Consider the following 230,686-nt stretch of genomic DNA (forward strand, 5'->3'; position numbering starts at 1 on the left):
CACCTGCAGAAGAGTAACCGCCTGTTTCATTCCGTGCCTCGTCACGAAATCCCGGAAGACATCAAAGCACTTTTTAATAAAGTCATCAGAGGAAGTCGTGTAAACGGTCAGTCTGACGATATTACGGCATTCGTAGCCGGCTTCACTTATTACTGTTTCGAGATTTTGTATAGCTAACCCAAGCTGGGTGCGCATATCAGCATTGCTTGATTTGCCGTCGGGATGTACCGCTGCCTGCCCTGCAACATACAAAGTGCCTTCTGTTTCCTTCACTTCAACGGCCTGTACGTAACTTAGTTGTTCCTGCCAGGTCCAGGGATTGATAACTGTTTTTTTCATGATTCTACTTTTTTTGTATGGCGAAGATAAAAAGGGTATACGCGGCAAACTGTGACCTGGATCACAGTTTGCAACGACCCCGGGTTTAACTTTTTCGCCACAACCGGCTAAGCGTCTCACGAGACAGACCCAGGTAAGAAGCGAGCACTGCATTTGGCACGCGTTGCAACAAGGCAGGCTGCCTTCGCAGTACCAGGTCGTATCTTTCCCGCGGGGTGCTAAGTAGAAACGACAAAATGCGCTCCTGGGAAGCCATATGCCCCCGATTCGCTTTATGAAGAAAGAAATAGGTCATTTTCTGAAGCTGGGCACAAATGATGTTATAACTATCAAGTGAAAGGCAGTATACCTCAGTGTCCTCGATGCAGTATAAGCTGAGCGATGCCGGCTGTCCTGAGAACCAGGCCGGGTAGTCACTTTCCCACCACTCTTCCATTGCAAAAGAAATGATATGTTCACGATTTGCCTGATCATGATAGACCAGCTTAAGCAAACCTGATATTACCAGGTATACATGCCGTACTGGTTTACCATTTTCAAACAGTGATCCCCCTTTCTTAATAAATTTTGTACTGAAATGCCCACGCACAAAACTGTATTCCTCGTCAGTCAGGTTTACCACCTTATCAATATGCCTGCGAAGCATCTCTTCCATATGCGCTAAGATAAGAATAAGTCAAAAATGGATTAAGCGCTTGCGTTGATAAGAAGTAGAAAACAAAAACATCCACCGAAGTAATTGATGTAACATCGTGATTAAATTCATGAATTTAGAAGTCAGTGAAATACTAATCGGTGAAATAGTCAGTGAAATAATCGGTGAATTGAAATCAATAGATTTTTGCAATGCAGACAGGGTAAGCAATTGCCGCTAAACTCTGAATCCTGACGATGTACTTTTGTTCCTGACTGTATCAAATCGATACAACGGTGTACCAAAACCGAACAAGCCTCTACAAATGATTACCTAAGACATTGATGGATAATGATTTGTACTGTGGTATCAACTTTGGACAAAAAAGTCTGGAGGGATCTTTCCCTTAGATATTTTGGGCTACTTTTTCAGCAACGATCAATACTTAGTAACTATCAATAATTCTAAACCATGATAAAGAACAACCTAAAGATCGCTCTACGGATACTCTGGAAAAACAAACTTTTTTCTTTAGTCAATATACTAAGCTTGTCACTGAGTATGGCGGTTGGTGTTATTCTTTTCGCAGGCCTGAAAGCAACCTTCGATACGGACCATTTTCATCCGGGATTAAATCAAATAGTGCGGATACTCACGCAGGAAACAAAGGACGCGGTACAAACCCAATGGGCAACAGCTCCCTTACCATTGGCTCCGCGGATTGAAAGCGTCTCCCTGGTTGAAAAAACGGTAAGAGTACGACTGGCAGGAAAATATAATTTGCAGACCGACAAAGGAGATGTACCTATCGACATAAAATTTTCAGAGCCTTCGTTTTTTGATGTTTTTGGCTTTAAATTGTTGTCAGGCAGTGCACAAAGCCTTACCAATAATCCGACCGCCCTCTTTTTAACTGAAGAAACTGCAAAAAAAATATTTGGCAAAGCTGATGCCCTGGGGCAAACCGTTCAATTTGAAAATTTAGGTACTTATACCGTTGGGGGAATTATACAGGACCCGCCTTTAAATACACATCTGCCCATTGAGGCAATGCTTTCTATGAATGCTGCTGAATTGCTTGAAAAAAAAGGAGCCATTAACAATATTTCACAAAATTGGAATGACTATAAGAGTTCAGCAATTTATGCACGTTTAAAATCAGAAGAAAGTATAAAGCAGCTCAATACGACTCTCCAAAACTTTAACCGCAAATTGGATAAGAGCAGCCTTCAATTTTTAGCACAATCCGTAGAAGATATTACCCCTAACAACAGTAACATTAAAAATGATCGCAATGCGGGTATCACCTGGGCGGACATAAAAACGCAGGTACTTTTAATTTTATCCTTAACCCTGTTATCGGCTTTCAATTATATCAGTTTGTCATTGGCGCGTGCCTTCTCCCGGGCAAAAGAAGTAGGTGTTCGCAAAACGATAGGCGCAACCAGAGGACAAGTTATTGGTCAATTTTTACTCGAAGCGATCCTTATCTCCATACTTGCTTTGTTGTTAACAGTTCCATGTGTTGCTATTTTAACACAATATGTACCGGATATGGACGATGTAAATTTTTCGTGGGATCCAACTTTAATCTTATCTCTTTTATTATACGCAGTTATCACAGGCTTAGTCGCGGGGGCACTTCCGTCACGCCTATTGTCAGCGTTTCAGCCAATACAGATTCTGCGTAAAATGAAAAATATAAAGCTGTTCCAGGGTGTTGCTATTTACAAAGTTTTAATCGTCGTGCAATTTTCAGTAACCATCATGCTTATGATTCTGGTTGTCATTATAGCCCAGTATGATAGAAAAAACAATGCAATCATTAGCTCAACTGTGTCACCCAACATTCTGACACTGGATTTAAAAGGCGAAAAATATCAAAACCTGCAAAACGAAATAAACCAGTTAAGTCAGGTCGAAACGACGTTGGCCACTAACTGGTATTATGAACCAATTAAAATGGGTAAAGATTCTGTGACATTTAACGATAAAATTCTGGAAATAAATTACGTAAGTATAGACCCGAAAACACTGGCAACTGAAGGAATAAGCTTAAAATCCGGGCAAAATTTTCCAGAGAATATGCCTCAAAGTACTGAGCAATTTGTATTGGTGAATGAAGCGGCCGCAGAATTATTGAAATCTGAATCGGAAAGTATTGTGGGACAAAATCTATTACTGGATTCCGTCTATGTACAAGTCATCGGCATAATGCCTAATGAAATTATTGGCCAACAATTTCCTTTAATGTACCGGTATTTGCCAAATGAAATAACCACCCTGACCATAAAAATACAGCCAAATACTGGATTGGAAGCGACCAAAGCCATTCAGTCCATATGGACAAACAGTTTTCCACAAAAAACAGCTAATATTCAAAATTTAAAAGAACACCGTTATTCAGACAAAATCAGTGGGGAATTAGAAATCGTTGGAGGTTCTGCCCTGATTGTCATAATAATCGCTGCGTTAGGCATGTTAGGGATAGCCAGTTACTCCGTAGAAATACGCACAAAAGAACTGGGTGTACGAAAAGTATTAGGAGCAAACAAAATAAAACTGGTATTGATAGTTACTAAAAATTTCGGCTTTCTTATCCTGGCTGCGGGACTTATTGGTGTTCCGGCGGGCTTGTTTTGCGGTCAATTACTAAGAACTGAAATGGGCAATCAACTTGATTTAGGTTTTGTAAATCTAGCCATAGGCTTTGGTTTGGTTGCCATATTCGGTCTACTGACTGTCCTGTCCCAAACCATACGAGCGGGTCAGATTGAACCTGTAAAAGTTTTAAAGGCAGAGTAAGTTTAGATAACTTTTGGATAGGATCTTCCTTATTATACAGTACATATTGGAATCATTGAGCGAATTTCTCCCTGGTTAACTATGAAAAGCTTTTAACTCATATGTAACCGGAGTGTTCACATCACATCCTTTAGTAAGGATTTTATTGTCTGTAATAAATCTGAAGTCAAGAGAGATCCGCTTCCCTTCCTCCTTCAGCTCCTGGGCAAGCTGTTGAACTTTTACGACATTCGTGTAAGTAATAGAATTTGAGACCCGCGAAATCAGGTGGTCTTCTGCATTTCATATTGAACACACTAACACATGCGACACCTAGACAAATACTTGTTAGCTTATTATTCAAATGGAAGTTTTGTACAAGCTTTTACCTAAAAGAATACCTACCTCGGTGGTGAGATCAAAAAAATAGCGGTAAAAAATAACTGGCAAGCGGCCCACTCTGAAGCTTATGCGCCTTCCAGGGCAATGATTAAACGCAAAAACAGATTCCCAGGCCGGGAATTTGTTCAGTTTGACGTCATTTTTCCAAAAAAATGCATTTTTTGAGAACTTTGTTTTAGTTTTAAACGTATCTCTATGGTAAGACCCGGGAAAACAAGAACCTCAGTAGAAAACATAGCTTCAGCCAGGAGAATATGCATGCAAATAACAACAAAACACTAGTCTTATCCAGTTTTGATATACAGGAAATTTTGCGGCATTTTGGAATTGACTGGATAATGATGACCTTAGTTGAACGTTTAACAATTGCCATTAAAGAATATAATCCGCAAAAGTTATCCATTCCCGTTAGAAGCGGATTCCAATATGAAAAGCCCGAGCCAGGTTTGATTGAGTGGATGCCTCTCTATAACCAGCATGATCAAGAGGGGGAAGTTTTAATAAAGGTAGTCGGATACCATCCGTCTAATCCAAACAAATTCCATTTACCAACAATCGTTTCGACAATTTCTGAATACGATACTAATTCCGGGCATCTTCGTGCCCTGATCGATGGAGTTTTGGCGACTGCAATTCGCACAGGAGCGGCATCGGCGGTAGCCACCAAATTGATGGCGAAACCGACAAGCTCAGTTTTGGGTTTGATAGGATGCGGAACCCAGGCAGTTACCCAACTTCATGCACTTTCTCTCTACTTCAAAATCGAGCGCGTTTTGATTTACGATATTGATCCGACCGCTGCTTCCTCGTTTGAAAAACGTTGTTCGGCATTGAATTCAGATATTAGTTTTGTGATCACAACTATTGAAGAGATTGTAAAAAATGCTGACATTCTATGCACTGCAACATCACTGGATATCGGGGCCGGTCCTTTATTTTCCAATATCGAAACAAAACCGCATATACATATCAATGCAGTCGGTTCCGATTTCCCTGGCAAGGTTGAAATTCCGTTTGAGTTACTCCAAAAAAGTTTTGTCTGTCCTGACTTTATCGGGCAGGCTATCGTTGAAGGTGAATGTCAGCAACTTGAGCTAAAAGATATTGGAGCTGGATTGGTTGAAGTTGTCCAAAATTCAGATAAATATACATATCTGCAAAATGAAAGAAGCGTGTTTGATTCAACGGGTTGGGCCCTGGAAGATAAGGTTGTAATGGATCTGTTTTTGGATTGCGCTTCGGAGTTAGGTTTGGGACAAGAATTGGAAATCGAAAACAGACCGGCTGATACCAAAAATCCGTATGATTTTTTAACAGCTGAAAGCTTAAGAATGGATGACAAAGATTCCCAATTTAAAAAGGCAGTAAGCTTATTGTCCGCAAAAGGTTAAAAAAGTAATCATGGATTTTTCCTGGTCGGAAGAAGATTTAAACTTCAGAAATGAGGTCATACAGTTTGCGAAAAGCGAACTGAATGATGATATCGTTAAGCGGGATAAAGAAGGCATCTTCTCCCGTGATCTTTGGCAAAAGTGTGCAGATTTCGGCATACTGGGTTTGGCGACTCCGGCAAAGTTTGGTGGCAAGCTTGATGAAGTAGATCTTTTGCGCAGTGTACTCGCCATGCAAGGATTGGGTTATGCGTGCAAAGACTCGGGGTTGGTGCTGGGCTTAAATGCACAGATGTGGACAGTACAAATGTCTATTGGTTTATTTGGAACCGACACGCAAAAACAAAAGTTTCTTCCCAGGTTGACCAGTGGTGAATGGTTGGGAGCTCACGCATTAACTGAAGTGGAGTCGGGTTCGGACGTATTTAATATGAAAATGACTGCTGAAAAGAAGGACGGCGGTTATATTCTGAATGGAGAGAAATGCCTGGTAACATTAGCTCCGGTTGCAGATGTGGCAATCGTTTTTGCCAATGTGAATCCTAAGTTAGGCAAGTGGGGCGTCACCACCTTTCTGGTTGAAAGAAGCCTGGAAGGTTATGAAGCCAGCCCGGTGCGGCAAAAAATGGGATTGCGAACCGTCCCGATTGGTGAAATTAAACTGACAAATTGTTTTGTTTCCGAGGAAAACCGGCTCGGAAAAGAAGGGGCAGGTTTCAGTATCAGCAATCATTCCCTTGAGTATGACCGGTGCTGCATTCTCGCCGGTGGCCTGGGAGCGATGGAGCGACAACTTGAAGAATCTGTTGAATTTGCAAAAGAACATAAGAGATTCGGGCAGGTAATCGGGAACTTTCAATCAGTTTCAAACCGGATCGCCGAAATGAAACTTCGGATTGAAACGTCGAAGCTGCTCCTGTATAAATTGGCCTGGTTAAAAAAACAAAACAAACCAGCTATGCTTGAAGCAGCCATGTTGAAATTACATCTGAGCGAGAGTTTCCTGACTTCGAGTCTGGATGCTATCCGAAACAGAGGAGGGAATGCATATCTGGTCGATTACGGGATAGAACGAGATCTGAGAGATGCGGTCGGAGGCGTTTTGTATGCCGGGACTTCGGATATACAGAGAAATATTATTGCAAAAATGGTAGGACTATAGTGATGATTTATTTGTTACCTGAACTCATAAAAAACTCGGCAAATCATTTTCCCGATAACATTGCATTTCGATATGAAAATGACTCCCTGACTTATTCAACATTACTAAAGCGTTCGAATCAACTGGCTTTCATGCTGAGCGAACTTGGAATAAAACGCGGCGACCGGGTAGGTATTTTCCTGGATCTCTCTTTGGAATCACCAATAGCTGTTTATGGCATTATGTCTGCCGGGGCGGTTTTCGTCCCATTAGACACAAATGCTCCGCCCGCCCGCATTGCTTATGTAATAAGTGATTGCGGGATCACCCACATCATCAGCGGAAAAAAACAGAGCCGTTCTTTGAAAAAAGTTTTCCAGGAAAATGTTTCCCTCGAGGTTGTGATTGGAATGGACGAAAAGCTTCCCGTAAAAACAGTCTCCTGGGACGAAGTTGCACGCATTGGTCCATCTCAAACTGTTTCGGTCAGAATGTTGGAAGATGATCTGGCCTATATAATGTACACCTCGGGAACCACCGGAGCGCCCAAAGGCATTATGCATTCACATCGTAGCGGGTTAGCATATGCGAAACTTTCGATGGGTTTGTACGATGTGCGACCAACTGATATTTTAGCGAATCACTCCCCTTTGCATTCTGATATTTCAACGCTGGGATATTTTACCATGCCGCTCGCCGGCGGAACAACAGTATTAATTCCCGAAAGTCATAAATTAATTCCGGCAAGTCTGTCGCAGTTGATAGAAAAAGAGAAAATCACTATGTGGTATTCTGTCCCCCTGGCGCTTACACATTTGCTGCAAAGAGGTGCCCTGGAGGACAGAAAACTGGACGCCCTTCGCTGGGTTCTTTTCGGTGGTGAACCTTTTCCCGCAAAACATCTGCGAAGTTTAATGTTGTTATGGAACAACGCGGTGTTTTCTAATGTTTATGGCCCCACTGAAGTAAACCAATGTACTTATCTCAATCTAACGGAATTGCCGGAAACAGATGCTGCCATTCCGCTGGGATATGTGTGGAATAATACCGAGGTTTTAATAGTCGATAACAATGATTCGGAAGTTCCCGAAGGGAATACCGGCGAACTTCTTGTGCGCACGGCGACCATGATGAAGGGTTATTGGGGTAAACCCGAATTAACTCAGAAAGGTTTTTACAGGAGAGAAAAGTTCCCCAATGCAGAGGAAATATTTTATCGGACCGGCGACCTGGTTTGGCGAAAAAATGACGGGCAACTGATGTTTGCAGGAAGAAAAGACAGGCAGATTAAAATTCGCGGCTATCGTATTGAACTTGATGAAATTGAATCTGTTTTAATGTCGCACCCGTATGTAATAGAAACGGCAGTTTACAATATAAAAAACGAAGAAGAGCAGTTTATTGAAGCAATAGTTGTTCTCAGCGAGGCGGGTCGTGAAACCGACGAAAACATAAAGGAATTTTTAGCCGCCAGAATACCGGCCTACGCCCTTCCGCGAACAGTCCATTTCAGCGATAAAATTGCGAGAACTCCGGCGGGGAAGATCGATTACAAAGTGCTAAAAAACTAACAAACTGCCAAACGTTATAAACTATATATGGATTCAAACGAGGTGATAATTATAAAGTATATTAAGGAAAATTTGCTTTCCGGAAAGGGCGAAATCGAACTATTGCCTGAAGATGATTTGTTGGGTAGCGGCTTATTGGATTCCATGGCGGTGATGCGACTGGTCGGTTTTGTTGAAGAAACATTCAATATCAAAATTCCACCAGAAGATATCGTCATAGAGAATTTCATGGACGTTAAAGCGATCACGAACTATGTAGAAAGTTAGTATGTTGACAATGAATCAAGCCTTCAATAATTTATCCAATTTGACGCAAAGTCAACTTTTGATTTGGACAGGACAATTATTAAGTCCGAATGTCCCGCTTTATAATTCTCCGTTCACCTTCGGGCTATCCGGCGAAATAAACGTGTCCCATTTTCAAACGGCATTTCAGATCTTAATTGATAAAAGTGATTCCATGCGGACAGTGTTTGAGTCAATAGACGACGTTCCGCATGCAAGGCTCCTTGATTCAGTTTCTTACAAAGTTGAATTGCTTGATTTCTCAAAAGAGAAAAGTTCAGACGAACATTTTCAAACCTGGCTCAATGCAAGAATGAAGAAGATCTTTGAACTATCAAAGCCGCTTTTTGATTCTGTATTAATAAAGATGCCGGAGAACAAATTTATCTGGTATTTTAATCAACATCATATAATATCTGACGCGTCAGGGGTAGCTCTTCAATACAAAGCATTTAGTAAAATTTACAGGCGTGTTGCAGAAGGGGCGTCAACAACTGATATTAAAGTACCCCTGTTTCAAAACTACGTTGAATATGAAAAGGCTAACAGGCTTAATGTAAAAAACAATTCGGTAAAGACTTATTGGGAGGAGCAATTAAAGTCTGTCGCTACCAACTTAAGGTTATACGGCAAAATTGTTAAAGAACAAACAACCCTTTCTAAAAGGGTTTCTTTTCCTTTGGGAAAACAACGAACGGAAAAGCTGCTCGCAATTGCCAAAGAAAAAGATTTTCGGCTGCTGAATTCACAGCTTACGCTTTTCAACATCTTTGCCTCTATCCTATCGGTCTATCTATCCCGGATCAGCAGTGAGCAGAATAAAATAACCTTTGGCACTCCGGTTCATAATCGGTCTACACCGGATTTTAAAGAGACGCCTGGATTGTTTATCGAGTTTTTCCCTTTCACCATTGAAGTAAAAAATGAAGATACCTTTCTTTCCTTATTCAAGCGGGTCAGCAACAAGACCTATGAATTTTTACGCAACGCTCAACCAGGACTCAGCACACCCCAATTGAACCGGGCCTTTCACGTTGTTCTAAATTATATAACTACCGATTTCCCGGATTTTAATGAAATCCCTTGCAAAGCTGAATGGCACCATCCGGATCATACGGATTCCAGCCATCATCTCCGGTTTCATGTTTACAATGATGATGCTGACTGTATAAAGCTCTATTTTGATTTGAACCTGGCAGTCTTTAGCGAAAAAATGTTTGACACAGTTACGAATCATTTTCTAAAACTTCTTGACAGCTTCATTGAAAGTCCATATCAATCGATCGGTTATGCCTCTTTGTTAAGTGACGCCGAATTTCAACAAATCGTCATCGATTTTAACAGCCAAAAAGAAGTCGGGAACACATCTGTTCTTGATCTTTTTCAAACGCAGGTCCAACGGAATCCGAAAAAAACAGCTGTTTCCGATAAAACACAGCATTTGAGTTATGCCGATCTGGATGAAAGATCTAATCAACTTGCAAACTATTTTATTGAAAAAGAAATTACCGTTGGAAAACGTGTTGCCATTTATCTTCATCGTTCTGCCGATCTGATTGTCGGCATACTCGCGACTCTCAAAGCGGGCTGTGCGTATGTTCCGATCGCCGCGAATAACCCGCGCAGTCGTGTAACTGATAGAATCAGGGAGTCGCAGGCCGTAATCGTTTTAACTAATAGTCGTCATGCTGACAACCTGGAGGATGTACAGGTTCCACTTTTACGAATTGATGCCGATTGGCAACATATCAACGAACAGAAAACAACGAATCCGGACAGAACAATTTTGCCGGAATCACTCGCTTATATAATGTTTACTTCCGGATCGACCGGTCAGCCAAAAGGCGTTCAGATTTCGCAAAGGGCACTCGCCAATTATATAAATTGGGCAGGCGCAGCATACGGCATAACGGCTCAGGTGACGTTCCCATTGTTTACGACCATAGATTTTGATCTGACCGTTACATCCATTTTTGTCCCGCTTACATGCGGCGCTTCGATCGTAGTTTATGAAGAAAGTGAAAAGGGACCGGATTTAGCGATTTTTGATGTTGTCGATGACAACCAGGCTGATGTCATCAAATTAACACCATCGCATCTTAGCCTTTTAAAAGAGAGGGACTTAAAGAATTCCCGTCTTAGAACGATGATCGTTGGCGGTGAAGATTTCAAACGCGAGTTAGCTGAAAGCATAACTGAAGCCTTTGATCACGAAGTAAAAATCTATAACGAATATGGCCCGACCGAGGCGACTGTGGGTTGTGTTGTGCATCGTTATGATTCTGCAAACGATTTATCGAAATCTGTCCCGGTCGGTAAACCAATCGCAAATATGCAGGCTTATATTCTGGACGAAAATCTAAACCCTGTTCCGCAAGGTGCAGTAGGAAAGCTTTATATTTCGGGCGATGGTTTGTCGGTTGGATATTGGAATGATAAGGAACTTACCACGCAAAAATTTCAAAACAATCCTTTTCAGCCCCAGACAAAAATTTATGATACAGGGGATTTAGCCCGTTTGAATTCAAAAGGTGAAATTGAATATTTAGGGCGAAAAGATCAACAGGTTAAAATAGGCGGAATTCGTATTGAATTAGGCGAAATCGAATCAGCATTGTCAAAAAAAGCCGGTATAAAGGATTGTGTGGTTGAACTGATTGACGACAAAAGATCCGTGCCTGTTGACTCGGATACAAACTGTACCCGATGCGGATTGCCTTCAAATTATCCGCAGGCAGAGTTTGATGAAAACGGCGTCTGCAATTACTGTCTTTCGTTCGAAGATTACCGCCAAAATGCCCAAAAATATTTCAAAACCCCGGTGGATCTTCAAAAACTACTGGATAAAGCGAAGGCCGAAAGAAAAGGCGAATATGATTGCCTGGTGCTCTTAAGCGGCGGCAAAGACAGTACCTACGCCCTTGCTCAATTAGTGGGAATGGGTGTCAGCGTTCTCGCTTTTACTTTAGACAACGGCTATATCTCAGAGTCGGCGAAAGCCAATATCAGGCGGGTTGTGAACGTTTTGGGTGTCGATCATGTTTTTGGAGAGACCCCTGCAATGAATGAGATTTTTGTTGATAGTCTCAAAAGGTATAGCAATGTCTGCAACGGATGTTTTAAGACGATTTACACCCTGAGCACGCAGGTTGCTTTTGACAAAAAAATTCCTTTTATTGTTACCGGGCTATCGAGAGGGCAGTTTTTTGAAACCCGCCTCACCGAAGAACTGTTTTGGAAAGATGATGTAGATACAATTGATAAAACCATCCTTGAAGCCCGCAAATCGTATCACCGGGTAAATGATGCCGTAAAAAATTTATTGGACACGTCAATATTCAATGACGACACCGTATTTGAAAAAGTTCAGTTCCTGGATTTTTACAGATTCTTTGATGTTGACTTTGGGGAAATGATGAATTACCTCGATAAACATCTTCCATGGATCCGTCCATCCGATACCGGGCGTTCGACGAATTGTCTGATCAACCAGGTAGGAATTTATGTTCACAAAAAAGAGCGGGGTTACAGCAATTATGCGTTCCCTTACAGTTGGGACGTGCGCATGGGCCACAAAACCCGGGAAGTCTCCTTAGATGAAATAAATGAGGAAATTGATGAAAATGAAGTAACACGGATATTGGGAGAAATCGGGTACACTTCAACGCAAGTCAGTACTGATAAAAATCTCGTCGCCTATTATATTGCCGATGCTGAGATTTCCACAGCCGAATTAAGAAATCGTCTGAAAAATGACCTGCCGGATTACATGATACCAACTTACTTTAAAAGGATGGAATCATTCCCGCTGACAGACAATGGGAAAGTCGACCGAAAAACTTTGCGGAACCTGGCAGTCATTTCCAAAGAAGAGAATACCAATTACGTTGCACCTGAAACGGAATTTGAAACAATACTTTCAGAGATCTGGGCTGAGGTTTTGCAAATAGAAAAGATAGGCGTGCACGATAATTTTCTTGAGCTGGGCGGCAATTCACTGGCTGCCATCAGGATCGCGTCAAGGGTAAACAATGCTTTCGACCTGGAATTACCGGTTAACATGGTTTTCGAAAATTCAACCATTTCACAATTAGCTCAACATATTGAAAAGTCGATCTCAGAATTACTTGGAGAATTCACCCGACTACGCTGAAGCTTCGTCGGGCGAGGCCCGATACGTTGCGGCGTCCGCCGAAGCGCAGCGTAGGTGGAAAGCTTCGTCGGGCGAGGCCCGATACGATACGGCGTCGTCGGGCGTGGCCCCATAGGCTACGGCGTCGCCGAAGCGCAGCGTAGGTGAATCCGACAGATAAAAAATTAATTAAAAACGAATGAAGAAATTTAAATTTAAGGTACTTCTTTGTCTTCTGCTGATAACGGCTTTTCACTCAAGGGCCCTCGCCCACTTTCCGGATCAGAGCTACATTTATTTTCAAATTCAAAAAGAATCTGTTCGTGGACACTTTGAAATATCCACCAAAGATTTAAACAAGGTTTTCGGCCTGGATTTGAAAGTCGGATTTACAAAAGAAGATGTTGCTCCTCATATTGCAAAGATCCAGGAATATGTGTTGCAAAACGCTTCATTTAATTCACCGGAAGATGGTGATTATCGGATACGATTTACTAATCCGGATATTTTGAGAGCGGAAAGTTTTGGCGACTTTGTTTTGTTGAAATTTGAACTCGAAGGCGTAAAAAAAGTTCCCGAAAAAATTAATATCTACTACGAAGCTTTTATCAAAGATATTCCAGGGCACACCGCCCTGGTCGTCATTGAAGAAAATAAAAATACGGGATTAGCGAATAACGAATCAATGTACTCGCTTGAGTTTTCGCCAGGTAAAACCAGGCAGGAACTATCGACAACAGAAGATTTTATGATGCAATCATTGTGGGCAATGATCAAATCAGGAATCTGGCATATCTGGATCGGCTTTGATCACATTTTATTTTTGTTGGCGTTGCTCTTACCGTCGGTTCTGACGTTCCGTTCGACTAACAGGACTCTCGCGGCTGGGCCCGGCAACAAAGTTTGGATGCCGGTTGACAGACTCAAACCTGCCCTCATAAATGTGGTAAAGATTGTCACATTCTTTACTATAGCCCATTCTATCACTTTATGCCTGGCCGCATTTCAGATTGTTAGCCTGCCTTCGCGACTGATCGAATCAATTATTGCAATCTCTATTGCGCTCGCCGCTATTCATAACATTTACCCGCTCTTCTCGGGAAAAGAATGGCTTATTGCTTTTGTCTTCGGACTTTTTCACGGTTTTGGCTTCGCCAGCGTTCTCGCTGAAAAAGGACTCGTTGGTAATTACCTGGGGCTTTCGATATTTGGTTTTAACCTCGGCGTTGAAATCGGTCAATTGGCGATAATCCTTGTGGTGTTTCCGATTTTGTATTTGTTACGCAACACTTTGTTGTATCCGAAAATACGTGTGTTCGGCTCCATAATCCTTATACTCTTTTCGCTATATTGGTTTATTGAACGCGCCTTTGATGTTGACTTCACGGTCTTGAGATCTATCAAACAAATTTTAGGACTTTAATTTTATGCAGGCAGGTTCAGAAAAAAGTAATCAAAGCTCGTTACTGAGTAAATGGCTTAACCGGGAAAAAAAGCCTGAGGCCCCAAAAGGCATTCAGCCACGTCCGGAAGGGACCCGGGTGCCGCTTTCGTTGGGTCAACAACGCCTGCTATTTTTGCAGCAGCTTTACCCCGAAAACCCTTTTTACCATTATGCCGACGCTTATAGGTTTAAAGGAAAACTGGATGTTGAACGATTAGTAAAAAGTTTTGAAATCGCGGCTCAGCGACACGATGTTCTGCGAACAAAAGTTGTATTTGAAGATGGACGGGCATTTCAACAAGTAAATGGTAATCCACTTTTTGAAGTCTCTGAACACGACTTGAGAGACTTGCCCGAAACTGAGCTCGAAAAGGTCTACCGGGACGTAGCCATCAGAGAAGCGCGTAAATCTTTAGAGTCGCCCGATGGATACCTTACAAGAATTTCGATTTTGCGGCTGAAAGAAGATGAGTTTTTGGTGGTTCTGACTTTGCATCATATCATCATGGACAAGTGGTCGATGCAACTTTTACAGAAAGAAGTTGCTGAATACTACCGGAAACTGGCCAATGGTCCGGATGTGAATTTTTCACCCCTGGAGATTCAGTACGCGGATTATGCATACTCACAAAGTCTGAGAAAGCCAAACGCTGAAAACCTGGCCTATTGGAAAAACAAGTTGCAGGACAGCTTAACTTTTCTGGAGTTGCCGACAGATTTTCCAAGACCTTACCGCCCGACTTTCCGGGGAGCCTACTCCACTCAAAAACTTCCGATCGAACTTTCAAACAAACTCAAAAACTTTTGCCGGGAAAAAAACAAAACGCTTTACACGGTGATCCTCACCGCATTTAAGATATTACTGAAACGCTATTCAGGCGAAAACGATATTCTTGTCGGCTCACCTTTTACCAACAGGGATGAGATCGCCCTCGAAAATCTTATCGGCTTTTTCGACGACACACTGGTCCTGCGTTCTGATTTGTCAAATGATCCCACGTTTATTGATTTGTTGGAAAATGTCTGGTCAACAACACAAGCCGCATTTGCTCATAAAAATATGCCGTTCGAAGTACTTGTGAAATCTTTAAAACCCGAACGTTATCTAAATCAGAATCCGCTTTTCCAGGTCATGTTTATTTATCACGATGTTCCAGGGATGCCTGATTTCGGAGAAGATTTAGCCATCGGGCACGAGCCTTTTGATTTCGGCGTGACAAAATTCGATCTGACTCTTTTCATTGCGGAAAAGGCGGGTGAAATCACAGCGGTTTTTGAGTATTCAAAAGATCTGTTCGTTGAAGAAACTATCGAACGAATGCATGGTCATTTGAGAACGCTGCTCGAAGGAATAGTTGAAAAACCAAACCGACCGATTTCTGAATTAAATATGATCACTGATCATGAATTGACATTATTTTCCATATGGAACGATACGAACACTGACATAACAAATCTGAAGTCCGTTATTGACTTGTTTAATGAACAAGTCGCAGCAGGACCTCAACAACCTGCGTTATCATTTCAAACACAGACAATAACTTACGGAGAACTAAACCGGCGGGCAAACTGCGTTGCCAATTATCTCCTGAAGTCGAATCCTGATAAAAGCCGGCCGATCGGTTTATTGGTTGAACCTTCGATCGATATGATCATTGGAATCCTGGGTGTTTTAAAAGCGGGTCGGGCCTATTTACCACTTGATGCCCAATACCCTAAAAAACGTCTTGATTTTGTTCTCAACAACTCGTCCGCCAGCGTTGTGCTAACTCAGAAACATCTGACTTCATTAGTCGAAGACCATTTGGTTAACCTGCAGACAATTGATGAAATCATCGCTTCTGAGAGCTCAGACGAGCCGGTCCTGCCAATCGCAATTGAAGGGGAAGACTTAGCCTATGTCCTCTACACTTCGGGCAGTACCGGGCAACCGAAAGGCGTCTGCGTGACTCACAGAAATCTCGCTTATTCGACGATGGCTCGTTTTGATCATTATCCAAATCAGCCCCGGAGCTTCCTGTTAATGTCATCGTTTTCGTTTGATAGTTCTGTTGCAGGAATTTTTTGGACGCTAACGGCGGGCGGAAAACTGGTGTTGGTCGAACGCCGGACGGAGCAGGATTTAATTAGTCTTGCCGAAACTTTCGTCTCCGAAGAGATAACACACACGCTCCTTTTACCAACGCTTTACCAGGCTCTGATCAAAAATCTTCCGAAGCAGGTATTTGATAGATTCAGGACGATCATTGTTGCCGGGGAAGCTTGTCCAAAAGTTTTGTGTCATGAACATTTTAAGTTGTTGCCCCATGTTGAGCTTTACAATGAATATGGTCCAACTGAAGCCACGGTTTGGGCAACGGTCTATCAGACTACTCCCACAGAATCGGAACTAAATGTGCCGATAGGAAAACCGATTGCCAACTGCCAGATTTATATTGTAGACGAAAATCAGAATCGCGTTCCGGTCGGTGTTTCGGGAGAGTTATTCATCGGTGGCAAAGGCGTAGCGAATGGGTATTTCAACAATCCGGACTTAACAGACAAATACTTCGTTCCAAACATCTTTAATCCTGAATCTTCTGACAAGATATATGGAACCGGTGATTTGTGCCGATACAGAGCAGATGGCACGATTGTGTTCCTGGGACGAAAAGATAGCCAGGTAAAGATCCGGGGTTACCGGGTCGAACTCGGAGAAATACAGGAAGCCATTAAACAAAACGATAAAGTCAGGGAGGTTGTCATAAAACTCGAAACCATACAAAAAATGGCGGGGGCACCGGATGCAACGCTGGCAGAAGTATTATTAGCAAAGCTGGAGAAAATGAGTTCAGAAGAGGCGGAGGAAATGCTGAAAAATGTTGAGAAAATGTCAGACCGGGAGATAGAATATATACTGGGTTAAACGGAACATTTTTAGGTGTACTTATGACGAAGAAAATTAGAAGAACAGAAGATTTTGAAATTGTTCTCGAGATAAAACGAGAGGATTTTATTCGTCCGCCCAGGGATGCACAGCGAAATGCTTTATTAAATAACGCTTTGAATGAATTCAGCGATAATCTTCACGCGTTGGATAAATCAGCGGCGCGCTTCGTCCCTGGAAAACCCGGGATTTCTTTGGATGATCGGACACAAAAAGTTCTTTCCGATGAAGAAATTATGGAAGAATGGCAAATCCCCCTGATGCAGGCAATGGCGGAAGTGGTCACCGAACACCATGGTGACATTTTAGAAATCGGCTTTGGTTATGGAGTTTCGGCGACAATTATACAGGAGCAAGGTGTGCGTTCGCATACCATAATCGAATGTAATGACTCCGTGGTTGAAACGTTTTTTAAATGGAAGGATCTGTTTAAAGAAAATAGAATAAACCTGGTCCATGGTTTATGGCAGGATACCATCGATGACCTGGGGCACTTTGACGGGATTTTTTTTCATACCTATCCCCTCAACGAGGAAGAGTATATGAAATACGTTCATGGAAAAGCGACTTTTGCCGAACATTTTTTTGAAACGGCGGCTAAACATTTGCGCCCCGGTGGTGTTTTTACTTATTTTTCAAATGAAATTGATTCGTTGGGTCGGGGTCACCAACGCGCTCTTTTTAAGCATTTTTCGTCTTTTTCGCTAAAGATGATTGAACTGGAACTTCCTGATGACATAAATGATACGTGGTGGGCAAATTCCATGGTAATTGTAAAAGCCGTCAAGTAATTATGAGTGATTTACAACAAAGAATTAACCGGCTTTCCAGGCAGCAAATGCTTTTGCTGGCCAGGCAAATTGGGGCTGATAATACAACGAAGACGAGCGGACAAAACAATGTAACGCAAAGTATAGCTGCCTATCTGGTTGCGGACGGACCTATCGAAGCAAACGAACTGCGCCAGGGCCTGAAAGACAAGCTGCCCGAATATATGATACCGGCTAAATTCGTTCAGCTAGATGAACTGCCCCGATTACCAAATGGGAAGATTGACCTGAATGCACTGAGTTTGCCGGTAGATGAAGAATCTTCATCTACGAAAAAAGGTGTATCTGCCGCAAAGACAGAAGTTGAAATACAACTGGTGGAAATATGGGAAGAAGTCCTGGGCTTTCGTCCCATCGGGGTTCAGGATAATTTTTTTGAGATCGGGGGAGATTCGATCCTTAGCATCCAAATCGTCGCAAAAGCAAGGCAGAAAGGGATATTTCTCGCACCAAATCAAATGTTCGAAAATCAGACAATTTCTGAATTGGCTTTATTTGCTAAAACGGAAAACAAAAATATAAGGGAAGAAAAAATTGTTGGAAATGTTCCTTTATTGCCAATACAACATTGGTTTTTCGAAGAACATAAAAACGCTCCGCACCATTGGAACCAGGCGATGATGTTTGATGTTCCCGAAAATTTTAGTACTGATATAGCTAAGAATAGCATCGAATACCTGGTTGAACATCACGATGCTTTGCGGCTGCGTTTTGCAAAAACCGAAGGAAGCTGGAATGCATATATCACCGGACATGCAGAAGTCAATCCATTTACTTCGATCGATCTTACCGGTGTTGCAACCGATGAAATGGAAACTGCGATCGAAGCAAAATCAATAGAATTACAAACTAAGCTGGATATTTCTAAATCCGGGCTTTTTCAGTCATTGTTTTTCAAAGGCGGGCAGGGAAACCAGCATAGACTGCTCCTGATCGCGCATCATTTAGTAGTTGATAATATTTCCTGGCAAATTCTGGTATCGGATCTGGAAGCGATCTATCGGCAACTGATCCGGGGCGAAAAAATTGTTTTATCTCCAAAGACAACTTCTTATCATAGATGGGGGAATAAATTGGTTGAGCTTTCGAAATCCGGCGAATTTGACGATGAACTTGAATTTTGGAAAGAGCAAAATTCTTCGGAAACAATTCCGACTGATATTGATTCTCATTTGCCGATACATGAAAACAGTATCAGAACCCTGTGGCTCGAAATTGATCCGGCTGCCACGGAAAATTTGCTCAGAAAATCAAACGAGGCTTATCATACAAAGACTGAAGAGCTGTTAATCGCGGCTTTGATGTTGGGTTTCGAAAAATGGTCCAATATCAAAAGTCTTTGTTTGGGATTGGAAAAACACGGTCGGGTATACAATCAAATTGACCTCACGAATAGTGTCGGTTGGTTCACCACCTATTTTCCTGTTTCACTGAAAATTGAAAATGGGACAGACCTAAAATCAAGCATAATTTCAGTCAAGGAAAAATTGCGCAGCATTCCTAATGAAGGGATAGGATTTGGGGTACTGCGTTATCTGAAAAAGACGGACGAATTAAACCAAAAGCCGCCCGTTATTTTCAACTTTTTGGGGACTCAAAAATCCTATGATTCCGATGTCTTAGGCAAAGGCAACTTCATCGCACAAGGGGTTCGCTCGCCGGAGAGCGAACGACATCACTTATTGGAAATCAACGCATACATCGCGGACGGGCGTTTGGGTTTCCATTTTAGTTTTAGCGAACAGTTTCATAAACCCGACACCATTCAACATTTGATCGGCCTTTTTGAAAACGCACTTCGGCAATTGATTGAACATTGCTCGGGCCAGGAAACGAGTCAATATTCTCCTTCGGATTTCCCGGAAGCGGACCTGAGCCAGGATGATTTCGATACTTTGTTAAATCAGTTTAATTAAATGGAGGTAAAAAAAGCAAAAGTTGAAGCCATATACCCGCTGAATTTTCTTCAGCAGGCCTTGCTTTTTCACAGTTTACAGGAAGGCGATGACCAGGGATTGTTACGCGTAAAATGTGTGCTGAAAGGGAAAATAGATGTTGAAGCTTTTCAGGATGCCTGGCGGCAGACTATTCAAAGACACGAAGTTTTGCGGACCTCTGTGCATTGGGAAAACCTGGAAAAACCTGCGCAGGTGGTCCACAAGGAAGTTTTGCTTCCGTTTGTCGTTCATGACTTGTCGGGACATTCAGCGCCTGCTCAAGAAGCAAAAATTGACGAACTAACAGGTTCCGACGGAGCAGAAGCATTAGACTTAACCAAAGCACCTGTTTTGCGAATTTTTCTGATCAGGTTGTCTGTGGATAAACACATCTTGCTTTGGGATTGTCATCATATCCTGGTAGATGGTTGGTCGGCCTCCATTATCCTGCAAGACCTCCTGGCATTTTATGATGCATATTGTTCAGGTGAACAGGCAGCCGGCTTACCCGCGGTTCCTTCTTATAGATCCTATTTACATTGGGTGAAAAACCAGGATCAGTCAAAATCAAAAACTTTTTGGACCGAAGTCCTGAAAGGCTTTGGAAGACCGACCCTGGTTGGACTTCGGAAACAGTCTCAAAAAAGTTTGGTTAATAATTTTCAAACCAAATCTCTTAAACTCTCGCAAGAGGATAGCCAAAAACTAAGGGAGTTCTCTCAAAAAAATCAAATAACCTTAAACACGCTGATTCAAGGGATCTGGGCTATCCTGTTAAGTGGGTACGTAGAACATGACGACATTGCATTCGGCACAATCGTTTCCGGACGTTCTATAGATTTGCCAAACGCTGCACTGATGGCGGGAATGTTTATGAACGTTCTGCCTTTGCGCATCACGTTGGATGATCATGACAAATTTCAGGATTGGTTAAAGTCCCTGCAATCGCAACAGGCGCAAATAAGAGGTTTTGAATATACCAACCTGAACGAGATTTTGGATTCAGGCAGTTCAGCAAGTGGCACATTGCTGTTCGACAGCGTGGTTGTTTTTGAAAATATGCCTTTGGAAAATATTCGGGGCGGTGGCGTCTCTATCGAAAGTTTCGAAAGCGGCCTTACCAGCAACTATCCACTCACGTTAGCCGTGAGTCCGCTCAATGAGATCAAAGCTTATCTTAAGTATGATTCTTCCGTTATTTCCGAACAACAAATCAGTTGGTTCCTCAGCAATCTATCAAGGTTGTTTGCAGCCATCATCCAAAACAAATCGGGTTCTTTAAGGGAGATAAAAAATTTCTTATCACCGGTAGGGTCAGACATAACGCCCGGACATCCTGAACACACTTATAAAACTGCTGCCCGCAGATATCTTGCTCCAAGAAATGAGGCGGAGCTCATGTTAGTAAGTGTTTGGGAAAACATGTTGAACATCCACCCTATTGGTGTCAACGAAGACTTTTTTGATCTGGGCGGAACTTCGATAACGGCAATCAGGCTTTTTACAGAAATTGAAAAGCGGTTCCAGAAAAAATTACAGCCTATCAGTCTGCTTAACCACAGAACGGTCGAAGCGCTCTCAAAATTTATAGCCGAAGAAAGTGGAGAAGCTAAATTTTCATCGCTCGTCCCTTTGCGTGCAAGCGGATCTAAACCGCCAATTTTTTGTTTGCACGCAGGTGGGGGTCACGTATTTTTCTACAAAGACCTGGCTAAGCATTTAGGGGCCGACCAACCAGTATACGCCTTACAACGGCTTGGCGTAGACGATGTGACGCAGGCGGCCCAGGATATTGAATCGACAGCATCTCATTACCTGGCAGAGATTCGCAAGGTCCAACCGAATGGTCCATACTCACTCCTCGCCTATTGTTTCAGTATCTCTATTTGCTGGGAAATGGTCAGACAGCTACAACAGGCCGGGGATTCGGTTTCAGTTATCGCGATGATAGATTCTTCGCCTCCGTTGAAGGTTCCCAAGCGAACAAACATTGATCGGCTTCATGGAATCCTGAACAGGGCGAGAGCAATGGATTTTAGTTTTATCAGGACAATCTGGATGACCCGGGTTAAAGAACCAATAAAAACAAAATGGGATTCTTTGATGAGCGACAGGGAAACGATCCAGGTTCAGAAAAAGATGGAAGCCCTCAATTCAATCAGTGCAGCTTATGTCTGGAAACCGCTTCCCGTCAAGATTACTTTGATCCGGAGTGCGCCCTTTCTTTCGAATGATCGCAAAAATGAAAAGTTCAGTAAATGGAATGATCTCGCTCTGAATGGTGTCGACACTTATGTGGTAGATGGACATCATCGCAATTTATTCGATGAGCCTGAAGTGCGACAGCTCGCGGATCAGTTACAGCAATGTCTTGATAAAGCGAATAAGTAATGTGGTTAGATACGCCGCACAATTTGATTTTAAGCGAAGATGAAGTTCATGTTTGGCGCGCGGACCTGGAAATTGATGAACGCACCAAAACCTCATTGCTGACACTTCTATCCCCCGATGAAAAAAACCGGGCACAAAAATTCCGTTTTGCCAAAGACAGCCGGAATTTTATCGCTGCGCGCGGGATTCTGCGCTTATTGATCGGCAAATATTTAGCAATAAACCCGGCGGAATTTTCCTTTCAGTACAGTAAGTTCGGCAAACCCGGTATCGCAAACAACAATACCTTGCATTTTAATATTTCCCATTCACAAAACATAGCACTCTTCGCATTCTCAAAACGATTTAATATTGGCGTTGATGTCGAATTTGTGAACCCGGATATTGAAGTCCGGGACATTGCCAGGAATTTTTTTTCGACGAATGAAATCAGGAAGCTACTTGCATTACCTGGTAATCAGCAGGCTCTCGGTTTTTTTAATTGTTGGACACGGAAGGAAGCTTTTATAAAGGCAGTCGGTGAGGGACTTTCGTTTCCCCTGGATAAATTTGAAGTGTCATTGGAACCGGACAAACCTGCAGCATTGCTGGCGACCGATTGGGATCCGGAAGAAGTTTCGAAATGGTCCGTTTATTCACTGTTTCCGGGTGCAAACTTCGTTGGATGTTTAGTAATTGAGGGTTTTGTTGAACATGTAAAACTTTGGAACTGGCGTACGGATTAGCAGAATACCAATCGCTTTTTCACATAGCGTTAATCTGCTTCTTTTCGGTTCCTTCTAAGTATCAATGCAGACACCAGCGACACAAGCAGGCCGGTAGGAAAGATCTCGAGCATTGTGATGGCGGCAAAGCCATACCAGGTGCTGTACATTTCCTTTCCATCGGCTATTTGTTGCCGGATCGCCGCAATTTCACTTGCGCTTGCGCCGTTCTTTATGGCCGACTCCACTTGTGCCGCGCACATCGTATCCATAAAATCCGGCACGACAAAATTGTAGATAATTGCCCAGGTAACAACGTAAAATGCCGAACCAATGAGGGAGATCCAAAGGCCTATTTTGAAAGCCCGGGCAAAGGAAATAGCTCCGTTATTGTAATTTTCCCGGTACTGCCGCACAGCAAAAAAGATCAGGCTAAAAGTAAGAAGTTGCACCGTGTAATTGATAAACATCGATGTAGTCATCGAATCGGCATCGACGTGTTTCATAAATGGCGCTGATGCAAAGAGGAACACCGACAGGATACCTCCTGCAATGAGACCGAAAACGGTAATTGTTTTTTTCATTGTTTTATTTTGTACAAAAATGCAGGTAATCGGTGTGACGGGGCTCATACTTATGGGTGATTTAGCTGAAAATCCCCCATAAGTATGATTAGATTATGCCCAGCGAGCGGGCCTTTTGTACGGCCTGGGTGCGACGTTTCACATCAAGTTTAAAGTAAAGATTGGAAAGATGCGTTTTCACAGTATTAAGCGATATGAATAGCTGCCCGGCAATTTCCTCATTGCTCAGCCCCCGGGCCAGGCACTGCAGTACCTCCAGCTCCCGCTCACTGACATTCAATTCCTGTAACATCCCTGGATCTGGCGGTGATGTTACTTGGGTAGGCACCAACACTTCTTTTACTACGATCTCTTGTTTTACTATCGTTTTGGGTCGCGAGAGCCGAAGTCCCATCCAGATACCCAGCCCCACAAATACCATCGCGATAATAAGTCCGTAGATCTCATACACATGGTCAACCAGCAAAAACCGGTATTTGGCCCAGGTCATCAGGCCTGCCAGCAAGGCTAACACCAAGCCGTACATTGTAATCCACAGAAAACGTTTCCTGACCATTGGTAGCAAAATAAGAAATTGCCGGCAGAATTATTTTAAGACATAGCCCAGCGCCCGGCGATTGCCGGAACCTCAGTCAGCAATATCTGCTGAACATGGGAAATTGCATGGGTAGTTGACACGGTTATATAAATCCTTCAGCAACCACTTCCTCACATTTATCCTAAGCAGTATAACTGCTTACTGTGCCAGATGAACTCGTGCTTTTTTCATCAACTGTTACCTTTTTCGCTGTCACCATATCGTTTGTAACATCGGGTCGCACCTTTTTCCAGTGCCTTTTTGAAGAAAGATAGACTTTCTTAAACCAAAAATAATTTCGGTTGTTGACTTTTCGATTCCGCGCAATGCCTTTTTGAAATCCGGGGAATGTTAATTTACGCATTTGAAGACCGGGTTTCAGACCGGCGATTTTGTTTACTACAAGATTTAGACTTCTTGTCAGGATGAAATCAATAGCAAACTATGAAATCACACATTTATAGAGCGGTTTGTGATTGAGACTCTTTTATCAGATGGAGTCAAAGTTGCCGGACATACATCTGCCCCAACAAGAAATGGCAACTTCTGAGTCTGAGTATATGCCATCAGGTTCGGAATTTTTCCTCCGATAATCGTTAGAATCCGGATGATAAACGCCATCTCAACGAAAGCAAAGGGATTAAGAATATCCTGTACTTAAATTATGTAAGACCATGGAAAACGATCAACTCTATAAATTCAGACAACCACTTGTTACTGCGGCAGGCATTATCCTGGGTTTTGTTTTAAATTTTGCAAGTGAAGTGGTAAGGCTGGACAGGAAAAACACTCTTTTAGCATTGCTTATTATCTTACCCATTCTTATTGGGATATCGCTACTGGTCGTAGCCTTATACCGTATTTTGGATAATGAGTATGATCGGGATCATGCCAACAAATTTTATAGAAAAACCTTGAATTATTTTATTTACGGTGTAATTTTTTCGTTTGCCGGTGGGCTTTTAAAAATGATTCAAGTGCTGTTTTTTCTATGACCAGAAAACCTCGTCGATAATCGTATTACTGTTGCTTTAAACTGTCATGTGTTATTTGATGTTACTAAGCCATTTGTTCATACTGGCCCAATGCATATAGACTAAAAATTTAAATCAAATGACTATGCATATACTGATAACTTCCGCCATTGTAATCTGGGGATGTTTGAGTACTCCAGTTGTTGCGCAACAAACAAAAGATTCACAAATAATATTGCAAAACGTCAGGATCTTCAATGGCCGCTCGCAAACAATTACACAGCCCCATAATGTTTTGATTTCGGGGAAGACGATAAAAAAAATAAGTACCGCCCCTATTCCGGTAGATGCTGGTGTTTTAAGAATTGAAGGTGGAGGCCGGACACTTATGCCAGGGTTGATTGACGTCCACGTGCACATGGCATTTGGCTCATTAACTAAGCAGGATATGATGTCTCCTGATTTTTCTGAAAAGACATTGATGGATAAAGTGGCCGTTTCATCAGAAAAAATGTTAATGCGGGGCTTTACCAGCGTAAGAGATGTTGGTGGCCCTATATTTCCGTTAAAGGCTGCTATTGACGCCGGAACAATAAAGGGGCCGAGAATCTGGCCATCAGGTGCAACCATCAGCCAGACCGCCGGACACGGAGATTTTAGGACACCAGCCGAACGATCCCGGAGGTTTTTTGGGGAAGCTTCAAAGGCGGAAAAGTACAATGCAACTATTATTGCCGATGGAAGGGACGAAGTGTTAACAGCGGTACGTGAAAATCTTCGGTTTGGTGCGAGCCAGATAAAAGTGATGGCAGGTGGGGGAACGTCCTCCAGTTATGATCCAGTGGATGTTACGCAGTATACCCTGGATGAAATGAAGGCGGCTGTGGAAGCGGCAGAAGATTGGGGAACCTATGTAACCGTACATGCCTACACACCCAGGGCAGTGAAACGGGCAATTGACGCCGGCGTAAAATGCATAGAACACGGTCAGCTGTTAGATGAAAAAACATTACAGTTGATGTCACAAAAGAACATTTGGTTGAGCCTCCAGAATTTGGAAGAGGATTCGCCTGCGATGGACCCACTAAGACGGGAAAAGCGAAAACCGGTTATTGAGGCCCAGGAAAAAATCTGGCCAATGGCGAAACGTTTAAAAGTGAAGTTAGCCTGGGGTACCGACTTTCTATTTGATCCAGCTTTGAATGATCAACAGAATAATTATATCCTGCGTTTGCAGAAGTGGTTTACGAATGCTGAAATTTTGAAGATCGTAACTTATAATAATGGACAGCTTTTGCAGTTATCGGGTTTACGAAGTCCGTATCCTGGAAAGTTGGGGATAGTTGAGGAGGGTGCGTTGGCAGACTTAATTTTAGTGGACGGCAACCCGCTTAAAGATCTTTCGCTCATTGCAGACCCGGATAAAAATTTTATGCTTATCATAAAAGACGGCCAGGTATATAAAAATGTATTGAAAGATCCATAGGGGAAGCTTTGGAAATGTTATCAACATTGCTTTCACCGGAATTGCCGGGGCGGGAATAGTGATTGCAGAAGCGCAGGCCTCACAGCTAAAGGTATGTTCTTAGAGGATATAGGCAATAACACCCTACTTACAATATCTCATTTGAAATTAAGCCTGAAAGTTCATTTTACAGTCTAACTTTGTCTATTCGTGAGATTTTTCTCACGGAAAAATCCGCCCTCAATGCGAATACAACTAATTCCGCCAAATGAAGACTTGCGATTACACGACCTGTATTCCTACGATATATTGGATTCCGAGGAAGAAGAGGACTTCAATAACCTCCTGGAAGTAGCAACGCATATTTGCCAGTGCCCCATCGCTGCCATTACTTTCATTGATGAAGATCGACAATGGATCAAGTCGGGCAAGAACATTAATTTTAAGACAACTAAACGGGAAGACGGGATTTGCGCCCATACCATTCTTGGCAAAAATGTAATGATTGTCAATGATACAAGCCTCGATGAGCGGTTCGTTAAAAACCCGTTTGTTGACTGCGAAAATGGAATCCGTTTTTATGCCGGTGCACCCATTGTTTCAGGGAATGGTTACAATCTTGGAACAGTATGTGTGATTGATAATCAGCCCAGGGAATTAGATCCTGAACAAATAAAAATACTTTCTATACTGTCCGGCCATGTGTCAAAGCTGCTTGATCTTCGGTTAAAAAACAAGGTTTTAAAGCAACGGTCCGAAGAATACATTCAAATGGAAAAGCTGCTCCTGCAAAAAACCATGAAGGATCACGAGGTGGAGCGTAGTTTCATCAGCACGGAGCTACACGAAAACATTGCCCAAAGCCTGGCTGCCACAAGATTTTACCTTGATCTGGCAGAAGGTTCTGATGAATCAAAAGATGAATGGATCAGGAAAAGCAAAGCAAATCTGCATGACTTGATAGATCAGGTAAGCAACCTTTCCAAGGCAATTTTGCCAACAACGATGAAGACCTTTGAGTTAAAAGATATTTTGCAAACTCTGCTCGACCAATTCTCTGATCAAACCCAAATAAAAACCACCTTGTATTATGAGGGGCATGATGACTTTAATCCAGAAACCTCTATTACCATATACCGTATTGTTGAGGAGCAGCTAAAAAACGTAAAACAACACTCAAAGGCTACGCAGGTAACGGTGATCATGAATGTGTTTCAGAATGCGAGTATTTGTATCAGGGATAATGGTGTGGGAATTGATTTGAAATCATTTCAAAAAGGAACCGGTTTTAACCAGATATTGTCTCGTATAGACGGTCTGAACGGAACAATGGACATTGGGGGATATATAGGCAGAGGTTCCGAACTGACCGCCGTAATCCCTTTGAATGGGAGAGAATAAAAAGGTGTTGTGCGTGTTGGCTTATTTACGGAATGCTGAAGCTAAATTGCCCAATGCCTGCAAATCCACGAAAAGTACCATAAATCCCCCGAACTGTTCAACGGGCAAGCCATACATTCAAAGTACCTTTGCTTCGGCAAAACAGGTATTAGTATCGCAAAACCTTCACCATCCGCACCGCCATTCCTTTTAGCATCTCGTGTTGTTTACCAAAGCAAGTGGTTCACACACCAGTCACTTCGATAAATATCCTGTTCAGCCTTACCAGATTTATTTCATAGCTCCAGGGCAAGTACACAGTCTGCATTTGCTGAGATAACAGTTAGTGAGGTTGCTAATGACCTCAACTCTCAGGACAATTCTTACTTCAACCGTTTCTTTAGGAAGAATGTGGGAATGACACCTGTGTCTGGTAATCATAATGGTTTGATCCTACGGTTGGTCGAGAGGGTAATCGGGCTCTATTCGATTTCGCAGACAAAAAAGAGGGAGAGCGTGTAAGGGGACTATAAAGCAAATGACTAATCCCGCAAAGGACAACCTTGATATTCACGTCAATATTTGATCCAAGTATTTCTAAGTTATTTCCTATGAACTCCCACCAATCCCGTATTCTATCAAAAAGATAATCATGACCATACGTTCTCTTTCAAGGGAGTGTTGGCGTCCTGCCCGTTATCGTTCAGACAGGAATACTCTCCTACATTTAACTTGGCTGTCGCAACAGGTAAGTGTTGTTATTAGCACCAGGTAAATGTTCCTATCTATATCTCTGAATTATTACTTAAAACAGGAACTCTTTTTTTTTCAACTCACTTTTCAAAATTAACATGCAGGATGTCATTTTCGAATCATAATATTCCTGAAGCCTTTTTGAGTCAAATACAAAAAGCCGACCATTCCGGGGCAAGTGTTTTTGTAATCGACCATTTGCTGATGAAATTTATTTATTGCAACGATATGGCCGTAGAATCATTGGGCTATAAACGGGAAGATTTGTTACAGATGGGGTTGCAGGATATCGATGCGGCATATACCCTTGAGATGATGGCTGCTGCGTTTGAAAGCATGCGAAACAGCAAGGAGAAGCAAGCCACTATACCAACCATCCTCAGGAGAAAAGATGGGACCACCTTCAACGTCGAAGTTTATATGAAGGCCTTTCAGGAAGATGGAAGACTGTATATCATTACTTCGGCCACCAACGCAAGCGTCATTGAAAAGGCGAAGGAAGAACTTCAGTTTCACTCCGTGCTTTTCAGCCACATCACCGATGCGGTGGTTTCTTTGGATAAAGATTTCTGCATCACCAGTTGGAACAGATATGCAGCTTCTATTTTTGGTTGGGAGGAACACGAAGTGCTCGGCGTTCAATATAGGCTGTTGTTGCACCCTTTTTATCCCGGCGTTTCAGAAGAGGCGGAACGGGAGCGCTATCTCCAGGAGGGAGAATGGAGAGGGAAAGTCATTTTTTCCCGGAAGAACGGCAAACGTTTTCCCTGCAACGTGTCCTATGGATTGTTGAAGGATGGAGAGGGAAACATGAACGGTACGGTTGCAGTTATCAGAGACATGACAGAGCAGGAAAAGAAGGAAAAGCAGCTTTTGTACCTGGCGGACCTGGTGAACAAAACGAACGATGCAATCATCTCGATTGACTTCAGTTCCCGGATCATCAGCTGGAACAAAGGAGCGGAAATTATCTATGGGTATACAGCCGGGGAAGCAATCGGGAACGATCTCGGTGGTCTCCTGGGGTGGGAAAATGCAGCGGAACGTCTTATTGAAATCAGGGACAGACCTGGCAAGGAGTCTTATTGGCAGGGTGAAGAAAAACATCTTCATAAAAACGGAACCGGGGTTTATGCGCTGGTGTCGATTTCAGTGATCCAGGATGAGCCGAATGACCTGACAGGTTATGTTATTGTCGGAAAAGATATTTCGTCACGCAAACAGTTGGAAAATAAACTTCAGCGCCTGAACGAGGAACTGGAGCAAAGAGTGCAACGAAAAGCAAGTGAACTCACACATGTTTTTGAAAGAGTGACAGATGCCTTCATAGCCTATGATAAATACTGGAACTATACTTATCTCAATAAAAAAGCCGCCGAGATCCTTGGCCGCTTACCTGAAGAATTGATAGGAAAAAATATATGGACGGAATTTCCCGAAAAACTGCAGGAGCCTGTATACCGGCAGTTTTTCGACGTTATGGAAATGCAACAGCCCAGGAGCATAGAAGTCTGGAATCCCATATATCATGCCTGGTTCTTAGCCTTATTGTATCCTTCACCCGACGGGCTCTCTGTGTACTTACAAGATATCACCGGGAAAAAGCGAGCCGAGCAATCATTGGAAGAAGCCAGGAAGCGATATGAGCGTATCATGGAAACCGTGCAGGAAGGGATTTGGCACGTGGACGAAAATGCCCTGACAACATATGTGAACCCTTACCTTGCCTCTCTGCTTGGCCATACCCGGGAGGACATGATCGGGAAAAGTGCATTGGATTTTATCGGTCCAGAGTATAGAGATAAAGCATTACAGAATATCGAGGAAAGAAAAAGAGGTATTTCAAGGCAGCATGAACTGAGCTTTACCCGGGGGGACCAGGTGATACACACGCTCATACAATCCACACCCATTTATGATAACCATCATTATGTAGGTTCCATTTCAACGCTGCTTGATATTACGCAAAAAAAAAAGGCGGAAGAGGAGCTTCGGCTTTCGGAGCAGAAATACCGGATTATTTTCGAGAAAAATCCCCTGCCCATGTTTATACTGGAATATCCGAAACGGAATTTTGTGGCGGTGAACAATGCTTTCATTGAAAAGTTTGGTTACAGCAAAGCGGAGTTGGAAAAAATGAACATGAGACAATTGAGAAGGCCCGGGGAAGTGCATAAGTCCGATGAAATTGCAAGAATATTGGCAGCAGAGAAACAACTCAAGGCGTCCATGTACCTGCGAAAGAAAGATGGCGGTGATCTGCTGTTTGAGGTACAGGCTTCTGAAATTGTTTACGAAGGCAAGGCGGTTTACCTTGCGTCCACCCGTGATATAACAGAACTGGCGAAAGCGGAAGAAGCCATATTGCAAACAAATAAACAACTCAGGGAACTGACAACCCATCTTCAGAATATCAGGGAAGAAGAAAGAAAACACATCTCACGCGAGATTCACGATGAACTGGGACAACACCTGACTGCGTTGAAACTGGATCTTTCATGGATTGCAAAGAAAATTACGACCCAGGAGGAGGCCATCGTAACCAAGATCAAATCATCTCTTGATCTTATCAACGGCACGATTCAGACAGTCAGGAGACTCGCAACACAATTGCGGCCCGCCATGCTGGATGAGCTGGGGTTGGCCGAAGCCATCAGATGGCAAAACACCGAATTTTACAAACGAACCGGCATTGACGTAGACTTCGAAACAAACCTGGAGGAACAGTTTCTTCCCCCGGATATTTCTATTGGCTTTTTCCGGATATTGCAGGAAGCGTTGACCAATATCGCCCGTCATGCGGAAGCATCTCATGTTACATGCAAACTCCACCTGGCAGATAGTTTTCTTCTCCTACAGGTACAGGACGATGGAAAGGGCTTTCATCCCAACAATCATGGCGAAAATAAGTCGTTAGGTTTGCTGGGAATTAAGGAGAGGATTGAAATGCTTAATGGTGAATATCATCTTTCCGGTGAGCCTATGAAAGGAACAAGACTGACGGTAAGCGTCCCTTTGAACATTAAATAACGATTGCTTTCTATGCGAATTTTAATTGCAGATGATCATTCAATTGTCAGACGAGGGCTGAAAGATATTTTACATGACGAATTTCCCTTCGCAGAGATCACCGAAGTGAGTGATGCATCCGCCTTGATGCTAAAGATTCTCAGGGAAAGCTGGGACATTGTCATCAGCGACCTTTCCATGCCGGGAAGAAATGCCCTGGATATTTTGCCCGAGATCAGGCAACAGGCACCTAGCCTGCCCGTTCTGATACTGAGCATCTACCCAGAAGAGCAATATGCTATCCGGGTTTTAAAAGCTGGTGCCGCAGGCTACCTGAACAAAGACATGGCTCCTGAAGAATTGATCAATGCCGTTCGCCGCGTCGTAAGCGGTCGGAAATATATCACGGCTTTGGTGGCCGAAAAACTGGCGGATTTTGGTGATCAATCAAAGCCTTCACATGAGCAGCTATCGGACCGGGAATTTGAAGTCATGAAATTGCTTGCTGCCGGAAAACCTGTTTCAGAGGTCGGGTGCATGCTTCATTTGAGTGCCACAACCATCAGTACCTACCGTGCAAGAATCCTGAAGAAAATGCACATGAAAACAAATGCGGACCTCATTCAATACGCTATCACACACCAGTTGATCTGATCAACATAAGAATATTCAGTTCTTTTTTATTTTTTGCTCACTATAACCCATCGACGCACTACAATAGTATTAAAACATTGTTTCCTGCACAGCACCAGTGCTACTTAAAAACATTTAGCGCTTCTAATCGTTTCCCTAATGCCTTGTAGTGTAACGATGACAGCAACAACCGACGCATCTACGACAAACATTTAGGTGTTTGCACTATATATCTTCTAAGTTTAATGCATTTCCTTTGCAACACGAAAAACAAAGTAGCAAGCTTTTTCGTTTGATTGCACCCGTTAGCCAGGCCTTCCCTGAAAGACAGTTTTCAGACCGCATAAACGAACTGGGGTTCATGGTTGCTGATCAGTGACATTCCGCATTCAGAAAAATGAAATAAAATTTGACGGCTACAGAAAGTAAATACCATTAATGACACAGGTACACGATCAAACTAATTATTGCGGTGGAGGAAACAAAATAGTTGAAGCAACCGAAGATCTTTCGACCTTGTTGCTTGAATTTAAAGATTACGCTATCCTCCGGCTCGATACCCTGGGGCATATCCAGAGCTGGAACCTCGGAGCCGAATATATTTACGGCTATACCTATCCTGAGATCATTGGTGAACATATCGACGTATTTTATCGCGCAACGCATTCCGGGAAGGGAGCGACCGCCAGTCTTAGTTTAAAGACCGCGGGGGCAGAAGGAAGGTGTGAAGAAGAGCTAATGCAATATAACAAGGAAGGAAATCCTTTTTATGCCAATACCATCATAACGGCATTGTATAATCCTGACCGAAGCTTAAAGGGTTTTGCCAAAGTAACCCGCGACGTTACACCGCAAAAAATGCTGGAAGCAGAGAACAGACTTCTGCGCGAGCAACTCGAAGAAAAAGTAAGGCAGCGCACCCGTGAACTGGAGATTGTAAACAAAGAACTGGAGGCGTTTTCCTACTCCGTTTCGCATGATCTGAGAACGCCACTGCGTGCCGTAAGCGGGTATTCCATGATGCTGAAAGAAGACTATGAATCGAAGCTGGATGCAGAAGGCAACCGGATTATTGACAATATTGTTTCGAATACAAAAATGATGGGGCAGTTGATTGATGACCTGCTGACGTTTTCCAAAATGGCGAGGCTGGAAACTATCTATGTATCCATAGACATGAACCGATTGGTGCAACGCTGCCTGGAGGACCTGGCAAATGAACAATGCGGCCATGAAATTACCATCGCTGCACTTCCTGCTTGTAGCGGGGATGTCACTATGCTCAGGCAGGTTTGGTTTAACCTGCTTGGGAATGCAATAAAATATTCATCAAAAAAAGAAAAACCACAGATAGAAATAGGCGCGATAGATGATCCACGTTTTCATGTCTATTATGTAAGAGACAACGGGGCCGGATTTGATATGAAATACGCCAACAAATTGTTTGGCGTATTTCAGCGTCTTCACCGGCAGGATGAATTTGAAGGAACAGGACTTGGGCTTGCCCTGGTTAAACGGATCATCAGCAAACATGGCGGCGAGATTTGGGCAGACGCTTCTCCGAACCAGGGTGCCACGTTTTATTTTAATGTCCCAAAAATCAATCAATGAATAATCATTTAAACGAAGTAGAGATACTGCTGGTGGAAGATAATCTAAGCGATGCGGAACTGATTACCCGGGCACTGCGCAAAGTGAACCTGGCCAATCATCTGATCCACGTCAAAGATGGAGAAGAGGCCCTGCAATTCATTTTTGCGACAGGCCCTTTTACAGGACGTGAAAAGAAAAAAATGCCTAAGGTGATCCTGCTCGATATCAAAATGCCAAAAGTGGACGGCATCGAGGTGCTGCGGCAAATCAAAGCAAACAACGAAACGAAACGCATACCGGTTGTGATCATGACGTCTTCAAAAGAAGAGCAGGATATCATTCGTAGTTATGAGTTGGGTGTTAACAGCTTTGTTGTGAAGCCGGTAGAATTTAACGATTTCGCGAAGGCAGTAAGTGAACTGGGCCTGTATTGGGTACTTATAAACCAGCCACCCGTCGAATAGAAAACCATCATCCTAAGAAAATGAATTCAAAGTATAAGATTCTTCATCTTGAAGATGTTCAAAGCGATGCCGAGTTGGTCGCAAGGGAATTGAAAAAGATCATAGATTTCGACCACCTGATCATTGACTCGGAGAAAGCTTATTTGGATGCGCTGGAACAATTCTGTCCCGATGTGATCCTTTGTGATCACTCCCTTCCTGCTTTCAATTCCCTGGAAGCATTAAAGATTGTAAAGCAAAAAAAGCTGCACATTCCTTTTATCCTCATTACGGCCACAATGTCGGAAGAGGTAGCGGCGGGTGTGGTAAGAGAAGGAGCCGATGATTATATATTAAAAGACCGGCTGAAGCGCTTACCGAATGCCGTTTTAAATGCCATCGATAAGTACCGGCACGAGCGGGAACGAAAGGCATTCATTGATGAAGTGCGTCAAAAAGAAACGCTGGCCACAAAACGTTCACTGGAAATATCCACTAAACTTTTGCTCGCCACGCAAGTGGCACGTATCGGTATATGGGAATATAATTTTAAAAAGCGCAAATTCGTTGCGGACGACTTACTCTTTTCTCATTACGATATCACAGCTTCTGATTTTGATGGCAGTTACGAAGAATGGATGCAATTTATTCATCCGGATGATAAAGAAAGAGTTCACCGGGAACTTCAAAACGCCCTGGCAACAACTGAAAATCTTGATACGGTATTCCGGATTGTCCGGCACGACGGGTCGGTCCGCTATATTAAAGCAGTGGCGCTTGTTGAAAAAAATGCCCGGGGAATCCCCGTCCGCTTAATTGGCACGAGCCAGGACGTCACTGCCAGCAAGAAAGCCGAAACGGTGATTCTGGAAAATGAAGCAAAATATCGTTCCATATTTGAGAACAGCCTTGACGCGATCTTATTGACGGAAGCGGACGGTTATATCCTTGCGGCAAATCCTGCTGCTTGTGCTATTTTCAGGATGACCGAGAAACAAATCTGCGAAAAAGGCCGGTTTGGAATTGTCGACCTATCGGATCCAAGGTTGCGTATCTTACTCGCGGAGCGGCAACGTACAGGCAGGGCGAAGGGTGAGATCACGTTTGTCCGGGGTGATGGCAGTAAGTTTCCGGGTGAAGCTTCTTCGCTTGTCTTTCCAGATGCCCAGGGCGCCCTCAGAACTTCGATGGTGATTCGTGATATCTCCGAGAGAAAGAAAGCGGAAGAAAAACAACGCCTTACTTCCGAATCCCTACAACAGGCATTGGCTGAGCTTAAAACAATCATGGATTCTTCTGTTGATGTCATATGCTCCACCGATGCAGAAGGAAGGTTTATCAATGTAAGCGCCGCTGCTGAAAAGGTCTGGGGATATAAACCAGAAGAACTGATCGGAAAGAAATACATCGAGCTGACAATAAAAGAAGATAGAGAAGCCACCCTCGCTGTGGCTGAGAAAATTCTGAACGGTATGCCCGTGACGATGTTTGAAAACAGGTTCCTTCATAAAAACGGAAGCGTCGTTCCCCTACTTTGGTCTGCAAGGTGGGATGACAAAGAGCAACTGATGTTCAGTCTTGCCAAAGATGCGACAGAGAAAAAAGCAATGGAAAAGGCTCTGGAAAACGAAAGGCTCCGGTATTTCGAGGTTTTCCACCAGGCGCCGTCCGCCATCGCTATTTTAAAAGGGGCTGACCACAGGTTTGAGATGGTGAATCCCTTTTACCAGCAGTTGACGGGCAAGAAAGATATTCTTGGAAAAACAGCCAGGGACGTTGTTCCAGAACTGGAAAGCCAGGGATTTTTTGATTTGCTGGACCGGGCTTTTCAAACCGGAGATTGCTTTAGGGGCCAAGAAATGCTGGTAAAACATGACAGGAACAGTACCGGCCGGCTGGAAGATTGCTACATCAATTTTATTTACCAACCCTACCGGAACGATAAAGGAAAGGTGGAGGGTATTTTCTTTTTTGCGAATGACGTCACTGAACTGGTGGTGTCGCGCAAAAAAATAGAAGCCAGCGAAAAACAGTTCCGGCAGATCGTTGAAACCGCACAGGAAGGAATCTGGATGCTGGATGAAAAAAATCTGACACGTTTTGTCAATGCAAAAATGTGCCGGATAATGGAATATACGGAAGAAGAAATGATGGGGAAACCGCCCCATTTTTTTGTCAAACAAAAAGGTAAGAAACCCGGCCAGGGTATGTTCAGTACAGGAATCGATATAACAATTGATATGTATGAAGACCAGTTTGTAACAAAGTCAGGGACTGTTGTCTGGGCGCACTTATCTACCAACCCTATTCTTGATGACAACGGCAATTACAAAGGTGCCCTTGCTATGGTAACAGACGTCACCGAACGAAAACGGCTGGAAGAAAAGATTATGCGGCAAAAGGTACAGCAGCAAAAAGAAATCACGAAGGCTGCCTTGCAGGTGCAGGAAAAAGAACGAAACTTTTTGGGAAGTGAATTGCATGACAACATCAACCAGATCTTATCAGCGGTAAAACTACAATTAAAGCATTACCTGGACAATCCTGATACCGCCAAAGAGATCATAACAAGCAGCCATGACTATCTCGCAATGGCAATTGAAGAGATCCGCAAGCTCTCCCAAAGATTGGTGACACATCGTTTCGACGAAGACTCATTCACAGAAGCGATCCGTTTCCTGATCGAAAGCCTTTCTATGGAAAAAATAGTAGCGTTCGATGCAGCAGAACTTGAGGAGGGAGCTGTACACGAAAGCATCAAGCTGACTCTTTTCCGAATTGTTCAGGAGCAATTGAACAATATTAGCAAGTATGCAGAAGCTACGAATGTATCAATAACCATCAGGAACGATACCCGGAAGGTAAGCCTTCAGATCCGGGATAACGGCATTGGTTTCAATACCAAAGCAAAGCGAGCCGGTGTGGGGCTCACGAACATTTATAATCGCGTAGAGTCCTATAATGGTATTGTCGACATCACGTCGGCACCCGGGCAGGGATGTGAATTGGACTTATGGATTCCCCTTGATCAACCGTACTCCTTTTTAAACGATTAAACTAATGTTCAAATGCCAATTACCCTATTGATTACAGACGATAGCACTCTATTATTGGAAACATGGAAATACATTCTGGATCTTGATACCCGGTTCCAGGTCATTTCCACTTGTACAAGCGGTGAATTAGCCATAGAGCAGGTACAAAAGCTTCGCCCGGATATTGTGATCATGGACAACAATATGCCTGGCATCACTGGGATCGAAGCAACGGCAATCATTCGGAAATGTGTTCCGGAAACAAAAGTGCTAGGTTTCTCTTTGCATAGCGAGCCCATATATGCCCGAAAATTTAAAGACGCGGGTGCGGCTGATTATATTGAAAAAACAGCATCCATCAATAAAATGGCTGATACCTTGCTTCGCATTTATTACAACCAGCCCCCTTGCTGCATGCACATAAACTCAGAAATGCAAATGGTCCGGATTGAGAATACACATTCATAAAGATCAAAAATTACTGCATGAAACCAATTACCATATTAATTGCTGATGATCATACCCTGATAAGAGAAACCTGGAGTTTGGTTTTGAACGCCGATCCCCGCTTTAACGTAATTGCTGAATGCGGAAGTGGTGAGGAAGCAGTTGAAATGGCCAGGCAGCTTCGCCCGGATATTGTGATCATGGATATCAACTTGCCCGGGATCAATGGAATAGAAGCAACTGCTTCAATCAGGAAATATGCGCCCGCGACGAAGATAGTAGCAATATCACACCATACTCAACCGGTTTATGCGCAAAAAATGATGCAGAGCGGTGCCAGCGGATATGTTACAAAAAGCTCCGGCAGACAGGAAATGGTGAAAGCTATTGAAGAAGTTTCCAATGGAAGAAAATATATCTGCAACAACATTAAGGAAATCATCGCTGAGCAAATGATTTACAGTGATGGCCGGCCGAAAGGAATAAATTCGTTAACAGCCCGGGAAATTCAAATTATCTCAATGATCAAGAAAGGCGATTCATCGAAGGAAATAGCGGCCAATTTATATCTGGCAACAAAAACAGTGGAAGTACATCGCTATAATATTTTAAGAAAACTAAAGCTCAAAAACTCAGCTGAGTTGGTTGAATATGTGAATAGCAGGAGTTTGATTTAACATTTGCCCATGTTCCAATTGAACATGCTTTACCTGGTTCATTCACCATTATAAGTTTAGAAATAGCCTTACGACTTACTAGATGAAGTTTTTAGATGTATTACAAATGAACGCTTATTCAGTGAAATTACTACCCGTTTTTGTTAACGGACACAAAAAGCACTTCTACATTTACCATCGAATTCGTACACAACATTTCAAAACAAAAACAATCCAAAATGAAAAACAAATTTGTGGCATTGGCTACCCTGGCCATCGTTTTCTCAACCGCCGCGAAAGCTCAGAACACATCTGCCACTAACACAGAGGCAACAGCAAATGCAACAATCGTGACTCCTATCTCCATTTCAAAAGTAGCCGATTTAAACTTTGGTTCAATTGTAAAGAGCGGTGCAGGTGGAACAGTTATGATAAGCCCTGCTGGTACCGTTTCAACAAGCGGTGTAAGCATGTTTGCAGGTGCCGGCGCTGTAGCAACAGCTGCTGCCGAATTTACCATCTCAGGCGAAAGTGGTTACCTTTATACTATTTCATTGCCGGCTGACGATGCGGTGGTATTGAGCGACGGCGCGTCAAACTCCATGACCGTAAAAAGCTTTACCAACAATGCTTCAGGTACGTTTGGCGCGACTCCCGAAACATACCAGGTCGGCGCCACATTAACAGTGGGTGCAAACCAGGCAGCAGGAACCTATATTTCCGATCCTTTCTCCGTTACCGTTACATACAACTAAAAGAACCGTTAAAGTAAAAAGCTGCCAGGCAGCTTTTTACTTTTTTCATTTATTTCAACGTATGATCTCTATCGCCAATCCAGGTTCCATGAAAACCCACCTTACCCATCCAAAGCATTGGATTTCTTCCCAGGTCTTTTTAATATCTATTTTTTTCTGCGTTTTTTCATTGGCTCTTGCAACAGACACGTTCGCACAAGGCAATCTTTTCATTGCGCCAAAAAGGGTTGTGTTTGAACGCCGTGACCGGGTCAAGGAATTAAACCTTTCCAACATCAGCCAGGATACGGCACGTTATGAAATTTCGCTTATTCATTACCGTATGAAAGACAACGGTTCAATGGAAGAAATAAAAACTCCCGATTCCGGTGTTGCTTTTGCCGATCCATTCGTTCGCTTCTTTCCCCGGTCAGTAATACTCGCACCAGGAGAATCACAGGTAGTCCGCATCCAGCTAACCCAAACCGATAAACTGGAAAACGGTGAATACCGTTCGCATCTCTATCTCAGGGCTATACCCAACGACAAGGATTCGAATGAGCCCCAAAAGAAAAAAACAGATTCAACAACTTTTTCCATCCAATTGAAAGCGCTGGTGGGTGTGGCCGTCCCGGTATTAATCCAGGTGGGAGAATCCACCACCCACATTGCTCTCTCACAATGCGTCATTGAAAGGACGAACCGGCCTGCAATAAAGATGACCTTGAACCGGACCGGGAACATGTCTTTTTATGGTGATCTCACGATTGATTATGTTTCACCGGAAGGAAACGTTACAAGAGTGAGTAGCGTAAAAGGAGTTGCCGTTTATGCACCCAATGCATTTCGGTCTTTGACCCTGCCGCTGAATGCTTCTCCCGGGATTGACTACAGCAGGGGAAAACTGCACATTGTATACCTGGCGCCGGAAAAACAAAATCCCAACACCATTGCCCAGACAGAAGTGTACCTGAACTAAGATTTCGTTTTACACAATATGCCAGGCAGTGGACCAGAAAAAAGGTAGGAAAATCGGCCGAATCATAGGGCCGCAATGTCGGAGAATATGGCTCGTGGCCAGGATGGTTTCATTGATTTTTCTCTCAACCCCATTCATAAGCAAAGCCGGTGAACAACCCGATGAAATTACTATCTACTTAAGCTTTAAAAAGCTGGGAACTTATATGCCTGCTTTGTTAGCAGGAGAAAAACTCTACCTGCCGGTCCGTGAAGTCTTTCAGTTTCTCAAAATCAAAACAACGTCTTCTGCAAGCTTCGATACACTGCATGTTTTTTTTCCGGATGTTAAAACCGAATATCAAATCGATTACCTGCAAAAGCAAATCCATTGCAAAGGTAAATCCCTGCGGTTAAACGATGACGAACTAATTGGTACGCCCACTGGTCTGTTCCTGCGCACCGATCTTTTTCAAAGCGTGTTTGAACTGGAATGCCGTTTTGATTTTCGAAACCTTGCCATCATACTGAGCACAAAGCTGGAACTCCCCATCATGCGACAACTTCAGCAAGACTTATTGCATAATAACCTGCTAAAGCTAAAAAAAGAGATTCAGCCCGATAGCATAATTAAACGGAAATTCACCTTTGTTCGGTTAGGCATGTCCGATTGGTCGGTGTTCAACAGCAGCAGCCCCGGGGCGCAGGCAAATACACGGATGTCACTCAGGATGGGTGGAATGATTGCATCAGGCGAGGCAACGGCAACACTGAGTTATGATGACAAATTACCGCTCTCCGCCCAGCAACAATTTTATCAGTGGCGATGGGTCAACAATCGGATAAACGCCTTACGCCAGGTAACAATTGGCAACATCGCTCCGCAGGCTGCCAGTTCCTTGTTTGCACCGGTAACAGGGATTCAGCTAACCAATGCGCCCACCTTGCGTAAACAGACCTTCGGCACCTATACCATCAGCGATCGCACCGAACCAGGAACAACAATCGAACTATATATCAACAATCTGCTGATTGATTACAGCAAAGCCGACGCCTCCGGATTGTATGCTTTTAACGTGCCACTTTTTTACGGCAATAACAACATCAGGTTGAAATTTTACAGTCCTTCGGGAGAAGAGCGGTCAATTGAAAAAGAGCTCCCTATCCCCTTTCAGCTTCTTCCCAAAAATATATTTGAATACACCCTCAGTACCGGTATCGTCAACGACAAACTTAACAGCCGTTATGCCAAAGCTGTATTCCAGTATGGATTAGGACAACGGACAACGATCACCGGTGGAATGGAACATTTGTCCTCTATTTCAAAAAAGAATTATATTCCTTTTTTGGTTACAACTGTCCGGGTGACCCCTAACACCATTTTAAGTACAGAATATTTGCATAGTGTACGTTCGAAAACAGCTCTTAGTTTTCACCTGCCATCGAACTTTCAACTGGAAGCGGGTTTTACAAAATATGTCAAAGGACAAAAGGCCATTCTGACCAGTTACCTGGAAGAAAGAAAGTTGGGGCTATCCATGCCCTGGAGAAATAACAATTTCCTGCTGTTCTCCAGGCTTACCGTTCGCCAGGTTGTATCCCTGCTTAACAACAACGACTCCATATTGAAAGAGCATTACAGCGATATTCCTAAGCAAAAGACCACAACGACAGAGCTGACGCTGACGGCGGTTTTCGCACGGCTGAATGCCGGCCTGGCCACCTACGGTACAATCAGGGAATCAGCACAGCCTTATGTATACAGCAATCTGTCGCTCGCGTATCGGCTAAAAAAAGGTTTTCTTTTGCAGTCTTTCGCGCAGTTTGATTACACCCGGCGGAAATGGATATCAGTAAAGGAACAAGCAGCAAAACAACTATCCGGCAAAGGTGCTGTAACGCTCTCATGGGAGAGGAATTTCTCATCAAAGAGCATGATCCTGACATTTGGCATACACTACGATTTTCGGGCAGCAAAAACCACTACTTCCATTGTTCATAACGGAGATGCCACTACTCTTGTAACAACCGCCAGTGGTAGTTTGTTATACGCTTCACCCGATCAGTCACTTTCACTGAGCAACCGGAGCCAGGTTGGAAGAGGCGGAATCATATTGTACCCGTTTTTGGATCTTAACTGCAATGGTGTAAAAGACAAGGATGAACCCGGCATCAGCGGCTTAAAATTTCGGTGCAACGGCGGCCGTATACTTCCTGATGAACGTCATTCTTCTGCCCGGATTGTTGACATGGAACCCTACCGTAACTATTTGATTGAACTGGATGACAACAGTTTTGGCAACATTGCCTGGCAAATAAAGAACAAACGATTAAGCGTCGAAATTGAACCCAATAGTATAAAGCAGGTTGAAGTACCGGTAGCAGTTTTGGGTGAAGTTTCCGGTATGATTTACCTGGATAAAGTCGGGAAACAAAAAGGATTATCGAATGTTCTGGTGGAATTTTACGATAGCAATGCAAAGTTTGTAGCACATACAGTTAGCGGATCAGATGGCTATTTCAGTTTTCTGGGTCTTGTTCCGGGTAAATACAAGGCCACTATTCATCAGTCAGTGGTGCGAAAATTACAATTGCCTGGTGCCCCTTCAATTGCTTTTACAATAGAAAAGAGCATGGAAGGCAGTGTAATAAGCGGATTGAAATTTCTGCTTCAGGATGCTTCTGATAAAATGCAACCCAAATGTTTCACAGAACAGCAACTGAGAGAATAAGTTTGGACATTTAGAACCCCAGGACAGGTCACCAAGAACTTCAATTCCGGAATTCCTCCATTCAGGTTCAATGCCCTGAGTGCCGGAGTCGATGTGCATAAAGGAGTATTTGTATTAAATATAACTTATTAGATCCGCAAGGCTGGTTTTGATTTCCGAGGCTGCCGCTGTTCATAACAGCACCCGGGTATGACCGGGTGCTGTTGTTTGAATGATCAACAAAAACTGTGGTATTCAATCAGGCATATACGTGCAAATCAATTTCAATTTCATTCACCACTTTTGTTACACCAGGCGCAAGCCACGCCTGTCTTTCCGCCTCTTTCTTTTCTGCAAAGGAACGGACTTTTCCACTAAGCCTCACTGTACTGCCATCAACACTAACAGTGACGGTGTCCGAATCCAGACTTGCATTTCTTAGAAAGGCTGACTTGATCTTTTGCTTGATCTCGCCAGGAGCTGCCTTTGGTGTAACCCGTATACTGTTAGTGACGCCTGCCACACCTTCAAGCTTTTCGACCGCTCTAAGGGCAGCATTCTTTTGGTATTCCCATTCAACATCTCCCTCCAGTGTTACCCAGCCATTTTCAACCTTGATTTTTATTTTGTCTTTCGGAACAAGTACCGACCATTTAAATGCGTTTTGAATCGCCTCTGCAATGTCGATATCCGTTATTAGGTTTGGCTATCGGAATAGATGTCAATAATCCGGACTATGCCAACCGCATTCAGCAAACCGCACTAAAAAAAGGCTTATTATTCACTACTCAACAAAAGACACTCACTCTTTTTCCGCCACTTACAATGAAGCGGTCAATAGCAGAGGAAGGACTGAAAATTCTGGAAAGTTGTTTATAAGAAAACGAAGAAATTAACTACCAGTATGAGACAACGGAAAGTAGAACCTGATTTTCAAAGGAGTTTTCCCCAGTATAAAACTAAGTCGTTCTGTTGTTAGCAATATTTTGCACGCTTTAGGATATGGCAAAAATCACTAATACTGTACAGCCGGCACCGGGTGAAGATTCGATTATTGCCTGACCATTATAAAGCTCTGCCCGATTCATGATATTAGCCAGTCCAATACCTTTTCGTTTCGCTTTTACATCAAATCCCTGCCCATTATCTTCAATCAACAAGGTCAGATTATAGCAATTTTGTGTCAGTTGAACCCGAATAACAGAAGCGGAAGCATATTTAAGAATATTATTCAGTTGTTCCTGGATAATCCGGTATATAGTGACTTTAAGTCCGTCGCTCAGTATATCTTCATCAACACCTGTTATTTCCAGGTTCACTTGCTCCCCTTTTACAAAGTGAATCTTCCTGATCATTTCTTCAATTGACTCCCTCAAACTGGTCTCTTTTAAAGAAGGAGGTGTTAGGGAATGCGACAAGCGCCTGATCTCTTCTATGCAGTAATTTACCGATTCTCTGCTTTGTGATATAATATCCGCCTTAGTTACATCTTCAGTTCGCAGCAAACTCAATAGTAACTGTACCGTCGCCAGCACCTGGTTTATATTATCGTGCAGTTCCTTGCCAATCTGTTCACGTTGCTTTTCCTGTCCATCAAGCGTGGCCTTCATAATGTTCCTTTGGGTCATAAGCCTAAGATCTTCAATCTCACGTTCGAGGTGCGCTCTATGGGTATAATCATTTAAAGAAATGAGAAAAGAGGGCACACCATCATAGTCCATTTTAACAGCGCTTACCTCAATAATCAGGAGCTGACCGTTTTTCTTCACATGCGTCACTATATACTTCGGGGGCTTCTCCTGTTGCAATGCTTCCGTAACTCTGCGGTCTAAAGCGGCTCTATCTGGTGGCAAACGTAACTGACGTATTTCCAGATTCAAAAATTCACTTTCATTATAACCGTACAATTCCAATGCTGCTTCATTAACCTTGGTGATATGCAGATCCTTTTGCGTACAGATTAATTGTGGAAGTGCTGATTTCTGAAATATGAGGCGATGATTAGCCTCACTTTTACGTAATTCATTTAGCAGAACAATATTATCCTGGTTCCCCGGAATCTTGTTGTCTTCAATTTTATTCTGACCTCTTTTCATGATTTCAGACACAAAAATAAGAATGTGCGAATTTTTATGTTAACCGGAAATACGCATTTTATATCACAATACAGACATTTTCTTTACTTTAGGCTGTGGTTAACAAGCAACTTCCTGTGTATGATATCGATAAATTCAGGTATCTGGGTGAGGAAACCAGTTTTTATGCAAATACCTTCAAGGCTCATCTAACACAACATCAGCATATTATCCTGGCACCGCATAGACATGATTTCTATATAGGTATGATCTTTACCAAGGGAAAAGGCACACATCAGGTTGAGTTCAATAATTACGAAATCAAACCAGGACATGTTTTTATGCTATCTCCCGGAGAAGTGCATAATTGGAATCTTTCAAAGGATATAGACGGTTATATTTTTTTTCATACTAAAGAATTTTTTGATTTAAAATACACCTTTGAAAAAACAGATAACTACCCTTTCTATTGTAGCCTGCGTAATAATCCGTTGATACCTATAAAGAATAAATCACGCAGGAAAATAACTGAGATATTTTCAGAAATATTTAAGGAGTATCAACAGGCAGAGTTGCTCAAGTTTCAAAAGATTTCTTCGCTATTAAATATCTTATACATCGAATTGTCGAGGATATACTTACCAGATAAGATTCTACAAAGTAAAAATCTCAATTATTTAGATAAGTTGAGGAAGCTCGATCTGCTTATAGACAAACATTTTAAAGAATACAAGTACCCAAAGAACTATGCATTATTGATGCACATGAGTGAAAAGCATTTAAATAGAATTTGTAAAATATGTTTAGATAAAACAACTTCTCAACTTATCATAGAAAGAATGCTTCTCGAAGCAAAAAGAAAACTTGCTTTCGCTAAATCTTCTATTTCGCAAATTGCAGAAGAATTGGGGTATAAAAGCACTTCCTACTTTGTCCAACTATTCAAAAAGAAAACGGGTAAAACGCCGGGCGAGTTTATGCATACATTTCGGGAAACGACACATCCATAGTAGAAGAAATTGCCGGCTGGGTTATCTCAAGAGATAACATTCGGTCCGGTTCAGTGCGCTGGCTCGACTGTTGCATTTTTCGCTGTCTCAATATCTTTTGCGACATCGGGTCGAACCTTTCTCCAGTGGAATGTCAGATGGCGGTTTTCTTCGGAACGCACACCATTTTGTTCGCTATAATGAACCAGTGGCATATCGTTGTAGATTGGGCTCGTTATATTAATGATTTCATCCCAGTATTTCAAAGCATTACCCAGGTGACTTATCGCTTTTTGTTTGCTTGCTTCCCCGCCGTTTGTGCGGAAAATTTGCAGCGCTATCGCGCCTTTCAATTTTTCCGCGAAATGCAGACCCATGTTTGCCCAGGTCTTCACATCCGCAACTTCAAACATCAGGGCATTGTTCCCGGCAGTATTAATATTTTCTATCAGCCGGAGGGCTTCCCTGCAATCCCTTTCAAGCATATCAATCAGAACAGGGGGAGTGATTTTTTTTGTAGCGAACGTAATGCCCTCCCCCGTTGCTTTTACATAGTCTGCAACACTTACATAATCAGGATCAGTTACCGGCTGATGGATAAGCCGGTCCACCGAAATGTACTCCACCTTTTTTACTTTATTGTCAAGGGCCAGAAATCCTTCAGTATACAGGGTCAGGTCCATTGTGAAGTCAAACAAAGAACCAAGACGTAACGGAGTTTTACCCGCCAGGGAAAATGCGTTTAATAACTGCCCGCCATCTTTACCATATCGGCGGATAAATTCTGCGCGGAAAACATCGTCGGGGGTGGCAGGATTATAGAGCAATCTTCCCCATAATTTGTAAAACAACCATTGTCTTTCAAAGGCGTACTTCCAGGTCCTGGTAATGCCTGGCTTTGTAAAATAATCTTTGGCCGGGATATACGTTTCAGAGCCAATCATGTATCCACCGACATAAGGCTGACTATTCGTTTGAATATGAGTCCGGATAAAATCAGGTACGCCCCAGCGAAGGCAAAAGAAATCTTCGTTGCGGGCCGTCCAGGTGATTTTATAGTTGGTGGGCTCAGGCTTGAAATAGGTGTCGTATAATTTTCCCCCGTGCACTTTTACCAACGTTGGCGTGGAGTGAGCATGCGACCAATTGTATTTTAAGTCTGCAAAAACAGGCGGTTGAAGAAAGGTAAACTGTCCTTGTTCTTCAATGACCTTCCTGGTTAATTTTTCCGTTTCAACGCTGGTTACACCCAAAGAGCTGCTCGTGCTTGAAAATGGAATCCGGTGAATGAGTTTTAGTTTACGATTTGCCAATCGCATTCCTTCAATGATGGTTTGTGACATCCACTCTTCGCGTTCTTCTGGTGTCATACCGCCCATACCTTCGCCAAGTGTCAGTCCCATCCCGGTTATCTCCGGGTACTCCTGCAACATTTGCGTAACACATTCACGGGTATAACGCTTCACCAGCTCCGAGGTATCCCCTTTTACAAAAAAGTCGTGCTGGAGATTATCCATGTTTACATTATGGGCTTTGGAAAATTCGGGGCTAACGAAGATGTTGAAAGGAATAATGTATGTGTCAATTGCCCGCTCTTTTGCCATTTGAAATATACCTGCAAAAAGATTCTTCCATTCCTTCAACTCAGCATCGGTGAACGGCGATGCTTCCGGAAAGTTTTTCGGCCTGATCATAAATGTGTAAGGGTGCAAGTTCCATAAGGAAAGTGAATTAAGCCGGTTCTCCACCATCATGTCAAGAAAGGCTTTCCAATAATTCAGGTCCTTACAGGTTTCGTAATGTAAATCCAGGGCATCACTATGACGATAAGTATCCCAGGGCAAATCAAACTTAATGGCACGAAACGAATAATTGGGTTTTTCACTTCGTGATTTTATATTTTCCAGCCTGCTGCCATTTCGCAATTCCTCTGCAAGCGATAAGCTGCCATAAATCATCCCTCTTTGGTCACCTCCTGTTACAGTGAGGCTTTGCTGATCTGCAAGTATTGCATAAGCCTCTTCGGCAAATTGACTCGCATTTGTAGATAAGGTAATGACGAGATCTGCTTTTGAAGTGTTCAGCCTATATCCTTTTGAGAGAATCGCTTTCTCCAACATTTTAGCGGCATACATCGACTGTGGCGACGCTTTATCGTAAACAATGTTCACCGCCTGTGAAAATCCTGGCGAAATACATGTTAGGATAAGACCAATAAGTAAGCAATGTGTTTTGTCCATGATGGTGCGCCTCCCCCAATGCCTGATTTACCAGGTCTGTTACTTTTTGATATTCTCTTAAAAAAATATTTTAACAATTGCTCTGGCAAAAAATGGTGTGCCGGGTGTAAAATGTATTTCTGAAACCGGTGCTGGCTCATTTTGCAACCTGCTTTCGGTATCAAATTGTGTTTCTTTCCATTTTACATCAAACAGGTTTTGTATCGCTATGCCCGCCTCCCATCGTTTCTTTGTATAGTTGATTGTTGCGTCCGTTACAAAGTATCCTTTTGCAACAACGCTATTATCTTCATTCGCTGGTCTGTCATCCATGAAGCGATATCGTAAGCTACCGTTGAAGCCATATTGTTTTCTATATGTTAATCCACCTACACTTGAAAACCTTGGCGCTAAGGGTAAATAGCTTTCTGCTTTATCAACCCCTATTGCTCTTGGGTTTGCGAGACTAACATCCACGTCAGCATACAGATTTTTAGTCAATTCATACCTGACTGACAGATCATAGCCGTATCTTCTTGTTTGTCCACCCGGTTCTACTACTCCTTCATCACCCACATAAATAAACTCCTGGTCGAGCCATAGATACCATAAAGCAGTCTGAAGCACTAATTTTTTACCTACTTTAATAATGGCACCTAAGTCTGTACCCAAAGCCGGGGGTACAACTTTCCGACCATCTTGTTGTACTGAAACTCTTGTGTCATTACTGTGAAAACCTCTTCCATTATAGAGGTACAGTTGCACTTTGTCACTTGCACTAAAGTTGAAATTCAGCTTCGGACTAAGGATTGTTGAAGACGATGAAAGTTCCTTTTCTGCCAGTCTATCATTGTAGGTATTTGTAAAATAATCTGCCCTTAACGCACCTGTGATATCCAGCTTTCTTGAAACTGAAAATCGTTGAGCCCAATAAGCACCAGCATTCATTTCATTAACATCCCCAAGCATAATGTCAGCTGTATTTATAGTTCTGTTTTTTGTCCGTGTCAGTTCAACATCATTTACATCATCGTATCTTAACTGGATCCCTGCCTTTGTTTCTGTTCTGACGTTGCCCAGGAAGAACTCCTTTTGATACAAGCCGTTGTAGCCAATGATATTCCTGTCTTCCTTTTGCCGTATCTGGTCACCATTCACAGGGTCTACTTTAAAGAAGGTGAAATTCGAATATAGTTCAAATTTGTACTTGCTATAGAACAATTGATTGCGAATTGTGGCGCCATCATCAAGGCTGGTTAGTAACTCCACATTCGCATTATACCTTGATGTTTTGCCTCCTTCTGTATCATCGATTGCGCCATAAAACCCCACCTGCCCGCTTGCTACGGCTCTATCCGGTATCTGTCCGGAAGCGTTCCATTTGCTGGTAAATGCCGTAAGTGTGGTGGTCAGAGCGCTGTGGTGACCGACGCTACCGTGATATTTCAAAGTGCCATTGAAGCGGGAAAAATCCTGTGGACTGTCAAAATATCCTTGCGTAAAAGAACCTTCACCGGCAAAATATAAACTCTGGTCTCTTCTTTCACCTTTTTGCTTTATGAGATTAATGCCCGTTACAGCACGAAAGGTATTGAATTGTCCGCCTTCCACTTGCACGAAGTTGTTTTCCAGGTAATCCTTTGTTTTGAAATCCACAAAACCGGCTGTAGTGAAGTTTCCTTTATCAGCAAAGTATGGACCTTTATTAAAATTGACCTTTTGTATTAACTCAGGTATTACCCAATGCAAGTCGGCATATCCCTGGCCGTGGGCATGTGAGACCATATTTACGGGGAGGCCGTCAACCGATATGCTTACATCAGTCCCGTGGTCTATATCAAAACCTCTTAAAAAGATTTGTTCTGCCTTTCCACCACCGGCATGCTGTCCGATGAATAAACCAGGAACCATTCTTAATACCTCCTGCGAGTTGTTAATGGGCCGCAAATGGATATCAAAGTCGCTTATGGTTTTAAAAACACCATTTCGTGCTGATGCTCTCACCTCTACTTCGGCTAAGCTGGAGACCTTTGGGTCCAGGTAAATAATGGAGTGGTTTTCATAAAGGGATAGACCTGATACGTCAACAGCTTTTGGTTCAAATCCAATACCTGTAATATTTAGCCTGGTAACTGATGCAGGCAATGATTTAAAGCTTACAAAACCATTTTCGTCTGATGAGGTAGTGAAAACAAGATCCTCGCTTTGCAGGGTGGCATCCTGGATAGGTATTTTTGAAGATGCATTGACTATGTAAATCCCTTTATGAATGCTCTGAGCAAATAATTGTTCGTTTAATAATATGACCGAACAGAAAAACAAAAAGTAGCTGAATCTCCTTGTAAAAAAATACATGAGTGTAAAATGTTTGGGGTATACAAAATCACATAGCCATATTTGCAGTGCGACAGCACCACATTAGCCAGGTGATTTAATATTAAATGAATAGAGGCGGGTTACCAGATAATTAAAGCGTAAGCAGCACGTCATAATGGCGACGACATAGCTCTGGCCAGGTGTATGCATAAAGCATACAAGACATGTCTGTACCTTTAAATAATCAATTCAACGGAGTTAACAATACTTCGGTGGAGGATAGTATTTATCTAATGAAATGGTAGAGAAATTACAAATGGTCACTGCAAACTGTTGCTTGTGCATACTAAGTTCCGAAATGCCGTAAAGCATTTGTGCAACTATGTGAACAGAGACAGGCTCGGAAGTTTTAGTTGTTGCAGGTTGTTTATCAGGATTTTCTTCATGTTCTGATTCAGCAATTTCTACTTCGACATGATGGTCACCGTGATCGTGATGGACCGTAGCAAGGTGCTTGGCTTTCCAAAAAATATGTGCAAGGTCATCCTGTAATAATGGCAATATAGGTTTACACATGGCAAGTGTGTAAAGAAGCAGAAAAAAATATGCAGCTATAGTTTTCACCTTATAGTACTAAATTAAGCGAATTTGCGACATGGTTCATGGGTAAATACGGAAAGTATTTGAAAATGGATTTTGATGCTTACGCGTAGCTGATGAAGCCCAGTGATACCCAATCCGCTATAATTGTTGCCAATGGTAAGAAGGACCCTGGGAGCTCCCATCTTGGGAAATCTTATTGTCCTCTGTGCCGGATTCCGCCATTGAAAATAAATTTGCGCATGGCAAAGATCATGCGCGTTGGTTACGTTGGAGGCGAATGTTCTTCCGCCCTTGCCAGTGCTTCCACACCGTGATAAAACGTTAAGCACCATGGCATAAAATTTAAAACGGTGCCAGCTGCTGTGGTAATGTCAAATGTTGAACACCAGCCTCTGACTGCTTGCTGGAATGTTTGTATCGATGACAACGAAATATCCTATTGCAACAACGCCTGCTTTATCTCAGCGATGATCTGCCTGCCCAGGGCGATGTAATTAGTACTCTCACTCAATCAGAAAAAAGCTGACTCTATATTGTTTAACTTTTTGTTACTCTACTGGCCTGATAGCTAAACAAAAGGCCCGGAACAACGTAATTGTGAAATTAGGTGCTGATGAGATCTCATCTACCATAAGCCTGCCCTACCCTTGCAATAAACAATTCAGGGTTCGTATGCACCCCAGGTACAAATGCACACTTGAATATCCATCGAAACGATCTCCGTTATATACCTGGTATCGGTTCCGACGGGCTATAAAATTAATGCCGGGTTACAACTTTTTTTTGACCTGCCAGGAATTCATTGTCCTTTCTACAGAACATATGTGCAAGTGGGAGACCTCATGTATTACGGCCTGTTATTGCCTATCTATCCGGTATAACCGGCCGCCATCGGTGATAGCATATAACGCACCATCTGTACCCTGGGTAATATCACGGAAGCGCTGCCTTTCACTCACCAGCAATCGTTCTTCACCTATAACCCTATTGTTTTCGATTGCCAGACGCACAATGTGCATACCACTAAGTGCACCTATAAACAAGTTGTTCCGCCACTCGGGTATGCGATCACTATTATAAAATGTCATTCCACTTGGTGAAACAACAGGATCCCAATAATATACTGGTTGCATAAGTCCTGCCTGTTGCTGAATACCACTGCCAACCGGTTGACCACTATATTCAAGGCCATAAGTGATAACCGGCCAACCATAATTAGCCCCCGCTTCCAGCCGGTTGATTTCATCACCTCCACGTGGCCCGTGTTCACTTTGCCATACATCGCCGGTGACCGGATGAATGGCAAGCCCCTGCGGATTTCTATGCCCGATTGAAAATAGTTCGGGTAAAGCGCCGGCTCCGGCAAACACAGGATTGCCGGGCGCTGGCTGACCATCTCTTGTGATACGTATAATTTTTCCAAGTCCGGAACTTACAGATTGCGCCTGGACCCGGATGACGTTGTCGGAACGTTCCCCGGAACTGACAATAAGATTTCCTGTCCGATCGAACAAAACTCTACCGCCATAGTGATTCGCACCAGCATAGGCAGGGGCCGCCCTATAAATTACCCTTACCGTTTCCAGGCTACCCTCGTTATCTGAGAGCCTCCCTTTTGCGATGGCAGTCACATTCCCTCCGGCTGAGGGCTCGGAGTAGGACCAGTATACCATACGGTTGGAGGTAAATTGCGGGTCAAGGCAGATACCCAATAACCCACCCTGCCCCGCAGCATTCACGGATGGCACGCCGGAGATTGGTTCACTGACAACTCCGGAACTGGTAACGATCCGTATACGTCCCTGCTTTTCTGTAACCAGCAGGCGGCCGTCTGGCAGACTGGTAAGCCCCCACGGCGCGGCGAGCGAAGAGGTGATTACTGCCGAACGGAAGCTGGCCGTGGTAGTTATTCCATTGATACGGGTCTGGCCGCTAAACGAAGGCCTGTATGTAGCATTTGGCGGCAATGTTTCAACGGGTGGGGCAGAAGGTCCCGGCGTTTGCGGAGGTGGTTCGGTTACTGCTTCATCGTCGCGGGAGCAAGCCGTTGCCAAAATCAGAACACTGCAGATAAGTTTTATGATACGTTTCATGTACGAATAATTTGATTTACGAATAATTTGATTGATGAAAAATCTCGTTGGCTGTTCAGCGCCATCGTGTAAACAAAGATTATACTATCAAGATTCATACTATACCAATGAATAGCGGCTAATGGACCCGACGGCATAAAATTCTGAATTCTCTACTAACGGTTTCAACCATTAAAAGGCAAATCAGGGAAAACAGCTAGATCATGTTGATAACAAGCGCAGCCAGGATACCAGGATCACGTGTGCTCAGCGGAGCGCCACTGGAAACCAGTGGCGGCATAAAATGGCGGGTACAGAACCCATCAACGAAAACATAAAAGCCCATGCTCCATAACTTACCATGTTTTAGATTCCTGGGAAAAGCCTGCTTCCATCTTACTGCTGGAAAATTGCACGCACCAATGGAGCCGGAATATGACGATTGTCAAGTACTGGGGTGACTTACTTCATTGGCACTCTCTCACACATTGACCAGCTTTATATTGTAATAGTTCATGTCTTTTTAGCAAACAATGACCGATGATGAAAGCCCTTGTTTACCATGGCCCCGGCAAAAAATCATGGGAGGAAAAACCGACACCCTCCATTACGCATGCCGCAGATGCTATCGTCAGAATATTAAAAACTACAATTTGTGGTACCGACCTCCATATCATGAAGGGGGACGTGCCAACGGTAACCGATGGTCGAACGCTTGGACATGAAGGCGTAGGGATTATCGAAGAAACAGGATCTGGCGTTACCCAATTTAAAAAGGGTGACCACGTATTGATCTCATGCATAACATCGTGCGGAAAATGCGGGTATTGCAAACGAGGGATGTACTCGCATTGTGAAAATGGTGGTTGGATACTTGGTAACACCATCGATGGCACTCAGGCCGAATTTGTAAGGATACCGTACGCAGAGACAAGCTTGTACCGGATTCCCCCAGGCGCCGACGAAGAAGCATTGGTTATGTTAAGCGATATACTGCCAACCGGCTTTGAATGTGGAGTACTCAACGGGCAAGTAAAACCCGGATCAACCGTAGCCATTGTGGGTGCCGGCCCGATTGGACTGGCGGCTTTACTCACCGCTCAGTTTTATTCACCCGCAAGCATCATAATGGTCGATGTTGACGACAACCGACTGAATGTTGCACGGTCATTTGGGGCCACTGAAATTATTAATAGTAACCGTCAAAATGTCGTTCAAACCGTGATGGAATTGACAGAAAATACCGGCGTTGACACAGCAATGGAAGCCGTGGGTATTCCCTCAACATTTGAAATCTGCGAACGTATTGTTGCGCCTGGTGGATATATAGCCAATATAGGCGTGCATGGTAAAAGTGTCGAATTATTTTTGGACACGCTGTGGTCGAGAAACATAACGATAACAACCCGGTTAGTTGATACCGCTAGCACACCCATGTTATTAAAGACCGTATTGAGTCATAAGATAAATCCGAATAGCCTTATTACCCATCATTTCAAACTGTCAGATATAATGCAGGCGTACGAGACCTTCGCAAATGCTTCTTCAGAGAAAGCCCTGAAAATAATTATGACTAACGCTGAGTGATCCATTCATCAGCAGGCAGTAAAAGTTGATAGCCCTTTTGATGGTTGCCAACTTCAAATTTCGACATGGATTGTGGCATCTGCATTGACCAGGGTTACTGACGCGCCACTTTCTATATCCCGCGGCAATCAGCGAATATCATTACGGCCACCGGGAGGTATGGGTGGATGTAAAAACATCATAGAGGAACTCTATTGGTCGTTGTGAGGTTGATATTGCGAACGCACAACGCGAGGCGTATTTGTGATTGATTTATCTATGCGCTATAAACACAGGAATCTTGTGGTCGGCAATTACATCGGCAATAAAACTCGATTTCAACATCCTTGAAAGTCCCGACCGGCCGAAGGATCCACAAACCAGGATAGCCGCTTTTTTTTCACTCATCCATACTGCGAAGTATTTTTTCAGATCCAGCTCCAGGTTCAACAAGTTGAGATCAGTAAAATGGCCGGCAACGAGTTCCTGCATTTTTTCATGTTCAGGAAACGCCCCTGAGTAATCACGCGTTGCATAAGTCAGGGAAGTTGGATTCCTGGTAAATTCCGGAAACAGGTATGTAAATTGTTTGATTGCGAATACTGACGACGCCGTCCCATCGTAAGCCAGGATATTACTATTCGGATAAGCGTATTCTTCGGGTACTACTATTACAGGGCACTCCGCTTCATGTAACGCGTCTTGCAGATAAAGATTTACCTCCGCCTTACTCATATTCGAATAGAAGGTTTCGCTACCAACAATCAAAAGATCGGTATACCTGGTTTCGTTCTTTAACTCAGGTAAGGCAAAATCGCTGACATTGGTATGAACCTTATAATCAATTTTTGCACGTTTACAACTGCTTTCAAAACGCGCAACATTTCGCTCGATTAGCACAGACTCATCGGCTTCAACCAGAGGCACAAACACAGGTGTAGCGGCATTCGCATAAGTCCACAAATTTGCATAGTCCAATTGGTGCAGGAACACGCCAGTAAGTAACAGCGGCTGTGTACTATTCATTTTCAAAGCGAATGCAAAAGCGCCTTCTGAAAAATTACCTCCGTCAAAAGCGATGAGCACCTTTTTCATATAGTAAATTTAGAATCGAAAATTATGTCAACACCCGGCTATACGCAATGACAAACATTATATAAGCAACTGACCATCGTCATTCAAAGAAGATAAAACCTGGTCCCACGGGTTTGTGAAACAAAAAGCATCGTTGAAAATGATGCAGGTCATAGCTGGGGATCCCGGTAAAAGGTATTTTACATACGGGAACTATACCAAACCACGAAATTGGAAACATAGTGGACCATGACAATACCATTTTAGCCTACGTGCTTCATCCTCTTTGTCAGGGACCGATCTATCGATGCCTGGTGGCAATTGTTACCCAGTCACTTTGTTAGATAAAATGAACTCTGAGCTTATTTTGCATGATCAATCATAAAGCTCAAATCTAAAACTTGATTAGTGCAGCCCGATCCCACATATCTAACAGCATTATTTGAGTATGCCACCGAAGGCATTATTCTGACCAACGGGGGTGGCAATATTGTCCTGATCAATCCGGCCGCGCAGAGAATGTTTGGATATCCCGCCCAGGATGTGATAGGTAAGCCGATTGAAACACTCTTACGCAGGAAGGTAAGGAATGATCATGCCCACATGCCTAAACCTTTTTACAAGGATTACCCGGACAGAATCATGGGTCCGGGACAGGATTTACATGGTAGGCGGAACGATGGCACGGAGCTTCCGTTAGAAGTAAGCATTGGGTTTTATGAAAAAGACAAAGAACGCTTTGTTATTGTGTTTGTTGTTGACGTAACCACTTGGAAGAACATTGAAATTAATCTTCAGGCTCAACAAAGCGAACTACAAAACATGGCAATGGCTATGCAAAGACTTAACGAAGAACTTCAGATGAGAGTAGAGGAACGAACTAAAATTTTAAAAGAGGCGCTTGAAAAACTGGAAGAATCTAGAAAAGAGTTGGATGACGCATTTAAGAAAGAAGAACAGCTTAATGAGTTAAAAAAAAGTTTCGTGTCACTTGCTTCTCATGAGTTTCGCACACCATTGAGTACCATACTGTCCTCTGCAGCCCTTGTGGGCCATTATACCGATCCTGCCGATCAGGATAAGCGTGAAAAACATATCAAAAGAATAAAAGATTCGGTCAAACATCTGAACCAGATACTGGAAGATTTTCTCTCTCTGGGCAAACTTGAGGACGGGAAAATTAAACCGCAACCCGAAATTGTTGACGTCGATGAGTTGCTCTCCCAATTATTGAATGAATTAACCGGCGCAGAAAAACCAGGTCAAAAATTGTTGTTGGAAAATGCTTCGTCGGGCAAGTTTTGCACAGATAAAACAATGCTGAGAAATATCCTGATTAATCTGATAGGAAATGCGATAAAGTTTTCCGATGCAAATGCACAAATAAATATCAGTGCAAAAATGCTAAGCCATAGACTGGCTATTTCAGTAAGCGATCAGGGTATCGGCATTTCCCCAACAGATCAGCCACTTTTGTTTACGAACTTCTTTCGAGGAAAGAATGCAACAAACATCCAAGGATTGGGTCTTGGCCTTCATATCGTTAAGAAATATATCGAATTGCTCGGAGGCGATATCCGGGTGAAAAGTGAATTGAACAGGGGGACCACCTTTGAGTGCACATTTCCCGATCTTAATTTTTCAAAACAGATCCGGCAATAATCATTGACAGGGATGCTTAAACGTGTGTTTTTTAGGATGTTAGCAATGGAGATCAATAAGCGACTTCAAATCTGAAAACCTCATCTAATTTAAAGAACGGAAGATCAGGATTATCGAAACCAAAACGCCTGACAAACTCGTTGATGAAGTTTTTATGCCCATATGCAAGCCGGCGTATCTGGCTTTAATGTTTGTACATCACTGGTAAAAGTTAGTCTGAAATATGACAAAAGTCAGTTAATGCGGTTCCGATTTAGCCTATCTTTTTATACAAATACCCACCACATAATTTCTATGCATAAGTTATCCCGCTTTGCATCTGTAGTTTTAATCGTGTCGTTATCCTGCGATAACCGCGCCGTGGTCATTTATCCGAAGGAGGAAAGCATCACTGAGTCCATCTATGCTTCCGGTATTATCAAAAGTAAAGACCAGTATGACGTATTCCCGGCCGTAAACGGCCTGGTAGCTGAAAAACTGGTACATGAGGGCGAGATTGTAAGGAAAAATCAGCCCATTCTCAGGTTATCCGATTTTACGGCACGGTTAAATACTGAACAGGCCCGGGCTACCGTAGATTATCTTTCCTTACCCTCAAATAAATTTAAACTGTCCCAGCTGGAAACCCAGATCTATCAGGCGAGGTTAAAATCGGAAAACGATCTCCTGCTATTAGAGCGCCAAAGGAAACTATGGAGTCAGCAAATCGGAACACGTAATGAGCTTGAGCAACGGGAATTAGCCTGCAAGAACTCAATGTATGCCCTGGAAAAGGCGCAACTGGCTTACAATGACCTTCAAAAGGAAATTCGATTCCAGGCAAGTCAGTCGCAGAGAAATTTCGAAATATCAAGATCCATCTCAGCCGACTATGTTGTTAAAAGCTCTATTGATGGTAAAGTGTATTCGATAATGAAAGAAAAAGGAGAAATGGTTAATACCCAGGTTCCGATTGCAATGATAGGCAGTGCAAATCAATTTATCATCGAACTGAGAATTGATGAATATGACGTCGCGAAAATTCAAACTGGTCAAAAAGCTGTTATTGGAATGGATAGCTATAAGCAGCAGGTGTACAAAGCTGTAATCAGGAAGATAAAACCTGTTATGAATGAACGTTCAAAAACCTTCACTGTCGAGGCTGAGTTCCTGGAGCTACCGCCGGTCCTTTATCCAAATCTTACGTGCGAAGCAAACATCCTGATTCGTGAACAAGGTAGGGCCCTGACAATTCCAAGATCCTGCCTTCGCGAAGGCGACTTTGTGCTGTTAAGTAATAAAAAATTTGTAAAAATAAAGACTGGCTTAAAAAATTTCGAGAAAGTGGAAGTTCTGGAGGGATTGAGCATTAATGACGCCATACTTAAAACTGACCAATGAATCTCAAACTGCTGGTTTCCGTGGCGAAATCTTTGTCACTGGCCCACTGGAAACAGACACTGATAGCTGCGATCGGGGTGACGTTCAGTATAAGTGCTTTTATTGCGTTATTGGGCTTCATGACGGGTTTAAATGATCTGTTGGATGGTCTCGTGCTTAACCGGACGCCGCATATCAGATTGTTCAATGAAATACACCCCAGTGAGACGCAACCGATCCAGTTGGCGTCAGAGTATAAGAATGCATATCATTTCATATCTTCCGTTAAGCCGGGGAATAACCGGGAAAATATTCACAATGGCATAGCAATTATGCGGTATCTGACAAATGATCAACGCGTCGCCGGAGTTACCGCTGTCGTTAAATCTCCTGTTTTTTTTAATGCAAGTACCATCGACATTACTGGAGTACTTAATTGCATTGAGGCCGAGCCTTCGTCACGGCTGTTCCGGTTCAACGAATACATAATTACCGGCAAAGCAGACGACATTGAAAAAGTGCCGAATAGCATTATCCTTGGAATTTCGCTCGCTGAAAAACTGCTCGCCTCACCGGGGGATGTCATCCAGGTTACCACTCCTGAAGGTGAAATGCTTTCATTAAAAGTTGTTGGATACTTTCAATCTGGAATTAACGAAATAGATAAAGTGCAGAGTTATGTTTCGATAAACACGGGGCGTAAGCTCCTCGGCAAATCTGGCAGTTACATTACCGAGATCCAAATCAAACTAAAAGACATGAGTTCAGCGCCAATGTTGTCCAGGGAATATGCGATGCTGTTTGGTTGCCAGTCAGAAGATATCCAGACAGCCAACCAGGAATTTGAAACAGGAAGCTTTATAAGAACTGTCATTGCATATGCGGTTGGGGTCACACTGTTGATTGTTGCAGGATTTGGAATCTACAACATTCTCAATATGATGATTTATGATAAGATGGATGCAATTGCTATCCTGAAGGCGACAGGTTTCGCAAGTTTGGATGTTCAGATGATCTTCTTGTTAATCGCTTTAAGTATCGGAGTCACCGGTGGGCTCGCAGGTCTAATGTTAGGCTTTGGTTTTTCATACCTCATCGACCAGATTCCTTTTACTACAAATTCATTGCCGACAGTTAAAACATACCCGGTAAATTATACGACGGCTCTTTATGTTACGGGTACATTATTTTCAATAGTCACCACACTGATAGCGGGCTGGCTTCCATCGCGTAAAGCGAGTAAGCTGGATCCGGTTATCATTATAAGGGGAAAATAATATGAATGATACCATTCTCGAAGCAAGAAGCATAAATAAAAGATTTCGCGGTCCTGCCGGTTTACATGTTTTGAAGAACATCAGTTTTACGCTCCCCCGTGGCGAATTCGTTTCGATCACCGGGAGATCGGGTTGTGGCAAGTCTACCCTGCTTTATATATTGTCAACAATGGACACCGACTATGAGGGTGAATTATTTATTGATAACGAACCTATGCGGAATAAAACAGAACCCGAACTGGCACAAATACGAAATCAAAAGATAGGATTCGTTTTCCAGTTCCACTACCTGCTTAATGAATTTAGCGTATTGAAAAACGTTATGCTTCCGGCATTAAAATTAAACCGGTTTAGCAAACAGGAAATTGAATTTCAGGCTATGGAAAAGTTGAGAACACTTGGCATAGCACATATTGCACTCAAAAAAGCAAATTTGATCTCCGGGGGCGAGAAACAGCGAGTGGCTATCGCCCGCGCACTTATCAATGATCCATGTATCATAATGGGAGACGAACCTACGGGTAATCTCGATAAAAAAAACGGGGAAATAGTTTTTGAAATTTTTAAGTCCCTGGCGATTACTAAAGGTTTAACGTTACTGATAGTTACACATGATCAGGACTTTGCGAAGAGAACCAATAAAACCATCATGATAGATGATGCTATGATTGCGTTTTGACGGGTCACAGCCGTTCAATACCACTTCCGAAAGCCATTAAAAGGCGGTACTGTCGATTGGGTATAGTACCAATTTGTGATTCATGACCAGTATCACAAAAACCGTTAATCAATATCATAGATTTCTATTCCCAAACAAAGTTTCTTCGTAGAAATCAACCAACATTCTTCACCATTAAAATTTATTAAAAATGAAAACTGATATTCAAATTCAGAAAGATGTCCAGGACGAATTGAACTGGGAACCCTTTATTAATGCTTCGGAAATAGGTGTTGCTGTAAAAAATGGAATAGTGACATTATCGGGCCAGGTTGACAGTTATGCAAAAAAGTTAGCCGCTGAAAATGCTGCGAAAAGGGTTTCAGGCGTAAAAGCAGTTGCAGAAGATATACAGATTGGTGTTTCTCCTGCAAATCGCCGGAATGACACAGAATTAGCACAGGCAATCTTAAATGCTCTGCAATGGCATTCGGCCATCCAGGAGGAAAAAATCAAAATCAAGGTGGAAGACGGCAACGTAAGATTGGAAGGAGAAGTGGAATGGGAATATCAGCGTGTCAGTGCTGAATCAACTATCCAGAATCTTGCAGGAATCAAATCCATCCTTAACCTGATCAAGGTAAAGCCTAAAACCACCCCAACAGAAGTCAAACAAAAAATTATTGCCGCATTTCAACGCAGCGCGGTCGTGGATGCAGCAAACATTAAGGTCGACGTATCGGGCGCAAGGGTTACGCTTCGTGGAAAGGTCCGTTCATTTGCAGAAAAACATGACGCAGAGCGTGCTGCATGGGCAGCACCTGGAGTAAATACTATTGAAAGTAAACTTGAAGTTGAAACTCCGGAACTGGCAGTGGAATACCGGTAATAACCCAGTTTAAATTCTGACTAAAACGCCTTTGCCCACAAGTCAAAGGCGTTTCTATCTTAAACGCACGATCTTAACAGTCTCCCGAACAATACCAGTGTCTGCAACCCCAAGAAACATTCTGAACAAGCTACAGTTACTAAGGTCAAGAAGAACGCTTTAAGCGGATTACACACCGCCTGGACGTTTTTAAGGCCTTGGCTTTTGCATTTCAGCAAACAACGATTAACGCTGAGGGAGTTACAAAGTTAAGCGGCGACCGCACGGCATGAATCAAACACCCCCGGGCAACACCTGCGATTGGTTTATAAAAGTTTAGAACTTCCTGAGTATCGGAAAGCCAAAAACTTAATTTGCGCAAAAACTAATCCAAATTTTTGGCGGGCACGCCACCGAAATGACTTCAAAAAGAATGATTTTCAGGTAAAATTAGTAGCTTAGTATCAGCAATCTACATCTCCCGCGCTCCATATTACGGTCTCCGGCCGGTCGATAATCCAGACAATTTACATATCACACTCAAATGACTCCAGATGACAAATGAGACTATATTGCGTACTCAGCCAACCCTGCAGCTTTTAATAGAAAGCATACACGATCAGGCAATATTCATGCTAGACACTAGTGGGGTTATCATCACGTGGAACAAAGGAGCAGAAGAAATAAAAGGTTACGCATCGAAAGATATAATAGGCAAGCATTTTAGTGTATTTTATACTGAACAGCAAGTGCTGAATGGCGAACCGGAGAAAAATCTTGAGTTGGCTCGTAACTATGGCAGACTGGTCATTGAAAATTGGAGGCGACGTAGAGACGGGAGCATCTTTTGGGCTGAAATTATTTTGACAGCACTCATAGATGATAACGCAGAACTTATTGGCTATGGCAAAATAACGCGCGATATCACTAAGAGGAAAACAGTTGAAGAAGAAATCCGTCAGTTAAATACAAAGTTCAAGGCCCAGTTAAAACAAAGTTATTCTGAAATCTCCGATTATAAACATGCGCTCGACGAAGCATGTATTGTGGCCATCACTGATCAGAAGGGCATTATTAAGCACGTTAACAAAAACTTCTGCAAGATTTCAGGATATACTGAGTCAGAACTGCTCGGACAAGACCACAGAATTATCAACTCGACTTTTCATACAAAAGATTTTATAAAAAATTTATGGCAGACTATTGCCCGTGGTGAGATATGGCGGGGCGAACTTAAAAACAAAGCCAAGAACGGCACATTTTATTGGGTAGATACAACCATTATACCTTTCCTTAATGAGAAAGGGAAGCCCTACCAATATTTAGCTATACGAAGTGATATTACTAAACGCAAATTGTTCGAGGAAGAAATACTTAAAGTAAACAATGACCTTGAACAAAAGATTGAGGAACGAACCCAGGCGCTTCGACAGGCTTTACAAAGAGAGATTGATCTGAACGAGATGAAGTCACGCTTTGTATCGCTGGCTTCCCATGAATTCCGAACCCCTCTAAGTGCGATATTGTCGAGCACGTCTCTCGTAGAGCGCTATTCTGCACCGGAAAATCAGGATAAGCGCCAAAAGCATATAGATCGGATAAAGTCGTCGGTAAAAAATATGACAATCATTCTTAACGATTTTCTATCGGTTGATAAACTGGAACAAGGCAAGATTGAAATAAAACCGGCTTGTTTTAACCTGAATTTACTTATAGAAGATATTCTCGAAGAAGTAGATTTATCATTGAAAAAAAATAATCAAACGATCATTTATACTTGTCCGGCGATCCAGGATATAACACAAGACAAAAATATCTTATTAAATATCCTGTTGAATCTTATATCGAATGCTATCAAATATTCTCAGGAAGGAAATATGATATATCTGCATGCAGAGCAGAATGACAGGAAAATAATCATCTCCGTAAAGGATACTGGAATAGGAATACCGGAAACAGCACAAAAAGAGCTCTTTCAAAAATTTTTCAGAGCACAAAATGTGGGATATACCCAGGGCACGGGCCTTGGTCTCAATATCGTTAAAAGATATATCGAACTCATTAGTGGAAGGATATATTTTACCAGCCAGGAAAACGTAGGCTCTACTTTCACTATAGAATTTCCGGCTGCGATCTGAATAATAGTTGCTGGCAACAAAACTCAGGTGCAAAAGATGGGTAACTTCAGGACGAACTGAAAGTCATTACCGGTGGGCAATAAACACAGGAATATCAAAAGTTCTGATAAGTCGCGATGCTGTGCTCTTATGATAAAATCTTGAAAGCATACTTCCCCCGTAAGATCCGAGCACGAGGAACACATTCTTCTTACCAAGTAAATAGTCTAACAATGCATCCCGGGAATCTCCCTGTACTGGGTGAAAAGCAACGCTGGAATAATGAGGTTGCAACAACTCTCCTATCCTTGCTTTTTCGTCAATAGTTAAATTGCCATCTTTGTGGGCCTGAATAACTATCATACGTTTGTCTGATAATTCCTGTAATAAGTACGTAAACTGTTTAATTGCAAATACAGAAGAAGCAGTGCCGTCATAGGCAAAAATCACTTCATCTATACCTTCAAAGGAAGATGGTGCCATGATCACAGGACATTCGGATTTCACAAGTAATGATTCGATAAAATGGCTGGGGAAGCCATGATCAGATTCATCAAATTTAAGCCCGGGATCTGCAATCAGTAAATCAGCAAACCGGGTTTCACCGATAAGTTCCTCCAGGGGCAATCCGCTGTCGCGATGCCATCCCCAACGCACATGTCTCCGATCGCATGTTTCCCCGAACATTCGCATATATTCAGTAAACTGCTTTTTTCTCCTTTGAGTTTCAGGAAAATCGCCAGAAACAATCGTTTCAAGATAAGGTACTTCGAGAATCGTTTTCATTGTCGGTTTTAAAATTCCGGCTATATTATCAAGAAAGACTCCAGTTAGCCTGGATCTCGTGATACTGGCCAACCAACATCCGAATTCCGGGACTGTATAAGATTCATTGACATCAATCGCTAACAAAATATTTTCCATAACCTGATTTTAATATTTGTAAATTATTGCTGCATTTATATTGTCAGAATACCGCCCGGGTATTAACTGGGGCGTCAGAATTATTCAAATCCTTGAATCTGATGATCAGATCAGTCAATATATTTCGAGTGATGCTGTCTAAATGAGTCCGGCAAGTGATTTGATCCTCGCAAATTCTTTTGAATCCGCCTTATGAATAAGAAGATATTCTATCAGATAATTAAGATTAATCACTCCTGTTGAATGACCATTACTAAGAACCGGAAACACACGCTCTGGGTTGACAGCAAGTTCTTCAAGACCTGTTTCGATTAAATCATCTCCACTAAAAACGGTAAGATTTTCCTTCATAAGGTCTCTTACCAATAAACCATATTTTTTTTCAGCAATTGCTTTAACAATCTCCAATCTATTCACGGTTCCAACCGCCCTAATTTATGGCGATCTGCCTGGACATATCGTTTTGTTTGGCCTCTTCTTTTTTTGGGAGTTGTAATTTCAGAACACCTTCTTCATAAGTTGCTTCTATTTTGTCCTGTTTCACATCATTAGGTAAAGTAAAGCTTCTGCTGAATGACGAATAGTTATATTCCTTTCGTGTAAATTTTTCATCTTTTTCTTCTTTGCTCTCCTCTTTTTCGCTGCTGATTGTTAGCATATTGCCTTCCAGATCAATATGGAAATCGCTTTTTTTCAAACCGGGGGCTGCCAGCGAAACCTTGTAACCATCTTTATCTTCTGTGATGTTTACCGGAGGCATCGAAATGGGTTTGAACCATTGCAAGCCGTTGTTAAACCACTCGTTCCAGGGCTTGAAAAAGTCATCAAATACTGATGGCAAATCGGTTGACTTGGTAATTGCTTTTGTTGACATAAAAACCTCCTTTTTTTTGATTTATGTGTAGTTAAAGCTACCATAGGATAACCCGGACAAAAAGGACTTATATCAACACATCTACTGACCTTACTCAGTCGCGAGCTTTTTACCATCTTCTGAAATTTCTTCCAGTCATTTATGATTCTTTGACTATGACATCTTCAAAGTGCCTTGGTACATGAGTTACTTCATAAGATTATAAAGGACGATTACGAATCCCTTGCGCCCGGATCCGGCGATTACCGGATCTGGCGATTATAATATGATTCACGCGCATTAACAATGAGCAATATCACAGTCACTTATATTTTAAGTCATCTGGTCTGGCTTATTCCAGGCGTAATTTTACAATTTATGATCAGACCCGTTTCGAATCAGTCTTCGATATAAGAGGTCATCGTTCAATTAAAAACATACTGAAATGGAAACATTGAAATTTTGCCAAAGTTGCACGCTGCCGATCGACGACGCTGAATTACGCGGAACTGAAAGTGACGGTTCAAAAAGTGAGTTATATTGTAAATATTGTTATCAGAACGGGAGTTTCACAGATCCCGACATGACTTTGCAGAAAATGAAGGACATCGCAACAACTGAGATGATGAAACACAATTTACCCCATGAAATTATACAAAAGTCTGTCGATATGTTACCCTTTTTAACAAGATGGGTGGCACAGGCTAATCCAAAAGCCTGAAGTATCCATCCGAAAAGTTGATATGGCTAATCCACAGGAGCATCAATTTTCTCCTGTGCTAATTCATGGTCTTCCTTTGTCGCCACCGGCTCTTCGTTATCTCCCGAATCTTTTGGACTATACTGAAGGCTCACACACATAGGAAAATGATCCGATCCACAACTGCCAAGTCTTTCTATTGAGCTTAATGTAAAATCTTTGGAGCAGAAAATGTGGTCCAGGGGAAAACGGAGGAAGAAATATTTAGCGTTGAAAGTATTGAAGAAACCCCTGCCACGCCTGGGATCCAATAGCTTGCTTACCTTATTAAAAAGCTCCGTGGTATAGCTCCATGCAACATCATTCAGATCACCCATCACAACTACCGGCAAATCACAATCCTTTGCGGTTTCGCCAACGAGCAATATCTCCTTGTCCCGTTCTGTTGATCTCGGATTTTCCTGTGGCACCGGGGGCCGGGGATGAAGGCAGTAAAGTTTCACCTTTTGACCAGACTTAAGGATAACGTTTGTTTCAATGGACGGAATATCGTCTTCCACCAGGTATTTAACGGAGCCTTCGCTCAATTCCAACCTGGAGTAGAAAAGCATCCCATAAGTATTTTCGAGGGGAACCTTGAACTGGTGAGGATAGTTCCCGCTGATTGAATCCATCTGCTCCTGCCACCATCGATTAGTTTCAACCATTAGTACAATGTCCGGATCATGGGTTGCAATCAACTGATGATAATCCTGCGCTTTCCTGTTCTCCTGGAAAACGTTAGCAATAAGTAATTTCAGATTATTTTCTCCAGGCGGATCACTTGCGTCCGCCACCTGTCGCTTTCCAAATCGTGTAAAGGGCAAAATCAGCGAAAACAGATAGATCATATTGATAACAAGCGCTCCGAGGATAATAAGATCGCGTGTGCTTAAAGGGAACAAAAGAATGGCTATGATCAGCCCAATATTTAAGGCGAGCTTTTGCAAACGGGGATAATCAAACACTCTGAAGATCCAGAAGTCATTATGCACAAGCGGAAGAAGCGTGCTCAAAATGATAAAAATGCTCGAGTAAAACAGGATGTTATCTATCAAGTTAGTTCTATAATTTAATGGTCAAAGCTCTGGAATCGTCTTGCTTCCAAAATGAATTTATGCCTTTAGTCAGGAATCCCCGGTGCAACAAATTTAATAGTTGCTATCCTTTCCTTCAAAGGCAATAAACAACGCAACTTATGAAAAATATAACTGTGAAAAGTAACCGATAATGGTTTCACCGAATTCCACCTCCGGGTTTTGTATCCCAAAAAAGGGCTACAGGTTCTTCAATGTGATTTTCCTACCACGTAGTTACCATGCTTCGCTTTGCGCTGGCAGTGAGTGAAACAAATCCTAATTTGTTAAGCTTAGCTTCCTGATTTTATACGGGCTTTTGTTTGCGAGGACCGGACGACCAGCATCGCTATGCCCATTAAAATGACGGCCAGAACTGTCAAATAGATATACCCGTCCGAACCAGAATATCCTGGTGCGGGAACACCTTGACTATCCTCCGTATACGAAGGAATGATCCAGCTAAACAAGTAAGCCTGACCTAAGGTCAACAAACAAATGGCGAAAAGCATGATGAAACTATGTTTCACGGTGAAGCGGAAAAGATCAGATTCCCTTCCCACCAGATGGCCCGCTGCAGCTGCAATAGCAATCGACTGTGGGGAGATCATCTTGCCAACGACTCCACCTGAAACATTAGCACCTACTGTTAAAACAGGATCGACCCCAATTGAAACGGCAGTCGCATACTGAAGTTTACCAAATAAGGCATTGGCTGAAGTGTCTGAACCCGTTATAAAAACACCTAACCAACCGAGGATTGGTGAAAAGAACGGGAACCAGGATCCCGTATTTGCCAAAACTTTTGCCATGGTATTTGAAATTCCGGCATTATTCAGGATAAACGAAAAACCTAACACAGAGGCAACGGTGAGAATAGGAAATCCTAACTGCTTCAACGTTGAGACAAAGATTTTCGCCCCATCTGTAAATGCAACACCTATAAGTGGCAGAGAGATAAGTGAAGACAACAATATGGCTGTCCCCGCAGCACTTAAATAATTAAACTTAAATACCTGCGGAAGCAATTTTCCATCACTTAACAAAATTACATTGTGAAGTCCCGGTATGTCGAATTGAATCTGCCCGATTGCGTTCAGGGTGCTCTTAACGGGAGGAAGCCCCCACGCAATAACCATAACGGTTAAAATAATAAAGGGCGAGAAAGCTTTTATGATCTGACCCGAAGAATGCCTTGCCTCTGTACTTTCTTCTTGTTTTGGTTCATCCCTGAATTTCCAGACATTTCCTGGTTTCCAGTATTTCAATAAAATGACCAGGGCAAGTATAGAACCTATACCGGCAAGGACATCCGGAAGCATTGGGCTCAGATAGTTGGACGCGAACCATTGCAGCACAGAAAACGAGATTCCGGACACGAGAATAGCCGGTAAAACGTCAATAGATTTTTTAAAGCCGCAGATCAGGACCACGAGATAAAAAGGAATCAGGAGAGAAAGGAATGGAAGTGTACGGCCCACCATTTGCGATATAGCCATTTCAGGGATTCCTGAAACCTGCGCCGCTACAGTTATCGGAATACCAATAGAACCAAACGCCACTGGTACTGTATTGGCAATAAGACATAAACCAGCAGCATACAGGGGATTGAAACCCAGGCCAACAAGCATTGCTGCTGTGATAGCAACGGGTGCTCCAAAACCGGCCATGCCTTCTAAAAATGATCCGAAAGAAAAAGCAATTAACAATGCCTGTAATCTCCTGTCGGACGTTATTGATGCCATGAAATGTTTAATAATCTCCAGCTGTCCGCTTTTTACCGTGATATTAAAAAGATAAACGGCAGTAATCACTATCCAGCAAATGGGGAAAAGACCATATAAAACACCATGTGCCGAAGATAATAAAGCAAGCTCCACCGGCATCCGGTATATAAAGACAGCAATCAACAAGGCACTCAGTAATGCAAGCAAGCTAGCCTTGTAGCCTTTCATTTTTTTGATGATCAATGCCCAGAAAATAAAAAGGATAGGGAGAATTGCCACCAATGCTGATACTGCGATGTTGTCAAAGGGGTCAATTACCTGAGTCCAATGCATCATAAGTCAACTTATGGAATTTTGACCGAAGATAATTGCACTCACCTCATTTTTTTTCCAATACAGATTTGTGATTTTCGTCGGCAACCTGACCGGAAACATCCTGGCAGGCCGACGGCTATATAAAGCCGGAGTGCGATTCGCCGCATGGGCCATTCTGCACTTTTTGTGTTGAGTTAATTTATTATTTTTCTTTCTGCCTCCGGTGACTTTCTACTACAACGTCATAGTTAGAGGTCGGTCATCACTTTCGGCAATAAAAAAAGGCATCCCGTAGAAACAGAACGCCGTTAACGATTGCTAGCCATAAAGGGCGAAATTAATAACCCAAAATGAAGCAGGTGTCAAGATTGCGCTTTTGTGTGAAAACTTAACATTGCACATATTATCTTATTGTTAAGTTTGTAAACAACAAATATTAGAAACCATGCCCGGGATGAAGAAGAAAACAAAAAAACAGCTACTACGTCAACACATTGCGACAACCATCGCAAAAAACCTTTTGGACCTCAGGGATACACTGGGTGAAAAAAAGTTCAATCGCAAAGTGAAGAAAGCTGCTAAGGTTTTGACCGCAGGAATGCCCAAAAAGAAAAAGGAAGATAAATATAAGGACGTTCCTCAACTTCCGTTAGTTGCGGCAAACTAGATTTATTTGCCGCAACAGATAGATTTCCTCCCCGGCTGATTACCAACCAGGATTCTGGGTTAAATTTTTATTCTTATCCAATTCGCCCTGGGGTATAGGCCATAACTTATGCTTTTCGGTGTTGTTCCTTGTCTGACCGCGGGTGGAAATTCTTTTGGCCAGGCTGGCGGAGTAGTTGGGAACATCATTAACCGTGAATGTTGGAGTTGCAGGTACGTCAGCTGGATTTCTTGCAGCTCCGACAACTGGTCCGTTCATCGCCTCCAAAACAAGATCCCAGCGACGCAGGTCGTATAATCGCAACCCTTCCCCCGCAAATTCCACGGCACGTTCTCTTCTGACGATCTGTCTGAGCTCGGCCTGGTTACCACTTACAGGAGGCTGACCGGCTCTTGCCCTCACGAGGTTGATTGCATTGGTAACAGTATTATCTATCTGGTTAAGCTCAATCTTTGCTTCAGCATATGTCAGCAGTATTTCCGCGTACCGCATCAGTATGTACCCCGTTTTCGTTTCCCACGAATATTGAGTCGAATCAACATATTTTCTCCAGCTGTACCCTACTCCACCAGACGATCCTGTAGCACCCGCAAACCACGGGCTGGTCAGATAACCGATCCAGTCTATATTATTTGCCAGTGTATCAAACTTATTGGTGTTCCAGTTCCATTTGAAACGCTGGTTAGTATGAATATTGTAGATAGTTCTTTCCTTCGGTTGTACATAAGGGAGAGAGGGTGCCTTTGCGGTGTTGTGTACCATGGTATCCCCAGGCAGATATACTGTCCAGCGTAGCCGGTTGTCCCGGTTAACAGATGGCTTCGCAGGATCATAAATGGTTGACTGGTCAATTCGTTTTCCGTCCCTGGTTTCGAATTTATCAACCAACTGCTGCGATGGAAAATGACTGCTCTGTGATGTACCTACCTGTCTTGGAATGGTGATTACTGCCAGCCAGTTCTGCGGATCAAGCACGTCCGTTGGAAACGTTTGATTGAACATAATTTCGCGACCCGCATTGGCCTGCTGACCACTGAGTACAAATAAGTCGGTATAACGCGGGTTAAGCGCATATTGATTACCATCTATGATGGCCTTTGTTGCTGTTGCTGCAGTATTATAGTCTTTGATCAGTAAAGCTATCTTAGCTTTAACACCAAGAGCAACACCTTTGTTTACCTTGCCCATTGCCTGTACAGCCTGCGTTCCCGCAGCATCGAACAATGTTACTGCCTCATCCAGATCCTTGTACAGGTCGGCTGCTATCGTGGCAACCGGTGTTCTTGTCAGCGTAAAGATATCGACCGCTTCCAAAGGCTCCCGGTAATAAGGCACGTCCCCAAATTGCGACATCAGGTGGAAATATGCCCATGCCCTAAGCACCAGCACTTCTGCCCTGATCCTGCCATATGTCTTTGGATCAACGTTGTCTTCTCCGCGAACCATACCCTGCAATTGCTGATTGGCTCTTGCAACCAGCTTATACTCCTGGTCCCAGGCTACTACCGTTATTCCGTTCGAAACCAGGAATGGCCCTGCATTACCCAGTGCAATCTGGTCTTCTGCGTTACCTGTTCTCCTGATGGCAAGGTCCGTTGTAGATTCGATGCTATACATCAACGGAACGTTATTCGCCACTGCCCAAAACGCACTGGCATAAACACCGGTTAATCCCAGGTCCATTTCTGCCTCATTGGTCAGAAAGGTGGATGCAGCTGATGCATCAAGAGGTTTCCGATCCAGGAACTTCTTACAGCCGTATAACAGGGTGACAGCGGCAAGCAGCGATATAGAAAGTATCTTTTTCATTGTTATTCGGTTATGGGTGCTAGTTAAAAGTTGATATTCAATCCTGCAGTAAACGTTTTCATTAACGGATAGAATTCCGCATTCTGCGTGTTGATCTCCGGATCAAATCCATCGAAGCTGTCTGTAACAGTGAAGATGTTCGACGCACTTACAAAAATTCTTGCGGAAGTGATCTTCGCTTTAGCCAACAACTTTTCCGGAATACGATATCCAAGGTTCACGTTCTTTATACGGAAATAGGAAGCACTGCGGATCCATAGTGTGGAAGCCACGTAATTGTTTCCGCCCGATCCGGCAGGCAAAAGACGCGGGAAGGTGGCATTAGGATTGGTGGGGGACCAGTAATCCTTATGTATTTCCAACAACGAAGCTGCAAAATCAGTACTGGAAAAAGGTACTGCTCCCGTTCCGGTAAGATAATTATCTCTTCTGCCGACACCCTGTCCGAAGACGTTCAGATCAAAATTTTTGTATGTCAGGTTGATGTTGATACTGTATTCATATCGCGGGAACGCGTTGCCGATAAACGTACGGTCGAAGGCATCGATGATGCCATCAGGTTTACCCGCAGGACCGCTGATATCCGCATATCTCACATCACCAGGTTTGGGTCCTACCCCTGCGTTTGTTGAATTGAAAGGTGTTCCAAACTGCACAGGGGAACTTTTTATTTGATTCGTATCCTGGAAATAACCAAGTGCCTGGTATCCGAAATAAGAATTAAATGCCTGTCCTTCCTGTGTACGGAGAAATCCTCCATCAAGGAACTGGTTACCGGCAAGGCTCGTAACCGTGTTCACAACATCGGAAAGCATGCCTGTTACATCAATACCGAAATCTTTGAATTTCTTCCTGTAATTCAGGGAAAATTCCCAGCCTTTGTTTTCCATCTTACCTGCATTGATCAGTGGATTAGTGGCGCCACCGGCATAGGTAGGAAGCGGTTGACGTAAAATCATATCGGTAAGGCTTCTTACATAATAATCCGCAGTAAAAGTGAAATTCTTTGCGATACCGAGGTCTACACCGATATTCCATTGATTCGATTTTTCCCACTCGATCTGCTTGTTTGGAAATTCAAGGATCGCGTATCCAAGGGTGGTTATGTTATTGAAGTATGCATTCGTACCGTTGTTTGGATTATTGTAAGGCGACTGTCCATAAAAGGCATCAAAGGGATAAAATGAATTGAAATTCTGGTTTCCTAGAGTACCTAAAGAGCCTCTTAGTTTACCAAAATTTATAATACCCCGGGCCCCTTCAAAAAAGTCTTCCTGTGAAAATATCCATCCCGCAGAAGCAGATGGAAAGAAACCCCATTGTTTATCCAGCTCTTGTGAAAAGCGGGAAGAGCCATCATATCGTCCGTTCAGTTCGAGAAAATACTTTTCATCGTAGTTGTAATTTAACCTTCCAAAGAAGCCGGCTAAAGCAAGTTCACTTGCGCTTGCATTATTATCCCTTGCACCTGAACCAAGATTAAGATATGGCTGATCAGGGTTGATGAAACCCGTTCTTGATGCGCTGAACATTGAATTGGTGAATAGTTCAGATTGTCCCCCGGCCAGCGCCTTTAAATAATGCTTGCCGACCTTCGCGCTATATGTTGCCTGGGCAAGATAGGTCTTGTAAATATTTTTGGCGGATGATTCACCAAGTGAAGTGCTGCCCGGCCAAACACCGATTTTATCATAACCCTGGGTGGCAACATTTGGTTGATAAATATCTACGTTGCGAACAAAGGTCTTTGCTGTTGGCGTTCTTGATTCCCTTGCCCAATATGCTTCTATCTCAAGATTTTTTATTGGACGATAGCTGAAGCCGGCCCTGGTGAGAAAGGTATTATCTTCTCTTTCAGATGTTCCGGCAGCCTCAGCCATAGCAAGCGGATTGCGGTTATTGGTTTGTCCCGCAGTTCCATACATACCCTCACCATATTTTCCACCACCAACTGCCGGCAATCCTATAGCCTGGCGAATGATAAATTCGGGTGAACCCGTTGATGGATTTATGGTAGTACTGTTGTTATAACTTAACACACCACTTACAGTAAGTTTATCAGAGATCTTAAAATCAGGGTTGAACCTGACATCATACTTCTCATAACTGTTGTTTTGTATCAGCCCTTGTTGCTTCAGATAACTCACAGAAGTGAACACATTAACCCTTTCACCACCTGAGATCAGCTGTACGTTGTGGTTTTGAAGGAGTCCATTGTTCGTGAGCAAAAGATCCAGCCAGTCCGTATCGATCACATCAAGGTTGTTGGGAGCTGTTGTTTTGTACTTGTCGATAAGAGACTGTGCATACAACACCGCGTTTGGATTCCCGGTGCGGTTCCTTTCGGCGACGTTGCTGAGTTCCATATGCTCAATCGCTGAAGTGCGTTCCGGGATAGCTGTTGCAACCTGCTTTGAAACAAATGCATTGTAGCTCACTTTGAGTCCGGGTGAAGTTGCTCTTTTTGTACGTACGAGTATTACACCGTTTGAAGCACGTGAACCATATATCGCGGTAGAAGCTGCATCTTTTAAAACGTTGATACTTTCGATGGCATTAGGATCGATATTGTCAAGCGTTGAAACAACACCGTCTACAAGTACCAGTGGGTCCGAGCCAGCTGTGATACTGCTGATTCCACGGATGCGTATAGTAGCGCCATCTGCTCCGGGCCGCCCACTCTGCTGCTGAACCGTTACGCCCGGCGCAAGTCCCTGCAACAGATTGCTGGTACTTGCCACCTGCCGTTTGGTGAGTGCATCATTTTTGATGGTCACCACAGCGCCCGTTATCGCGGCCCTTCGCTGTGTGCCATATCCGACAACTACCACATCAGCCAGTTCAGCGTTAACCGATGTAAGTGGGATGACCATACTTGTTAGTGAAGCAGTGAACTCGCGTGTAACAAAACCCACACTTGAAATGACAAGTGTTTCGCCTGCTGTTGCGCGGATGCTGAATTCACCCGCGGTGTTTGTAGCCACGCCGTTTGACCCGCCTTTCGAAATCACCGATGCGCCGGGAACCGGGTCTCCTGCCGCATTGGTTACTTTACCGGTTAGCTGTTGTTGGGCAAAAGCTGAATAGCAGGTGGTACACAGCATGAGTAAAAAAATGAGCTTTCTCATAAAAGACAGTTGTTAATTTGGAAGTGATTTTCTACGCTTTATTATGGTTTTTCTTAATTGCAACTCTTAAATAATGGTCGATCGTATTTCCCTGCGGCCTGGTGTCGGACGGCAATACGATTTCACCTGGCCCTAACCTGGAGAAGAATTGGTTTTCTCCAAAGTTGTCCACACCTGGTACAAGGCTCTTGGCATATGAAAGCAACCTTTCCATTTACCACCTTTTGCAGATAGTAATACTTCTCCCCTTCGGTTTAGATAGCCAAACCATTCTCCATGTTCATTATCCCTGAAGTGGTTCCAGGTATACTGATGCACTTTCTCAAACCATTCGCGACACCGCTCATTACCAGTCAGGTCATATCCTTTCGCCAGGGCAACCAGGGTTTCCATATGTACCCACCAAAGCTTCTGATCCCATTCCAGCTGTTGCGGTGGATGCCCCTGTATGTCGCGGAAATAAAATATGCCTTCATGAACAGGATCCCATCCATATTCAAGTGTGTGCAGCATGATATCGCAGGCACGATCGATCAATTGTTTGTCGCCAATCCTCTTCCCCAGATCCATGATAAACCACATCGCTTCAATGGCATGTCCGGGATTAACCAGCCGGCCTTCAAACGAATCGCAGAAGCTGCCGTCCTCGTAAACATTCTCCAGTATCAGTCCGAAATCCGGCTGATAAAAAACATCCATAACCTCGCTGACAATGCCCGGGATGAATTCGTTAACTTTTTCCGAACCCAACAAATGTTCGAGCTCTATGGAGAGGTTGCAAAGGATCATGGGCAGACTAAAACTCTTCAACGACCTGGTACCCGGATAAGATTTATCGTAAACACCTTTCCAGTTTTTCTGCCTGTCGAGAATATTCTGGAAAGTTTGTAGCGCGATATCTTTATAGCGTTCCTCGGGAACAGCCTTGTGTAACGAAGCAAAAGCCATGGTGGCAAAACAGTCACTAAAAATATTATATGGCTGAACCAGGGGTTTTCCTTCTGCAGTGAGCGAGAAATACCAGTTGCCTTTTTCATCCCTGCCGTGTTTTTCCATGAACTCCGCTCCGTGCAGCGCCATTTCCAGCCAAGCCGGATTTTTTTCTACATGATTGTACATATAGCTGAAACACCAGACTTCCCTCCCCTGCAGCCACATAAACTTGTCGGTGTCGTAGACCGAGCCATCCCGCTCCAGGCAGGTGAAATAACCGCCATTTATATCATCCCGGCTGTATCTCATCCAAAAGGGAAGAATATTATTTAATAACTCCTGCCTGTAACTTTCCGCATAGGAATGCAAGCCAGTATTGGGTTTCAGCGTTTTGCCAGGTATCCGGGAAGGTGTGATCATATTAAATAACTGTAAGAAGTATTTAGCAATCTTACAATTTTTTAACAAATAATAAAAACTTTGTTAAAAAATTTAATTAGTTTTCTGCCATAATTCGCGTATTTAGCAGCCTGATCTAATCACAACACTATGCGGCAATCTTTCCTGGAGGTTTTCTCCGACGGTGATTCTTCCGGTGTAGCCTTTAAGAATAAGAATCTGAAGAGAGCTATCATCGCATACCTGGACAGCGTTACAAATGCTACAGTGGCGGATCTGAGCAAGGAACTGAATATCAGCACCCCAAAAACGATCACCTTGCTGAACGAGCTGATCAATGATGAGCTCATCAAAGACTATGGCAAAGTTGATTCGACCGGCGGGAGAAGAGCCAGTATGTACGGCCTGGCTTCTGAGGCCGGCTTTTTTATCGGTGTAGATGTAAAAAAATACACGATTAATATCGGCCTTCTGGATTTCAAAAAGAACCTTGTGTCTATCAAAGAAGATGTGCCTTATAAACTTGAAAACACGCAGCAGGCTTTTGAACTGTTGATAGTGCTCATAGAAGATTTTATCAGTCATCTTTCAATTGCCCGCGAAAAGATCTGGGGAATAGGTATCAACCTTTCGGGCCGAGTCAACACTGAAGGGGGCTATAGCTACAGCTATTTTCACTTCCACGAAGAACCACTCGCGGCGACACTTAAGCAGCGGTTAGGCATACACGTTGTACTGGAAAACGATTCGCGTGCCATGGCTTATGGTGAGTTTTGTTTTGGTGAGGTGAGTGACGAAAAAAATGTCCTGTTCATAAATCTGGATTATGGGGTTGGTATGGGCATTATGATCGAAGGAAAAATTTACTACGGAAAATCAGGCTTTAGCGGGGAGTTCGGGCATATCCCTTTTTTCAACAATGAGATCTTATGTCATTGCGGAAAAAAAGGATGTCTTGAAACAGAGGCCTCCGGCAGCGCCCTCGTAAGATTGTTTAAGGAAAAGATCCGGGAGGGATCTTCCTCACAGCTTGCAAAAATGTATGGAACACCGGAGGACATAAAACTGGTTGATATCATTCATGCGGCTAATAATGATGACATGCTTTCGATCGAACTGATCGCCCAATTGGGTGAACGGCTCGGGAAAGGGCTCGCGGTATTGATAAATATCTTCAACCCCGAACTCGTGATTATAGGGGGAACGCTGGCCCAGACAGGGGATCTTATCAGGTTGCCAATTAAAAGCGCGCTCAATAAGTACTCTTTGGGGCTTGTGAACAACGATACCAAACTGAGGATGTCGAAGCTGGGAGAAAAAGCCGGTGTGATGGGAGGCTGTCTTACCGCCAGGAATAACATGTTCCTTAGCCGGACTATTTAGCAATAACTGTTTCAGGGCCGGGTCGTTCCGGCTATTTAATAAATCAATGATAAGATGGCAATCGTTTCGACTGTTAGTGCACCGGAGGCTGAATTAAGTGAAAATCCCGTTAAGAGCTATATGCCTGCGCTTTTCTCGCTGGCAGTGCTGTACTTTATGATGGGTTTCATCACATGCCTCAATGACACACTTGTACCGTTTTTTAAAACCGGGTTTACGTTAAGTTATTCGCAATCTTCGCTAGTACAGTTTTATTTCTTTCTTACCTATGGAGTCATGTCTATCCCCGCTGGCAAGGTGGTTGAAAAAATCGGATTTAAAAATGGAATGGTGATGGGATTTTCTATCGCAGCATTTGGTGCGTTGTTGTTCTACCCTGCTTCGGTATGGCACCAGTATTTTTTGTTCCTGGCTGCATTGTTTATTCTGGCGATCGGCATCGTATTGCTGCAGGTTGCAGCCAATCCATACATCACGATACTGGGCCCGGCAAAGACCGCATCTTCGCGCCTGACGTTAATCCAGGGAGTCGGGTCGATCGGAACCACGGTCGCACCTATATTCGGCGCCTACTTTATTTTATCGCCACTCCGCGACACGGGGGCAGGAAGTGAAGCGGTACGATATCCCTATATCGGGATCGCAGTGCTGTTGATCATCATAGCACTGGCAGTTTCAAAGATGTCTTTACCCGTTATAAAGCTGGCACCGGCATCCCCTGCGGCGAAGGCAAAATCGAAGAGCGTCTTTTCATTCAGAAATCTGAATTACGGAGCTATTGGCATCTTCATGTATGTTGGTGCAGAGGTTTCCATCGGCACCTTTCTGACCAATTATATTTCAGACAATATTGGAATAACTGAGAAAAGCGCTAACCAGTATGTGTCGTTTTACTGGGGATCCATGCTGGTAGGAAGATTGGCAGGCTCATATATTCTTCAACGGGTAAAAGCCCCGAAGGTGTTGAGCTTTTGCGCGGTTATGGCAATCTCGATGATACTGATTTCTGTGTTCAGCGAAGGCTATATAGCGGTGTGGACAATGATCCTTGTTGGCTTGTTTAATTCGGTAATGTTTGCTACTATATTTTCCTTGTCTGTAACTGGGTTGGGAGAACACACCACCAAAGCATCCGGCATCCTTTCAACCGCTATTGCAGGGGGCGCAATAATTTCTTATTCACAGGGCCTGATAAAAGACAGCTTTCCATGGGAAGTAGCTTTTATGGTTCCTCTTATCTGTTACGTATACATCCTGTTTTATGGTTTGAATGGATATAAAAGTCTCAAGCCAACAAAGTCATTCAACTAATGAATAGAAAGAAATTTTTCGAGATAATTGGAATTGGCACCGGCGCAACACTGACAAGTTTCCGTGGAGACGACCACAATAGTGAGCACACCTGGGCAAATCATTCACAAACAACTCCCGGCCTGGCCGAAGCCGGAGCGTATAAAAATGAAATTGCAGTTGATCTGGTCATAGCGGGCGGCGGCGTTGGAGGATGTGCCGCAGCACTGTCAGCGCTGAAGAACAATTTGTCTGTGGTGATGACAGAAGAATCCGATTGGATCGGTGGTCAGCTCACCCAACAGGGCGTACCTCCGGATGAACATCCGTGGATCGAGACACATGGAGCCACGGCGCTCTATCGTAAGTTCCGTACCAGGGTGAGAGGCTATTATAAGCAACACTATCTTCTTACTGATGCTGCTGCGCAAAGAGAATTCTTCAATCCCGGTAATGCTGTAGTGTCTGAACTTAGCCATGAACCGCGCGTAGCACTGGCAGTGTTATATGAACTGCTGGCTCCATACATCAGCAATGGAAAGCTAACATTGTTGCTTAATCATAAAATCAGTTCAGCTGAGGTAACGGGCAATAAAGTTAAAGCACTAAAAGCCGTTGATACCGAAAGCAAAAAAGAAGTGTTCCTTGTTGCGCCGTATTTTGTTGATGCTACGGAATTAGGTGACTTGCTGCCCTTAACCGGAACAGAATTCGTGACCGGTACGGAATCAAAATCGGTGACAGGTGAATTGCATGCTCCTGATACTGCGGACCCGGAAAACGTACAGGCATTCACGGTATGTTTTGCAATGGACTACATACCGGGCGCTGAACACATCATCGAAAAACCAACAGATTATAAATATTGGAGCAGTTTCATTCCTCCTATGAAACCTGCATGGCCAGGCAAACAATTGCAGCTGATGTATCCAAAGCCTGCTACCCTTGTTCCTACGCCATTGGGTTTTCATCCCGAAGGATTGAAAACGGGCAATTCTTTAAATCTCTGGAACTATCGTCGTATAATCAGCAAAGACAATTTTCAGCCCGGCACATATGCCGGAGATATCTGTTCTGTTAACTGGCCACAAAATGATTATTTGTCCGGCAACCTCATTGGTGCAAGTGAAAAGGATTTCAAATATCATGTAGACCGGGCAAAGCAATTAAGCCTGTCCCTTCTCTACTGGTTACAAACTGAAGCGCCACGTCCCGACGGCGCTCTTGGCTGGAAGGGATTACGGCTTCGTAAGGATATCATGGGAACAAGAGATGGTCTGGCCAAATACCCATACATCCGCGAGGCCCGCAGAATACAGGCACTGTTCACAGTAAAAGAAGAACATGTAGGCAAGGCGAACCGCGAGCTTGTACACGGAAAAAAAGCAGCTGAAAGAAGTGAGGAATTTTATGATAGTGTTGGCGTGGGTAGTTATCATATCGATCTGCATCCCAGCACAAGAGGTAACAACTACATCGACTTTTCTTCCCTGCCGTTTGAGATACCGCTTGGGGCCCTGATCCCGAAACGTATGGACAATCTTCTTCCCGCTAATAAAAATATTGGCACAACCCATATCACCAACGGATGTTATCGCCTGCATCCCGTAGAATGGAACATTGGTGAAACTGTCGGGTTGCTGACAGCTCATGCTATTAAGAATAAAGTCACTCCCCGCGCCATAAGAGAGAATCAAAACAATCTGGAAGATTTTCAAAAATTCATTCAACAACAAGGTGTGGAAATCAGATGGCCGAAATAAGCGGATAACACAGCACCCAGTCACAAACAACAATCGATACAACTCAACAATAATGTACAAGCTCAGGAGATCCAGGTTAACGATACGTCTATCTTGTTTTGTAACCCTATTAATGCTTTCCCTGTCCGTGATCGGACAATCTAAGCCGGGCGGGAAAGTCAGAATTTTATTTGTGCCATTGGATGACAGACCCCCATGTTACCAGTTTACCGAGAAGATGGCATTGATCGGAGACGTGGAACTTGTTACTGCGCCAAAAGAGCTTGTTGGCAGGTTTACTGTACCAGGTGAGTCGGACAAGATCATCGACTGGATGAACAGGCAGGATATGAAAAATTTTGATGCTGCTATCATTGCATTGGATATGCTTGCTTATGGTGGTCTTGTGGCATCTCGCGTCTATAACGTTAATGCTGATGTGGCTCTTAAACGTATGGAACACCTTGGCAAGTTGCGCAGCAGGTTTCCAAAGTTGAAGATCTATGCGCAGAGCGTGATTATGCGACTCGCGCCAACTGCAGACGGAAAAAATGAGTCATACCGGGCTGATCTTGCAAAATGGGCAGAGGTATCCGTACAATCTGATTCTTTATCCAAACGACAAACAAAAGAATCAGAAGCAAAGATTCCAACCGATGGCCTCGCACAGTATAAAGCAGCAAGAAATCGTAATTTAAAAGTGAATCTTCAGGCCATAAAGTTTGTAAAAAGCGGTGTGATCGACTACCTCATCTTATCGCAGGACGATGCCAAGCCAGTCGGCATCCATGTTGCCGATCGACTGAAACTACAGGCTGAGACCAAACGTTATGGACTGGGCAATAAAGTCGCTGTTCAGCCAGGGGCGGACGAAGTGTCGATGTTATTATTAGGCAGGGCGCTCAACAAACACTATAACCTTACACCAACAATAAAGGCTGTCTACTCATCGGATATAGCAGCGAAAACGGTAATGCCATTTGAAGACAAGCCACTGCAGGAAACGGTAAGCTATCATATTGAGGCGACCGGATCCCGGGAGATTAAAAACGAAAACGAAGCAGATCTTTTGTTTTATGTTTTTGCTTCCAGGAGAGATGCAGGCAGAGCACAGACCTTTGCGAAAGAAATTGCTGATAAGGTGCGCGCCGGAAAAAAACTTATTGTAGCTGACATAGATCCTGTAGGCGATGTGCAGGGTGGAGATTCAACATTTACAAGAGCACTGCTTGAGATGAGGGTATTCCCGGAGCTCAACAGCTATTCGTCGTGGAACACCGCAGCGAATACAATCGGCACTACGTTGCCACAAGGCGTTGTGTTTTATGTTGCGGAAAAGAAATTATTTGTCAACGAGGCAGCAGCGGCACGGATCTGGACAGCACAAAACTGGTTTACTTTTCACCGTGTGTTAGATGACTATTATTTTCATGGTTTGAATCGGTTGCTTGTAAACAAACACTTCGACCAGAACAAACTTAGTTCTAAGATTTTGAGTGATGCAGAAAATAAAACCGTTGAGAACTATGGAACTTCATTGATGCTTCAGTCGTTCAATAACCTTTCTGACATGTACGCAAACAAAATAAAGAACAGCCGCCAAAAAAAGGTATCATGCCAGGCCCCTTCTGATATGAAGTTCACGCTGCCCTGGAACAGGACCTTCGAGGCTGAAATAGATTTTAAACTCAATTGTATTTTAGGGCAATAGTCTTCATTTAATTGTTACCAGGGATACTCACTGCAAAAAAACATAATTATTCCGGTTCGATGATATTGTCATCGAGTCTTAAGTCGATCATCAGGTAATTGGGGTCGATACCGCCGCGGTCAGGCTTACGCGGAACTGTAACTTTGATTGTCTGCTCGCCCGACAGCACGCGATGCTTCTGCAGGTAAAGTGGCTTCGATAAATCCCTGCCTTCCTCATATAAGCCGACCTCAAGCCAATCATTCATCGGTACTTCTTTTTCGTTACCGACACGGTCGATTACCAACTTTTGAGCCTCCACTTTCATCGTTACTTCCCAGCTGCCCGCCCTGGTCAGGGTCACAGCCAGTTGCTTCGTTTTCAGTCGCCAGTAAGTGTTCTCTTTAAAAAGGTCATTCAAAAGATAAGTCAATGAGTCAGGGGTAACTTTTTGTAACTCATCATAAAGATCAATCGTGGTGGGGAACGGTAACGATCCTGAATCGCGTTTGCCCAGCAGAGTCCTTAGTGCAGCATTTACGTTTTCAGTCCCAATGTATTTACTCAAAGCATACATGGCCAGCCCACCCTTCCGGTAATACAAAAAGTCTTCATCTGCCTGCAATAACGAAGCTGTTGCCAACGAGCGAGGCATTTCATAGGAGGCATGCAGATAGTTTACGTATTTGCGCAAATGCGCATCTCCATAGTTTTTTTCCAGGACCTTCATGCCGGAATATACCGCCAGGCCCTCGATCAGTACACCAGCTCCTTCAACGTATGCAGGTGATAAGCGGGCAACTCCCCACCATTGGTGCGCCATTTCATGAGCCAGTATATAGTAAGGAAGGTCAAAGCCGTTCGGACCCTCATCCGGGTTCAGGACAGCATACTGCTCTCCGTAATAAATGATGCCCGCATCTGCGGTTGCACCACCACCCGGACCGGCGCGCTCTGCTACCGTTATTTGCGAATACGGGTAACGGCCAAACTGTTCCGTGTAATAAGCCAGCGAAGCCTTAACGCTATTGAGGATACGACTTATGTTTTGTTGATGATCGGGATGAAAATAAATGCTGATCGCAACATCATTCCATTTGCTTTGAGCAACTGCATAGTTCGCTGATAAGATGGAATACTCACCGCCGATTGGACCATCCGTTTTATAATGAAAATAACGCCGGTCACCTGTTATCCAGGTTTGGTAGAGATTACCGGGAGCGATGGCAACTTCGTCTTTTACAGTGCTAACGATCACTTCAAGGGTTGTCTGATCGGGACTGAGCGACTTCAAACGCGCCTTAGGATCATACAGAGAAGGTATCGCAGGGCGCGACGCAAGCTTATTCTTTTTTCTAAGTGTTGCATCTTTTAGTTCCCTGTATGGTTGATAGCCGATGGCCGGCAACAGGTCGTAATTAGTAAAGTAGGTGCCATTTTTTACCACGAGTAGCTCTGAGCCGCTGTTACGAAAACCCTCCGGTTTGTAACTTATGCCAAATTGCATTTGTAATGAATCTCCTGGTCGCAGGGGTTCCTTCAATGCGTAGATAAAATGACTGAGGTGCTTGTCCATCCGCACTGCCGTTGCTGGTCGACTGAATATTATTCTGCCCCCGGTTATTCCCGACACATTTCCGATATGAATGGAGTCTATTGTTACCGTATGCTTATTCACCAGTGTATATGCTGCCTGGATTTTTACTTGCTGATGGTCGGGGAAAATGTCTACCTGCAGTTTTGTTTGAACCAGCTGCGGTTGAAGAGAGTTGCTATACGCTCCGTAGCCACGTTCGTATTCTGCTTTTAATCTGACGATATCCGAACTGTCCTGGTACTCATTCCGCACATTTGTATTATAGTAGATGAAACTTCCCGTAACAACAAGAAACGCTGTACCAATAATTGCTACCCTTTTTGTAGGACCTGCCATACCCCGTTTTGCTGACTGAAGCCGATCTTGCAGGCTTTGAGCCCTTCCCCTCGGCCAAAGCAACCTCGCAGCAACCCCAAGCAGCAAGGCCCAGGCTATCCAGTATAATTTGAACCACAACCATGGGCCTGGTGTTGACCCAAAGCCACGCATGTCCGTATATGACCATCCGGGGTCCGATCCAAAAATGAGCATATGGTGCTCCACCTTAAATGTGGATGCAAAGGCAATGAAGATGAAGATCAATAACAACACCAGGTAGCTGATATACTTTTGATTGACCACTACATGAACCACGAGTGCCAGCAACGCAAAAAGGAGGTAGTCTATCAGCTGCAGTCCGAAAAGTGCCTCCAGGTAGAGTAAGAGGTCCACATCATAATACTTCACGCTTAACTGCATTCCAATTCCTGCTGCCATCAATATCGCAATCCACGCCACGATGATGAATCCTATTCCCATAAACTTCCCCGCAACGAGTGCCCATTCAGGTACCGGTGCAGCGTCAGCAATCTCTCTTAGTCCACTCTCCCTTTCGCGCCACATAAGCTCGCCGGCGAAGTACATGATGAGTAGCGGTATAACGACCCACGGGCTTCCGGGGTTACCTACATCAGGGGTGAGGTATGTTAATACCTGCTGCGTAGTCGGGAACAGCGGAATGCCAAACTGGGTCATGAGGCTTTGACCGAACACAACGGACACTATAGCAATAATACTGACCAGGGTAAATCCCGCTCGGTGCCTGGCTATCTGCCTGAACGATGTCCGCGCAATGTAAAGTGCCTGTTTGAGAGAAGTCGCAAAACCAAAATTTCGTCGAACTTCCGGAACTGAGATTGCGGATGCTCTTATGCTGTTTGCTTCAGCCGGAGGATTGCTATTTATTATTGGCCTTCGCCTAAACCGGCCCCACCAACGCTTCGTTTCAGCAAAATTGAAGCGTATGTAGGTGAACAGCAGTGAACCGACAGCAACACAAAGCCACAAGACACGGTTCCAAAGAAACATTCCTTCAAGCTTAACCAACCTTGTATTTTTATCCATTGGCGTCCAGGTCGCCATTTCATTGCCTACAATGCCCGCAACCCCGACAGGATCCAGCAACTTCACCAGTTCCCAGTTACCGAAGAGCTTCGCCATGCCCATTGCGATGATCTGGGCAACAATAGCCAATAGCAGGCTTGCCATATAACTTGTCATCACCTGGCGGCTGAGCGCGGCCATGCTGAATTGGATGGCAGTTGCAATAAATGCATTAGGTAATGCGATAAGGAAGTAAACATTGAGATATGCGGACGGCCTAAACGGCCCAAACTCATCCTCGTTCATACCTGGCAGGTAGAAGGAAAGCAGTATGCCCAGCGGCAAAGAAAGCACCAGTAGAGCATTGATCGCAATAGCTGCCAGGAAACGTCCACCCAGGTACTCAACCTTCGAAACGGGCATGGTGTATGTCAGCGGATGCATACGCGTTCTTATATCCCTCGCTGCCGCATCGCCGGCTATAGCGGCCCCCATCATCAACCAGATAAAACCGCCTATAACAGTCATAGCTGTGATGTGGAAAGTATTGTTAACATATACTCCATCCCCCGGTGTGATGAGGAAGTCCATCACGATGGTGAATGTGAGAAGTACCGCCAGGTATAGCCAGGTTGAGAGCTGTTGTACCAGGTAGCTGAATTCGAAGCGAAAAGTAGTTATGAGCTTCATATTGCCTCCCCCGGTTTATGGCTTCCGATATGAGCCCCCATCGTGCTGAAATATACATCCTCAAGGTCAGGAGACGCCGCTTCAAAGCTGTTACCGGGATCTTCTTCACTGTACACATGTACCACCGTTCTCCCGCTCAGTAATTTGGTAGATATTACCTTATGCTCCTGCTCAAGCTTTGGCAAGACACCTTTTTCAACAATACGCCGCCAGATCTTTCCCTGCAATTGCTCAACTGCTTTCAGCGGCTCAGCTTCATACAGTATCCTGCCTTTGTTGATGATGGCCATGCGGGTACAAAGCTCACTCACATCCTCGACAATATGAGTGGACAGGATCACTACACTAATTTCACCCAGTTCGCTCAACAAATTGAGAAAACGTACCCGTTCTGCGGGATCAAGACCAGCAGTAGGCTCGTCCACGATCATCAGCTTCGGATTGCCCAATAATGCCACGGCCACCCCAAAACGCTGTTTCATTCCTCCCGAAAAACCGCCAAGTTTTTGCTTCCGCTTCTCCCAGAGATTGGTTTGTTTCAATAGGGACCTCACTACTTCTTTCCGGGACGCGCGGTTGGTAATGCCTTTCAGCACAGCGAAGTAATCTAACAGATCTTCCGCCGATGATTTCGGATAAACACCAAACTCCTGGGGAAGATAGCCAAGGGTCTGCCGCACCTCTTCCTTACGGTTCAGTACATCAATGTCACCAAGAAAGATCTGCCCGTCATCCGGTTCCTGCAAGGTAGCGAGCGTTCGCATCAGCGTCGATTTGCCAGCACCATTCGGCCCCAGTAACCCATACATCCCGGAGGGAATGTTTAGTGATATATTATCCAATGCCTGGACCCCATTAGCATAAGTTTTAGAGACATTGCGAATCGACAGGCCAGAAATCTGTTTTTCCATGTTATCTTATTTATCCCGGTTCAGGTTTTAAAATCAGGAATGAAGTGCTCTATTTAGTTCCCTTCCTGCATTTCATTGCAAAACAATACTTAACCAAATGCAAAGCGAAAAGCGATATGTTAGTGCGGTGAAGTAATCGACCAGATGGTGTTTTGCATCCGTGAGGACGCCCGCAGGCTACATCCGAACTTTCGTAGACCGGAAGAGGGTCTTTGGTCGAGCGGGCTGTGAGTATATGGCAGGAAAAAATACCTTTGACCCATGAATCGCATTAAAAGACTGTTCAGGCTGATCCATATCACTCTCTGGATACTGTTTAGCCTGTTGGCAGCCCTTCAACTGAGCCAGGATACTTCTCACTGGCCTACCCTCACTTTTGGATTGCTCCTGTCAGTGTTGTATGTTTTTTACAGCCATTTTTTTCTCCTGACACGATTCTCCGGTAAGAAAAAAAGAGGTGCTTACTTTCTTAGGCTCGCAGGTATAATCCTGACCGGACCTGTTCCCTACCTGCTTTTTCACTACCGCAAACTGGATACGCTTGACCTTTTCTCTGAGTATTATATGATCAGCATTTTCTCCTTTGTGCTCCCTTTTATTTTCCTGGGTTGGCTGGCCCGTGTCACCGAGAACCTGGTGATCAATACATTTAAAAAAGAGCAACTTGAAAAACAGGCGGTAGAAGCAGAATTGTATTATCTGAAATCGCAGATCAACCCGCACTTTCTTTTCAACACCCTTAATAATATTCACACGCTGGTTTACAAACAGGTACCGGCTGCGCCCGACGCAGTTATGCAGCTGGCCTCGCTGATGCGCTATATGATCTATGAGTCAAACGCGCCGACGGTACCGCTCACAAGAGAGATGGAGTATCTGAAGGATTATGTTAGTCTGCAGCAACTCCGTTATAAGCAGAGCCCGGTGGTGGATCTCAGGATCGAAGGGACAATAGACAACTGTTACATCGCCCCGCTGCTGTTCATCCATCTTATAGAAAATGCGTACAAACACAGCCCTGCGCGGCTCAGCCCCGGGGAGCTGAAGGTGAGGGTGAAGGTTACGGAAGATACGCTTATCTTCAGCGTACAGAACCCCGTGGGTAATAACCCGGCAAATAGCCTTGATGACCAGGGCGGTATTGGCTTGCCAAATGTGAAGAAAAGGCTGGCCCTGCTCTACCCTGGTCAGCACATACTCGAAATTGATCATCAGGGCGAAACATTTGCTGTCGTTCTTAAAATTCAAGGTTTTCAATCACAGCTGCATGAAAGAAAAGCTCACCTGCTACATAATTGACGATGAGCCGTTGGCACAGGAAATACTGGAAGACTATATAGGCAAGGTGTCATTCATGGAGCTGAAAGGCACTTTCATGAGCCCCCTGGAAGCAGCAGCGTCCCTGAAGGAAGAAAAACCTGATCTTCTTTTCCTGGATATCAATATGCCAGACCTGGATGGATTGAGTTTTATTCCCATGCTGAATCCCAGGCCCATGATCGTACTTACCACGGCATATGATCAGTATGCCCTGAAGGCATTTGAACTGGAGGTGAAAGATTACCTGTTGAAGCCTTTTTCATTTGAACGATTCTATAAAAGTGTCCTGCGCCTTTACCAGGAACAAAGCCTCAGAGTAATTCCAGAAAAACAAGACGTAAAACCGGAACCGAAAAGTGGTCAGGAATACATTTTTCTGAAAGTGGGACACCGGATTCAGAAAGTAGCTACCGGTGATATTTTATTTGTAGAGGGCATGAAAGATTATCTCCGGATTCATACCGCTGAAGAAAAAATTATGACGTTGTTGAATTTCGCCAAACTGGAAGAGTTACTGCCTTCCCGGGATTTTGCCCGGGTGCACCGCTCCTTTCTCGTGGCGATTGATAAGATTGACCATATAGAAAAAAACAGGATCTTTGTTGCAGACCAGGTTATCCCAATCAGTGATACCTATGCGAACTCCTTTTATAGCAAGCTCAAATACTTTCAGTGATCATGTTACTGAAATATTAGCCACCGGTACTTAAACCTATTCGCTGGTAATTAATGGAAGCATTGTTGAAACACGTAAAATGATCCTCAGGAAATAAAGTCGCAGGTTTAAGTTTTGGTTCATGCCTTTCCCGAACAATGACTACTGTCAAAAACATATCTGACAGTAGTCATTTTTTTGCAGCAACGGATCATCTTGCTTTGTTAATTGTTGAAAAAAACGGCTGGGCGATGGTGTTTTACCTGCGTATGCAGCATTTGATGAGAACTGCTGGAAAGAAGCGTACCGCGATGAATCTAATTATGCATAAACTACTTTTATGACAAACCTAAACCACACTGATAAGCAAGCTGAACCTGGAACGCAAAAAAAAGAGGAGAGGCCAAAATTGCCGGTTGATGAAACAGGCGAGCCAATCTTTATCCAGGATGATCCTGACATCATACCCCCTCCCGAGGATGAATTAGAGACAACCCCCCCTTACGAGCCGCCGCCTCCTGCAGAAGGACCCTAACCAAATGTTCTGGTGTCAAAAAAACACATCACCGGGTAAGTGCTGCTATAATAATTTATCCAATGTGATGGGCAATGATCTGACACGTATTCCTGTAGCATTGAACACTGCATTTGCTATTGCCGGAGCCACTCCTACAAGGGCTATTTCACCCAGGCCTTTTGTGCCCATCGGATTGGTGTATGGATCTTTCTTGTTAACAAACAAAACATCAACAGGTGGAATGTCTGCATTAACCGGTACATGATAGTCGGCCAGGTTATTATTAATGGCCCGTCCCGAGCGATGATCAAATACCAGGTCCTCCATCAATGCCATACCAATACCACCTACCGCACCACCCATCATTTGGCTGGCCGCCGTCTTGGGACTAACAATGGCTCCCGCGTCAGCGCATGACACTACATGGTCTATCCTGATTCTGCCGGTTGGCATATGCACGCTGAGTTTTACAAAATGTACAGAAAAAGAATACATAGAGTAAGGCTGTTGTTGTCCCTTTGATTCTTTAGTCAGTTCGACATTCAATACATTATTTTGTTTGAAGAGATCACTATATGATAGCCTGATAGCGTTATTTGTCTTAAGGGAGATCCCGGTTTCTGAGAACTGCAGGTCCTCTGGTTTTACTTCATGAACAGTTGTTGTATGAAATGGCGAACCTTCTTTACTGGCAAGAACCGCAATTTGTTTCTTTAATTCAATACATGTTTCCTGCACCGCCGCTCCAACGGTAGCAGTAACTGTTGAACCACCCTGCATCGGTCCCGGTGGCAAGTTGGTACTGCCCATTTCGACTTTAATTTTACCGGGAGGCAGTCCCAGTTCATTAGAGGCAACCGTCGTCATCATCGTTGCTGTACCAGGCCCCATATCATTTACCGAACATTGTAACAACAGCCTCCCGTCAGGGTTTAATCTTGCTTTTATGGTAGCCGACCCCCGGAAAGCACCGAAAGCGCCTGTGCCCATACCATAGCCGGTCAACCAGTCGCCATCCTGCAAGGATTTCGGTTGGAATTTTCTGTTTGCCCATCCAATTTTTTCCGCTCCCATCTGGTAGCACTCTTTTACATGTTTACTAGACCAGGGCAGGTTGCGCTCAGGATCGTTGTCTGAGTGGTTCCGGATTCGGAATTCTATCGGGTCAAGGTTCAAAACAAAAGCCAACTCGTCCATTGCAGATTCTAACGCAAATGAGCCGGTAGCCTCTCCGGGTCCACGCATCCAGATAGGGGTGCAGGTGTTTAAAGGAACAAGCCGGTAACGCGTAGTAACATTTGGGCAGGCATACAGGAAGCGTGATATGTTTACGGTGGCCTCAGTGAATTCTTCGTAGGAAGATGTTTCGGCGGTTGCTTCATGAGTAAGACCAACAAGTTTACCGTCCTGCGTTGCGCCCAAGCCGATTTTTTGCACCGTCTCGGGGCGATGACCAACGTTGGTAAACATTTGTTCGCGATGCAACACCAGTTTCAGTGGCCGTTTAACATGCTGCGCACCCATTATGCAGGCAATTTCATAAGGCCAGGTACGCAGGGCCATACCAAAAGCCCCACCAAGATGTTCGGCATTCACGGTGATGTTGTCCTGGGGCATCTTAAATGCATCAGCAATGGATCGCTGCGTGGCCTCAACACCTTGCGTTTTTGTGTACACGGTCACTTTGTCTGCCTCCTGCCAGTGCGCGATGATACTTCCTGGTTCCATCGGGTTGTGTACTTCTATGGGATGATAATACTCCTGCTCTACTTTTACGGGTGCATTTTTATAGGCATCTGCTTCTCCTCTTTTGTAATCTTCGAACCGTGGTCCCGTCGGAATTTTTGCTTTGGCAAGATTCGCCTTCAGATCGGTCTGATGCGTTCCCTTTTCATAAGTTGCCTTAACCAGCTTAGCCGCGTACAACACACGCTCGTAGGTATCTGCTATCACTAACGCAACAGGCTGATCATAGTAGAAAATTTCATTGTTGTAAAAAATGCGCAATGGTTGTCCTGCGGTAGGTGGCTTGGCAGGATCTTTCCCTGTTTCATATCCTGGCAGCTTAGGTGCATTGAGGTGCGTGATCACGGCCAGCACTCCGGGAGCGCGTTCTGCCGCCCTGGTATCTATTGATGTTACTTTGCCTTTTGCAACAGTGCTTCCCACCAAAAAACCAAAGGCCATGTTTTGCACTTTATATTCAGCTGCATATGTTGCCGTACCCGTTACCTTCGCTTTGCCATCCACACGATCGATGGGAATGTTGTTTTTTCCTTCAAAAAAGTTCTTACCCATAAAAGTCGTTTATGATTTTCCTGTGGCTTTTTTTAATGCTTCCATAATGGTGTTCGGTGCAAGCTTTAATTTAAAATCGTTATCACCATATCCTTTGGCTCCCTTCATGGCGATAGTGACCGCGTCGCTGAAAGCTGCTTCAGAAGCATTTTTTCCTTTTAAGAAAGCTTCCGCTTCTGCCAGTCGCCATGGCTTGTGTGCTACACCACCCATAGCTAACCGAACATCAGTCATTTTCTCACCCTGCATATCAACGGCAGCCGCTACTGAAACGAGTGCAAACGCATAAGACCAGCGGTCACGCACCTTTGAATAATGCACATTTTTCTTAAAGTTATTGTCGGGGATCTCAATGGCTGTGATAAGTTCACCTCGCTCAAGTGTGTTATCTTTTTGGGGAGTCTCACCGGGTAGCCTATGAAAGTTTTGAAATGGAATGCGACGATCTCCTTTAGGACCAGTTATCAGCACCGTAGCGTCCAGTGCTGCCAGCGCAATGGCCATGTCGCTGGGATGAACAGCAATGCAACTGGAGGATGCCCCGAAGATTGCATGCATGCGGTTAAATCCTTTGAGGGCACCGCATCCCGTACCGGGCTCACGCTTGTTGCAGGGCATATCCGTATTATAAAAATAAGGACAGCGGGTACGTTGCATGAGGTTACCACCAATGGTAGCCATATTGCGTAACTGCTGGGAAGCTCCGGCTTTCAGAGCCAGTGCGAGCAATGGTTGTTCTTTTTGGATCAACTCACTGTCAGCAACATCACTATTTAAAGCCATAGCACCTATATGTAGTTTACCTTTTTCTTTCCTGATTTCCTTTAAGGGAAGATTGGTGATATCAATCAACTTTTGGGGATTCATCACTCCTTTTTTCATCAGGTCAATCAGATTGGTTCCACCGGCTATCCATTGAGCAGTACTATCTTTAATCAATGCATCTACTGCTGCCCTGGATGTATTTACTTTTACGTAGCTAAAGTTGATCATAATTTTTGCCCTCCTTTTTTTACATCAGCAATTGCCTTTACTATATTAGGATAGGCACCACACCGGCATATGTTCCCGCTCATATACTCACGAATATCCGCATCGGAATCAGCATGTCCCTCTTTTATGCAGGCAATACCCGACATGATCTGGCCCGGCGTACAATAACCACACTGAAAGCCATCGTGCTTTATAAAAGCTTCCTGCATCGGATGCAGTTTGTCGCCATCTGCTATACCTTCAATTGTAGTAATTTTCTTTCCTTCCTGCATCACTGCAAGCGACATACAGGAAAGCACCCGTCTTCCATCCACATGCACGGTACATGCCCCACATTGGCCATGATCACAGCCTTTCTTGGTGCCAGGTAAAGCGAGTTGTTCGCGAAGCAAATCCAGCAAAGTAACACGTGGTTCGATCGATATCTTATGACTGGTCCCGTTCACTTCGATACTCAGCGGCACCTGTTCAAAATACGCGGCAGCCTTTTCATCTATATGCGCCCCTGCGGCTTTTAGTAATTGCGGAGGTGCTAAAGCCAGGGCGGTTAAAACGGAGGACTGTTTTAAAAAGTTCCTTCGCCCCTCATTTTGGGCAGAGCCGTCAGACCGATTGTCGTGAAGATTTTTGTGAGACATTTTTTGAGGTTTTATTGCGGGTAAGTTGTAACTGGATTGATGTAAGTACGGGTATCCAAAATTATTCCAACAGCCAATTGCCTAATCCAGCTTTTTAAAAATGCTTTGCATGGTTTCAAAATCAACATCCGTCATATCAACCAGCTTTAAGGCTTTAACCATCTTTAATGTCGACGTTTTGTAATGCTGAAAGTGTGGCGTTTTTAAATGCGACTGGTAGGCGTCCTTGTCTTCGTATATTTCCACTATCCTTACCTGCACAGGATTCTCTTTCTGATACATAGCAAAAAGGGCTATTACGCCAGGTTCAATTCGAACTGATGCTGCCGATTCTTCTTTCAAAATAGCTTTGTATTCTTCCAGGTATTGAGGCACGATTTCGATCTCCGAAATGCGAACCATCATTTCCGGTGAGACAACTGACAGTGCAGGCTTATCTATCAATTTATTGAATATGTTAGCCTGCGTTTTGCTGATATGTATTGCAATCAATTCTGCTGCCCCGGCCAGCTGCCCTTCCGCGAGACCTATAACCCGGCCGAATTGTATATGCGACTTAAGCTGTGACTCTACGCCACTCATGGACGCTAATGCAGATATGGTAACTAATTCCCTTTGCTGGTAAGTCAGCACTTCACTATCAAAAATATCTGCGAACAGATGTTCTTTCAGAAAAGCATCTATTCTCGGAGCAAACACTCCAAACCCCGGTGCGGGCTTAGCTTGTGGTGTTCCGGTAAGCTTTTCCAGAACCTTTCTTCCCCTTTCGTACTTATTCTCACTTTCTATGGTAATTAAAATTTCTTTGCCTTGTTTATCAATAATACCCTTCGATTTTCTTTCCTCTACAACCGTCATAAATGTATTTATCGCATTCAGGCTTCGTGGGAAGCCACAATACGCATACAATTGCACCAGCATCTCTTTTATCTCGTTAATTGTCAGCCCGGCATCAAGCCCCTTATTCAACTGAATGTTGAGGTTTGGCAAATCCCCTATTGCAGTAAAAGCGGAAATGGCCACGATCTGCTGCTGCGCAGAGGTCAAGGTGTCGCTGGTGCTTTTTGTTTGTGCTATCAGTTTTTCTCCGACTATCATCATTAACATGAAAAAAAATCCCCATCGAGGAAATCTGATTTTTCTTATTGCCATATTGTTGATTATTGATTTGCTTCATTGAATTCTTCGTCGGTTACCGGCCTTAGCCAGGTCACATTTTCCTGGCCTTTGTAATTGCTTATGGCAATATGAACCATTCCTGGTATATCGCAAATTTCGTTGGTTTGAGGACATCAAACTGAGACAGGATACGGATTAATTTACCAGTTTTACTGATTTTCGATCCATTGGGACTTACAGAAAAGAAGGTTTAGTAAGTTTGTCACAATACCCGAGACATGGCAGCTATAGACAGGATAGATACGGTACAGCAATATAACAATTACGCTGGTGTTGACACACTTCATCCTTTGGTAAGTGTTATTAATTTTAATGAAGTTCCTACCATTCAGCATTTCAGGCGCTATATCGGTCTTTACGCCGTATTTCTGAAAAATATCAAATGCGGCGATATCACTTATGGCTGTCAGCCTTATGACTATGAAGACGGAACCCTGGTATTCATTTCACCCGGACAAATTTATGGAATTGATAGCCATGGAGTAGCTACAAAGCCATCGGGATATGGTTTGGTGTTTCATCCTGATCTGATCGTGGGAACTCATCTGGCTAAGATCATCAAAGATTATACATTCTTTAGTTATGAGGTGAATGAAGCTTTACACCTGTCTAAAAAGGAGCGAAAAACGATAATTGAAAGTTTAGAAAAAATTTCAGCTGAAATCGATCAGAATATGGATAAGCATAGTAAGACGCTTATCGTCTCCAATATCGAATTATTCCTGAATTATTGTATGCGCTTCTATGATCGTCAGTTCCTCACCCGAACCAACGTTAATAAGGACATTCTTGTGCGGTTCGAAAACTTACTAAATGATTATTTCAAATCCGGCAAGTCGCAAACTCACGGATTACCCGGTGTGGCTTATTGTGCGGAACAATTACATCTTTCCGCCAATTATTTTGGAGACCTGATCAAAAAGGAAACAGGGACAACCGCCCTCGATTATATTCATTTAAAATTGATTGATGCAGCAAAGCAAAAAATCTTTGATCCTGGCAAATCCATAAACCAGGTTGCCATTGAATTGGGTTTTAAGTATCAACAGCATTTCACCCGTCTGTTCAAACAAAGGACTGGGATGACACCAAATGAATTCCGGAATTTGAATTAAAACTAGTGTAAGGTATCCCCGACCGCCTGATGCGCGCGAAAATAAAAAGCATTCCGGAAAGGCCAAAAGCTTCATCGTTTGATGGGGCTTTTTTTAGTTCTTAGAAATGATCGCGGATTATTTTGTTAACGCCATCCAAGGCCTGGAGCTACATGGTTCATTATTGATGAAAGAACGTGCACGTTGTATTCAACACCCAAAGTGTTAGGGATCGTCAAAAGAACAGTATCCGCTTCCTTTATCGCTTCATCCCGCTCAAGTTCTTTGATCAGCTGGTCAGGCTCTGCAGCGTAACTTCTTCCAAAAATTGCCTGCCTGTTCATTTCTATTGATCCGATCTTGTCTGTACTGTTGGCATCCCTACCGAAATAAAGCCTGTCCTTGTCATTGACCAATGCAAATATTGAACGGCTCACTGAAACTCTTGGTTCACGTTTGTGTCCTGCTTTTTTCCATGCATCTTTGAACAACCTGATTTGTTCGGCCTGTTGGATATGAAATGGCTTGCCCCCTTCATCAAATTTCAGGGTTGAACTCTGAAGGTGCATTCCGTTTTCTGCAGCCCATATGGCAGTTGCGTTAGAGGCCGCGCCCCACCATATGCGGTCAGCCAATCCTTCCGAATATGGTTCTAACCGTAAAAGCCCTGGAGGATTAGGAAACATCGGGTATGGATTGGGCGTTGCAAACCCAACCCCTCTCAGTTTTTCGAGGAATTGAAGCGCTTTTGCACGACCCATATCAGCTTCAGTCTGATCGCTCTCCGGCCCGTAACCAAAATATCTCCAGCCATCTATAACCTGTTCAGGCGATCCCCTGCTGATACCAAGTTGCAGCCTGCCACGCGAGATAATGTCTGCAGCCCCGGCATCTTCCACCATGTATAATGGATTTTCATAGCGCATGTCAATCACCCCGGTGCCTATTTCTATTTTTTTTGTTTTAATGCCGATAGCAGACAACAATGGAAATGGGGATGCCAGTTGCCGCGCAAAGTGATGTACCCTGAAATATGCTCCGTCCATACCAATTTCCTCTGCTGCCACGGCCAGGTCGATAGACTGAAGCAAGGTATCGCTGGCTGTCCGGGTAGAATATGCCGGATTATTTGCCCAATGACCAAATGATAAAAAACCTATCTTTTTCATGTAATCCTTGTAAAATTTACGTTTGTCGATTTCCGTATAGTATAACGATAACGGGGAACAATTGTTCATTGGTTAACTTTCCACGTTACTTCCCGCTACCTTCATACTGGTTAATGAATGAAGTAATAAAAAGAATGTTTTTTTTTCAATAAGCGCCGTATCCTTGAATGAAAGAAGTTCTATGTACGAAAAGTCCGGAAAAGCGACATATGCCATAAGTGTGCCCTCATAAATTCTTTTTTCAAATTTTTCAGGCATCTTAAACCCAAGGATATTGATATAGTAATTACGGGTACTGTCTAAGTTCTTAACCATAACTGTTGCACTGTAGATTCCAAATCCGTCTCCAGGAAGCCGGCTATTGAATAACTCCTTTTCCGGAGTGGACCTCCAGGATGAGACACATCCAATCAACTTATTTCTTTTTCGCAGGAGAAGAAAACGAAGGGGCCTTCACAGCTGGCCATGGTTCTTTTTCAAGTAATTTCATGGCCTCCTGAACGGCTCGTTCAAGTTGTGGATCATTCCCTTTCGCTACTGCTGCTGCGGTCACCTTTTGTTCAATATCTGGTGCGATGCCTGTGTTCTCAGCTACCCATTTGTTTTGCGCCGGATCGAATATCGCGTTGTCCGGTGCTGTCATTGCCCCGCCATCAACAAAGGAGTAATGAACGGTGGACTTCACGAGTCCGCCCCAGGTACGGGTTCCGATGAGTGGTCCAACTTTCTGTTGTCTGAATATCCACGGGAAGAAATCGCCCCCGGAACCTGCAAGTTCGTTTACCAATAAAACTTTCGGACCCAGGATCCCTGCAGGTAACCGGGTCGGTTGACCGTTGGGCACTTCATTTGTAATAGCTGCCCTGAGGCGACGTACCATCAGGTCTACCATGTAGTCATCCAGCAGCCCACCACCATTAAATCGCTCGTCTATCACTGCGCCTTGTTTGTCCTGTTGTGCAAAATAATACCGGTTGAAGTTATTGAAGCCCGAACCACCAGTATTTGGTACCCAGACATAACCAAGCTTACCATTGGAAAGTTTGTCAACCTTCCTCCGGTTATCTTCCACCCAGGCAAGTTGTCGAAGCGCGTTTTCATTTTCGGTTGGTTGAACAATTATGGTCCAGGCACCTTCCATCGAAGACTTATTATTAATCAGCAGCGTAGTTTGAAGCCTTGCGGTACCATTCAATACTTCGTATGGATCACTGTTGGTGGTAAGGGGTTTGCCGTTTATTGCGAGGATATAGTTGCCTTCTTCCACCTTTAGGTTTGGCTGCGCCAGTGGGGCTATAAGTCCCGGGTTCCAGCTTTCGGTTGTAAAAATCCGTTTGATCTTCCAGTGTTGTCCATCAGCAACCAGGTCGGCACCTAAAACACCTACGCGCGACGTATCGACTGCCGGATAATCACCTCCGAAAACAAAACTATGGCCAACTGAAGTTTCACCTCCTATCTGATCAAGTACGTAAGTGAGATCCGCACGATGTTTTATATAAGGAATCAAAGGCGAATATTGGCTCCATACGTCCTGCCAGTCCCTGCCGTGCATGCTTTTATCATAGAAGTAATCACGCTGGTAACGCCAGGCTTCGGTAACAATTTGTTTCCATTCATCGACCCTGTTGAGTTCCATTCTGATGTTAATAGGCACCAACCCTTCTGTAGGTCCGGCTGGTTTTGTTGTTGACACAACTCTCCATGTTGGCCCTGACCTGAACAATAGCTTTTCTCCATTTGCTGATACTGCAAACTGAGCTCCTGCTTTAACTATTTCATCCATTTTTTTTGACGCAACAGTGTAAAGATTTATTGTATTGCCGCTTACTATAAGGACACTACCTTTCGGGCCGGGGAGCGTTCCATTATAACTCGCTACTGGTATCGGCATAGCAATTATCCGCCTGTCGATATGCTCCCAATCTATCTTTACGCCTTTAAAGGTTGTCGTATCTTTTGTTTTGGGCCTGCTCGTTGTATCCGGCTCTTCATCAGTTTTAAGCGGGAAAGGGTTGGGATCATCTTTGCGAAGCACGGTAATATAAACGCCAAATGTAGCCCTCGCCTGCTGTGAACTGGTGTTGGCCCATCCGGATCCCAAAGCTACATTGGTACTTGCGAGGAAGTATAAGTAACGTCCATTGAGATCCCATGCGGGTGCTATCGCATCGGCCATAGGATCGCTTAGTGGGGTACTTTTTTTAGAATCCAGCGACCAGAGCATAATGCTTCTGAAATTGTTTGAAGCGGACCTGGTATAAGCCAGCCACTTGCTATCCGGCGACCACGAGAGGCTCATATTGCCCCTGTCTAAATTTGCACCACCAACATCTATGGTGCTGATATTGCCGGTTGATAGTTCCACTAATTTTACGCGGACTGCGTTGTCCGTAAAAGCGATGTATTTGCCATCAGGAGACCATGAGGGTGACCATGCTAGTTTGCTTTCACCGATAGATATCTTGCGGGGTTCTTTTATACCTTCCTGGTCGGTGATGTAGAGCGCATATGAATCTCCGCCCTTATCCGAAAACCAGGCGATCTGTCTTCCATCCGGTGACCAAAGCGGCCTGCGGTCAGCAGCATCTGAACTTCGGGTGAGATTTCTGGGATCACCGTTTTCTACAGGTACAGTAAATACCTCACCCCTTGCTTCCAATAAAATCCGTTTGCCGGTTGGAGATAACGATGCATTCGAAACCGAGGAGGTAACATTTTGAAATTTCGTTTCCGCCCAGGGAAAGTCGCCTGTAACGGTTATGGTCAGTTGCTGACTTTTGCCGGAAGCAGGATCAAGTAAATGTATGTATCCATTGTGTTCATACACCAGCTCTTTCCCGTTACCATCCAACCATTTAATATCACCGCTTTTCACGCTGGTAACCTGGCGCAAAGCCGAAGTGGCAGGATTGAACGCCCAGATATTCATGATGAAATCACGGTCGCTTAAAAAATAGATTTCATTATTCATCCATAACGGATGTATGTCCATGCTTCCTTCCGATGGAATGTCCTGTTCTTTCAATGTCTTAAGATCCAACACATGCAACGGTGTATTTTGTCCGCCGCGATAGTGTCTCCATTCTACATCCCAGCGGCTAACCCGGTCAATGGTCAGCCTGGTTCCGTCCGGGGAATAGTTGCCATCGAAAGCAAACGGTGCCGGAAGCAACGTAGAAGGACCGCCTTTGACGGACACTGTCCATAAGCGGTCAAAATCTGTCGGGGCGGTTTCTCTCCCGGAAGCATATAACACCTCCTTCCCGTCAGCACTCCATCCGCGTGGATTTGATTCCGCGGGATACCAGGTCAGGCGCGTTGGAGTTCCTCCCTTTGAAGAAACAATATACACCTGTGGTATGCCTGAACGGTTTGAACTAAATGCGAGCCATTGCCCATCGGGCGAAAAATGAGGGTTAGCCTCTGTGGCAGGTGTGCTGGTTATACGACGCAGGTCGGTACCATTTTTCTGGCAAATCCAGATATCGCCCCCATAGACGAAGGCAACCTCGGTGGCACTGATAGCCGGCTGACGTAACAGCCTTGTGCCTTGCGCGTCTGCTTTGATAAAGCCTAAGAAAAAAAACAAAGAGGATAAGGTGATTAAGAGTTTTGAAGGAGCTGGCATAGAAGGTAGGTTTGTGCTGATCGGATTAGATGATTATATAAGCTAATGTAACGATTTATGTTTAGCCCGGATTCCTGTTGAACGAAAATCAGGCTTACTCCGGAGTTATTGAGACACCAATTTCTTAACTCAGGTAACAGGTAATCAGATAATAATTTTGAACGTTATGGCAGCCGTGCAGCTTCGACTTATGGATGGAAGTTATCATGCAACAACGCCAGCACTGGAACTGGTTGAATATTTGCGATAGAGATGAGTGCATTCAAAGGAGAGTTCAATAAATATGATGATGCATATTTTACGTGATGATCCGTAAGCAAGACCTGTATCAAATGAAGTTCAACAAACAGCGTCTATTTATCGATTCACCGGATTTGCCCGGGGTTTTATGGTAGGGTAATCACACTGTACCCTTATCGTCCCAATGATCCTTAATTACTTTTCCTTCTTTATCTTTCACTATCCTTCTTGCATAACGGTGGCCTTTGATGGACCCATTACTTGTTTTGGTTCCCAGAAAAAGTATTATCGGATTTCCTTCCCCGTCTGTTTTAAATCCGATATCATAACCTTTAAATCGCATCTCAATGAATGTTGAGGGATCATACTTTTTTTCAAGCAATTTGATTATCGGGCTTCCTAGTGGCATCATGGGGATTTTTGGTTAACAGTTATTGTCAACAGAAAAATCATGCCCTTAGCTCAACCTCAAAATTTACCTGTTTATTAAAGGGAGCGGCACCAGAATAGAATTTTGCCAGGCTAAATACTTCTCCTTAAGGTTTGAAAGCTTGCCTGGATTGGTTTGCGATAGATTGACTTTTTCTCCCGGGTCTTCAGCAATGTTAAAAAGATACTCTTTACCCGCGTCGTTCAGGTATTTCCAATTCCCTTCGAGTATTGCATGTTGATTTGTTCGTTGGGTAAGGCGCCAGTAAAAAGTGCGCGCGGTCTCAAGCTTGCTATTTTCAAAAACAGGGATGAGGTTTATGCCATCCGGGGGTAGCCGGGAGTCGCCTTTAGCACCGGCGATTGCTAGAATAGTTGCTGTCCAGTCCATCGTGATCACCGGCTGCCTCGCAGAAGTTCCAGGTTTAATTTTGCCCGGCCACTTTACAAAGGCGGGAACCCTCACCCCACCCTCCCAGGCACTCATCTTGCCTTTTGAATATGGTCCCATATCCGAAAATTTTTCGCCACCGTTGTCACTGGTAAAAATAATCACCGTGTTTTTTTCAAGACCTTTTGATTTCAGCGTTGCCATAATATTGCCAATCTGGTCATCAAGGCTTTTCATCATGGCAGCGTAAATAGCAGGTGATCCATTCGACATCATGCCTCGCGGTAATTGAAAAAGTGAATCATTCAGCGCCTTGTCAGTTGGTCCTTGCCATGGCCAGTGTGGAGCTGTAAACTGAAGACTGAGAAAGAAAGGTTTCGCATGAGGTGTATCGAGAAAGGCGATAGCTTTTGCGGCAAGGAGATCTGTCATATAACCAGTTGGCTCTATCAGGTTTTCATTTTCGTACATGTCAATCCTGCCCGCATCTCCTTTATGGGAAAAATAATCTGCCGCCCCGGTCTTTATACCATAAAAATAATCGAAGCCGTTCTTTGCCGGGGTAAACCTGGTGCCTCTGCCAAGGTGCCATTTCCCGATCAATGCCGTTTCATAGCCTGCTTTTTTCATGGCAGCGGCAATGGAAAAATCTGATTCAGACAACCCGATCTCTTCGTCACGCGGAGATGGGATCCACGGTTCAAGCAGGCCGATCTCCGTCCGGGCGGGATAACGGCCAGTCATAAACGCAGCCCTGGTCGGCGTACACACCGCGGCGGCGGCATATGCGTTTTTGAAGATCATGCCTTCAGAGGCAAGCTTATCAAAATTGGGAGTCTGATAATCCTTCCTGCCGAAACAACTCAGATCTGCATAGCCCATATCATCCGCCATAATGTAGATGATATTCGGTTGTTGACAGAATACATTCCCTGCTATAACAACGCATAGCAGCACCAGCAACAATCGCTGTACAAACAATCGCAAATAGAGATCCATAAAGAACAAAACAGGTACGCGCCAGAAGAGCATATTGCAAATATTTGAAGTGACTCAAGAGGCAATCGCTCAATATGAATTCTTTAGGACGGGATCGGTAAGATTTCAGTTAGAGAACGTGGCCCAGGCAAAACAAACCAGGAACAAAAAGATGATTATATGAATGAAATCGAATTCGAACTCAACTTCAGTTTCCGAACCTTTACCAAGAAATGCCAAAATCAGGCTTTTCAACTTTTTCATAAGGGTACTTTGAATGTGAAGAGATGAAGAGCAGGACAGCCTGGATTTTATATCAACAAGATAGCGGTTTGTTTCAATATTGCAAACCATCCTGGCATATGGGCTACAGTGCAAATAAACGATTTATGCAAGTCCAAGTTGCTGCATCATGGCCATCTGGTCCCAGATCTCCCACCGCTTTGCGACCTTGCCATCTACAACATAATCGATGATATGGCCCTCGATCTCTACCTTTTTTCCGGTCGCTGGCATGTCTCCAAACGGTCCGGTATTTGACCCGGTGGCCGTCCAGCGTGTGCTGAACTTATGGCCCGAACTGAATTGATCTTCGATAGTAAAATGCAGATCCGGGAAAGCGACAAATAATCCCGCCACCATTTCAGTGAACTGCTCCACCGTGAGGTCACGTCGGGTATTACCGTTGATATGTACTATACAATCATGATGGAATACTTCATTAGCAACAGAAACATCTCCATTGTTCAGGCCTTCAACCCATTTTTGTTCGTATTCAGAAACAATTACCGGTAAGTTTGGATGAGCAATCATAATAGCCTCCATATTTTGTTGTGAAGAAAAAGACCCGAACCCGAAACTCAGGTTCGTGTTGAAACCCAATGCGAGTTCACACAAGGAGAAGATATTTGACCGTGTTCTAAGGGCTGGAGAAGGAAATGAAAGAAAATTGTGGTAATCTAATTTACATAATTAACCGCGAATAAGGAACTTTACCGCACCAACGGAATGACCTTCCTGCGCGCCAATTGAATCGACCCTCCTGCCCGGAACCTCATAAAGCCTTCAAATTTTGATAATTGGCAAAATTTTGATTAATTTCGTTGTATAACTATGTGTGTATGAAGGCATCAATGGGTTCCCGGGTAAGAGAAGCGTTGTCAACTACAAAAACCGCTAAGGTTTTGACGGCAGCAATAATTGCTAATAATCGCTACAATAATGATGTAATAAGGGTCAACGGCGCACTCCCTAACGGAGAAACGCTGGTCCTTAAGCGCATAAGTCTCAAAGATAGATGAGTCTTGCTGTAGGCTTTCTCATTATTTTCCTCCTCGCTGTTCCAGGTATAGTTTTTCGTGTTACCTATCTCTCCAGTCCTTATTCGAAAAGGAATATCAATACCACTACCCTGGAAGAGATCTACAGTTCCCTGATCCCTGCTTTTATTTTTCATTCTATATCCGTACTGGTGCTTGCCGGATTAGGTTATATAATCAATTTCCAGTTCATCTTCAACCTCCTGGTAGCCAATACCTCAGCAAAAGACATAAACAAGCTGAATGATTATCTTTTTTCGTTCCTGGTGTACATGTTCATCAACACAGTAGTAAACTTCCTTGCTGCACTGTTTTTGCGGAAGTTGGTACTGCGCTATAATGTTTACAGAAAATTTCCCGTCCTCGCCATTTATAATAAATGGTATGATATACTCAAACCGAAAAGTAAAGCCGCTGAACCTATTTCTGTATGGCTGGATGTATTGCTGGAAACCAGGAATGACACTTTGATTTACAGAGGTTTTCTGACGGATTTCTGGCTGGATAAAGATGGAGGTATTAAGGAGCTTCATATGGAAGATGTGAGACGAAGAGTTTTATCAAAAGATGAGAAAGCGGAAGGCCTGGATTTTTATCAGACACCAGATGCTGAAATAAATCCACCTGATAATAAAACACAGCCAGCCATTTCAGAGACAATAATTTTTGAGTCAGGAATAACGGAAGAAATAGATGAAAGATATTATCACATACCCGGAGAAATATTTATCATCAAATACGCAGATGTTAAAAACATGAACATTACTTATTATTCCGAATTATAAACCCTTGCTTATGCAGCGCTTAACATAAGCTGGCATTTGAAGCTCTAGATTATGGGATTTGAAAAGGTGGCTTGAAGGATTTACCAGGTCCGCACCAGAGAATCAAAATTTTTTCATTGTTTGTACAGGATATACATCCCTATCAGCTGCTGCCGGGAATCCAAAATTTGGATGAGATATACCGTCCAATGATGTCACCGTCAACCCAAATGTTAGGCAAAAATGCGGGTTGGTGAAACCAGCTTGCTAGTATCAACCCCGTTATGTCTTACCGGGTTCTACTTAGTGACCATTTTAAAACAGGCTTCTGTTTGTTTTATGCTGGAAGAACGGATATTTTCGTATACCAATTCTATGAAAGCAATTTTAGTCGCCCTCGTCTGTATAGTATGCTATCTCACTTCATGTACAAAGTCCCCGATCAGTACTGCGCCGCGAAAAGTCGGCGTAAATGATCACCCCGCGTCATTCATCCATTACACGATTGAACGCGGTAGTCATTATAGCAATAGAAATCCGGTGATTGCCGTTGATTACCGGCGGCAGCAGTTTATAGCCGTGTTTGACAGCTCAGCCGTATACCGGACGATTAATCCTGCCAATCAGTACGACGTGAACAAATTGTATGGGTTTTCGGATAATAATGAACACCATCACCGTAACAGCGCACGTTTTGGATGGAGATGGAGCGACAGTGCGCTAAGGATATTCGCGTACGTATATAACGAAGGGGCAATGATGACCCGGGAAATTGGAACCATCACCATTGGGACTGCACATCAATTTGAAATAGAAATTTCTCAGGGTTCATATATCTTCACATTGAATGAAAAAAAGTTGGTTATGTCCAGGACCAGCCGCACCCATACTGGCATCGGCTACAAGCTATATCCTTATTTTGGTGGAGATGAAGCTGCTCCGCACGACGTCCGTATCCTGATTCGGGAAATCAATTAGCCTACTAAAACCGCTTTCACCACCGTAATCATGGGTAACGATAACGACACTTTTAACATGGACCTTAGTTTAGAAGCCATGCAAAGATTTCATGCATGAACTCCGGGCACTGGTAGTTGTTTACGCCTTCCCAACTGGTCATGTCGAGGGAGACCATACCATCACCCATGGCGATGATCTTACCACCACTATCCAGGTTCTTGTAGACTCCCAGATCAACCGCGTAAAGCCTTACCGGTAGAAGGGCCCAAGGTCGAATTTGGTAAACTGCCGGTCTCTCAACAAGTTACGCCAGGCAATATTCATGCAATTCAAAAGCCTATCTTTAAATTGAATGATAACTTTCACGGACATTTGAAGTGCCAATCAGTTCACCACCTGATGCCGTTTGTTTTGAATATTTACATCGGCTTCAATATTGTCCGCTTCCGGACAGCGGGGTGTACCCTACCGGCCATAACCCTGACTTAGCCTGAAGCATTCTGCCGGCCCCTCCGGAAAATTGCCCGTTGTTGACGTGCATTAAGTGCTGCCAGTTACCGTGTTATTGATGTTGTCAATTACATTGCCCACTGGCCCCGAACCAGCTGCGTTTCAATACCATAATGTTCTAAATTGTTTCCCCAACTCTTTACAATGAAGGAGCTATGAATTGGTTTGACTTCGTGCGGCTATGTTGATATATATTCTTCTTAATATATCCGGATGATTGGTAGCCGGAATGGATTTTATTGAACCACCTTATAAAATTCCATGACTGATTGCATGCTGTCTTTCAGCGACCCCGATGCTTCATCAAAAAAATTATCTTTCATTCTTTTAGAAGCTTTGTTGTCTGATGATTTTTTGATGAGCACGCGAATAGGTTCCAGGCCGTCGAAAAAAGGCGCAACCTGTTTTTCAAGTGCCGGCGATTCTGCTTCTATCGTTTGAAGTACAGTTTCGTATTCATCCATGATATTATGAATCTCTTTCACATTGTCCGGACTATGCCTTCTTGGTATCCGCTCAAATAATTCTTTCAGGGCTGTGGTTGTAGTGTTCATCCGGGAGAAATCGTTTATTATGATTCTGATATTGGTTCTTCTTTCATACTTACTATTTGGAACTGAGGATTAATCTCTTTAAACTTGCGAAAAGTCCGCTGGTGCAAGAAAGGTTCTTGTAATGGTAGATACGGTGTCCTTATACTCGGGCAGGTCTTTGATCTTTATCCATTCCGGATCAGTAGTGAACACCTTCCAGTTTTTATCGTGCTCAGCCATATCATCAAAGGCAATCATGTATGTCAGATTCGGTATCTTCTCTCCAATCAGCGTTTCGCCGAAAAAAACGGGATCAAGTCCTACCCTTTTAAAAATTTCTATCTCACCACCTTCGTTGAACATGTGTATCTTTTTGATTCCCGCCAGTTCACTGTGGCTCTCATAGCGCCTTAACTCCAGTAACCGTGGTTTCTTTGCCGGCACTATCATTTGTGGCAAATTTGTAAAAGACTTTAAGAGTGAGCTTTGAATCCGGGAATAAGCAGGTGTTTTAGCCTCTGCCTTAAGATATGCTTCAGCACCGGACTGGTAGGCTTTATCTTTTATCAATGCGTCCCTCATACCGGTGAAAGCTTCAATGGAACTAAACGGGATCAGCACAAATAGTTTTGGTTGTCCCTTAGCTTCCATTTCCCTGAACACGCCGATGTTTTTACTACCCAGCCTGTTCAATGCAGGGATAGCAGCTTTTTCATAATATTCCTCTACAAGTTTTTGCTGTGCATCATTGGCGAAGGTGTATTCTCTTAATTCATAGAATTCCTGTCTTTTCTTCTTATGTTGTTCGCTATCACCCGTGGCCAAAGCAAATGCAGGCGATATACCAGCTGCAAAAGCGGTTAACATGGAAGCATTTAAAAAACGGCGTCTTTGCATATCGTTGTTTGTATTTTCTAAATTAATAAATTATATACAGTTGAAAATTGCGCTTGTGATAATACTGCGAATGAACGTTTTTTAATCAACGAACAAATCTTTCAAAAAATTCCCATGTCCTTAACATCTGACCGATTCTTTGCCTGTTGTCTCCGCTCCTTGTAAGTTCGTGGGTCGCATTCGGATGGCGGACATATTCTACGGGCCGGCCGAGGACCTTTAAACTTCTATACAACATTTCACTTTGAACAAACCCGGTGCGTCGATCATTATCCCCATGAAATATCAGGTACGGAGTAGTGATCTCATTAACATAACTGATCGGCGATTCCCGTTGGAGCACTTTCTGAACTTCCGGCTGCCAGGGATAACCACCAAAATAATTTGGTACCAGGCGCCATGCATTACCCTCACCAAAAAATGTTGCCAGGTCGTACACCCCCCTTTGTGAGCTGGCAGCTTTGAAGCGTTTATCATGAGAGATTATCCAGGCTACCAGGTAACCGGCATAAGATCCACCACTAACGACCATCTTTGAAGTATCGATCCAGTTTTCTGCAACAGCTTTGTCCAAAGATGTAAGCACATCGCTTGTTGGTCCGGCACCCCAGTCATTCACATTTGCCCTCAGGAAATCCAATCCATATCCACCGGAACCCCGGGGATTGCAATAAACCACTCCGTATCCCTGGCTGCAAAAAAACTGGAACTCATGCCACATACTTGCTTCTCCTGGTCCCCACATGGCAGATGGCCCACCATGTATATTTAAGAGCACGGGATATTTCTTTCCTTCCTGGTAAGCGGCAGGCTTCATCATCCAGTATTCAATGGTGAGGCCCTTATCGTTTGTGAACGTTTTCTTTTCGGGGAGAGAAAGTTTTTTCAACTTCACCCAGTTATTAAAACTGCTCAAAGGCTTAACCACTTTCATCTCTTTATCTGAAAGATATACTTCACCGGGATTGGTAACTTCTGTTTTTGCAAAAACTATTTTCTCACTGGAAATATCATAGCTGTAAATGCCGGCATTGTAGTCACCGAATTGCTGCACTTTCTTCGTCTTGAGATCTACTCTGTAAACAGGTACGCCTCCATTTGATAGCGCACTGAAATAAAGAAATTTCTCATCCGGACTCCAGTTAAAATTACTTTTACTACGATCGAAGGGAATGGTCACGATATCTTTTACTGAGCCATTTACGGGCATGATGGCAAGAGATGGCACAGACACAAAAGACGTATTGCCATACTGAAATGCGAGCCACTTGCCGGACGGAGATATGCGTGGACTATTGTACGATTTACCTTCTTCTCCCAATATTTTTCGGAGGTTGCTTCCGTCAGCATCAGCAATAAATATTTCGCTTTCAAGGGAGCGGTCCGGGTGTTGCAGGGAATCCAGATCGCCGGAGAAAATAATGTGCTTACCGTCCGGTGTGAAGTCAGCATTTGTAAATCTTGCGAATCCTTTGGTCAGCGGCCTTGGGACAGCAGTCGTATCTGCATCGACCACGAAGATGTGGGTGAAGTTCAGATCCGGCGACACATTGGTTTCGCTTTGAAAATTTAGTTTATTAAAGACGACTGCCTTCCGGTCCTTTTCATTTTCGCTTAACCAGGCCCTTACCTGTTCATAATTGCCATCCGGATCCGCTTTAATACCTGGGTTCAGAGGCCCGATGTTTTTGCTGAAGCCAGGTCTTTCAAATGACCATGCGGGCAAACCACCTTTCACATTGAGCACTGAATCCTTCAACATATCCCTCGATGAGATAGAGCCTGAAAACAAAATCTTTTTGCCATCCGGTGACCACACAGGGTTTGAAGCGCCATAAGCATGCCTGGTCAGCTGACGGGGTTCGCCTCCGTCCATTGATAACAGGAAGAGTTGCGATTTCCCTTCCGAGACGCGTGCAAATACCAGTTGCCTGCCATCAGGGCTCCAGGCCGGCTGGGACGCACCTTCACTGGCAGTTGTGAGCTGGCGGGGCGCTGACCTTCCGTCTGTAGCAACAACATAGATCTGCGTAACGTACTTATAATCCCCTTTGCCGGCAGGATCGGTTATAATTGAGTTTAATGTAAAAGCCGCCCGGGTGCCGTCTTTCGACAATGTAATATTATCAGGTCTTTTTATTTTAAGCATGTCGGTGACACGCATCGGTTCGGTGCCGTTTTGAGCTTGCACTGAATAAAGGATCAGAAAAAATAAAAACGAAGAACATATTTTTCTCATGCGATAGCTTTGGGATTTCAATGTACTGAATAAATGTATTGCAGCCGTTTCGAATCCAAATCAATCGCAGATTTTCCAGTTAAAATAACAGTCTTTAATACTTAACTTAAGGATATGTTCGTGATTGTTTGGGAAGGCACTACTTTACAAATGTTATAAATCAATATCATGTTTGATAAGGATACCTATATACAAAGAAGGCAACAACTCCGGGCAAAGATGGGTTCGGGCATCGTTTTGCTCACAGGTAATCAGCAAAGCAGTATGAGCTATAGAGACAACTGGTATCTCTTCAGGCAGGATAGCTCCTTCCTCTACTTCTGTGGTATTGATCTGGCAGATCTTATACTGGTAATTGACATTGACAATAACCGGGAGATACTTTTTGGCGATGATGCTACTATCGATGATGTTGTATGGCAGGGACCACTTCCATCTCTCCGGGAGCTTGCAGATCAGTCGGGTATCGCCGTGAGCAAAAAGCTATCTGAGTTGAAGCCTTACCTGCATGCTGCCGGCAGTACAACTGTTCACTTCCTGCCTCCCTACCGGCCCGAACATTATGATACTATCGAGGACCTGCTGGGAATTCCCCGACAGGAAGCAGAATCTAAAAAATCAATTACGCTGATCAAGGCGATTGTTGCATTAAGATCGGTAAAATCAGAAGCTGAGATAGCGGAAATCGAGGAAGCCGTCAACACAACTAGTCAAATGCAGATGGCTGCCCTTCAGTTTGCAAGGGCGGGCGACACAGAAGCACAAATCGCAGCTCAGCTGCATGCCATCGCCATTGCTGCCGGAGGTAATGTATCCTTCCCTACAATCCTCACAACAAGAGGTGAAACGCTTCATATCCATTACACAAATAACCCGATCGTGCCGGGTAAATTACTTTTATGCGACTGCGGAGCAGAAACCAAAAGACATTATGCGGGTGACCTCACCCGCACTTTTCCCGTTGATAAATCATTTACCCAGGTCCAGAAAGAAGTGTATGAGATTGTTTTGCAGGCCCAGCAGGTGGCGGCTTCAGCACTAAGACCGGGAATACTTTATCGCGATGTTCACTTACTTGCCTGTGAGAAACTTGTTGATGGACTTAAAGACCTTGGACTGATGAGGGGCGACAGTCATGAAGCGGTTATGAACAACGCGCATACACTGTTCTTCCAGTGCGGACTTGGCCATATGCTTGGTCTTGATATCCATGATATGGAAAATCTTGGTGAACAATTTGTCGGTTATGATGACACAATAAGGAAAAGCACGGAATTCGGACTAAAATCCCTAAGGCTCGCCAGGGCGCTTGAACCGGGATTTGTTTTGACGGTTGAGCCAGGTCTTTATTTTATACCGGCTTTGATGGATATGTGGAAAGCAGAAAAGAAACACAAATCGTTTATCAATTATGATAAGCTTGATACATTCAGGTCGTTTGGTGGCATCCGGATTGAAGAAGATTTCGTGATCACTGCTAACGGCTCAAGGGTGTTGGGGGAACCGTTGCCTAAAGGAGTGACCGAGATTGAAAGTTTCCGGAAAAACATACTTCAGACTGTTCCTTCTATTGTACCGGCCTCGGGAATTTAGAATCTACTGCATTATCTACATAAGCTGGTTCTCTTGCACCGGCTGACCTGCTATATTAGTTCCCGGAATTGTTAAAAAAATATAAAACGTAAATCCCGATGGGGGTTACAGTCGACTGCCTTGTCATCTAATAAATCTCATCAGATGATAACAGCACTAATAATATGGTTTCTCAGAAAAGGGCTACCTAAACTTAAAGCAGGGAAAAAGAAATTCGATTTTAAATCAAATACTTCTGCCCATGCAGGCTAATATCTTTTTGATGATAATGACCTGCTGCTCAATACAACTTGCCGCACAGCAAAATTTAAGTACCTATGTGGTACGATATAAAGGTGAAGACGTGGGTACAGTAAAATTACACCAGGTAATTAAAGGCGATACCGTTCACTACCGGATGACATCCGATATAAAGACAAGATTCATATTTACCATCCGTGTTAAATCGGTAGAAGAGTCTGTTTTTCAAAATGGCCGGCTCGTTTACTCTGCTGTTAACCGCTCCGTAAACGGCACCGAAAAGGTGAAGAAACAAACAACCGCGGGTAATAAAGTGTATACGTTATCAGATGATGGAAAATCTATGTTGCTTCATCATGAAGGCATCGCATACAATCTTATGAGGATGTACTGCCTGGAACCCGTTAACATAAGAAAGGTCTACTCTGATAATTACCAGAAATTTCTCCCGGTAACCAGGATAAAACCCCATACCTATAAAGTTGTATTACCAGATGGTAATTATAACTACTATTCTTATACAAACGGTATTTGCAGTAAAGTCGAGGTTTTTAATAGCCTCTATCATATGGAGATGAACCTGAAAAATTAGTTTAATCATTCAACCAGCACCAATGAAAATTTTTATCACAGGAGCGAGCGGTTTTATCGGGGACCATTTATCAAAAAAACTGGCAGATGGCGGTCACCAGGTACATGCACTCGTACGCAATGAACTTCCCGCCCGCCAGAGACACCCTGATATCAGGTACTTTATGGGAGATATAACGCAACCTAAAACAATTCAAAAAGCAATAGCAGGCTGTGAACAGGCATATCACGTTGCTGGATATGCGAAACTATGGGCAGCCCGGAGGAGAACTTTCTACGACATCAATGTTACCGGCACGGAAAACGTGTTCCAGGCAGCTTTTGAAAATGGTGTGAAGAAGGTAGTGTACACTTCAAGTTGTGCAGTTTTCGGCCCATCGTTAAATACAGCGATAACTGAATCAGACCCGCGCATTACGGCTTTTAACAACGACTATGATCTGTCAAAGTTCCTTGCAGAATCGAGTGTCCGTGAATTCTGTAAGAAAGGCATTGAAGGTGTAATTGTGAATCCGTCGAGGGTCTATGGACCCGGCCTCGCCACACATGCAAATATGATAACAAAAATGCTGACTCAATGTCTTCGCGGAAAGTTTGTTTTTATGCCCGGTATCAAAAACGTTATTGGAAACTACGCATATATTGATGATGTTGTACAGGGCCATATCAACGCCATGGAGATTGGCAAATGCGGGGAGCGATATATTGTAGGCGGTGAAAACCTGAGTTATGACCAGGTAATTAAAATAATCAGGGAGGAGATCGCAAGTGCGCGGCTTGTACCTCTGCCCGCATTTGCCGTAAAAGCCTGGGGTTATGTTGAATTACTAAAACACAAACTGACAGGTGCTGATCCAAAGTTTACGCCTGCCGCAGCAACCAGGTATCTGCAGAATGCGGCTTTCGATTGCTCGAAGGCGATCAATGAGATTGGCTATTCCATTACCGGGTTCAGGGAAGGAATCAGTAAGACTATTCACCATATAAAAACACACCCTTGAAAAGCCGGTATTATACGTTAATAACGGGGGCAAGCGAAGGGTTGGGAAAATCTTTCGCGCTGGAATGCGCTGCCCGAAAACATAATCTTGTCCTGGTGGCATTACCCGGGCCCGAGCTCCACAATTTGTCAGACTATCTTCAGAAAAATTTTGAATCTGACGTGGTGGTGATTGAACAGGACCTGTCCCAGGACAACAGTGCAGTGATTATTTTCAATAAGATCTGCAGCCTGGGAATTGAGATAAACATGCTGATCAATAATGCCGGTATTGGCAACACAAGATTTTTTGAAGAAGAAAGCTCGCGTTTTTTTGAAAAACAGATTCGCATTAATGTGCTGGCTACAACAATGCTGACACACCTGTTCGTCCCAATGTTAAAAACCAACAGCCCTTCTCACATATTAAACGTTAGCAGCCTGGCCTGTTTCTTTTCTCTTCCCAAAAAACAGGTGTATGGCGGTACAAAGTCATTTATATACTTCTTTTCAAGAAGCCTTCGCCAGGAGCTGGCAGTACATAATGTAAACGTAACAGTGCTTTGTCCCGGGGGCATCAACAGCAATGCTGCACAAACGATGTTGAATAAATCAGGAAGCTGGATTACTATAAAATCGTTGATGAATCCGGAGGAGGTAGCACCCCTCGCCCTGAATGGTATGTTCAGGAAAAAAGGTGTTATTATCCCGGGTAAGCTGAACAGGCTTTTTCTTTGTATGGACCGCGTAATACCCGTGGTTCTGAAAAAAGCCATTATCAGCCATCAGATCGGCAGGCTCAATGCTTACCGGTCACCGGCAACGGTCAAGCACATACCGGTCGACACCCCTGAATCAGGAATCCGGAAGGCAGAATCCGCATAAACAGGACCGGTAGATATTTTACGCCCAGTTGATACCCTTTTTTCCCCAATTCATACAAGAATACGTAGTTACACGTGCTTGTATCAAAAACTTTTTCGTTTATTTAATGGTTTCTTTTTAACCCCTTTACAACCATCCATTACCGTTATACAAGGGATACGGTGGTACCAACCAACTAAACTGTAATTAACAATGAAAGTTCTTAAAGTTACCGGAATCATCCTCCTTGTTATTGTTGTCCTGGCGTTCTCAGCAGGCATTTATGTTAAGACCGCATTGCCAGATACCGGCCAGCCAAAGGATATCAAAATTGAACGGACTGAAGCCAGGGTGGCGAGAGGAAAATACCTGGCAAATAATGTGGCCGTCTGCATGGATTGCCATAGTAGCCGCAACTGGCAACTGTACTCGGCGCCACTTAAGGAAGGAAACTTCGGTGGCGGTGGTGAAGAGTTTAATAAGCAAATGGGATTCCCGGGAAACTTTTATGCTCCGAATATTACGCCTGCCGGCCTCGGGCAATGGACCGACGGGGAAATTTTACGCGCGATCACAACAGGCGTGAGCAAAGATGGCCACGCGTTGTTTCCGATTATGGGCTACAAACGCTTTGGTAAGATGGATGAGGAAGATGTATTGAGCATCATCGCTTATATCAGGACACTGGCCCCGGTAGATCACAAGGTAGCAACGTCAACGGCGGACTTCCCGGTCAACTTTCTTATCAACACCATGCCTGAGCCTGCCGCGTTCCAGCCTAAGCCTGACAAGAGTGACAATGTAGCCTATGGAAAATACCTGGTGAATGTAGCTGGCTGCGTAGACTGTCACAGCCAGACCGACAAGGGTCAGATCATTGAAGGAACAGAATTCGGAGGTGGTATGGAGTTTAAGCAACCAGCAGGAATTCTGCGCTCAGCTAATATCACTTTTGATAACACTGGTATCGGATCGTGGACCAAAGAAGCATTTGTAAAGAGATTTAAAACATATACAGACAGTGCGTATGTTCCTGTTGTGGTAAAGAGTGGTGAAGTTAACACGCCTATGCCATGGGGCATGTATGGCGGAATGGAGCAATCTGACCTGGAGGCAATCTATGATTATCTCAAAACCATTAAGCCTATTGTCCATAAGGTAGAGAAGGTAAGCAACTGATCTCCCCTATTGTAGTGATTAGATCCAACAGTATAGGCTATTCGCTGATGCCCCGGCGGACAGCATCTTTGCACCAGCAAACTTTATTGGACTAATCAATACAATCTGAAACAATGAACAAGATTTCCTTATTCTCAATTCTTCTCGCGGGTGCATTAATTACCGGATGTGATAAAGATGACGATTACGACTATGAAAAACCGGGCGGTGGTCAAAACAATGTCAATGTCGTGAAAGCCGCCGGGGACAGTGCTGCTATCATCGGAACCATTAACCAGTTCAGAAACATACTAGGGGATTCACTCAATGTTGCACCCGGAAAAACTTCCGGTCGACGCGAAGTAAACTGGGATGGAGTTCCGGCAAATTTTACCAACAACAATAATTTCCCACTTGATTTTTTCAACCTCACAGATCCTGCGGGTGCAAACGGCAGAAAACGGGGACTGGTCTACCTCTCAACGGGATCACCATTAAGGCTTGACAGCAGTTCCTTTAAAGATATTGATGCAAGTTACGCAACTCAGTTTGTTCCGTTCAGCCAGAAAAAAGCGATCATCTCAGCGAATTCAACAGTATCTGAAATCATGTTCAAAGTTGCAGGCACAAATACCGATGCTGCTGTTCAGGGATTTGGAATTATTTTTTCTGATGTAGATGATCCGAACTCAACAACCGTCCAGTTTTTCAATGGCAATAAAGATCTTGGCACCTACGGGGCACAGGCAAAAAATGGTTCCGCCAACTTTTCTTTTCTCGGGGTGCATTTTCCCAATGATAAGGTTACAAAGATAAAAATTTCGGCAGGCAATGGCGTTCTCGCGGCAGGTATTAAGGATGTTAGCAATGGCGGTAATAAGGATCTCGTCGTTTATGATGATTTCTTTTACGACGAACCCAAACCACTTCCATAAAATTCAGGTGCGGGTAGTTTGACAAAAGGTCTTCCTTAGGGAAGATCTTTTTTTTATCCCCGTATTTGGTGACAAGAAACATGCTGCTGATTGTGAATCTTTGAAACATAAACCACAATCATGAAAAAAACGTTTTTAGCACTATTATACCTTTCAGTGCTTTTCAATTCCTGCAAAAAAGATTCTGTCGATGAGGGCCCCATAGTGATCCAGGGCAATGGAACCATCCAGGATGAGATCGATGCATTCCGCCAGCTACTTGGGCCATTGAACAATGGTGCCGCCAACACCAGCGGTCGTCGCGAGATAAACTGGGACGCGGTTCCTGAAGCTCAGCTTGGCAAACCGCTTCCAAATGATTTTTTTAATCCAACCGGCCCCGGCGCCCTTGCTACCAGGCAACGCGGATTAATCTATACATCCCTGGCAGGGTCATTCGTGGTCAGCAAATCAAATTTCAACGAGATCAACACGCTTGCCTCCGGTAGTTTCAAACCTTTTAGCGGGGCCAATACATTCGCGAATGTATCCAGTACATTATGGGAAGTCGGGTTCCAGGTACCGGGACAAACCAGCCGGGCTTCCGTCCGCGGATTCGGCGCTGTGTTTTCCGACGTTGACAGCCCAAACGAAAGTTATCTTGAGTTTTTTGATGATGATAGAAGTCTCGGCAGATTTTTTATTCCCGTTCACGATGCAAATTCCTCATTTTCATTCCTCGGTGTTCATTTCGGAGCAGATCAAAAAGTCACAAAGGTGGTTGTCAGTCATCCGGGAATTTTAAGTTCAAACCAGGCAGACATTTCAAACGGAGGGCCTGAAGACCTGATCGTGCTTGATGATTTCCTTTACAGTGAACCAACCCCCCAGCCCTGAAAAACCGCCCGAAAAATATTAGCGCAACAAAAAGCCGGATGTTTAGGTAATTTTAATGTACAACCTATCCATGATGCGGCCAGTCGCCATGATCTGTTTAACAGTGTTGATCTGCAAGTTAGCGGGCGCGCAACCTCCTTCACTTTATTTTGAAAATATTACCACTCAGAATGGCCTTTCTCATAATAAGGTAAACTGTATTATACAGGACAAGAGGGGGTTTGTATGGCTGGGAACCAATGATGGCCTAAACCGGTTTGACGGCACGCGGTTCACAGTTTTCAAAAATTCGCCAGGTACCACTACTACCATTTCAGGAAACATTATTACTGATCTGTTTGAGGACGAACAGGAGATACTATGGATAGCTACCGCTGATGGTGGGCTTACCCGCTATGACTATCGCCTTGAACCTTCTAAGCAATTCAGGCAGTTCAAAAACCTTCCGGGAGATTCATCCTCTATTCCCGTTAACATCATTAATAAAATTGTCCAGGATACTGCAGGCTACCTGTGGTTGGCAACCAGTGGTTTCTATGTACTCCGTTTCGACAAAAAAGCTGAGCGGTTTCTTAGCCCGATAAAAAGCGGTACCAGGACTGTTTTAGCATTAACTCTCAGAGAACCTGATGTTTTGTGGGCCGGAAGACAGGGAGGCGGATTGTTATATATCAATCCGGCAAATCTCACTTACTCAATGGACCCCAGGTATAATGATCTTTATGCCAAAACACTGCCGCATGTAACAGTGGTATCATTGTTTACCGACAGCAAAAAGAACACCTGGTTTGGCTCCTGGGATAAAGTGCTGTACAAGTTCGACAACAAATCAAAATCGGAAACGTGCTATCAAAGTGATAATCGGGAATTTTCTTTTCAGAATGATGAGATACTCAGCTTTGCGGAAAGCAAGTCGGGGCTGATCTGGATGGGGGGCCGCACAAAGGGTTTGCATATCTATGATCCGGAGACGGATGAGTTCCGGAACTACATTCACGAGCCTGCCAAAGGCGGAAGCATCGCAGATAACCAGGTAAACTGCGTGTTTATTGACCGATCCGGCCTTGTTTGGTTGGGAACAAACCTGGGTGTAAGCATCAGCAATCCATTGCAACAGCAATTCCGGCAACAGTTTATCAGTAAAGCCGAGAATGAAAATATTACCCTGTTCGATTTTTATGAAACAGAAGGACGTGACCTATGGATAGGCACCAACAAGGGGATATATATCCGGAAAAAAGGAGAGAAAAACTTTTTATTAAAGCCTGTAATCTATAAAGGCAAAGAACTGGAGGTTTCTAAATTCTATAAGTCGGTTTCTGGTGATCTCTACCTTGGCACAAATTACTCGCTGTTTATGCTCAATCCTGACAATTTCAACCTCAGGCTGTTAGAGAACACCGATAAGGATAGCGTCATGAATCAGATAATCAAGTCGCACGTTGTGTCAATAGCTGAAGACACTTATCAAGGCGAACCCGTGCTGATCGCATCTCCCTATGGTCATTTCCTCGCTTATTACTTCTGGTCAAAACACAAATGGGTCACCCGGCTTGATACGGCAATGAACATCCTGGTTAATTTCAATATCCGCGATAACCTCGTGAAAAAGATTTATAAAAGCCCGACCAATGGAAGACTTTATCTCGCAACGGCAAAAAATGGCATTGGTATCTGGCGGAAAAATGGCGGGGAACAATTCAGTTTTGTAAAAAATAATCCCCTGAAGAAGGACGGACTCAGTAATAATGATGTAACGGATATGATAGAAGATAAGGCTCAGCATCTCTGGGTGACTACCTATGGTGGTGGACTTCATTATTTTGATACAAAGGCCGACACTGCTCATCATATTCCCGAAAGCAATAACCTGCTGGAAGGCGTGCAACTGGATAAAAAAGGAAAGGTCTGGATGATCAGTAATGGAAATCTTGATAAATACGATCCCGACTCCAAAATCTATTCAAGCTTCCAGTTGCCTGACATTGAGAAAACTTCAGGAGTGCATGGCAAGATATTCAGGAACAGTGCTGGTTTGTTCTATGTTGCAGGGAAGAACTACTTTATAGAGTTTGATCCGCTCAAGATCAATGAGACGCAGCCTCAGCTACCGGTTTATATCACAGACTTCCGCATATTCAACCAATCAAGAAACCATTTACTGAACCGGGAAAACATTGATCTGGCTTATGATCAGAATTATATAACCATTGAATTTGCTGCACCAAACTTCGCCAATAAAACACCGGTGGAATTTCAATATCAGCTTTCCGGTTTTAATGATACATGGATCGATCTTGGCACCGAAAATAAAGTCAGTTTCTCGAACCTCTCCGGTGGAAACTATGTATTCAGAGTAAGGGCGACCAACCGGCCCGGGGTTTGGTATGAACACCAAAATCAATTGGTGATAACTGTAATTCCGCCATTTTATAAGACCTGGTGGTTTTATGTCTTGTGTACTTCGGCACTTGCCGCAATTATCTATGGTATCTACCGTTACCGGGTAAACGAAATTCTGAATCGCCAGGCGATCAGGAATAAGATAGCGCAGGATCTTCACGATAACGTTGGGTCAACACTCAGCAGTATAGGCGTTTATAGCCAGGTTGCAAAGATCTACAATGAGCAGAATAAGAATGACAAACTGAAAGACGCACTCGAAAAAATAAGTGAAACTTCGGGAAACATGATCAGTGAAATGAGTGATATTGTGTGGACAATAAATCCCCGCAACGATAGCATGCCCGTAATGCTTCAGCGAATGGAATCGTTTGCCAAACCCCTGCTTGCGGCAAAAGACATCCAGTTGCATTTTAACTATGACCAGGGTATTGAAACGCTTAACCTGGAGATGACCCAACGGAAAAATTTCTACCTCATCTTTAAAGAGGCTGTCAATAATGCGGTAAAATATTCATCGTGCCAAAACCTATATGTAACTATACAGATAAGGAATTTCAGGCTCGAAATGATCATACGTGACGATGGAAAGGGGTTCGTGATGAAAGATATAAAAGAAGCAAACCGGCATTCATTATCAGGTAATGGACTTAAAAACATGTCGATGCGGGCGAGAGAACTGAAAGGGAGTTGTGAATTGTCAAGCTCCGATGGGAAAGGTTTCACTGTCAGGCTCCAGTTTCCCATCACCTGATTAGGGGATAGGAGCCGCGATATTTTAACAATAACTTCATATAAATGAATTTATGAGCCTACGTATCGCCATTTTTGATGACAACCGGAACATCCGGGAGAGCATTGATATGTTACTGGCAACCGACCCCGAATTTGAAGTAGTAGGATCGTTCAGCCATGTGCTTGATTGCCTGGATGATATTCGTGAATGCAAACCAGACATTGTGCTAATGGACATTGAAATGCCGGCAATGACTGGTATCGAGGCTGTTCGTGCTATAAAAAAAGAATTCCCGAATATCCAGATCCTTATGCAGACTGTATTCGAGGATGATGACAGGGTTTTTGACTCAATCTGTGCCGGCGCATCAGGATATCTGCTCAAGAACTTTCTAAACACTAGATTGGTTGACGCCATCAAGGAACTACAGTATGGCGGTTCGCCAATGAGTCCCTCGATAGCAAGGAAGATGTTTAATAAGATGCAGGAGATGTCAAAGTACGTTATTCCTGAAGCTGTGCCGGACTATAATCTAACTCCCAGGGAAAAAGAAGTACTGGCTTGTATAGTGGAAGGTCTTGCTTATAAAATGATTACCGACAGGCTTCATATCAGCTATGAAACAGTTCGCAGCCATGTAAAAAAGATCTACGAAAAATTACATGTGGCTTCCCTCACGGAAGTTGTATCAAAAGCAATGAAAGAAAGGATCGTTTAGCGATAGAGAGTTCAACAGAAACCGGGTTAGCATTGAATGATCTACGATTCAAAATTGAGCGATACCAGCTTTAATCAACCAACATATGATCTAAAAAAGGATCTTTCAGGATCCTTTTTTTGTTGAAACACCCGGGGCAACATAATTGTCTATTGGCCTCAGCGTTTGCAGGTACTTGTAAATAGCTTTCAGATCATCCTCCTTCAAGTTGCTGAACGGTTCCCAGGGCATATGGGATTCCTTTATTACCCTGCCTTTTCGGAATCGCTCAATAAACTGGCTCTGCGACCACCCGTTTATCCTTCCCGTTTTATGAGGCGTAAGATTAGGAGATGTTATATACAATGTACCGGAATCAGTTTTTGATTCCATCGTAAATCCGCCGGCGTAACGTTCACCAATAAACGCACCAGTCATCAGGTCTCGGTTGGTATGGCAACCCTGGCAGTTGGCAATATTGTTTGCAATGTATCTTCCATAATCTGCTGTCGTATCGCGTCGAACTGCGTGGGGTACCTTTTCAGTTGGTCCCGCAGGCTCAAGTACCAACGCTTTTATCGTTTTGCCCAGGAGATTCATGTTGTTCTCCGGAACTGCATTAGCTACCGGTGGCTGGGAGCGCAGATATGATATGATGGCCGTAAGATCTTCATCACTGGTATGATGAAAAGGCATAAAGTCGAACAACGCCCGGCCATCGGTACTTACACCATATCTTAATGCCCTTGCAAGGGCCTGGTCGGTTTTATAGAGTATACCCGTTTTATCCGGCGTGAGATTTGGAGCGAATATCTCGCCAAGCGGAATTTCAAATTTGAGGCCGCCGGACAAGGGAACATTCTGTTCGCTGCTGGCTACCGAAGCCTTGTTTTCAGGCGCATGGCAGTTGGCACAATGTGCGGCGCCAAAAACAAGTTCGCGTCCCCTTGCAATGATTGTTGTATCGGTTGTAGCTACTATCGCCGGAAAGGGCGCGTCAAATTTTCGGTTGTGCCTGAGCTGTATAAACACAAAAAGACAAAAGATTATTGCAAAGATTGCAATTCCTGTAATGCGAATCACTTTTTTCACGATGACTGGTTGATTGATTGGAGATTAATTGCGGTCTGAATTCAGGTAATAGTATTTTTCGAGGAGCGCCTGTTGAGTCCCATTCCTTTTTGCCTTTGCCGCCATCCATTTGAACACTGGAAAGAAGTACCCGAACATCCCGCTGGGCCTTGTATCGGTGAGTACCATTAGCATAGCAAGATGGCTCATGCTTTTAGGTATTCCTTTTTTTGAGGTTTTGCCATCACTTGCCAACCCGTAAGCGATCGCCAGGCCTTTGACAAAGTCTTCATGCCCCGGCACGAATCTGACCTGGCAAACAATTGTTTCGCTTGTTTTATTAACAAAGTGATGGGGAGTGTTCCTTGGAACAGTAATGGATTCTCCTGGCCGTAGACTATAGAGTTTGCCACGCAATACCACTCCAAGTTCACCGCGCACCGCGGTAAAGGTCTCTTCAAATGCAGTATGCACATGCATGGAGTTCCCACCGCCGGGTGAAATTTCCAGTTCGCCCAAAGAATAAAGACCGCCTGTATCTGAAGCCGATTTCAGCACAGTCACTTTGTCGCGGTAGATTGGATTATAGAACACTTTTCGCGCTATTAATTTCTTTTCCATCCTGAATGTTTTTGAATCGATCGATACATCTGCCTGTTTTAACGCAGGTTCAAAAATCAGTAATCGGGAGACAAGAAATATTAACCGAAAAATGGAGAATCTGTAACCGGATTCGGGGAGGCGAAGATCAAATGAGCAGCAATAGGAAACCAGACAACGCTCCGCAAAATGTATTGAGAAAGTTTACCGCGTCATTGTTCATTTTACCGTTTCTTTCCAGGGTGGCACCTAATATCGAATCCACCACGTTGCCGATGGTTCCGGAGAGAATTATGATTAATATGGTGGCTAAGCTGAATTCTGCGGATAATGCATAAGCTAAAGCGATCATAATGCTTCCAACTACACCAAACAATAATCCTTCCCCGCTGATTACGCCATTTTCCCCCCGCCTGTCGGAACGGAATGTCAGGATGTTCACAAACTTTTTTCCATAGAGGGAGCCAAGTTCCGAAGAAATAGTGTCAGCGGTGGCTGAAGAAAGACTGGCAGCCATAATAATAAGTATCGAATGCCCGAATTGGGGAAAAAGAAGCGCTGCAAGTCCGAGCAATCCTGCTATGCCGCCGTTGGCCAAAACCTGCAGACTATTCCGCCGGCCATGATTTTTTTCCGATAATCCGATTTTTGATTTTTTCTCAAATCTCCATGAAGTTGCAAAGGTTGCGAGTATGAAAAAAGAGGCGAGTAGAATAACACCGGGAAAGCCTGTACCACAAAAGATCGTAGAAGCCAGCACGGCTCCGGTGATAGCCCCGGCTAATGTCAGCTTCCGTGCGTACAGGGTAAACCCTGTCATTAGCACCAGTAATATGATAAAGATTATGCCCGCTGTCATGCCAATACAGGTAAAAGCGCCCTGGAATAGAAAGAAAACAACTTTAAGATTATGAATATAAGCAGCCGAGAACAGATTTTGATTGGAGAAGGGTAGAAATCAATCGATATGACTAAAACTTTATTGGCGCGCCAGTCGTGGAAAATCAAAGAAACAGAAATTAACTATCTTGTTTATGCTATAAATGATGATGAGCTTGAATATTACGAGGTGGAGATACTACATGAAACCTTCAGGCTCAGGAAGGACCCTTTGGGGACCTGGACCGGGCTTGATGGCGAAATGTCTGACGATATCCGCAAATGGGGCGAAGTAGTGGACCTGATAAAGAAAGAAAATAACAGACGCGAACAGAGTATCGCGCGATGAGGTAATTTCGCTCATGCATAAACGATACCTTGTTAAGCGCACGATTAAGTATGGAGCAGGCTTCAATTAAGTTAAGGACCGTTCAGGTGACCCGCTATATAACACCATTAAGGGAAGGTGGGTCCCTGCCCGCGATAGCGGAAGCCGATGACGATTTTATGTATGTCCTTAAGTTTAGAGGGGCCGGCCAGGGAGTTAAGGCATTAATCGCTGATCTGATAGGTGGTGAAATTGCCAGGGCAGCAGGTTTCAAAGTTCCCGAAATTGTATTTGCTACCCTGGATAGCGCTTTTGGCAGGACTGAACCGGATGAGGAAATCCAGGATCTGCTCAAAGCAAGCGTCGGCCTTAACCTGGGGCTCCATTTCCTGTCAGGAGCAATGTCATTCGACCCCGTGATCAATAAGACAGATCCGCTCCTTGCCTCCAAAATTGTTTGGCTCGATTGCCTGTTAACTAATGTGGACCGAACCGTCCGGAACACCAATATGCTGATCTGGAACAAAGAACTTTGGCTGATAGATCACGGTGCAGCCTTGTATTTTCATCATTCCTGGTCAAACTGGGAAGAACACGCATTGAGGCCATTTAACCTGGTAAAAGACCATGTTATGCTACCCCTGGCTTCGGAACTCGAAACAGCTGATCATGAATTAAAACAGGTAATTACTTCCCGGGTTATAGATAATATCGTTGATTTGTTACCAAACGAGTGGCTGATACCCGGTTCTGAAACAGATACACCTGCTTCAATGCGACAGGTGTATTCAGCCTTCCTTAAACTACGGATGGCCAACTCAAACATCTTTTTAAAAGAAGCACTGCATGCAAGAACAGCACTTATTTGAGTATGCCGTGATAAGGATAGTTCCCCGGGTGGAAAGGGAAGAGTTCCTGAATGCAGGAGTTATTCTCTTCTGCAAAAGACCTGTGTACCTGGGTGTGAGATATGAATTTAACCAGGCCAAAATACAGTCACTTTTCGGGGATACCGATCTGAACTGCCTGGAAGAATCACTGGATTCGTTTCGGAAAATAGCGGCTGCCGATCCTGACGGAGGGCCAATTGCGCGACTGGATGCTGCCGGCCGTTTCAGATGGCTGACAGCCACCCGCAGTACTATGTTGCAGACGTCTAAAGTACATCCGGGCCTGACCGCTGACCCAGGTAAAACGCTCGAGACGCTCTTTGCCAGGCTAGTACGTTAAAGCTTACTTCGCTCGTACGTTAAAACGTACTTCATTCACAGCCGTTATTAATACTGCCAATATCGCCGCACCGTTTTATTTGGTTTCCAGTCAACACCGGGACCCCGAATTCCTTATGTCAGATACTACCTGGTCCCGCCCGGGATTTCATTGTTGCGGCTTGCCTACCACCGCTGAATGGCACAATTTTTAGATCTTACTATGTGATATTGGTTACTTAATTTTTATATCATGGCACAAATCAATGAATCACTTCAAAACAATAACACCAGGACGGTTAACCTGGTAGTTGATAAAGTTCCATATCTCGTGAAAATAACGCCTGAAAAATTTAACGACGATCAAAGGTTTTTTGTAGAAGTAAATGGAGATGGCGGACATATGTACGCATGGTATCCTGATCTCGTCCGGTTACACGCCCTGGATGATGAGTCATCAACATTACCCGTTGCTCTCGAAGAGGCAATCAGTGATATGATCGTCAAAACAATTAACATCAAATAATATGATGGTGATCAAGCCAGGCCTGGAGATTGCATCTCCAGGTTTGCAGTTGTTACGGGAGAAATTCAGGATCGCTCGTGACCATTCATGAATTCAGGATAGATAATTGACCATTCATAAATTCAGGATCGTTCATTGATAATTCACAAATTAAGGATCGTTCATTCACCATCCACAAATTCAGGATGGTTCGTTAACCATTCTTAAGTTGATAACATTGCAATGCAATTTCAAGCTCTTCATTGGTAGGTACAACCAAAATCTTTACCCGTGAATCCGGCTGTTGAATCGTTCTGACTCCGGAACCGACAGCCGCATTTGCTTTTTCATCCAGTCGAATACCCAAAAAATCCATTTCACTGCAAATTTGCCGGCGCATTTCAACATCATTCTCTCCCACCCCGGCTGTAAATAATATGGCGTCAACCCCATTCATTGCTGCGACATAAGCGCCGATATACTTTTTTATCCTGTAAACATATATACTAACAACAAGTGCAGCATTTTCATCACCCGCCTGTATCTTTTTTCGAATGTTCCGCATATCATTTGAACCGGCCAGTCCGGCAAGGCCAGCATTTCTGTTTAACAATTCCCTCACCTCGTTAATGCTCATGCCCTGATCACCGAGATAAAAGATTACTGAAGGATCGATGTCTCCGGATCTCGTTCCCATTACAAGACCGGCAAGCGGACCAAAACCCATACTGGTATCAATCGATTTACCATTTTTTACTGCAGTGATGCTACATCCATTTCCAAGATGAATGGAAATTATTTTTCCCGGCGCTTCACCAAGGAAATCAGCTGCTCTGCGGCAGATATATTTATGGCTGGTGCCATGAAAACCGTAGACCCTGATAGCATCTTCGCGATAATACTTTTCGGGTATGGCATAACGGTATGCATGCGGAGGCATCGTCTGATGGAATGCGGTATCAAAGATGGCGACATGTTTTGCCTGGTCAAAAAACTGTTCTGCAATTTCAAGGCACGCATAATTTACCGGGTTATGCAGGGGCGCAAGGGAAAACAGCGACCTGATCCGTTCTTTGGCTGCCTCATTGATTACTGTCGCTTCCATAAAATCTTCTCCTCCATGCACAATGCGATGACCAACCATTCCGATATCGCCGGGAGCGCTTATTACACCGCTTTCATCATCCATGAGTAAAGCCAGGATCTGCTCCATGGCCTCCCGGTGATTTGAGATCATTATCGACTTGTTGATTATGATAGCGGGTGAGACATTTATCCGGTGACTTATTTCAGCCTCACCACCAATTTTTTCAACCTGGCCTATACAAACCGGTTCAGGATCCGGCATATTGAACAACTGGTATTTTATCGAACTACTCCCGGCGTTTATTACAAAGATTCTATTCATTCCTCAAAAATTATCCTGTGCCTGTATGGCTGTGATTATAACTGTGTTGAAAATATCTTCAACGGTACATCCACGGCTCAGATCATTTATAGGTTTATTCAAACCCTGTAACATCGGCCCGATGGCAAGCGCTCCTGTCTCGCGTTGTACGGCTTTGTAGGTATTGTTGCCGGTATTAAGATCGGGAAAGATCAATACGGATGCTTTACCGGCAACCGGTGAGCCAGGTAATTTCTGGTTGCCCACTATGGGATCTACAGCGGCGTCATATTGAATCGGGCCCTCCACTTTCAGGTCCGGTCTTTTCTGTTTTACCAACTGGGTTGCAACCCTCACTTTCTCCACGTCCTCCCCTTCTCCGGAGGTTCCGCTACTGTATGAAAGCATTGCAATTTTTGGTTCGATGCCGAACTTAGCACTACTTTCAGCAGATGATATTGCAATTTCAGCGAGTTCCTGTGCCGTTGGATCAGGATTCACTGCACAGTCGCCGAAGATCGCCACTCGTTCCGGCAGACACATAAAAAATATGGAAGAAACGATAGAAATTCCGGGTTTCGTTTTTATGAACTGAAGTGCCGGCCGGATAGTATGCTGGGTAGTGTGAACAGCCCCGGAAACCATACCATCTGCATGTCCTTTATGAACCATCATCGTGCCGAAATAGGAAACATCGGTCATCATATCCCTGGCCATCTCGAGGTTCACATTTTTGTTTTTGCGAAGCTCAAATAAGGTTTCATAATATTCAGTATAGTAGCCGGAGTTAACAGGATTAATTATCCGGATGGCTCCCAGGTCAAGGTTGAGACCCAACTTCTTGACACTGGTGGCAATCTCAGCAGGGTCGCCGAGCAAAGTCAGGTCCACAATATCCTGTGCAATCAGTTTTGCGGCAGCTTTTAATATCCTTTCTTCGTTGCCTTCAGGAAGTACAATATGTTTTTTCTGTCGCTTTGCCCATTTCACCAGTTGATACTGGAACATGTGCGGTGTTATTCCTTCCTGCCTGAAGGTGATGATTTTATTTTCAAGCGCAGCCATGTCAATATGTTTTTCAAAAGTATCGATGGCAAGCTCTATCTTCTGTTTGTTATCGGCGCCTATCCTCGAATGTATGGAACCGATAGTCCGGGTTGTTTCAAATGTCCCTTTTTTTACTGCGATGATGGGAATAACAGTTTCAAGACCTTCAATCAGCCTGATCACTGAATCTTCGGGCTCCATAGCAGCTGTTAAAACGATACCAGCCACTTTCGGATAATTGGTGGAAAGATTTGCCTGCAGGGCACCGAGTATAATGTCTCCACGATCACCCGGCGTTACAATTAGGCAATTCTCACGGATATGATTCAGAAATCCAGGTAACATCATGGCACCTGTAACGAAGTGATCGACCTGGTTGGTAAGCAGATGCTCTCCAAAGAGGACCTTTGCATTCAGTGTATCGCAGATCTCATGCATAGTGGGGCTTTGAAGCCGCTTATCCCAGGGTATAACAGCAGTCAGTAGTTCTTTTTTCAACTGAAGTTTTAATATCTGTTCCACTTCATCTTTCTGATCAGTGTTCACCCGGTTGCAAATAATGCCAATTACCTTTACATCTCTGGACTCAAAGTTGTGCAGTGCATTTGATGCGGAACTGATGATCTGGCCCGTTGACTTGTTCTCACCGGTAACAACAAGCAATACCGGTGCTCCTAAATTCTTTGCAACAGCAATATTTGATTCAAACTCGAATGCGATTCCCTCACCGAGGAAATCACTTCCTTCAATCACGGTAAAGTCATAATTATCCTCAAGTTTTTTGTACTTGTCAATGATTATACTCATCATATCCCTGCTGCCATCACCCTCTGTCTGTTCGATCATCTGGCGCCTGCTGAATGCGAATGTATCTTCATAAGGAATGGGCAGAGAAAAATGAGTTAAGATCGTATCGATATGCAGTTCTCTTTTTTTATGATTGTCGCCGGCAATTATTGGTTTGAAATAACCAACCTTTTTTGTCTTGCCCAGGATCATGTTGATTAAACCTAAAGCGATGACCGACTTCCCCGTGAACGGTTCAACGGAAGCAATAAAAATATTTTTAGTCATAATTGAATTTTATACGGCCAGGGAGCGAAGTTAGCAGTCCCCAGGCAACGAACTTCAGAACCCGGCCGCAAATCAAATATTGTGCCTTTCGTAAATTTCTATGGGCACCCTCGAAATTTCCACAATATCATACCGGAATTCCTCATTACCATAGAAAATCGCGGCTTAAAAGTCGATTGACAATTGAAATTATCCTGCACAGATATTGTATAAACAGAATTGAAATACCATTCGAAAATTTTAAAATTAAGTATATGAGCGTAATCAATGATTTACTGACCTCTCCGAAAGACTTGTTGACTTCCGTAAACGCAACATCATCAAACACAGGAAGAATTGTATCTGCGATCAGTGGAGCTGCCATTATTGGTTTGGCCATGATGGATAAGAAAAGCTCCTCACTGAGTAAATGGATAAAAATTGGTAGCGGCGCTGTATTGATTTTAAGGGCAGTGTCAGGCCTACGGTCGGCAAATAAATCGCTTGGCGTCAGTCATAACTAAATCAGACCCGTAACCGATAATCACCATCTTAACAATAGACAGGATCCGCCGGATGGCCTTGCAAATCATGCAAGATCTTCCGGCATTTTTTTGACTTTCATTCTCACCCACCAGGTCAAATCAGGCTTGTTTAAGGGAATAAGTTGTAATTTATGCCCTCGTTACCCTCCCGCTAAATCCAGGACGAAGGCGGGCAAACCAACTTTTATATCTTAAATTGAACAGATGAGTCTTAAAGGACCGATTGTGATCATCGAAGATGATGTAGATGACCAGGAGTTTTATGCAAGCACACTTCAGGGCCTTGCTATTGAGAATGAGGTGATATATTTTCAGGCAGCTGAAGACGCTTATCAATTTCTTGAAGCAACCGAAAAAAAGCCTTTTCTTATTATCTGCGATATTAATCTGCCCGGAATTACCGGAATAGCATTTAAAAGAAAGATCCACGAGAATACCTATCTACGGAACAAAAGTATTCCTTTTATTTTCCTGACGACAAGCAGCGATAAAAACACAGTAACGGCAGCCTACGAGATGATGGTCCAGGGATATTTCGTTAAACCGAACAGTGTTACAGAGCTTACCGCCCTGCTTGACCAGATTATCCGGTACTGGAGAGTCTGTAAACATCCCAACTCGGAATAACTACATCCCGAAAACGATAACTCATTTCAGAATTGACCCTTTAATCCTGACCGCCTTGACTTTTTCAAAAACGTTTACAGGGAGGATCTTTCCTTCAGCATCAAAATGCAAGGGCGATATACATGTTTCCCTGTTGAAACCGTTTCCACCAGGGATTTTGAACCGATGATAAACGATATACCATTCATCTTTTCCGGGGATTTGTAAAACTGAGTGATGACCGGCAGCCTTCACAACTCCTTTCGCTTTGAGTATAGGCCCACCTTCCGCTTTTGTGAAAGGCCCGAGCGGCGAATCAGCAGTTGCATACGATACACAATATCTTGGATCGCGGGTATCATTTTCAGACCACATCAGGTAATACTTACCATTTCTTTTTAACATAAACGGTGCTTCGTTATAAGCAATCGGTCGGAATGACTTAACGCCAGCCGGGTCAAAGGAAACCATATCATCATTTAACTTCACGGCATGGCAATTTCCCTGACCGAAATATAAATAGGAAGCACCATCATCGTCCGTAAACACCATCGGATCAATCATCTGACCAGGATATGCACCTTTGGCCACCAGCGGTTTTCCAAGAGCATCTTTGAATGGCCCCTTAGGTTGATCGCCGGTAGCGACCCCTATGTTGCCATCTGCCGAAAAGTAAAAATAATATTTACCATTTTTGAAGACTATCGACGGAGCCCATGCTTTTGTAGTCGCCCAGCTTAGATCCCGGCCAACGTTCATGACCTCTCCTTCATTTGTCCAGTATTGTAAATCGTTGGACGACCAGGCAGAGAACGAAATCGAGTTCCATCCCGGGCTGCCATCTGTTGTAGGATAGATATAATACTTTTTACCAAATACGGCAATGTGGGGATCCGCATACAATCCTGTAAGCACGGACATCGGAGCATTGGTTGTATCATTACTTGCCTGCGCACTGGTATCGATCATAAATTGCGTGAGCAAAAAAGTACTAAAAAAAAGTTTTTTCACCGGTGTATTGATTAAAGTTGAATGGCTATATGGGTTCAAAATACATGATTTTCGTTCATCCCGCTTAGATATCAGTGAAATTAGCCGTTTTTAACTTTTTTGAAATTTACCGGTAATTCAGCCGTTCCGGTTTTAGTTTCTTATCGGTGAACTGTGTTTACGACAAGGGAGAAATTTGAAGATCCCAATACCGATTCAAGGCTTATCTTAGTTTACGAATAGTATAATTTGATTTCATGACAAACATCCTTGCCATATCCACGATCCTCATTTTAGTAAGTTTTTTTTCAGCCACTGAACCGCTCTCACAGCCGGTACCAGGCAAATTCACCATTCACAAATCTGATAAGACTTTGAATTATGTCGAATTGATCCAGGATACCAGCCCCATAATTGCCCCCGGTGCCCGGCTTCACAAGATCAGTGACCAGTTTAAATTCACAGAAGGTCCGGCAGCAGATAAAAATGGTGATGTTTATTTTACTGATCAACCAAATAACAACATCTGGAAATATGATTCAAAAGGCAAGCTGACCCTCTTCCTGTCAGGGGCCGGCAGATCCAATGGATTGTATATTGACCGAAAAGGAAACATTATCTCCTGTGCTGACGAAAACAATGAACTGTGGCAGATTTCCAAATCAAAAAAGACCAAAGTCCTTGTCAAAGATTTTGATGGTAAACGATTGAACGGCCCGAACGATCTTTGGATACATCCTAATGGAGATATATATTTCACTGATCCATTTTATAAAAGAGATTACTGGAAACATACCGCCCAGGAGCAACCGGGACAATATCTTTTTTATTATAACCGTAAAAGCGGCAAGGTTTTACCACTCGACACAACGTTCAACAGGCCAAACGGTATCGTAGGTACCGCCGACGGTAAATATCTGTTTGTTGCCGACATAGGGGCCGGCAAAACTTACCGGTACGAGATACAGGCGGATGGAAAACTTTCCCCTAAACAGCTATTTGTTTCCCAGGGTTCCGATGGCATGACCATAGATCAGAATGGCAATCTCTACCTGACAGGAAAGGGAGTGACTGTTTATAATACTGCCGGCACAAAGATCGCTGAGATCCCTGTACCGGCAAACTGGACAGCCAATATCTGTTTCTCAGGCAAAGACAGGGACGTGCTTTTTATCACTGCGTCTGAATCCGTGTTTACCTTAAAAATGAAGGTTAAGGGCTATTGAACCGGCTCTCACATACTTATGCTCCTTCAAATGGATGTTTCCAGGGGGCACGATATTTTCGCCTGAGCATCGCCGTTGCCTGTTCGTCACCTTTTATTGTTTTTGTTTTCGGATCATAAACAAGCGGCCGGCCCAGTTCCATTGACAAGTTAGCTAGTATACAACTCGCAGTGCTGATATGACCTTCCTCGATATCCGCAACGGGCTTTGTATTTTTTTCAATGGCATTAATGAAGTCCAGCATATGCAGGCGGGTTGCAGGTGCGGCATTTAATTCGATCTGTGGTTCATTGAGATCCTCGGGATATTTCTCTTTTTCATAAACGACATCCTCGTGGATTTTATCTCCCTTGCCCTGCGGAACGAAATCATATTGCATGGTACTGCCGGATAAAGTACCCTTATCACCATAGATCTTAAATGACCAGGGATAAGCAGGGTCGGCAGGGGTTCCCCAGCTCCGGTGTTGCCAGATACAATTAAGATCATCATATTCGAACAAAGCAGATTGCGTGTCCGAGATATTTGATTTACCCTCCTTCTGCACATAGATTCCGCCGGTTGAACTTATTTTCTTTGGCCAACCGAGTTTCAGCATCCACCTGACGGTATCGAGCATGTGCACACACATATCACCGGTGATCCCGTTTCCATATTCCCTGAAAGTTCTCCACCATCTTACGTGCGGCAAACCGTCAAACGGCCGCAAGGGTGCAGGCCCGGTCCACATCTCGTAATCAAAAAAGGCCGGAACCGGCTGTACTGCCGGATTTCCATTATTGCGCATATGAAAGTAACAGCACATCTCCACATGTGAGATTTTCCCAAGCAATCCTGCTTCAACAATTTTCTTCTTGGCATTTATGAGGTGCGGTGTACTTTTCCTCTGAGTACCCACCTGCACCACCTTGTTATATTTACGCGCGGCAGCAACCATAGCCTCACCTTCGAGCACATCAACACTTATGGGTTTTTGTACGTACACATGGGCCCCTGATTTCACTGCTTCAATTGCCTGGAGTGCATGCCAATGGTCAGGCGATCCTATCAATACAATATCCAGCTTATTTTCCGCCAGCATTTTCCGGTAATCGCCATACAACGCTGGAACCTTGCCGGATTTCTGACGCTGACTTACCATCTTTCCGGCTTCCGCCAGCAGGTTTTTGTCAGGATCGCAAAGAGCAACAACGTTTACAGGTGACACCTGGATCAGTCTGAATAAATCGCTTTTTCCATACCAACCAGTACCAATTAATCCAACATTATACTGCTTATCAGCTTTGAAAACATTCATACCGCTCGCATTCAGGCCGGCAAGGGCAAGGGAAGCGGTTGCTCCTTTAATGAACCGTCTCCTGTTAAGGTCATATGTATACATGCAACTCGTTATTTGGTTTGTGAAAAAATGAAGTGCCGGTCAAACCCGGCGATCGGACCAAGTTAGTTAATTTAAGAAATATACCATTTTTACATCACCGGTATCTTGATAATAACTTTAGTTCCTGCAGGCTGGCCGTCAGGCAGGGTGATATCCAGGATGTCGACGCTTGCACTCATCGTCATGTGCCTGTTTACGAGGGAAATCCGGTCTTCAGTCAGTTTTATACCCAAAGATTTCCGGGTTGTTGCAGATTTACTTTTTAGTTCGCGGGCATGTGCACGACCGATTCCGTTGTCTTCAATAACACATTGAAGCATTTTCTCGCTGCTCATACTAACCTCAATGCTTAAACGACCTGCGCGCTCCTTATGCAGCAAACCGTGCCAGATAGCGTTTTCCACATAAGGCTGAATGATCAGCGGTGGTACTTCGATACTGTCGGCATTCACATCCGGCGAAATGTTTATGAGATAGTCAAATTTTTTATCAAAACGTAACGCCTCCATTTCTATGTATAGTTTCAGGGCCTCAAGCTCATTCGATAGAATGACATTTTTACTGTTGGAATTATCCAGGATAAGCCTGATCAATTTGGCAAACCGCGTCAGGTAAAGAGATGCTGTTGCCTGGTCGCTCTTGACTATATAACGATTTATTGAATTCAGACAATTGAATATAAAATGTGGGTTCATCTGCGCGCGCAGTGCCTGCATTTCTGCGTCGGCCATACGTTGCTGTGTTGTCAGCAACATTTCCCGGGCCTGCTCTTTTTCTTCCTGCGCCATTGCACGTACAATTTTATTGGCACACAAGGAGGCTATCGTGGTAAGGATAGACAAATGTCTTTCGGTAAAGAACTGTTTTGCGGAATGCTCGCAATCGATAATACCAAGCACCTTACCGTCTGAAATCATAGGCACTGTTATTTCAGAAAAATGCTGTTTCTCGCCAATGATATAGCGTGCGTCAACAGAGGTATCTCCTATCAACTCAGCCACACCGCTTTTCGCAACACTGCCCACAATCCCTTTACCGAGAGGAATAGGTTTAGCATTTTCCAGGATGTTCCGTCTGGGATTATTGTAACCGTATACTGCTTTGGGTACAAGCATTTGTTGTTGGTTATCCAGCAGGTAGATAACACAATCCTCAAAATGTAACCTGGATATACAATTGCGGGCAACGTCTTTTAAGATCGTATCAACCGTTTGTTGTTCATAGAGACTGGAAGCGAAATAATTGATTGCAGTTTGTATCTCCACCTCAGACCTTTCCTCCCTTATCTTCCTGTTCCTGTTCCTGATAAACAGGAAAAGAACCAGCAGTGTCAGCAATATACCCGAAGATATGAACCACCAGGTCTTTTGAAATGGTTGATTGATTCGCATAGGGATGACTGTTATCTTCCCCCATCTGCCGGCGCCGATACTGGCCCTCACCTTAAACTTATACTCTCCGCCAGGTAAGTTTGTATAACTGGCATATCGTCTTGTGCCGGAATAAATCCAATCTTTATCAAATCCTTCAAGCATATATGCATACAGCTGTCGCTCTGGCCGGTTGAAGTCAATGGCAACAAATTCGAATGAAAAAAAGTTTTCGTATGATCTTAGCCTTATCTCATTTCGATTCGATAACTCGCGCTGAAAATTTCTTTCCTTATCAAAGATTTTAAAAGAGTTAATGAACACCTCAGGTTGACTGCGGCTGGATTTTGTAATAGCCGGATCAAAAACATAATAGCCCCCTACAGAAGTCATATACATTTTATTACCGGGCGCCAGGATGAGCCTGATACCAATATCTTCTTTGATGAGCCCGTCCTGGGCATTGAAGCTGGTGACCGTCCGGTCCAGCGGATTTATCATAGACAGGCAAACGGGTGTTATTGCCCAGACATTATCCGTCTCATCTACCTGCAATGCAGTCGCCAGGTCGGCCTGCAAGCCGTCGGCAGCAGTGTATAACTTAACAATCGATGGGCTGTAGCCTTTGCAGTCAAACTGGTAAAGACCAACATCTGTTGCTACCCACATATTACCACGCCTGTCAGCTGTTAATGACCATACACGGTTGCTCGCAAGCAAGTCGTGCCTGTTATACACCGGCAAGAGATTGGTGAACCTTGCGCTGGCAGTATCAAAGACCGAGAGACAACCCCGGATGCCGCCAAACCAGATATTTCCCTTCACATCTTCTGCCACCGTGCGTATAACATCGGAGCCGATAGATTGCTGGTCAGCGGGATCATGGGCATAATGATTTACTTTTTTCGAATCCGGGTTAAGCTCGTACACTCCGTTTACATAGGATGTTATCCAGATATGACCACGGGAGTCCTCCATCAATCGACCAAGGTTATTTGATCGCTCACTGTTATCCGTCCTGACCAGGGCCACCGGCATCAACTTCTTTCTGTCCCTATTCAACTCATAAAAATAATCGCGGGTCAACACCCATACCCTCCCTTTTTTATCCTGCAAAATATCACTAACCACGAATAACTGCTCTTCGCCATTTTTTACAGCAAATGCCAGCCTGGTCGTATCCTTTCGTTTCGCGTCAATAATATACAGGCCGTCCGCATTTGCTGTTCCTATGTAAGTCAGGTTGCTATCACGATCATGTACAATGGTCCGCACCTCGTAGTATTCACCATTGTCCGAATGTTTAACCGGTAATTTCCTGAACGGGAACAGTCTCTTGCGTTGCTCAATTTTTGTGAGCCCGCCTATATGTGAGATCCAGATATTCTTTTCCCTATCCTCAATGACGCTATAGCATATTTTGGAAGGTATGTTTGCATGAAAGCCATCCTGGTCACCAAAAAACAGGAACTGTTTGATCGCGACGCTGAATATCCCAAACCCCTTATCCATGCTTGTGACCCAAAGATCACCACGCGCATTCCGGACAAGATCACTCACAATATTCGCCGTTTCTTTCTTGCTGTTTGCGGTATCGTATTTAAACGTTTGCCAGGATTTGCTGCGGGTATCAAAATGAGATATGCCGCCAGCCCAGCTACCAAGCCAGAAACCGGTACTGTCTGGTACGATTGAATTAAACAGATCATTCCTGAGCATACCAACCTGTAACGGACGCATACGAAAGGGAGTAAAGACCCTGGACTTTTTATTAAAGCTGTAAAGCCCATCGTGCGTAGCCAACCAGAAAATGCCGGCATCATCTTCTTTTATATCATAAACCGAATTGTAAATTTTCCGAAGCTGCGGTGTATAAAAAGGGTCATCAAACCGACTGATAGAGAATTGAGAAAATGTGCCGGTTGCCTGATTAAGATGATATAAACCGTTCTGTGTTACGCCGAGCCAGATCTCATTGTCGCGATCGGCATAGATCGTGGATATTTCACTTGCTGGCAGTGAACCTCTCAGATTATTGGGCGGATAATTTCTGAACAGGCCGGTTTTCTTCTCGTAGCAACTTATGCCACCGGTTAAGAAGGCAATCCAAATGTTGTGATCTTTATCTTCTGCAAGACATGAGATATAGTTTCCGCCAATTGATGTGCTATCACCCGGGATCTTACGGTAAGATTTAAAAGAATAGCCATCAAAACGATTCAGCCCGTCCGGGGTGCCGATCCAGAGATAGCCATCATGATCCTCAAGAAGACGGGTGATCTTCCTGTTAGACAGCCCTTTACTTTCATCATAGTTGGTAACCCGCCACTCAACGGGCATTTGTTGCGCCATCAACATGGCACCATGACAAACTACAATGGACAGGGACAATAAAAATCTGATTGCCGGTTCTCTCAAGTAATATTCTGATTTAAGTAATATTCTGATTTAGCATTTGGAGCGATGTATAGTATTAGCGACAGGCGCTGTTTCACAATTGTTCTCTCGTTGTGAACGCTTGAGAGAACAACATGAGCAACGTCTGAAATTAAGCTTTTAACAGGGGTGGTCACAGACGCTTGAGTAGGCTGCAGACCCGGTTTCGCAGATGGAAGCATTTCACCTGTAGTTGACTACCAGGTTCAAAGAATTTTGATGGTTCAAATTCCCTAAATTACAAATGCAAACATGCTCACATATGAAAAAAACACAAAGTAACAGGAGAAAATTTTTGCTTGATGCTGTAGCGTCCGCAGCCGGTCTCACCATTTTTTCCGCTGTTCCGAAAGCGCTGCTGGCGGGAGAAACGGTTTTAACAACGGAAAATGACGTTCCATATATCTCCACAAACAAAAACTTCCAGGATAAAATAAATTTTGCGGTAATTGGTATCAATCACGGTCATATCTATTCACAGGTCGAAGCAGTGACCCGCGGTGGTGGTAAGCTTGTTTCATTTTTTGCAAAAGAAAAAGATCTTGCTGATGCATTTCAGAAGCGGTATCCAAATGCAAAACTTGCCAGGGATGAAAAGGAAATACTCGAAGATAAATCGATCCACCTCGTTCTAAGTGCTGCTATTCCCGATGAAAGGGGACCGCTTGGCATAAGGGTAATGAAAAGTGGGAAAGATTATATGGCAGATAAGCCAGGCATTACCTCCCTTGATCAGCTAACCGAGATCAGGAAAGTTCAGAAACAAACGGGACGCATTTATTCTATAATGTATAGCGAACGGTTTGAAAACCGGGCAACCGTCAAAGCCGGCCAGATCGTAAAATCAGGGTCAATTGGCAAAGTGATCCAAACTATAGGTCTTGGTCCGCACCGGATGACACCAAAATCAAGACCTTCCTGGTTTTTCGATAAGAAATATTTTGGTGGAATAATTACAGACATTGCCTCACACCAGTTCGACCAGTTTTTGCACTTCACCGGATCCACCCAGGCCGAGATCGTAAGTGCCCAGGTGGGAAATATAAACAATAAACAATATCCTCTGTTTGAAGACTTTGGTGATGTGATGGTAAAGGGTAATGCGGGTATGGGTTATATCCGGGTTGACTGGTTCACTCCCGACGGTTTGAAGACCTGGGGTGATGGACGACTAACTATACTCGGCACAGAGGGCTATATCGAGATTCGAAAAAATATAGATATCGCCGGCCGTGAAGGTGGCAGTCACCTGTTCGTAGTCAACCAGAAAGAAACCCAGTACATTGACAGCAGTAAGGAACCCCTCACCTACGGTGCCGACCTGGTTAACGATGTCCTTAACAGAACAGAAACTGCCATGACACAAGCTCATTGTTTCCTCGCAACTGAACTTGCACTAAAGGCTCAGAAACAGGCAAGGCCGGTTACTTTAACCTGAGGAAGCATATGTTGAATTGATTAACTGAGTATCGTTTTATTCCCCTCAGAACTTGTAGGCTAAAGTTGCCACAAATTGTGTTGGGGGTATAGGATTGATACTGTAATTTTCGTGAACGTAATAGTTGTAAGTGTTTGTGATATTTGAAACTTTAGCCAGCAAAGAAATTTTCCGGTAAACATACCCGGCAGTAAAGTCTACTGTCGCAAAGGCATCTACGGGAATGCGGCGATCGTATCCCTGTGCCTGGCCGATAGTATTGTTCCAGCCACCGACGCGTTTTCCAATGTAATTAAACGTAGCACCCGCTTTAAATCCCCTCCACGAATAAAAAGCACTGGCGTTGGCGGTGTGTGCAGGATTATTAACAAGACGTTCCTTTTCAACATAGTTTCCTTTTACGTCCGGCGTTTCTGTGTAACGCATAAAGTTGTAGCTATAACCTGCGGTAACACTTAACCCTGTTACAGGTTGACCGACTATATCCAGCTCAAATCCATCACTGGTGGTTTCACCGGTAAGCTCTTTCAGTGAAGTATTGTTATTTGGCGTCACTCCATCTGCTGCAAACTGTGCGGTTTGAGCGAGGTTATTATTGATGATCCTGTAAAATGTGAGGTTGGCAGAAATCAAACCATTGAAAAAATCATTTTTGATTCCCGCTTCGAACTGGTCGATAATTGATGGATCAAGTGCACCACCATAAACATCGGTTCCGCTGTTTACCGTAAACGAATTGGCATAGCTTACAAACAGTGAGGTTGTTTCCAGCGGCTTATAGACCAGGCCTACCCTTGGCGTAAATGCCTGGTCGTTTTTAACAGCTCCACCTTTATTCGACTTGTTGGTAATGAGAGAGGTGGTATCGATCCTGCTTGCTTCCTGGAACGACCATCTGACACCTGCCAGCAATTTAAACTTATCAGACAAACTGATCAGATCCTGTACGTAAACGCCCGTTCTTACAACAGGTGTTTCGGTAAAGCGGGTAGCCGTTGCCGTTGGAATATCAGTTCGTGGTATAAACTTTTCCGGATCAAGAATATTGATCTTGTCATAGGTAGCAGGTACATTGTATGCATAAGCCTTTGTGAGGTAATTTTCAGCGTCTGCACCTGCAAGCAGGGTATGCTGGACCTTACCTGTTTTGAATTTACCAGTCAGATCCACCTGCCCGATGAAATAATCTTCTTCATTGTTCTGACGGCCAAGAGGCCTCGTCCAGTCTCCATTCGCTGCAGCCTGTATTCTTTCGGTTGAAAAATAGTCGCGTCTGTAATTCTGATAGGATCCGTTGACCGTAAGGTCCCAGTTTGTGTTGAGAGAATGTTTAAGACTGAACCCTGCAGTTGCCTGTTTTGATTTAGCGTATTGCCATGGTGTGCCAAAAAAAGAGGACCTTGGAACATCAGGTATTTTGGTGTTGTCGAGTGAGCCTATACCAAAATCAGGTGTAAAATCATGCCTGAGATAATCGCCCTGAACGGTTAACTCGGTTTTTTTACCAAGCTTAAAAAGAAAAGAGGGATTGAAATAATATCTTTCAGAATGAACATTATCCCTGAAACTGCTTGCTTTTTCATAGGTTCCGTTAACCCTGAAAGCAATGTTTTTACTGATGGGACCGTATAAATCAACTGTCGGTTTAAACAAGTCATAACTGCCGGCACGCATACTTACTTCTCCACCCCAGTTAAACTTTGGCTTCTTGGTAACCATATTGACAACCCCGCCCGGCGCAACATTACCATACAAGATCGCTGCACTGCCCTTCAAAACTTCGACTCTCTCCAGGGAACTCATTTCAGGCATTACACCGGTGTTTACCCTGGATCCATTCTTAAACAGATTATTAGCACCCAGGCCATATCCCCTGGCTGCAAAAGTTTCCTGGGTAGAGGCTCTTGTGGTGGACAGGTATACTCCATTTACATTTTTCATGACATCGCTCAACCGCTGGACCTGCTGATCTTCCATAAGTACAGATGAAATTACGGTTACGCTCTGGGGCAGATCTATGGGAGAGATAGGAACCTTGCCGATGGTAACGGGTTTTTTGTTGAGACTTCTCTGTCCCCTCACGATAACTTCATCTAATTGTGCGGAATTCTCGTCGAGCCTGATCTCCAGGTTGACAATCTGATCATCTTTTAAGTCAACGATCGTTTCTTTTGTGCTTAATCCGGAATGAGAGGAAACGACAGTAAAAGCACCGGTTGAAAGGTTTTTAATAACAAACTGGCCGTTTTCATTGGTAACGGCCGTTTTGTGGAGATTTTTATTATCCTGTGTTTTGATCGCGATGTTTACGTAAGCTGCAGGCTGGCCGTCGGTGGTGGACACCCTGCCTTTTAGAACGGCTGACTGGGAAATTGCGGTGTGAGTAAGTAAAAGAAAGAGCACAAACATGTATAAACGCCTCATCTAGAATATTTTCTGCAAATAAACGCTTAGTTCATGCTTCGGTGTTATCGAAATCGGGAATAGCATTTACTGTATGCGGAATATTCAGCGGTCCGGAGCAAACCATTACACAGCAGGACCTGAAAGTCAATTACCAGCAAAATCGCGTTATTGGTCATCGAACGGCTGGAAACCGGGATGAGCACAAGCATCCGGGAGAAGTAATAAACCCGGCTGCTTGACTTATCGGTCCAATACATCCTGCCATTCCTTGATTCTTTCGAAGGAAGAATGCGCGAAGGAACATTTAGGAATTACTTTTATTTTTTTTGCACGGACATATTCCACCAGTGCCTCCAGCAAGTTGGTGCCTATCCCATTTCCCTCCATTTCTTCGTCGACACCGGTATGGTCAATAATCATCTTATCTTCTTCCAACATCTGATAATGGACCTCTCCTGTCCGTTCGCCCTCGTGAATATAGTAAAAGAACCCCCCTGAACCATTTTGAATGTGCTGAATGTTGTTATCCATACAATTTGATCTTACATGTAACGATTACCGTGAGGAAAAAGTTTGCGATCTGACCCGGGCCGGCGGTCATAAGCTATAGAGCTGCTCAAATGCTGGCCAATCAATAGAAAGAACGTTAAACCGTTAACAATCGAAAAAAGAATGGGTATTCCATTCTTTAATCAGCAAAATGCTATTTTTTTACAGCATCCGGCTTTTTGTTTTCCGCTTCAGGATCCGCATCAACTTTCTTGGCCTTCAGATCATAATTAGTCACCTGTTCCTCTTTACCTTTTTCCTGTTCAGGATCTTTATCAACACCCTGGGCAGAAGAATTTGATGGTTCTGCTTTCATTGTTGTTTTTTCTTTATTCATAACTTTATGTTTAGACTGATGGTCTTCTTCACAAAGTACAAACCTGGTGCCAGGCGGTAATAATTAGATGAACCTATATTTATTGTGCTTAAATCCCGATTTAATCTTACATTATTGTGCGAGCCAGGTGCTTAACAAACAGCACCCAAATTGAGTAAAGTGAAAACCAAAAAAGAGAATTCAAAGAAACAAGGGAACCCGGATTTGGTGCCGGCAAAGTCCTCAAAGTCTAAAAATCCCCCAGCCCCATTTCCGGTTGTGGGGATTGGTGCTTCGGCCGGAGGTATTGAGGCCATCATGAACCTGCTATCCAATCTTGCCCCTGATCTGGGCATGGCTTACGTTATTGTACAGCATCTTTCACCTGACCATAAGAGTATATTGCCGGAATTGCTGGAAAAGAAAACTTCTATGAAAGTTCACCAGGTAACGGATGGCATAAAGATCGAGCCCAATAATGTCTATGTTATTCCCCAGGCAACATATATGGTTATTGTGGATGGACATCTTTCGCTTACCGGGCGGACAAAGGGAGACAAACGGGTACCGGTGATTGATCACTTCCTGGAAACGCTCGCCACTGTTTATCAGAATACCGCAATAGCCGTGATACTTTCCGGAATCGGGTCGGATGGGACTGCCGGGGTGCAGGCCATCAAAGCAAATGGTGGAATTACTTTTGCCCAGGATGACTCCGCGCTGTTCCAGGGTATGGCAAGAAATGCATATGAGTCCGGCTACGTTGACTTCGTTATGTCACCGGCGACCATCGCAAAAGAACTGGCTTCATTTGCAACCCACGACTATACGAAGTTTGGGAGTCTCGATAAAATCGAGACGAATAAGAGAGAATTAAAAAAAATTCTGTCATTATTATATAATACTTCAGGGGTTGATTTTTCTCAGTACAAACAGACAACTATTGAACGCCGGCTCCTGCGCCGCATGGCGCTCAACCGGCTCAACACTCCGGAAGAATATAGCAGGTTCCTGAGATCTAACCGTGCAGAGGCCGAACTGCTGTACCGGGATTTACTCATCAATGTAACCCGCTTTTACCGGGAGCCGGCGGTCCTGAACACGATGAAAAAGCGGATCTTTCCTCTCTTGTTCAAGAATCGAAAGCCAAGTGATACCGTCCGGATCTGGATACCCGCTTGCGCAAGCGGAGAAGAAGCCGGTTCAATGGCCATCGCCTTGTTTGAGTACCTGGGCGAAAGCGCAATCGGTACTTCTATACAGATCTTTGGAACAGACCTGAGTGATGTGGCCATTGACAAAGCACGATCCGGCATTTATGCTGCTGCTTCCCTGCAGAACCTGCCTCCAAACCTTGTGCAAACATATTTCACGAATGTAGATGGCAGGTACCAGATTATTAAGCCGCTCCGCGATATCTGCATATTCGCAAACCACAACTTATTGAAAGATCCCCCTTTTTCAAAGATCGATCTGATCAGTTGTCAAAACGTGTTGATTTACCTTGCACCGGCCGCCCAGAAAAAAATATTACAGGCTTTTCATTACGCACTTAAACCATCCTCATTCCTGGTGTTGGGAAAATCTGAAAGCGTAGGAACTGAAACCGAACTTTTTGAGACTGTAGATAAGGAAGATAAGATCTATACAAACAGATCAGTCAATACCCATCTTAATTTCAATTTTTTCTCCAGGCCACAGCGGTTAGTACCCAATGAGAACACACAAAACACAGAAAAAATTCCGGTAAGCCGTCTTGACTATGATATTGAGAAGGAGACTGACAAGATCCTGCTGAGCAAATATGTTCCTGCCTGTATCCTGGTGAACAAGGATTTACAGATCATCCGCTTTAATGGTCCTGTAAACAAATATCTACAACCAGCTTCGGGAAAAGCGAGCCTCCACCTTTTAAAAATGGTTAAAGATGAACTAGTCTTTGAGTTAAGGGGATTGATTCAAAAAGCAAAAATAGAAGGGATCGAAGTAAAAAAAGAGGGCATCGTTCTCAACGAACGCGGGCAAAGTCACGAAGTTGACGTGGAGGTTATTCCGATGAAATTCAGCGCTGAAGGCTCCTTTTATCTCATCATTTTTACCGAGAGTACTCCCGCGTCCATGTTGAACCCGCCGGAAGCAATTCATCCTACTGTAGCAACTTTCGACGATAAACAGAAACGAATAAACCTTCTTGAAAATGAGCTGAGATCTGCGCGCAGTCATATGAAGTCTATGAATGAGGAGTTCGAGTCAACCCGTGAAGAACTTCAGTCCGCCAATGAGGAAGTACTGTCGACAAATGAAGAACTACAAAGCATTAATGAAGAACTCGAAACCTCTAAAGAAGAGCTCCAGAGTACAAACGAAGAACTAATTACAATCAATGAAGAACTGCAACTGAGAAACGATGAGCTCAAAGAGTCGGTTGATTATATCCAGGGCATCGTGGAAACAATCAGGGAGCCCTTAATAGTATTGTCAAAGGATCTTCGTGTGAAAACTGCGAACAAAGCATTTTACTCGACATTCAAGATAGTAAAAGATAGTGTGGAAGGATATAATCTCAGGGAAATTGGTGACAAGATGTTCGATTCCCATGAGCTGAAATCGCAACTAAAGCTGATTATAGATAAAGGCGTTGCTTTTCAGAATTTCGAGGTTAGGGGTAACTTTTCATACCTGGGTGAAAGGGTCCTGTTATTTAATGCCATGCGTATGGTCGGGGATGCCGATAATAAAATGCGGATCTTATTGGCAATAGAGGATGTGACTGCCAGAAAAGTAAGTGAAGAGGACAAAGCGAATCTTATTGATAAGTTGGCCGGTGAACAGCAGAGACTTAATGTGATCCTCAACAACATGCCTGCGGGCATCATCATAGTCGATGACAAACAGCAGTTGGTGTTCTCAAACTCTGCTGCGCGAAAAATTTTAGGTGACCAGGACTTTGCCACGTTGTTTAATGTCGAAGAAATTCTTAAGGAAGAAATGGTCCAGGATAAAGAGGTGATGATTACTACAACAGACCAGGTCATTTATTTGTCGGTTAATAGCGAAAAGATCATTGATACAGACAGTCGGAGAGAACTGGCAGTTATCAATTTTATAGACATCACCCGCAGAAAGAAAGAGGAAGTTGCGTTAAAGTCTTTGCAGGAGAGCCTGAACGTTGCACTGGAAGCCGCACAGATGGGAATCTGGGATCTCGACCTGCAGTCAGGTCTCTTTCGTCGCAGTCGCCGCTATGATCAGTTAATGGGTTTTGAGCAACTCTCAGAGGACGCTTCTTTGCAGGCGAGTTTTAAACATATTATGGACGAGGACCGCGGGCTATTGGAGAGTAGCTTCAGGAGCCTTGAAAAAGCTGGAAAGATGAATGTGGAGGTGCGGGTAATAAATAAGAACACTACCCGGTGGGTGACTGTTTTTGGAAGAACTTTCTACAATTCACAGGGCGAAGCAGTGCAGGCTGCAGGTGTATGTTTCGACATTACAGACCGGAAATTATCGGACCACCACAAAGACGAATTCATTGCAATTGCCAGTCATGAATTAAAGACCCCGATAACAAGCATCCGCTCTTATACCGATCTGTTGACAGAAATGCTGGAAGAAGAAAATATAATGACAGCAAAAGAGATCACGCCAAGACTGGCAGGACAGGTAGAAAGATTAACCGGGCTCGTGATTGATCTTCTTGATGTGACGAAGATCAATGAAGGCCAAATGCAACTTTCAAGAGAAAAAACCAACATCAATTTACTTATTGAGAAATCAGCGGCCGAAATACAACGTGGTTTGAAAAAACACCGGCTTGAATTGAATTTACAACCCTGCCCGGATGTGCTGGCTGATGTTAACCGTATTGAACAGGTATTATTGAACCTCATATCCAATGCGGTTAAATATTCGCCTGAAGCACCCATTATTCATATCAGCACCAGCCTTGAAGGCGGGCGGGTCCTTGTTAGCATCAGGGATTCAGGGATCGGAATGCCGGAGGTTACCCGACGGAAAGTATTCGAACGTTTTTTCAGGGATAGTGAGGCTATCCCAAGTTCACCGGGCATGGGCCTTGGACTGTTTATTGCATCAGACATAGTAAGAAGACATGGGGGTGAAATATGGGTAGAAAGCCAACAGGGCAAAGGATCAACCTTTTATTTTAGCCTGCCAGTCCCACTGTGATCATCGCTTCAAATTTTTATATAGACTCCATTATGTCACTACTATGTCACTAAGCGAAGGGAAAAAGACAGTCCTCATCACCGATGATGATCAGGCAATACTGGATGCACTTGAAATGGTGTTCAAACGAAATGGGTATCGTGTTATCTGCTATTCCAATGGTAACGCGTTGCTCCAGGACAACTTTGAAATTCCGGACATTTTTTTGATTGACCGGCAGTTATCAGGAGTAGATGGATTGGATTTATGCAGGCACCTCAAGGCAGGTGCAAACACAAATCAGATTCCTGTTATCATATTTTCAGCTTCACCTCATGTTCAGAAACCGGCCATCGCTGCCGGCGCCGACGACTTTATCGAAAAACCCTTTTCTAATAAAGCTGTCCTGGATCTTGTGGCACACTATGTATAAACTGTGAAAAAGTTTTCCCTTTTGATCTCCCGGGTATACTCATGTTCAACCGCGGCTATCGAAAGATGCACTGTCATGAAGTGAGAACAATAAGTTCCTCATCGTCTCAATGTAGCCTGCAAATTCATCTGCCCGTTTAAGATAATCTCCGGAAAGTATAGAAAATCCTTTAACCTTCTCCTGGTCAGAAAGTTTCAATAGAAGATTTGTTTTCTCTTCCATCATTCTGACAGATATCCAAAGGGCTGTTTCCAGCTTTTTGTTCTGCAGACGATACAGTTCCGGTTCAGTATATTTGTGGCCGGTGTAACAACGGTAACTTATCAGTCCGTTATCTTTTCTTTCCCATAATCTTCCGCCACAATCCGGGCAAGAATAGACCGTGTGTTTGCCTGGAGGCATTGTTTCAGTGACGCCGGAAGCGGCGAATTCAGCTATCCCTGCTTCCTTCTTAAGTTCTTCCGGGACAGTGATGCCTTTGATTAATTTTTTTGATACAATATCACCAACAATCTTTCCCATACCTCCCAGTCGGGAGACGTGACTAACTTCCATTGCATTCAATACCGCCAGGGGCATGTCCGGGAACTGTGCTTCTTCGGGGTCCTGAACTATCGTTGTACCTCCGCAACCCGCGATGGCGAGCATGCCTGCTGTACCATCGGCAAGCAGGCCGGTAAGGATGATCCCGATTACCCTTTCACCATGTGCCACAGCAGCGGATCGAAAAAGTATATCTATAGATGGGCGCCAGCGGCTTTCCGGTGGCCCGGAAGTTGTGAGCATCACGTTCTCTTTTACAATCAGGTGATAATCAGGACGGGCAACATATATGTGCCCATTTTGAAACGGAACGCCATTTGCAGCGATATGACAAGGCAGTCTTGAATAGCTTTGAATCTTGTCCCTTAAGAACGTTCCGATGCCTGTGTCGGAGAGATGAAGGATCACGAACACCGCAGCGTTAATTTCCGGGTCGAGCTGGCCCATCAACTCAGCGAGCGGTATCATCCCTCCGGCGGAAGCACCAACAACGACAATAAATGGACTTTCAGTCATAAGAAATTCGCAAAATTTGTTATTATTACATGACTGAAAATAAAGTGGATAAAAATTATACCGCAATCAGGATAAGCGATTGCCCTTTCATGATGTAAAAGCGTTCTCAAAAAACGCATTTGCCAGGATTATGCAAAGTAGTATCAATAATAAGGCGTCGCTTGCAGAAATGTTAACAGACTGCAGCATAGACAGGGTGATGGCCATTGATCTTAACTGGGATATTATTGCCTGGAATCAGGCCTCAGAAATTGCTTCGGGATTATCCAGGCAAGATGTACTGGGTAAAAATCTTCTGGAAGTTTTTGGCTCCCTGAAATCAGACAAGGAAATCATGCATGCCATTCACGGTGCATTTCTGGGGAACAAAACATTTGTCCTTTCTGACAGGTCCAAACTGCACCGGTATTATTACGAGAACCATTTTATTCCGCTGAAAGAAAACGGAAGAAAGGTTATCGGGGTAATGAATATTATGCATGATGTGGCGCATCGTATAAAAGCCGAAAATCAGCTACGTGATCTGAATGTCACCCTGGCGGAAAAATACAGGCAGCTTGAAAAGTTGTCCGAGGAACTTACAAGCTTTACCTCAATCACTACTCACAACATCAAGGAACCTTTACATTTTATATATACATCTCTTGAGCTGCTGATGAAAGCGGAAGGTCGTGTACTGGCTGACAGTAGTAAAGCCAATCTCCGGCGGATGCAGGTTTCTTTAAACCGCGTCAACAGGTTGATAGATGACATCGTTGAACTGTTTAAGATAAATGCTGCAACACAACCAAGCGTGCCGGTAGATCTGAACAATGTCCTGAATAAAGTAAAACAGAATTTTCACCGGAAAATATCTGAAAGAAGTGTCACGATAAATGCGGCGGCTTTGCCTGTAGTGACAGGTATACCCGATATGATCCAACTCCTGTTCCAGAATCTTATTGATAACAGTATCAAGTTTCAGCAGGAAGGAAAACCCCCGGTAATAACAATCGCCGCACGCGACGCTCGTATGGATTCAAAAACCCATGAACCTGATTCTAAAGGAGATCTTTATCAGTGTATAACCTTCACTGATAATGGCATTGGAATATCAACTGAAGATCAAAGCAAAATATTTGGCATGTTCGTACAGCTTCACGAAAAAAAGAAATTCCCCGGTTCGGGTCTTGGACTAACCTTCAGCCAAAAAATCATGGAAACACATGGTGGCTTTATAAAAGTTGAAAGCACTGAGAATGTTGGATCTTCTTTTTCGTGTTATTTCCCGAATGACGCCACTGGTAACTGACTGCCTTCGTTCAATTGCATAAGTTTGAAAATGGGCAACCAGATTGTTTCCGGAGATGGATAATCGTGCCAGCCATAGAAATGATCGCAGTATTCACTGAAACCACACAAACCGCGTTTTTCATAATCAGGGCCAGCTCACCCATGACCCAACATGCCTGCGAAGTTATAGACCCCTGAGCTCCCACAAGGGGCCGGGGTATCACATATAGCGTCGGCTATGCATACCCGTGGAATTATAATAAGTATGGACGGAGAACCGCAACGTCGGCGCCCGATGAATACTGATCTGCATGTTACTGTAAACTGGCTGGAGGATCCGGGGCTTGAATATGTATTGGACAGGTTAAGGAGAGTTATCAGCAACACGCGTAATAGTTCAGTTTGAGGACCGCTCCTTTGCATTGGAAACAGCGACAGTACCGATATTTGAAGCAGGTTCAGCGCTAAGCATTGCACGCATGGCTGATACGAGGTCCGCAACACTATTCGTTTTCTTAACACAAGAGTTGGCACCCCAGCTACGTGTCTCCTCGGTACTCACTTCGTTCACCCCGTTAGAATAGATAACAATCCGGGTGTCCGCGTGACCATCTTTGGCACGAATTCTCCTGACGCACTCAAAGCCGTCTATTTTGGGCATATTGATATCTACGAAAATAACATCAGGTTTCAGGTAGTTAAGAATTTCCAGGGCCTGCTCCGCACTTTGCGCGTATGTACACTTGCAATGGACATGCAACTTAGAAAGCGCCTCCATGAAAATCTCTAGCTCATCTTCATCATCGTCGATCAAAAAAAAGTGCTTACACATATGCGTTCATTTTGTGATAAGGCGTTCGTTTAATAAGGTCTTCATTTTGCGGTCCGTTTAAACGGGTTTATGGGCAAGTTCCTTTTATAAAATCGGCTTTCTTAATAGCCTGCGTGGATGTGACAGCAATCATTAAAACAAAAAAAGAATGAGAAACGGATTATAAGATATGTATGTACAAGCCGGAGAAGTGGTCGTCTGTGATTCAAAATTACTGTAAAATTTTATTGCTAATAGATATTCCTTTTCTTTTTTTAAATATAATGCGTATTTTTACTGTCCAGGTATTTGTTTCTTTCCTGTCCTTACATAATCTCATTTTAGCAACTTTTCTTTTCTGTTTCTTCGGGGTATAGATTCGACAGTCCGACTTAGTTCTGCATCGTATGTTCCTGCGCGAGACCCTGTCTACAGGGCGTTTGCGGCACCACTTGAGCTATGCGGAAAGAAAAATCAATTATGTGCAAAGAACAACGAAGCTTCCCGACACAGGAAAGTAAGCGGGAAGTAAGTGAGAATTCTAAGGGAAAAAGAAACCTGCAATGATATTGTGAACTAACCTGTTAATCATGGAGCGTTGTATTAATGTCGGATTTACATTTAACGGAAAAGAATATTTTGCCATTATTCGAAGGCAGACCATTAATAACAAAAAGTATTACAAGATTCGAATAATGAATCAGCGATTGGATGCCTTGTTACACAAAAGCAACTGCAACATCATCAATGAGTATGATGGATATATTGCTCTGCCGGAAGCGGGCAAATGGAGCGAGGGGAGTGAGCTTTTACTTACGATCGCAAAAGAGTTAAAAAAGGAACTTGGCCGGGAAGGAAGAGATCATGACTTCGGGTTTGTTACTGATTTCAGGTTGCTGACACCCTATTAACTGAAGATGTCTGAATATAATTAATGTCAAAAGGTGTATTTACTCTAACCATAGATATAATGGTCCCCGGATCAAAAAAAAAGCGAAGTTTATCTTCGCTTTTTTAATTTTAGCATATTACAATAATTAATGGTCCAACCGCGATCGGCTATGTGTTTACTATAGATCCTCCATTTGGGTGCAGGGTCTGGCCTGTGATGAAGGCACTTTCATCTGTAGCCAGGAATACATAACTTCCTGCAATCTCGAACGGTTGGGCTGGCCTTCCCATTGCCACGTCCTCGCCAAATTTGCCTACTTTTTCGGCATCGAATGATGCTGGGATCAGGGGCGTCCACACCGGTCCGGGTGCAACGGCGTTAACACGGATACCCTTATCAACGATAGACTGGGAAAAACTCCTGGTGAATGCAACAATAGCACCTTTGGTAGAAGCATAATCCATCAGCGTTTCGTTCCCTTTGAAGGCAGTAACGGAAGCTGTATTGATGATTGTAGCCCCTTTTTTTAAATGCGGAGTTACAAATTTTGCCATGTAGAAATATCCAAAAATATTTGTACTGAATGTCTTCTGAAGCTGCTCAGCGGTGATGTCTTCGATACTTTTCTGCACGAACTGAACCGCTGCATTGTTAACAAGGATATCTATCCGATTAAATTTCTCTAACGTTTTCTTTACAATCATTTCGCAATTCTTTTCGTCAGAAACATCAGTGGCTATAAGCAGTGCTTCCTTACCGTACTTCCGTACGTCAGCAGCTGTTTGTTCAGCATCACCATGTTCATCGAGATAGGCAATTACCACATCAGCACCTTCCTTTGCATAACTTACAGCCACCGCACGACCTATCCCACTATCACCTCCGGTTATAATGGCTACCTTGCCTTCCAGCCTGCCCAGGCCAGGCTTTCCATTATCGTAGATAGGTTGAGGATCCATCTCACTTTCCACACCAGGCTGCTTATCCTGTTTTTGAGGTGGAATGTCTTTGGGAATTTTCTTTTCTGCTGTTTCCATGGTTATATTTTTATTTGTTTTAAAATGCTTAACCCTGTCTCTGGGTCTCCTGACGGGAGCGGTATGCGTTATCCCAATCTTTCATGGCATCTTCTATGGTGGCTCCCTGGCCGGTAATGGCATTGGATCCCGTACCAGAGATGCACGTATAACTTTCACCATCCCTGTATACATCTGGCATGAAATTCCTAACGGACTCAGGCATGCTGTCACCGGTATAACTCACGAGGATCTTTTCCTTTTCAAGACTAAGTTGTTTCATAAATTGTTTACAGGAGTTACACAATTCATGTGCCCCGGCCAGGCCGGCACTGGGTTACGATAATACTCGCTGGCACAAGCTTTGAGACCAGCTACCCGTTAGTGAGACCAGCTACCAGTTAGTTTATCGCCTTCAGTTCACCTATTAATTTTTCAATAATGATTGCACGGGATACCTTACTCAACAGTTTATGGCAGGATTCAGCCGAACCATATGAAAGCGTGAAAACCGCATCTGTCAGCGAGATTTATGATGTAATAATCGTTGGAGGCGGGATTACCGGGTTAACGACTGCCCTGTTATTGCAACAGGCGGGAAAAAATTGTCTCCTCATTGAAGCGGAAAATTTATGTTATGGAACCACCGGTGGAACCACGGCTCATTTAAATACCTTATTAGATACTCCATACACCACCATCACAAAAAACTTCAGCAAGGACGCTGCGAAGTTGGTGGCACAGGCAACAGCGGAGGCGATTGATCTGGTCAGAAAAAACATCGCTGACCATGGAATTGATTGTGAATTTGAAGATGCAGCTGCCTACCTGTACGCGGAAAACGAGGAGCAGGATAAGGAACTTAAGGATATAGTCGAAGCATCCGTGGAAGCCGGGCTCACTATCAGGTATACGGACACGATTCCAATACCTGCTTCATTTAGCTCGGCCATAAGAGTTGAAGGCCAGGCAAAATTTCATCCCCTGAAATACTCACTTGCACTTGCGGCTGCATTTGAAAATGGAGGCGGATGTATCGTTCAACATTGCCGGGTGGTAGGAGTTAATGAGAATGAAAACTTAGAAGTAGAAACATCCATAGTCACTTTTAAGGCGCACCGCCTGATCTATGCAACACATATTCCTATCGGTATAAATCTGCTTCATCTGCGCTGTGCACCATACAGAAGCTATGCAATGGCGGGTAAACTCTCGCATGAGCATTATCCCGATGATCTCATCTATGATATGTATGACCCGTACTTTTATTATCGCACCCAGGTTATCAATGGTGAGAAGTTCCTGATAGTGGGCGGTAAGGATCACAAAACCGGTCATGAAGAAAACACGTTTCGTAATTACCTTCAACTTGAAGCAAAGATAAAAACGCTGTTTCCGGACTTCCTCCTGACGCATCAATGGTCATCCCAATATTTCGAACCAACAGATGGGTTACCATATATTGGTCATCTTCCGCAGCACAGCGACAGAGTGCTTGTGGCGACCGGTTTTGGAGGAAATGGCATGGTTTACAGCCATGTAGCGGCACGCGTTTTAACTGATATGCTTACCGACAGAAAAAATGATTACAATGATTTGTTCAAACCCGGGCGTTTAAAGCCGGTAGCTGGTTTCACAAACTTTATCAGGCACAATGCCGATGTTAGCAAAGAGTTTCTTGGTAAACTCTTTCATGCTGAAAAACTGGAAGAGTTAAGCGGACTTGCCTACGGGGAAGGAAAACTGGTTTCATACGAGGGTAAAAAACTTGGCATCTATAAATCTGAAACTGGGGAACTGTTTGCAGTTAATCCAATCTGCACACATATGAAATGTGATGTGAAATGGAACACCGCTGAAAAATCCTGGGACTGTCCCTGCCACGGCGGAAGATTTGACTGCAGGGGAAGAGTATTGACCGGACCTCCAGCGGCAGACCTGGAACAAGTGAATCTTCAACAGGTCCTGCAGAAGAAATAAAATCCCGTTCCTGGTAAGCCATGTGGCTTATCAGGAACGTTGATAAACCTTTCCGAAATCTTCCACGAATTTTTCCTGGTAAGTATTCACATTATGGAGGGTTACCATCTGGAAGCCACTGTCAAGATATTGTTGCGCATGCTCCAATATGCCCCTGATATCTGTGTAAATGGGTACTTTTTCAGCTACCTCTTCACGTGTAACCTTCGCAGTCGCATCGTCAAATTGCTCAGGTGTTGACAAATCTCCCAGCTTCTGAGTACCCACCAGGTTTGATCTCCACTGTTCATACGCACTATCAATTGCCGCCTCTTTATCCGGGTGATAAGAAAATGAAAACTGAAGGTGCACCGGTTTACCAACCCCTCCTCCCTTTTCAAATTTTTCCCTCTTTGTTTTCACCTCCGCTAACTCACCTGCAGTAGTTAACAGACCATCTGCCCATCCACCTGCCCACGAAGCAGTTTGTTCGGAAATGGCCGCGCAGAATATCATGGGCTTCATTTCAGGTAAGGAATAAAGTTTTGCATTCTTCACATTGATATGACCATGATAAGTGACCCGCTCGCCCTGGAGCAGTTTACGAATAACATCTGCTGACTCTCTGAGGCGCTCGTTCCGGATTTGTTTTGCAGGCCATGGTGTGCCGGTGATCATTTCGTTTAATGCCTCCCCGCTTCCCAATTCAACAGAATACCTGCCTGGAAACATCTCAGCAAGCGTTGCCATTGCCTGCGCAACGATGGCCGGGTGATAACGCTGACCCGGAGCACAAACCATACTTACCGGTAAGCTGGTTGCCTGCAGCGCTGCAGCAACCCAGCTGAATGCAAACCCACTCTGTCCCTGTCTTGTGCTCCATGGATGGAAGTGATCAGATGAGTGTATTGCGTCAAAGCCAGCTGCCTCTGCAGCCTGGGCAAGTTTCAATAAACGGGATGGAGCAAACTGCTCGTGCGAAGCGTGATATGCAATCATGCTATTTCATTTACAATTATTGTTCCTTCTCACTTACAATTCCTGTTCCCGTTATTGAGCTGATGGCATAAAACTGGTACTCAAGGTTGTTGCAATAACTTAATCAACTTTCCATCAATATGACCAACGCATCAAAGGATTCAAACTCATTCTGGAAAAAGAACAGCCTGAGTATTGTGGTCCTGTCATTGATGGTCATTTTTCTTTGTGCCCAGGCATATACCGGGTGGAAAGAATATAACAATGAAAGAAAAGAAAACGGGTATCAGGAAATTCAATTCACCGCTTATCTTAAAACCGGCCATTTTGTGCAGGCAACTTTCGAGAATTGGGAAAGTGAATTTTTACAGATGGCGCTTTATGTGTTGTTTACTGTATCACTTCGTCAGCAGGGTTCATCAGAATCAAAAAAGCTGGACGAACGTGAAGAGGTGGACCGCGAACCTGTCCCCCACGAAAATGCACCATGGCCCGTAAAAAGGGGCGGAGCGTGGTTAAAGCTGTATCAGAATTCCCTGAGTCTTGCCTTTATTCTGTTATTCCTGGTATCATTCATTTTTCACTTTTATGGAAGCCTGGAAGATTACAATGAACAACAGTTACAGAAAGGCCTGCCGCAGGAACGCTGGACTCAGTTCATCTCTAATTCTAAATTTTGGTTTGAGTCTTTCCAAAACTGGCAAAGTGAATTCCTCGCTGTCGCATCAATTGTACTGCTGTCAATCTGGTTAAGACAAAAAGGCTCACCTGAATCTAAACCCGTAGATGCACCATATTCGGAAACAGGTAAATAAACTTCAAAAATTAATAACTATGATAAAGACTGAACAAAAAGAAACCGTGCAACAACGTGATTATTTTGAGGTAGCTCCGGGAGTTTGGGGAATGAAAGATATTTTTGTCAATTTCTATATGGTACAGGACAAGTCATCGGGCGACTGGGTTCTGATAGATGCAGGACTAAAATCCTCGCGGTCAAAAATCCTCCAGATGGCTACAGAGCTTTTCGGTGATCGTAAGCCAAAAGCGATCATCCTCACTCATGGTCATTTCGATCATACCGGATCTGTAGAAAGCCTTGCCCGTGAATGGAAAACACAGGTGTACGCTCATTATCTTGAGTTCCCATACCTTTCAGGGATCAGTGCTTATCCCCCGCCCGACCCCAGTGTTGGTGGTGGATTAATGTCAGCGATGTCGAAATTTTACCGCAGTGAACCTATTGACATCAGCACTTTCCTTACCGCTTTACCCGAGAATGACGAAGTTCCCTTTCTACAGGAATGGAAATACATACACACTCCCGGCCATTCACCAGGTCATATTAGCTTGTTCAGACAGGACGACAAGGTACTTATAGCCGGTGACGCATTTGTAACCACAAAGCCCGAATCACTGATCTCTACGATTACGCAGAAAATAAGGGTTTCAGGTCCTCCGATGTACTTTACCTGCGATTGGGAATCGGCTGAAGAGTCCCTTAGGAAACTAGTTGCATTAGAACCGCGGATCGCAGCTACAGGACACGGAAAACCCCTTGGTGGTAACGAGATGACCGACCAACTGAAAAACCTTGCCAAAAATTTCAAAACTCAGGCATTACCTGAACAAGGCAGATATGTAAATGAGCCAGCTATAACGGATGCATCTGGGGTATTGTACCTGCCACAAAAATCAGCAGTCTCCTATAAAAACTGGATGATTGCCGGCGGGATAATTCTTACAGGTCTGCTGTCATTCAGCATTGCGAGGTATGCGAGGAGTCGCCGGAATTATTAAAGACATATCAGGATTAGTAATGCAAGACAATCATAAGTAACCTAAGGCAGGTGCTGGCACAGGCCGCCGGGACATTCCGGCAGCGATGGTCGGCACCTGCCTTGTATTTAAGCACAGTTGCTGAAGGTAAAATGAGGAACGTTGAAATGAATTTCAATGTAATGCTTTGTCCCATTGCCTAAGATAAACTCTCAAGGTTTGCAAGCACTTTCTCGAGTACAATACCCTTACCGAGCACCGGCTTGAAAATGTCGCCTTTATCTTTGATCCGGTCTATGGCGTTGTAAATAGTGAAATCCGAAATGGATAATCCGTTTTGTAATTCATCCCAGGTCACAGGCATGGACACAGTAGCGCCCGGTTTGGGCCTGATCGAGTAAGGAGCCGCTATAGTCTGGATGGAACGGTTCTGTAGGAAATCAAGATAGATCTTACCCTTTCGTTTCGGCGGGCTTCTTTCAAGGCTGGTAAAGTCCGGTATCTCACGGTGCACCAATGTCACCACAAGTTCAGCAAGCATTTTTGATTGCTCATAATCATATTTAGCGCCGAGGGGTATATAGATATGAATGCCGGTTGAGCCTGAAGTTTTTGGATAAGAAGGTACCTTAATGCTGTCAAGCACTCCTTTAACGGTTATTGCCGCCTCTATCACCTGTTCGAATCTATTGGTGTCGGGATCAAGATCTATAATACAGAAATCCGGGTTATCAGGATTGGTTACCCGGCTGTGCCAGGGATTTATTTCGATGCAACCGAGGTTGGCCAGGTACAAAAGGCTTGCTTCATCAGAACAAACAAAAAATTTCTTCTGGCCTTCTTTCGAAGTGTTTTTATAATCGTGCGTTTTGATCCAGGAAGGAAATTTTCCGGCGATGTTTTTCTGGTAAAAACTCTCTCCCTCTATCCCATTAGGGTGACGATTCAACGACTGTGGCCTGTCTTTGAGATAAGGCATCATATAGGTAGCCACTGACTTGTAATAATTCAGGACATCACGCTTAGTGATTTTTTCTTTCGGCCAGTAGATCTTGTCGAGATTGGTGAATTTTAGTTCCTTACCATTCACTTTTTTCACTGTATTTTTTTCGCCAGTTTCAAGAAATGTTTTGGTCCTGGCCTGCCCACCCCTGGTGGCGTAAGAACTCTGCCCATACACTTTGTCGGGATCTTTCTCCATAGCCGCTATAGTCTTCCCCGAGATCACCGACTTATCTTTCACTAATATATCGTTTGTTCCCGCATACTTATCCTGCACCTTCATCAGTAACCAGCTGTTTTCACCCTGGTAAGATGATTTGACAAGCGCAAAATCCCCTTTAAGTTTTTTTCCCTTTAATCTGACCACAACCTTGCCCTTATGGAGCTGGGACAACAGATTTTTTTCCCTTTCCTTTTTTGATTGGAATTTGCCTTCTGCGGGTAGATAGGTTCCCTGGTCCCAGACAATCACCGTTCCACCCCCATACTGGCCTTTTGGTATTATTCCCTCAAAGTTCCGATAGTCGAACGGATGGTCCTCAACCATCATGGCAAGCCGTTTAACAGAGGGATCGTTGGATGGACCCTTTGGTACAGCCCAACTTTTTAACACGCCCTCCATCTCCAGGCGGAAGTCATAATGAAGATGAGAGGCGTCGTGTTTTTGAATTACAAAGATCAGGTCTTCATTACCTGGTTTGCCACCCGTTGGCTCGGGCGTTTTGTTGAAGCTCCTTTTAGTGCGATAGGTTGCTAGGCCCATGGAACGTTTTTTATTATCGGTTAATTTCCCAAAGAAATCTGGCCCTGGGAAAGATCACCTGAGCTATAGCCCTTCTTGAACCATTCCATCCGTTGTGCAGCAGTACCATGTGTAAACAAGTCAGGCCGAACAGAACCCTGTGTTTTTTCCTGGATCTTGTCATCCCCGACAGCTGCTGCAGCGCTTAGTGCTTCCTCAATGTCGCCCGGCTCAAGTACCTGCTTCATTTTGTCATTATAATGCGCCCAGATTCCGGCGTAAAAATCTGCCTGTAACTCTATCTGGATACTCACTTTATTGTATTCCGAGCTGCTAAGTTGTTGTCTCAGCCTTGCAGACTGTTCCGTAACACCGAGCAGATTTTGAACATGGTGGCCTACTTCGTGTGCAAGCACATATGCAATTGGAAAATCGCCCTCCTTGGCACCAAACCTGCCCTGCAATTCCTGCACAAATGAGAGGTCTATATAAATTTTTCCATCTGCCGGGCAATAGAAAGGTCCCATACCGGCATCTGCAGGTCCACATCCAGACTGATCCCGGCCCGAAAACAGCACAAGTCCGGGCTTAGCGTATCTTTTACCATTAGCAGCAAACAATGAATCCCAGACATCTTCCGTGTCTGCAAGCGTCACACCGAGATACTTCGCAAGCTGATCCTCTTCGCCAGCCTGTGCCGGAGATTGCTCCTGCGGAGCGGAGTTTTCAGGGGGTAAAACCTGGCTGGGGTCACCTCCAAGAAGATAAACTATCGCCGCAAGTACCAGCGCACCGATGCCGCCACCGGCTGCGATCCGGCCACCACCTCCGCCACGCCTGTCTTCAACGTTTCCGCTTTCGCGTCTGCCTATCCATTTCATAATAAAAAGATTAAATTTTCAATGTTGGTTAATAAAGTTGTATCCGGCAACCCGGGTTAAAGATAAAAGTTGCACAGATAATTTACATGGCAAATATTATGCGAGCCAATCGGACCGGAACATTTTATGTTTCCACCAGTACGTTTGAACGATGTTTTTCACCGGCAATGATCAGTTATCCTACACAAAACAGGCCGCATACGGAACTTTGAAAAGGTGATTACCAGGCAGGGAAAACAATAAGTGATTTATTATGATGACCCAGGTGTTATAAAGCAATCCAGGCATACAACACACTAACGGAGTGGGATAAGCGCTGGACGGAAATGGAACGAAGTGAAGGTTATAGGACCCATGAACATTATTGTGCCGGGCATCTTAACGAAGGAGGGATCGCATATCATAAACCATGGGCAAGCGGTTGTTGCCGGACGTCGCAATCCGCCTCGCTGATCACATTGTTAGGAACAAAAAAAGGATCTGCTTTCAGTAAGGGTTCAATTCGCTGAAGGCGCAGTTGGCCCTGTGACCAGAACAGGTCGGTCGGTGCGGAGCCACTGAATGGCCAGGATCCCTATCACGAAAAGCAGTGACACTTCCAGCATGTGTTGAAGGAAGTTCCCATTTAATATACTTTTTGACTGTCTTTGAAGTTTGTATCCCTCCTGGGTCTGTAATTCCGAAAGGCTCGATAAAGTGTTAATAGCTTCATCAAACGAGCTGTGCATCTTTTGTTGGAGCGAACTACGATCCGATGCAAAGCTCATGTTTGCCTCCGCAGCATTATAAGTCCTCAGATCATCTTTGAAGGTCGACCACAGCTTTGCTTCTGCCTGGGTCAGGTAAGTCTTCTGATAAAGCGTGATGAGTGCCGATATTGAGTCGTTGCAAACCTTTAAATTCTTGTCCGGGATCTTATCACTCACATGATCCATCTGCCAGCGTTGCTTTTTATGAAGCTGGTCATTGAGCCGCATCAGGTAATTGGCGGGCATTAGACGGTCCCGGTACAATGAACTCATCTGATGATCAAGATCATCAAAATGACTTTGGGTCGAATATTCCAGTAAAATGACTGAACATAGTAATGCAAAAAAGAAAAATACATGCCTCCTGCGATCACCCCTACTATTTTGCTTAAACATATGCTTTGAATTAGCCCTATTAATTTAATAAATATTGGCTATATACAAAGTTAAAACGAACGGTTCTCCCGGGCCCGGGGGCTATTTTATCTGCACTATTCTCAGCGCGATCCCGGGCTTTTGAGGCAACTCAACAACACAGGTGCCGGTGAACTGACCATCCACCCTTTTTACGGTCATATTCCAGGTATCTATCAGCTCAATGCTGTAGTTGCGATCGGGCAGTGACAATTCTGCGCTCCTCGGTTGATCAAGATTAAAATAATGCAAAAAGTACTGGTCCTTGAAACCTATTGCTCCATAAGGCATTTCCTTAGGTTTTGTGATGTCTGCAGGCACGAGGCTGCCAGGTGCTTCTTCGAATATGTCACGCATAAACTTAATCCGTGTATGGCTTTTGCCCCTGAGGACGCCACCTTTGGACCACCATAACACATCGTTTGATTCGGAAGAAGGCCGGAGCGGTTTCTCAGTGGTATAGGTTTCTCCATGACCGACATATCCGCAGCGGGTAAATCCGCGCCAGAATTTGTTCAACATTTCTTCAGCTCTAATGTTCCCCCAGGGAATCCTGATGTTGCCTTCATACCGGCACTCATCATAGACTACCGGTTTATTATATTTAGCCCTGATAGCGCCTCCAAGATGAGTATCCTCATTCTGAATACTTACATGACTGATGGAAGCACGTGAATGATCATAGAGTCTTGTAGCCTGGTGAATGCTGAGCAGATGGCGATAAGGATCATTTGAAGAGACTCCTGAAATGATCCTGTCCCAGTCTGCAGATGATTTACCTTCCATCAGGTCGTATTCATTGGCAATACTCCACCAGACATTTTTATAGGCAGACAAACGGGCCACCAGGTATCTTATATACCGGTCGTCGTTTGCCGCACCCATTTTCTGATAGCCCCATTTATCATATGAATGGAATAAGATCATGTCGGCCTGTATTCCCATGCTGTCGAGTTCGGCCACTCTTTTCTCGATGTTCCTGAAGAACGCGGGATTGAACCTGGTATAGTCCCACGCCTGCTCCGGCTGGCCCTCAAACGGATAGAGTGATGGTGAAGTGCGGTTATATTCGTACCATTTTGGAAACACGCACATTCGAAGCTTATTAAAAAATCCTCCCGACAGGGTTTTTAGTGTGAGGCGGGCAAGACTATCACCCTGGTGCAGCCAGGCATAGCAGGTAGTTCCGCAAGGAAGGTATCTCGTCCCATCAGCATAGGCAAAATTTACGCATCATTCACCTTCACAGGGCCATGATTATTTTTCACTGGTTTTGTACAGATGAAACTACCCGTTGTTCCATTTAATGCTTCGGTGGGACTGTAAGTCGTGTACTTCCATTCTCCTTCTTCTGTTGGCATGAACCGGACAACATAATTTCCGTCGCCGTCATAAAAACCATCAGCAGATTTTTTTTTCTCACCATGGCTGAACGCAGCATAAAACGGTATGTCAGCAAAGGAGTACCTGAAGCTGGCCCCTCAGCTTAATTTCAAATATTCTCCACTTTTCCACGTTGGCAATCTTCTGCGCATTTATCGCTAATGGAAATAATGCCAGTAAGAATAGCATAAACAGCGGCCAGGTTGGTATCCTCAGTATCATAAGAAGATAGTGATTAAAGCAACAAGTTAAACTGATCCAATGGTTATTCCAACTTGCTGCTTACTGACCGGCACGGCTTTGTTCGTCCTGCGCTCCACTTGTGCGACGACGTTGTTGAACTGCCTGCCCCTTGCTGAACCGGTAACTGAATGATAACCCCACTCTTCGGTTATCCCACCTGTTTGTGACGATCATATTGATGTTCGAATGATTGATTGAAACATCAGTTTTTTGCAAACGGAAAGGATCCACTACGCTGAGTTTTATCGTCCCTTTAGATTTAAGGATCTGTTTACTGAACCCAAATGAGATCACATACATTGGATCGATCACAAACATACTGGTTGCAAGTGTTTTGCTCTGATAAAACCCACTCATCTCTGCGCCCCAGGTTTTTGCGAATTTAAATTGCTGGTTGAAATTCAGCATGTAATTGGTGATATCTGTACTTAACATCGCCCCGTTCACCATTCCTTTATAGCTGGTGTTGGAAACGTTGCCATATAAACTTGTTGTCCACCAGCTGGTAAGTTGTGCATTATAGCTGACTGCAATTCCAACGTTGCGCCTCGTGGCTATATTTTGTTTCGTCTGGTAGGTCACTTTGGTTTCATCATTCTGTACCAGGATGTCGTTGATAATATCAGTCGTATAGGAATAGTTAGCAGTCGTACTCAGTTTACCTTTGAAGATGTGCGAGAGCTCTATATTATTAGTGAACTGGGGAGTGAGATAAGGATTTCCCTGGTTGTAGGTATAAAGATCCAGGAATTGCTGGAAGGGATTCAGATCCTGGTAATTGGGTCGTTCAACCCGCCGGCCGTAGTTAAGTCCAAACTGGTTTTTGTCATTCATCGCATAACTGATATAGGCCGTTGGAAAAAGCTGGAAATAATCCCGGGAGATACTTTTTCCGATTAACACCTGGCTCCCTTTAGAATGAGTATGTTCACCACGCAGGCCCGCCTGGAAACCCCATTTTTTTACCTGCCTGCTGAAGTTCAGATATGCTGCAGTAATCTGTTCATCATACTGGAAGTGATCCTTACGAACATCATCAACCCACTTTCCTGACGCCTCATCATATGTTTCATAAGGTGCATTATTATCCGTGCTCACATAACTCATCTTTGCACCTGCCTCAAGTTTTGTTTCATTGTTCAATGGATGCACATAGTCAATCTTTCCACTGAAAATATTGATCTCCGAAGGCAACACTGCTCTCAGCAGGTAAGGGTTCCCCGGGTTGTAAGGATACAGCACTTCGTTGTCAGTTGACTGTTCAAGGGCCGAATTGTACCTGATAAAATCAATGTCGGCAGTTATCTCACGGCCATTGCCGTTCAGGGTTCTTTTGAAATTCGCATTAGCGGTCACATTTTTCCATGGATTCCTGGTTTCGTTTACAGCATGAATGCTTGAGTCAGTGAGATTTGAATTTTCATAAAAGAAATCACCAATGCTTATGTTAGAATACTTCCTGAGGCTATAACTGCCTCCAACAAGTATCCCGATCGTCGTTTTTGCGTCAACGTTATAGTCTATACCTACCCTTCCATTAACGGTACTGCTCTTATTTTTGGAGTTGCCGACCTGGTCGAATACATAAGTATCCTGTCCCTGTGTAAATTTGCGGGTCAGCGTTTGCTGCTGATCACCTTCCCAATAAGTATAACCACCACTTGTGAAGACGTTTATTTTACCCTTACGATAATTGAAATTGAAACTGTTTGGCGACTTGGGGTAGTTGCCCTGGACATAACCAACATTTATGCTTCCATTAAAACCCATAGTTTTTGCCTTCTTCGTTTTAAGGTTCAGTATACCTGCATTGCCGGCAGCATCGAATTTGGCAGATGGTTGCGTTATAATTTCAAGCTGATCAAGCTGGCTTGCGGGCATGCTTCTCAGCATGTTGGCAAGGTCCTGGCCACTCAGGTAAGTCTGTTTCCCATCCATCAGGACGATGACTCCCTGTTTACCCTTCAGACTGATATTGCCATCCTTATCTACCGAGATACCAGGCGACTTTTCCAGGAGTTCGAGGGCAGTAGCAGCAGCATTGGAGGGTGAAGCATCCACATTCACAATCATCTTGTCCAGCCTTGCCTCTACAAGCGGGCGTTTTGCGAGTATCGTTACAGCTCCTAATGCCTGCGGGTTCCGGTTTAAGCGGATCTCCATATTTTCATTTTCTGATGCCACAACATAGAGCGAATCAAAACCAACAGCAGTTACCAAAAGCAGGTAATTCCCTGTTGATATTCCCGGAAACTCGAATGCGCCTTCATTGTTACTGACTGATAATTTGATGAGTGCTGAATCGGACTGCTTAAGCAAAGCTACGGTTGCACCAGGAACAGGAACATTATCTGAATTGATATGTCCTTTATACAGAGACTGGTTCTGGCAAAATACAATCAGGTGAAAACAAATAAACAAAATGGATACGGCCGTTTTTTTCATAGCCGCAAATATTTGCATTCATCGTGAACCCACCATACCAAAAGTGATGAGCTGCGGATTGGCGGGATGGATTGAATCACCTCGTGATCGATACGATTGCCGGAGAATAGGAAAGCCATCCCGAAATTTCGGGATGGCCCGGTGTTTTTCACAGGAAATATCTTTACCAGCTGTTGACAGGCAAGGCTGAAACGGTTTGAAAAAAGGGGGAGTGAGTAAAAATCAAAGGGACGGAAGGGATAATGATGTTAACTAACGCTGATGGTTAGTAGCTGTTGATCCTTTAAGTTAGTGAATAATAATAAAACAAGCAAAATCAAATAATTACGGTCTGCGATTTGAGTATTATTACGAGTCGAAATTTTCGTATAACCACGAAGTATAGAAAAATATTGCTATCCGTAAGCATAAACCTGTTTGCTGGCAGCGGGAGCTTTCGAGGCAAGTGTCTCCGCTGACTGGTACCAGGGACCAAATTACACTGCTTTTTTCTGTCGGCGTTTTTGCGACCTGATACTTTTTCTCAGTTGCAGAACCGAAGTAATGACCACAAACAGCAACATCGGGGCTGTACCCCACACCAGGACCGAGCTCAGCCCAACCTTACGGTTATAATCATAAAACAAGTAACAGGTAACCAGTGAAGCTGCCAGTCCCAGCACGGCAAGCAGGTTCAGGAAAAATTTTGTTTTCATCTGGTGCGGTTTAGTCCCTTAAAGTACAATATTTCGTTTGTCCGTCAAACCGCTCTGGTTTTATGCAGCTAACCTCATTTTTATAAGGTCAGTCGTAAAGACCTTGTAACACACAGGTCAGTGTGTAAAAAGCACCGCGTAACACAGCAGTACAAAAAATCCGGCGAGTATAAAGCCGCCGCGTATATCGATCCACCGGATCCAGTTATGCTGCAGCCGTGCAGCGATAGGTTCTGAGGGGTTAACGAGCTGGCGGATCTCGGAGTTTATCGGAATATTGTACTTTTTTGCAAGAAGGACATCGGCCAGCAGAAGAACGTATGCGAGGACCGCGAAACAAATGGTGAGCAGCGAACCCTGGTAAATTGCAAACCCGGTAAAGATTAATCCAACAACCAGGCAGCTATAATAAATGACAGGCAACCTTGTTTCGAGTATAGGATCTGCGAGCTGGCGGATGTTGATAAAGTGTTGCGCAGGGATTTTTCTGAACACCTGGGTAAAACATAATTTGTAAAAAACAGCCTGCGCGGCCAGCACAAAATACAGAAGAATATAAATGAACAATACGATAGTGATGATTGACATTTTAAGAACTATACTTCCTGAAAATTGCAGTCGCTGTGTGCCCCCCAAAACCAAAGGTATTATTTAACGCGTAGTCCACTTTTTTGCTGATGGATTTGCCGACGAGTATATTGAGGCCTTCCGGTATTTCCGGATCGAGTGTAACGGTATTAATAGTGGCCGGTACCATGTCATGCATAACCGAGCAAATACTGATGATGCTTTCGATGGCTCCGGCGCCACCCAGCAGATGGCCCGTCATTGATTTTGTGGAGCTGATCACCAATGGCAGGTTGCCGAATACTTGATGGATTCCCCTGAGCTCACTGATATCACCCAAGGGTGTAGAAGTTGCGTGTGCGTTGATGTAATCGATTTTTTCAGGCTCGATACCTGCTTCTGCCAGCGCTTTCCTGATACCCAGGGAAGCACCAAGTCCGTCGGGCGGGGTACCTGTGAGGTGATATGCATCTGCAGCCATTCCGCCACCAACCATCTCAGCATGAATTTTTGCGCCCCGTGCAACCGCATGATCATAATCCTCAAGTACCAGCGCCCCGGCACCTTCACCAATTACAAATCCATCGCGGTTAATATCAAAAGGCCGCGATGCGCCCATGGGATCTTCATTGTTTTTGGATAGCGCCTGTGCCGCGTTGAATCCGCCCACAGATGCAGGAGTTATTGCAGCTTCCGATCCCCCGGCGATCATAATGTTTGCCTTACCCAGCCGGATAGTATCAAAAGCAGCGATGATAGCTGTATTGGAAGAAGCACATGCCGAAACTGTACAGTAGTTAGGACCATGAAGTTTGTGCCTTATTGAAATAACACCTGCTGCTATATCTACAATCATTTTTGGAATGAAATATGGATTGAAGCGAGGTGTACCATCACCGAGGTGATAGTCCCGTAGTTGTTGTTCAAAGGTTCCGATGCCTCCGTTACCGGATGCCCATATCACGCCGACCTCTGCCCTTTCCATAAGATCCATAGCGGCAAAATCGATCCCTGAATCCCTGATAGCCTGATCACTTGCTCCTACAGCATACTGCGTAAACAAGTCATATTTCTTAAGTTCCTTTTTATCTATATATTCTTCAGCATTGAAATTTTTCACCTCACATCCAAATCTTGTTTTGAATTTCGACGCATCAAATTTTGTTATCAGTCCGGCACCACTTTCACCCGCCAGGATCCTTTGCCAAAATTCATTCACGGTATTGCCCAGAGGGGTGATACAACCAAGACCCGTTATAACAACTCTTTTCATGATACTAGTTTCATATTATATTGGTGATACTGTTGCCTGCTTTTTCAGGCGCGAAGTTAATACAATCCACTCCCAAAACCATCATGGTTATTTCGGGGAAAATACTTAATCTGATGGCATTAAAATGATTCAAACACTGCCACTGGGCCTGAATTTTGATTTACTGCTGAAACGATTTGTTATGGATCAACAACCTGATAAAAACAGCGTCAAAGGCAACGAAGCTGAAGACCTCAACAAAGTTGCAGCGGAAGAAGCCAGAGAGGATATCAACAACGATCCTGATATGCAACCCGACAGTTCCGAGGCATCTGACCTTGATGAAGGTGAGTTAGCCAGGGTAGATAATGCTAATGACTAAATTTTCAGCGGACTAAATATTTGACAATGGAAGACAACATTTTTGATATCCAATTCCAGTACAACGGTCTGGACTATAAGGGCTGGGTAAACCCATCATCAAAAAAACACAGTGATGGAATGCCTGCATCCTTTCATGTTGTATTAAATGATATCTCGTTCGGTAATATGTCCTTTAACCAGGGAAAGTGGATCGTCAACGAGGACCGGCCGGATGAGTTGACAGCCCTTGTTGGGAAACACATCGAAAAAAATCAAAAACAGGATTAAGGCTTACACCTGATCCTGCTCATAGGTTCATTAACCGGGGAACGTGCTGGGTTTAGTTACACTGTCCGAGTGCATAATAAATGATGATGAAAACTACCACGGTTCCAAGGCAACCGCCACCAAGTTTTTTTGCACCGTAACCTGCAATCAATGCTCTGAATAATTTGTTCATGTAGATTATTTTATGATCTCAAGATACCATAATCATACCATTCAGAAGCCTGGAATTCATGTAGCTTCAATGTAGCTCACGTACTAAGCAAGAGGAAAGGAAACAAAGAAAGTAGCACCCTTTGTTTTGTTATTTTCGAACCAGATTCTCCCATTACTGGATTCGACGATTTGTTTTGAGATACCGAGACCCAGTCCGAATGAGGGTTCACCGGCGGTTCCCCGTCGCTTAGCCTCTCCCGATATATCAAACAGCTTGGCGCTCAGATTTTCCGGTATACCGATACCACGGTCTTTGACAGAAACAACCACCTGGTTGTCGATTACATCAAGCGTAACCTTTATTTCAGTATTTTCGGGACTGAATTTTATCGCATTGCTGATCAGGTTGTTAAATACGCGCCACAACTTATCGCGGTCTCCCTTTACCATGGCAGTACTACCTGTAAGGGATATACGCTGATTTTTTTCTTCCGATTTCAAATGGAGCATTTCAATACAGTAACAAAGGAGTTCACGGAGTTCCATTGATTCACCAAACCGGTCCCTGGCAGAAGTGTTTATGTGAACGAGGTCCTGGATCAGCTCAATCGAATGATTACTGGATTTATGGATCATTTCCAACATCCCACGCTGCGATTCCGGGAAAGCATCTGTTTTAAGCATAATGGCGCTCAGGCCAGCGATTCCTCCAATTGGATTTCTCAGATCATGCGCCACAATTTTCATCATCCGGCTGTTGTCCTCATGGCTTTTCTCCAGGGAGTTAAGGGTATTCTGGAGATGAATATTTTTTCGCTCCACCTCGCGATTAAGCTTCTCCAGGGCCGTGATATGTTTTCCGGACAGGCGATAATTCCGCCAAATGAGGAATCCTATGATCACCGCCAGGCCACCTCCGGCCAGGGCAACGAATAAGTACTTGTTTTTCAAAGCATCTTCCTTCTGAAGGTTATAAAGCTGGTATTGGGTTTTCAGATGTGCAAATTCTTTCCTGATATCGGATGAAGTGAGACCCTCAGCTTTGGCATCCATAGAATCCTTCATCACCACATATCGCGAAAGATGCTGATTGGCCCTGGCGTGGTCCCCGACCTGCTGATAGTAATTCGCCTGGAGATGGTTCCAGCGTTTTAATACCTCGGTGTTTGGGAAGCTGTCAAGTCCGGCCTTAAGCGCTGTTAATACAGCGGCAGCTTCCCGGGTCCTCTTCTGGCTGAGATAAAGTCCTGAAAGTTTGGCCTGGCTATAAGGTACATCTTCAAGGGCATGGGCCGGCAGGCTGTTCAACCGTATACTCTCCTTGAGCAGCGTTTCAGCCTCTGCTATTCGTCCCTTCCTGATAAGGTCGACTGCTTTATTCCCAAAAATTACTCCCCTCGCCTTTTCGATAAAAACGGTATCGATGATCCGGTTATACTCCTTATCGTATGCAAAGGCATGCTGTGCGTTCTTGCGGATGTAATCAAGCGCGAGGTCAAAATAAAAGAGGGCGCTATCGCTTTGATTAAGCCTGGAGTAACATAAACCAATATTGTCAAGGTAAGACTGCTCGGTTGCAAACTGCATGTGGGCAGTGTTGCCATTTCCTTTTTCGTCACAATAAGCCGGGTGGAGAAAAGCCTGTTTGAAATACTCAGCCGCATCAACAAAGTTTGATTGCTGGAAAGCAACCAGTCCCAGCGTTGCACTATAATTCCGGTACAAACAACTATCGCCTGTTTGCTGAATCGCTTCCCTGGCGAGAAAATAAAATCCAAATGCTTCGCCGAATCTGCCAAGCGCCCGAAGATCATCACCCTTATAAGCCAGGGCTGTTGAATACCAGAACTGGTAACCGGGTTCATCTTTCAGCTCATTGAGCACAACAAGCATACTATCAGTGTAAAACAACGTTTTTGTTGCATCACGTTTCACAAACTTATAATACCCCCGCTTGCAGGCATAGTTTTCATACAAGCCCTGGGCTTTATTGGGAATCAATCCATAAAGCGAATCGATGGCCCTGAAATAAGTCACACTATCCCCGATATATGCGTCTATTTTTCTGAAATCAAAATTGATAAATGATGAGGTCCGGGTAATTCCTTTGGATTCTTTAATTATACTATAGAATGTAAAGACACTGCCTGCGATGACCAAAATAACAATCAGCAGCAGTCTTATTGCCCGGGGCGGAGTAATTTGAAGGGAAGTCATTTGGTTCCAGTGGATTTGGAAAGTAACAGGTCTGTAAACGGCAGATCTCTCCAAATATTTTAAGCGAATCCGATTTGACAAATACATCATCCTGTTCTCCGGAGAAAAGTCTTAGACGCCAAAATATGGGTAATTTATGCTACACACTTTGCCTGGTTAATTGATACTTCAATCACATCATAGTGATTTCGCAGGGCAGGAATTATCAACCGCATTATCAATGTTGAGTGGACGTGGCTCTTCTGACCACGGGCAAATTCGATTTTATCCTCGTTTTGCCCGGGAAAAGCGAAAGGAAGGGAGATAGCGCTGATAGATTTTGTTTTTTTCGAAAAGACCTTTTACTTTTGATCCTCCGCCGGAAAATCTCCAACCGGCTGTTCATTACATTCAGGCTCAATAAGTCAGGAACCATTACCTAAGCTGTCGGGTTAGACTAACATCTATTGTGTCTGCTTGTGGAGGAGAGACAGGATGAACTAATGCATAAAAAATTCTTTCTTATTGATGACGACCCCGATGAACTGGATATTTTTTCAGAAGCATTAAGTGAAGTCGATCCAAGCTGTACCTGCATTTGGGCGGATAGTCCGTTCAGGGCACTCGAGATGCTGAAAGCACACACACCTGATATCATCTTCCTGGACATTAATATGCCGCGAATGGACGGATTCGAGTGCCTTCGGGAAATCAGGAAACTGCCTAACCTGACTAATGTACCAGTCATACTTTATTCAAATGGAATTAATGATGAGGCCTGTAAAAAGGCAGTACTCCTGGGCGCGTCGGGTTGTGTGCGGAAAGCTGCCGATATCCCGAAACTCAGTTCCATCATTCGCCGTGTGATGAAAAAGCAGGATAACCAGGTGTTCCTGGAAATCTGAGAAGCAGGCTAAAATCAGGCTCCCTCCCGCATAAGCTCGTAAAGTTGAGCGGGAAATCGCTGATACCCATCCAGGCTGGAGGGCTTCATTACAACATGTTTTGCCCCCAGCTCAAGGCATTTAGTGACAACGCTATCCAACAGAGAACCGGAATATACGATCACTGGTATCCGGGAAAAGTGGGGATGAGAATTCATAAACCGCAACACATCATATCCGTTCTGACCGTCCATGTTCAGATCAGTCAAAACGAGGTCGGGCATATCTGAAATGTGTTCTTCCAGGATGCGGAAAAGTCCGTTGGCGCTCATAGCCATGGCAATCACCTCAAAATAATCAGTGTTATCAAACCCCTCTTTCAAAAAATCCTGTTCGTCCTCATCGTTTTCGGCTATCAGAATCTTAAACTTATTCATGTTACTACCATTTGCGGATCACCCGAGTAACATCAATTCCTATACCTGCTAAGCAAGCGTATTAAAGTGAATCCTTTGGTACCCAGACTGCTACAGTTCCCGCTGGAACTGTGAACTCTGCCCACCCGTTTTCATCAATCGTCTTCTCTTCACCGTTTTCTCTTAACATGTCAACAAACACTTTACCCGCGAAATGCGCGCCGACTTCCATGCTTTTGAAGCCAGCTTCCGAGTTACTCAATAATACTGCACAACCCGAACCTGGCTGTTCATCAGAACCGCTCCTGGTCCAGCCTATGCAGTTGGGATGATCGAAATAATCCCTTTGTTGCCCGTATGCGAATCTTTTTCTGGCCATCATCATCGCTTCGATATGTGGTGATTTCTCCAGGAAGATCTCATGTTCATTTCCGTCACTGCCCTTGTCAACATAGTGAGCACCATAGAGATCGGGAAAGAAAACACAGGGATAGCCGCCTTCACGAAGAAGGATCAGCGCATAAGCCAGTGGTTTGAACCATGTTTCAACGGGAGCCTCGAGCGACTGCAGTGGCTGGGTGTCGTGATTATCGATCACGGTAACGGCCAGTTCGGGACGGGCCTTAACAAGGCTATTATCAAGTATAGTAGTGAGATCGTAAGAGCTTCCGCTTTTTGAAGCTTCAAAGAAACTGTGGTGTAGTGAAGCATCAAACAAGCTCATTCTCTCATTGGTGGCTTCGAGATAACGCAATAACAATGGGAGTTCACCAGGAGCCCAGTATTCTCCCACGGCAAAAAGGTCAGGTTTGATGGCCCTCATATAATCGAGCCACTCATTATAAAAATGTGGTGTGATGTGTTTTACTGCATCGATCCGCACACCATCAAAAGGAATTTGCTCCAGGTACCATTTCCCCCATTTTTTAAGTTCTTCCCGCACGGCCTGGTTCCTGAATTCGATGTCGCTGAACATGAGGTAATCATAATTCCCTTTTTCAGTATCGATTACTTCTTCCCAACCTTCTCCATGTTCATTCAGTATGGTGAATATTGCTGTTTCGCCGAGGTTGTGCGCATAATCCACACCTGTAAAGCAGGTATGGTCCCACACAAAGTTGGAATATTTGCCATTTCTTCCGGGAAAAGTGAATTTGGTATAGGCGTCAATCTCAAAAGGATCACTTGTAAACTTATTGCGGTTTTCCGGATCAACTCTCCTCACCCACACCCGCTCAATCTCATCTGCTCCACCCATGTGATTTAAGACAATGTCTACATACACCTGCAAACCTTTGCTATGAAGCGTATCAACCGCCTCCCGATACTGCTCTTTTGTGCCAAACTTTGTGCGTACAGAACCTTTCTGGTCAAATTCTCCGAGATCGTATATATCATACACATTGTAACCGGAAGACGATGCTCCCTGTTCGCCTTTATACGCCGGCGGAAGCCAGACTGAATTAATTCCAAGATCGGCCAGGCTCTGGGCATTGTCTCGTACATGATTCCATAAACTTCCATCAGCGGGGAAATACCAGTGGAAATACTGGATCATTGTTCCATTTGTCATTTTGGGGAAATGTTGAATTTTGCCAATTCATTACAAATTCAATACCATGACATTAAACGCTTCGGTTAAACGTCTACGTAATTTACTTATTTCAACCAGACTGTCTGCGTAAAAGCGCCATTAACTGCAACATCCCAGGCTTCCAGCCTGACCCATTTACGGCCTCTGAGGTTCATCGTGTGGGTAAAAGCTTTTTCACCAAATGCTTTGGTGTCACTGAGGTTGATTTTCTCCTTAAAGACAGTTTTGCCATCTCCGGATACGATCAGGGCGAATTCAAGCGGAAACGTCCATTTAAGCGTAAAAGCGATCTTATCCTTACCATTGTTATTCAGCACAGCCGTATCTCCTGACCCGGCGCCGCCCACTGTAAATGATGGTATCAGTACTTCACCTGTGGTTGAAAAGAATCGTCCGCGATCGAGCGCGTCGATAACCGGGCTCCAGCCTCCGGTAAAAGTCGGAAGTTGATCCAATTGCAGGTAATTCACATTCATATGTGCATACATCTCATTGAAAGGTTCGATGGTGAAAAGATCCGCTTCGGCGATTATCTTTTTTTTCAATCCCCAATTGTTCATATCATCCATCAGGTCGAGTACCCTTATGCCGAGGCGGTCCACAGAAAGATCAGCCGGGATCGGTTTCCAGGCTGCACCCATAAAATGCTGAGAATTGAAAAACGCTTCTGAGCGGTATTTGTCAGGGTAGCCGGTAGAACCTTTAGTGCGCGGATGGGCCGTCCAGGCAAGACCATTTTCAAGCTCCAGCAGTTTCAACATCTCGTTTTTATTACTAACACGATATATTTTCCCGTAGTCAGGATGCTGTGAAATAAACGGAACATCTTTCGCACGGGACATGATCCAATAGACAGGTTTTGGAAAAAACTGTAGCCAGTGTCCACCCAGGAATTCGTTTGGCTCTTCACCGGGCAGAAGAAGAAAATCTTCATCGGAGTACCTTGTACACATTTTAAACATCTCGTGAAGTTCTTTCAGTCTCAGCTCATCAGGACCCCGCTGATGAGCCACAGTATGAAATTCTCCAAGATGGACAATGTCAACACCCATCGCCTTAAACACTTTGACAAAAGAAGGTGTATCAGGTATCTTTTTCCCGGCCAGCACAACACTCATTACAAATTCATTGTGAAAATGACTGCTCAACTTTTTATAGCCCTGAATTTTAGGGTATGCATCACTGTTAGTGAACTTTTTTACTTCGTTTAATACTTCATTTCCGTTTGCGGCGCTAAGCAGGCAATAAAAATTGAGGCGCTGTTTTGTACCCGGCGGAGCATTAAACCAGGGTACATATCTTTTATCACCGTTCAGATCCTGCCTGATACCAATGCCATATTCATGAATAACATCCCTGTAGTTGGTCCCGGACCAGGTAAAATTCAGGTTGAACGCTTCGTCAAGCGGATAAAAATATTGATGCGGCGCGGGAAAAACCGCGATGCTTCCCGATCCCGTTTCGCCTATGATAGTGCGGTATTTTACTTTGTGTGTGGCTGCAGTATCATCCTTGCCTGTTGCTCTCCTTTCGGGCTGACCATTTACATTACTCCAGGAAAGATGGTCCCATGGATTAACAGTTGATGTTAAACCAGCATCGTATACGATAGCGGTAGAATCTATGCCTGTTGACATCACAGCAGCTATATTAAGTAGTGGTGATCCATTGTAAAGCGTGATCTCCAGGTCACCTGTGAAATGAGCAGCCGAAACAGTGCCTATTTTTATAATTGTCCTGGAGCCGGCAGATCTCACTGAAACTGATTTCTTCTTTAGTTCGACCCTGTGCACGGTATATGGCTTGAGGTTCACTCTGTCAAAAAAGATGTTCCATCCGTTCTGGGAAACCAGGTCACGTTTGCCGATCGTTAATACAAAAGATGGGTCTACATGCCTCACAATGTTGTTTATCTTATTTCCTTTGATAAGCTGCAAAGTGTTGATCAATGGAGATCCTTCCTGCATGTCCAGCACAATATTACCCCGGGTACTGTCAGAGGCGGGCCAGGTCACCTTTACTATTGCATGAGAATACTCCACCTTCGCCTTACCCTTTTTATTGAAAGCTGATAGATCAATACCGGATTGAGCAGCGGTATTGAGGCAGAAACGTAGTAAAAAAAAGGCGGCTAAACAACTTGTTTTCCCTATCGAAAAAGTACAGAACATAAAGGATGTTACATTATAGCATCGCATTTGCTGTTTGCGCAAACCGGCAACAATGCTGTTAAGGGCAATGGTATTATGATTGTCGTATATTATTTCACAGAGAAACGATACACCGAATTTGTCTTATAGGTTTCTCCCGGATTCAATACTGTTGATGGGAAAGATGGCTGATTCGGAGAATCCGGATAATGTTGGGTTTCGAGGCAAAAAGCCGTCCTAAATTCGTCTTTTGCCCCGGTCTTGAAAGTATTTTTTCCAGCCATGAAATTACCACTGTAAAATTGCAGGCCCGGCTCCATGGTATATACGTCCATCACTATCCCGGACTTATCACCGCTGATTGTGGCAGCATGCCTGAGGCCTGATCCGTTGAGCACGAAATTATGGTCGTATCCTTTGCCGTTTTTTAGTTGCTCATTATCCGCATCGATCCTCGAACCAATGCTCGTCGGTTTCAGGAAGTCGAATGGCGTGCCTGTAACTGTTGCTAATTTACCAGTCGGAATTAATGTGGAATCGACCGGTGTGTAGCGATCGGCATGTATCTGCAAAACATGATTGTTTATTGTTCCGCTACCCTCTCCGTTCAGGTTGAAGAAAGCATGATTAGTCAGATTGACTACTGTCTTCTTATCGGTTTCGGCGACATAGTCGATAGCGAGAGCATTGTCGGCAGTAATCGTGTAAGTAACCTTCACCGCGAGATTTCCCGGGAAACCTTCTTCACCATCTTTCGAAATATACCTCAATGTAAGGGTGCTGTCGTTATCCTGTTCTGCGTTCCAGACAACAGCCTGAAAACCTTTTTTACCTCCGTGAAGCGTATTGGGAGGATTGTTAATGAATAGTGAGTACTGTTTGCCATCCAGTGAAAACTTTCCTTTCGCAATCCTGTTTCCGTACCGGCCGATAGTAGCTCCAAAATAAGCTTCTGTCGAATTCACAAAGTCGTCAACACTCTTAAAGCCCGTTACTACATCCACCGTACTGTCGTTTTTGCCCGGAACATATAATGCAACCAGGCGCCCGCCATAATTGGTAATGGCAGCAGTCATACCCTTATTGTTTTTCAAAACATATAGTTTAGTCTGCTTTCCGTCTATCGTTTTGCTGAATGCCGCTGCATCAGGAATGCCTGGCAATGAAACAGCACCGGCAGTGGTTTCTGTGTTGCTGGTCAGGGAATCGGGAGAACCAGCCGGTTTGTCGTCTGCCGGCCCGCCGCATGATGTTATCAAGGCTGTGGTTATAGTGATGGATAGGATTGTGTTTTTGATCATAACTGTTATAAATTTTGTCCGGATAATAAAAATAAAATTCGCGTGCTTGTGCAGGATGCAAATGCTGTTATTTGGTGGCCATCTTTGCCAGGCCGGGCTTGTATAATTTATCATGTAAGGCCTTCAGATCAGCTACAGGAAACTTTATCACTTTCCGGTCATAGGTCATCAGCCCGTTCGTTTCTACTTCAACATCTGTGGTCTGGGTATACACAGCGGCTGATAAGCCCTTTTCTATCAATGCCGGGATTGAGTTTATCAACTCACTGTACCTTTTCAAAAGTTCCTCTTTCGTTTTAAATGACTGATATCCCCAATTGTTTTTATCCTGCCAGGTATGTGCCTCGACCGGCAAACCGAGCCCGCCGAATTCACCAAGCACGATAACCTGTCTGGAACCATAGATTGATGGCTCCGGCATAACAGGGTCTGGGTAATTATGAAGATCAATGATATCACCTACTGGTTCAAAATTGCCGCCGCTTGCACTGTTGACAAGACGCGATGGATCTTTTTTCTTTGTCCATTCCGTTATCTCGGCTGTTTTAAACTGGCCCCATGCCTCATTGAATGGCACCCAGACAACTATGCTTGGGAAATTGTGCAGGTCCTGCATGATCTCTGTCCATTCTGTGCGATAGATGTTTTCAGATTCCGGAGTACGATTCTTATCGGTGGCCCTCCCGAAAATCCCGGGCCGGGGCTCCCAGCGATTTCCCATATCGCCGCTTGGCATATCCTGCCAAACCAGCAAGCCTATGGAGTCGCAATAACGATACCAACGGGCCGGTTCCACCTTTACATGTTTCCGGATCATGTTAAATCCCATCTCTTTTGTCTTCACGATATCAAACTTCAGCGCTTCGTCAGTTGGCGCTGTATACAAACCATCGGGCCACCATCCCTGGTCCAGCGGCCCATATTGAAAAACAAACTCATCATTCAATAACATTCTTTGAATACCTGAAGCGTCGGGCGACATACTTATCTTCCTCATGGCAAAATAACTGCTCACTTCATCTACTTTTTTTCCTTTACGCATCAATGCCACTTTCAGATCATACAGATTTGGTTTGTCAGGCGACCACAAAGAGGCATTGGGTATACTAAGATTTATCACCCCGCCTGCAGCAACGGATTGTTCTGCTAATTTTTCGGTTCCCTTCCATGCAGATACCACCAACATATCACCAGTGATTGAACCTTCAACTTTAGCATTTATGCTGAGCGTTTTTTTATCAACATCGGGCGTCTGAACTGTGTTTGATATATAAGTTTTAGGAACCGATTCGAGCCATACGGTTTGCCAGATACCGGTAACAGGTGTATACCAGATACTATGAGGGCGATTGATTTGTTTGCCCCGCGGCTGAGGGCCATTATCAGACGGATCCCACACTCTTACTGCTATTTTCTGTGGACCACTTTTGGTCACCAGCGAACTAATGTCAAATGAAAAAGGATCGTAACCTCCCTGGTGTGTTCCTGCCTTTTTGCCGTTGACAAACACATCGCATAACCAGTCAACAGCACCAAAGTGAATGAGGATATTTCCCTTGCGATATGTGGCCGGAATATTTACAGATCGCTCATACCAGAGAACGCTGTCCTTGCCGACAGTTTTTCCCACACCGCTTAAAGCAGACTCCACGGCAAAAGGCACTAAGATACTGCCGGCATAAGTTACGGGGATTGATTCCTGTGCTTTTGGCAATATTGAATATTGCCAGCTGCCATTCAGGTTCATCCAGGTTGTTCGTACCATCTGGGGCCGTGGATACTCAGGTAATGGTTTCGCAGGATCAACTGTTTCAGCCCATGGCGTTCTTATTTTATCCCCGGCTATTTTCCAGTTAGTCTGAGCGATAAGCGTTGAACAGGCAACGAGCATAAATGAAAAGGCAATCGTTTTTTTCATCAGGCTTTTTTTGTAATAATAGATCAAACAATCCGGGTAACCGGCGATTGTATGTTTTTTTAATTTCAAAGGTGGCTAACCATTATCTCCTGAAGAAAACGGTTTTGTTTGTTTTGGCCGATTCACGGGCTGCTTCAAGAATTCTGACCACCATTATATTGTTATCGAGTGAATAAAGTGAATAAGACGGTACTTTTATTTTGCCGTTGACCACATCAGCGAGGTAACTGAACGGATCAACATACACACCAACTTCTGAAGCCCCTATGCTAGCTGTCTCTTCAGCTTTACTTTGTTTATTTCTTTTCCTCATCATGGTGTTGTTTGCCGAGATCACATAACCGGTTTGTCCATAAACCTCCATATCCTTGCGGCCGAATGGCCAGTTCCAGGAAGCCTGGATGATACATTGGGCCTTTGGATATTGTACAATGATCGTGGTTTCATCGTCCACCTTCGGATAGATATCCGGTTTATACCTGGCCGATACGGCAGTGACCGAGATGGGTTCTGCACCTTTCATCAGGTAGGTCATCAGGTTCGCACCATAACATCCAAAATCTATCAGGGCACCGCCGCCGTTTTGAACCGGATCAGTAAGCCACTGGAAAAATTCCGCATTCACTCCGATCTCCTTTGGTCCTTCATGACCATCATGAATCACCACCTTCCTGATATCTCCTATATAACTGCTATCGTGAACAAGCTGGTATGTTTTTTCAGTGGTGGGATACCAGGAGGTTTCGTAATTGGTCAGCACATGAACCTTGTGTTTATCTGCGAGCGCTTTTATCTGCATCGCATGTTTAACATTCGTAGCAAGGGGTTTCTCAACCATTATATGGATTCCCCTGGGTGCCGCAGCCTCTACTACTTTCATATGGTCATAAATAGATCCGAAAGCAACAACAACATCCGGCTTTACTTTTTCAAGCATAGTGTTGAGGTCGTTGTAAACAAGGTTACTATCAAGTTTAAATCTTGCAACCTGGCGGTCGATAAGTTGTTTGTCAGACTCGTAGATACCCACAATTACGGCATCTGTTTTGTCCTTTCGTCCAAGTATCCAGTTAACATGTGAATGTGAGGTGCCCGCTACGGCTATCCTCACAGGTTTTGCTGTTTGCTGCTGGCTGAACGCGGGTCCGTAAAAAAGGCTTGAAAGAAGAAATATGGCAGTCAGGCATTGGTTGTAGAGAAATTTCATAATTTGAAATTTAATATCGTTCTGAAATTGGATAACCCTTCAATGTCCGAATGTAGGTTTTTGAATGATAAAATAAGTAAACTTGAAAACAAAAAACGCCCTAAGCAAACTGCAGTATCCGGTTTGGCTATCTATTTTCACTATTCTATCCACCTCGTGCCAGTTCTCAAAGAAAACTTCACATAGAATGTTTCGGGAAGCGAGCAAACAACAATTTGACATGATCGTGGTACCCGGTGTACCATTTGAAGATGGTGAATGGAGTCGGATTATGAAAGGAAGAGTGTACTGGGCCAAATATCTGTATGAAAAAGGTATTGCCCGGAATATCATGTTTTCCGGTTCGGCTGTCTACTCACCTTATTATGAAGCGGAGATCATGGCGCTTTATGCCGAAGCCATCGGGGTTCCAAAGGAAAATATTTTTACAGAAATAAAAGCAGAACACAGTACCGAGAATATTTTTTACTCCTACCGTAAGTCCCTTCAGCTCGGCTTTAAGAAAGTAGCATTGGCATCTGATCCATTTCAGACAAAGATGTTGAAAAGCTTCATCCGGCGAAAGCTTGGAAATGAAGTGGAGATCATCCCATTTGTTATAGACACCATGAAAGTAATTGAGAAGCAAATGACAGATCCTGTAATTGCTTTCGAAAAGGCTTTTGTCCCTGACTTTAAATCCATCAAAAAAAGAGAGAACCCCTGGCAGCGTTTAATGGGCACCCTGGGGAAGAGGCTTGATAAAACTGCATATGACTGAAAATGTTGTCGACGAAAGGGCTCGCTGACTTTCAGATCGTTTTCCGTGTCGTCATTTCAAAACTGATATTCCAATCAGGCATCCCTGTGAGAGATGCCAGTATCGAAAAAGCCGCCCTGGGATCAGGACGGCCTCTAACGATTGCTTGCCATATGAAAACTTATTTCTTCAAAGAATCAGCAGCTTTGCTAACAGAATCCTGTTTAGCATCAGCAGTGCTGTCTACTTTGTTGATTGTAGAGTCTGCAGTATTTTCGATAGCGGCGTTTGTAGAATCTTTGGTTTCTTCTACTGCTTTATCAGCTGAGTCATTACAAGCTGCAAATGCACCGATAGCGAGGATAAATAACAATTTTTTCATTGTACCTTGTTTAGTTTATTTAATGAATGATTTGTTATTAATACCCGGAACCGGAAAAGGTAACCCTGCAATAAAAAAAAACTTCGGAAATTTTTTATGCCGTAGGTTTTCGGACCCTCAGCTCTGGTAGAGGCTGCTTCGGGCGCCTTAAAACTGTTAAAAAAAGGCATAATTCCACCTTCAATGGGTTACTTCTGCCTAATTTGAGTATTAAATAAAGGTTAACACTAGTGAAATTAGCACTGAACGAGAAAGCTCAGCTGGAAGGACTTGCAAGAAATGATAAGGAGATTATTGAATCGATTTACGGGGCGCATTATAATATGGTCCAGTCGCTGGTAGTGAATAATAACGGAACTTCTGACGATGCACGGGATATTTTTCAGGAAACAATGATCGTGTTATACGAAAAGGCAAGGTCCGGGAGTTTTGAACTTAATTGTCAGTTGAAAACGTATATCTATTCTGTTTCGCGCAGGCTTTGGCTTAAAAAGTTGAATCACTCACAACGCTATGTATCGGATATTGGAAATGCCCTTGACACCGTACCGGTTGATGACCAGCTGGAGCAACATGACCAGCAGAATAACGACTTTGGTATGATGGAGAAGGCCATGTCTGGTCTTGGAGAGCCCTGTAAAACCCTGCTGGAAGCATTTTATCTTCAGAAAAGAAGCATGACAGATATAGCGGCTCAGTTTGGTTACACTAATGCAGACAATGCCAAAACCCAGAAGTACAAGTGCCTGGCGCGATTAAGAAAATTATTTTTTGCACAACACAAAAATAAATAATACAGAGATGCAAGATCTTCAGTTACTCGAAAATGTCGAACGTTATCTACGCAAGGAAATGACCAGCGATGAAATGTCAGCATTTGAGCAGTTGCGGAAGGATGATCCCGAAGTGGATCAGCTGGTAGTGGAACATACCCTTTTCCTTGAGCAACTTACCGGATACGGCGATAAAAAGCGTTTCAAATCAGAATTAAATGAAATTCATAACAGGCTTTCTGAGCAGGGCATTATCCATAAAACTGCCTCGCCTGGCAAAGTAATCAACATATTCAGGAGGTATAAGCGGGTGACGGCTGTTGCCGCTTCCATTGCAGGCATCACAACCCTCCTGATTGCAGGTACTACAATATATTATTCCCGCAAAGTGAATACAGCTGAGATTGAGCAGCTAAGACGTGAATTCAAACAGGAGGTTGCAAAACGGACCAATGAGGTATATAATAAGGTAAAAGACAGGTTTCCAACCAAAGCCCCTGAAAATGCCCAGCCAATATCTGGTGGCACTGGTTTCCTTATTGACGGTAAAGGTTACCTCGTTACCAATGCGCACGTTGTGAAAGGGTCAAAATCTGTTATCATTCAGAATAATAAGGGTCAGCAGTTCAGGGCCAGCACCGTGTATGAAAATGACACTACTGATATTGCAATCCTTCGCATTGAAGACAATGATTTCAAAAATAATACAACGGTTCCCTATAACATCCGTAAATCGGGTCCTGAATTAGGTGAATCACTATTCACACTTGGTTTTCCGCGCGAAGAAATTGTATACAATGAAGGTTATATGAGCGCAAAAACCGGTTTCAACGGCGACACGCTCAGTTGCCAGATTGGTGTTGCTGCAAACCCCGGAAATTCCGGTGGCCCGGTGTTCAATAAAAACGGTGAGGTTATCGGCATCATTAACACTCGCCAGGTCCAGGCCCAGGGTGTAGTTTTTGCCATCAACTCGAAAAATATTTATGCTGCCCTGCAGGAGATCCGGAAAGATAAATCCAATGACACTGCTATCCAGACAATGAAGTTACCAACAGCATCGGTACTTAAAGGTCTGGATAGAGTGCAACAGATACGCCGGATAGAAGACTGCGTATTTATGGTTAAGAGTTATTGATTCTCCCAAAGCCTAGTGGGGTACTCGCCACTTTCCACCAGCTTGTTTAAACTTTCCTTAACCGCAGGGGCATCCTCCTTATAGGTGACGCCGAACCACTGAGAAGAAGTTGGAATAACTTTTATCTTTCCAACCCGGTCATTAATAAACTGGTCAGCAACGATCGGGATAAAAAATTCAGATTTAGGTTGATTGCCGCTTTCAGCGAGAAAGTCTTTGAACAATTTTTGAGAATAATCAAAAATTGAGTTATCAAAACACCAGAAGTTCATCGAAACCTTCGAATCGACCGGGATCTCCTTTGGCTCCTGGCCGTCATCACAAAAGATCCGGCCATCCGGCTGCCTTGAAATATTTAAGCGCTCCGCTATACCTGCGAGGTTCCCCTCCTGATCAAGACGGCATACTCCACGATTTACGGTGCCATGATCAGACAAGGTTTTCAACAACTCATAACCGATGATCGAATAAGTTTTATTGTTTACATCACGCGTGAGGAACTTATATGCTTGTTCAAAAGCATCCCTGCCATAAAAATCATCTGCATTGATCACGGCAAATGGCTCCTTAACCTGGTCCCTGGCGCAAAGTACAGCATGCGCAGTGCCCCATGGCTTAGAGCGGTCAGCAGGTACTTCAAATCCGTCAACAAATGACTTCAGATCCTGGAACACATAATCTGTTTCTACCCTACCCTTCAACTTTTCATCAAAGATGGCTTTGAAGTCCTGCGCAAATTCTTTTCTGATGATGAATACTACTTTTTTAAATCCTGCCCTGATGGCATCATAAATTGAATAGTCCATTATAGTCTCACCGCCTGGGCCAAACGACTGAATCTGTTTCATACTGCCATATCTCGAAGCCATACCAGCAGCAAGAATCAAAAGGGTTGGTTGCATTATTGTAATTTTAAATTTGAGAAACGAAAATATAAAAATAACTGCTCGAAAACCATGCCTGCCAAATCTAATCTCACAAAATTCATCAATTATGAAGCCGTTATAAAGCAACCGTTGATATTAAAGTCAGCCCAGTCATTAGATGTTTCAGTTGATGTGTTGCGGCTGGACCTGATCCACACGGTGGTTTCAGGTAATAAATTTTTTAAACTCCGGCTTGCGATTGAAAATGCACTTGAGGCAAATGTTGCCGGTATCCTAAGCTTTGGTGGCGCTTATTCTAATCATCTTGTCGCCCTCGCATATCTGTGTAATGCAGCAGGTCTTCAATGTATTGGTGTTATTCGCGGTGAACAGCCGGCAATACTTTCCCCAACCTTAAATGATGCCATTGGTTATGGAATGAAACCCATATTTGTTAACCGTTCCAGATATGCCGACAAGGAAGAACTAAATATAACTTTTCAAAGGGATCATCCGGGTTATAAGATAATACAGGAAGGCGGGCAGTCCGCTGAAGGAGTTGAAGGCGCAACAGACATACTCCGGTTGACAGACTCATCAGCTTATGACTTTATTGCCTGTGCCGTGGGAACAGGTACTATGATGGCAGGATTGGCCAGGAGCTCCTCCCCAATTCAACAGGTACTGGGGATTTCGAGCTTAAAGCTCAGCCCCGGCAATATGATTGAGGATTTTGTCAGATCCCACTCACCGGGAACAAATATTGATTTTTGTTATGATTACCACTTTGGAGGCTACGCGAAAAAGACAAACGGACTTATTGCTTTTATGAACGGGCTGTGGACTGAACACCAGCTGCCAACAGATTTTGTTTACACCGCTAAACTTATCTATGCCATTAATGACCTTATCACGAAAAAACAGTTTACTCCCGGAACGCGGATACTGGCTATCCATAGCGGCGGTCTCCAGGGTAATCGGTCCATTGCCGATAAACTGGTATTTTCTTAAATGTTCTCATTGTTCCTTTTTATCCCCTAATGTGTATTTTTATTAAGCTTACCACATCAAGGGGCTTGAATCAAGTTCCTTATCTTCGCCCGGCAAAATACATCCGTGATTAATTCGTTATTCCTTCATGAGCAGGTTTTGGTTTGCTGTTTTAATGTTTGTTCTACCGGCCGGGCTTGTTGCCCAGGATACACTTCCAAAATTTTCCGCGTCATCCCGCGGAAATAGCCGCAATCTAATCAGCTGGGTAAATGCTTACCCTATTGTTACCCAACTGAATATCCAGCGCTCCACCGATAGCACCCGAAATTTTAAGACCATCCTGACAGTGCCGGATCCCAGGCTTCCCCAAAACGGTTTTGTCGATACCAAGGCCCCTCCGGGTAATGTGTTTTACAGGTTATTTATAGTATTGGACAGTGGCAGGTATGTATTTTCCCGCTCACAACGTGCCGGTCTCGACACCAGTGCAGATATAGGTAATGAAAGTAAAAACAGTGCTGCTGACCGCAGGGTGATTGTTTCAGCGAACCTGAATGAAAACGAAGCTGAAAAGATAAAAGAGAAACTGGAAGATAACAGGAAGGCAGAGCCGGAGAAATTTTTTATACTCAAGAGAAGGGACAGCGTGATTGCACAATATTCTCAAAAATATCTCAGGCGGTTCCGCGATTCTGTAATTACCAGGACCAAAGACACATTAGTGCTGAACAGCATCGATACAGTGATCATAAAGCCTTTTATACCGATCCCTGTCTATAAACCTTCCCAGTATGTATTTACTGAAAAGGAAGGCAATGTAACAATCGCACTTCCACTGGCCTTACAAAAAAAATATTCCATAAAGTTTTTCGAGGACGACAATTCTATGTTGTTCGAGATCAAACATGTGAAAAAGGCACTGCTAACCCTTGACAAATCCAATTTTCACCATGCAGGATGGTTCAAATTTGAACTGTATGAAGATGAAACGCTGAAGGAAAGGCACCGGTTTTTTATTTCGAAAGACTTTTGACACAGTAGTTATATTTCGTATTTCTTTTCCATCAGGGTTGAGGAAAATACTTTTTCAAAACTGTTTTTAAGATTAGCCTTTACTTCATCAAATGGTAACTCGTACCCAAGCTCATTCGCAAGCGATGTGACCTTTTTGTTTTTTATCCCGCAGGGAATTATATAATCAAAATAAGAAAGATCAGTATTTACATTTAATGCAAACCCATGCATGGTGATCCACCGGCTGCATCTTACACCCATGGCGCAGATCTTTCGTTCTCTGCCGGGGATTCCGGGATCAAGCCAAACGCCTGTCTCACCTTTAGATCGCTCACCACTGAGGCCATAAACAGCCATTGTATCGATGACGACCTCCTCGAGGTTTCTCAGGTACCTGCCAATATCAGTGTAATATTTTTCCAGATCGAGTATGGGATAGCCAACCAACTGGCCTGGGCCATGAAAAGTGATATCACCGCCACGATTTGCTTTGTAATATTCAATACCCCTGGCAACACGGTCGCTTTCGCTTATGAGAATATTTTCCTCATGACCGCTTTTACCTAATGTATATACCGGGGGATGTTCAAGAAACAAGAGATGATTGATCGTTTCTGTGCCTTCCTTTTTTGCCTGCACATTGTAAGCAAGTAACTCCTCCTGGTAGTCCCAGGCCGACTTATAACTTACTTCCCCCAGATCCTCGAAATAAACCTGCTGTCCGCTCAAACGTTGTGTTTAGCCTGCAAAGTTAAGCAATTGGGATGACGCATAAAACGGACACTAAATACCCGTTATCCTTGCCTTCATCTTTTCAACCAGCCGGTAAGTGGCAGGACAGTATTCGATATTCTGTTTGAATACATGCATATAGTCCACCATCCTCCGCTTCGTATGATGCGGGAAACCTGCACAATCTTTTGGACGCACCTCATATATGCTGCATTTGTTATCTTCCAGGTTAAGAAACTGGCAGGGCTGGATTTTGTTTATCCAGTCCTTGTTCCTGTCGCGGTAAAGCCATTTTTTCCGGAACGCTTCTTCGGACATCGCGAGATGGGAAGCTATCCGCTTTACATCGGAATTAGTAAAGGTCGGCGACATCGTCTTGCAGCAATTTGCACAGGATAAACAGTCTACTTCCTGCCACACTTCCTTATCAGCAACTATGGCCATACTATCAAGTCCCCTTGGTGGATTTTTGTCGATCTTAGACAGGAACCTTTTCATGACTGATTTATTCTTTCGCACTTTTAACCGGAACGACCTTAGGTTGGTGGGAAGCATGAATGAAATTTGAAGGTTAGTTTGTTTTTCTGAATGGAACGAATATACACCATCAGGCATAAATTTGCCGTTGAGGAATCAAATAGTTACCCCCGTCGCTATGTGGGAATCTTATAAAAAAGGCTTCAAATTTTATCTTCAGCTTGAAAAATCTCTGGCGGATCATTCTGTGGAGGCATATCTGCGCGACCTTGACAAACTAATGTCGTTCCTGGAAACCACCGGTAAGGATAAAAACCCGGATAACATTGAGTTCAATGATCTGCAGGCTTTTGTAAAATGGATCGCCGGGCTCGGCATGACTGCTACTTCCCAATCAAGGATCATTTCCGGCATCCGGTCATTTTTCAAATATTGCCTGACGGAACAAATCATAAAAACAGATCCGTCTGCATTGCTTGAAACACCAAAATTGAAAAGAGCCTTGCCAGATGTGCTGGGTTTCGAAGAGATTGAATCTATTATCAATGCGATTGACCTGAGCAAACCGGAAGGTGGAAGAAACAAAGCTATTCTTGAAACCATGTATAGTTCGGGGTTAAGGGTTTCGGAAGTAGTGAACCTGAAAATTTCCTGTCTTTATCTCGACGTTGGATTTATCAGGGTTATTGGTAAGGGTGACAAAGAGCGGCTTGTGCCCATCGGGGAATCTGCGATAAAATATATAAACATTTACCGGAACGATATTCGGGTACACATGCCTGTTAAACCGGGACATGAGGACATACTGTTTATAAACCGGCGCGGTGCGAAACTAACACGGGTGATGATTTTTCTGATGTTAAAAGAACTTGTAAAAAAAGCCGGTATCACCAAGAACATTTCCCCGCATACCTTCCGGCATTCTTTCGCAACACATCTCGTAGAAGGTGGAGCAGATCTCCGGGCAGTACAGGAAATGCTCGGTCATGAAAGTATCACTACTACGGAGATCTACACACACCTGAACCGTGACTTCCTGAGAGACACCTTACAACGGTTTCACCCGGCCTTCTCTAATAAGTTATGAGTGAGTCAACTCACAACTCACTCATAACCCATAACCCTTAACTCATCACTCCTTTAATCATCGCTTACTAATTTCTTTCGCCTCCAACGCCTGTGCGTTCTTAATCATTTTCAAAAACTCACTGCGATATCCTTCTTCATCCCTGCCCAATGCATCTTTTGCCAGTGCCCATGTGTTCTGATAAGACGATTGTTGTTTGTATTCGGATTTCCGAAGTAACATTCCAAATTGGGCCACTGCTGCAGCGAATCTGAAATTCTCTGAAGTGTTATTGTTCGACCCCGCCTTTTGAATAACCGGGTGAGATATTAAACTACTGACATCGCCGTCAGGTTTTTTGTAACGGAATTTGATGGTCATCATTTCGGTGGATGTTTTGCTGGCACCCGTTTTTTCTTTTTGATACTTAAGGGCATCGACTGTTTTGATAAAGGAAGACTTAACGCCAACGGGGATGATCTCATACAACGCTGTAACAGTGTGCCCGCTTCCGAGTTCGCCCGCATCTTTCAGATCATCGTTGAAATCTTCCTTGTTGAGCATACGGTTTTCATAACCAACAAGCCGGTAAGCCTGCACCCTGGAGGGGTTGAATTCAATCTGAAGTTTCACATCCCTGGCAATTGCAAATAAGGTTCCCCCGAATTCTTTTACCAATACTTTTCTTGCCTCACTGAGGTTGTCGATATATGCATGATTACCGTTCCCCTTGCCCGCCAGTTTTTGCATTTTTGCATCCTGGTAGTTTCCCATGCCATAACCAAGTATCGTAAGAAACACCCCTGATTTCCTTTCCTTTTCTATCATTTCTTCAAGGGCAGCGTCACTGCTCACCCCAACATTGAAGTCACCATCAGAACACAGTATAATTCGATTGTTACCGGATTTAATAAAATTTTCCCGGGCAGTTTTATAAGCAAGTTTTATTCCTGCTCCGCCTGCGGTGGAACCACCTGCACTCAGGCGGTCTATAGCATCTTTGATTTTAATTTTTTCTTGACCCGATGTGGGGGGGAGCACAAGTCCCGCATTGCCCGCATAAACGACTAATGCTACCCTATCTTTTTCCCTCAACTGATCAACCAGTAGCTTCAGGGATTGTTGCACCAATGGCAACTTATTCTGATCTTCCATAGATCCGCTTACATCAATAAGGAAAACGAGGTTACTTGCGGGAAGATTATCAACAGGAATCAGTTTGCCCTGTAATCCTATTGAAACCAGCTGGTGATCATTGTTCCAGGGACAAGCTGCTATTTCGGTATTGATTGAAAACGGATCATCTTTAAGAGGTGCTTTATAATCATATTTAAAATAATTGATCATCTCCTCAATGCGCACCGCGCCTGCAGGCGGTAGTTGCCCCATGTTTAACATGCGGCGAACATTGCTGTAGGAAGCGGCATCTACATCTATCGAAAATGTAGAGAGGGGATCGTAGCCAACCGTCTTAAACCCGTTTTCCGTTATGGCATCATATCCTTCGCGATCAACCGGTGGTGCTTCCGATTCGTGTTTGTAATAAGAATCGGAGATTGCCTTTCTTTCACGATTTACATTTGCGGCCCTTGAAGAAAATACCTGTACACCTGCGACACTACCGGTCAGATCAGATTTTCTTGCAGTCGCATAACCTGTTACAATAACCTCTTCCAGTTTCGCGATTTCGGGAACCAATTTTATGTTTAGACTTTTTTCTCCCTCTTTTACCATCTTTACCTGGCTGGTATAACCTACGTAAGAAAATTCCAGCGTTTGTGACTTGTTCTGCAGCGTTATCGAGAACGCACCCCGGGCATCTGTGGTCGCCTTTGCTCCCTCCCCTTTAACTGAGATTGTTACCCCCTTGATGGGCGCGCCGGTTGATGCATCTGCTACAGTTCCCGTAAGTACAAATGTTACCGGCATGGTAAACGACATCACAATAAAAGTCATCATCAGGACGCTTGTAAAGATGTAGTTAATACCGGCGTTGTTCCCGGCTATTTTCCCGTCGCGGGATCTTACCCGGCGGGTTGTTTTAGAAAGGTTTAAAAGAGATTTCATATTTGTGTATTTTAAATCAGGATGCAGGTGCCTGATTTATTACATAAAAGCCAAAACAATTTTTTCCATGGTTGTTTTTGTTATTTTTATTCCTGATTGATGTTTATTAAAAACATAACTGACCCTGGGGTGCCAGACATTGATCTTGTTACCCGCTACAAAAAGGATCGTGACATTGGTATCGTCGCCCTGCTGTTCCAACGTTATATGGAACTGCTATTCGGGGTTTGTCTTAAATATTTCAAGGAACCTGAACGGGCCAAAGATGCGGTAATGCAGATCTTTGAGGAATTGTTGACCAAGCTGCATAAACATGAGATAGACAACTTCAGGGGATGGCTGTATACATTAGCCAAAAATCACTGCCTGATGCAGTTAAGGTCTCCCAAAACAATAAAAACTTCGGAATTTCACTCAGAAACTATGCAATCGTCAGAAGAATCGCATCTGTTTGCTGTGATGGAAAAGGAAGCTGAATTCGGCAGAATGGAAAAATGCCTTGAGACACTGTCCGATGAACAACAAAAAACGGTTCGCTTATTTTACCTTGAGAGCAAAAGTTATAAGGAGATAGCGGAAATCACAGGTATAGACTGGAATAAGGTTCGGAGTTTTATACAGAACGGTAGGCGAAATCTGAAGATATGTATGGAAAAGGCAGTTATTATAGAAGATAAAAGCGTCTCAAAATTTCCCGGTCAATGAAGGACAATAGTGGAAATATTAAGCAATACAGCGCCGAGGACATTCGCCGGTATCTCCAGGACGAAATGTCTCCGGTCGAAATGCATGCTATTGAAAAAGCAGCGCTTGATGATCCATTTCTTGCAGATGCGATTGAGGGTTTTTCTACTGGCGTGTCAGCGCATGGATTGGCGACGGTAGAAAAGTCTGCCGAAGATCTGCAGTCAGCCTTTGCAGATAGGATTAACCAGGGAAAGAAACGCAATGTTGTACCGGTTGTTAAAATAAAATCGGCTCCACCCGTTAAAATGAGATGGTGGCAGGCAGCTGTAGCGGCTTCAATAATTATTACTGCAGGTGTCTTAGGGTATCGTTCTTATAATCAGCGGGCGGAGGAATTGTTGTTGACAGCAACAGAGAACAGCAACAATACAAAACCCGGGGTAACAACATCCGACTCTGTTCTTCCGCAGACAACAATCACAACATCAGACCCTACTCCCCCGAAGGCATCAACCAGAGAACCGTTAACTTCGGATACCATAAGCGACATTGCAGGTGTACGGAAATCAAACGATGACAAAAGAACTGGCAGGCCGGGTCCACCGGAAAATAGTGCAAATACGAATAAGACAAAGCAGAATGATGATATTGAAGCGGAAGCCAATGCTTTGATGGCTGATGAAAAAGCTATAGCCGCAAATCAACGAAGTGCAAAAAACGATCAGCCGTCGTCGTCAACAGAAACCGATACTTCCCTGGCTGACAAAACCATAGCAAGGAACGAGAAAGCCGGTATAGCAACAGATAAGGAATCAGTTACTGCAAAACGGGTTGATGCAGCTGCGATGCCATTGAAAAAAGCCGAGGAAGCTGGATTTAAAAAAGAGGAGGCAATGAGTATGCGCGCCGACAGTTCCACATCGCTGGCCTCCGGGGCACCCACAGAAAAATTATCCGGAAAAGTAGCCGGTGTTGATTTCGACAATCAAAAAGCAAGAAACAATCAATCAACCTTAAACTACTTTAATGGACAGATCGTCACTTCAGATAACAAGCCATTATCAAACGCTGTATTAAAGCTCAGTAATAATCCAACCGTTTACACAACGGATAACAATGGGAAGTTCAGGATTGCATCACCCGATTCAGTGATAGAAGTAGAAGCTTCGATGATTGGTAAGGAAACCACCAGGTTCAGACTTCAGAAAGATGAGGCGCCCGGTAACCTGCTCCTGGCCGACGCAGCAAATACCCTCGATGAAGTAGTTGTAATCGGATATGGCACGCAGAAGAAGAAAGATATTACCGGTTCCGTAACGGTCTCGGGCCATGAAGCAGAACCAGAAGGCGGCTGGCTGGCCTGGGAAAATTATCTGCAGGCTAACAAGGATTCTTCACTGATGCTTAATGGTTCTGCGGAAACAGAACTGAGTTTCCAGGTTAACGCCAAAAATAACCTGTCAAATGTTAAAATCACCAGGTCAGTGTCAGCAAAACATGACAAAGAAGTTATCCGCCTCATCAAAGAAGGTCCGAAATGGAAACTGCTCAAAGGGAAAAAGGCCAGGGTAACAATTACCATTAAGTTTTAATCCCGCTTTTGTGTCCGGCGCATGTGTTTCAATGCTTTCATGGAATTGATAAAGGTTTAATTTATCCAATCTGTTACCTTTGCCAAAAAAAGGTATTATGAAGAAAACATTAATGACCGCCGTTCTGGCTGCCATGTTGCCATTTGCTATGCTCGCACAAGGGTTGAAAACGCCCGCCCCCTCACCACTTCAAACCATCAAACAGGAATTAGGTGTTGGTAATCTGGAACTGTCCTATTCACGCCCGAGTGTTAAGGGCCGAAAGATATTCGGTGATCTTGAAAAATATGGAATAGTCTGGCGCACCGGCGCTAATAACGCAACTATCCTGACCGTATCAGACGAAATAACAATCGGTGGAACTAAAATCCCTGCCGGCAAGTATGGCTTGTTGTCTATACCTGATCCAAAAGAGTGGACGTTTATTATCACCAAACAAACCGATGTTACCGGTGCTGCAGCCTACAAGCAGGATCAGGACCTTGTTCGCGTAAAGGTGAAGACCGAGAAGGCACCTGCAAAAGTCGAAACCCTTACCATGCAATTCGCTAATCTGAAGAGCAATGGTTGCGATCTTATGCTCATGTGGGAAGATGTATCATTGAGACTTCCCATAACTACAGATGTTGACAGTCGCGTGATGAGCCAGATTGATGAAAATATGAAGACTGACAAGCCTGCTTATTTCCAGGCTGCCATGTACTATGCAGAGAACAATAAGGATATCAACAAAGCGCTGGAATGGATCAATAAAGCTGCCCAGCAACAACCGGAAGCATTCTGGGTAATACATCAGCAGGCAAATATTCTCGCAAAAGCAAATAAAAAGACAGAAGCTATTGCTGCTGCTAATAAATCACTTGCACTTGCTAAAGCCGCAAAAAATGACAACTATGTTGTGATGAATGAAAAGTTGCTTGCAACGTTGAAGTGATTGTAAGGATATAATCAAAGTAAATGTCGCGCCTTATAAAAAGGCTAACATACGATAAAAAAACACCGGGATTCAGCCGGTGTTTTTTTATCGTATGACTACAGAGAAGCAGGTTTTTCTTTTGGTGACAACACCAGATCACCTGCTTTATCTTTTCCGATTACAAAATGAATAAGATAAGAAAGGAAGAATACGCCTGCTGCCCCAATCAGGTTGAGCCACAAAAAGCCGATTGTACTGGCAGAATTCATAAAGTTGTTGACAGATCCCGGTACAATCTTTACTAAGACCGGCAGTTTAGACAAAAGCCATGGCCAGATTACGGAAAGCACGATATACAATTCCACAACAACTGCACTGATAAATACTGCTTTGGCTCCAACTTTTTTCAGGTAGAATGCCACCAGGAATATACCCAGTATAACACCGTAAAAGAGTGACCCCAGTACATTCACAGCTTCAATGAGGCTGTTGCCGATATTATAGGCGAACTGCGCAATAAAAACACAGAACACCCCCCAGAACAACGTATACAATTTCGAGAGCCTGTACTCCCGGGCAGGCGTAAGTTCAGTTTTTGAGAATCGTTTGTGGAAGTCGATGATCGTGCAGGAAGCAAGGGCATTCAATGCTGCTGCAATGGAGCCCCAGGCAGCGAGGATAATAATGGCGATGAGCAGGCCGACCAGCCCCGCAGGGAGATAATCAACCACAAATCTCAGGAAAATATAGTTCGCATCATTGCTATCACCTTTGATCTCATCACTGGAGATCAATTTTTTCACCTGGCTCCTGATCTGATCTGATTTTTTGTTGATCGATATAAGGTTATCGCTGGCTTTTTGTTCTTCGGGGCTATTTTCCGGGAGATCGGCAAAGATTTTTACCGCGGCCTGTTTTTGAAGCGATACTTCATCAAACTCTTTTTTAAGGACAGACAGGGAATCTTTGTAGCGACTATTTTCCACCTTTGCAAGTTCCACATCATTGAAAAAAACCGGTGCACTGTTGAACTGGTAAAAGGCGAAAACCATCGCACCCAGTATCAGGATGAGAAATTGCATTGGCACCTTCACAAGCCCGTTCATCAGCAAACCTACCCGGCTCTCTGAAACATTTTTTGCAGCAAGATAACGACCCACCTGCGACTGATCGGTACCAAAGTATGAAAGAGAAAGAAAGAAGCCACCGATAAGCCCGCTCCATATATTGTACCGGTCTTTCCAGTCGAAGCCATTTTCCGTAACACCGGTAGTGATCACATTTAATTTGCCCAGCCTGCCGCTTACATGAAGCGCATCGGCGAATCCAACCGACTCTGGTAATAACTTCACCACAAGCCAGCCGGCACAGAACATACCAAGAATAATGATGATCATCTGGGCCTTTTGTGTATAGGCAACAGCCTTAGCTCCACCTGTAACCGTGTAAATGATCACAAGTCCTCCCATAACCATGTTGGTCCAGAGAATGTCCCAACCAAGTAAAGACGATAGAATGATGGATGGTGCCGCGATGCTGATACCCGTTGACAGGCCTCTCGATAATTGGAAAAGGAACGAAGTCAGCGTGCGTGTTTTCAAATCAAACCGCTGTTCAAGGAATTCGTACGCAGTGATTATTTTTAATCGATGAAATACGGGTACAAATGTGATGCAGAGGACAACCATTACCAGGGGAAGGCCAAAATAATATTGTACAAACCGCATCCCATCGGTGTATGCCTGCCCGGGACCCGATAAAAAGGTAACTGCACTGGCCTGGGTACCCATGATACTCAGCAATACAACATACCAGGGCATTGTACGGTCACCCTGGAAATAGCCTTTCAGATTTTTTTCAGTGGTACTTTTGTATACCCCATAAGAGATGATCAATAGTAAGGTTAGTACCAATACTATCCAGTCTATAGTACCAAACCTGCTCATCGAAAATATTTAGTAAAAAAATCAAACAAAATAATAAGTACAACCAGCACAAGGATAACCAGCAGGTACCAATGGTACCATTTCTTAAACACCGGAACTTTTTCTTGCTGTTCTTCCATTATCTGTTTCTTCTCCTGAGCATCCACATGATAAATAATCCGATCAATAAACCAAGTATCAGCCCTATTGAAGCTTTTTTTATAAATTTTCCAATGATCAGTCCCAGCACTATTGCCAGGAACAATGCCAGCTGACCCCTTCCCCTCGATATCTGACTCATTAAAATGCGCGCTTTTGTGATAATGCAATCAGGTTGGCCAATAAACGGTATGCCCCAGGAACTCCTGCCGGCAGTTCCCTGAAAAACACGAGACCTGTGTAAACGAATTTACCTTTTCCGTAATCAGTGATGATGAGGCTACCGGCGTTCTCCGGTTCACCAGGATCAGCCATTTTGAGTGGCATCTGGTAACGCGGATCAACCTGGTCGGCAAAATAGATTCCGCGTTCCTGTATCCAACCCTCGAAATCCTTGTCAGTAATTTTATTCGGATAGTTCAGCACAGCATGATCAGCCATTGCAAACTTCACTTTTGCAGTCTGATCAGTTACCCTGTTCCTTGAAATGTTGAAAGGATAAGGTCCAATCTTCGCAGCAATAGGTCCCGCGAAACTATTGGTATTGTATTGAACAATGAGATTACCCCCTTGTCTTACATATTCCATAAGCTCGTTGTTCCGGTCCGCCAGGTAGCCATGGACGTTATAAGCTCTTACACCAGTGATAACTGCATCAAATTGTTTCAGCACTGCGAAACTGATATCCCTTTCCTTAAGTGTTACGACCTCATAGCCCATCTGGGTAAGCGCAACGGGAACTTTGTCACCTGCACCTTCGATATAACCAATTCTCTTGCCTACTATCTTAAGGTCTATATTTAATGCCTTCGCGTGATCCTGGAAGTAATAATAGATATCCGGTATATGATCATAGTGTATACCGGTAAGACTCAGGTAAGGTGAAAAAACCTCTTTGCCTTTTTTTAGCTCGGTAAATACCTGTGCATGATCCTGCTCCAGGTCACCCATCATAGAATTGTCCACTTTAAAATTATATTCCTTCCACAATCCCTTGGATAAACTGAAGGCAGAATCTGTCTGAACAGTATTGGTCAGTTTCATGCGGTTTGAAACTGAAGCATAATAATTATCAAACCTTCGGTTAGCATTGATGCGTACTTCGAGGTCAGTAGCCTCTTTCTTGTCTTTTTTGAAAACAAGTACGCTGGGCTCGGTCGATAAAGTTGCTGCGGGGACGATATTGACAGGCTGATAGATTTCACCTTTCACCGGATCGGTATAACGGTAACGTATAGGCTTATTAAAACTGAAAGCACTGCCTTCAATCATCACGTTAAATTTGACCTGCATGGAAGGAGGATTCTCCGGCACGCCTATCTTTAGTTGATCAGTTACGGTAAATGCGCCTTCAGCCATCTTATGTTCAAGCCAGTATGGCTGTGAAAGTTGCCTGCCGGGTGAGATTGGAACGGTTGCCGAAACGGAAACGTTAGTATTTTTATCCAACGATTTGTTGAGCAGCGAATCTGTGCTGTCTATCAGTACCGACACAACGCTTGCTTTAGCTCCTGCCCTGTTATTGATGGACACCTGTACCCGGATACTATCGCCCTGGACCGCGAAAGGTGTAGTCGTTGAAGCCTCGAGCCAGATGCCACTGCAGGCTTCTATCAAAGTTTTAACCTCCGACATCTTTTGTGCTTTCCAGTAAGGGTCGGAAATTGTCTCCAGCATTTTATATAATGCAACAAGTCCCGGCACTGATTGCGATGGATCAGATAAGTTGAATTCCTGTATCAATTTGTCTATGTTCGCGCTGATATTTTCACTGTTGCTTACTCTTTTCCAGCTCACATCGACGCCATCAAAAAGATCAGTTTTGGCCGGTTCGCCTGCAACCAGTGTAAAATTTTCGAGCTGCACACCACGTGTACTGGCCACACCAAAGCCCTGGCTTTTGTGCTGGCTTCTACTGGTAGCGGCTATCTCACCATAACTTTTGCCGAGCAAAGCATTATATGCGCCCACATCGAGGCTTATCCCTTTGCCGGTACTATCCCGCCCCATGAATATGTTCCATAAAATGCGCTTTACTTTCCAGGGTTTTACTCCATGTTTAAAATGTTCGGGGAAACGGTTGGGATCCGCCGCAGCTTTAAAAGCCTCTTCAGCAATCACTGCAGAACCGGAATGATGTCCATGGCCGGCCCGGCTGTCGGGTGGAAAGCGGGTTACCATTACATCAGGCTGAAATTTTCTTATTATCCATACAGCATCGCTCAATATTTTTTCCTTATCCCAGATTCTCAGTGCTTCTTCCGTGGTTTTACTAAACCCGAAATCATAAGCTCTTGAAAAAAACTGCTCAGCTCCATCGATGCGCCTGGCGGCCAACAGCTCTTGTGTCCGGATCAATCCAAGGTCTATCCCCTGCTCATCCCCGATCAGGTTCTGACCTCCATCTCCCCTGGTGAGAGAAAGATATCCTGTTCTATATAATCTTTCTTTCGACATATACGCGAGTAGTCTCGTGTTTTCATCGTCAGGATGGGCCGCCACATAGAGAATCGACCCGAGCACCTTCAATTTTTTTAGTTGCAGATATATATCAGCTGAAGTGTAAACAGGCGGAGCTTGCGAGAAAAGTAGGAGATGAAATGAAACCGTTAAAAGAATGAGTGTACACTTTTTTATCATGTCGCGGATTTGATTTTGCGCTCCGTTGAGATCCCGCATAAAGGCAAGAGCATCAAACGAAGATATAAGTGTGAAATATAAACATTAGTTAAATCTGGCCTGTTAGGTAAAATTACTATGACAGGCAAACAAGCCTGTCATAGTAATTGAATTTATAATGATGTTCCTATTCTTGCCCCACCATAAAAACGGCGTTACAAAATAGCAATTTGCCATTTTCCCAAAAACTTCTGAATAGAGGATTATCTGAGAGGAATACTACTGTACCCCTGCCCATTTCCTGCACGCCCAGTAAGGTTCCGTCTTTCAGCTTGTCCTTAAGTTTGTTACCAACAAAACCTGCTACCTGGGCATCCTTCTTGATAACACCCACGTTCCAGCCGCCTTCCTTCAGAAACTCATATATATTATTGTCTTGCTTAAGCGTATAGTAGAAATCGGGATAACCAAATGCAAGTGGATGGGAATTGTCGAGTTCCAGTTTGTAGATAGATCCCGGTGTAAAGTTTGACATCTCTTCACGCTCGCGTTTCTCATATTTGCGGAGTGCACTGTAATCTTCCTTTTTCTCTTCTTTCTTATCGGACTTTTTTTCTTCTTCAGATTCCTTCAGTTTAATCCCCCAGTCTGCTTTTGCCATCTGGGCAACCGCATTTTCAATAGCTACGATCCTTCCACCTGCGTTCACCCATTGTTTCAACTGTTCGTTCTGGCCCTTGTCAGAAAGAAAACGGTAGTTGCCATCAGGCATGATCAATACTTCGTATTCCTTAAGGCTGACACGTGGCAGATCGTTAACATTGATCAGGTCAATGGGGTAATCCAGCTGTTGTTCAAAAAAATGCCATATTTCTCCCATCCCCAGCGATGAAACTCCCTCACCGCTTAATAATGCGACTCGTGGTGCCTTGATATAGTGAACGCGGCCAGACCCGAAATCGAAGCCCTTTTCAACAAAGGTTGAACTTACCCCGGCAACATCAACTCCTGATGTCCGTGCGGCTTCTTCGACTATTGACCTGAGGTTAGCTCCAATCGATTGATTGCTTGTTTTTGTTATGATCAAAGTGCCCTTTTCATAATCGGTGCCCATGGTCGTGAAATCCTGTTCAGCATATCTTACTTTTACCTTTTTGTTAAGCAGGGCAGCAAGAAACCTGGCGGAACTTAGACCGTTCCATTTTGACACATATCCCGCTTCGCCAGCGCCATTAACAATACCGCCTTTAGCCTTTTCAGTTTTATTTACAGCTGTAACATAGTTGGAAAGTCCATATGCCTTCAGGCCATAAACATAAGGTACGGACCAGGCAGTGATGTCATAGGTGATGGAATCAGAAAGTTTTGAACTGCGTTCGAATAATACCTTAACCAGGTTGCCATTGGGCTGGTTGGAATTGATTACGATATCATTTACCTCGGCTTTAACTGTTTCGGACTTGCCTGAAAAATAATTAATACCAGTAATGTTTCCGCCATTCACATAATTCCACTCGATCTTATTTTTATCCAGCAATGTTTGCAGGCGGGTGATCTTATCGCCGGGTTCCGCTTTTACCAGGTAAGCTTTAAACTCTGAGGTGTTGCCCGATCTGGCCTTGTCATAATATTTTTTGAATTCCTGGACAAGCTTACCTGAATTCTGGGCACTCACCTCGATAGTTGAAATACCGGTGGTATAGTGATGATACAGGCGGTCATATAGCGTAAGGGTATCATCTGAGTCAGTAAGTGCTGATGCTCCCCCTCTTGGTCCACCACCCTGTTCGAAGGTCATACCGATCGCTCCTTTATAGATCGGATAGGTATCACCATAACTTGGATAAAATAGGTCGAATCGCTCCTTGGTAAAAAACAACCAGCCATTCTGGTCAAAATACTTTGCATTGTTTTTCCCGATGGTGGTCTGAAATTCGCGTTGCCAGTTTGTAATAACTTCATGATAAGGCTCAGCACCAGGGGCAAAATAATAAGGAGAGTTCACGCTTTGTTCATGATAGTCAACATGGATCTGGGGCAACCATTGGTTATACTTTGCAAGACGTTGCTGGCTCTCAATCTGCACCTGCCAGGCCCAGTCACGGTTAAGATCGAAATTGTAATGATTCGATCTTCCTCCCGGCCATGGTTCGCTGTGCTCCCTTGTCTGTAGCCTTGGGTTCGGGGTTTTCCCTACCACGGAATTAAACCAGTTCACATACCGGTCACGTCCATCGGGATTTATACATGGGTCAATGATTATCACCACATTCTTAAGCCATTCTTTCGTTTTAGTGTTGGCAGGGTTAGCAAGTTCATATATCATCATCATCGCTGATTCGGATGAAGATGTTTCGTTTCCATGAACGTTATAACTGAGCCATACAATTGCAGGGGCGTTCTCATCTCCGGGTTGTTTGTCGTCCGCCTGGCCGGCGAGGCGAAGATTGTTTACGCGGATATTTTCCAGCTTTGAAAAATTTTCCGGTGATGCTATATAAGCCAGGAGCAGGGGTCTTCTCTCGTTGGTCTGGCCATATTGCTCCAGCTTCATCTGGTTTGGCATACTTGCCACCACATGTTTAAAATAGTTGACGACGTTGAAATGCGGTGTATACCTGGAGCCAAGCTTATAACCCAGGAACTGTTCGGGCGTTTGAAGCTGGCCAAAAGAATTGGCTCCTGTCAGAATGACCAGGCATGCCAAAAAGAAATTTCTCATAATGCAGTTTGGTATTTAAGTGTAGATGTGCAAATGTGCGAATGTATGTCCAGACTAACAAATAACGAAACGTTGAGGCTTCCCCGGAGTAAAATTTCCTAATTTGCACCCTGATACTAATATAGATGAATAAAAGATATATTTCCGTCCTCTTTTTGGCATGTGTAGCACTGGCATGCAACAGTTCGAAACCAGTAGTGAGTGACGTCCCTCCTATACCAATCAACCCCTTCAAATACGAGATCAGGAAGAAACAGTTAGTCGACAGCGGCGCGGTTGTTTCAGCCCATCCGCTGGCCAGCCAGGTTGGACTGAATATACTTAAACAAGGTGGGAACGCCATTGATGCGGCCATCGCAACACAACTGGCACTGGCAGTGGTGTATCCTGGCGCCGGCAACATCGGTGGTGGAGGATTCCTGTTGGCACACCTCAAAAGTGGTAAGCGGCTTGCGATCGACTTCCGGGAAAAAGCACCGGCTGCTTCCTTTAAAGATATGTACCTCGATAAGGATGGCAACGCTGATGTAAGTAAAAGCCAGAACGGTCACCTGGCTGCCGGCGTACCGGGATCTGTTGCGGGCGCATTCAAGGCACATAAGTATGCAAAACTTCCTTTCAGCATGCTGATTCAGCCAGCTATCGAGCTTGCTGAAAAAGGCTTTGTTATTACGGCAGCAGAGGCAAGGGGATTAAACGGATCACAGGAAGAATTTAATAAATACAATACCGTAATACCGGTTTTCGTGAATGCCATGAAATGGAAGGCCGGCGATACACTTAAACAGGCGGACCTTGCTAAAACATTGATCCGTATCCGTGATAAAGGCAGGAAAGGTTTTTATGAGGGCGAGACTGCAAAACTGATCGTCGAAGAAATGTCCAGGGCAAACGGGATAATCACTTATGCCGATCTCAAAAACTATGAAGCCAAAGAAAGAGAAGCCGTATCATTTGATTATAAAGGGTATGAAATCATTACCATGCCTTTGCCGAGCAGTGGCGGAGTATTGCTTCCCCAGATGATGAAGATGATCGCTGATCAGCCAATCGCTAAGTATGGATTTCTAAGCTGGCAGGCGATTCAGTTGATGACAGAAGTCGAAAGACGCGCATATGCAGACAGGGCACAGTTTCTGGGCGATGTGGATCATTTCAGGGTTCCGGTCAAGACACTCATCAGTGATAGTTATGCAAAATCCAGGATGAAGGATTATGAGCCCGGTAAGGCCGGAACAAGCAAGAGCATAGGCGCAGGCACTATCCCTGAAAGCGAGGAAACCACCCATCTTTCGGTGTATGACCGCGAAGGCAATGCTGTGTCGGTTACTACCACCCTCAACGGCGGATACGGAAGTCATACAGTAGTAGGTGGTGCCGGATTTTTATTAAACAACGAGATGGATGACTTTAGCATCAAACCCGGTGTAGCCAATATGTATGGTGCCTTAGGGACTGCTGCCAACGCCATTGCACCCGGCAAAAGAATGCTGAGTTCCATGACGCCAACTATTGTACTCAAAAATAAAAAGCCCTATATAGTGGTTGGAACTCCCGGTGGAACAACAATTACAACTTCGGTATTCCAGTCTCTGGTAAATATTCTTGAATTCGGCATGAGTGCTGAAGATGCAGTAAACAAGCCCAAGTTTCACCACCAGTGGATGCCTGACGAAATCTATGTAGAATCAAATATTCCCAAAGAAACCCTCGATAAGTTATCGGCTATGGGATACAAGGTCACCCAACGTGGCCCGATAGGAAGGACAGAATTGATACTCATTTCTGCAAACGGCAAAATCGAGGCAATAGCCGACAAAAGAGGTGATGACGATGCTGCGGGTTATTAGCCCGTGTGATTCGCTTATCTTTACCAATATTAAATTTTTGGAATGAATACTGAGATTGAGTTGGACGATACCGTGGAGGATAGTCCCGAAGAGTTATTTGAAAGATTGAACCTGGTAGTGGACCGCGGCCAGGAACCAATGCGCATTGATAAATTTCTCGTTGCACGCATTGAAGGAGCCACCCGGAACAAGGTGCAGCAATCGATCGAAAATGGTATGGTGCTGATTGATGGTAAATCTGTATCACCAAATTATAAGATTAAACCTGGCCAGGAGATTATTGTTTACTCAAACAAGGAAGTACGTGGAGAGGAGATCATCCCAGAAAAAATGCCTTTAAACATCGTTTTTGAGGATGCCGATATACTTATTATCAATAAGCCGGTTGGTCTTGTTGTTCATCCTGCCAGTGGTAATCCGGGCGGCACGCTGATCAATGGAATTGCATATTACCTGCTTCAACAGAATAGTGCACTGAGTGAAGAAAACCTGCCAAGGTTCGGCATGGTGCACCGGATTGATAAAAACACCAGCGGTTTAATGGTGTTGGGAAAAACCGAAAAGGCGGTAGCAAGTCTTTCAAAACAGTTTTTCGATCATACCGTGCATCGCCAGTACCGGGCATTGGTTTGGGGTGATGTGGCAGAGGATAGTGGCACCGTGGTGGCCCATATCGGCAGGCATAAGCGCTTCAGAAAGATTTTCGACGCATATCCTGATGGAGAAGTAGGCAAAGATGCAACAACACATTACCAGGTTTTGGAACGATTCGGTTATGTTACGCTCATTCAATGTGAATTAGAAACCGGGCGCACCCACCAGATAAGAGTTCATATGCAACATATCGGTCACCCGCTGTTTAATGACGAATTATATGGTGGCGACAGAATTGTAAAAGGCACCGTGTTCAATAAGTACAAGCAATTTGTAGACAATTGTTTTGCGATCTGTCCCAGGCATGCCCTGCATGCCAAAACACTTGGCTTTATTCATCCGACAACCAGGGAAACGGTTGTTTTCAACAGCGAATTACCGGAAGACATGACAAAGCTGATCGAGAAGTGGAGAGGTTATACGAAAGCAAAAGAACTCTTTTAAAGACCTGGACAATCATTTTGTAAAATCAAAGAGCGTGGCAGTAAAAAAGCAACGCTCTCTTTTTTTAAAGAGTACGTCCCAGTTACCACGGTAATGCAAAACTTTTGGTACCAGCAGGTCCTCAAACTGACCTAGTTCTACCTGCAGATCAACATCAAAATCGTAAACGCCGGCGTGATAACTAAGATTATAGTTGCGGGCAACAATCTCCCAGGACGCGATCCGGAACCAGGTTGTCATCTCATTGATCACGATCTGATCCATTTGCCGGGCACTAAGATCCTTCCTGGGAACAGCAGTAAACACATAACACATCTCATTGTTTCTTGGCTGCATATCAATAATGAAATCGTAACGGTCGGCAGCATCTCCTTCAAAAATGGCGATCTTATCGCCAACAAAAGGTATACCCGGGATCTTTTTTCCCGGATTAAAAAAAAGCATTTTTAGTTGCTCCTTATGTTTTTGAATACCTGATTTGCCTTTCATTGAGATCGACGTGTTGCCAACAATGTTGTTATCACCACAGATGGTATCCCTGGTGAAGAACAAACCTGCGTACATCTCCGGTGTGTAGTAGTTCCAGTCTTTTTTCTTCGTGTATATATCGCCGGTAGTCGACTCTTCCAGCGTTTCCATCCAACGGCATCCGTTTTTTACCTGTTGCCTCGTCCGGCTGTTCAAACTTGCAATAGTTTCGGACTTTTTACTCATCATCCGGATATCATTCAAGGCGGTATAACCCAGGATGTGAAGATTTTTGAACGCCTTATAGAAGCTGCTGTCTTCCTGTACGCGTTCAATAAACTTAGCAACATTCAGATTACTACGGACTATGACTTCCTTTAAGGTAACAGCTTTATCGTCTAACACGAGTGAAGAGTCCTGGCCAATGACCCTCGTAAACAGAAGTTGAAATACCATTATAACTGCTGATAAACGGAATCCTTTCGCGGTTAAATGCATTCCCGGGGCGATGGGCATAAACACTAAGGTTTGTAAACCATACGGTAATCCACTTTTACCTTACCTTTTGTTATATCGTCCAGTTTACCTTTCAGCAATTTCCGTTTGAGTGGCTTCAGGTAATCTATGAATAGCTTTCCTTCAATATGATCATATTCGTGCTGGATGATCCGGCCGGTAATGCCATCAAAGGTTTGAGTTTGTGGTTCGAAATTTTCATCGAGGTACTCGAGTGTTACTTTCTGGCTACGTGAAATATCTTCGCGGATTTTAGGAATGCTCAGACATCCTTCATTATAGGCCCAGTCGTCGCCTCCGAATTCAACAATATGTGCATTGATAAATACCTGTTTTGTTCCGGGTTCGTCGGGATACCGGCCCTTGTCTTCATCCTCCTGGTTTTCGAAGATCTGAGCGCTGTCAATCACAAATAACCGGATATCCCTGTTGATCTGCGGCGCTGCCAGCCCTACCCCGTTACTGGCATACATGGTTTCCCACATGTCTTCAAGGAGTTTAGCCAGGCCTGGATAGTCCGGGTTGATATCTTTTGCCACTGTTCTGAGAATCGGCGAACCATAAGCAACTATCGGTAAAATCATATAAGGAATTCCGGTTTTTGAAGTGCAAAAATACTGCATAACAGGCAGATTCCGGTGTGATGAAGTTGAAGATCTACTCAAAAAAACGCCTGCAGGTAATCTGCAGGCGTTTGTAAAGTATTTTATCGTTTCGGCTGACTGATTTTTTTACCGAAAGGCACTTCGTGTTTGATCAATAAGCTCCGATATACGTAAGGGTGTTACCTCTTGGACCGGTCCACGAAAGCTTAAAATAAAAACTTCCCGGTGGGCAGATAACTGGTGCTCCCTGCGCATCCAATCCAAAAACAGCTGTGGCAACTCCCGATTGTCTTTCGTGTGTGATTTTTCCACTTATCAGGCGGTATTCACAACCTCCACTGATTACCAGGGGTTCGGTGATAGAGGTAGTGAATGATCGGCCAAAACGATCTGTTCCCCACTCAGAGATATTTGTTTTGCTACCTTCCTGGTGAATTCCGGTAATAGTGATCGTTCCGTTGTTAGCAATGGTATACAATCTCTGCCGCGCTATTTGCCACACACGTTTAGTACCGTCCTCAAAGGTGATAGACATGTTGTTGCTGCTTACCTTATGAATGATGTTGGGCTGGCCGAGAAACAGGTTCATCAATAAACCGCCGGTAACGTTCGTTAGCGTATGCGTACCATTGATAGTGACACTTTTTTTATCGCTAAGACGGGTTATCAATAAGTTTTGATAAGTGACTGTGATTTGGGCACCAATATCTTTCCAGTATATCGCTGATGGCATTGAAATTATTATCACCCCCGAACGGCTGCGTAGCCCCGGACAATCAGCACCGTTGTAGGTGATAGTGACCTTCTTGAAACCACCGGTATTTTCATAAGCCAGGGAAGCAGAGCAGATCAGGGATTCCTGCGTTGCTCCGTTAAGCTCTTTATCAAGAGGCACGTTTAGTTCATTGTTGATGGCTTCCATCTCACCAAAAACAATTGCCTGGTCCTCTGAATGTGTTACTAATTCAGTTTCGTTTTCCTGAACTGAGCCTTCTTTATCGGCAGTTTTCTGACAGCTTTGGAATAGGGAGAAACAAAATAGTGCAAGCACCGGCAAGCGGAGTTTGAGTTTCATAAATTGGATTTTAAGACCAGAGGGTTGCCGGAGGGCAGTATCATGGTCAGTTACGGATTAATTTAATATCAGGTGGCGTCTGCCACGGCCGGTAAAATAGTATATAATTTGTCAAAATGCAACCACTACCCCTTTTTTTGGAGGTACTCCTGGAGCATGATGGTGGCAGCAATCTCATCCACCAGCGCTTTGTTCCGACGCTGCATTTTCTTCATGCCCATGTCGATCATGGCCTGGGAGGCCATTTTTGATGTGTAACGTTCATCGACAGTTTCTACGGGAATAGTCGGAAATTTCTTTTTTAGCCTGGCGATAACTTCCCTTACCAGTGGTGTGGCATGTGTATCTGAATCATCCCAATTCCTGGGATCACCGATGATAATGAGTTCAACCGGCTCTTTGGAGAAATAATCTTTGAGAAAATTGATCAGTCTCGGGGACTCAATCGTCGTTAACCCGGTGGCAATGATCTGGAACGGGTCTGTGACCGCCAGGCCGGTTCTTTTCAACCCGTAATCAATTGCGATAATTCTTGCCATGCCGCGAAGTTAATGGCTAAGCCTGATGCAGCACCAGGTCGAGTATAACAAAAATGGCGAATACAACGCTGGCTATACCATTGGCTGTCATAAAAGCAAGATTTACTTTGCGAAGATCCTCTGGTTTTACAATCGAATGCTGGTATACAAGCATCGAAACAAATACGGCAACGCCAACCCAGTACCAGGTTCCAAATCCGGCATACAGACCCGCGAAAACAACAGTGATGATGCTCAGCAGATGCAGCAGTTCAGAGATCCTCAATCCGCGTTTTTTACCAAAGTATGCAGGAATGGAATATAGATTCTGCGACTTGTCAAAGTCTACATCCTGGAGGGCATAGATGATATCAAACCCACTGACCCAGAACAGCACAGTTAACGAAAACAAAACCGGCAACAAGCTAAAGGCTCCTGTTACTGCCAGGTATGCACCAATAGGCGCAAGGGAAAGCCCCAGACCCAGTACGAGATGACAAAGCGGGGTGAACCTTTTCGTGTAACTATAAAACAGGATTACAAACAATGCTACCGGGGAAAGAAAAAAACAAATCTTATTTATAAACCAGGTACAGATTACAAATGCAATGCAATTAAAGATCACGAACCTCAGGGCGGAGCTGTGTGAGATTATGCCCGATGGAATTTCACGTATGGCAGTGCGTGGATTGAGCGCGTCAAAATTTGCGTCCAGGTAACGGTTAAAAGCCATAGCCGCAGAACGGGCGAAGACCATACATCCGATTACCAGTAACAGTTTCACAACAATATAAGCCGGGGAGAGCCCATCAGGACCGGAAATCAGGCCGGGGAAACCGGTGACGGCATCCGGGTTTCCGTGATGAAAAGGATAATATCTTAAGGCAAGTACAAACCCGATCATTGCAAACGGCATTGCAAAAATGGTATGTGAGAATTTTACGAGACTTAAATAATTTTTAACTGTTTGCATAATCGTTTGTTATTACTACCCTTCCGAAACCAACTGAAAGCTTAAGCGGCTTCTCACCAGTTCCCACAAAACAATTCCGGCAGCAACCGAAATATTGAGTGAATGTTTCATGCCCAGCTGTGGTATCTCCAGGCATCCATCGCAAAGGGCCAGTACATCGTCAGCAACGCCTGTGACCTCGTTTCCGAATACCACAGCCAGTTTCTGACCGGGGTCCAGGCTGAAAGAGTGCAGCGGTACACTGAGGTGAGCCTGTTCAATAGCATAAACCAGGTAACCAAGCGCCTTTAACTGCGAAATGGCTTCAGTAGTTTGTTCTACATAGTCCCATTTCACCGTGTCTGTTGCACCTAAAGCTGTCTTCTGGATATCCCTGTGAGGTGGTTGGGGTGTGTACCCGCATAAAAACATCCTTTCGATCAAAAATGCATCCGATGTCCGGAACACGCTGCCTACATTATGCATACTACGGATATTATCAAGCACCACCACGATGGGAATTTTCTCTGAATCCTTAAACTGGCTCACCGATTTCCGGTTCAGCTCCTCCATAGTCAGCTTTCGCATGGAGCAAAGGTAAAGCCTAAAAATTTATTATTTCCGGAGAACAAACGGAGTGACCCCGAAGGTGGGATTAACACCGTCCAGCGGATACTCGGTCAAGCCGAACCTCGACATAAATATAATACCCCATCATCGCTGACAGGGTTTCGTCTGATATTTGTAGATACCAGGCAACTCATTATTAAATATTCAAAATTACAATTTCGTCATTTCAAGTATCGACATGGACTCAAGCCTGATCCCCTTTGGCAGGTAAATGATTTGTTCAATATAATATCCTTCCATCAAATTCTTACTTAAGGCAGTAAATTCATATTCCTGGGATGGTGCAGCCATTCCTGAACCCCTCACCTCAATCCGGATATAAGTATTGTTATTGGTGATGGCAGGGATAATCTTAAGTACAACGCGATCTTCATCCTGCTGCTGCTTTGCGAAAATTGTGCCTCCATCTGCTTCTGCGGTAAGAATGACCACCCCCTGTTTTACTTCAGCTGCAGAAATATAAGATTCCCGGTCTGTGCACGATGTGAATGTCACGGCAGACAGTAACAGCATGATAATGGTTTTCATAGTTGGGTTTGGGGTTTAAGGATTATTTGTGCTGCAAAGGTGTTAAGAAGTTCTAAAAGATACAAATGCTTCGGCTATACTTTAACGTAAGTTATTTCGTTGGGCAACCGCCCCGTTCCAGGTTTGGGGGTACATCCCGAGGAAATAACTTTCCAAAACAGTTCCGGAAAACCCAGGTTTTTATACCGTTTTCCAGCAGTTTAAACAGCATACACATACTGTCCACATTTGGTATTTTGGGGTTTTCCGGAGGGTATTTCCAATTATATTTGCCCCTATGGCTAAGACGAGTGCAGATACCCCCCTTATGCAGCAGCACCGGGCGATTAAGCAGAAATACCCCGATGCAATATTGCTGTTCAGGGTGGGTGATTTTTATGAAACATTTGGTGGGGACGCCATCCTTGCCGCACAGATCCTTGGGATCACACTGACTAAAAGAAATAATGGTTCACCTGACTCGAGCGAATTGGCGGGATTCCCTCATCATGCCCTTGACACTTACCTGCACAAACTGGTAAAAGCGGGTTACCGGGTCGCGATCTGTGATCAGCTGGAAGATCCAAAACTAGCCAAGGGAATCGTAAAAAGAGGGGTAACTGAACTGGTGACACCCGGGGTAGCAACAAACGATAAATTGCTGGATCACACCAGCAATAACTTCCTGGCCAGCATTCATTTCAAGGACGATCACCTGGGAATAGCCTTTCTTGATATCTCAACAGGAGAATTTTTTGTGGCCGAAGGAAACCAGGAATATGCAGATAAGCTGCTCCAGACGCTCAAACCTGCGGAAGTCATTTTTCAACGTAGTTACCAGAAACACTTCAAAGAAACTTTTGGAACCCGTTTTTATACTTACACGCTTGAAAGCTGGATATTCGACCAGGGCTATGCCACCGAGAGCCTGCTAAAACATTTCCAGACCCATTCGCTTAAAGGTTTCGGTATTGAGGAAATGGGAGATGCGATCACTGCCGCGGGCGCGATCCTTCATTACCTGAAAGATACCGAACATCCAAATCTGCAGCATATAACAGCGATCCAACGACTGGACCAGGACGATTATCTCTGGATGGACAAGTTTACGATCCGTAACCTCGAGCTACTGGGAACAGGTAGTGAAAACGGGCAAACGCTTCTTAAAACGCTGGATAATACCGTTTCGCCTATGGGTGCGCGGCTGTTGAAACGGTGGATCGTATTGCCTTTGAAAGACGGCCGCAAAATCAATGAAAGACTCGAACTGGTAGAATATTTTATCAAGGATCCTACCCTTCGTAACGGACTCACTCAACATATCAGGCAGACCGGGGACGTGGAACGATTGGTAAGCAAGATCCCGATGAAAAAGATCAACCCGCGCGAGGTCATGCAGATTGCCCGCGGCCTCAGCCATATCGCGGAAATAAAAAAAGCCTGTGCCGGAGCTTCAAACGAATACCTGAAAAGATTAGGTGATGCGTTAAATCCGTGCGTTTATATTCTTGAAAAGATAACCCGGGAGATAGCTGAAAATCCGCCGATCACTGCTGCACGCGGTGCGGTCATAAGATCCGGCATCAATGAGGACCTCGATCATCTGCGTAAAATTGCAAGCGGTGGCAAAGATTACCTTGCCGCTCTTCAGCAAAAAGAGGCGGAACTAACGGGGATCACTACACTAAAGATCGGTTTCAATAATGTGTTTGGCTATTTCCTCGAAGTAACCAACTCTCATAAATCAAAAGTGCCTGACGCGTGGACTAGAAAGCAGACACTCACAAATGCTGAGAGATATATCACACCGGAATTAAAAGAATACGAGGAACAGATCACCGGCGCAGAAGAAAAGATCCAGGCAATTGAGATTGACCTCTACGAAAAATTGTTGCTCGAACTGCAGGACTATATCTCGCCGATGCAGGTAAACGGTAACATCCTGGGGATCATCGATTGTATTACCTGTTTTGCCGCCAATGCCCTGCAGTTTCATTATAAAAAACCTGTATTGCATGATGGGCCGGAATTAGAGCTGATAGACAGCCGCCATCCTGTTATTGAGCGCAACCTGCCTGTGGGTGAGCCATACATTTCGAACGACATTCACCTTGATTCAAATGACCGGCAGATCATTATTCTTACCGGCCCTAACATGAGTGGTAAAAGTGCTATACTAAGACAGACCGCCTTGATTACCCTGATGACCCATATGGGAAGTTTTATACCGGTTTCCTCTGCCAGAATACCGCTGACCGATAAAATATTTACCAGGGTTGGTGCAAATGATAATCTCAGTGGCGGTGAGTCAACATTTATGGTGGAGATGAATGAAACCGCCAGTATCATCAACAACATAACTTCATCCAGTCTTGTTTTATTGGATGAGATCGGCCGGGGTACCAGTACTTACGACGGTATTTCGATCGCATGGAGCATTGCAGAATATCTCCATAACAGCCAGCATAAACCGAAGACCCTGTTTGCTACACATTATCATGAGTTGAATGAGCTGGAAAACAAGCTTCCGAGGGTAAGGAACTATCATGTAACCAATAAAGAAGTCGGCAATAAGATCATCTTTTTGCGGAAGCTGGCACCGGGCGGTAGCATACATAGTTTCGGTATTCATGTCGCAAAGATGGCTGGCATGCCCCCGGCCCTGATCAACCGCGCCAACGAGATACTAGCACAACTTGAAGAGAAAAATGTTGATCCGGCCAGTGCAAAATCCTCCATCGGTGAACAGGTAAAAAAATTATCTGCCCCAAAGATCCAGCTTTCCATTTTCGATGCACACAGCGAAACTTTTGACCAGATCAGGAAATTACTGGAAGACACGGATATCAATCGTCTGACACCTGTAGAAGCGTTGTTGAAACTGCAGGATATAAAAGCAATGATCAAATGAGTGACATCAAAATTTAAAGAGAATCGAGCCCTGTGAAGAAATTATACCTGTACAATATTTTGTACAACTGGTTATTTTTTGCAAATTTGAGTTATATGATAACAACTTACTCTGACTTCAGGCAAAAATTGAAAACCTACCTCGATGAAGTCTTCAATAGTCGTAGTCCATTATTTGTTACCCGCACCAAAGGTGAAAATATTGTTGTGCTTTCTGAATCGGATTATCAAAGCATCATGGAAACATTTCATTTATTGAAATCCCCAAAAAATGCGGAGCGTATTCAGCGTGCCCTGAACCAATATGAGAAAGGAAAAGGTCGGGAAAGAAAGCTGATTGAAAAATGAGAATAATGTTCATGGATGATGCCTGGGAAGATTACCTGTATTGGCAGCAAACAGACAAATCTATTCTCAAAAAAATTAGTGGCTTGATCAAAGAGATCAATCGTTCACCCTTTCAAGGGACAGGCAAACCGGAGGCACTCCGCGAAAATCTTTCCGGTTTTTGGTCGCGTCGCATGACTCTCGAACACAGGCTGGTTTATAAAGTTGAAAAAGAAGCAATTGTTATACTTCAATGCCGATATCATTATTGAAGATTTGAATGACGTTCAAACTACCTTCAATGAAATTGTCAAAAACATCTATATCGGTTGATGACTGTTAAATTTTTTATTGACCTGTACGGAGTTTTAACTCATTTCGCTGGTCTTCGCATCGATGCTTGACTCGCACTATCCTGCTATTCCTAAATGGCAAATTGAAGTAGCATGGAAGGTGTCAAATGAGGAAGATTCGGCTATGCCGGCTTTATCAATATCTGCTTGACAGACAATGCTAACCTACCAAAGCGTTGAAAGAGAGAAAGTGAATCCATAGTCTCTTTCCCAATTGCGTTATGAGCCTAAGTATGGAATTCGTCTTTTAATTTGCCGTATAGATTCCGATAAATCCCAAAGTTCTTTTTGTAAGCTTCAGCAGAGCTGGCATCTGGCGAATACGTTGTTTGAATCTTCAGGAACCTTGAGGCATCTTCAACCCTTTGGATAACATTTGTTGCATACAGGCCCAACATTGCCGCACCAATTGATGACGCATCGGCAGTGTCAGTAATATGTATCCTTTTACCAAGAACGTCGCAAAGTACCTGCACCCAGGCGGGGGATTTTACAAATCCCCCACTCGCATAAACGCTACTAATTGTTCCGATTGTTTCTTCGAGTGAAAGACTTACATCTTTCAGGGAGAAGCAGATTCCCTCAATAATTGCACGCATGAAATGCGCCTGGGTATGAACAGACCTGATCCCGAAAAATACACCCTTCGCTTCTGCATCCCAAACGGGGGCTCGCTCACCCTGGATATATGGAAGAAACACTAATCCTTCGCAACCCGGATCTACCGATAAAGCTGTTTCGACAAACGATTCAAAACTTTCGGAGGCACCAGCAGTTTGGGCACCGGATCCATTCCCTGCCTTAGCGGGAACATATTGAAGGAAATTTTCACTGTACCATTTCAACAAAACGCCGCCGTTATTAATTGGTCCTCCCGAAACAAAAAGTTCGGGGGTGAGTATATAGTTGAAGATCCTTGCCTTCGGATCATACTTGGGCGCTGCGCTCACCATCCTGACGGCACCGCTGGTTCCAATGGTAATAGCAACATCGCCATGTTTCATGGCATTGGATCCGAGGTTGGCCAGGCAGCCATCGGTCGCCCCAAGCACAAGCTGGGTTTCCAGTGTCCGCTCATTGTTTAGCCGGAAGCTGATCTGCTCAATATGTGTTGTAGTAACCGGCTGACTGAGCTGATCGACGGTTATACCTGCCAGTGATAACGCGCCCGGGTTCCACCTGAGATGGTATATATCAAATAAGCCAGTACCCGAGGCTATCGAATAGTCAGCCAGGTATTTCCCGGTGAGCCGGAATACAATATATTCCTTAATAGAAATAAAACGGGCTGCTTTGCTGAACAGTGAAGGTTCCATTTCCCGAAACCACATGATTTTACACAGTGGTGTCATCGGGTGAAGAGGCGTGCCGGACAGCCTGTAGATCTCTGCGCCTTCCGTGGAGGCTTTTAGCTTTGCGGCCTGCTCCCTGCTCCTGAGGTCGGCCCAGGTAACAAGATTGGTTATTGGATTGTCATCTTTGTCTACCAGCAAAACGCTGTGCATAGCAGAACTAAAACATAAAGCGGTGATGGACGCCTTCCCATCCAGTGATGTCAGTATGGTGGACACTGTTTCAGCGAATGCATCGAACAGCACCACGGGATCTAGTTCATGGTGCCCGGGCTCTGTTTCGAGCGGTTCGTATGACCGGTAAGCTGAGGCAAGTATCTCACCGTCATGCCCAAACGCCACTGCCTTGGTACCGGAAGTGCCAATGTCAATCCCGAGGATATATTTCATAGTAAAGCGAAAGTCAGGATAAAAATTGAAACAGGATGATCAAAAGTGATAATATATATTGAAACGTGAAGATCACAAACTCACAATATAGATTGAAGGAGGCATCATGGAAAACTCCGAATACGATTGAAACAGGATGATCAAAAAGTCGGGAAAACAGATTGAAAGAGGATCATCAAAAAGTCAGGAAACAGATTGAAAGAGGATCATCAAAAGTCAGGATATAATTGACGGAGATGATATACAATGCGGCAAGTGACCGGGCGCCCGTTTAAGCTATTTCATTGAGGATATCAACTACCGTATCAACCTGTTCCCGGGTATTATATTTTGAAAAAGAGAACCTTACCGTCACCTGGTTGGGATTGTTGTTGATGGCGCGGATTACATGAGACCCCTGGTCCGCCCCACTGGTACAGGCACTACCGCCACTCGCGCAGATGTGATGGATATCGAGATTGAAAAGCATCATCTCAGATCTTTCTGTTTTAGGAAAAGACACACTAAGTACCGTATATAAGCTCCGTCCCTGAGGATCGCCGTTAAACGCGATCCCCGCAACTTTTTCGCACAACCTTTCCATCATGTATTTCTTCAACCCCGAGATATAAGCCCTGTCCTTTTCATAGTTTGCGGTTGCCAGCTCCAGGGCCTTCGCAAAACCAACAATACCATAAAGGTTTTCTGTGCCGGCCCGCATATTTCTTTCCTGTCCCCCACCGTGGATAAAAGGTGAAATCTTTACATTTTCGTTGACATACAAAATGCCCACTCCTTTCGGACCATGGAATTTATGACCGGCTCCGGTGATAAAATGTACCGGTGTATTTCTAAGATCAAAAGGAAAATGACCAACAGTCTGTACCGTATCTGAATGAAATACGGCACCGAATTCTTTACAAATATTGCCGGCTGCGTCAATATCCAGGATGTTTCCTATTTCATTGTTTGCATGCATCAAAGTAACCAGCGCTTTTTCAGGTGAAGATGCCAATAACTGACGCAGATCATCCAGGTCAACATGCCCGTCAGGCAGCAATTTCACAAAACTCAGTCTTACCTTATTACGGTGCGCCAGGTACTCGACAGTGTGAAGGGTTGCATGGTGCTCGATCGCGGCTGTTATGATGTGCCGGCAGCCAAGGTCATTGACCGCTGAACTAAGTGCAGTGTTGGAACTTTCGGTTCCACCGGATGTAAAAAAAATTTCTGCCGGATGAGCGTTGAGAATTTTGGCTACAGACTTCCTTGCGGTCTCTATCGCCAATCTGCCTTCGCGTCCATAAGAATAAATAGAAGATGGATTACCATACTTTTCAGTCAGGTAAGGCATCATAGCCTCAAGCACCTGCGGATCAAGCGGGGTGGTTGCAGCATTATCAAAATATATCCGATCCATACGATTGTTCAAAGTTTAGATACCGGGGCAATCGAAGTAAGTAAGTTCCGTCAGGCTATTTCTATCAGCGCTTAACTCAACTCTTTGATATCATGCATCAGTTTCAGCGCCATGTTATTTGCCGTGCTTTCGAAACTGGATTCGGCATAGATCCGGATTATGGGTTCTGTATTAGAGGTGCGAAGATGTACCCAATCCGCATCAAATTCTATCTTAAGTCCGTCTTCTGTGTTGACGGGCTGATTTTTGTATTTCTTACGGATCTTCTCAAACAAAGCCGGGACATCCGTTTCCTTGTCAAGCTGGATCTTATTTTTCGAGATAAAATAATCAGGGTATTTCGCTCTGAATGATTTGATCCCGTTACGGTGAGTTGCAAGCGCGCTTAAGAACAAACCAATACCGATCAGGGCATCCCGTCCGTAGTGGAGATCGGGAACAATTATGCCTCCATTTCCCTCACCCCCGATCACTGCATTGTGTTGCTTCATTTTTGCAACAACATTCACTTCTCCCACGGAAGAAGGAAAATATTCACCCCCGTTTTTCAGGGTGATCTCTTTCAGCGCCTTTGTGCTGCTCATGTTACTAACGGTATTCCCAGGTCTTTTGCTGAGCACATAATCAGCAACGGCTACCAAAGTATATTCCTCGCCGAACATGCTGCCATCTTCATTCACAAAACACAGGCGATCTACATCAGGATCCACCGCAATGCCGAGATCTGCCCTGTGAGTCCTGACGGCAGCGCTCAGCCCTGTCAGATTCTCGGGTAGCGGCTCAGGATTATGGGCAAACTTCCCGTTGATCTCACCATTTATGACAATCACCTCAGCTACACCGAGCGCTTTCAACAAGGGAGGAATAAAGAGTGCACCTGTGCTGTTGATTACGTCCACTACAACTTTGTAGTTTTTGTCGCGGATCGCATCAAGGTTTACGAGCGGATAATTAACAACGGCGTCAATATGGTTTTGCAGGAAGTTTTCGCCAGCGCTTAATTTTCCCAGTTTATCCACCGGCACAAAGTCGAAGTTTTCCTGTTTTGCTTTTTCAAGGATAACTGCACCTGCTTCTGCATCCAGGAACTCGCCCTCGTGATTCAGCAGTTTCAGGGCGTTCCACTCCTTCGGATTGTGGCTGGCGGTAATAATGATACCTCCCCCGGCCTTCTCCCATTTCACTACCAGTTCAACAGTGGGTGTGGTCGATAATCCAATATCCAGCACATCGATCCCAAGCGAAATCAAAGTGTTCACCACTAATGACTGCACCAGGGAACCGCTGATCCTTCCGTCACGACCAACAATAACTTTTTTATCAGCACCTTTATTTTCAATTAACCAGCTGCCATAAGCCGCGCTGAATTTGACAATATCGAGAGGGGTTAAATTATCACCGGTCTGTCCGCCAATTGTTCCCCGGATTCCAGAGATACTTTTTATCAATGCCACTGAACTATAAATTTATGGCTGCAAAAATAAGGATTGCGACCGGGAAAAGAAATATAGAATATTCATAATTAATACAGTTACGCCGGGAGGGCGTGAATAACCTATTGGCATTTAATTTTGCTTTTACGCTACATTTGTCAAAATATCCGGCACATGTCCGTTTCAGCAAATTGGTTTCAGGTTTGGTTCAATTCACCCTATTATCACAAATTGTATTTTCAGCGGGACCAGGACCGGAGCGATTTGTTTATAACAAGATTAATCGACCGGTTGAAACCCGCGCCGGATTCACTACTTGTAGACCTTGCCTGTGCAAGAGGAATCCATGCCAAGAAGATGGCCGACCTGGGATATGATGTTACCGGCATTGACCTGGCGCCGGAAAGTATAGAAGCGGCAAAAGAAATGGAAAACGACAAACTCCATTTTTATCAACACGATCTGAGACTCCCCTTCTGGATCAATTATTTCAATTATGCCTTCAGCCTGTTTTCAACTTTCGGATATTTCAGAACAGAGCATGAACACTATAATGCCATCCGTACCATTTCCCAGTCATTGAAAGCAGGTGGGATCTTCGTACTTGATTATCTGAATGTTCATTTCGAAGAAAATAACCTGGTTCATAAACAGGAATTAGAACTGAATGGAGTAACTTATCTCATTACCAAATGGTTCGACGAAACTCACTTCTACAAAAAGATCATCATTGAAGATGAGAATCAGCAGGAACCACTTGAATACGTCGAGAAAGTTTCTAAGTTCAGCCTGGGCGATTTTAATGATATGCTTTCTTTTCATCGGCTGCAAATCCAGGAAGTATTTGGGAACCATGACTTCGGGCCATACGATGTAAATAAGTCGTCCAGGTTATTGATCATTGCAAAAAAGATAGTTTAGAACCCCAGGGAGTCCAAAAACCAAGAGGGAAATTTCGAATCAAATTGCGCTTTATCAATATCCCGTATTTGGTCAACAGGCAAACTGTAGAGTAAAGAAATCTGACTGAACCACCGCTCAATTACCCTTCTTATTATTAAGAATCAGGTATTTCGAAGCTTCGTATATAGCGTCACTAAGCAATTTCATCTCACGATTAATCTTCTCATTTTCAACGTTATCAACAGGCTTATCGTTATTTCTGATTGAAACAAATTCCCTTTGCCCTGTTTTTATTTGGGTTCGTTGAAAGTGATCCCCTTTTATTACCCCGGTCTGCGCGTAATCAGGATCGAATATAAATGCAGCACCCTCCTTTTCAGTGGTAGAATCCAACAGGTCGCGACCCAGTCCCGTGTTCACATAGGGCGCATCCATCATGCCAGCCAGCGTAGGTAAAATGTCAATCTGTGAGCAGATTCGACCGATCCTTTTTGCGGGCAATAGTCCAGGTGCATAAAAAAGCAACGGGACGTGTTCGGCTCCCAACCGCTGGGCGGTCCAGGCATTCGGAAGAATCGCGGACGCATTGCCGGGGATACCATGATCTCCGATAAATGCAAAGACGGTGTTACTGAAGTATTTTTCTTTTGATGCCGCCTTGAAAAACTGTTCAAAACAAAAATCAGTATATCGGAAAGCATTGAGTTCAGCCAGCGTTTCAAAGCCGTATTTTTTTAAAGTATCAACTGGAAAATCTACGAGTTCAAATGCTTCCCGATCCTCTTCAGGAATGGTGTAAGGCCGGTGATTATCGGAAGTCTGGATTATCGCAAAAAATGGACTATCCTGCCTGGACATCACTTCATTTGCCTCTAGGAACAGATTCTTATCACTTATACCCCACACATCTATCCTCGGGGAGCGATAACTATTCTCCTCGTACATCTGCAGGCCATCAATGTTATTGGTAAGCAGTCCACGGATGTTGGCCCAGCTGGAACTTCCTCCCAGGAAATAAAATTTCTGGTAATTCCTGAACTCATTAATGATAGTTCGTTGATTTACGGCTAAAGGATTGCGACTTGCGGTGGTTGGCATTTCAACATCCGGAATGCCGGTAACTGTTGCCCACACCCCCCTGGCGGTTCCGTATGTTGGCGTAAAACAGTGGTCGAAAAATAAGCCCTGCCTGCTGAGGCTGTCAAAAAAAGGTGTTGTATTCAAAGGATTACCCCACATTGAACTTTTATATCCGCTGAATGATTCGCAGATCACCAATACGATATTGGGTCTGGATGTGATTGCTCCCGGTCTTGGCTGAACGGTCCGGGCAAACGGGTGGCCGGATTTATCGGCCTCCTTCAGCCCAAGAAAATCGGTGAGCACCGGATGTAGTTCACGCAACTTTACAAGATCATAAGTGCTTTTGCGAAACTTGAGGGAATTCAGGAAAGATTCAAACGGATTCAATGCAAGGTTCGCTTTGTAATCGCTGCCGAGTGCAAAAGCATCACTCCACCGCAGTGGATATTGATTGAATCTTCCAAATATGCACATGCCGCAAACGACGAAAAGTACGATAAATGAAATGATAGTTGTTCGCCGGGGAGCACTATTATGGCTTGCGGCAATCCTGCGAAAGAAAAAGCGAAGCAGCAGCAGAAAACCAACCGTAACCAGGATTATTACCAGGATCAACCGGATCACGGGATAGGATTCCCATACCATGCCCAGTGAAATGCTGGTGTCTTCAAGATAATTTAATACGCTGGCGTTAAGCCGCTGGTTCAGGTAACTGAAATGAGCGAAGTCTATGGTGTAAAAAAACAGGATCAGGAAAACCAGGAACCCGAGCAGCGTTAACCATGTTTTATGGTTTCCGGTTCTGAAGGGAGACAACCGGGGGATAGACCCAAAAACCAGTATGGTGATGAGGACTGTAGCGACGGTACGAAGATCATACCGCAATCCAAGTACCAGTGCTTTACCCACAGAGCTGAATGAATTTCCCTGGTTTGGGAAAAAAAGGTAAAGCGCCAGTCGCATTACTGTCATCAGTAAAAGCAGGATCAACCCGAGATTTAATAGCCATCGAATAAGGCGGGGCAAGCTGGACATATAGGATTTAATCATAACCGGGCCGTAAAATTATGTTTTCTTATTAACTGATTGAACGCAAAAATTAACCGCCTATTTTTGCGTCCTATGTTTCTACTTATGGTCTCGGTCTGGAAATACATTGACCCGATAGATCGGTGGCTCATCAGGCACATTAACCAGGACTGGGGGAATCCGGGGTTTGACTATGTGTTGCCGTTTTTCCGGGAAACCGGGGTATGGTTACCGTTGTACCTGTTCCTTTGTCTTTTTGTAGTTATTAATTTCGGAAACAGGGGATTATGGTGGATACTTGGTTTTTTACTTTCGGCCGCCCTCGCTGATATTATCAGTAGTCATGTCATTAAAGAAATAGTGATGCGCACACGGCCCTGCCAGGATCCGATTGTGGGACCGCAACTTCGATTTTTTATAAACTATTGCCCCGGCAGCTCCAGCTTTACTTCTTCGCATGCCACCAGCCATTTTGCGCAGGGCATGTTTTTTTATATGACTTTGAGGACGGTGTTCAAATGGGCCTGGATATTCCTGGTCTGGGCGTTTGCGATCAGTTACACGCAAGTTTATGTGGGAGTACACTATCCTTTCGATGTTCTTTGCGGTGGCTTAGTAGGCTGTGGCATTGGTTTTATCATTAGTAAATTACACGTGAAGCAAGCAGGATTCCTTAGTTTCGACAAATAATTAGCAGCTGACAATGGTTGAGATATTTATTATCCTCGGTCTTATCTTATTGAATGGAGTTTTTTCGATGGCCGAGATCGCCCTTGTTTCTGCAAGAAAAGCAAGATTGGAAACCCAGGCTCACCGCGGCGATAAAAGAGCAAAAGAAGCACTTGAACTTTCAAATCATCCCGATACTTTCTTATCTACTGTCCAGATCGGCATTACCCTGATAGGTATCCTGTTGGGTATTTATTCAGGAGAAAAGCTAAAAAGCGATCTGGTGGGCTTTTTAAATGATTTCGAGACCATAAAACCATACAGCGATGCCGTCGCCACAGCTATCATAGTTGTCATTATCACTTATTTTTCGATGGTCTTCGGCGAACTGGTGCCAAAAAGACTGGGACTTTCGCGACCTGAAGCAATCGCAAAGTTGCTAGCCGGCCCCATGCGTTTTGTAAGCCTTATCACCCACCCTTTTATCTGGCTCCTTACAAAGTCTACCAATATAATTGTCAAACTTTTCAATATCCAGGCTAAAGACACCCAGGTAACGGAAGAGGAAATCAAGGCGATCATCAGTGAGGGGACCGAGCAAGGAACCATCGAAGAGGCTGAACAGGAAATTATCGAAAGGGTTTTCCACCTTGGGGATCGGAACATCACTTCGCTCATGACCCACCGCAGCGACATTCATTGGTTCGATATCAACGACAACGAGATTTCCATCAAGGAAAAGATCGTACGTGAGCCTCACTCTATCTACCCTGTCTGCGAAGGCGACATTGATAATATAAAAGGCATCATTTCTCTGAAAGACCTTTATGTGACCAACGATCTCACCCTGTTTAAGCAGATTATGAAGCCCGCTTTGTTTGTGCCTGAAAACGTGACAGCCTATAAAGTGATGGAGAAGTTCAAGGAGAAAAGGGTTCATGCCAGCTTCATCGTTGATGAATATGGATCAATCCTTGGGATGATCACCCTCAACGACATCCTTGAAGCGATAGTTGGTGATCTGCCTGAGCCGGACATGGAAGACTATGTGATCACGGAAAGAGAAGATGGCAGTTTCCTGGTTGATGCGCAGATTCCATTTTATGATTTCCTCCGAAGTTTTGAGAAGACAGAATGGATGAACGAGGGAGAGCAGGTTTTCGATACACTCGCGGGCTTTATACTTCACAAGCTGGAGCGGATTCCCCAAACCGGAGATAAGATGGATTGGCAGGGCTTCACCTTTGAGATCGTGGACATGGATGCACAGCGGATCGACAAGGTACTTGTGATTATCAGCGAGAAGCTGCGGGATGAGATGGAATGACAGGTTCCTGTTCACCGAAAGCGGATCGGTCGCAGAAGCCGACACTTCAAATCATTAGGTAGAGCCAATCATTAGGTAAAGGTCAAACGTGGGATCTCCCCGAAAGATCAAAATGAGAAATTAGCACTCGATTCCGGATGATCAAGTTTGGTACTTTTTCGCTTCCCGGCGACAGTCACATGCATAAGATTGATCTGCTCCTTAAAATTATCATATAACAAATCGTTCATCACTGATATATTCCTCGGTGTAGAAGCTACCTGGCTAATTTCGAAATAACTCCAGACAGCATCCAGTTCCCTTTCAAATCCAATTAACTCAAGCTTCGCCGGCTTACCGTCAATGGTAATAACGAGGTGTTTACTTATATAGCTTGTTATTTGCCTCCCGGTGAGCGCAGTATCTTTTGGGTTGAACAGATCGACCTTTGAACCAGTTGCCTTGGTGAGTACCGCTTCAAAATCATCAGTAAAAATCTTACATGAGATTTCAAGGGTTTTCTCCGCCGGGTTATGATTTAACTCTGTTACGCTGACGAAGATCGGATGTACCGGGCTTCTTCCGGATGGGTTATCAGCTCCCGCATACCGCGGGGTAAACCCCATGCTGACGAAAACACTTAGAAGCAGTGTTAGAATCCTGAGGCTCTTATATAGTTTAATTACCATTTAACATTAATATTTTTCTGTTACAAATCTCTTCATTATTTTAGAAACCATGCAGGATTTCTGGTTATACTTCTCGCTTGGCTTTGAACATATTGCGAATCTTGCTGGTTACGATCATATCATATTTGTGCTTGCCCTTTGCCTGCGTTATACCTTCGACGACTGGAAGCGGATCATCATACTGATCACTGCGTTTACCATAGGCCATTCAATAACGCTGGCGTTGAGTACGCTCAATTATATAAATATCCCGGCCGAATGGATTGAGTTCCTGATCCCGGTAACCATCGTGATCACTGCTTTGAGCAATATTCGTCAGAAAGAGTTTAAGTTTAAAACCCGGTTTCCACCTATCTATTACCTGGCCTTATTTTTCGGGTTAATTCATGGATTAGGATTTTCGAATTACCTGAAAAGCCTGCTGGGAAAAGATACCAACATCATCCCGCAGTTACTGGCGTTTAATATAGGGTTAGAGGTTGGACAGTTACTAATAGTTGCACTGGTGCTTATAGTTTCATTAATTTGCATCAGTTTCTTTAACTTTCAACGACGTGAATACTTGCTCTATGGCTCTGGTGCCGTATTCGGCATCGCTTTGATAATGGCTCTTGAACGATTTCCAAAATAAAAACAGGTGTAAATGAAAAAAAGTGTTTTTGCATTTTTTGCTTTGACTATTTCTGCATTGGCTTCTACCGCGCAGAATGTCCAGAACAATCCCAATTCAAACCACGGTAACAGGTTTGAACAGCTGGGAACTATGCTTCCCACGCCGAATGAGTACCGCTCAGCCAGTGGCGCGCCGGGTCCGAGATACTGGCAACAAAAAGCAGATTATGATATCAAGTGCGAGCTTGATGAAGCTAACCTCAAACTGATCGGGTCCGAGACCGTAACCTATTTTAACAATTCGCCGAATGTGTTGAATTATATCTGGCTGCAGTTGGACGAAAATGAGCATAGTTCGAAGAACAATGCAAATTATCAGAACAGCAGCGTGATGCCAAGGATGATTTCTGAACAGATGGCGAACAGTCTTGAAAGCAAAAAAGAAGACAATGGCTTTGGATTCAATATCCGTAAGTTGGTTGATGGCGTTGGAAAGAAACTGGAATATACCATCAACAAAACAATGATGCGTGTGGAGATGCCGGTTCCCCTGAAACCAGGTCAGAAGTTTGTATTCAAGCTGGATTGGGATTATAAGATTTCTGATCGTATGGCGCAGGGCGGACGCGGCGGATATGAAATGTTCCCTGATGGCAACGCATTGTTTACCATGTCACAATGGTATCCGCGTCTCTGTGTATACAGCGATGTAGTGGGGTGGCAGAATCACCAGTTTACCGGTCGTGGGGAATTTGCACTGACCTTTGGAAATTTCAAAGTACAAATGACGGTTCCCGCTGACCATGTGGTTGGATCAACCGGCGAATGCCAGAATTATGCACAGGTTCTTTCGCCTGCCCGCCTGGCTCGCTGGAACAAGGCCCAGACTTCAAAGGAGGTGGTTGAGATAGCCACCCTTGAAGAAGCGAAAAAAGCAGAAGGCACAAAAAGTAAAGAAAAAAAGACCTGGATTTATAAGGCGGACAATGTACGTGACTTTGCATGGACCGCCTCCCGCAAGTTTGTATGGGATGCGATGCCCATCAGCGTTGAAGGAAAAAAGGTAATGTGTATGAGCTTTTATGGAAAGGAAGCCTACGGTTTGTACCGTCCCTTTTCTACCAAAGCGGTAGCTCATACCATAAAATCATATTCGAAGTTCACCATCCCCTACCCTTACCCGGTTGCTCAGAGTGTTGAAGCTGCCAACGGAATGGAGTACCCAATGATCTGCTTCAACTATGGCCGCACTGAAAAGGACGGTACATACAGTGAAGCAACAAAGTATGGTATGCTTGGTGTTATCATTCACGAGGTTGGTCACAACTTCTTCCCGATGATCATCAACAGTGATGAGCGCCAGTGGAGCTGGATGGATGAAGGGCTGAACTCATTCGTTGAATACCTTACCGAGGAACTCTGGGATAACAAATTCCCGGTACGCGGCAAGGGACCTGCTTTTGCCATCGTTGACTATATGAAGTTGCCAAAAGATCAGCTTGAGCCGATCATGGCCAACTCTGAAAACATCGTACGTTTCGGACCCAATGCATATACCAAACCTGCAACAGGTTTCAACATCTTGCGTGAAACGATCATGGGCCGCGAGTTGTTTGATTATGCATTTAAGGAATATGCCCGGAGGTGGGCTTTTAAGCATCCGGAACCTGCTGATCTGTTCAGAACAATGGAAGATGCTTCCGGTGAGGATCTTGACTGGTTCTGGAGAGGATGGTTTTTTGGTACTGAAGCGAGTGACCAGTCTCTTGATTCTGTAAAATATTACAGGCCCGATCTGACTGCGGTTCCGCCTTCACGTTCCCAGGGTGCAGGGTCAACCCGTTCGCTGGAAAAACCAATGGGTAACGAATTTGAGGATCTTTCAAAAATCAGGAACCGTGAAGAGGGCATTAAGTTCGCGACTGATGCCGACACAACGCTCCGCGATTTCTACTGGCGTTATGCGAGAGGTATAGAGAAATATGATAGCACCAAATATCCTTTCGAACCACAGGGTGGATCACTTGAAGTAGCTGATGAAGCCACCAAAGCCAAACTTGCGAACAAGCATTTTTACGAAATTGCAGTAAGCAATAAGGGCGGCCTGGTAATGCCGGTGATCGTTGAGTGGACCTTCAAGGATGGCACTAAGGAAGTTGACCGTATTCCTGCTCAGATCTGGCGCCTCAATGAACAGAAGATCACCAAGGTGTTTATGAAAGATAAAGAAGTTGCTTCTGTCAAACTTGATCCTATGCGTGAAACAGCTGACATTGATGAAAGCAATAACGTGAAAGGTGATATCACTACTGCATCGAAATTCACATTATTTAAGCAACGGCAACAAGCCCGTGGCCAGTCTTCAGGTATCAACCCTATGCAAAAGGCACAGGAAAAACAAGGTAAGAAATCGTTCTAAAGCTGAGTTTGAAAGCTTAATCTCATACAAACAAAAAAGTCCGGATCTGATTCCGGACTTTTTGTTTTAGATGCATTTACTACAATTCTCCACTCATTACCAGCTCTTTACTCATTACCAGCTCTTCACTCATTTCCGCCAGCATCTGCACTCAGCTTTTTTTCTGTTTTTCAACAGACTTCTTCCTCCCTGCTTCTTTCAGTGCTTTATCGATAATATATTCCAGTTGCCCATTGACACTACGAAATTCATCAGCTGCCCATTTTTCAAGCGCTTTATACATTTCGTCATCCATCCTCAAAACAAAGCTCTTTTTATCGCTCACAATGTTTCTGCTTTTTTGTTATCACTACCACCTCACATGGCAAACTCCCGCTATCAGGCAATACCACGTAAGATGATGAACGCTCGTATTATTGATATAATGTACCGGTGTTCAAAATAGGCTGCGCTCCGCGCTCACCACAGAGTACCACCATCAGGTTACTGACCATAGCAGCTTTCTTCTCTTCGTCAAGACTCACTATACCTTTCCTGGATAACATTTCCAATGCCATCTCTACCATTCCGACTGCACCTTCAACAATCTTGGATCGTGCTGCTACAATGGCTGTTGCCTGCTGGCGCTGCAACATGGCTCCGGCAATCTCCTGTGCGTAGGCAAGGTGGCTGATCCTGGCTTCCAGCACGAGGATGCCGGCTGCGGCGAGCCTTTCATTCAGTTCCATCTCCAGTAAATTATTTACCTGTTCGCCTCCGTCCCTGAGGGTGATACTGGCGTTTTCATCCTCCATATGATCATAAGGACAGCTGTTGGCGAGATGTCTTACTGCAGCTTCACTTTGGATTTTTACATAATGTTCGTAATCTTCTACCTCGAAGGCAGCCTTATAAGTATCGCTTACTTTCCACACGATCACCGCTCCGATTTCAATGGGATTACCCATCTTATCATTAACCTTGAGCTTCGAACTTTCCAGGTTTTCTGATCTTAACGAAATCTGTTGTTTTTTATACAACGGGTTCACAAAAAGCAATCCGTTCTCCTTGACAGTGCCCACATACTTTCCAAAAAAAGTAAGCACTTTAGAATGATTAGGACTGACAATGATTATTCCGGCTGCCAGAAACAATCCTACAATAAGGCTTATTATGCCATACCAGACAAAAGACTGGGGACCTTCTTTAACTGCCGTTACGAAAAAGTAAACTGATAAGATAGCCAGTAAAAAGGAAATTAATAAGGCGATAAAGCCTGAAACGGGTTTAATAATCTTTTCCATTATCGGGGGTTTTTGGTTGATTGGCTGAGTGAATGATCAATCGGAAATTCGTTTCGATATCATTATGATATCAAATATATATCATCTCTTTTAATTTTCAAAACGATATTTTTGTAGAAAACCGGTCAATGAAATATTTCTTTTTCTTTCTTGCTACAGTAGCTTTTTTACAGGCTGATGCAGGTATCGCTGACAGTATTTCTGTTTATAGCAAATCAATGAAAAAGAATGTCCCTTGTATGATCATCAGACCAAAAGGCTATAACAATAAAAATGACCGGATCGGTGTAGTATATCTGTTACATGGCTATAGCGGCAATCACCGGCAATGGCTCAATGATGCCCCTCAACTACTTGCACTGGCAGATGTTTACAACCTCCTGATCGTTTGCCCCGATGGTGGATTCAGCAGCTGGTATTTCGATAGCCCTGTTGATTCAACAATACGCTATGAAACTTTTATCAGTCGGGAACTCGTCGAATATATTGATGGGAATTATCGTACGATCAGAGATAAAAGTGGTCGGGCAATTTCTGGGCTAAGTATGGGTGGGCACGGAGGACTCTTTATTTCCAGCAGGCATACCGATGTATTTGGCGCAGCAGGTAGTATGGCGGGTGGTGTCAACCTGCGACCCTTTCCAAAAAACTGGGATATCAGCAAAAGGATCGGTGATACCGCATGTTGTGAAGAGAACTGGAAAAAATATAGTGTAATAAATAACGTAGACAAACTATCGAACAACCAACTGAAACTGATTATTGATTGCGGCTATTCAGACTTTTTTCTTGAAGTGAACCGGGAATTGCACCGGAAACTACTGGCACTGAAAATAGATCATGACTACATCGAAAGACCCGGTGGCCATAACAAAGCGTACTGGGGCAGTAGCGTAAATTATCAACTGTTATTTTTCAGGAAATTTTTTGACCTGTCAGAAAGCAAAACTTAATTCAGCGATCATTGAAGCGTGCTTCCATCCCTGACCTTAATCTTCTTTTTACCAGCATTTTTCTTTTCGAAGTCGAGGACCTCTTTGGGTTTAGCTATGGTCTTTTTATCAGTGGGCCTTGCTGTTACAGCTCCCGCATTAGCATCTGCTTTGCCGAGGGTAAAGTTTTCGGTACGAACGAGTGTGCCGGTTTCTGAATCATAATATTTCCAGGTGCCATGTTTGAGAGAAGCACCTTCATTTTTGACAACTACCTTATTGTATGTATCAAGTTTATCCAGGTCCTCAACCAAAATAGTGTCGTATACCTTGTCTGGATTCAACGCTTTCCAGGCTTGTTCGAGGACGAGGTCACCATGTTTTGAAAAGTACTGGCAGATCCCGTCTTTATATCCCCAACGATAGTTTTCCTTGCCAACCATATCTCCCATCAGGTTAAATAATCGCCAGGTTCCTTCCTTACGATCATCAACATAATGTCCTTCTTCTTCATATCCTGGTTCCCCACGCAGGGATTCGATCTTAACAACCCAGATACCTTGTTTTTTACCTTGCATATCCACGCGGTTAAGCGTATCGCCTTTGGAATTAATCTGAAAATCCTTCCATTGCGCAGAGGCATTTACGGAGATAAACAGTGCCAGGACAAAGAGTATTCGGGTCATGAATGATTCGTTTAGTAATTATAATCGGATGAATTACCCGGGAGGATAATCCATATCGTCAGCCTGCACAATTATAACGCCAAACAGGTTGTGCCATTGCCGTCAACGATGTAAATTAACGCTAAAATTGCCTTTTAGAGGACCATTTAGCCAGATCTGCACATTTGCAACGGCTGTTTGCCTTTACTGATTAATTTGCAGTATGAAACCAGGAATTCTTCTTGTTACTTTTCTTTGCCTGTTGACAGTTACCGGTAATGCCCAGAAAAAAACCGTAGCGCAGTTGAAATCCGAGCTTGAAAAATCTTCAAACCCGCCCCTGTATGTAAAAGATGTCTTGAAGAAAAAGTTTATCCTCGATACGGTCGTTATTTTCAGCACGACACAGTTTGGCGGGGTGAGAGACAGCCTGGCCTATCGGGGAAAAATCGGTAAGGTTTATGGACCATACGATAAGGGACGGGTCCTGGTGCAGGTGTTGGCAAAGTCGATGGGGAATTTCAACCGCGTAAGCCAGATTTTCCTGGATACCTCGATTTATACAAAACGTTTTGCGGATTCGCTGGCCGGCTCAATTATGCAGCGAGTCAGCTCGGGCGCGGCCAGTTTTGAGGATATGGTTATGACATACAGTACCGGCCCGGAGCTCGCCAGGAAAGGCGATCTCGGCTGGCTTGCAACCGGGTCAATGCTGCCGGCCATAGAAAAGGAAATGACCAAACGAAAAAAAGGTGAAATCTTTAAAGTCTGGACAGCCAGTGGTGTTCATATCCTCCAAAAGACCCAGAATCCAAAACAGGATGTGGCAGCAGCCTTGCTTATGCGCGTTTTATTGTAGATTATAGCAAAAAAAATTTATGTGTAATTATTAAAAAATAATACCTTTCCGGTCAATTAGCTTCAACGATATCTTAATTGTCTCCCTCTGATATCTATAAACTTCCTGTCTCCCTCTGACAACTATTCAATCTCGTTTTTTTTAAGGTTTTAATGTGCTTAACCTCGCCACCAGAAGATGGAATCAACCCATTTGTTGGACATAATTTTTATGCACAATAAAACCCACCAATCATGATTAAGTCATATTCACCCTTCTTTACCGGCTTAGCTTTCTCTGCCATTTTTTTCGCCGGTTGTGCGGAGAATAAATCCACTGAACCGATAGCAGCATCAACAAGTCCAACTGAGAAAACCAATTTCGGAGGTTATGAAACCCAGGCTAAATGGGGCGAACACCTGGTAACGATTGCCGGTTGTAATGATTGCCACACACCCAAAAAGATGACACCTATGGGGCCGGTTGATGACAGCACATTGCTTTTATCCGGACATCCTGAACAGTTGCCTGCACCAGACGTTGACAGGAAGCAAATGGAAAGCAAAGGCCTGGTAGTTACTTCAGATTTTACTGCCTGGATCGGTCCATGGGGAATTACTTATTCCGCTAACCTTACACCTGACGAAACGGGCATAGGCAACTGGAAGGAAGAACAGTTCCTTTATGCTATAAAAAACAGCATAAGCAAAGGAATTGCCGGGTCAAGACCATTGATGCCGCCCATGTCGATGATGCCGGTTAAACATATGACCGATGAGGAATTGAAGGCAATCTTTGCTTATCTGAAAACAATCAAACCTATCAGGAATAAGTCCGTTCAGCCAACATCTCCGGCAATAGCGGGGAAATAATTGTGCAACTATAGTGTTAATTAGGCGGTTCTCCGCTTCGTGAAATTACTCCTGGTATTGTACATGCAGTCAATAAGGAAAGCAACCACAGGCTATGTATTTCCTTTTGCTCTCCGGCTGTGTAATTCATTTTGCAGCCTGAATTTATTTGCCGAAATTCAAGAGACTCCCCCACCGAATTACGGCATTTAAAATCGACCAAGTATGAAGTACAACCGGATAAACAAAGTTGTCGGCTGGATGGTATTTGCCATTGCATGTACCGTATACCTGATGACCATGGAAAGAACTACCAGTTTCTGGGACACAGGTGAGTTTATTTCCGGTGCTTATAAATTGCAGATACCGCATCCTCCGGGTGCTCCCCTGTTCCTGCTCATCGGCCGGTTTTTTGTGATCCTGTTCGGAGATAATCCTGCTACTGCAGCAATTGCCGTGAATTCAATGAGCGCAATTGCGAGTGGATTCACTATTCTATTTCTATTCTGGACCATCACCTATTTTGCAAAAAAGATCGTACAGGGAGATAACGGATCCAACAATAAAGAACTCAGGAACACAGCGAAAAACACAGAAGCCGGCCATCATTCACACTTAGGCAATTCACAGCTTTTTACCATTATGGGCACAGGCGTCGTTGGCGCTTTATCATACACCTTTTCAGATTCGTTTTGGTTCAGTGCCGTGGAAGGCGAGGTCTATGCCTTATCATCGTTTTTTACTGCTATTGTTTTCTGGGCAGCGCTTAAATGGGAGCTACGTGCCGATCAACCTGGTGCCGACCGTTGGCTGGTGTTTATTTTTTTCC

The 230,686-nt window shown here is 44.0% G+C and carries 189 protein-coding genes and 1 pseudogene (1 of these 190 cut by a window edge); 97 read left to right on the forward strand and 93 right to left on the reverse strand.

Going from position 1 to position 230,686, the window contains the following annotated elements:
- Positions 1-339 (reverse strand): RidA family protein (locus tag ACX0G7_RS07995; protein WP_458922922.1); only part of this gene is annotated, 339 nt, incomplete at its 3' end.
- Positions 340-424: 85 nt separating this feature from the next.
- Entirely contained in the window at positions 425-994 is a 570-nt protein-coding gene (locus tag ACX0G7_RS08000; RefSeq protein ID WP_458922923.1) for a Crp/Fnr family transcriptional regulator, read from the reverse strand.
- Between the two features lie 450 nt (positions 995-1,444).
- Here ACX0G7_RS08000 and ACX0G7_RS08005 point away from each other — a divergent pair, with 450 nt between their 5' ends.
- The 12 genes from ACX0G7_RS08005 (at position 1,445) to ACX0G7_RS08060 (ending at position 22,932) form a co-directional block, all read left to right on the forward strand.
- Positions 1,445-3,778, forward strand: a complete 2,334-nt coding sequence (locus tag ACX0G7_RS08005; protein ID WP_458922924.1) for an ABC transporter permease — start codon at positions 1,445-1,447, stop codon at positions 3,776-3,778.
- Positions 3,779-4,413: 635 nt separating this feature from the next.
- Positions 4,414-5,550, forward strand: a complete 1,137-nt coding sequence (locus ACX0G7_RS08010) for an ornithine cyclodeaminase family protein (protein ID WP_458922925.1) — start codon at positions 4,414-4,416, stop codon at positions 5,548-5,550.
- A gap of 10 nt (positions 5,551-5,560) precedes the next feature.
- Positions 5,561-6,712 (forward strand): acyl-CoA dehydrogenase family protein, encoded by a 1,152-nt coding sequence (locus ACX0G7_RS08015; protein WP_458922926.1) that lies wholly within the window; start codon positions 5,561-5,563, stop codon positions 6,710-6,712.
- A 2-nt stretch (positions 6,713-6,714) separates the two neighbouring features.
- Positions 6,715-8,262: an amino acid adenylation domain-containing protein gene (locus tag ACX0G7_RS08020; protein ID WP_458922927.1), complete on the forward strand. Its 1,548-nt coding sequence runs from the start codon at positions 6,715-6,717 to the stop codon at positions 8,260-8,262.
- A 27-nt stretch (positions 8,263-8,289) separates the two neighbouring features.
- Positions 8,290-8,529 carry an acyl carrier protein gene (locus ACX0G7_RS08025; protein WP_458922928.1) on the forward strand — a complete coding sequence of 80 codons (240 nt, stop codon included), beginning with the start codon at positions 8,290-8,292 and terminating at the stop codon, positions 8,527-8,529.
- 10 nt (positions 8,530-8,539) lie between these two features.
- Entirely contained in the window at positions 8,540-12,700 is a 4,161-nt protein-coding gene (locus ACX0G7_RS08030; RefSeq protein ID WP_458922929.1) for an amino acid adenylation domain-containing protein, read from the forward strand.
- A gap of 178 nt (positions 12,701-12,878) precedes the next feature.
- On the forward strand, positions 12,879-14,102 hold the full coding sequence (locus tag ACX0G7_RS08035) for a HupE/UreJ family protein (protein ID WP_458922930.1): 1,224 nt from the start codon (positions 12,879-12,881) through the stop codon (positions 14,100-14,102).
- A gap of 4 nt (positions 14,103-14,106) precedes the next feature.
- Positions 14,107-17,028 carry a non-ribosomal peptide synthetase gene (locus tag ACX0G7_RS08040; RefSeq protein ID WP_458922931.1) on the forward strand — a complete coding sequence of 974 codons (2,922 nt, stop codon included), beginning with the start codon at positions 14,107-14,109 and terminating at the stop codon, positions 17,026-17,028.
- A gap of 23 nt (positions 17,029-17,051) precedes the next feature.
- Entirely contained in the window at positions 17,052-17,840 is a 789-nt protein-coding gene (locus ACX0G7_RS08045; protein WP_458922932.1) for a class I SAM-dependent methyltransferase, read from the forward strand.
- Between the two features lie 2 nt (positions 17,841-17,842).
- Entirely contained in the window at positions 17,843-19,795 is a 1,953-nt protein-coding gene (locus ACX0G7_RS08050) for a condensation domain-containing protein (RefSeq protein WP_458922933.1), read from the forward strand.
- Entirely contained in the window at positions 19,796-22,207 is a 2,412-nt protein-coding gene (locus ACX0G7_RS08055; protein WP_458922934.1) for a condensation domain-containing protein, read from the forward strand.
- Entirely contained in the window at positions 22,207-22,932 is a 726-nt protein-coding gene (locus tag ACX0G7_RS08060; RefSeq protein ID WP_458922935.1) for a 4'-phosphopantetheinyl transferase family protein, read from the forward strand. Before ACX0G7_RS08055 ends, ACX0G7_RS08060 begins: the two co-directional genes overlap by 1 nt.
- Before the next feature lie 29 nt (positions 22,933-22,961).
- Here ACX0G7_RS08060 and ACX0G7_RS08065 read toward each other — a convergent pair whose 3' ends face one another.
- From ACX0G7_RS08065 to ACX0G7_RS08075, 3 genes are all read right to left on the reverse strand, one after another.
- On the reverse strand, positions 22,962-23,495 hold the full coding sequence (locus tag ACX0G7_RS08065) for a DUF4199 domain-containing protein (RefSeq protein WP_458922936.1): 534 nt from the start codon (positions 23,493-23,495) through the stop codon (positions 22,962-22,964).
- 88 nt (positions 23,496-23,583) lie between these two features.
- Positions 23,584-24,009, reverse strand: coding sequence for a helix-turn-helix transcriptional regulator (locus ACX0G7_RS08070; RefSeq protein WP_458923114.1), 426 nt, complete (start codon positions 24,007-24,009; stop codon positions 23,584-23,586).
- Between the two features lie 205 nt (positions 24,010-24,214).
- A complete protein-coding gene (locus ACX0G7_RS08075) occupies positions 24,215-24,436 on the reverse strand; it encodes a hypothetical protein (protein WP_458922937.1) in 222 nt (73 codons plus the stop codon).
- A gap of 310 nt (positions 24,437-24,746) precedes the next feature.
- Here ACX0G7_RS08075 and ACX0G7_RS08080 point away from each other — a divergent pair, with 310 nt between their 5' ends.
- The 13 genes from ACX0G7_RS08080 to ACX0G7_RS08140 all read left to right on the forward strand — a co-directional run bounded on the left by ACX0G7_RS08080 (position 24,747) and on the right by ACX0G7_RS08140 (position 42,883).
- Positions 24,747-25,067, forward strand: coding sequence for a hypothetical protein (locus ACX0G7_RS08080; protein WP_458922938.1), 321 nt, complete (start codon positions 24,747-24,749; stop codon positions 25,065-25,067).
- 124 nt (positions 25,068-25,191) lie between these two features.
- Entirely contained in the window at positions 25,192-26,532 is a 1,341-nt protein-coding gene (locus tag ACX0G7_RS08085; RefSeq protein ID WP_458922939.1) for a metal-dependent hydrolase family protein, read from the forward strand.
- A 222-nt stretch (positions 26,533-26,754) separates the two neighbouring features.
- Positions 26,755-27,912, forward strand: coding sequence for a GAF domain-containing sensor histidine kinase (locus tag ACX0G7_RS08090; protein WP_458922940.1), 1,158 nt, complete (start codon positions 26,755-26,757; stop codon positions 27,910-27,912).
- 837 nt (positions 27,913-28,749) lie between these two features.
- On the forward strand, positions 28,750-31,674 hold the full coding sequence (locus ACX0G7_RS08095) for a PAS domain-containing sensor histidine kinase (protein ID WP_458922941.1): 2,925 nt from the start codon (positions 28,750-28,752) through the stop codon (positions 31,672-31,674).
- A 12-nt stretch (positions 31,675-31,686) separates the two neighbouring features.
- Positions 31,687-32,307 carry a response regulator gene (locus ACX0G7_RS08100; protein WP_458922942.1) on the forward strand — a complete coding sequence of 207 codons (621 nt, stop codon included), beginning with the start codon at positions 31,687-31,689 and terminating at the stop codon, positions 32,305-32,307.
- A gap of 417 nt (positions 32,308-32,724) precedes the next feature.
- Positions 32,725-33,897 carry a sensor histidine kinase gene (locus tag ACX0G7_RS08105; RefSeq protein ID WP_458922943.1) on the forward strand — a complete coding sequence of 391 codons (1,173 nt, stop codon included), beginning with the start codon at positions 32,725-32,727 and terminating at the stop codon, positions 33,895-33,897.
- Entirely contained in the window at positions 33,894-34,343 is a 450-nt protein-coding gene (locus ACX0G7_RS08110) for a response regulator (RefSeq protein WP_458922944.1), read from the forward strand. Before ACX0G7_RS08105 ends, ACX0G7_RS08110 begins: the two co-directional genes overlap by 4 nt.
- A 20-nt stretch (positions 34,344-34,363) precedes the next feature.
- On the forward strand, positions 34,364-37,378 hold the full coding sequence (locus ACX0G7_RS08115) for a PAS domain-containing sensor histidine kinase (RefSeq protein WP_458922945.1): 3,015 nt from the start codon (positions 34,364-34,366) through the stop codon (positions 37,376-37,378).
- A 12-nt stretch (positions 37,379-37,390) separates the two neighbouring features.
- Complete coding sequence (locus ACX0G7_RS08120; RefSeq protein ID WP_458922946.1) at positions 37,391-37,825, forward strand: response regulator; 435 nt, start codon at positions 37,391-37,393, stop codon at positions 37,823-37,825.
- Positions 37,826-37,842: 17 nt separating this feature from the next.
- On the forward strand, positions 37,843-38,481 hold the full coding sequence (locus ACX0G7_RS08125) for a response regulator (protein WP_458922947.1): 639 nt from the start codon (positions 37,843-37,845) through the stop codon (positions 38,479-38,481).
- Positions 38,482-38,699: 218 nt separating this feature from the next.
- Positions 38,700-39,215, forward strand: a complete 516-nt coding sequence (locus tag ACX0G7_RS08130) for a DUF4402 domain-containing protein (RefSeq protein ID WP_458922948.1) — start codon at positions 38,700-38,702, stop codon at positions 39,213-39,215.
- Positions 39,216-39,303: 88 nt separating this feature from the next.
- Positions 39,304-40,173: a fimbrial biogenesis chaperone gene (locus ACX0G7_RS08135; protein ID WP_458922949.1), complete on the forward strand. Its 870-nt coding sequence runs from the start codon at positions 39,304-39,306 to the stop codon at positions 40,171-40,173.
- A gap of 205 nt (positions 40,174-40,378) precedes the next feature.
- Entirely contained in the window at positions 40,379-42,883 is a 2,505-nt protein-coding gene (locus tag ACX0G7_RS08140; RefSeq protein ID WP_458922950.1) for an MSCRAMM family protein, read from the forward strand.
- Positions 42,884-43,121: 238 nt separating this feature from the next.
- On the opposite strand, the gene ACX0G7_RS08145 is transcribed toward ACX0G7_RS08140, so the two are convergent.
- Complete coding sequence (locus tag ACX0G7_RS08145) at positions 43,122-43,559, reverse strand: BON domain-containing protein (RefSeq protein ID WP_458923115.1); 438 nt, start codon at positions 43,557-43,559, stop codon at positions 43,122-43,124.
- Between the two features lie 298 nt (positions 43,560-43,857).
- The gene (locus ACX0G7_RS08150; RefSeq protein WP_458922951.1) at positions 43,858-44,958 is read right to left on the reverse strand and encodes a PAS domain-containing sensor histidine kinase; all 1,101 of its coding nucleotides are present in this window, start codon (positions 44,956-44,958) and stop codon (positions 43,858-43,860) included.
- Positions 44,959-45,053: 95 nt separating this feature from the next.
- Here ACX0G7_RS08150 and ACX0G7_RS08155 point away from each other — a divergent pair, with 95 nt between their 5' ends.
- Positions 45,054-45,947, forward strand: coding sequence for a helix-turn-helix domain-containing protein (locus ACX0G7_RS08155; RefSeq protein ID WP_458922952.1), 894 nt, complete (start codon positions 45,054-45,056; stop codon positions 45,945-45,947).
- Between the two features lie 50 nt (positions 45,948-45,997).
- Here ACX0G7_RS08155 and ACX0G7_RS08160 read toward each other — a convergent pair whose 3' ends face one another.
- The 4 genes from ACX0G7_RS08160 to ACX0G7_RS08175 all read right to left on the reverse strand — a co-directional run bounded on the left by ACX0G7_RS08160 (position 45,998) and on the right by ACX0G7_RS08175 (position 53,157).
- A complete protein-coding gene (locus ACX0G7_RS08160) occupies positions 45,998-48,166 on the reverse strand; it encodes a glycoside hydrolase family 20 zincin-like fold domain-containing protein (protein WP_458922953.1) in 2,169 nt (722 codons plus the stop codon).
- Positions 48,167-48,223: 57 nt separating this feature from the next.
- Complete coding sequence (locus ACX0G7_RS08165; protein ID WP_458922954.1) at positions 48,224-50,500, reverse strand: TonB-dependent receptor; 2,277 nt, start codon at positions 50,498-50,500, stop codon at positions 48,224-48,226.
- A 219-nt stretch (positions 50,501-50,719) separates the two neighbouring features.
- On the reverse strand, positions 50,720-51,085 hold the full coding sequence (locus tag ACX0G7_RS08170; protein ID WP_458922955.1) for a hypothetical protein: 366 nt from the start codon (positions 51,083-51,085) through the stop codon (positions 50,720-50,722).
- Positions 51,086-51,921: 836 nt separating this feature from the next.
- Positions 51,922-53,157 (reverse strand): PQQ-dependent sugar dehydrogenase, encoded by a 1,236-nt coding sequence (locus ACX0G7_RS08175; RefSeq protein WP_458922956.1) that lies wholly within the window; start codon positions 53,155-53,157, stop codon positions 51,922-51,924.
- Positions 53,158-53,676: 519 nt separating this feature from the next.
- Between ACX0G7_RS08175 and ACX0G7_RS08180 the strand changes: the two genes are divergently transcribed.
- Positions 53,677-54,723, forward strand: coding sequence for a zinc-dependent alcohol dehydrogenase family protein (locus ACX0G7_RS08180; RefSeq protein WP_458922957.1), 1,047 nt, complete (start codon positions 53,677-53,679; stop codon positions 54,721-54,723).
- Positions 54,724-54,975: 252 nt separating this feature from the next.
- Here ACX0G7_RS08180 and ACX0G7_RS08185 read toward each other — a convergent pair whose 3' ends face one another.
- The gene (locus tag ACX0G7_RS08185) at positions 54,976-55,797 is read right to left on the reverse strand and encodes an adenine nucleotide alpha hydrolase family protein (protein WP_458922958.1); all 822 of its coding nucleotides are present in this window, start codon (positions 55,795-55,797) and stop codon (positions 54,976-54,978) included.
- A 387-nt stretch (positions 55,798-56,184) separates the two neighbouring features.
- Here ACX0G7_RS08185 and ACX0G7_RS08190 point away from each other — a divergent pair, with 387 nt between their 5' ends.
- The 6 genes from ACX0G7_RS08190 (at position 56,185) to ACX0G7_RS08215 (ending at position 63,738) form a co-directional block, all read left to right on the forward strand.
- Positions 56,185-57,438 (forward strand): ATP-binding protein, encoded by a 1,254-nt coding sequence (locus tag ACX0G7_RS08190; protein WP_458922959.1) that lies wholly within the window; start codon positions 56,185-56,187, stop codon positions 57,436-57,438.
- Positions 57,439-57,732: 294 nt separating this feature from the next.
- Entirely contained in the window at positions 57,733-58,818 is a 1,086-nt protein-coding gene (locus tag ACX0G7_RS08195) for an efflux RND transporter periplasmic adaptor subunit (RefSeq protein WP_458922960.1), read from the forward strand.
- Positions 58,815-60,074 (forward strand): ABC transporter permease, encoded by a 1,260-nt coding sequence (locus tag ACX0G7_RS08200; RefSeq protein WP_458922961.1) that lies wholly within the window; start codon positions 58,815-58,817, stop codon positions 60,072-60,074. The genes ACX0G7_RS08195 and ACX0G7_RS08200 overlap by 4 nt, the downstream gene beginning before the upstream one ends.
- A gap of 1 nt (position 60,075) precedes the next feature.
- Positions 60,076-60,753 (forward strand): ABC transporter ATP-binding protein, encoded by a 678-nt coding sequence (locus tag ACX0G7_RS08205; RefSeq protein WP_458922962.1) that lies wholly within the window; start codon positions 60,076-60,078, stop codon positions 60,751-60,753.
- A 190-nt stretch (positions 60,754-60,943) separates the two neighbouring features.
- Complete coding sequence (locus ACX0G7_RS08210; protein WP_458922963.1) at positions 60,944-61,621, forward strand: BON domain-containing protein; 678 nt, start codon at positions 60,944-60,946, stop codon at positions 61,619-61,621.
- A 533-nt stretch (positions 61,622-62,154) separates the two neighbouring features.
- Positions 62,155-63,738, forward strand: coding sequence for a sensor histidine kinase (locus ACX0G7_RS08215; protein WP_458922964.1), 1,584 nt, complete (start codon positions 62,155-62,157; stop codon positions 63,736-63,738).
- Between the two features lie 66 nt (positions 63,739-63,804).
- Here the strand turns inward: ACX0G7_RS08215 and ACX0G7_RS08220 are convergent, their stop codons facing one another.
- The 3 genes from ACX0G7_RS08220 to ACX0G7_RS08230 all read right to left on the reverse strand — a co-directional run bounded on the left by ACX0G7_RS08220 (position 63,805) and on the right by ACX0G7_RS08230 (position 65,515).
- Positions 63,805-64,503 carry a hypothetical protein gene (locus ACX0G7_RS08220; RefSeq protein ID WP_458922965.1) on the reverse strand — a complete coding sequence of 233 codons (699 nt, stop codon included), beginning with the start codon at positions 64,501-64,503 and terminating at the stop codon, positions 63,805-63,807.
- A 276-nt stretch (positions 64,504-64,779) separates the two neighbouring features.
- A complete protein-coding gene (locus tag ACX0G7_RS08225) occupies positions 64,780-65,049 on the reverse strand; it encodes a CBS domain-containing protein (protein WP_458922966.1) in 270 nt (89 codons plus the stop codon).
- A 22-nt stretch (positions 65,050-65,071) separates the two neighbouring features.
- Complete coding sequence (locus ACX0G7_RS08230) at positions 65,072-65,515, reverse strand: Hsp20/alpha crystallin family protein (RefSeq protein WP_458922967.1); 444 nt, start codon at positions 65,513-65,515, stop codon at positions 65,072-65,074.
- A gap of 424 nt (positions 65,516-65,939) precedes the next feature.
- Here ACX0G7_RS08230 and ACX0G7_RS08235 point away from each other — a divergent pair, with 424 nt between their 5' ends.
- Positions 65,940-66,215, forward strand: coding sequence for a zinc ribbon domain-containing protein (locus tag ACX0G7_RS08235; RefSeq protein WP_458922968.1), 276 nt, complete (start codon positions 65,940-65,942; stop codon positions 66,213-66,215).
- A gap of 26 nt (positions 66,216-66,241) precedes the next feature.
- Here the strand turns inward: ACX0G7_RS08235 and ACX0G7_RS08240 are convergent, their stop codons facing one another.
- On the reverse strand, positions 66,242-67,291 hold the full coding sequence (locus ACX0G7_RS08240) for an endonuclease/exonuclease/phosphatase family protein (RefSeq protein WP_458922969.1): 1,050 nt from the start codon (positions 67,289-67,291) through the stop codon (positions 66,242-66,244).
- 311 nt (positions 67,292-67,602) lie between these two features.
- Complete coding sequence (locus ACX0G7_RS08245; protein WP_458922970.1) at positions 67,603-69,372, reverse strand: L-lactate permease; 1,770 nt, start codon at positions 69,370-69,372, stop codon at positions 67,603-67,605.
- A gap of 433 nt (positions 69,373-69,805) precedes the next feature.
- On the opposite strand from ACX0G7_RS08245, the gene ACX0G7_RS08250 reads away from it, so the two are divergent.
- On the forward strand, positions 69,806-70,018 hold the full coding sequence (locus tag ACX0G7_RS08250; RefSeq protein WP_458922971.1) for a hypothetical protein: 213 nt from the start codon (positions 69,806-69,808) through the stop codon (positions 70,016-70,018).
- Positions 70,019-70,057: 39 nt separating this feature from the next.
- Here the strand turns inward: ACX0G7_RS08250 and ACX0G7_RS08255 are convergent, their stop codons facing one another.
- From ACX0G7_RS08255 to ACX0G7_RS08265, 3 genes are all read right to left on the reverse strand, one after another.
- Entirely contained in the window at positions 70,058-71,827 is a 1,770-nt protein-coding gene (locus ACX0G7_RS08255; protein ID WP_458922972.1) for a RagB/SusD family nutrient uptake outer membrane protein, read from the reverse strand.
- Between the two features lie 23 nt (positions 71,828-71,850).
- Entirely contained in the window at positions 71,851-74,955 is a 3,105-nt protein-coding gene (locus ACX0G7_RS08260) for a SusC/RagA family TonB-linked outer membrane protein (protein ID WP_458922973.1), read from the reverse strand.
- A gap of 132 nt (positions 74,956-75,087) precedes the next feature.
- Positions 75,088-76,308: a n-acyl-d-glucosamine 2-epimerase gene (locus ACX0G7_RS08265; RefSeq protein ID WP_458922974.1), complete on the reverse strand. Its 1,221-nt coding sequence runs from the start codon at positions 76,306-76,308 to the stop codon at positions 75,088-75,090.
- Between the two features lie 129 nt (positions 76,309-76,437).
- On the opposite strand from ACX0G7_RS08265, the gene ACX0G7_RS08270 reads away from it, so the two are divergent.
- From ACX0G7_RS08270 to ACX0G7_RS08285, 4 genes are all read left to right on the forward strand, one after another.
- Positions 76,438-77,670 (forward strand): ROK family protein, encoded by a 1,233-nt coding sequence (locus tag ACX0G7_RS08270; RefSeq protein ID WP_458922975.1) that lies wholly within the window; start codon positions 76,438-76,440, stop codon positions 77,668-77,670.
- A gap of 54 nt (positions 77,671-77,724) precedes the next feature.
- On the forward strand, positions 77,725-78,981 hold the full coding sequence (locus ACX0G7_RS08275) for a sugar MFS transporter (protein WP_458922976.1): 1,257 nt from the start codon (positions 77,725-77,727) through the stop codon (positions 78,979-78,981).
- A complete protein-coding gene (locus tag ACX0G7_RS08280) occupies positions 78,981-80,723 on the forward strand; it encodes an FAD-dependent oxidoreductase (protein ID WP_458922977.1) in 1,743 nt (580 codons plus the stop codon). The genes ACX0G7_RS08275 and ACX0G7_RS08280 overlap by 1 nt, the downstream gene beginning before the upstream one ends.
- A 112-nt stretch (positions 80,724-80,835) precedes the next feature.
- A complete protein-coding gene (locus tag ACX0G7_RS08285; RefSeq protein WP_458922978.1) occupies positions 80,836-82,413 on the forward strand; it encodes a DUF4127 family protein in 1,578 nt (525 codons plus the stop codon).
- A 46-nt stretch (positions 82,414-82,459) separates the two neighbouring features.
- Here ACX0G7_RS08285 and ACX0G7_RS08290 read toward each other — a convergent pair whose 3' ends face one another.
- Positions 82,460-86,041 (reverse strand): ABC transporter permease/M1 family aminopeptidase, encoded by a 3,582-nt coding sequence (locus tag ACX0G7_RS08290; RefSeq protein ID WP_458922979.1) that lies wholly within the window; start codon positions 86,039-86,041, stop codon positions 82,460-82,462.
- Positions 86,038-86,952 carry an ABC transporter ATP-binding protein gene (locus tag ACX0G7_RS08295; protein WP_458922980.1) on the reverse strand — a complete coding sequence of 305 codons (915 nt, stop codon included), beginning with the start codon at positions 86,950-86,952 and terminating at the stop codon, positions 86,038-86,040. The genes ACX0G7_RS08290 and ACX0G7_RS08295 overlap by 4 nt, the downstream gene beginning before the upstream one ends.
- Before the next feature lie 261 nt (positions 86,953-87,213).
- Here ACX0G7_RS08295 and ACX0G7_RS08300 point away from each other — a divergent pair, with 261 nt between their 5' ends.
- The 3 genes from ACX0G7_RS08300 (at position 87,214) to ACX0G7_RS08310 (ending at position 89,462) form a co-directional block, all read left to right on the forward strand.
- Positions 87,214-88,251, forward strand: a complete 1,038-nt coding sequence (locus ACX0G7_RS08300; RefSeq protein ID WP_458922981.1) for a sensor histidine kinase — start codon at positions 87,214-87,216, stop codon at positions 88,249-88,251.
- On the forward strand, positions 88,220-88,948 hold the full coding sequence (locus ACX0G7_RS08305; RefSeq protein ID WP_458922982.1) for a LytR/AlgR family response regulator transcription factor: 729 nt from the start codon (positions 88,220-88,222) through the stop codon (positions 88,946-88,948). The genes ACX0G7_RS08300 and ACX0G7_RS08305 overlap by 32 nt, the downstream gene beginning before the upstream one ends.
- A gap of 319 nt (positions 88,949-89,267) precedes the next feature.
- Positions 89,268-89,462: a hypothetical protein gene (locus tag ACX0G7_RS08310; RefSeq protein WP_458922983.1), complete on the forward strand. Its 195-nt coding sequence runs from the start codon at positions 89,268-89,270 to the stop codon at positions 89,460-89,462.
- A gap of 45 nt (positions 89,463-89,507) precedes the next feature.
- Here the strand turns inward: ACX0G7_RS08310 and ACX0G7_RS08315 are convergent, their stop codons facing one another.
- The 4 genes from ACX0G7_RS08315 to ACX0G7_RS08330 form a co-directional block, all read right to left on the reverse strand.
- On the reverse strand, positions 89,508-91,742 hold the full coding sequence (locus ACX0G7_RS08315; RefSeq protein WP_458922984.1) for a xanthine dehydrogenase family protein molybdopterin-binding subunit: 2,235 nt from the start codon (positions 91,740-91,742) through the stop codon (positions 89,508-89,510).
- A gap of 9 nt (positions 91,743-91,751) precedes the next feature.
- The gene (locus ACX0G7_RS08320; RefSeq protein WP_458922985.1) at positions 91,752-92,735 is read right to left on the reverse strand and encodes an FAD binding domain-containing protein; all 984 of its coding nucleotides are present in this window, start codon (positions 92,733-92,735) and stop codon (positions 91,752-91,754) included.
- Complete coding sequence (locus ACX0G7_RS08325) at positions 92,732-93,373, reverse strand: (2Fe-2S)-binding protein (protein WP_458922986.1); 642 nt, start codon at positions 93,371-93,373, stop codon at positions 92,732-92,734. The genes ACX0G7_RS08320 and ACX0G7_RS08325 overlap by 4 nt, the downstream gene beginning before the upstream one ends.
- 81 nt (positions 93,374-93,454) lie before the next feature.
- Positions 93,455-94,525 carry a carboxymuconolactone decarboxylase family protein gene (locus ACX0G7_RS08330; protein ID WP_458922987.1) on the reverse strand — a complete coding sequence of 357 codons (1,071 nt, stop codon included), beginning with the start codon at positions 94,523-94,525 and terminating at the stop codon, positions 93,455-93,457.
- 245 nt (positions 94,526-94,770) lie between these two features.
- Here ACX0G7_RS08330 and ACX0G7_RS08335 point away from each other — a divergent pair, with 245 nt between their 5' ends.
- The gene (locus ACX0G7_RS08335; protein ID WP_458922988.1) at positions 94,771-95,667 is read left to right on the forward strand and encodes a helix-turn-helix domain-containing protein; all 897 of its coding nucleotides are present in this window, start codon (positions 94,771-94,773) and stop codon (positions 95,665-95,667) included.
- A 125-nt stretch (positions 95,668-95,792) separates the two neighbouring features.
- Here ACX0G7_RS08335 and ACX0G7_RS08340 read toward each other — a convergent pair whose 3' ends face one another.
- The 7 genes from ACX0G7_RS08340 to ACX0G7_RS08370 form a co-directional block, all read right to left on the reverse strand.
- Entirely contained in the window at positions 95,793-96,815 is a 1,023-nt protein-coding gene (locus tag ACX0G7_RS08340; RefSeq protein WP_458922989.1) for an LLM class flavin-dependent oxidoreductase, read from the reverse strand.
- A 72-nt stretch (positions 96,816-96,887) separates the two neighbouring features.
- Positions 96,888-97,229, reverse strand: a complete 342-nt coding sequence (locus ACX0G7_RS08345) for a VOC family protein (RefSeq protein ID WP_458922990.1) — start codon at positions 97,227-97,229, stop codon at positions 96,888-96,890.
- Position 97,230: 1 nt separating this feature from the next.
- Positions 97,231-100,446: a S41 family peptidase gene (locus ACX0G7_RS08350; protein ID WP_458922991.1), complete on the reverse strand. Its 3,216-nt coding sequence runs from the start codon at positions 100,444-100,446 to the stop codon at positions 97,231-97,233.
- A 400-nt stretch (positions 100,447-100,846) separates the two neighbouring features.
- The gene (locus tag ACX0G7_RS08355) at positions 100,847-101,098 is read right to left on the reverse strand and encodes a hypothetical protein (protein ID WP_458922992.1); all 252 of its coding nucleotides are present in this window, start codon (positions 101,096-101,098) and stop codon (positions 100,847-100,849) included.
- 63 nt (positions 101,099-101,161) lie between these two features.
- Positions 101,162-102,538: a sulfatase-like hydrolase/transferase gene (locus ACX0G7_RS08360; protein WP_458922993.1), complete on the reverse strand. Its 1,377-nt coding sequence runs from the start codon at positions 102,536-102,538 to the stop codon at positions 101,162-101,164.
- A gap of 72 nt (positions 102,539-102,610) precedes the next feature.
- Entirely contained in the window at positions 102,611-102,748 is a 138-nt protein-coding gene (locus ACX0G7_RS08365) for a hypothetical protein (RefSeq protein WP_458922994.1), read from the reverse strand.
- Between the two features lie 123 nt (positions 102,749-102,871).
- Positions 102,872-103,309: an ester cyclase gene (locus ACX0G7_RS08370; RefSeq protein WP_458922995.1), complete on the reverse strand. Its 438-nt coding sequence runs from the start codon at positions 103,307-103,309 to the stop codon at positions 102,872-102,874.
- A 296-nt stretch (positions 103,310-103,605) separates the two neighbouring features.
- Here ACX0G7_RS08370 and ACX0G7_RS08375 point away from each other — a divergent pair, with 296 nt between their 5' ends.
- The 4 genes from ACX0G7_RS08375 (at position 103,606) to ACX0G7_RS08390 (ending at position 105,786) form a co-directional block, all read left to right on the forward strand.
- Positions 103,606-103,785: a hypothetical protein gene (locus ACX0G7_RS08375; protein ID WP_458922996.1), complete on the forward strand. Its 180-nt coding sequence runs from the start codon at positions 103,606-103,608 to the stop codon at positions 103,783-103,785.
- Positions 103,782-104,588 (forward strand): hypothetical protein, encoded by an 807-nt coding sequence (locus ACX0G7_RS08380; RefSeq protein WP_458922997.1) that lies wholly within the window; start codon positions 103,782-103,784, stop codon positions 104,586-104,588. The genes ACX0G7_RS08375 and ACX0G7_RS08380 overlap by 4 nt, the downstream gene beginning before the upstream one ends.
- Before the next feature lie 354 nt (positions 104,589-104,942).
- Positions 104,943-105,545, forward strand: coding sequence for a hypothetical protein (locus tag ACX0G7_RS08385; protein WP_458922998.1), 603 nt, complete (start codon positions 104,943-104,945; stop codon positions 105,543-105,545).
- A gap of 91 nt (positions 105,546-105,636) precedes the next feature.
- Positions 105,637-105,786, forward strand: a complete 150-nt coding sequence (locus ACX0G7_RS08390; RefSeq protein WP_458922999.1) for a hypothetical protein — start codon at positions 105,637-105,639, stop codon at positions 105,784-105,786.
- A 487-nt stretch (positions 105,787-106,273) separates the two neighbouring features.
- Here ACX0G7_RS08390 and ACX0G7_RS08395 read toward each other — a convergent pair whose 3' ends face one another.
- From ACX0G7_RS08395 to ACX0G7_RS08405, 3 genes are all read right to left on the reverse strand, one after another.
- Positions 106,274-106,591, reverse strand: a complete 318-nt coding sequence (locus ACX0G7_RS08395; RefSeq protein WP_458923000.1) for a hypothetical protein — start codon at positions 106,589-106,591, stop codon at positions 106,274-106,276.
- Between the two features lie 78 nt (positions 106,592-106,669).
- The gene (locus ACX0G7_RS08400; protein ID WP_458923001.1) at positions 106,670-107,467 is read right to left on the reverse strand and encodes an NIPSNAP family protein; all 798 of its coding nucleotides are present in this window, start codon (positions 107,465-107,467) and stop codon (positions 106,670-106,672) included.
- A gap of 85 nt (positions 107,468-107,552) precedes the next feature.
- Positions 107,553-109,706, reverse strand: a complete 2,154-nt coding sequence (locus ACX0G7_RS08405; RefSeq protein WP_458923002.1) for a S9 family peptidase — start codon at positions 109,704-109,706, stop codon at positions 107,553-107,555.
- 168 nt (positions 109,707-109,874) lie between these two features.
- Between ACX0G7_RS08405 and ACX0G7_RS08410 the strand changes: the two genes are divergently transcribed.
- From ACX0G7_RS08410 to ACX0G7_RS08450, 9 genes are all read left to right on the forward strand, one after another.
- Positions 109,875-111,299, forward strand: coding sequence for an aminopeptidase P family protein (locus ACX0G7_RS08410; protein WP_458923003.1), 1,425 nt, complete (start codon positions 109,875-109,877; stop codon positions 111,297-111,299).
- Positions 111,300-111,540: 241 nt separating this feature from the next.
- Entirely contained in the window at positions 111,541-112,131 is a 591-nt protein-coding gene (locus tag ACX0G7_RS08415; RefSeq protein ID WP_458923004.1) for a DUF6134 family protein, read from the forward strand.
- A 22-nt stretch (positions 112,132-112,153) separates the two neighbouring features.
- Positions 112,154-113,131, forward strand: a complete 978-nt coding sequence (locus ACX0G7_RS08420; protein ID WP_458923005.1) for an NAD-dependent epimerase/dehydratase family protein — start codon at positions 112,154-112,156, stop codon at positions 113,129-113,131.
- A complete protein-coding gene (locus ACX0G7_RS08425) occupies positions 113,128-113,994 on the forward strand; it encodes an SDR family NAD(P)-dependent oxidoreductase (RefSeq protein WP_458923006.1) in 867 nt (288 codons plus the stop codon). The genes ACX0G7_RS08420 and ACX0G7_RS08425 overlap by 4 nt, the downstream gene beginning before the upstream one ends.
- Positions 113,995-114,186: 192 nt before the next feature.
- A complete protein-coding gene (locus tag ACX0G7_RS08430; protein ID WP_458923007.1) occupies positions 114,187-115,152 on the forward strand; it encodes a c-type cytochrome in 966 nt (321 codons plus the stop codon).
- A gap of 113 nt (positions 115,153-115,265) precedes the next feature.
- A complete protein-coding gene (locus ACX0G7_RS08435; protein WP_458923008.1) occupies positions 115,266-116,066 on the forward strand; it encodes a hypothetical protein in 801 nt (266 codons plus the stop codon).
- Between the two features lie 120 nt (positions 116,067-116,186).
- On the forward strand, positions 116,187-116,942 hold the full coding sequence (locus tag ACX0G7_RS08440) for a hypothetical protein (RefSeq protein ID WP_458923009.1): 756 nt from the start codon (positions 116,187-116,189) through the stop codon (positions 116,940-116,942).
- A 73-nt stretch (positions 116,943-117,015) separates the two neighbouring features.
- On the forward strand, positions 117,016-120,099 hold the full coding sequence (locus ACX0G7_RS08445; protein WP_458923010.1) for a ligand-binding sensor domain-containing protein: 3,084 nt from the start codon (positions 117,016-117,018) through the stop codon (positions 120,097-120,099).
- A 52-nt stretch (positions 120,100-120,151) separates the two neighbouring features.
- Complete coding sequence (locus ACX0G7_RS08450; protein WP_458923011.1) at positions 120,152-120,799, forward strand: response regulator; 648 nt, start codon at positions 120,152-120,154, stop codon at positions 120,797-120,799.
- A 105-nt stretch (positions 120,800-120,904) separates the two neighbouring features.
- On the opposite strand, the gene ACX0G7_RS08455 is transcribed toward ACX0G7_RS08450, so the two are convergent.
- The 3 genes from ACX0G7_RS08455 to ACX0G7_RS08465 all read right to left on the reverse strand — a co-directional run bounded on the left by ACX0G7_RS08455 (position 120,905) and on the right by ACX0G7_RS08465 (position 123,308).
- The gene (locus ACX0G7_RS08455) at positions 120,905-121,870 is read right to left on the reverse strand and encodes a c-type cytochrome (protein ID WP_458923012.1); all 966 of its coding nucleotides are present in this window, start codon (positions 121,868-121,870) and stop codon (positions 120,905-120,907) included.
- Between the two features lie 24 nt (positions 121,871-121,894).
- Positions 121,895-122,470 carry a cupin domain-containing protein gene (locus ACX0G7_RS08460; RefSeq protein ID WP_458923013.1) on the reverse strand — a complete coding sequence of 192 codons (576 nt, stop codon included), beginning with the start codon at positions 122,468-122,470 and terminating at the stop codon, positions 121,895-121,897.
- 127 nt (positions 122,471-122,597) lie between these two features.
- Positions 122,598-123,308, reverse strand: a complete 711-nt coding sequence (locus tag ACX0G7_RS08465) for a DUF92 domain-containing protein (RefSeq protein ID WP_458923014.1) — start codon at positions 123,306-123,308, stop codon at positions 122,598-122,600.
- Positions 123,309-123,416: 108 nt separating this feature from the next.
- Between ACX0G7_RS08465 and ACX0G7_RS08470 the strand changes: the two genes are divergently transcribed.
- From ACX0G7_RS08470 to ACX0G7_RS08485, 4 genes are all read left to right on the forward strand, one after another.
- Positions 123,417-123,677 carry a hypothetical protein gene (locus ACX0G7_RS08470; protein WP_458923015.1) on the forward strand — a complete coding sequence of 87 codons (261 nt, stop codon included), beginning with the start codon at positions 123,417-123,419 and terminating at the stop codon, positions 123,675-123,677.
- A gap of 50 nt (positions 123,678-123,727) precedes the next feature.
- Positions 123,728-124,525: a HipA family kinase gene (locus ACX0G7_RS08475; RefSeq protein WP_458923016.1), complete on the forward strand. Its 798-nt coding sequence runs from the start codon at positions 123,728-123,730 to the stop codon at positions 124,523-124,525.
- Positions 124,503-124,886, forward strand: a complete 384-nt coding sequence (locus tag ACX0G7_RS08480) for a DUF3037 domain-containing protein (RefSeq protein WP_458923017.1) — start codon at positions 124,503-124,505, stop codon at positions 124,884-124,886. The genes ACX0G7_RS08475 and ACX0G7_RS08480 overlap by 23 nt, the downstream gene beginning before the upstream one ends.
- A 231-nt stretch (positions 124,887-125,117) precedes the next feature.
- On the forward strand, positions 125,118-125,390 hold the full coding sequence (locus ACX0G7_RS08485) for a hypothetical protein (RefSeq protein ID WP_458923018.1): 273 nt from the start codon (positions 125,118-125,120) through the stop codon (positions 125,388-125,390).
- Between the two features lie 193 nt (positions 125,391-125,583).
- On the opposite strand, the gene ACX0G7_RS08490 is transcribed toward ACX0G7_RS08485, so the two are convergent.
- Positions 125,584-126,777, reverse strand: coding sequence for an acetate/propionate family kinase (locus ACX0G7_RS08490; RefSeq protein ID WP_458923019.1), 1,194 nt, complete (start codon positions 126,775-126,777; stop codon positions 125,584-125,586).
- Positions 126,778-126,780: 3 nt separating this feature from the next.
- Positions 126,781-128,877: a phosphate acetyltransferase gene (pta, locus tag ACX0G7_RS08495; RefSeq protein WP_458923020.1), complete on the reverse strand. Its 2,097-nt coding sequence runs from the start codon at positions 128,875-128,877 to the stop codon at positions 126,781-126,783.
- A gap of 254 nt (positions 128,878-129,131) precedes the next feature.
- On the opposite strand from pta, the gene ACX0G7_RS08500 reads away from it, so the two are divergent.
- Both ACX0G7_RS08500 and ACX0G7_RS08505 read left to right on the forward strand, forming a co-directional pair.
- Positions 129,132-129,380 carry a hypothetical protein gene (locus ACX0G7_RS08500; protein ID WP_458923021.1) on the forward strand — a complete coding sequence of 83 codons (249 nt, stop codon included), beginning with the start codon at positions 129,132-129,134 and terminating at the stop codon, positions 129,378-129,380.
- Positions 129,381-129,605: 225 nt separating this feature from the next.
- A complete protein-coding gene (locus ACX0G7_RS08505) occupies positions 129,606-130,028 on the forward strand; it encodes a response regulator (protein ID WP_458923022.1) in 423 nt (140 codons plus the stop codon).
- 21 nt (positions 130,029-130,049) lie between these two features.
- On the opposite strand, the gene ACX0G7_RS08510 is transcribed toward ACX0G7_RS08505, so the two are convergent.
- The gene (locus tag ACX0G7_RS08510; protein ID WP_458923023.1) at positions 130,050-131,018 is read right to left on the reverse strand and encodes a family 43 glycosylhydrolase; all 969 of its coding nucleotides are present in this window, start codon (positions 131,016-131,018) and stop codon (positions 130,050-130,052) included.
- A 236-nt stretch (positions 131,019-131,254) separates the two neighbouring features.
- Here ACX0G7_RS08510 and ACX0G7_RS08515 point away from each other — a divergent pair, with 236 nt between their 5' ends.
- Positions 131,255-132,223, forward strand: coding sequence for an SMP-30/gluconolactonase/LRE family protein (locus ACX0G7_RS08515; RefSeq protein WP_458923024.1), 969 nt, complete (start codon positions 131,255-131,257; stop codon positions 132,221-132,223).
- A 16-nt stretch (positions 132,224-132,239) separates the two neighbouring features.
- On the opposite strand, the gene ACX0G7_RS08520 is transcribed toward ACX0G7_RS08515, so the two are convergent.
- Positions 132,240-133,604 (reverse strand): Gfo/Idh/MocA family protein, encoded by a 1,365-nt coding sequence (locus ACX0G7_RS08520; RefSeq protein WP_458923025.1) that lies wholly within the window; start codon positions 133,602-133,604, stop codon positions 132,240-132,242.
- A gap of 89 nt (positions 133,605-133,693) precedes the next feature.
- Positions 133,694-137,392 (reverse strand): sensor histidine kinase, encoded by a 3,699-nt coding sequence (locus ACX0G7_RS08525; protein WP_458923026.1) that lies wholly within the window; start codon positions 137,390-137,392, stop codon positions 133,694-133,696.
- 280 nt (positions 137,393-137,672) lie between these two features.
- Between ACX0G7_RS08525 and ACX0G7_RS08530 the strand changes: the two genes are divergently transcribed.
- Positions 137,673-138,848 carry a Gfo/Idh/MocA family protein gene (locus tag ACX0G7_RS08530; RefSeq protein ID WP_458923027.1) on the forward strand — a complete coding sequence of 392 codons (1,176 nt, stop codon included), beginning with the start codon at positions 137,673-137,675 and terminating at the stop codon, positions 138,846-138,848.
- Between the two features lie 45 nt (positions 138,849-138,893).
- On the opposite strand, the gene ACX0G7_RS08535 is transcribed toward ACX0G7_RS08530, so the two are convergent.
- The 3 genes from ACX0G7_RS08535 to ACX0G7_RS08545 all read right to left on the reverse strand — a co-directional run bounded on the left by ACX0G7_RS08535 (position 138,894) and on the right by ACX0G7_RS08545 (position 142,140).
- Complete coding sequence (locus tag ACX0G7_RS08535; protein WP_458923028.1) at positions 138,894-141,272, reverse strand: TonB-dependent siderophore receptor; 2,379 nt, start codon at positions 141,270-141,272, stop codon at positions 138,894-138,896.
- A 222-nt stretch (positions 141,273-141,494) separates the two neighbouring features.
- A complete protein-coding gene (locus ACX0G7_RS08540) occupies positions 141,495-141,785 on the reverse strand; it encodes a GNAT family N-acetyltransferase (RefSeq protein ID WP_458923029.1) in 291 nt (96 codons plus the stop codon).
- A gap of 172 nt (positions 141,786-141,957) precedes the next feature.
- On the reverse strand, positions 141,958-142,140 hold the full coding sequence (locus ACX0G7_RS08545) for a hypothetical protein (RefSeq protein ID WP_458923030.1): 183 nt from the start codon (positions 142,138-142,140) through the stop codon (positions 141,958-141,960).
- A gap of 159 nt (positions 142,141-142,299) precedes the next feature.
- Between ACX0G7_RS08545 and ACX0G7_RS08550 the strand changes: the two genes are divergently transcribed.
- The gene (locus ACX0G7_RS08550) at positions 142,300-146,307 is read left to right on the forward strand and encodes a chemotaxis protein CheB (RefSeq protein WP_458923031.1); all 4,008 of its coding nucleotides are present in this window, start codon (positions 142,300-142,302) and stop codon (positions 146,305-146,307) included.
- A gap of 43 nt (positions 146,308-146,350) precedes the next feature.
- On the forward strand, positions 146,351-146,719 hold the full coding sequence (locus ACX0G7_RS08555) for a response regulator (RefSeq protein ID WP_458923032.1): 369 nt from the start codon (positions 146,351-146,353) through the stop codon (positions 146,717-146,719).
- Between the two features lie 45 nt (positions 146,720-146,764).
- Here the strand turns inward: ACX0G7_RS08555 and ACX0G7_RS08560 are convergent, their stop codons facing one another.
- A complete protein-coding gene (locus ACX0G7_RS08560; protein ID WP_458923033.1) occupies positions 146,765-147,778 on the reverse strand; it encodes a chemotaxis protein CheB in 1,014 nt (337 codons plus the stop codon).
- Between the two features lie 130 nt (positions 147,779-147,908).
- Between ACX0G7_RS08560 and ACX0G7_RS08565 the strand changes: the two genes are divergently transcribed.
- Positions 147,909-149,069, forward strand: a complete 1,161-nt coding sequence (locus tag ACX0G7_RS08565; protein ID WP_458923034.1) for an ATP-binding protein — start codon at positions 147,909-147,911, stop codon at positions 149,067-149,069.
- Between the two features lie 378 nt (positions 149,070-149,447).
- Here ACX0G7_RS08565 and ACX0G7_RS08570 read toward each other — a convergent pair whose 3' ends face one another.
- Positions 149,448-149,882 (reverse strand): response regulator, encoded by a 435-nt coding sequence (locus tag ACX0G7_RS08570; RefSeq protein WP_458923035.1) that lies wholly within the window; start codon positions 149,880-149,882, stop codon positions 149,448-149,450.
- A gap of 569 nt (positions 149,883-150,451) precedes the next feature.
- On the opposite strand from ACX0G7_RS08570, the gene ACX0G7_RS08575 reads away from it, so the two are divergent.
- Complete coding sequence (locus ACX0G7_RS08575) at positions 150,452-150,772, forward strand: hypothetical protein (protein ID WP_458923036.1); 321 nt, start codon at positions 150,452-150,454, stop codon at positions 150,770-150,772.
- Between the two features lie 148 nt (positions 150,773-150,920).
- On the opposite strand, the gene ACX0G7_RS08580 is transcribed toward ACX0G7_RS08575, so the two are convergent.
- Positions 150,921-151,790: an SDR family oxidoreductase gene (locus ACX0G7_RS08580; protein WP_458923037.1), complete on the reverse strand. Its 870-nt coding sequence runs from the start codon at positions 151,788-151,790 to the stop codon at positions 150,921-150,923.
- A 28-nt stretch (positions 151,791-151,818) separates the two neighbouring features.
- The gene (locus tag ACX0G7_RS08585; protein ID WP_458923038.1) at positions 151,819-152,052 is read right to left on the reverse strand and encodes a hypothetical protein; all 234 of its coding nucleotides are present in this window, start codon (positions 152,050-152,052) and stop codon (positions 151,819-151,821) included.
- A 158-nt stretch (positions 152,053-152,210) separates the two neighbouring features.
- On the opposite strand from ACX0G7_RS08585, the gene ACX0G7_RS08590 reads away from it, so the two are divergent.
- On the forward strand, positions 152,211-153,749 hold the full coding sequence (locus ACX0G7_RS08590) for an FAD-dependent oxidoreductase (protein WP_458923039.1): 1,539 nt from the start codon (positions 152,211-152,213) through the stop codon (positions 153,747-153,749).
- A gap of 30 nt (positions 153,750-153,779) precedes the next feature.
- Here the strand turns inward: ACX0G7_RS08590 and ACX0G7_RS08595 are convergent, their stop codons facing one another.
- Positions 153,780-154,727, reverse strand: coding sequence for a TIGR03885 family FMN-dependent LLM class oxidoreductase (locus tag ACX0G7_RS08595; protein WP_458923040.1), 948 nt, complete (start codon positions 154,725-154,727; stop codon positions 153,780-153,782).
- A gap of 119 nt (positions 154,728-154,846) precedes the next feature.
- Between ACX0G7_RS08595 and ACX0G7_RS08600 the strand changes: the two genes are divergently transcribed.
- Both ACX0G7_RS08600 and ACX0G7_RS08605 read left to right on the forward strand, forming a co-directional pair.
- Positions 154,847-155,521, forward strand: a complete 675-nt coding sequence (locus tag ACX0G7_RS08600; protein ID WP_458923041.1) for a DUF6766 family protein — start codon at positions 154,847-154,849, stop codon at positions 155,519-155,521.
- 19 nt (positions 155,522-155,540) lie between these two features.
- Positions 155,541-156,506 (forward strand): MBL fold metallo-hydrolase, encoded by a 966-nt coding sequence (locus tag ACX0G7_RS08605; protein ID WP_458923042.1) that lies wholly within the window; start codon positions 155,541-155,543, stop codon positions 156,504-156,506.
- A gap of 178 nt (positions 156,507-156,684) precedes the next feature.
- Here ACX0G7_RS08605 and ligD read toward each other — a convergent pair whose 3' ends face one another.
- The 10 genes and pseudogenes from ligD to fabF form a co-directional block, all read right to left on the reverse strand.
- The gene (ligD, locus tag ACX0G7_RS08610; protein WP_458923043.1) at positions 156,685-158,250 is read right to left on the reverse strand and encodes a non-homologous end-joining DNA ligase; all 1,566 of its coding nucleotides are present in this window, start codon (positions 158,248-158,250) and stop codon (positions 156,685-156,687) included.
- A gap of 20 nt (positions 158,251-158,270) precedes the next feature.
- Complete coding sequence (gene ypfJ / locus ACX0G7_RS08615; protein ID WP_458923044.1) at positions 158,271-159,110, reverse strand: KPN_02809 family neutral zinc metallopeptidase; 840 nt, start codon at positions 159,108-159,110, stop codon at positions 158,271-158,273.
- A 497-nt stretch (positions 159,111-159,607) separates the two neighbouring features.
- The gene (locus ACX0G7_RS08620; RefSeq protein WP_458923045.1) at positions 159,608-160,255 is read right to left on the reverse strand and encodes an MCP four helix bundle domain-containing protein; all 648 of its coding nucleotides are present in this window, start codon (positions 160,253-160,255) and stop codon (positions 159,608-159,610) included.
- An 81-nt stretch (positions 160,256-160,336) separates the two neighbouring features.
- A complete protein-coding gene (locus ACX0G7_RS08625) occupies positions 160,337-160,630 on the reverse strand; it encodes a DUF5605 domain-containing protein (protein WP_458923116.1) in 294 nt (97 codons plus the stop codon).
- Positions 160,625-161,485 (reverse strand): annotated as a pseudogene (locus tag ACX0G7_RS08630) (apiosidase-like domain-containing protein); the annotation flags it as partial. The pseudogene ACX0G7_RS08630 and the gene ACX0G7_RS08625, both read right to left, overlap by 6 nt.
- Before the next feature lie 14 nt (positions 161,486-161,499).
- The gene (locus ACX0G7_RS08635) at positions 161,500-161,724 is read right to left on the reverse strand and encodes a DUF5060 domain-containing protein (protein WP_458923117.1); all 225 of its coding nucleotides are present in this window, start codon (positions 161,722-161,724) and stop codon (positions 161,500-161,502) included.
- A gap of 214 nt (positions 161,725-161,938) precedes the next feature.
- Positions 161,939-164,344: an outer membrane beta-barrel protein gene (locus tag ACX0G7_RS08640; protein WP_458923046.1), complete on the reverse strand. Its 2,406-nt coding sequence runs from the start codon at positions 164,342-164,344 to the stop codon at positions 161,939-161,941.
- A gap of 476 nt (positions 164,345-164,820) precedes the next feature.
- Positions 164,821-165,039: a hypothetical protein gene (locus ACX0G7_RS08645; protein WP_458923047.1), complete on the reverse strand. Its 219-nt coding sequence runs from the start codon at positions 165,037-165,039 to the stop codon at positions 164,821-164,823.
- Between the two features lie 117 nt (positions 165,040-165,156).
- Entirely contained in the window at positions 165,157-165,627 is a 471-nt protein-coding gene (locus ACX0G7_RS08650; protein ID WP_458923048.1) for a hypothetical protein, read from the reverse strand.
- A 1-nt stretch (position 165,628) separates the two neighbouring features.
- On the reverse strand, positions 165,629-166,879 hold the full coding sequence (gene fabF, locus ACX0G7_RS08655; RefSeq protein WP_458923049.1) for a beta-ketoacyl-ACP synthase II: 1,251 nt from the start codon (positions 166,877-166,879) through the stop codon (positions 165,629-165,631).
- A gap of 124 nt (positions 166,880-167,003) precedes the next feature.
- Between fabF and ACX0G7_RS08660 the strand changes: the two genes are divergently transcribed.
- Both ACX0G7_RS08660 and ACX0G7_RS08665 read left to right on the forward strand, forming a co-directional pair.
- On the forward strand, positions 167,004-167,240 hold the full coding sequence (locus ACX0G7_RS08660; protein WP_458923050.1) for a hypothetical protein: 237 nt from the start codon (positions 167,004-167,006) through the stop codon (positions 167,238-167,240).
- 26 nt (positions 167,241-167,266) lie between these two features.
- Positions 167,267-167,509 (forward strand): hypothetical protein, encoded by a 243-nt coding sequence (locus ACX0G7_RS08665; protein ID WP_458923051.1) that lies wholly within the window; start codon positions 167,267-167,269, stop codon positions 167,507-167,509.
- Positions 167,510-167,764: 255 nt separating this feature from the next.
- Here the strand turns inward: ACX0G7_RS08665 and ACX0G7_RS08670 are convergent, their stop codons facing one another.
- Positions 167,765-169,879 (reverse strand): ATP-binding protein, encoded by a 2,115-nt coding sequence (locus ACX0G7_RS08670; RefSeq protein WP_458923052.1) that lies wholly within the window; start codon positions 169,877-169,879, stop codon positions 167,765-167,767.
- 482 nt (positions 169,880-170,361) lie between these two features.
- On the opposite strand from ACX0G7_RS08670, the gene ACX0G7_RS08675 reads away from it, so the two are divergent.
- On the forward strand, positions 170,362-170,763 hold the full coding sequence (locus tag ACX0G7_RS08675; protein ID WP_458923053.1) for a response regulator: 402 nt from the start codon (positions 170,362-170,364) through the stop codon (positions 170,761-170,763).
- A 14-nt stretch (positions 170,764-170,777) separates the two neighbouring features.
- Here the strand turns inward: ACX0G7_RS08675 and ACX0G7_RS08680 are convergent, their stop codons facing one another.
- The 6 genes from ACX0G7_RS08680 to ACX0G7_RS08705 all read right to left on the reverse strand — a co-directional run bounded on the left by ACX0G7_RS08680 (position 170,778) and on the right by ACX0G7_RS08705 (position 179,328).
- On the reverse strand, positions 170,778-171,179 hold the full coding sequence (locus ACX0G7_RS08680) for a response regulator (RefSeq protein WP_458923054.1): 402 nt from the start codon (positions 171,177-171,179) through the stop codon (positions 170,778-170,780).
- A gap of 61 nt (positions 171,180-171,240) precedes the next feature.
- A complete protein-coding gene (locus ACX0G7_RS08685; protein WP_458923055.1) occupies positions 171,241-172,731 on the reverse strand; it encodes an alpha-amylase in 1,491 nt (496 codons plus the stop codon).
- Between the two features lie 86 nt (positions 172,732-172,817).
- Positions 172,818-174,923, reverse strand: coding sequence for a hypothetical protein (locus ACX0G7_RS08690; RefSeq protein WP_458923056.1), 2,106 nt, complete (start codon positions 174,921-174,923; stop codon positions 172,818-172,820).
- Positions 174,924-175,012: 89 nt separating this feature from the next.
- The gene (locus ACX0G7_RS08695) at positions 175,013-176,203 is read right to left on the reverse strand and encodes an aldose epimerase family protein (RefSeq protein WP_458923057.1); all 1,191 of its coding nucleotides are present in this window, start codon (positions 176,201-176,203) and stop codon (positions 175,013-175,015) included.
- A 67-nt stretch (positions 176,204-176,270) separates the two neighbouring features.
- Positions 176,271-178,121, reverse strand: a complete 1,851-nt coding sequence (locus ACX0G7_RS08700) for a glycoside hydrolase family 2 protein (protein WP_458923058.1) — start codon at positions 178,119-178,121, stop codon at positions 176,271-176,273.
- Positions 178,122-178,203: 82 nt separating this feature from the next.
- On the reverse strand, positions 178,204-179,328 hold the full coding sequence (locus ACX0G7_RS08705) for a Gfo/Idh/MocA family protein (protein ID WP_458923059.1): 1,125 nt from the start codon (positions 179,326-179,328) through the stop codon (positions 178,204-178,206).
- 82 nt (positions 179,329-179,410) lie between these two features.
- Here ACX0G7_RS08705 and ACX0G7_RS08710 point away from each other — a divergent pair, with 82 nt between their 5' ends.
- Positions 179,411-180,088, forward strand: a complete 678-nt coding sequence (locus ACX0G7_RS08710; RefSeq protein ID WP_458923060.1) for a YdcF family protein — start codon at positions 179,411-179,413, stop codon at positions 180,086-180,088.
- A 160-nt stretch (positions 180,089-180,248) separates the two neighbouring features.
- Here the strand turns inward: ACX0G7_RS08710 and ACX0G7_RS08715 are convergent, their stop codons facing one another.
- On the reverse strand, positions 180,249-180,449 hold the full coding sequence (locus ACX0G7_RS08715; RefSeq protein WP_458923061.1) for a hypothetical protein: 201 nt from the start codon (positions 180,447-180,449) through the stop codon (positions 180,249-180,251).
- Between the two features lie 230 nt (positions 180,450-180,679).
- Between ACX0G7_RS08715 and ACX0G7_RS08720 the strand changes: the two genes are divergently transcribed.
- Positions 180,680-181,243: an RNA polymerase sigma factor gene (locus tag ACX0G7_RS08720; protein ID WP_458923062.1), complete on the forward strand. Its 564-nt coding sequence runs from the start codon at positions 180,680-180,682 to the stop codon at positions 181,241-181,243.
- Between the two features lie 7 nt (positions 181,244-181,250).
- Positions 181,251-182,360 (forward strand): S1C family serine protease, encoded by a 1,110-nt coding sequence (locus ACX0G7_RS08725; RefSeq protein ID WP_458923063.1) that lies wholly within the window; start codon positions 181,251-181,253, stop codon positions 182,358-182,360.
- Here the strand turns inward: ACX0G7_RS08725 and ACX0G7_RS08730 are convergent.
- The gene (locus tag ACX0G7_RS08730) at positions 182,354-183,262 is read right to left on the reverse strand and encodes a nucleotidyltransferase family protein (RefSeq protein WP_458923064.1); all 909 of its coding nucleotides are present in this window, start codon (positions 183,260-183,262) and stop codon (positions 182,354-182,356) included. The two genes, ACX0G7_RS08725 and ACX0G7_RS08730, sit on opposite strands and share 7 nt — an antisense overlap.
- A gap of 54 nt (positions 183,263-183,316) precedes the next feature.
- On the opposite strand from ACX0G7_RS08730, the gene ACX0G7_RS08735 reads away from it, so the two are divergent.
- On the forward strand, positions 183,317-184,237 hold the full coding sequence (locus tag ACX0G7_RS08735; protein WP_458923065.1) for a 1-aminocyclopropane-1-carboxylate deaminase/D-cysteine desulfhydrase: 921 nt from the start codon (positions 183,317-183,319) through the stop codon (positions 184,235-184,237).
- A gap of 127 nt (positions 184,238-184,364) precedes the next feature.
- Positions 184,365-185,252: a hypothetical protein gene (locus ACX0G7_RS08740; RefSeq protein ID WP_458923066.1), complete on the forward strand. Its 888-nt coding sequence runs from the start codon at positions 184,365-184,367 to the stop codon at positions 185,250-185,252.
- A gap of 8 nt (positions 185,253-185,260) precedes the next feature.
- Here ACX0G7_RS08740 and lipB read toward each other — a convergent pair whose 3' ends face one another.
- Both lipB and ACX0G7_RS08750 read right to left on the reverse strand, forming a co-directional pair.
- Complete coding sequence (lipB, locus tag ACX0G7_RS08745; protein ID WP_458923067.1) at positions 185,261-185,962, reverse strand: lipoyl(octanoyl) transferase LipB; 702 nt, start codon at positions 185,960-185,962, stop codon at positions 185,261-185,263.
- 54 nt (positions 185,963-186,016) lie between these two features.
- Positions 186,017-186,463 carry a YkgJ family cysteine cluster protein gene (locus tag ACX0G7_RS08750; RefSeq protein ID WP_458923068.1) on the reverse strand — a complete coding sequence of 149 codons (447 nt, stop codon included), beginning with the start codon at positions 186,461-186,463 and terminating at the stop codon, positions 186,017-186,019.
- A 127-nt stretch (positions 186,464-186,590) separates the two neighbouring features.
- On the opposite strand from ACX0G7_RS08750, the gene xerD reads away from it, so the two are divergent.
- A complete protein-coding gene (xerD, locus tag ACX0G7_RS08755) occupies positions 186,591-187,529 on the forward strand; it encodes a site-specific tyrosine recombinase XerD (RefSeq protein WP_458923069.1) in 939 nt (312 codons plus the stop codon).
- A 57-nt stretch (positions 187,530-187,586) separates the two neighbouring features.
- Here xerD and ACX0G7_RS08760 read toward each other — a convergent pair whose 3' ends face one another.
- Entirely contained in the window at positions 187,587-189,575 is a 1,989-nt protein-coding gene (locus ACX0G7_RS08760) for a vWA domain-containing protein (protein WP_458923070.1), read from the reverse strand.
- A gap of 99 nt (positions 189,576-189,674) precedes the next feature.
- Here ACX0G7_RS08760 and ACX0G7_RS08765 point away from each other — a divergent pair, with 99 nt between their 5' ends.
- From ACX0G7_RS08765 to ACX0G7_RS08775, 3 genes are all read left to right on the forward strand, one after another.
- Positions 189,675-190,280: an RNA polymerase sigma factor gene (locus tag ACX0G7_RS08765; protein WP_458923071.1), complete on the forward strand. Its 606-nt coding sequence runs from the start codon at positions 189,675-189,677 to the stop codon at positions 190,278-190,280.
- Complete coding sequence (locus ACX0G7_RS08770) at positions 190,277-191,854, forward strand: carboxypeptidase-like regulatory domain-containing protein (RefSeq protein ID WP_458923072.1); 1,578 nt, start codon at positions 190,277-190,279, stop codon at positions 191,852-191,854. The genes ACX0G7_RS08765 and ACX0G7_RS08770 overlap by 4 nt, the downstream gene beginning before the upstream one ends.
- Positions 191,855-191,951: 97 nt before the next feature.
- On the forward strand, positions 191,952-192,788 hold the full coding sequence (locus ACX0G7_RS08775) for a DUF2911 domain-containing protein (protein ID WP_458923073.1): 837 nt from the start codon (positions 191,952-191,954) through the stop codon (positions 192,786-192,788).
- A 98-nt stretch (positions 192,789-192,886) separates the two neighbouring features.
- Here ACX0G7_RS08775 and ACX0G7_RS08780 read toward each other — a convergent pair whose 3' ends face one another.
- The 4 genes from ACX0G7_RS08780 to ACX0G7_RS08795 all read right to left on the reverse strand — a co-directional run bounded on the left by ACX0G7_RS08780 (position 192,887) and on the right by ACX0G7_RS08795 (position 200,195).
- Complete coding sequence (locus ACX0G7_RS08780; protein ID WP_458923074.1) at positions 192,887-194,716, reverse strand: sodium:solute symporter family protein; 1,830 nt, start codon at positions 194,714-194,716, stop codon at positions 192,887-192,889.
- Between the two features lie 118 nt (positions 194,717-194,834).
- Entirely contained in the window at positions 194,835-194,996 is a 162-nt protein-coding gene (locus ACX0G7_RS08785; RefSeq protein ID WP_458923075.1) for a hypothetical protein, read from the reverse strand.
- Positions 194,996-197,494 (reverse strand): PIG-L family deacetylase, encoded by a 2,499-nt coding sequence (locus ACX0G7_RS08790; RefSeq protein ID WP_458923076.1) that lies wholly within the window; start codon positions 197,492-197,494, stop codon positions 194,996-194,998. Before ACX0G7_RS08790 ends, ACX0G7_RS08785 begins: the two co-directional genes overlap by 1 nt.
- Before the next feature lie 166 nt (positions 197,495-197,660).
- Positions 197,661-200,195 (reverse strand): M14 family metallopeptidase, encoded by a 2,535-nt coding sequence (locus ACX0G7_RS08795; RefSeq protein ID WP_458923077.1) that lies wholly within the window; start codon positions 200,193-200,195, stop codon positions 197,661-197,663.
- A 125-nt stretch (positions 200,196-200,320) separates the two neighbouring features.
- On the opposite strand from ACX0G7_RS08795, the gene ggt reads away from it, so the two are divergent.
- Both ggt and ACX0G7_RS08805 read left to right on the forward strand, forming a co-directional pair.
- Positions 200,321-202,045 (forward strand): gamma-glutamyltransferase, encoded by a 1,725-nt coding sequence (gene ggt / locus ACX0G7_RS08800; protein WP_458923078.1) that lies wholly within the window; start codon positions 200,321-200,323, stop codon positions 202,043-202,045.
- 42 nt (positions 202,046-202,087) lie between these two features.
- Complete coding sequence (locus ACX0G7_RS08805; RefSeq protein ID WP_458923079.1) at positions 202,088-203,143, forward strand: RluA family pseudouridine synthase; 1,056 nt, start codon at positions 202,088-202,090, stop codon at positions 203,141-203,143.
- A 12-nt stretch (positions 203,144-203,155) separates the two neighbouring features.
- Here ACX0G7_RS08805 and ACX0G7_RS08810 read toward each other — a convergent pair whose 3' ends face one another.
- From ACX0G7_RS08810 to ACX0G7_RS08840, 7 genes are all read right to left on the reverse strand, one after another.
- The gene (locus ACX0G7_RS08810) at positions 203,156-204,067 is read right to left on the reverse strand and encodes a hypothetical protein (RefSeq protein ID WP_458923080.1); all 912 of its coding nucleotides are present in this window, start codon (positions 204,065-204,067) and stop codon (positions 203,156-203,158) included.
- A gap of 65 nt (positions 204,068-204,132) precedes the next feature.
- Positions 204,133-204,711, reverse strand: coding sequence for a peptide deformylase (def, locus tag ACX0G7_RS08815; protein ID WP_458923081.1), 579 nt, complete (start codon positions 204,709-204,711; stop codon positions 204,133-204,135).
- Between the two features lie 172 nt (positions 204,712-204,883).
- Positions 204,884-205,807 (reverse strand): hypothetical protein, encoded by a 924-nt coding sequence (locus ACX0G7_RS08820; RefSeq protein ID WP_458923082.1) that lies wholly within the window; start codon positions 205,805-205,807, stop codon positions 204,884-204,886.
- Between the two features lie 125 nt (positions 205,808-205,932).
- Positions 205,933-206,346: a Holliday junction resolvase RuvX gene (ruvX, locus tag ACX0G7_RS08825; RefSeq protein ID WP_458923083.1), complete on the reverse strand. Its 414-nt coding sequence runs from the start codon at positions 206,344-206,346 to the stop codon at positions 205,933-205,935.
- A 16-nt stretch (positions 206,347-206,362) separates the two neighbouring features.
- Positions 206,363-207,298 carry a UbiA-like polyprenyltransferase gene (locus ACX0G7_RS08830; protein ID WP_458923084.1) on the reverse strand — a complete coding sequence of 312 codons (936 nt, stop codon included), beginning with the start codon at positions 207,296-207,298 and terminating at the stop codon, positions 206,363-206,365.
- Positions 207,299-207,313: 15 nt separating this feature from the next.
- Positions 207,314-207,865: an RNA methyltransferase gene (locus ACX0G7_RS08835; RefSeq protein WP_458923085.1), complete on the reverse strand. Its 552-nt coding sequence runs from the start codon at positions 207,863-207,865 to the stop codon at positions 207,314-207,316.
- A gap of 192 nt (positions 207,866-208,057) precedes the next feature.
- Positions 208,058-208,435: a hypothetical protein gene (locus ACX0G7_RS08840; RefSeq protein ID WP_458923086.1), complete on the reverse strand. Its 378-nt coding sequence runs from the start codon at positions 208,433-208,435 to the stop codon at positions 208,058-208,060.
- Positions 208,436-208,712: 277 nt separating this feature from the next.
- Between ACX0G7_RS08840 and mutS the strand changes: the two genes are divergently transcribed.
- The 3 genes from mutS to ACX0G7_RS08855 all read left to right on the forward strand — a co-directional run bounded on the left by mutS (position 208,713) and on the right by ACX0G7_RS08855 (position 211,923).
- The gene (gene mutS / locus ACX0G7_RS08845) at positions 208,713-211,325 is read left to right on the forward strand and encodes a DNA mismatch repair protein MutS (protein WP_458923087.1); all 2,613 of its coding nucleotides are present in this window, start codon (positions 208,713-208,715) and stop codon (positions 211,323-211,325) included.
- Between the two features lie 95 nt (positions 211,326-211,420).
- A complete protein-coding gene (locus ACX0G7_RS08850) occupies positions 211,421-211,672 on the forward strand; it encodes a type II toxin-antitoxin system Phd/YefM family antitoxin (protein WP_458923088.1) in 252 nt (83 codons plus the stop codon).
- Positions 211,669-211,923: a Txe/YoeB family addiction module toxin gene (locus ACX0G7_RS08855; RefSeq protein ID WP_458923089.1), complete on the forward strand. Its 255-nt coding sequence runs from the start codon at positions 211,669-211,671 to the stop codon at positions 211,921-211,923. The genes ACX0G7_RS08850 and ACX0G7_RS08855 overlap by 4 nt, the downstream gene beginning before the upstream one ends.
- Before the next feature lie 308 nt (positions 211,924-212,231).
- Here ACX0G7_RS08855 and ACX0G7_RS08860 read toward each other — a convergent pair whose 3' ends face one another.
- The 3 genes from ACX0G7_RS08860 to glmM form a co-directional block, all read right to left on the reverse strand.
- Positions 212,232-213,746: a gluconokinase gene (locus ACX0G7_RS08860; protein WP_458923090.1), complete on the reverse strand. Its 1,515-nt coding sequence runs from the start codon at positions 213,744-213,746 to the stop codon at positions 212,232-212,234.
- A gap of 271 nt (positions 213,747-214,017) precedes the next feature.
- Entirely contained in the window at positions 214,018-215,145 is a 1,128-nt protein-coding gene (locus tag ACX0G7_RS08865) for a cysteine desulfurase family protein (protein ID WP_458923091.1), read from the reverse strand.
- Between the two features lie 71 nt (positions 215,146-215,216).
- Positions 215,217-216,599 carry a phosphoglucosamine mutase gene (gene glmM, locus ACX0G7_RS08870; RefSeq protein ID WP_458923092.1) on the reverse strand — a complete coding sequence of 461 codons (1,383 nt, stop codon included), beginning with the start codon at positions 216,597-216,599 and terminating at the stop codon, positions 215,217-215,219.
- A gap of 153 nt (positions 216,600-216,752) precedes the next feature.
- On the opposite strand from glmM, the gene ACX0G7_RS08875 reads away from it, so the two are divergent.
- Positions 216,753-217,499: a class I SAM-dependent methyltransferase gene (locus tag ACX0G7_RS08875; protein WP_458923093.1), complete on the forward strand. Its 747-nt coding sequence runs from the start codon at positions 216,753-216,755 to the stop codon at positions 217,497-217,499.
- Positions 217,500-217,616: 117 nt separating this feature from the next.
- Here the strand turns inward: ACX0G7_RS08875 and ACX0G7_RS08880 are convergent, their stop codons facing one another.
- Positions 217,617-219,554 (reverse strand): LTA synthase family protein, encoded by a 1,938-nt coding sequence (locus ACX0G7_RS08880; RefSeq protein WP_458923094.1) that lies wholly within the window; start codon positions 219,552-219,554, stop codon positions 217,617-217,619.
- A gap of 132 nt (positions 219,555-219,686) precedes the next feature.
- On the opposite strand from ACX0G7_RS08880, the gene ACX0G7_RS08885 reads away from it, so the two are divergent.
- A complete protein-coding gene (locus ACX0G7_RS08885; RefSeq protein ID WP_458923095.1) occupies positions 219,687-220,283 on the forward strand; it encodes a phosphatase PAP2 family protein in 597 nt (198 codons plus the stop codon).
- A 13-nt stretch (positions 220,284-220,296) separates the two neighbouring features.
- Entirely contained in the window at positions 220,297-221,589 is a 1,293-nt protein-coding gene (locus tag ACX0G7_RS08890) for a hemolysin family protein (protein ID WP_458923096.1), read from the forward strand.
- Between the two features lie 107 nt (positions 221,590-221,696).
- On the opposite strand, the gene ACX0G7_RS08895 is transcribed toward ACX0G7_RS08890, so the two are convergent.
- Positions 221,697-222,257 (reverse strand): DUF6702 family protein, encoded by a 561-nt coding sequence (locus ACX0G7_RS08895; RefSeq protein ID WP_458923097.1) that lies wholly within the window; start codon positions 222,255-222,257, stop codon positions 221,697-221,699.
- 49 nt (positions 222,258-222,306) lie between these two features.
- Here ACX0G7_RS08895 and ACX0G7_RS08900 point away from each other — a divergent pair, with 49 nt between their 5' ends.
- Both ACX0G7_RS08900 and ACX0G7_RS08905 read left to right on the forward strand, forming a co-directional pair.
- Complete coding sequence (locus tag ACX0G7_RS08900; protein ID WP_458923098.1) at positions 222,307-222,888, forward strand: HupE/UreJ family protein; 582 nt, start codon at positions 222,307-222,309, stop codon at positions 222,886-222,888.
- Positions 222,889-222,900: 12 nt separating this feature from the next.
- The gene (locus ACX0G7_RS08905) at positions 222,901-225,288 is read left to right on the forward strand and encodes a M1 family metallopeptidase (RefSeq protein WP_458923099.1); all 2,388 of its coding nucleotides are present in this window, start codon (positions 222,901-222,903) and stop codon (positions 225,286-225,288) included.
- 151 nt (positions 225,289-225,439) lie between these two features.
- On the opposite strand, the gene ACX0G7_RS08910 is transcribed toward ACX0G7_RS08905, so the two are convergent.
- Both ACX0G7_RS08910 and ACX0G7_RS08915 read right to left on the reverse strand, forming a co-directional pair.
- The gene (locus ACX0G7_RS08910) at positions 225,440-225,613 is read right to left on the reverse strand and encodes a type II toxin-antitoxin system antitoxin (RefSeq protein ID WP_458923100.1); all 174 of its coding nucleotides are present in this window, start codon (positions 225,611-225,613) and stop codon (positions 225,440-225,442) included.
- Positions 225,614-225,701: 88 nt separating this feature from the next.
- Positions 225,702-226,571, reverse strand: a complete 870-nt coding sequence (locus tag ACX0G7_RS08915) for an SPFH domain-containing protein (protein ID WP_458923101.1) — start codon at positions 226,569-226,571, stop codon at positions 225,702-225,704.
- A 128-nt stretch (positions 226,572-226,699) separates the two neighbouring features.
- Between ACX0G7_RS08915 and ACX0G7_RS08920 the strand changes: the two genes are divergently transcribed.
- Complete coding sequence (locus ACX0G7_RS08920) at positions 226,700-227,524, forward strand: alpha/beta hydrolase (RefSeq protein ID WP_458923102.1); 825 nt, start codon at positions 226,700-226,702, stop codon at positions 227,522-227,524.
- Positions 227,525-227,532: 8 nt separating this feature from the next.
- Here the strand turns inward: ACX0G7_RS08920 and ACX0G7_RS08925 are convergent, their stop codons facing one another.
- Positions 227,533-228,189 carry a toxin-antitoxin system YwqK family antitoxin gene (locus tag ACX0G7_RS08925; protein ID WP_458923103.1) on the reverse strand — a complete coding sequence of 219 codons (657 nt, stop codon included), beginning with the start codon at positions 228,187-228,189 and terminating at the stop codon, positions 227,533-227,535.
- 202 nt (positions 228,190-228,391) lie between these two features.
- Here ACX0G7_RS08925 and ACX0G7_RS08930 point away from each other — a divergent pair, with 202 nt between their 5' ends.
- From ACX0G7_RS08930 to ACX0G7_RS08940, 3 genes are all read left to right on the forward strand, one after another.
- Positions 228,392-229,027, forward strand: a complete 636-nt coding sequence (locus ACX0G7_RS08930) for a peptidylprolyl isomerase (protein WP_458923104.1) — start codon at positions 228,392-228,394, stop codon at positions 229,025-229,027.
- 233 nt (positions 229,028-229,260) lie between these two features.
- Positions 229,261-229,878: a c-type cytochrome gene (locus ACX0G7_RS08935; RefSeq protein ID WP_458923105.1), complete on the forward strand. Its 618-nt coding sequence runs from the start codon at positions 229,261-229,263 to the stop codon at positions 229,876-229,878.
- A 204-nt stretch (positions 229,879-230,082) separates the two neighbouring features.
- A protein-coding gene (locus ACX0G7_RS08940) for a glycosyltransferase family 117 protein (protein WP_458923106.1) crosses the window boundary here: on the forward strand, positions 230,083-230,686 show its 5' end (the start). The gene runs 2,495 nt beyond the window's last position; 604 of the gene's 3,099 nt are visible here — the first part of the coding sequence; it begins with the start codon at positions 230,083-230,085; its stop codon lies beyond the right edge, outside the window.

The organism is Flavitalea antarctica (assembly GCF_054461535.1).

What these genes read in the sequence shown, in the direction of transcription:
- ACX0G7_RS08930 (WP_458923104.1), top strand. Translation starts at nt 228,392, where the DNA reads ATGAAACCAGGAATTCTTCTTGTTACTTTTCTTTGCCTGTTGACAGTT.
- ACX0G7_RS08410 (WP_458923003.1), top strand. Translation starts at nt 109,875, where the DNA reads ATGTTTGATAAGGATACCTATATACAAAGAAGGCAACAACTCCGGGCA.
- ACX0G7_RS08430 (WP_458923007.1), top strand. Translation starts at nt 114,187, where the DNA reads ATGAAAGTTCTTAAAGTTACCGGAATCATCCTCCTTGTTATTGTTGTC.
- ACX0G7_RS08140 (WP_458922950.1), top strand. Translation starts at nt 40,379, where the DNA reads ATGCCTGCTTTGTTAGCAGGAGAAAAACTCTACCTGCCGGTCCGTGAA.
- ACX0G7_RS08805 (WP_458923079.1), top strand. Translation starts at nt 202,088, where the DNA reads ATGAATACTGAGATTGAGTTGGACGATACCGTGGAGGATAGTCCCGAA.
- ACX0G7_RS08035 (WP_458922930.1), top strand. Translation starts at nt 12,879, where the DNA reads ATGAAGAAATTTAAATTTAAGGTACTTCTTTGTCTTCTGCTGATAACG.
- ACX0G7_RS08235 (WP_458922968.1), top strand. Translation starts at nt 65,940, where the DNA reads ATGGAAACATTGAAATTTTGCCAAAGTTGCACGCTGCCGATCGACGAC.
- ACX0G7_RS08590 (WP_458923039.1), top strand. Translation starts at nt 152,211, where the DNA reads ATGATTGCACGGGATACCTTACTCAACAGTTTATGGCAGGATTCAGCC.
- ACX0G7_RS08435 (WP_458923008.1), top strand. Translation starts at nt 115,266, where the DNA reads ATGAACAAGATTTCCTTATTCTCAATTCTTCTCGCGGGTGCATTAATT.
- ACX0G7_RS08095 (WP_458922941.1), top strand. Translation starts at nt 28,750, where the DNA reads ATGTCATTTTCGAATCATAATATTCCTGAAGCCTTTTTGAGTCAAATA.
- ACX0G7_RS08780 (WP_458923074.1), bottom strand. Translation starts at nt 194,716, where the DNA reads ATGAGCAGGTTTGGTACTATAGACTGGATAGTATTGGTACTAACCTTA.
- ACX0G7_RS08580 (WP_458923037.1), bottom strand. Translation starts at nt 151,790, where the DNA reads ATGGAAACAGCAGAAAAGAAAATTCCCAAAGACATTCCACCTCAAAAA.
- ACX0G7_RS08835 (WP_458923085.1), bottom strand. Translation starts at nt 207,865, where the DNA reads ATGCGAAAGCTGACTATGGAGGAGCTGAACCGGAAATCGGTGAGCCAG.
- ACX0G7_RS08520 (WP_458923025.1), bottom strand. Translation starts at nt 133,604, where the DNA reads ATGTATACATATGACCTTAACAGGAGACGGTTCATTAAAGGAGCAACC.
- ACX0G7_RS08535 (WP_458923028.1), bottom strand. Translation starts at nt 141,272, where the DNA reads ATGAGGCGTTTATACATGTTTGTGCTCTTTCTTTTACTTACTCACACC.
- ACX0G7_RS08255 (WP_458922972.1), bottom strand. Translation starts at nt 71,827, where the DNA reads ATGAAAAAGATACTTTCTATATCGCTGCTTGCCGCTGTCACCCTGTTA.
- ACX0G7_RS08325 (WP_458922986.1), bottom strand. Translation starts at nt 93,373, where the DNA reads ATGTCTCACAAAAATCTTCACGACAATCGGTCTGACGGCTCTGCCCAA.
- ACX0G7_RS08935 (WP_458923105.1), top strand. Translation starts at nt 229,261, where the DNA reads ATGATTAAGTCATATTCACCCTTCTTTACCGGCTTAGCTTTCTCTGCC.
- ACX0G7_RS08365 (WP_458922994.1), bottom strand. Translation starts at nt 102,748, where the DNA reads ATGAAAAAGTTGAAAAGCCTGATTTTGGCATTTCTTGGTAAAGGTTCG.
- ACX0G7_RS08600 (WP_458923041.1), top strand. Translation starts at nt 154,847, where the DNA reads ATGACCAACGCATCAAAGGATTCAAACTCATTCTGGAAAAAGAACAGC.
- ACX0G7_RS08005 (WP_458922924.1), top strand. Translation starts at nt 1,445, where the DNA reads ATGATAAAGAACAACCTAAAGATCGCTCTACGGATACTCTGGAAAAAC.
- ACX0G7_RS08405 (WP_458923002.1), bottom strand. Translation starts at nt 109,706, where the DNA reads ATGAGAAAAATATGTTCTTCGTTTTTATTTTTTCTGATCCTTTATTCA.
- ACX0G7_RS08670 (WP_458923052.1), bottom strand. Translation starts at nt 169,879, where the DNA reads ATGACTTCCCTTCAAATTACTCCGCCCCGGGCAATAAGACTGCTGCTG.
- ACX0G7_RS08830 (WP_458923084.1), bottom strand. Translation starts at nt 207,298, where the DNA reads ATGCAAACAGTTAAAAATTATTTAAGTCTCGTAAAATTCTCACATACC.
- ACX0G7_RS08885 (WP_458923095.1), top strand. Translation starts at nt 219,687, where the DNA reads ATGTTTCTACTTATGGTCTCGGTCTGGAAATACATTGACCCGATAGAT.
- ACX0G7_RS08260 (WP_458922973.1), bottom strand. Translation starts at nt 74,955, where the DNA reads ATGAGAAAGCTCATTTTTTTACTCATGCTGTGTACCACCTGCTATTCA.
- ACX0G7_RS08375 (WP_458922996.1), top strand. Translation starts at nt 103,606, where the DNA reads ATGAAGGCATCAATGGGTTCCCGGGTAAGAGAAGCGTTGTCAACTACA.
- def (WP_458923081.1), bottom strand. Translation starts at nt 204,711, where the DNA reads ATGATTTTACCGATAGTTGCTTATGGTTCGCCGATTCTCAGAACAGTG.
- ACX0G7_RS08490 (WP_458923019.1), bottom strand. Translation starts at nt 126,777, where the DNA reads ATGAATAGAATCTTTGTAATAAACGCCGGGAGTAGTTCGATAAAATAC.
- ACX0G7_RS08465 (WP_458923014.1), bottom strand. Translation starts at nt 123,308, where the DNA reads ATGACAGCGGGCATAATCTTTATCATATTACTGGTGCTAATGACAGGG.
- ACX0G7_RS08030 (WP_458922929.1), top strand. Translation starts at nt 8,540, where the DNA reads ATGAATCAAGCCTTCAATAATTTATCCAATTTGACGCAAAGTCAACTT.
- ACX0G7_RS08340 (WP_458922989.1), bottom strand. Translation starts at nt 96,815, where the DNA reads ATGAAAAAGATAGGTTTTTTATCATTTGGTCATTGGGCAAATAATCCG.
- ACX0G7_RS08915 (WP_458923101.1), bottom strand. Translation starts at nt 226,571, where the DNA reads ATGGAAAAGATTATTAAACCCGTTTCAGGCTTTATCGCCTTATTAATT.
- ACX0G7_RS08080 (WP_458922938.1), top strand. Translation starts at nt 24,747, where the DNA reads ATGGAAAACGATCAACTCTATAAATTCAGACAACCACTTGTTACTGCG.
- ACX0G7_RS08560 (WP_458923033.1), bottom strand. Translation starts at nt 147,778, where the DNA reads ATGACTGAAAGTCCATTTATTGTCGTTGTTGGTGCTTCCGCCGGAGGG.
- ACX0G7_RS08010 (WP_458922925.1), top strand. Translation starts at nt 4,414, where the DNA reads ATGCATGCAAATAACAACAAAACACTAGTCTTATCCAGTTTTGATATA.
- ACX0G7_RS08700 (WP_458923058.1), bottom strand. Translation starts at nt 178,121, where the DNA reads ATGAAAAAAACGATTGCCTTTTCATTTATGCTCGTTGCCTGTTCAACG.
- ACX0G7_RS08135 (WP_458922949.1), top strand. Translation starts at nt 39,304, where the DNA reads ATGAAAACCCACCTTACCCATCCAAAGCATTGGATTTCTTCCCAGGTC.
- ACX0G7_RS08100 (WP_458922942.1), top strand. Translation starts at nt 31,687, where the DNA reads ATGCGAATTTTAATTGCAGATGATCATTCAATTGTCAGACGAGGGCTG.
- ACX0G7_RS08120 (WP_458922946.1), top strand. Translation starts at nt 37,391, where the DNA reads ATGCCAATTACCCTATTGATTACAGACGATAGCACTCTATTATTGGAA.
- ACX0G7_RS08360 (WP_458922993.1), bottom strand. Translation starts at nt 102,538, where the DNA reads ATGCTCTTCTGGCGCGTACCTGTTTTGTTCTTTATGGATCTCTATTTG.
- ACX0G7_RS08795 (WP_458923077.1), bottom strand. Translation starts at nt 200,195, where the DNA reads ATGAGAAATTTCTTTTTGGCATGCCTGGTCATTCTGACAGGAGCCAAT.
- ACX0G7_RS08220 (WP_458922965.1), bottom strand. Translation starts at nt 64,503, where the DNA reads ATGAAAACGATTCTCGAAGTACCTTATCTTGAAACGATTGTTTCTGGC.
- ACX0G7_RS08715 (WP_458923061.1), bottom strand. Translation starts at nt 180,449, where the DNA reads ATGAAAAAATTGTTATTTATCCTCGCTATCGGTGCATTTGCAGCTTGT.
- ACX0G7_RS08530 (WP_458923027.1), top strand. Translation starts at nt 137,673, where the DNA reads ATGAAAAAAACACAAAGTAACAGGAGAAAATTTTTGCTTGATGCTGTA.
- ACX0G7_RS08300 (WP_458922981.1), top strand. Translation starts at nt 87,214, where the DNA reads ATGAATCGCATTAAAAGACTGTTCAGGCTGATCCATATCACTCTCTGG.
- ACX0G7_RS08245 (WP_458922970.1), bottom strand. Translation starts at nt 69,372, where the DNA reads ATGATGCATTGGACTCAGGTAATTGACCCCTTTGACAACATCGCAGTA.
- ACX0G7_RS08175 (WP_458922956.1), bottom strand. Translation starts at nt 53,157, where the DNA reads ATGAAACGTATCATAAAACTTATCTGCAGTGTTCTGATTTTGGCAACG.
- ACX0G7_RS08860 (WP_458923090.1), bottom strand. Translation starts at nt 213,746, where the DNA reads ATGAAATATATCCTCGGGATTGACATTGGCACTTCCGGTACCAAGGCA.
- ACX0G7_RS08515 (WP_458923024.1), top strand. Translation starts at nt 131,255, where the DNA reads ATGACAAACATCCTTGCCATATCCACGATCCTCATTTTAGTAAGTTTT.
- ACX0G7_RS08250 (WP_458922971.1), top strand. Translation starts at nt 69,806, where the DNA reads ATGAAGAAGAAAACAAAAAAACAGCTACTACGTCAACACATTGCGACA.
- ACX0G7_RS08555 (WP_458923032.1), top strand. Translation starts at nt 146,351, where the DNA reads ATGTCACTAAGCGAAGGGAAAAAGACAGTCCTCATCACCGATGATGAT.
- ACX0G7_RS08620 (WP_458923045.1), bottom strand. Translation starts at nt 160,255, where the DNA reads ATGTTTAAGCAAAATAGTAGGGGTGATCGCAGGAGGCATGTATTTTTC.
- ACX0G7_RS08400 (WP_458923001.1), bottom strand. Translation starts at nt 107,467, where the DNA reads ATGCAAAGACGCCGTTTTTTAAATGCTTCCATGTTAACCGCTTTTGCA.
- ligD (WP_458923043.1), bottom strand. Translation starts at nt 158,250, where the DNA reads ATGGGCCTAGCAACCTATCGCACTAAAAGGAGCTTCAACAAAACGCCC.
- ACX0G7_RS08570 (WP_458923035.1), bottom strand. Translation starts at nt 149,882, where the DNA reads ATGTGTAAGCACTTTTTTTTGATCGACGATGATGAAGATGAGCTAGAG.
- ypfJ (WP_458923044.1), bottom strand. Translation starts at nt 159,110, where the DNA reads ATGAAATGGATAGGCAGACGCGAAAGCGGAAACGTTGAAGACAGGCGT.
- ACX0G7_RS08575 (WP_458923036.1), top strand. Translation starts at nt 150,452, where the DNA reads ATGGAGCGTTGTATTAATGTCGGATTTACATTTAACGGAAAAGAATAT.
- ACX0G7_RS08415 (WP_458923004.1), top strand. Translation starts at nt 111,541, where the DNA reads ATGCAGGCTAATATCTTTTTGATGATAATGACCTGCTGCTCAATACAA.
- ACX0G7_RS08090 (WP_458922940.1), top strand. Translation starts at nt 26,755, where the DNA reads ATGCGAATACAACTAATTCCGCCAAATGAAGACTTGCGATTACACGAC.
- ACX0G7_RS08760 (WP_458923070.1), bottom strand. Translation starts at nt 189,575, where the DNA reads ATGAAATCTCTTTTAAACCTTTCTAAAACAACCCGCCGGGTAAGATCC.
- ACX0G7_RS08130 (WP_458922948.1), top strand. Translation starts at nt 38,700, where the DNA reads ATGAAAAACAAATTTGTGGCATTGGCTACCCTGGCCATCGTTTTCTCA.
- ACX0G7_RS08765 (WP_458923071.1), top strand. Translation starts at nt 189,675, where the DNA reads ATGTTTATTAAAAACATAACTGACCCTGGGGTGCCAGACATTGATCTT.
- ACX0G7_RS08335 (WP_458922988.1), top strand. Translation starts at nt 94,771, where the DNA reads ATGGCAGCTATAGACAGGATAGATACGGTACAGCAATATAACAATTAC.
- ACX0G7_RS08440 (WP_458923009.1), top strand. Translation starts at nt 116,187, where the DNA reads ATGAAAAAAACGTTTTTAGCACTATTATACCTTTCAGTGCTTTTCAAT.
- ACX0G7_RS08565 (WP_458923034.1), top strand. Translation starts at nt 147,909, where the DNA reads ATGCAAAGTAGTATCAATAATAAGGCGTCGCTTGCAGAAATGTTAACA.
- ACX0G7_RS08895 (WP_458923097.1), bottom strand. Translation starts at nt 222,257, where the DNA reads ATGGTAATTAAACTATATAAGAGCCTCAGGATTCTAACACTGCTTCTA.
- ACX0G7_RS08920 (WP_458923102.1), top strand. Translation starts at nt 226,700, where the DNA reads ATGAAATATTTCTTTTTCTTTCTTGCTACAGTAGCTTTTTTACAGGCT.
- ACX0G7_RS08000 (WP_458922923.1), bottom strand. Translation starts at nt 994, where the DNA reads ATGGAAGAGATGCTTCGCAGGCATATTGATAAGGTGGTAAACCTGACT.
- ACX0G7_RS08900 (WP_458923098.1), top strand. Translation starts at nt 222,307, where the DNA reads ATGCAGGATTTCTGGTTATACTTCTCGCTTGGCTTTGAACATATTGCG.
- mutS (WP_458923087.1), top strand. Translation starts at nt 208,713, where the DNA reads ATGGCTAAGACGAGTGCAGATACCCCCCTTATGCAGCAGCACCGGGCG.
- ACX0G7_RS08060 (WP_458922935.1), top strand. Translation starts at nt 22,207, where the DNA reads ATGTGGTTAGATACGCCGCACAATTTGATTTTAAGCGAAGATGAAGTT.
- ACX0G7_RS08315 (WP_458922984.1), bottom strand. Translation starts at nt 91,742, where the DNA reads ATGGGTAAGAACTTTTTTGAAGGAAAAAACAACATTCCCATCGATCGT.
- ACX0G7_RS08280 (WP_458922977.1), top strand. Translation starts at nt 78,981, where the DNA reads ATGAATAGAAAGAAATTTTTCGAGATAATTGGAATTGGCACCGGCGCA.
- ACX0G7_RS08725 (WP_458923063.1), top strand. Translation starts at nt 181,251, where the DNA reads ATGCAAGATCTTCAGTTACTCGAAAATGTCGAACGTTATCTACGCAAG.
- ACX0G7_RS08790 (WP_458923076.1), bottom strand. Translation starts at nt 197,494, where the DNA reads ATGATAAAAAAGTGTACACTCATTCTTTTAACGGTTTCATTTCATCTC.
- ACX0G7_RS08050 (WP_458922933.1), top strand. Translation starts at nt 17,843, where the DNA reads ATGAGTGATTTACAACAAAGAATTAACCGGCTTTCCAGGCAGCAAATG.
- ACX0G7_RS08295 (WP_458922980.1), bottom strand. Translation starts at nt 86,952, where the DNA reads ATGGAAAAACAGATTTCTGGCCTGTCGATTCGCAATGTCTCTAAAACT.
- ACX0G7_RS08305 (WP_458922982.1), top strand. Translation starts at nt 88,220, where the DNA reads ATGAAAGAAAAGCTCACCTGCTACATAATTGACGATGAGCCGTTGGCA.
- ACX0G7_RS08585 (WP_458923038.1), bottom strand. Translation starts at nt 152,052, where the DNA reads ATGAAACAACTTAGTCTTGAAAAGGAAAAGATCCTCGTGAGTTATACC.
- ACX0G7_RS08450 (WP_458923011.1), top strand. Translation starts at nt 120,152, where the DNA reads ATGAGCCTACGTATCGCCATTTTTGATGACAACCGGAACATCCGGGAG.
- ACX0G7_RS08370 (WP_458922995.1), bottom strand. Translation starts at nt 103,309, where the DNA reads ATGGAGGCTATTATGATTGCTCATCCAAACTTACCGGTAATTGTTTCT.
- ACX0G7_RS08500 (WP_458923021.1), top strand. Translation starts at nt 129,132, where the DNA reads ATGAGCGTAATCAATGATTTACTGACCTCTCCGAAAGACTTGTTGACT.
- ACX0G7_RS08085 (WP_458922939.1), top strand. Translation starts at nt 25,192, where the DNA reads ATGCATATACTGATAACTTCCGCCATTGTAATCTGGGGATGTTTGAGT.
- ACX0G7_RS08695 (WP_458923057.1), bottom strand. Translation starts at nt 176,203, where the DNA reads ATGATCAAAAACACAATCCTATCCATCACTATAACCACAGCCTTGATA.
- ACX0G7_RS08385 (WP_458922998.1), top strand. Translation starts at nt 104,943, where the DNA reads ATGAAAGCAATTTTAGTCGCCCTCGTCTGTATAGTATGCTATCTCACT.
- ACX0G7_RS08925 (WP_458923103.1), bottom strand. Translation starts at nt 228,189, where the DNA reads ATGACCCGAATACTCTTTGTCCTGGCACTGTTTATCTCCGTAAATGCC.
- ACX0G7_RS08730 (WP_458923064.1), bottom strand. Translation starts at nt 183,262, where the DNA reads ATGCAACCAACCCTTTTGATTCTTGCTGCTGGTATGGCTTCGAGATAT.
- ACX0G7_RS08540 (WP_458923029.1), bottom strand. Translation starts at nt 141,785, where the DNA reads ATGGATAACAACATTCAGCACATTCAAAATGGTTCAGGGGGGTTCTTT.
- ACX0G7_RS08160 (WP_458922953.1), bottom strand. Translation starts at nt 48,166, where the DNA reads ATGGACAAAACACATTGCTTACTTATTGGTCTTATCCTAACATGTATT.
- ACX0G7_RS08890 (WP_458923096.1), top strand. Translation starts at nt 220,297, where the DNA reads ATGGTTGAGATATTTATTATCCTCGGTCTTATCTTATTGAATGGAGTT.
- ACX0G7_RS08215 (WP_458922964.1), top strand. Translation starts at nt 62,155, where the DNA reads ATGACAAATGAGACTATATTGCGTACTCAGCCAACCCTGCAGCTTTTA.
- ACX0G7_RS08350 (WP_458922991.1), bottom strand. Translation starts at nt 100,446, where the DNA reads ATGCCAGCTCCTTCAAAACTCTTAATCACCTTATCCTCTTTGTTTTTT.
- ACX0G7_RS08785 (WP_458923075.1), bottom strand. Translation starts at nt 194,996, where the DNA reads ATGAGTCAGATATCGAGGGGAAGGGGTCAGCTGGCATTGTTCCTGGCA.
- ACX0G7_RS08850 (WP_458923088.1), top strand. Translation starts at nt 211,421, where the DNA reads ATGATAACAACTTACTCTGACTTCAGGCAAAAATTGAAAACCTACCTC.
- ruvX (WP_458923083.1), bottom strand. Translation starts at nt 206,346, where the DNA reads ATGGCAAGAATTATCGCAATTGATTACGGGTTGAAAAGAACCGGCCTG.
- ACX0G7_RS08320 (WP_458922985.1), bottom strand. Translation starts at nt 92,735, where the DNA reads ATGATCAACTTTAGCTACGTAAAAGTAAATACATCCAGGGCAGCAGTA.
- ACX0G7_RS08545 (WP_458923030.1), bottom strand. Translation starts at nt 142,140, where the DNA reads ATGAATAAAGAAAAAACAACAATGAAAGCAGAACCATCAAATTCTTCT.
- ACX0G7_RS08275 (WP_458922976.1), top strand. Translation starts at nt 77,725, where the DNA reads ATGGCAATCGTTTCGACTGTTAGTGCACCGGAGGCTGAATTAAGTGAA.
- ACX0G7_RS08105 (WP_458922943.1), top strand. Translation starts at nt 32,725, where the DNA reads ATGACACAGGTACACGATCAAACTAATTATTGCGGTGGAGGAAACAAA.
- ACX0G7_RS08355 (WP_458922992.1), bottom strand. Translation starts at nt 101,098, where the DNA reads ATGATGCCACTAGGAAGCCCGATAATCAAATTGCTTGAAAAAAAGTAT.
- ACX0G7_RS08310 (WP_458922983.1), top strand. Translation starts at nt 89,268, where the DNA reads ATGACAAACCTAAACCACACTGATAAGCAAGCTGAACCTGGAACGCAA.
- ACX0G7_RS08865 (WP_458923091.1), bottom strand. Translation starts at nt 215,145, where the DNA reads ATGGATCGGATATATTTTGATAATGCTGCAACCACCCCGCTTGATCCG.
- ACX0G7_RS08065 (WP_458922936.1), bottom strand. Translation starts at nt 23,495, where the DNA reads ATGAAAAAAACAATTACCGTTTTCGGTCTCATTGCAGGAGGTATCCTG.
- ACX0G7_RS08420 (WP_458923005.1), top strand. Translation starts at nt 112,154, where the DNA reads ATGAAAATTTTTATCACAGGAGCGAGCGGTTTTATCGGGGACCATTTA.
- ACX0G7_RS08770 (WP_458923072.1), top strand. Translation starts at nt 190,277, where the DNA reads ATGAAGGACAATAGTGGAAATATTAAGCAATACAGCGCCGAGGACATT.
- ACX0G7_RS08055 (WP_458922934.1), top strand. Translation starts at nt 19,796, where the DNA reads ATGGAGGTAAAAAAAGCAAAAGTTGAAGCCATATACCCGCTGAATTTT.
- ACX0G7_RS08290 (WP_458922979.1), bottom strand. Translation starts at nt 86,041, where the DNA reads ATGAAGCTCATAACTACTTTTCGCTTCGAATTCAGCTACCTGGTACAA.
- ACX0G7_RS08680 (WP_458923054.1), bottom strand. Translation starts at nt 171,179, where the DNA reads ATGAATAAGTTTAAGATTCTGATAGCCGAAAACGATGAGGACGAACAG.
- ACX0G7_RS08750 (WP_458923068.1), bottom strand. Translation starts at nt 186,463, where the DNA reads ATGAAAAGGTTCCTGTCTAAGATCGACAAAAATCCACCAAGGGGACTT.
- ACX0G7_RS08605 (WP_458923042.1), top strand. Translation starts at nt 155,541, where the DNA reads ATGATAAAGACTGAACAAAAAGAAACCGTGCAACAACGTGATTATTTT.
- ACX0G7_RS08040 (WP_458922931.1), top strand. Translation starts at nt 14,107, where the DNA reads ATGCAGGCAGGTTCAGAAAAAAGTAATCAAAGCTCGTTACTGAGTAAA.
- ACX0G7_RS08180 (WP_458922957.1), top strand. Translation starts at nt 53,677, where the DNA reads ATGATGAAAGCCCTTGTTTACCATGGCCCCGGCAAAAAATCATGGGAG.
- ACX0G7_RS08665 (WP_458923051.1), top strand. Translation starts at nt 167,267, where the DNA reads ATGGAAGACAACATTTTTGATATCCAATTCCAGTACAACGGTCTGGAC.
- ACX0G7_RS08820 (WP_458923082.1), bottom strand. Translation starts at nt 205,807, where the DNA reads ATGAAACTCAAACTCCGCTTGCCGGTGCTTGCACTATTTTGTTTCTCC.
- ACX0G7_RS08020 (WP_458922927.1), top strand. Translation starts at nt 6,715, where the DNA reads ATGATTTATTTGTTACCTGAACTCATAAAAAACTCGGCAAATCATTTT.
- ACX0G7_RS08625 (WP_458923116.1), bottom strand. Translation starts at nt 160,630, where the DNA reads ATGCGTGACATATTCGAAGAAGCACCTGGCAGCCTCGTGCCTGCAGAC.
- ACX0G7_RS08905 (WP_458923099.1), top strand. Translation starts at nt 222,901, where the DNA reads ATGAAAAAAAGTGTTTTTGCATTTTTTGCTTTGACTATTTCTGCATTG.
- ACX0G7_RS08685 (WP_458923055.1), bottom strand. Translation starts at nt 172,731, where the DNA reads ATGACAAATGGAACAATGATCCAGTATTTCCACTGGTATTTCCCCGCT.
- ACX0G7_RS08205 (WP_458922962.1), top strand. Translation starts at nt 60,076, where the DNA reads ATGAATGATACCATTCTCGAAGCAAGAAGCATAAATAAAAGATTTCGC.
- ACX0G7_RS08505 (WP_458923022.1), top strand. Translation starts at nt 129,606, where the DNA reads ATGAGTCTTAAAGGACCGATTGTGATCATCGAAGATGATGTAGATGAC.
- ACX0G7_RS08380 (WP_458922997.1), top strand. Translation starts at nt 103,782, where the DNA reads ATGAGTCTTGCTGTAGGCTTTCTCATTATTTTCCTCCTCGCTGTTCCA.
- ACX0G7_RS08195 (WP_458922960.1), top strand. Translation starts at nt 57,733, where the DNA reads ATGCATAAGTTATCCCGCTTTGCATCTGTAGTTTTAATCGTGTCGTTA.
- ACX0G7_RS08330 (WP_458922987.1), bottom strand. Translation starts at nt 94,525, where the DNA reads ATGGCAATAAGAAAAATCAGATTTCCTCGATGGGGATTTTTTTTCATG.
- ACX0G7_RS08690 (WP_458923056.1), bottom strand. Translation starts at nt 174,923, where the DNA reads ATGTTCTGTACTTTTTCGATAGGGAAAACAAGTTGTTTAGCCGCCTTT.
- ACX0G7_RS08675 (WP_458923053.1), top strand. Translation starts at nt 170,362, where the DNA reads ATGCATAAAAAATTCTTTCTTATTGATGACGACCCCGATGAACTGGAT.
- ACX0G7_RS08740 (WP_458923066.1), top strand. Translation starts at nt 184,365, where the DNA reads ATGAGCAGGTTTTGGTTTGCTGTTTTAATGTTTGTTCTACCGGCCGGG.
- ACX0G7_RS08015 (WP_458922926.1), top strand. Translation starts at nt 5,561, where the DNA reads ATGGATTTTTCCTGGTCGGAAGAAGATTTAAACTTCAGAAATGAGGTC.
- ACX0G7_RS08285 (WP_458922978.1), top strand. Translation starts at nt 80,836, where the DNA reads ATGCTTTCCCTGTCCGTGATCGGACAATCTAAGCCGGGCGGGAAAGTC.
- ACX0G7_RS08025 (WP_458922928.1), top strand. Translation starts at nt 8,290, where the DNA reads ATGGATTCAAACGAGGTGATAATTATAAAGTATATTAAGGAAAATTTG.
- ACX0G7_RS08595 (WP_458923040.1), bottom strand. Translation starts at nt 154,727, where the DNA reads ATGATTGCATATCACGCTTCGCACGAGCAGTTTGCTCCATCCCGTTTA.
- ACX0G7_RS08390 (WP_458922999.1), top strand. Translation starts at nt 105,637, where the DNA reads ATGCATGAACTCCGGGCACTGGTAGTTGTTTACGCCTTCCCAACTGGT.
- ACX0G7_RS08875 (WP_458923093.1), top strand. Translation starts at nt 216,753, where the DNA reads ATGTCCGTTTCAGCAAATTGGTTTCAGGTTTGGTTCAATTCACCCTAT.
- ACX0G7_RS08475 (WP_458923016.1), top strand. Translation starts at nt 123,728, where the DNA reads ATGGAGCAGGCTTCAATTAAGTTAAGGACCGTTCAGGTGACCCGCTAT.
- ACX0G7_RS08855 (WP_458923089.1), top strand. Translation starts at nt 211,669, where the DNA reads ATGAGAATAATGTTCATGGATGATGCCTGGGAAGATTACCTGTATTGG.
- fabF (WP_458923049.1), bottom strand. Translation starts at nt 166,879, where the DNA reads ATGAAAAGAGTTGTTATAACGGGTCTTGGTTGTATCACCCCTCTGGGC.
- ACX0G7_RS08705 (WP_458923059.1), bottom strand. Translation starts at nt 179,328, where the DNA reads ATGAAATTTCTCTACAACCAATGCCTGACTGCCATATTTCTTCTTTCA.
- pta (WP_458923020.1), bottom strand. Translation starts at nt 128,877, where the DNA reads ATGACTAAAAATATTTTTATTGCTTCCGTTGAACCGTTCACGGGGAAG.
- ACX0G7_RS08230 (WP_458922967.1), bottom strand. Translation starts at nt 65,515, where the DNA reads ATGTCAACAAAAGCAATTACCAAGTCAACCGATTTGCCATCAGTATTT.
- ACX0G7_RS08775 (WP_458923073.1), top strand. Translation starts at nt 191,952, where the DNA reads ATGAAGAAAACATTAATGACCGCCGTTCTGGCTGCCATGTTGCCATTT.
- ACX0G7_RS08200 (WP_458922961.1), top strand. Translation starts at nt 58,815, where the DNA reads ATGAATCTCAAACTGCTGGTTTCCGTGGCGAAATCTTTGTCACTGGCC.
- ACX0G7_RS08210 (WP_458922963.1), top strand. Translation starts at nt 60,944, where the DNA reads ATGAAAACTGATATTCAAATTCAGAAAGATGTCCAGGACGAATTGAAC.
- ACX0G7_RS08110 (WP_458922944.1), top strand. Translation starts at nt 33,894, where the DNA reads ATGAATAATCATTTAAACGAAGTAGAGATACTGCTGGTGGAAGATAAT.
- ACX0G7_RS08125 (WP_458922947.1), top strand. Translation starts at nt 37,843, where the DNA reads ATGAAACCAATTACCATATTAATTGCTGATGATCATACCCTGATAAGA.
- ACX0G7_RS08840 (WP_458923086.1), bottom strand. Translation starts at nt 208,435, where the DNA reads ATGAAAACCATTATCATGCTGTTACTGTCTGCCGTGACATTCACATCG.
- ACX0G7_RS08480 (WP_458923017.1), top strand. Translation starts at nt 124,503, where the DNA reads ATGCAAGAACAGCACTTATTTGAGTATGCCGTGATAAGGATAGTTCCC.
- ACX0G7_RS08470 (WP_458923015.1), top strand. Translation starts at nt 123,417, where the DNA reads ATGACTAAAACTTTATTGGCGCGCCAGTCGTGGAAAATCAAAGAAACA.
- ACX0G7_RS08395 (WP_458923000.1), bottom strand. Translation starts at nt 106,591, where the DNA reads ATGAACACTACAACCACAGCCCTGAAAGAATTATTTGAGCGGATACCA.
- ACX0G7_RS08265 (WP_458922974.1), bottom strand. Translation starts at nt 76,308, where the DNA reads ATGATCACACCTTCCCGGATACCTGGCAAAACGCTGAAACCCAATACT.
- ACX0G7_RS08150 (WP_458922951.1), bottom strand. Translation starts at nt 44,958, where the DNA reads ATGAAAAGAGGTCAGAATAAAATTGAAGACAACAAGATTCCGGGGAAC.
- ACX0G7_RS08270 (WP_458922975.1), top strand. Translation starts at nt 76,438, where the DNA reads ATGCGGCAATCTTTCCTGGAGGTTTTCTCCGACGGTGATTCTTCCGGT.
- ACX0G7_RS08640 (WP_458923046.1), bottom strand. Translation starts at nt 164,344, where the DNA reads ATGAAAAAAACGGCCGTATCCATTTTGTTTATTTGTTTTCACCTGATT.
- ACX0G7_RS08185 (WP_458922958.1), bottom strand. Translation starts at nt 55,797, where the DNA reads ATGAAAAAGGTGCTCATCGCTTTTGACGGAGGTAATTTTTCAGAAGGC.
- ACX0G7_RS08460 (WP_458923013.1), bottom strand. Translation starts at nt 122,470, where the DNA reads ATGGAAAAGAAATTAATAGCGCGAAAAGTGTTCTATAATCCAATCTAC.
- ACX0G7_RS08165 (WP_458922954.1), bottom strand. Translation starts at nt 50,500, where the DNA reads ATGTATTTTTTTACAAGGAGATTCAGCTACTTTTTGTTTTTCTGTTCG.
- ACX0G7_RS08045 (WP_458922932.1), top strand. Translation starts at nt 17,052, where the DNA reads ATGACGAAGAAAATTAGAAGAACAGAAGATTTTGAAATTGTTCTCGAG.
- ACX0G7_RS08115 (WP_458922945.1), top strand. Translation starts at nt 34,364, where the DNA reads ATGAATTCAAAGTATAAGATTCTTCATCTTGAAGATGTTCAAAGCGAT.
- ACX0G7_RS08445 (WP_458923010.1), top strand. Translation starts at nt 117,016, where the DNA reads ATGCGGCCAGTCGCCATGATCTGTTTAACAGTGTTGATCTGCAAGTTA.
- ACX0G7_RS08660 (WP_458923050.1), top strand. Translation starts at nt 167,004, where the DNA reads ATGATTCAAACACTGCCACTGGGCCTGAATTTTGATTTACTGCTGAAA.
- ACX0G7_RS08735 (WP_458923065.1), top strand. Translation starts at nt 183,317, where the DNA reads ATGCCTGCCAAATCTAATCTCACAAAATTCATCAATTATGAAGCCGTT.
- ACX0G7_RS08485 (WP_458923018.1), top strand. Translation starts at nt 125,118, where the DNA reads ATGGCACAAATCAATGAATCACTTCAAAACAATAACACCAGGACGGTT.
- ACX0G7_RS08650 (WP_458923048.1), bottom strand. Translation starts at nt 165,627, where the DNA reads ATGTCAATCATCACTATCGTATTGTTCATTTATATTCTTCTGTATTTT.
- ggt (WP_458923078.1), top strand. Translation starts at nt 200,321, where the DNA reads ATGAATAAAAGATATATTTCCGTCCTCTTTTTGGCATGTGTAGCACTG.
- ACX0G7_RS08645 (WP_458923047.1), bottom strand. Translation starts at nt 165,039, where the DNA reads ATGAAAACAAAATTTTTCCTGAACCTGCTTGCCGTGCTGGGACTGGCA.
- ACX0G7_RS08075 (WP_458922937.1), bottom strand. Translation starts at nt 24,436, where the DNA reads ATGCGTAAATTAACATTCCCCGGATTTCAAAAAGGCATTGCGCGGAAT.
- ACX0G7_RS08810 (WP_458923080.1), bottom strand. Translation starts at nt 204,067, where the DNA reads ATGGTATTTCAACTTCTGTTTACGAGGGTCATTGGCCAGGACTCTTCA.